General features: G+C 36.6%; 220 protein-coding genes, 2 tRNA genes and 1 other RNA gene (2 of these 223 only partly in view). 94 read left to right on the top strand and 129 right to left on the bottom strand.

The features are described 5' to 3' along the window. Window positions 1–469 carry the 3' end of a TolC family protein gene (locus ODE14_RS04330; protein ID WP_263603103.1) on the top strand. It extends 947 nt beyond the left edge of the window, so 469 of the gene's 1,416 nt are visible here — the last part of the coding sequence; its start codon lies beyond the left edge, outside the window; the stop codon is at window positions 467–469. 73 nt (window positions 470–542) lie between these two features. Here ODE14_RS04330 and ODE14_RS04325 read toward each other — a convergent pair. Continuing rightward, window positions 543–616 (bottom strand) — tRNA-Ala (locus ODE14_RS04325). Between the two features lie 386 nt (window positions 617–1,002). On the opposite strand from ODE14_RS04325, the gene ODE14_RS04320 reads away from it, so the two are divergent. The 15 genes from ODE14_RS04320 to hisIE all read left to right on the top strand — a co-directional run bounded on the left by ODE14_RS04320 (window position 1,003) and on the right by hisIE (window position 14,212). Continuing rightward, window positions 1,003–1,374: a hypothetical protein gene (locus tag ODE14_RS04320; RefSeq protein WP_248393469.1), complete on the top strand. Its 372-nt coding sequence runs from the start codon at window positions 1,003–1,005 to the stop codon at window positions 1,372–1,374. A gap of 146 nt (window positions 1,375–1,520) precedes the next feature. Then, the gene (locus ODE14_RS04315) at window positions 1,521–2,093 is read left to right on the top strand and encodes a C40 family peptidase (RefSeq protein WP_263603102.1); all 573 of its coding nucleotides are present in this window, start codon (window positions 1,521–1,523) and stop codon (window positions 2,091–2,093) included. A gap of 93 nt (window positions 2,094–2,186) precedes the next feature. Then, window positions 2,187–2,999 carry a 2,3,4,5-tetrahydropyridine-2,6-dicarboxylate N-succinyltransferase gene (locus ODE14_RS04310; protein WP_263603101.1) on the top strand — a complete coding sequence of 271 codons (813 nt, stop codon included), beginning with the start codon at window positions 2,187–2,189 and terminating at the stop codon, window positions 2,997–2,999. A 28-nt stretch (window positions 3,000–3,027) separates the two neighbouring features. After that, the gene (locus ODE14_RS04305; protein WP_263603100.1) at window positions 3,028–4,197 is read left to right on the top strand and encodes a glycosyltransferase family 87 protein; all 1,170 of its coding nucleotides are present in this window, start codon (window positions 3,028–3,030) and stop codon (window positions 4,195–4,197) included. Window positions 4,198–4,202: 5 nt separating this feature from the next. Further along, window positions 4,203–5,132, top strand: a complete 930-nt coding sequence (locus ODE14_RS04300; RefSeq protein WP_248393473.1) for a glycosyltransferase family 2 protein — start codon at window positions 4,203–4,205, stop codon at window positions 5,130–5,132. A 1-nt stretch (window position 5,133) separates the two neighbouring features. Then, the gene (locus ODE14_RS04295) at window positions 5,134–5,910 is read left to right on the top strand and encodes a polysaccharide deacetylase family protein (RefSeq protein WP_263603099.1); all 777 of its coding nucleotides are present in this window, start codon (window positions 5,134–5,136) and stop codon (window positions 5,908–5,910) included. Beyond that, a complete protein-coding gene (locus tag ODE14_RS04290) occupies window positions 5,907–7,001 on the top strand; it encodes a glycosyltransferase family 4 protein (RefSeq protein WP_263603098.1) in 1,095 nt (364 codons plus the stop codon). The genes ODE14_RS04295 and ODE14_RS04290 overlap by 4 nt, the downstream gene beginning before the upstream one ends. 248 nt (window positions 7,002–7,249) lie before the next feature. After that, the gene (gene hisG / locus ODE14_RS04285) at window positions 7,250–8,107 is read left to right on the top strand and encodes an ATP phosphoribosyltransferase (protein ID WP_263603097.1); all 858 of its coding nucleotides are present in this window, start codon (window positions 7,250–7,252) and stop codon (window positions 8,105–8,107) included. Between the two features lies 1 nt (window position 8,108). After that, window positions 8,109–9,401, top strand: a complete 1,293-nt coding sequence (gene hisD / locus ODE14_RS04280) for a histidinol dehydrogenase (protein ID WP_263603096.1) — start codon at window positions 8,109–8,111, stop codon at window positions 9,399–9,401. Continuing rightward, window positions 9,388–10,413, top strand: coding sequence for a histidinol-phosphate transaminase (gene hisC / locus ODE14_RS04275; protein ID WP_263603095.1), 1,026 nt, complete (start codon window positions 9,388–9,390; stop codon window positions 10,411–10,413). Before hisD ends, hisC begins: the two co-directional genes overlap by 14 nt. A gap of 70 nt (window positions 10,414–10,483) precedes the next feature. Next, window positions 10,484–11,578: a bifunctional histidinol-phosphatase/imidazoleglycerol-phosphate dehydratase HisB gene (hisB, locus tag ODE14_RS04270; protein ID WP_263603094.1), complete on the top strand. Its 1,095-nt coding sequence runs from the start codon at window positions 10,484–10,486 to the stop codon at window positions 11,576–11,578. Continuing rightward, complete coding sequence (gene hisH, locus ODE14_RS04265) at window positions 11,578–12,156, top strand: imidazole glycerol phosphate synthase subunit HisH (RefSeq protein WP_263603093.1); 579 nt, start codon at window positions 11,578–11,580, stop codon at window positions 12,154–12,156. Before hisB ends, hisH begins: the two co-directional genes overlap by 1 nt. Window position 12,157: 1 nt before the next feature. Then, window positions 12,158–12,880 (top strand): 1-(5-phosphoribosyl)-5-[(5-phosphoribosylamino)methylideneamino]imidazole-4-carboxamide isomerase, encoded by a 723-nt coding sequence (hisA, locus tag ODE14_RS04260; protein ID WP_263603092.1) that lies wholly within the window; start codon window positions 12,158–12,160, stop codon window positions 12,878–12,880. Then, window positions 12,873–13,625 (top strand): imidazole glycerol phosphate synthase subunit HisF, encoded by a 753-nt coding sequence (hisF, locus tag ODE14_RS04255; protein WP_263603091.1) that lies wholly within the window; start codon window positions 12,873–12,875, stop codon window positions 13,623–13,625. Before hisA ends, hisF begins: the two co-directional genes overlap by 8 nt. Then, window positions 13,622–14,212: a bifunctional phosphoribosyl-AMP cyclohydrolase/phosphoribosyl-ATP diphosphatase HisIE gene (gene hisIE / locus ODE14_RS04250; protein WP_263603090.1), complete on the top strand. Its 591-nt coding sequence runs from the start codon at window positions 13,622–13,624 to the stop codon at window positions 14,210–14,212. The genes hisF and hisIE overlap by 4 nt, the downstream gene beginning before the upstream one ends. Window positions 14,213–14,283: 71 nt before the next feature. On the opposite strand, the gene ODE14_RS04245 is transcribed toward hisIE, so the two are convergent. The 8 genes from ODE14_RS04245 to ODE14_RS04210 form a co-directional block, all read right to left on the bottom strand. Further along, window positions 14,284–15,456, bottom strand: coding sequence for a M28 family peptidase (locus ODE14_RS04245; RefSeq protein ID WP_263603089.1), 1,173 nt, complete (start codon window positions 15,454–15,456; stop codon window positions 14,284–14,286). Between the two features lie 103 nt (window positions 15,457–15,559). Further along, the gene (gene rplT, locus ODE14_RS04240; protein ID WP_029293267.1) at window positions 15,560–15,904 is read right to left on the bottom strand and encodes a 50S ribosomal protein L20; all 345 of its coding nucleotides are present in this window, start codon (window positions 15,902–15,904) and stop codon (window positions 15,560–15,562) included. 120 nt (window positions 15,905–16,024) lie between these two features. Next, window positions 16,025–16,222 (bottom strand): 50S ribosomal protein L35, encoded by a 198-nt coding sequence (rpmI, locus tag ODE14_RS04235; RefSeq protein WP_002979658.1) that lies wholly within the window; start codon window positions 16,220–16,222, stop codon window positions 16,025–16,027. A 90-nt stretch (window positions 16,223–16,312) separates the two neighbouring features. Beyond that, window positions 16,313–18,082, bottom strand: a complete 1,770-nt coding sequence (locus tag ODE14_RS04230) for a hypothetical protein (protein ID WP_263603088.1) — start codon at window positions 18,080–18,082, stop codon at window positions 16,313–16,315. A 139-nt stretch (window positions 18,083–18,221) separates the two neighbouring features. Continuing rightward, window positions 18,222–18,785: a hypothetical protein gene (locus tag ODE14_RS04225; protein ID WP_248393486.1), complete on the bottom strand. Its 564-nt coding sequence runs from the start codon at window positions 18,783–18,785 to the stop codon at window positions 18,222–18,224. 232 nt (window positions 18,786–19,017) lie between these two features. Beyond that, window positions 19,018–19,518 carry a translation initiation factor IF-3 gene (gene infC, locus ODE14_RS04220; RefSeq protein WP_177175308.1) on the bottom strand — a complete coding sequence of 167 codons (501 nt, stop codon included), beginning with the start codon at window positions 19,516–19,518 and terminating at the stop codon, window positions 19,018–19,020. A gap of 142 nt (window positions 19,519–19,660) precedes the next feature. Then, entirely contained in the window at window positions 19,661–21,580 is a 1,920-nt protein-coding gene (thrS, locus tag ODE14_RS04215; RefSeq protein WP_263603087.1) for a threonine--tRNA ligase, read from the bottom strand. A 161-nt stretch (window positions 21,581–21,741) separates the two neighbouring features. Continuing rightward, window positions 21,742–23,286, bottom strand: a complete 1,545-nt coding sequence (locus tag ODE14_RS04210; protein WP_263603086.1) for a hypothetical protein — start codon at window positions 23,284–23,286, stop codon at window positions 21,742–21,744. A gap of 148 nt (window positions 23,287–23,434) precedes the next feature. Here ODE14_RS04210 and ODE14_RS04205 point away from each other — a divergent pair, with 148 nt between their 5' ends. The 4 genes from ODE14_RS04205 to leuB all read left to right on the top strand — a co-directional run bounded on the left by ODE14_RS04205 (window position 23,435) and on the right by leuB (window position 28,177). Further along, window positions 23,435–24,598 (top strand): 2-isopropylmalate synthase, encoded by a 1,164-nt coding sequence (locus ODE14_RS04205; protein WP_263603085.1) that lies wholly within the window; start codon window positions 23,435–23,437, stop codon window positions 24,596–24,598. Between the two features lie 27 nt (window positions 24,599–24,625). Next, on the top strand, window positions 24,626–26,005 hold the full coding sequence (leuC, locus tag ODE14_RS04200) for a 3-isopropylmalate dehydratase large subunit (protein ID WP_263603084.1): 1,380 nt from the start codon (window positions 24,626–24,628) through the stop codon (window positions 26,003–26,005). 461 nt (window positions 26,006–26,466) lie between these two features. Beyond that, entirely contained in the window at window positions 26,467–27,072 is a 606-nt protein-coding gene (leuD, locus tag ODE14_RS04195; protein ID WP_263603083.1) for a 3-isopropylmalate dehydratase small subunit, read from the top strand. Next, window positions 27,056–28,177, top strand: coding sequence for a 3-isopropylmalate dehydrogenase (gene leuB / locus ODE14_RS04190; RefSeq protein WP_263603082.1), 1,122 nt, complete (start codon window positions 27,056–27,058; stop codon window positions 28,175–28,177). The genes leuD and leuB overlap by 17 nt, the downstream gene beginning before the upstream one ends. Before the next feature lie 154 nt (window positions 28,178–28,331). On the opposite strand, the gene ODE14_RS04185 is transcribed toward leuB, so the two are convergent. The 7 genes from ODE14_RS04185 to ODE14_RS04155 form a co-directional block, all read right to left on the bottom strand. Beyond that, window positions 28,332–28,517 (bottom strand): hypothetical protein, encoded by a 186-nt coding sequence (locus tag ODE14_RS04185; protein WP_263603081.1) that lies wholly within the window; start codon window positions 28,515–28,517, stop codon window positions 28,332–28,334. Window positions 28,518–28,528: 11 nt separating this feature from the next. Further along, entirely contained in the window at window positions 28,529–29,134 is a 606-nt protein-coding gene (locus tag ODE14_RS04180) for a DUF4230 domain-containing protein (RefSeq protein WP_263603080.1), read from the bottom strand. 3 nt (window positions 29,135–29,137) lie between these two features. Continuing rightward, window positions 29,138–29,704, bottom strand: a complete 567-nt coding sequence (locus tag ODE14_RS04175; protein ID WP_263603079.1) for a TlpA family protein disulfide reductase — start codon at window positions 29,702–29,704, stop codon at window positions 29,138–29,140. A gap of 1 nt (window position 29,705) precedes the next feature. After that, window positions 29,706–30,173 carry a nucleoside triphosphate pyrophosphohydrolase family protein gene (locus ODE14_RS04170; RefSeq protein WP_248393497.1) on the bottom strand — a complete coding sequence of 156 codons (468 nt, stop codon included), beginning with the start codon at window positions 30,171–30,173 and terminating at the stop codon, window positions 29,706–29,708. A gap of 230 nt (window positions 30,174–30,403) precedes the next feature. Continuing rightward, window positions 30,404–33,334 carry a reprolysin-like metallopeptidase gene (locus tag ODE14_RS04165; protein ID WP_263603078.1) on the bottom strand — a complete coding sequence of 977 codons (2,931 nt, stop codon included), beginning with the start codon at window positions 33,332–33,334 and terminating at the stop codon, window positions 30,404–30,406. Between the two features lie 206 nt (window positions 33,335–33,540). After that, complete coding sequence (locus tag ODE14_RS04160) at window positions 33,541–34,041, bottom strand: DinB family protein (protein WP_248393499.1); 501 nt, start codon at window positions 34,039–34,041, stop codon at window positions 33,541–33,543. Window positions 34,042–34,066: 25 nt separating this feature from the next. Further along, on the bottom strand, window positions 34,067–35,206 hold the full coding sequence (locus tag ODE14_RS04155; protein ID WP_263603077.1) for an acyl-CoA dehydrogenase family protein: 1,140 nt from the start codon (window positions 35,204–35,206) through the stop codon (window positions 34,067–34,069). 191 nt (window positions 35,207–35,397) lie between these two features. On the opposite strand from ODE14_RS04155, the gene ODE14_RS04150 reads away from it, so the two are divergent. The 10 genes from ODE14_RS04150 (at window position 35,398) to ODE14_RS04105 (ending at window position 49,884) form a co-directional block, all read left to right on the top strand. After that, entirely contained in the window at window positions 35,398–37,260 is a 1,863-nt protein-coding gene (locus ODE14_RS04150; RefSeq protein WP_263603076.1) for an endonuclease, read from the top strand. Window positions 37,261–37,515: 255 nt separating this feature from the next. Next, window positions 37,516–37,956 carry a GPW/gp25 family protein gene (locus ODE14_RS04145; RefSeq protein ID WP_248393502.1) on the top strand — a complete coding sequence of 147 codons (441 nt, stop codon included), beginning with the start codon at window positions 37,516–37,518 and terminating at the stop codon, window positions 37,954–37,956. Window positions 37,957–37,980: 24 nt separating this feature from the next. Further along, the gene (locus ODE14_RS04140) at window positions 37,981–39,858 is read left to right on the top strand and encodes a type VI secretion system baseplate subunit TssF (RefSeq protein ID WP_263603075.1); all 1,878 of its coding nucleotides are present in this window, start codon (window positions 37,981–37,983) and stop codon (window positions 39,856–39,858) included. A gap of 46 nt (window positions 39,859–39,904) precedes the next feature. Continuing rightward, window positions 39,905–40,822 carry a YiiG family protein gene (locus tag ODE14_RS04135; RefSeq protein WP_263603074.1) on the top strand — a complete coding sequence of 306 codons (918 nt, stop codon included), beginning with the start codon at window positions 39,905–39,907 and terminating at the stop codon, window positions 40,820–40,822. A gap of 184 nt (window positions 40,823–41,006) precedes the next feature. After that, window positions 41,007–43,838, top strand: coding sequence for an excinuclease ABC subunit UvrA (gene uvrA, locus ODE14_RS04130; RefSeq protein ID WP_248393505.1), 2,832 nt, complete (start codon window positions 41,007–41,009; stop codon window positions 43,836–43,838). 826 nt (window positions 43,839–44,664) lie between these two features. Continuing rightward, window positions 44,665–45,069 carry a hypothetical protein gene (locus tag ODE14_RS04125; RefSeq protein WP_263603073.1) on the top strand — a complete coding sequence of 135 codons (405 nt, stop codon included), beginning with the start codon at window positions 44,665–44,667 and terminating at the stop codon, window positions 45,067–45,069. A gap of 126 nt (window positions 45,070–45,195) precedes the next feature. Beyond that, window positions 45,196–46,071 (top strand): GTPase Era, encoded by an 876-nt coding sequence (gene era, locus ODE14_RS04120; protein WP_263603072.1) that lies wholly within the window; start codon window positions 45,196–45,198, stop codon window positions 46,069–46,071. Window positions 46,072–46,138: 67 nt separating this feature from the next. Further along, entirely contained in the window at window positions 46,139–46,570 is a 432-nt protein-coding gene (locus tag ODE14_RS04115; protein WP_263603071.1) for a DoxX family protein, read from the top strand. Window positions 46,571–46,678: 108 nt separating this feature from the next. Continuing rightward, the gene (locus ODE14_RS04110) at window positions 46,679–49,081 is read left to right on the top strand and encodes an alpha/beta hydrolase family protein (RefSeq protein ID WP_263603070.1); all 2,403 of its coding nucleotides are present in this window, start codon (window positions 46,679–46,681) and stop codon (window positions 49,079–49,081) included. Between the two features lie 62 nt (window positions 49,082–49,143). Continuing rightward, entirely contained in the window at window positions 49,144–49,884 is a 741-nt protein-coding gene (locus tag ODE14_RS04105; RefSeq protein WP_263603069.1) for a hypothetical protein, read from the top strand. Here ODE14_RS04105 and ODE14_RS04100 read toward each other — a convergent pair. Further along, the gene (locus tag ODE14_RS04100) at window positions 49,874–50,578 is read right to left on the bottom strand and encodes an HAD family hydrolase (RefSeq protein WP_263603068.1); all 705 of its coding nucleotides are present in this window, start codon (window positions 50,576–50,578) and stop codon (window positions 49,874–49,876) included. The two genes, ODE14_RS04105 and ODE14_RS04100, sit on opposite strands and share 11 nt — an antisense overlap. Before the next feature lie 87 nt (window positions 50,579–50,665). On the opposite strand from ODE14_RS04100, the gene ODE14_RS04095 reads away from it, so the two are divergent. Both ODE14_RS04095 and ODE14_RS04090 read left to right on the top strand, forming a co-directional pair. Then, the gene (locus tag ODE14_RS04095; RefSeq protein ID WP_263603821.1) at window positions 50,666–51,244 is read left to right on the top strand and encodes a Crp/Fnr family transcriptional regulator; all 579 of its coding nucleotides are present in this window, start codon (window positions 50,666–50,668) and stop codon (window positions 51,242–51,244) included. A 53-nt stretch (window positions 51,245–51,297) separates the two neighbouring features. Beyond that, complete coding sequence (locus ODE14_RS04090; protein WP_263603067.1) at window positions 51,298–51,801, top strand: GNAT family N-acetyltransferase; 504 nt, start codon at window positions 51,298–51,300, stop codon at window positions 51,799–51,801. On the opposite strand, the gene ODE14_RS04085 is transcribed toward ODE14_RS04090, so the two are convergent. After that, a complete protein-coding gene (locus ODE14_RS04085; protein WP_263603066.1) occupies window positions 51,802–54,249 on the bottom strand; it encodes a ligase-associated DNA damage response DEXH box helicase in 2,448 nt (815 codons plus the stop codon). It abuts the gene before it with no gap. A 145-nt stretch (window positions 54,250–54,394) separates the two neighbouring features. Between ODE14_RS04085 and ODE14_RS04080 the strand changes: the two genes are divergently transcribed. Next, complete coding sequence (locus ODE14_RS04080; protein WP_263603065.1) at window positions 54,395–54,646, top strand: type II toxin-antitoxin system ParD family antitoxin; 252 nt, start codon at window positions 54,395–54,397, stop codon at window positions 54,644–54,646. After that, the gene (locus ODE14_RS04075; RefSeq protein ID WP_263603064.1) at window positions 54,639–54,938 is read left to right on the top strand and encodes a type II toxin-antitoxin system RelE/ParE family toxin; all 300 of its coding nucleotides are present in this window, start codon (window positions 54,639–54,641) and stop codon (window positions 54,936–54,938) included. The genes ODE14_RS04080 and ODE14_RS04075 overlap by 8 nt, the downstream gene beginning before the upstream one ends. 9 nt (window positions 54,939–54,947) lie before the next feature. Here ODE14_RS04075 and ODE14_RS04070 read toward each other — a convergent pair whose 3' ends face one another. Genes ODE14_RS04070 through ODE14_RS04060 form a run of 3 tightly spaced genes read right to left on the bottom strand, consistent with a single transcriptional unit; the run spans window position 54,948 to window position 59,122 of the window. Beyond that, a complete protein-coding gene (locus ODE14_RS04070) occupies window positions 54,948–56,528 on the bottom strand; it encodes an ATP-dependent DNA ligase (protein WP_263603063.1) in 1,581 nt (526 codons plus the stop codon). A 30-nt stretch (window positions 56,529–56,558) separates the two neighbouring features. Next, complete coding sequence (locus ODE14_RS04065) at window positions 56,559–57,575, bottom strand: ligase-associated DNA damage response exonuclease (protein ID WP_263603062.1); 1,017 nt, start codon at window positions 57,573–57,575, stop codon at window positions 56,559–56,561. A gap of 44 nt (window positions 57,576–57,619) precedes the next feature. Then, a complete protein-coding gene (locus ODE14_RS04060) occupies window positions 57,620–59,122 on the bottom strand; it encodes a PLP-dependent aminotransferase family protein (protein ID WP_263603061.1) in 1,503 nt (500 codons plus the stop codon). 63 nt (window positions 59,123–59,185) lie between these two features. On the opposite strand from ODE14_RS04060, the gene ODE14_RS04055 reads away from it, so the two are divergent. The 6 genes from ODE14_RS04055 to ODE14_RS04030 all read left to right on the top strand — a co-directional run bounded on the left by ODE14_RS04055 (window position 59,186) and on the right by ODE14_RS04030 (window position 64,630). Then, window positions 59,186–59,809 (top strand): hypothetical protein, encoded by a 624-nt coding sequence (locus ODE14_RS04055; protein WP_263603820.1) that lies wholly within the window; start codon window positions 59,186–59,188, stop codon window positions 59,807–59,809. After that, window positions 59,802–60,911, top strand: coding sequence for an aminotransferase class I/II-fold pyridoxal phosphate-dependent enzyme (locus tag ODE14_RS04050; RefSeq protein ID WP_263603060.1), 1,110 nt, complete (start codon window positions 59,802–59,804; stop codon window positions 60,909–60,911). Before ODE14_RS04055 ends, ODE14_RS04050 begins: the two co-directional genes overlap by 8 nt. 7 nt (window positions 60,912–60,918) lie before the next feature. After that, a complete protein-coding gene (gene bioD / locus ODE14_RS04045; protein WP_263603819.1) occupies window positions 60,919–61,572 on the top strand; it encodes a dethiobiotin synthase in 654 nt (217 codons plus the stop codon). After that, the gene (bioB, locus tag ODE14_RS04040) at window positions 61,569–62,552 is read left to right on the top strand and encodes a biotin synthase BioB (RefSeq protein ID WP_263603059.1); all 984 of its coding nucleotides are present in this window, start codon (window positions 61,569–61,571) and stop codon (window positions 62,550–62,552) included. Before bioD ends, bioB begins: the two co-directional genes overlap by 4 nt. Window positions 62,553–62,589: 37 nt before the next feature. Continuing rightward, window positions 62,590–63,855 (top strand): adenosylmethionine--8-amino-7-oxononanoate transaminase, encoded by a 1,266-nt coding sequence (bioA, locus tag ODE14_RS04035; RefSeq protein WP_263603058.1) that lies wholly within the window; start codon window positions 62,590–62,592, stop codon window positions 63,853–63,855. Window positions 63,856–63,922: 67 nt separating this feature from the next. Beyond that, the gene (locus ODE14_RS04030; RefSeq protein WP_263603057.1) at window positions 63,923–64,630 is read left to right on the top strand and encodes a DUF421 domain-containing protein; all 708 of its coding nucleotides are present in this window, start codon (window positions 63,923–63,925) and stop codon (window positions 64,628–64,630) included. Window positions 64,631–64,770: 140 nt separating this feature from the next. Here ODE14_RS04030 and ODE14_RS04025 read toward each other — a convergent pair whose 3' ends face one another. The 4 genes from ODE14_RS04025 to ODE14_RS04010 form a co-directional block, all read right to left on the bottom strand. Continuing rightward, a complete protein-coding gene (locus tag ODE14_RS04025; protein WP_248393519.1) occupies window positions 64,771–64,920 on the bottom strand; it encodes a hypothetical protein in 150 nt (49 codons plus the stop codon). Window positions 64,921–65,191: 271 nt separating this feature from the next. Further along, complete coding sequence (locus ODE14_RS04020; protein ID WP_263603056.1) at window positions 65,192–65,998, bottom strand: ferritin-like domain-containing protein; 807 nt, start codon at window positions 65,996–65,998, stop codon at window positions 65,192–65,194. Between the two features lie 24 nt (window positions 65,999–66,022). Then, window positions 66,023–66,733, bottom strand: a complete 711-nt coding sequence (locus tag ODE14_RS04015; protein ID WP_263603055.1) for a ferritin-like domain-containing protein — start codon at window positions 66,731–66,733, stop codon at window positions 66,023–66,025. An 88-nt stretch (window positions 66,734–66,821) separates the two neighbouring features. Next, window positions 66,822–67,391, bottom strand: coding sequence for a fasciclin domain-containing protein (locus ODE14_RS04010; protein ID WP_248393522.1), 570 nt, complete (start codon window positions 67,389–67,391; stop codon window positions 66,822–66,824). A gap of 277 nt (window positions 67,392–67,668) precedes the next feature. Between ODE14_RS04010 and ODE14_RS04005 the strand changes: the two genes are divergently transcribed. From ODE14_RS04005 to ODE14_RS03995, 3 genes are all read left to right on the top strand, one after another. Then, window positions 67,669–68,238, top strand: coding sequence for an RNA polymerase sigma factor (locus ODE14_RS04005; protein ID WP_263603054.1), 570 nt, complete (start codon window positions 67,669–67,671; stop codon window positions 68,236–68,238). A gap of 1 nt (window position 68,239) precedes the next feature. Further along, the gene (locus ODE14_RS04000) at window positions 68,240–69,049 is read left to right on the top strand and encodes an anti-sigma factor (protein ID WP_263603053.1); all 810 of its coding nucleotides are present in this window, start codon (window positions 68,240–68,242) and stop codon (window positions 69,047–69,049) included. A gap of 131 nt (window positions 69,050–69,180) precedes the next feature. Further along, complete coding sequence (locus ODE14_RS03995; protein WP_263603052.1) at window positions 69,181–70,125, top strand: aldo/keto reductase; 945 nt, start codon at window positions 69,181–69,183, stop codon at window positions 70,123–70,125. Between the two features lie 67 nt (window positions 70,126–70,192). Here ODE14_RS03995 and ODE14_RS03990 read toward each other — a convergent pair whose 3' ends face one another. Continuing rightward, window positions 70,193–72,037 (bottom strand): chloride channel protein, encoded by a 1,845-nt coding sequence (locus ODE14_RS03990; protein WP_263603051.1) that lies wholly within the window; start codon window positions 72,035–72,037, stop codon window positions 70,193–70,195. 72 nt (window positions 72,038–72,109) lie between these two features. Continuing rightward, on the bottom strand, window positions 72,110–73,381 hold the full coding sequence (locus ODE14_RS03985) for an NAD(P)/FAD-dependent oxidoreductase (RefSeq protein WP_248393527.1): 1,272 nt from the start codon (window positions 73,379–73,381) through the stop codon (window positions 72,110–72,112). A 405-nt stretch (window positions 73,382–73,786) separates the two neighbouring features. Here ODE14_RS03985 and ODE14_RS03980 point away from each other — a divergent pair, with 405 nt between their 5' ends. Both ODE14_RS03980 and ODE14_RS03975 read left to right on the top strand, forming a co-directional pair. Beyond that, window positions 73,787–74,776 carry an aldo/keto reductase gene (locus tag ODE14_RS03980; RefSeq protein ID WP_263603050.1) on the top strand — a complete coding sequence of 330 codons (990 nt, stop codon included), beginning with the start codon at window positions 73,787–73,789 and terminating at the stop codon, window positions 74,774–74,776. A gap of 160 nt (window positions 74,777–74,936) precedes the next feature. Further along, window positions 74,937–75,503, top strand: coding sequence for an OmpH family outer membrane protein (locus ODE14_RS03975; protein WP_248393529.1), 567 nt, complete (start codon window positions 74,937–74,939; stop codon window positions 75,501–75,503). A gap of 89 nt (window positions 75,504–75,592) precedes the next feature. Here ODE14_RS03975 and ODE14_RS03970 read toward each other — a convergent pair whose 3' ends face one another. Beyond that, window positions 75,593–75,763 (bottom strand): lmo0937 family membrane protein, encoded by a 171-nt coding sequence (locus tag ODE14_RS03970; RefSeq protein WP_143149831.1) that lies wholly within the window; start codon window positions 75,761–75,763, stop codon window positions 75,593–75,595. 124 nt (window positions 75,764–75,887) lie between these two features. Continuing rightward, complete coding sequence (locus ODE14_RS03965) at window positions 75,888–76,685, bottom strand: Cof-type HAD-IIB family hydrolase (protein WP_263603049.1); 798 nt, start codon at window positions 76,683–76,685, stop codon at window positions 75,888–75,890. 133 nt (window positions 76,686–76,818) lie between these two features. Here ODE14_RS03965 and ODE14_RS03960 point away from each other — a divergent pair, with 133 nt between their 5' ends. Then, window positions 76,819–77,277, top strand: coding sequence for a PA2169 family four-helix-bundle protein (locus tag ODE14_RS03960; RefSeq protein WP_248393532.1), 459 nt, complete (start codon window positions 76,819–76,821; stop codon window positions 77,275–77,277). Between the two features lie 57 nt (window positions 77,278–77,334). Here the strand turns inward: ODE14_RS03960 and map are convergent, their stop codons facing one another. Further along, window positions 77,335–78,099, bottom strand: a complete 765-nt coding sequence (gene map / locus ODE14_RS03955) for a type I methionyl aminopeptidase (RefSeq protein WP_263603048.1) — start codon at window positions 78,097–78,099, stop codon at window positions 77,335–77,337. A 230-nt stretch (window positions 78,100–78,329) separates the two neighbouring features. On the opposite strand from map, the gene ODE14_RS03950 reads away from it, so the two are divergent. The 6 genes from ODE14_RS03950 to ODE14_RS03925 all read left to right on the top strand — a co-directional run bounded on the left by ODE14_RS03950 (window position 78,330) and on the right by ODE14_RS03925 (window position 82,516). Continuing rightward, window positions 78,330–79,652, top strand: a complete 1,323-nt coding sequence (locus tag ODE14_RS03950) for a phosphatidylserine decarboxylase family protein (protein WP_263603047.1) — start codon at window positions 78,330–78,332, stop codon at window positions 79,650–79,652. A 91-nt stretch (window positions 79,653–79,743) separates the two neighbouring features. After that, on the top strand, window positions 79,744–80,073 hold the full coding sequence (locus ODE14_RS03945; protein WP_263603046.1) for a YegP family protein: 330 nt from the start codon (window positions 79,744–79,746) through the stop codon (window positions 80,071–80,073). Between the two features lie 300 nt (window positions 80,074–80,373). Next, the gene (locus tag ODE14_RS03940) at window positions 80,374–80,694 is read left to right on the top strand and encodes an ArsR/SmtB family transcription factor (RefSeq protein WP_248393536.1); all 321 of its coding nucleotides are present in this window, start codon (window positions 80,374–80,376) and stop codon (window positions 80,692–80,694) included. Window positions 80,695–80,697: 3 nt separating this feature from the next. Further along, on the top strand, window positions 80,698–81,201 hold the full coding sequence (locus ODE14_RS03935; RefSeq protein ID WP_263603045.1) for an SRPBCC domain-containing protein: 504 nt from the start codon (window positions 80,698–80,700) through the stop codon (window positions 81,199–81,201). After that, window positions 81,194–81,754, top strand: a complete 561-nt coding sequence (locus ODE14_RS03930) for a DUF4256 domain-containing protein (RefSeq protein ID WP_263603044.1) — start codon at window positions 81,194–81,196, stop codon at window positions 81,752–81,754. Before ODE14_RS03935 ends, ODE14_RS03930 begins: the two co-directional genes overlap by 8 nt. Window positions 81,755–82,012: 258 nt before the next feature. Beyond that, a complete protein-coding gene (locus tag ODE14_RS03925) occupies window positions 82,013–82,516 on the top strand; it encodes a hypothetical protein (protein WP_263603043.1) in 504 nt (167 codons plus the stop codon). A 174-nt stretch (window positions 82,517–82,690) separates the two neighbouring features. Here ODE14_RS03925 and ODE14_RS03920 read toward each other — a convergent pair whose 3' ends face one another. Next, window positions 82,691–83,719 carry a threonine aldolase family protein gene (locus tag ODE14_RS03920; RefSeq protein ID WP_263603042.1) on the bottom strand — a complete coding sequence of 343 codons (1,029 nt, stop codon included), beginning with the start codon at window positions 83,717–83,719 and terminating at the stop codon, window positions 82,691–82,693. Window positions 83,720–83,802: 83 nt separating this feature from the next. Between ODE14_RS03920 and ODE14_RS03915 the strand changes: the two genes are divergently transcribed. Continuing rightward, window positions 83,803–84,456, top strand: coding sequence for a metal-dependent transcriptional regulator (locus ODE14_RS03915; protein ID WP_263603041.1), 654 nt, complete (start codon window positions 83,803–83,805; stop codon window positions 84,454–84,456). A 292-nt stretch (window positions 84,457–84,748) separates the two neighbouring features. After that, window positions 84,749–84,820, top strand: a tRNA-Arg gene (locus tag ODE14_RS03910). 177 nt (window positions 84,821–84,997) lie between these two features. Here the strand turns inward: ODE14_RS03910 and ODE14_RS03905 are convergent. The 3 genes from ODE14_RS03905 to ODE14_RS03895 form a co-directional block, all read right to left on the bottom strand. After that, a complete protein-coding gene (locus tag ODE14_RS03905; RefSeq protein WP_248393542.1) occupies window positions 84,998–85,501 on the bottom strand; it encodes an endonuclease V in 504 nt (167 codons plus the stop codon). 44 nt (window positions 85,502–85,545) lie between these two features. Beyond that, window positions 85,546–85,908, bottom strand: a complete 363-nt coding sequence (locus tag ODE14_RS03900) for a glyoxalase (RefSeq protein ID WP_263603040.1) — start codon at window positions 85,906–85,908, stop codon at window positions 85,546–85,548. A gap of 73 nt (window positions 85,909–85,981) precedes the next feature. Next, entirely contained in the window at window positions 85,982–87,025 is a 1,044-nt protein-coding gene (locus ODE14_RS03895; RefSeq protein WP_263603039.1) for a M28 family metallopeptidase, read from the bottom strand. An 89-nt stretch (window positions 87,026–87,114) separates the two neighbouring features. Between ODE14_RS03895 and ODE14_RS03890 the strand changes: the two genes are divergently transcribed. Then, the gene (locus ODE14_RS03890) at window positions 87,115–88,254 is read left to right on the top strand and encodes an aminotransferase class I/II-fold pyridoxal phosphate-dependent enzyme (protein ID WP_263603038.1); all 1,140 of its coding nucleotides are present in this window, start codon (window positions 87,115–87,117) and stop codon (window positions 88,252–88,254) included. Window positions 88,255–88,349: 95 nt separating this feature from the next. On the opposite strand, the gene ODE14_RS03885 is transcribed toward ODE14_RS03890, so the two are convergent. Then, window positions 88,350–91,076, bottom strand: coding sequence for a sodium-translocating pyrophosphatase (locus ODE14_RS03885; RefSeq protein ID WP_263603037.1), 2,727 nt, complete (start codon window positions 91,074–91,076; stop codon window positions 88,350–88,352). A 130-nt stretch (window positions 91,077–91,206) separates the two neighbouring features. Here ODE14_RS03885 and ODE14_RS03880 point away from each other — a divergent pair, with 130 nt between their 5' ends. Beyond that, window positions 91,207–92,928 (top strand): amidohydrolase, encoded by a 1,722-nt coding sequence (locus ODE14_RS03880; RefSeq protein ID WP_263603036.1) that lies wholly within the window; start codon window positions 91,207–91,209, stop codon window positions 92,926–92,928. 71 nt (window positions 92,929–92,999) lie between these two features. Here ODE14_RS03880 and ODE14_RS03875 read toward each other — a convergent pair whose 3' ends face one another. The 10 genes from ODE14_RS03875 to pdhA form a co-directional block, all read right to left on the bottom strand. Beyond that, entirely contained in the window at window positions 93,000–93,611 is a 612-nt protein-coding gene (locus ODE14_RS03875; protein ID WP_248393547.1) for an inorganic pyrophosphatase, read from the bottom strand. Between the two features lie 23 nt (window positions 93,612–93,634). Then, window positions 93,635–94,147, bottom strand: a complete 513-nt coding sequence (locus tag ODE14_RS03870) for a hypothetical protein (protein WP_263603818.1) — start codon at window positions 94,145–94,147, stop codon at window positions 93,635–93,637. Window positions 94,148–94,340: 193 nt separating this feature from the next. After that, entirely contained in the window at window positions 94,341–95,210 is an 870-nt protein-coding gene (locus ODE14_RS03865) for a hypothetical protein (protein WP_263603035.1), read from the bottom strand. After that, window positions 95,207–95,884 carry a RadC family protein gene (gene radC / locus ODE14_RS03860; protein WP_248393549.1) on the bottom strand — a complete coding sequence of 226 codons (678 nt, stop codon included), beginning with the start codon at window positions 95,882–95,884 and terminating at the stop codon, window positions 95,207–95,209. The genes ODE14_RS03865 and radC overlap by 4 nt, the downstream gene beginning before the upstream one ends. A gap of 9 nt (window positions 95,885–95,893) precedes the next feature. Further along, window positions 95,894–96,658 (bottom strand): DUF6263 family protein, encoded by a 765-nt coding sequence (locus ODE14_RS03855; protein ID WP_263603034.1) that lies wholly within the window; start codon window positions 96,656–96,658, stop codon window positions 95,894–95,896. A 13-nt stretch (window positions 96,659–96,671) separates the two neighbouring features. Further along, window positions 96,672–97,253, bottom strand: coding sequence for a murein L,D-transpeptidase catalytic domain family protein (locus ODE14_RS03850; protein WP_263603033.1), 582 nt, complete (start codon window positions 97,251–97,253; stop codon window positions 96,672–96,674). Window positions 97,254–97,265: 12 nt separating this feature from the next. After that, window positions 97,266–97,934, bottom strand: coding sequence for an ABC transporter ATP-binding protein (locus tag ODE14_RS03845; protein ID WP_263603032.1), 669 nt, complete (start codon window positions 97,932–97,934; stop codon window positions 97,266–97,268). A 61-nt stretch (window positions 97,935–97,995) separates the two neighbouring features. Next, the gene (locus ODE14_RS03840; RefSeq protein ID WP_263603031.1) at window positions 97,996–98,991 is read right to left on the bottom strand and encodes a bile acid:sodium symporter; all 996 of its coding nucleotides are present in this window, start codon (window positions 98,989–98,991) and stop codon (window positions 97,996–97,998) included. A gap of 119 nt (window positions 98,992–99,110) precedes the next feature. After that, window positions 99,111–100,724 (bottom strand): pyruvate dehydrogenase complex dihydrolipoamide acetyltransferase, encoded by a 1,614-nt coding sequence (locus ODE14_RS03835; RefSeq protein WP_263603030.1) that lies wholly within the window; start codon window positions 100,722–100,724, stop codon window positions 99,111–99,113. A gap of 108 nt (window positions 100,725–100,832) precedes the next feature. Continuing rightward, window positions 100,833–101,834, bottom strand: coding sequence for a pyruvate dehydrogenase (acetyl-transferring) E1 component subunit alpha (pdhA, locus tag ODE14_RS03830; protein WP_263603029.1), 1,002 nt, complete (start codon window positions 101,832–101,834; stop codon window positions 100,833–100,835). A gap of 127 nt (window positions 101,835–101,961) precedes the next feature. On the opposite strand from pdhA, the gene ODE14_RS03825 reads away from it, so the two are divergent. Then, window positions 101,962–102,564 (top strand): phosphatase PAP2 family protein, encoded by a 603-nt coding sequence (locus ODE14_RS03825; RefSeq protein WP_248393556.1) that lies wholly within the window; start codon window positions 101,962–101,964, stop codon window positions 102,562–102,564. Window positions 102,565–102,573: 9 nt separating this feature from the next. Beyond that, entirely contained in the window at window positions 102,574–103,041 is a 468-nt protein-coding gene (locus ODE14_RS03820) for a BlaI/MecI/CopY family transcriptional regulator (protein WP_263603028.1), read from the top strand. Between the two features lie 65 nt (window positions 103,042–103,106). Here the strand turns inward: ODE14_RS03820 and ODE14_RS03815 are convergent, their stop codons facing one another. Both ODE14_RS03815 and ODE14_RS03810 read right to left on the bottom strand, forming a co-directional pair. Further along, entirely contained in the window at window positions 103,107–104,660 is a 1,554-nt protein-coding gene (locus ODE14_RS03815) for a T9SS-dependent choice-of-anchor J family protein (RefSeq protein ID WP_263603027.1), read from the bottom strand. 162 nt (window positions 104,661–104,822) lie between these two features. Next, complete coding sequence (locus tag ODE14_RS03810) at window positions 104,823–105,227, bottom strand: RNA recognition motif domain-containing protein (protein ID WP_072882544.1); 405 nt, start codon at window positions 105,225–105,227, stop codon at window positions 104,823–104,825. 387 nt (window positions 105,228–105,614) lie between these two features. Between ODE14_RS03810 and ODE14_RS03805 the strand changes: the two genes are divergently transcribed. The 9 genes from ODE14_RS03805 (at window position 105,615) to pdeM (ending at window position 115,717) form a co-directional block, all read left to right on the top strand. After that, window positions 105,615–106,016 carry an acyl-CoA thioesterase gene (locus ODE14_RS03805; protein ID WP_248393559.1) on the top strand — a complete coding sequence of 134 codons (402 nt, stop codon included), beginning with the start codon at window positions 105,615–105,617 and terminating at the stop codon, window positions 106,014–106,016. After that, complete coding sequence (locus tag ODE14_RS03800; protein ID WP_263603026.1) at window positions 106,013–106,573, top strand: helix-turn-helix domain-containing protein; 561 nt, start codon at window positions 106,013–106,015, stop codon at window positions 106,571–106,573. The genes ODE14_RS03805 and ODE14_RS03800 overlap by 4 nt, the downstream gene beginning before the upstream one ends. Before the next feature lie 219 nt (window positions 106,574–106,792). Further along, window positions 106,793–109,633, top strand: a complete 2,841-nt coding sequence (locus ODE14_RS03795; protein WP_263603025.1) for a heavy metal translocating P-type ATPase — start codon at window positions 106,793–106,795, stop codon at window positions 109,631–109,633. A 65-nt stretch (window positions 109,634–109,698) separates the two neighbouring features. Continuing rightward, a complete protein-coding gene (locus ODE14_RS03790) occupies window positions 109,699–110,436 on the top strand; it encodes a DUF72 domain-containing protein (RefSeq protein WP_263603024.1) in 738 nt (245 codons plus the stop codon). Between the two features lie 129 nt (window positions 110,437–110,565). Continuing rightward, a complete protein-coding gene (locus ODE14_RS03785; protein WP_248393563.1) occupies window positions 110,566–111,429 on the top strand; it encodes a polysaccharide deacetylase family protein in 864 nt (287 codons plus the stop codon). Between the two features lie 245 nt (window positions 111,430–111,674). Further along, complete coding sequence (locus ODE14_RS03780; protein WP_263603023.1) at window positions 111,675–112,334, top strand: YggS family pyridoxal phosphate-dependent enzyme; 660 nt, start codon at window positions 111,675–111,677, stop codon at window positions 112,332–112,334. A 56-nt stretch (window positions 112,335–112,390) separates the two neighbouring features. Then, window positions 112,391–113,575 (top strand): sigma-54-dependent transcriptional regulator, encoded by a 1,185-nt coding sequence (locus ODE14_RS03775; protein ID WP_248393565.1) that lies wholly within the window; start codon window positions 112,391–112,393, stop codon window positions 113,573–113,575. 93 nt (window positions 113,576–113,668) lie between these two features. Then, window positions 113,669–115,051 (top strand): MATE family efflux transporter, encoded by a 1,383-nt coding sequence (locus tag ODE14_RS03770; RefSeq protein ID WP_263603022.1) that lies wholly within the window; start codon window positions 113,669–113,671, stop codon window positions 115,049–115,051. Between the two features lie 21 nt (window positions 115,052–115,072). Continuing rightward, a complete protein-coding gene (gene pdeM / locus ODE14_RS03765; protein ID WP_263603021.1) occupies window positions 115,073–115,717 on the top strand; it encodes a ligase-associated DNA damage response endonuclease PdeM in 645 nt (214 codons plus the stop codon). Between the two features lie 2 nt (window positions 115,718–115,719). On the opposite strand, the gene ODE14_RS03760 is transcribed toward pdeM, so the two are convergent. From ODE14_RS03760 to ODE14_RS03745, 4 genes are read right to left on the bottom strand one after another with little or no spacing between them, the layout of a single operon-like run. After that, the gene (locus ODE14_RS03760; protein ID WP_263603020.1) at window positions 115,720–116,241 is read right to left on the bottom strand and encodes a GNAT family N-acetyltransferase; all 522 of its coding nucleotides are present in this window, start codon (window positions 116,239–116,241) and stop codon (window positions 115,720–115,722) included. A gap of 1 nt (window position 116,242) precedes the next feature. Continuing rightward, on the bottom strand, window positions 116,243–116,827 hold the full coding sequence (locus tag ODE14_RS03755) for a nucleosidase (RefSeq protein WP_248393569.1): 585 nt from the start codon (window positions 116,825–116,827) through the stop codon (window positions 116,243–116,245). Between the two features lie 25 nt (window positions 116,828–116,852). Continuing rightward, window positions 116,853–117,551, bottom strand: a complete 699-nt coding sequence (locus ODE14_RS03750) for a DsbA family oxidoreductase (protein ID WP_263603019.1) — start codon at window positions 117,549–117,551, stop codon at window positions 116,853–116,855. A 22-nt stretch (window positions 117,552–117,573) separates the two neighbouring features. Continuing rightward, window positions 117,574–118,758 carry an MFS transporter gene (locus ODE14_RS03745; RefSeq protein ID WP_248393571.1) on the bottom strand — a complete coding sequence of 395 codons (1,185 nt, stop codon included), beginning with the start codon at window positions 118,756–118,758 and terminating at the stop codon, window positions 117,574–117,576. Window positions 118,759–118,902: 144 nt separating this feature from the next. On the opposite strand from ODE14_RS03745, the gene ODE14_RS03740 reads away from it, so the two are divergent. Beyond that, entirely contained in the window at window positions 118,903–119,634 is a 732-nt protein-coding gene (locus tag ODE14_RS03740) for an MBL fold metallo-hydrolase (RefSeq protein ID WP_263603018.1), read from the top strand. Between the two features lie 14 nt (window positions 119,635–119,648). Here the strand turns inward: ODE14_RS03740 and ODE14_RS03735 are convergent, their stop codons facing one another. The 4 genes from ODE14_RS03735 to ODE14_RS03720 all read right to left on the bottom strand — a co-directional run bounded on the left by ODE14_RS03735 (window position 119,649) and on the right by ODE14_RS03720 (window position 126,379). Beyond that, the gene (locus ODE14_RS03735; protein ID WP_072882520.1) at window positions 119,649–119,990 is read right to left on the bottom strand and encodes a helix-turn-helix transcriptional regulator; all 342 of its coding nucleotides are present in this window, start codon (window positions 119,988–119,990) and stop codon (window positions 119,649–119,651) included. Window positions 119,991–120,745: 755 nt separating this feature from the next. Beyond that, window positions 120,746–121,279: a DUF1697 domain-containing protein gene (locus tag ODE14_RS03730; protein WP_263603017.1), complete on the bottom strand. Its 534-nt coding sequence runs from the start codon at window positions 121,277–121,279 to the stop codon at window positions 120,746–120,748. A 38-nt stretch (window positions 121,280–121,317) separates the two neighbouring features. Next, window positions 121,318–122,805, bottom strand: coding sequence for a hypothetical protein (locus ODE14_RS03725; protein WP_263603016.1), 1,488 nt, complete (start codon window positions 122,803–122,805; stop codon window positions 121,318–121,320). Window positions 122,806–122,893: 88 nt separating this feature from the next. Continuing rightward, the gene (locus ODE14_RS03720; protein WP_263603015.1) at window positions 122,894–126,379 is read right to left on the bottom strand and encodes a DUF2723 domain-containing protein; all 3,486 of its coding nucleotides are present in this window, start codon (window positions 126,377–126,379) and stop codon (window positions 122,894–122,896) included. A 222-nt stretch (window positions 126,380–126,601) separates the two neighbouring features. Here ODE14_RS03720 and ODE14_RS03715 point away from each other — a divergent pair, with 222 nt between their 5' ends. From ODE14_RS03715 to ODE14_RS03705, 3 genes are all read left to right on the top strand, one after another. Then, window positions 126,602–127,639 carry a PLP-dependent cysteine synthase family protein gene (locus ODE14_RS03715; protein WP_263603014.1) on the top strand — a complete coding sequence of 346 codons (1,038 nt, stop codon included), beginning with the start codon at window positions 126,602–126,604 and terminating at the stop codon, window positions 127,637–127,639. A 72-nt stretch (window positions 127,640–127,711) separates the two neighbouring features. Then, window positions 127,712–128,986 (top strand): aminotransferase class I/II-fold pyridoxal phosphate-dependent enzyme, encoded by a 1,275-nt coding sequence (locus ODE14_RS03710; RefSeq protein WP_263603013.1) that lies wholly within the window; start codon window positions 127,712–127,714, stop codon window positions 128,984–128,986. Between the two features lie 88 nt (window positions 128,987–129,074). Further along, window positions 129,075–131,270: a B12-binding domain-containing radical SAM protein gene (locus ODE14_RS03705; protein WP_263603012.1), complete on the top strand. Its 2,196-nt coding sequence runs from the start codon at window positions 129,075–129,077 to the stop codon at window positions 131,268–131,270. 102 nt (window positions 131,271–131,372) lie between these two features. Here the strand turns inward: ODE14_RS03705 and ODE14_RS03700 are convergent, their stop codons facing one another. The 3 genes from ODE14_RS03700 to atpD all read right to left on the bottom strand — a co-directional run bounded on the left by ODE14_RS03700 (window position 131,373) and on the right by atpD (window position 134,120). Beyond that, window positions 131,373–132,194, bottom strand: coding sequence for a hypothetical protein (locus tag ODE14_RS03700; RefSeq protein ID WP_263603011.1), 822 nt, complete (start codon window positions 132,192–132,194; stop codon window positions 131,373–131,375). Window positions 132,195–132,274: 80 nt separating this feature from the next. After that, window positions 132,275–132,556, bottom strand: coding sequence for a FoF1 ATP synthase subunit delta/epsilon (locus ODE14_RS03695; RefSeq protein ID WP_066436270.1), 282 nt, complete (start codon window positions 132,554–132,556; stop codon window positions 132,275–132,277). A 55-nt stretch (window positions 132,557–132,611) separates the two neighbouring features. After that, window positions 132,612–134,120, bottom strand: a complete 1,509-nt coding sequence (atpD, locus tag ODE14_RS03690) for a F0F1 ATP synthase subunit beta (RefSeq protein WP_169230663.1) — start codon at window positions 134,118–134,120, stop codon at window positions 132,612–132,614. A 216-nt stretch (window positions 134,121–134,336) separates the two neighbouring features. On the opposite strand from atpD, the gene ODE14_RS03685 reads away from it, so the two are divergent. Then, window positions 134,337–135,260, top strand: a complete 924-nt coding sequence (locus tag ODE14_RS03685; protein ID WP_263603010.1) for a bifunctional riboflavin kinase/FAD synthetase — start codon at window positions 134,337–134,339, stop codon at window positions 135,258–135,260. 34 nt (window positions 135,261–135,294) lie between these two features. Here the strand turns inward: ODE14_RS03685 and ODE14_RS03680 are convergent, their stop codons facing one another. Then, window positions 135,295–139,047, bottom strand: a complete 3,753-nt coding sequence (locus tag ODE14_RS03680; protein ID WP_263603009.1) for a transglutaminase domain-containing protein — start codon at window positions 139,045–139,047, stop codon at window positions 135,295–135,297. A 17-nt stretch (window positions 139,048–139,064) separates the two neighbouring features. Continuing rightward, window positions 139,065–139,418 (bottom strand): MmcQ/YjbR family DNA-binding protein, encoded by a 354-nt coding sequence (locus tag ODE14_RS03675; protein ID WP_248393583.1) that lies wholly within the window; start codon window positions 139,416–139,418, stop codon window positions 139,065–139,067. Between the two features lie 157 nt (window positions 139,419–139,575). On the opposite strand from ODE14_RS03675, the gene ODE14_RS03670 reads away from it, so the two are divergent. Next, a complete protein-coding gene (locus ODE14_RS03670; protein WP_263603008.1) occupies window positions 139,576–140,223 on the top strand; it encodes an NAD(P)H-binding protein in 648 nt (215 codons plus the stop codon). A 90-nt stretch (window positions 140,224–140,313) separates the two neighbouring features. On the opposite strand, the gene ODE14_RS03665 is transcribed toward ODE14_RS03670, so the two are convergent. The 12 genes from ODE14_RS03665 to ODE14_RS03610 form a co-directional block, all read right to left on the bottom strand. After that, a complete protein-coding gene (locus ODE14_RS03665) occupies window positions 140,314–141,108 on the bottom strand; it encodes a tetratricopeptide repeat protein (RefSeq protein WP_263603007.1) in 795 nt (264 codons plus the stop codon). 56 nt (window positions 141,109–141,164) lie between these two features. Further along, window positions 141,165–141,743, bottom strand: a complete 579-nt coding sequence (locus ODE14_RS03660) for a glutathione peroxidase (RefSeq protein ID WP_263603006.1) — start codon at window positions 141,741–141,743, stop codon at window positions 141,165–141,167. A gap of 20 nt (window positions 141,744–141,763) precedes the next feature. Beyond that, window positions 141,764–142,426: an outer membrane lipoprotein-sorting protein gene (locus ODE14_RS03655; protein ID WP_248393588.1), complete on the bottom strand. Its 663-nt coding sequence runs from the start codon at window positions 142,424–142,426 to the stop codon at window positions 141,764–141,766. Between the two features lie 117 nt (window positions 142,427–142,543). Next, window positions 142,544–143,266 (bottom strand): 3-deoxy-manno-octulosonate cytidylyltransferase, encoded by a 723-nt coding sequence (kdsB, locus tag ODE14_RS03650; protein WP_263603005.1) that lies wholly within the window; start codon window positions 143,264–143,266, stop codon window positions 142,544–142,546. A 22-nt stretch (window positions 143,267–143,288) separates the two neighbouring features. After that, window positions 143,289–143,879: a hypothetical protein gene (locus ODE14_RS03645; RefSeq protein WP_263603004.1), complete on the bottom strand. Its 591-nt coding sequence runs from the start codon at window positions 143,877–143,879 to the stop codon at window positions 143,289–143,291. Window positions 143,880–144,015: 136 nt separating this feature from the next. Then, window positions 144,016–145,269 carry a pyridoxal phosphate-dependent aminotransferase gene (locus ODE14_RS03640; RefSeq protein ID WP_263603003.1) on the bottom strand — a complete coding sequence of 418 codons (1,254 nt, stop codon included), beginning with the start codon at window positions 145,267–145,269 and terminating at the stop codon, window positions 144,016–144,018. Between the two features lie 105 nt (window positions 145,270–145,374). Next, window positions 145,375–147,090, bottom strand: a complete 1,716-nt coding sequence (locus tag ODE14_RS03635; RefSeq protein ID WP_263603002.1) for a phospho-sugar mutase — start codon at window positions 147,088–147,090, stop codon at window positions 145,375–145,377. 82 nt (window positions 147,091–147,172) lie between these two features. Then, on the bottom strand, window positions 147,173–147,529 hold the full coding sequence (locus ODE14_RS03630; protein ID WP_248393593.1) for a four helix bundle protein: 357 nt from the start codon (window positions 147,527–147,529) through the stop codon (window positions 147,173–147,175). Between the two features lie 82 nt (window positions 147,530–147,611). Then, window positions 147,612–148,313: a DUF2807 domain-containing protein gene (locus ODE14_RS03625; protein WP_263603001.1), complete on the bottom strand. Its 702-nt coding sequence runs from the start codon at window positions 148,311–148,313 to the stop codon at window positions 147,612–147,614. Between the two features lie 6 nt (window positions 148,314–148,319). Beyond that, the gene (locus ODE14_RS03620) at window positions 148,320–149,048 is read right to left on the bottom strand and encodes a DUF3667 domain-containing protein (RefSeq protein ID WP_263603000.1); all 729 of its coding nucleotides are present in this window, start codon (window positions 149,046–149,048) and stop codon (window positions 148,320–148,322) included. Between the two features lies 1 nt (window position 149,049). Next, on the bottom strand, window positions 149,050–150,000 hold the full coding sequence (locus ODE14_RS03615) for a glycosyltransferase family 2 protein (protein WP_248393596.1): 951 nt from the start codon (window positions 149,998–150,000) through the stop codon (window positions 149,050–149,052). A 17-nt stretch (window positions 150,001–150,017) separates the two neighbouring features. Further along, the gene (locus tag ODE14_RS03610) at window positions 150,018–150,617 is read right to left on the bottom strand and encodes a DUF4199 domain-containing protein (RefSeq protein ID WP_263602999.1); all 600 of its coding nucleotides are present in this window, start codon (window positions 150,615–150,617) and stop codon (window positions 150,018–150,020) included. A gap of 131 nt (window positions 150,618–150,748) precedes the next feature. Here ODE14_RS03610 and ffs point away from each other — a divergent pair. Next, window positions 150,749–150,846: signal recognition particle sRNA small type (gene ffs, locus ODE14_RS03605), an RNA gene on the top strand. A 92-nt stretch (window positions 150,847–150,938) separates the two neighbouring features. Here ffs and ODE14_RS03600 read toward each other — a convergent pair. From ODE14_RS03600 to ODE14_RS03585, 4 genes are all read right to left on the bottom strand, one after another. Further along, window positions 150,939–151,625: a metal-dependent hydrolase gene (locus tag ODE14_RS03600; protein WP_248393598.1), complete on the bottom strand. Its 687-nt coding sequence runs from the start codon at window positions 151,623–151,625 to the stop codon at window positions 150,939–150,941. Between the two features lie 82 nt (window positions 151,626–151,707). After that, the gene (gene menA, locus ODE14_RS03595; protein ID WP_263602998.1) at window positions 151,708–152,637 is read right to left on the bottom strand and encodes a 1,4-dihydroxy-2-naphthoate octaprenyltransferase; all 930 of its coding nucleotides are present in this window, start codon (window positions 152,635–152,637) and stop codon (window positions 151,708–151,710) included. A gap of 73 nt (window positions 152,638–152,710) precedes the next feature. Continuing rightward, window positions 152,711–153,547 (bottom strand): 1,4-dihydroxy-2-naphthoyl-CoA synthase, encoded by an 837-nt coding sequence (locus ODE14_RS03590; RefSeq protein WP_169230680.1) that lies wholly within the window; start codon window positions 153,545–153,547, stop codon window positions 152,711–152,713. Between the two features lie 167 nt (window positions 153,548–153,714). Continuing rightward, window positions 153,715–154,863 (bottom strand): pseudouridine synthase, encoded by a 1,149-nt coding sequence (locus tag ODE14_RS03585; RefSeq protein WP_248393600.1) that lies wholly within the window; start codon window positions 154,861–154,863, stop codon window positions 153,715–153,717. A gap of 101 nt (window positions 154,864–154,964) precedes the next feature. Between ODE14_RS03585 and aroB the strand changes: the two genes are divergently transcribed. Together aroB and ODE14_RS03575 are read left to right on the top strand one after the other, a co-directional pair. Then, window positions 154,965–156,017 carry a 3-dehydroquinate synthase gene (gene aroB, locus ODE14_RS03580; RefSeq protein WP_263602997.1) on the top strand — a complete coding sequence of 351 codons (1,053 nt, stop codon included), beginning with the start codon at window positions 154,965–154,967 and terminating at the stop codon, window positions 156,015–156,017. Between the two features lie 253 nt (window positions 156,018–156,270). Continuing rightward, complete coding sequence (locus ODE14_RS03575) at window positions 156,271–156,915, top strand: porin family protein (protein WP_248393602.1); 645 nt, start codon at window positions 156,271–156,273, stop codon at window positions 156,913–156,915. Window positions 156,916–156,992: 77 nt separating this feature from the next. On the opposite strand, the gene purF is transcribed toward ODE14_RS03575, so the two are convergent. The 5 genes from purF to ODE14_RS03550 form a co-directional block, all read right to left on the bottom strand. Further along, complete coding sequence (gene purF / locus ODE14_RS03570; protein ID WP_248393603.1) at window positions 156,993–158,492, bottom strand: amidophosphoribosyltransferase; 1,500 nt, start codon at window positions 158,490–158,492, stop codon at window positions 156,993–156,995. A gap of 103 nt (window positions 158,493–158,595) precedes the next feature. Beyond that, on the bottom strand, window positions 158,596–159,315 hold the full coding sequence (purC, locus tag ODE14_RS03565; protein ID WP_248393604.1) for a phosphoribosylaminoimidazolesuccinocarboxamide synthase: 720 nt from the start codon (window positions 159,313–159,315) through the stop codon (window positions 158,596–158,598). A gap of 36 nt (window positions 159,316–159,351) precedes the next feature. Continuing rightward, complete coding sequence (locus ODE14_RS03560; RefSeq protein ID WP_248393605.1) at window positions 159,352–160,047, bottom strand: DUF3307 domain-containing protein; 696 nt, start codon at window positions 160,045–160,047, stop codon at window positions 159,352–159,354. Window positions 160,048–160,049: 2 nt separating this feature from the next. Continuing rightward, window positions 160,050–160,655, bottom strand: coding sequence for a SatD family protein (locus ODE14_RS03555; protein ID WP_248393606.1), 606 nt, complete (start codon window positions 160,653–160,655; stop codon window positions 160,050–160,052). A gap of 484 nt (window positions 160,656–161,139) precedes the next feature. Next, window positions 161,140–162,552, bottom strand: coding sequence for an APC family permease (locus tag ODE14_RS03550; RefSeq protein ID WP_263602996.1), 1,413 nt, complete (start codon window positions 162,550–162,552; stop codon window positions 161,140–161,142). A gap of 656 nt (window positions 162,553–163,208) precedes the next feature. Here ODE14_RS03550 and ODE14_RS03545 point away from each other — a divergent pair. Next, on the top strand, window positions 163,209–163,718 hold the full coding sequence (locus ODE14_RS03545; RefSeq protein WP_248393608.1) for a DUF4920 domain-containing protein: 510 nt from the start codon (window positions 163,209–163,211) through the stop codon (window positions 163,716–163,718). Window positions 163,719–163,797: 79 nt separating this feature from the next. On the opposite strand, the gene ODE14_RS03540 is transcribed toward ODE14_RS03545, so the two are convergent. Next, the gene (locus ODE14_RS03540; RefSeq protein WP_263602995.1) at window positions 163,798–164,907 is read right to left on the bottom strand and encodes a M14 family zinc carboxypeptidase; all 1,110 of its coding nucleotides are present in this window, start codon (window positions 164,905–164,907) and stop codon (window positions 163,798–163,800) included. Window positions 164,908–165,748: 841 nt separating this feature from the next. On the opposite strand from ODE14_RS03540, the gene ODE14_RS03535 reads away from it, so the two are divergent. Further along, the gene (locus tag ODE14_RS03535; protein WP_263602994.1) at window positions 165,749–166,297 is read left to right on the top strand and encodes a helix-turn-helix transcriptional regulator; all 549 of its coding nucleotides are present in this window, start codon (window positions 165,749–165,751) and stop codon (window positions 166,295–166,297) included. Between the two features lie 65 nt (window positions 166,298–166,362). Here ODE14_RS03535 and ODE14_RS03530 read toward each other — a convergent pair whose 3' ends face one another. The 33 genes from ODE14_RS03530 to atpB all read right to left on the bottom strand — a co-directional run bounded on the left by ODE14_RS03530 (window position 166,363) and on the right by atpB (window position 199,710). Then, window positions 166,363–167,535, bottom strand: a complete 1,173-nt coding sequence (locus ODE14_RS03530) for a proline dehydrogenase family protein (RefSeq protein ID WP_263602993.1) — start codon at window positions 167,533–167,535, stop codon at window positions 166,363–166,365. Between the two features lie 64 nt (window positions 167,536–167,599). After that, on the bottom strand, window positions 167,600–168,529 hold the full coding sequence (locus ODE14_RS03525) for a UbiA family prenyltransferase (protein ID WP_248393612.1): 930 nt from the start codon (window positions 168,527–168,529) through the stop codon (window positions 167,600–167,602). Window positions 168,530–168,539: 10 nt separating this feature from the next. Further along, on the bottom strand, window positions 168,540–169,466 hold the full coding sequence (locus ODE14_RS03520; RefSeq protein ID WP_248393613.1) for a mevalonate kinase: 927 nt from the start codon (window positions 169,464–169,466) through the stop codon (window positions 168,540–168,542). Between the two features lie 188 nt (window positions 169,467–169,654). Continuing rightward, window positions 169,655–171,826, bottom strand: a complete 2,172-nt coding sequence (locus ODE14_RS03515) for a T9SS type A sorting domain-containing protein (protein WP_263602992.1) — start codon at window positions 171,824–171,826, stop codon at window positions 169,655–169,657. Between the two features lie 156 nt (window positions 171,827–171,982). Continuing rightward, entirely contained in the window at window positions 171,983–173,518 is a 1,536-nt protein-coding gene (locus tag ODE14_RS03510; RefSeq protein WP_263602991.1) for an MFS transporter, read from the bottom strand. A 474-nt stretch (window positions 173,519–173,992) separates the two neighbouring features. After that, window positions 173,993–175,174 (bottom strand): acetyl-CoA C-acyltransferase, encoded by a 1,182-nt coding sequence (locus ODE14_RS03505; RefSeq protein WP_248393616.1) that lies wholly within the window; start codon window positions 175,172–175,174, stop codon window positions 173,993–173,995. A 101-nt stretch (window positions 175,175–175,275) separates the two neighbouring features. Then, window positions 175,276–175,653: a hypothetical protein gene (locus tag ODE14_RS03500; protein ID WP_263602990.1), complete on the bottom strand. Its 378-nt coding sequence runs from the start codon at window positions 175,651–175,653 to the stop codon at window positions 175,276–175,278. A gap of 148 nt (window positions 175,654–175,801) precedes the next feature. Then, window positions 175,802–176,896 carry a hypothetical protein gene (locus tag ODE14_RS03495; protein WP_263602989.1) on the bottom strand — a complete coding sequence of 365 codons (1,095 nt, stop codon included), beginning with the start codon at window positions 176,894–176,896 and terminating at the stop codon, window positions 175,802–175,804. A 79-nt stretch (window positions 176,897–176,975) separates the two neighbouring features. Next, window positions 176,976–177,671: a hypothetical protein gene (locus tag ODE14_RS03490; protein ID WP_263602988.1), complete on the bottom strand. Its 696-nt coding sequence runs from the start codon at window positions 177,669–177,671 to the stop codon at window positions 176,976–176,978. Then, complete coding sequence (locus ODE14_RS03485) at window positions 177,661–178,206, bottom strand: RNA polymerase sigma factor (RefSeq protein ID WP_263602987.1); 546 nt, start codon at window positions 178,204–178,206, stop codon at window positions 177,661–177,663. The genes ODE14_RS03490 and ODE14_RS03485 overlap by 11 nt, the downstream gene beginning before the upstream one ends. Before the next feature lie 113 nt (window positions 178,207–178,319). Next, window positions 178,320–179,702: a nucleoside permease gene (locus ODE14_RS03480; protein WP_248393621.1), complete on the bottom strand. Its 1,383-nt coding sequence runs from the start codon at window positions 179,700–179,702 to the stop codon at window positions 178,320–178,322. Between the two features lie 18 nt (window positions 179,703–179,720). Further along, entirely contained in the window at window positions 179,721–180,320 is a 600-nt protein-coding gene (locus ODE14_RS03475) for a bifunctional nuclease family protein (RefSeq protein ID WP_072882407.1), read from the bottom strand. Between the two features lie 198 nt (window positions 180,321–180,518). Then, complete coding sequence (locus ODE14_RS03470; RefSeq protein WP_263602986.1) at window positions 180,519–181,466, bottom strand: electron transfer flavoprotein subunit alpha/FixB family protein; 948 nt, start codon at window positions 181,464–181,466, stop codon at window positions 180,519–180,521. 89 nt (window positions 181,467–181,555) lie between these two features. Continuing rightward, window positions 181,556–182,302: an electron transfer flavoprotein subunit beta/FixA family protein gene (locus ODE14_RS03465; protein WP_263602985.1), complete on the bottom strand. Its 747-nt coding sequence runs from the start codon at window positions 182,300–182,302 to the stop codon at window positions 181,556–181,558. 118 nt (window positions 182,303–182,420) lie between these two features. Further along, a complete protein-coding gene (locus tag ODE14_RS03460; protein ID WP_263602984.1) occupies window positions 182,421–183,128 on the bottom strand; it encodes an SDR family oxidoreductase in 708 nt (235 codons plus the stop codon). Window positions 183,129–183,206: 78 nt separating this feature from the next. Continuing rightward, window positions 183,207–184,235, bottom strand: a complete 1,029-nt coding sequence (locus ODE14_RS03455) for a T9SS type A sorting domain-containing protein (protein WP_263602983.1) — start codon at window positions 184,233–184,235, stop codon at window positions 183,207–183,209. 116 nt (window positions 184,236–184,351) lie between these two features. Further along, a complete protein-coding gene (locus ODE14_RS03450) occupies window positions 184,352–185,731 on the bottom strand; it encodes a dipeptidase (RefSeq protein WP_263602982.1) in 1,380 nt (459 codons plus the stop codon). Between the two features lie 274 nt (window positions 185,732–186,005). Then, the gene (locus ODE14_RS03445) at window positions 186,006–186,308 is read right to left on the bottom strand and encodes a hypothetical protein (protein ID WP_248393627.1); all 303 of its coding nucleotides are present in this window, start codon (window positions 186,306–186,308) and stop codon (window positions 186,006–186,008) included. Between the two features lie 135 nt (window positions 186,309–186,443). Beyond that, window positions 186,444–187,589: a THUMP-like domain-containing protein gene (locus ODE14_RS03440; RefSeq protein WP_263602981.1), complete on the bottom strand. Its 1,146-nt coding sequence runs from the start codon at window positions 187,587–187,589 to the stop codon at window positions 186,444–186,446. Window positions 187,590–187,624: 35 nt separating this feature from the next. Next, window positions 187,625–188,011, bottom strand: coding sequence for a GxxExxY protein (locus ODE14_RS03435; RefSeq protein WP_248393629.1), 387 nt, complete (start codon window positions 188,009–188,011; stop codon window positions 187,625–187,627). Between the two features lie 91 nt (window positions 188,012–188,102). Then, window positions 188,103–188,543, bottom strand: coding sequence for a DinB family protein (locus ODE14_RS03430; RefSeq protein ID WP_263602980.1), 441 nt, complete (start codon window positions 188,541–188,543; stop codon window positions 188,103–188,105). Next, a complete protein-coding gene (locus tag ODE14_RS03425) occupies window positions 188,543–189,694 on the bottom strand; it encodes a methylmalonyl-CoA mutase family protein (RefSeq protein ID WP_263602979.1) in 1,152 nt (383 codons plus the stop codon). The genes ODE14_RS03430 and ODE14_RS03425 overlap by 1 nt, the downstream gene beginning before the upstream one ends. A 107-nt stretch (window positions 189,695–189,801) precedes the next feature. Continuing rightward, on the bottom strand, window positions 189,802–190,158 hold the full coding sequence (locus ODE14_RS03420) for an FtsB family cell division protein (protein WP_248393632.1): 357 nt from the start codon (window positions 190,156–190,158) through the stop codon (window positions 189,802–189,804). A gap of 4 nt (window positions 190,159–190,162) precedes the next feature. Next, entirely contained in the window at window positions 190,163–190,777 is a 615-nt protein-coding gene (udk, locus tag ODE14_RS03415; protein ID WP_090000790.1) for a uridine kinase, read from the bottom strand. A gap of 120 nt (window positions 190,778–190,897) precedes the next feature. Further along, the gene (locus tag ODE14_RS03410; RefSeq protein ID WP_263602978.1) at window positions 190,898–192,745 is read right to left on the bottom strand and encodes a T9SS type A sorting domain-containing protein; all 1,848 of its coding nucleotides are present in this window, start codon (window positions 192,743–192,745) and stop codon (window positions 190,898–190,900) included. Window positions 192,746–192,865: 120 nt separating this feature from the next. Next, on the bottom strand, window positions 192,866–193,171 hold the full coding sequence (locus tag ODE14_RS03405) for an ATP-dependent Clp protease adaptor ClpS (protein ID WP_248393634.1): 306 nt from the start codon (window positions 193,169–193,171) through the stop codon (window positions 192,866–192,868). A gap of 22 nt (window positions 193,172–193,193) precedes the next feature. Next, the gene (locus ODE14_RS03400) at window positions 193,194–194,552 is read right to left on the bottom strand and encodes a hemolysin family protein (protein ID WP_248393635.1); all 1,359 of its coding nucleotides are present in this window, start codon (window positions 194,550–194,552) and stop codon (window positions 193,194–193,196) included. A gap of 105 nt (window positions 194,553–194,657) precedes the next feature. Continuing rightward, window positions 194,658–195,521 (bottom strand): ATP synthase F1 subunit gamma, encoded by an 864-nt coding sequence (gene atpG / locus ODE14_RS03395; RefSeq protein WP_248393636.1) that lies wholly within the window; start codon window positions 195,519–195,521, stop codon window positions 194,658–194,660. Between the two features lie 73 nt (window positions 195,522–195,594). Continuing rightward, window positions 195,595–197,172 (bottom strand): F0F1 ATP synthase subunit alpha, encoded by a 1,578-nt coding sequence (atpA, locus tag ODE14_RS03390; protein WP_248393637.1) that lies wholly within the window; start codon window positions 197,170–197,172, stop codon window positions 195,595–195,597. An 18-nt stretch (window positions 197,173–197,190) separates the two neighbouring features. Further along, on the bottom strand, window positions 197,191–197,730 hold the full coding sequence (gene atpH, locus ODE14_RS03385; protein WP_248393638.1) for an ATP synthase F1 subunit delta: 540 nt from the start codon (window positions 197,728–197,730) through the stop codon (window positions 197,191–197,193). Between the two features lie 2 nt (window positions 197,731–197,732). Then, on the bottom strand, window positions 197,733–198,227 hold the full coding sequence (locus tag ODE14_RS03380) for a F0F1 ATP synthase subunit B (RefSeq protein ID WP_263602977.1): 495 nt from the start codon (window positions 198,225–198,227) through the stop codon (window positions 197,733–197,735). Between the two features lie 97 nt (window positions 198,228–198,324). After that, complete coding sequence (locus ODE14_RS03375; RefSeq protein WP_055858794.1) at window positions 198,325–198,543, bottom strand: ATP synthase F0 subunit C; 219 nt, start codon at window positions 198,541–198,543, stop codon at window positions 198,325–198,327. 48 nt (window positions 198,544–198,591) lie between these two features. Further along, window positions 198,592–199,710 carry a F0F1 ATP synthase subunit A gene (gene atpB / locus ODE14_RS03370; RefSeq protein ID WP_263602976.1) on the bottom strand — a complete coding sequence of 373 codons (1,119 nt, stop codon included), beginning with the start codon at window positions 199,708–199,710 and terminating at the stop codon, window positions 198,592–198,594. 460 nt (window positions 199,711–200,170) lie between these two features. Between atpB and ffh the strand changes: the two genes are divergently transcribed. Both ffh and ODE14_RS03360 read left to right on the top strand, forming a co-directional pair. Next, a complete protein-coding gene (gene ffh, locus ODE14_RS03365; RefSeq protein ID WP_029293489.1) occupies window positions 200,171–201,532 on the top strand; it encodes a signal recognition particle protein in 1,362 nt (453 codons plus the stop codon). 38 nt (window positions 201,533–201,570) lie between these two features. Beyond that, complete coding sequence (locus tag ODE14_RS03360; RefSeq protein WP_248393641.1) at window positions 201,571–201,849, top strand: TM2 domain-containing protein; 279 nt, start codon at window positions 201,571–201,573, stop codon at window positions 201,847–201,849. Window positions 201,850–201,936: 87 nt separating this feature from the next. Here the strand turns inward: ODE14_RS03360 and ODE14_RS03355 are convergent, their stop codons facing one another. The 6 genes from ODE14_RS03355 to ODE14_RS03330 all read right to left on the bottom strand — a co-directional run bounded on the left by ODE14_RS03355 (window position 201,937) and on the right by ODE14_RS03330 (window position 206,587). After that, the gene (locus ODE14_RS03355) at window positions 201,937–202,581 is read right to left on the bottom strand and encodes an OmpW family outer membrane protein (RefSeq protein ID WP_248393642.1); all 645 of its coding nucleotides are present in this window, start codon (window positions 202,579–202,581) and stop codon (window positions 201,937–201,939) included. A 40-nt stretch (window positions 202,582–202,621) separates the two neighbouring features. Further along, the gene (locus ODE14_RS03350; protein WP_263602975.1) at window positions 202,622–203,284 is read right to left on the bottom strand and encodes an outer membrane protein; all 663 of its coding nucleotides are present in this window, start codon (window positions 203,282–203,284) and stop codon (window positions 202,622–202,624) included. Between the two features lie 78 nt (window positions 203,285–203,362). Further along, a complete protein-coding gene (locus ODE14_RS03345; RefSeq protein ID WP_248393644.1) occupies window positions 203,363–203,980 on the bottom strand; it encodes an outer membrane beta-barrel protein in 618 nt (205 codons plus the stop codon). 210 nt (window positions 203,981–204,190) lie between these two features. After that, window positions 204,191–204,694: a hypothetical protein gene (locus ODE14_RS03340; RefSeq protein WP_248393645.1), complete on the bottom strand. Its 504-nt coding sequence runs from the start codon at window positions 204,692–204,694 to the stop codon at window positions 204,191–204,193. Window positions 204,695–204,815: 121 nt separating this feature from the next. After that, window positions 204,816–205,478, bottom strand: a complete 663-nt coding sequence (locus ODE14_RS03335; protein WP_263602974.1) for a porin family protein — start codon at window positions 205,476–205,478, stop codon at window positions 204,816–204,818. Window positions 205,479–205,627: 149 nt separating this feature from the next. Beyond that, window positions 205,628–206,587: a PhoH family protein gene (locus ODE14_RS03330; RefSeq protein ID WP_263602973.1), complete on the bottom strand. Its 960-nt coding sequence runs from the start codon at window positions 206,585–206,587 to the stop codon at window positions 205,628–205,630. A gap of 135 nt (window positions 206,588–206,722) precedes the next feature. Here ODE14_RS03330 and ODE14_RS03325 point away from each other — a divergent pair, with 135 nt between their 5' ends. The 7 genes from ODE14_RS03325 to rplI all read left to right on the top strand — a co-directional run bounded on the left by ODE14_RS03325 (window position 206,723) and on the right by rplI (window position 212,820). Beyond that, complete coding sequence (locus ODE14_RS03325) at window positions 206,723–207,550, top strand: S-adenosyl-l-methionine hydroxide adenosyltransferase family protein (protein WP_248393648.1); 828 nt, start codon at window positions 206,723–206,725, stop codon at window positions 207,548–207,550. Window positions 207,551–207,613: 63 nt separating this feature from the next. Beyond that, complete coding sequence (locus ODE14_RS03320) at window positions 207,614–208,927, top strand: dihydrolipoamide acetyltransferase family protein (RefSeq protein ID WP_263602972.1); 1,314 nt, start codon at window positions 207,614–207,616, stop codon at window positions 208,925–208,927. A gap of 186 nt (window positions 208,928–209,113) precedes the next feature. Continuing rightward, window positions 209,114–209,737, top strand: coding sequence for a hypothetical protein (locus ODE14_RS03315; protein WP_263602971.1), 624 nt, complete (start codon window positions 209,114–209,116; stop codon window positions 209,735–209,737). A 37-nt stretch (window positions 209,738–209,774) separates the two neighbouring features. Further along, on the top strand, window positions 209,775–211,130 hold the full coding sequence (locus ODE14_RS03310; RefSeq protein WP_263602970.1) for a chloride channel protein: 1,356 nt from the start codon (window positions 209,775–209,777) through the stop codon (window positions 211,128–211,130). A 357-nt stretch (window positions 211,131–211,487) separates the two neighbouring features. Next, complete coding sequence (rpsF, locus tag ODE14_RS03305) at window positions 211,488–211,829, top strand: 30S ribosomal protein S6 (RefSeq protein ID WP_066434819.1); 342 nt, start codon at window positions 211,488–211,490, stop codon at window positions 211,827–211,829. Window positions 211,830–211,860: 31 nt separating this feature from the next. Then, entirely contained in the window at window positions 211,861–212,163 is a 303-nt protein-coding gene (gene rpsR / locus ODE14_RS03300; RefSeq protein ID WP_002979091.1) for a 30S ribosomal protein S18, read from the top strand. A 156-nt stretch (window positions 212,164–212,319) separates the two neighbouring features. Beyond that, window positions 212,320–212,820 (top strand): 50S ribosomal protein L9, encoded by a 501-nt coding sequence (gene rplI, locus ODE14_RS03295; protein WP_169230733.1) that lies wholly within the window; start codon window positions 212,320–212,322, stop codon window positions 212,818–212,820. A gap of 82 nt (window positions 212,821–212,902) precedes the next feature. On the opposite strand, the gene ODE14_RS03290 is transcribed toward rplI, so the two are convergent. Next, the gene (locus ODE14_RS03290; RefSeq protein ID WP_263602969.1) at window positions 212,903–213,472 is read right to left on the bottom strand and encodes a thioredoxin family protein; all 570 of its coding nucleotides are present in this window, start codon (window positions 213,470–213,472) and stop codon (window positions 212,903–212,905) included. 79 nt (window positions 213,473–213,551) lie between these two features. Here ODE14_RS03290 and ODE14_RS03285 point away from each other — a divergent pair, with 79 nt between their 5' ends. From ODE14_RS03285 to ODE14_RS03270, 4 genes are read left to right on the top strand one after another with little or no spacing between them, the layout of a single operon-like run. Then, a complete protein-coding gene (locus tag ODE14_RS03285) occupies window positions 213,552–214,436 on the top strand; it encodes a lysophospholipid acyltransferase family protein (RefSeq protein WP_263602968.1) in 885 nt (294 codons plus the stop codon). 6 nt (window positions 214,437–214,442) lie between these two features. Then, the gene (locus tag ODE14_RS03280; protein ID WP_263602967.1) at window positions 214,443–215,414 is read left to right on the top strand and encodes a glycosyltransferase family 2 protein; all 972 of its coding nucleotides are present in this window, start codon (window positions 214,443–214,445) and stop codon (window positions 215,412–215,414) included. Further along, on the top strand, window positions 215,411–216,016 hold the full coding sequence (locus ODE14_RS03275) for a hypothetical protein (protein ID WP_263602966.1): 606 nt from the start codon (window positions 215,411–215,413) through the stop codon (window positions 216,014–216,016). Before ODE14_RS03280 ends, ODE14_RS03275 begins: the two co-directional genes overlap by 4 nt. A gap of 5 nt (window positions 216,017–216,021) precedes the next feature. Continuing rightward, complete coding sequence (locus ODE14_RS03270; protein WP_263602965.1) at window positions 216,022–216,576, top strand: 3'-5' exonuclease; 555 nt, start codon at window positions 216,022–216,024, stop codon at window positions 216,574–216,576. 64 nt (window positions 216,577–216,640) lie between these two features. On the opposite strand, the gene apaG is transcribed toward ODE14_RS03270, so the two are convergent. From apaG to glgB, 7 genes are all read right to left on the bottom strand, one after another. After that, the gene (apaG, locus tag ODE14_RS03265; protein WP_248393657.1) at window positions 216,641–217,030 is read right to left on the bottom strand and encodes a Co2+/Mg2+ efflux protein ApaG; all 390 of its coding nucleotides are present in this window, start codon (window positions 217,028–217,030) and stop codon (window positions 216,641–216,643) included. 82 nt (window positions 217,031–217,112) lie between these two features. Further along, window positions 217,113–218,375 carry a 2-oxoglutarate dehydrogenase complex dihydrolipoyllysine-residue succinyltransferase gene (gene odhB / locus ODE14_RS03260; protein WP_263602964.1) on the bottom strand — a complete coding sequence of 421 codons (1,263 nt, stop codon included), beginning with the start codon at window positions 218,373–218,375 and terminating at the stop codon, window positions 217,113–217,115. A 136-nt stretch (window positions 218,376–218,511) separates the two neighbouring features. Next, window positions 218,512–221,328, bottom strand: a complete 2,817-nt coding sequence (locus ODE14_RS03255) for a 2-oxoglutarate dehydrogenase E1 component (RefSeq protein ID WP_248393659.1) — start codon at window positions 221,326–221,328, stop codon at window positions 218,512–218,514. 123 nt (window positions 221,329–221,451) lie between these two features. Beyond that, on the bottom strand, window positions 221,452–222,492 hold the full coding sequence (locus ODE14_RS03250; protein ID WP_248393660.1) for an SRPBCC domain-containing protein: 1,041 nt from the start codon (window positions 222,490–222,492) through the stop codon (window positions 221,452–221,454). Between the two features lie 102 nt (window positions 222,493–222,594). Then, window positions 222,595–223,863 (bottom strand): glucose-1-phosphate adenylyltransferase, encoded by a 1,269-nt coding sequence (locus ODE14_RS03245; protein WP_248393661.1) that lies wholly within the window; start codon window positions 223,861–223,863, stop codon window positions 222,595–222,597. A gap of 94 nt (window positions 223,864–223,957) precedes the next feature. Continuing rightward, window positions 223,958–225,364 carry a glycogen synthase gene (locus tag ODE14_RS03240; protein WP_263602963.1) on the bottom strand — a complete coding sequence of 469 codons (1,407 nt, stop codon included), beginning with the start codon at window positions 225,362–225,364 and terminating at the stop codon, window positions 223,958–223,960. Window positions 225,365–225,372: 8 nt separating this feature from the next. Then, window positions 225,373–227,319, bottom strand: coding sequence for a 1,4-alpha-glucan branching protein GlgB (gene glgB, locus ODE14_RS03235; RefSeq protein WP_263602962.1), 1,947 nt, complete (start codon window positions 227,317–227,319; stop codon window positions 225,373–225,375). A 218-nt stretch (window positions 227,320–227,537) separates the two neighbouring features. On the opposite strand from glgB, the gene ODE14_RS03230 reads away from it, so the two are divergent. The 3 genes from ODE14_RS03230 to ODE14_RS03220 all read left to right on the top strand — a co-directional run. Continuing rightward, on the top strand, window positions 227,538–228,659 hold the full coding sequence (locus tag ODE14_RS03230) for an alpha/beta hydrolase-fold protein (RefSeq protein ID WP_248393664.1): 1,122 nt from the start codon (window positions 227,538–227,540) through the stop codon (window positions 228,657–228,659). Between the two features lie 3 nt (window positions 228,660–228,662). Continuing rightward, window positions 228,663–230,078, top strand: a complete 1,416-nt coding sequence (locus tag ODE14_RS03225; protein ID WP_263602961.1) for a leucyl aminopeptidase family protein — start codon at window positions 228,663–228,665, stop codon at window positions 230,076–230,078. 140 nt (window positions 230,079–230,218) lie between these two features. Further along, window positions 230,219–230,686, top strand: partial view of an ATP-grasp domain-containing protein gene (locus ODE14_RS03220; protein WP_263602960.1) — the start only. Its footprint extends 744 nt past the window's final position; only the first 468 of its 1,212 coding nucleotides appear in the window; the start codon lies at window positions 230,219–230,221; its stop codon lies off the right edge, out of view.

Here is a 230,686-nt window from a genome sequence, read left to right as displayed (position 1 = left end):
TTATCCTACTTTAAGACTAACCGGAAGCGGGGGAGTGCAGTCCGTAGATATTGACCATTTATTCAGTGTAAACTCATTGTTTGCCAATGTTGTTGCCGGTCTGGCACAGCCTATTTTAAACAGAAGAGCTATCAGAACCAATTATGATGTAAGTCTTGCCAACCAGGAAACAGCGTATCTGAATTTCAGAAAAGCGGTTCTTACGGCTGGAAAAGAAGTTTCTGATGCCATAAGAGTATTCTCTGTGCAGGATTCTTTTATTGAATTAAAACAAAAGGAGCTGAATGCTTACAAAAACTCTGTTGAATATTCTCAGGAACTGGTAAACTACGGAATGGCCAATTACCTCGAAGTATTGAATGCCAGCGTAAATTCACTGAATGCAGAACTGAATATTACCAATGCAGAATACAGTAAAATGAGAGCTGCCGTTGAGCTTTATCAGGCTCTTGGCGGAGGATGGAAATAATTTTTTACTGAAAAGTAAAAAACCATATAAAAAGCAAAACGCACATTAAATAATGTGCGTTTTTTAATTGCTGTGGAGAATACGGGGATCGAACCCGTCACCTTTAGACTGCCAGTCTAACGCTCTAGCCAGATGAGCTAATTCCCCATATTGCTGTTTTTAAAGCGGTACAAAAATAACTATTTAAACTATATGTGCAAACATTTTGTTAAATTTTATTTGAGAAGAAAATGACAATTACAGCTAACTGTCAATTTTTCAGGGATTTTAAAATAATCAATGGAAATTAAAATTATTAGAATAATAAAATCCGTCCAACTTTAATAATAATAAGGAAATTACTATTTTTTTCCAGCAACAATAGTTCATTCCAGATATTTTATTATCTTTGGAAATAATTAAAAATAGAAGAAAAACAGGCAAAAACTGACTATTTTTACAAGAAAATCAAAATACAACCAATTATTAATCAGGAGATAAGGAATTTCATTAAAAAACCCGTATTCTCCATATTTGTTTATAAAACAAAGACTATGAAGAAATTATTTTTACTTGTATTCACCGCTTTTTTATTCATCGGCTGCAAAGATGAAGATACCATCTACGACTTCATCGGCACCTGGGCCGGAACCTATTCGGGAACAGAAAAAGGAAGCTGGAACATCGTTGTGGCAAGCGACGGTAAAGTAACCGGAACACTGGATTCTGAACAGACTACGGAAAATTATTACATTTCAGGAACTCTTACCGAATCCGGCGAACTCAATGCTACAATCGGTTCTCCTGCGGACGGAGAATTTAAGGGAACACTTACCAGGGATAAAAAAGGAAACGGAACCTGGGTAAATGCAGTTCCGACGCCTACCAGATCCGGAACATGGAAAGGTGAAAAAACATCAAATTGATACAATCACTCAAAATATAAAAGCTATTCAGACGAATAGCTTTTTTTATTTCTGCCGGGTTTTATCAATTTCATACCACAAAATGAAGATAAGAAAAACATAATTTATTTATATTTGTAATCAGTTTGCCCGTAAAACAAAGAAATATGAAGAAGTGTCTGAATTATAAAATTTTAAATTGTAAAACAATTCATTCGTTGCTCATTGTATCTTTACTTACCGTTTCATGCGGAAGTTCGAAAAAAGTGGCTTCAAATAAAAGCCCCGGAAGCAAAGCTGTCTCAAATACCGAAAGCCTCAGAAACCTGGACTCGAAATTCAACGGCAAAGTTTCAAAATCTATTAACGAAATCCTTAAAGACGCCGAAAAATATCTGGGCGCACCATACAAGTTCGGAGGAAGTACCTCTTCAGGATTTGACTGCTCCGGATTTGCCGTAAAGGTTTTTGAAGAAAACGACTATAAACTTCCCCGCAGATCATCAGACCAGGCCGAAACCGGAAACACGATAGATATCCGAGAAGTAAAGCCCGGAGATCTTTTATTCTTTGCAACAGCCGGCGGGACAAGAGTTTCCCATGTAGGAATCGTTCATGATATCGGAAATGACGGCGAAGTAAAATTTATTCACGCTTCCACAACAAAAGGCGTTATCATTTCATCATTGAAAGAAAAATACTGGAATAAAGCTTATCTGCATGCAAAAAGAATTCTTTAAAGCCATTCTTTAAACAGTATTTCTGCTCATTACGGAAGAAAAATTTTCCTTAACTTTTTGTATCTTTGGCGCAAATAATTTTAAACTAGAAACATGTCGTTACAACAAACAATTGAAAATATCTGGGACAACAGAGAATTATTGCAGAATGAAGACAGCCAGAAGGCTATCAGAGAGGTTATTGCTTTGGTGGACAAGGGAGAGCTTCGTACAGCGGAGCCTACTGAAAACGGATGGCAGGTAAATGAATGGGTAAAAAAAGCAGTGGTAATGTATTTTCCGATCCAGAAAATGGAAACTATTGAGGTAGGTCCGTTTGAATTTCATGATAAAATGCCTTTGAAGAAGAACTATGCTGAAAAAGGGGTAAGAGTTGTACCGCATGCAGTGGCTAGAGAAGGCGCTTACATTGCTCCGGGAGTAATCATGATGCCTTCTTATGTAAACATTGGCGCTTACGTAGATTCGGGAACAATGGTGGATACCTGGGCAACAGTGGGAAGCTGTGCACAGATCGGTAAAAATGTTCACCTTAGTGGCGGTGTTGGAATCGGCGGTGTTCTGGAACCGCTTCAGGCTGCTCCGGTAATCATTGAAGACGACTGCTTTATCGGATCAAGATGTATCGTGGTAGAAGGGGTTCATGTAGAAAAGGAAGCCGTTTTAGGAGCGAATGTCGTTCTTACGGCATCAACGAAAATTATTGACGTTACAGGTCCTGAACCGATTGAAATTAAAGGAAGAGTGCCTGCACGTTCGGTTGTAATTCCGGGAAGTTACACCAAACAGTATCCGGCCGGAGAGTATCAGGTTCCGTGTGCTTTGATCATCGGTCAGAGAAAAGAATCTACAGACAAAAAAACGTCTTTAAATGATGCTTTGAGAGATAATAATGTTGCCGTTTAAGAATATATTCTAAACTAATACCAATATTTTGAAAGAAAAATTTCTTAAAATACTATTAAACCCTAAATATATATTTGGGGTTTATCTTATTATATCGGTGGTTACTGCTATTTCCAAGTATCTGAGAGGAGATTACGCGATTAACAATTACCTGATTTTCAAAAACGTATTTTTTAATACCATTCATCAGAAAAATCTGTTTATCCATTATCCTGATCTTTATTTTGATTTAAACCATTACGGAGTATTTTTCAGTGCACTTATTGCTCCTTTTGCCGTAATGCCGGACTGGCTCGGAATATCGCTCTGGAATGCTGCCAATACGTTTATTCTCATTTACGGCATTCATAAACTGCCTTTTTCCGATTCCAAAAAAGCATTGTTCGGTCTGTTCTGCCTTCAGGAATATATTACGGCAGCTTTAAGTCTGCAATTCAACGTTGCTCTTACCGGACTGTTGCTCTTATCTGCAGTGTACATTTACGAGAAAAAAGAAGTGAAATCAGTAACGGCAATATTGATTGGAGTTTTCGTAAAGATCTACGGAATTGTAGGACTTTCGCAATTTTTCTTCATTAAAAATAAAACAAAATTTATTCTTTCCGGATTAATCATAGCCGTAGTTTTCTTTGCATTACCAATGGTATATTCAAGTCCGAAATTTGTGATCCAGTGTTACACAGACTGGTTTCAGTCTATTGTAGAAAAGAACAATGAAAACCAGGTATTGGGAAATATGCAGGATATTTCATTAATGGGATTTTTCAGAAGGATTCTGGGAGATGCTTCCATTTCGAATCTTGTTTTTCTTGCCTTTGGACTGCCACTTTTCGCCGCACCGTATTTTAGAATCAAACAATACAAACAGTATGCTTTTCAGCTGATGATTTTAGCTTCAACATTGCTGTTTTTAGTATTATTCAGCTCAAGCTCCGAGTCTCCCACCTATATCATTGCAATAGTTGGCGTACTGATCTGGTTTTTCCTTCAGAAAGAAAGAACTCCTCTTGTTATCGGATTATTGGTGTTCGTAATTATATTCACATGTTTTTCAACTTCAGACCTGTTTCCGAAATATGTAAAAGAACATTATATCATTAAATATTCTTTAAAAGCCGTACCTTGCATTGTCGTCTGGCTGAGAGTTACGTATGAACTTCTCACCAAAGATTTTGAGAAAAATTACAGCCTTGAATAATCAGTATGAAGAAAATTTCGATCGTCATTCCTGCGCATAACGAAGAAGGAAACGTAGCTTTGGTACATCAGAAAATAAAAGAAGTTTTTGATGGTTTGGAGCATTACAGATTTGAAATCATATTTGTAAATGACGGCAGCAGGGACAACACCCAGCAAAAACTGGAAGAGCTTTCAGAACAGTTTGAAGAGGTAAAATTTATTGAATTTTCAAGAAACTTCGGACATCAGCCTGCGGTAAAAGCAGGAATGGACAACGCAAGCGGAAATGCCGTCATTTCAATGGACGGCGATCTGCAGCATCCGCCCGAACTTATTCCGGAGATGATCAAAAAATGGGAAGAAGGTTATGATATTGTTTTTACCGTTAGAAAATATCCCAAAGAAATTTCAGTATTCAAAAGAAAAACCTCTGATTTTTTCTATAAAATTCTTTCAGGATTGTCTGATGTTGATTTGACAAAAGGCGGCGGCTCAGATTTCAGGCTAATGGATGCAGGTGCCGTAGAAGTGATGAGAAATCTTAATGAAGATGATCTCTTTCTCAGAGGCCTTACCAGCTGGATGGGTTTCAAACAGACCGGAATCAGTTTTATTGCCAATGAAAGGCTTTCCGGAAAAAGCAGCTACAATCTTAAAAAAATGGTAACTTTTGCCTTTACGGGAATTACGGCATTTAGTGTAAAACCACTTTACATTGCCGCATATCTTGGATTCCTGTTTTCCGGACTTTCGGTGATAGGATACGCAACATATGTTATCCATTCTTTCATTGCCAGAACAGAAATTTCAGGGTGGGCATCACTGATTATGACCATTGTTTTTTTCGGCGGACTGCAGTTAATCATATTGGGAATCATCGGAATGTATTTAGGCAAAATCTTTAAGCAGGTAAAACAACGGCCCAATTATATCATCAAAAACAAAAATTTTTAACATGGTTTTATTAAGTTTTGACATCGAGGAATTTGATATGCCATTGGAATACAAAGGGGAGATTTCTTTTGAGAAACAAATCTCAATTTCTCAGACAGGATTAGAAAAAATCTTAGATATTCTGAAAAAACATCAGGCAAAAGCTACTTTTTTTTCAACCGTTGTTTTTGCGGAAAACAGTAAGAATTTAATAGAAAGATTGCTTAAAGAAGGACACGAACTGGCTTCTCATACCTGGTATCATTCGGATTTTAAAGAAGAACACCTGAAGCATTCTAAAGAAAAATTGGAAGGACTATTCGGTACAAAAGTGACCGGATTGAGAATGCCGAGGATGATGCCGGTAAGTAAAAATGCCGTTGAAAATGCAGGCTATTCTTACAATTCATCGATTAATCCAACCTTTCTTCCGGGAAGATACAATAACCTCAAAGTCTCCAGAACTTATTTTAAAGAAGGAAATGTGACGCAGATTCCCGCTTCGGTTTCTCCCAACTTCAGAATTCCTTTGTTCTGGCTTAGCTTCCATAATTTTCCTCTATCTTTTTATAAAAAACTTTCTTCAGACGTACTGCAGAAAGATCGATATCTGAATATTTATTTTCATCCCTGGGAATTTGCGGAAATTAAGGATGAAGCTTTTAAATTACCTGGCTTTACGGTAAAAAATTCAGGCGAAGATATGGTCAAACGTTTTGATGAATTTGTATCTTGGTTAAAAAGTAAAAATCATACATTCGGTACATTTCAGGAATTTCAAAAACAGATCACCTCATGAAAATAGCTTTTGACGCAAAACGTTTTTTCCATAATACTTCCGGATTAGGAAACTATTCGAGAGATCTTGTGAGAATTCTGGCAACGTATTTCCCCGAAAACGAATACATTTTATTAAACAAAAATAAATCCGAAAGAGCCACTGATCTGCTGAGTTTTCCTAACGTCCATTTCGTTGAAACTACAAAACGAAACTTCTCCCGTCAGCTGAAAATGGGGAAAGACGCACAGCAGCAAAACGCTGATATTTTTCATGGCTTATCAGGTGAGCTGCCTCTGAAATGGGACAAAAAACCTATTAAAAAAATCGTGACTATTCACGATCTTATTTTCGTACGATATCCGCAGTATTATTCTTTTTTTGATCGTAAGATCCATTTCTGGAAATTTAAAAAAGCCACAGATTCTGCCGATAAAATCATCGCCATTTCCGAACAGACAAAACGCGATATCATTCAGTTTCTCAACATTCCGGAATCTAAAATTGAAGTGATTTACCAAGGCTGTCATAAAGCTTTTAAAGAACAGCAGTCGGAAGATTTTATTCAACAGACAAAAGAAAAATTTGATCTCCCTGAGCGTTTTGTATTAAATGTGGGAACCATCGAAGAGCGCAAAAATCTCCTGAATATTGTTAAAGCACTAAAAGATACTGATATTCCGTTGGTGGTAGTTGGCAAAAAAACAAAATATTTCAAAAAAGTAGAACCTTTTGTCCGTGAAAATAAAATGAAGGTTTATTTTCTGGAAGGTGTTTCGATGGACGAATTAGCTGTAATCTACAAACTTGCAGATATCTTCATTTATCCGAGTTTATTTGAAGGGTTCGGAATTCCTGTGATTGAAGCGTTATTTTCCAAAACTGTAGTCATTACCAGCAATACGAGCTGTCTTCCGGAAGCCGGCGGACCGGATTCAGTTTATATAGATCCTAAAAATCCTCTTGATATTCAGGCAAAAATTAAATTTTTATGGCAAAACGAATCGGAAAGGAAACGCCGTGCGGAAAAGGGTTTTGAATTTGTGCAAAAGTTTAATGATCAGTCAATTGCTAAAGAATTAATAAAAATTTATGAAAATATTTTACAATAATATTTGCATTTGTAAAATTTATTGCTTTAAATTTGCACCATACAATTCAAACAAATGAAACCGAATTTTTTAACAGTACATCATTATCATCATCTCTGCTAAGACGGAATTGATTGATATGTGACTATGTTAAAAATCAAAATAATTAAAACCGTCTGAGTAAACAGGCGGTTTTTTTGTTCTAAATTCTTCCCGGGCAATTTATTTCAACTTACCATTTGGTTACTCAGACACAACAAAAAAGTGAAATGAGTACATTAAAAATAGCGATACAAAAAAGCGGAAGGCTTTATGAAGAATCTCTTCAGCTCCTTAAAGACTGCGGCATTTTTGTCAACAACGGAAAAGATCAGCTTAAAGTTTCCGTAGACAATTTTCCGATGGAAATCATGTACCTGCGAAATTCAGATATTCCCCAATATTTGGAAGACGGTGTAGTAGATGTTGCTATCGTAGGTGAAAATCTTTTAGTAGAAAAACAGAAAAAAATTGAGATTGTACAACCTTTGGGATTCTCAAAATGCAGGGTTTCTCTTGCCATTCCAAAGGAAGTGGAAACAAATGATATTGAGTATTTTCAGGGCAAAAAAATTGCAACTTCATACCCAAATACGCTAAAAAAATTCCTGCAGGAAAATAATATTTCTGCCGACATTCACATCATTTCAGGCTCTGTAGAAATCGCCCCGAACATTGGTCTTGCCGACGGAATATGTGATATTGTAAGTTCCGGAAGTACACTCTTTAAAAACGGATTGAGAGAAACCGTAAGCCTTCTTAATTCACAAGCGGTTCTTGCCAAAACCTCAGAACTCAGCACGGAGAAAACCGCTGTTCTCGGAAAATTCGTATTCAGGATTAAAGCCGTTTTAAAAGCGAAAAATTCAAAATATATCCTGATGAATGTTCCGAATGAAAAAATTGACATCATTTCGAAAACGCTTCCGGTTCTTAAAAGCCCCACGGTTATTCCACTGGCAGAAGAAGGCTGGAGCAGCATTCACTCTGTGATTGATGAAAACCGCTTCTGGGAAGTAATTGATGAGCTCAAAGACAAAGGGGCACAGGATATTTTAATAATTCCAATCGATAAAATGGTAATTTAATATGCAAGTAGAAAGATATCCTGAAAAGGAAAAATGGTCTGAATTAACAAAAAGACCTGTTATCAAAAGAGAACAGTTAACAGAAATAGTTGCCGGAATTTTCGATGAAGTTGAAAAAAAAGGCGACAGTGCTTTGGTTGAATTTAACAAAAAATTCGACGGAGCAGAAGTTAAAAATATCAGTGTTTCCCAAGAAGAAATAAAAGATGCAGAAGAACGGATCTGCGAAGAACTAAAGCAGGCCATTCAGGAAGCAAAAGAAAATATTACCAAATTTCATGCTTCACAAATTCCTGAAATTGAAAAGATTGAAACAACAAACGGAGTAATTTGCTGGAGGGAAAACCGGGCGATCGAAAAAGTTGGAATCTATATTCCGGGCGGAACAGCACCTTTATTTTCTACGGTTTTAATGCTTGCCGTTCCGGCTAGATTAGCAGGATGCGAAGAAATTATTCTCTGTACACCGCCCGATAAAATGGGAAATATAAATCCTGCCATTTTATATACAGCTAATCTTTGTGGTATTACACAAATATTTAAGACCGGTGGTGCTCAGGCGATTGCAGCAATGACATTAGGTACAGAAAGTATTCCCAATGTTTATAAAATTTTCGGGCCCGGAAATCAATATGTTGTAGCTGCGAAAGAATTTGCCCAGAACTATAATGTAGCCATCGATATGCCTGCCGGACCGAGTGAAGTTCTTGTGATTGCCGATGAAAATGCAATTCCGGAATTTTGTGCGGCCGATTTACTTTCTCAGGCAGAACACGGAAGTGACAGCCAGGTGATTTTTCTGGCAACAGACGAAAAGGTTTTTAATGAAACTATTCTGGAAACCCGAAAACAGCTTGAAGTACTTCCGAGAAATGAAATGGCAGCTGAATCGTTGAATAACAGTAATTTTATCCTGTTGAGCTCTATTGAGGAAGCTTTAAATTTTAGCAATTTATACGCGCCGGAACACTTGATTTTGGCCTTAAATAATTTTGAAAAGTATATTCCGCAAATCCGGAATGCAGGTTCTGTATTCCTGGGAAATTATTCATGTGAAAGCGCAGGAGATTACGCCAGCGGAACCAATCACACCCTTCCCACCAATGGTTTTGCAAAAAACTACAGCGGCGTTTCTCTCGACAGCTTCGTAAAGAAAATTACCTTTCAGAATTTATCGGAACAGGGATTAAAAAATTTAGGAAAAACCATTGAAGTAATGGCGGAAGCAGAAAGACTTTTTGCTCACAAGAATGCTGTAAGTATCAGATTAAAAAAACAAAATGAAAGAATTTAATATTAAAAAGTTAGTACGGAAAAATATTCTGGAACTGCAGCCTTATATAAGTTTCAGGGATCAGAACGAATTTGAAAATCCGGTTTTCATGGATGCGAATGAAAGCCCTTTTGGAGAATACAGCCGCTATCCTGATTCTACCCAGAAAGAATTAAAAAATAAATTGGCAACATTAAAAGATGTTTCAGCACCAAAAATTGCGGTAGGAAACGGAAGCGATGAGCTTATCGACCTTATCATAAAAATCTTCTGTGAGCCAAAAAAAGATTCGATTATGATGATGAATCCTTCGTTTGCGATGTACAGATTTTATGCTTCCATTAATGAAAACACCGTTGTAACATTAAATTTAGATGAAAATTTCCAGATCAGTAAAGATGCATTTTTAAAAGTATCAGAAGAGAAAAAGCCTAAGATTTTTTTTCTGTGTTCACCCAATAATCCTACCGGAAATTCTATTCAGGATATTGAATTTTATATTAAAAATTTTGATGGAATTGTGGTGGTGGACGAAGCATATATTGAATTTTCAGAACAGACATCTTGCATCGAATTGCTTGGAAAATATCCAAACCTAATCGTTCTTCAGACCTTCTCAAAAGCGTGGGGAATGGCTGGAGCAAGAGTAGGCATCGCTTACTCATCAGACGAAATCATAAGTCTGATTAATACTGTAAAAGCACCGTATAATGTTAACTCACTAAGTTTAAATAAAATTATGCAATTAATTAATTATAAGAATATTATTGAAGAAAATATAAAAAATACTTTAAGTGAAATTTCAAGATTAAAAAATGAATTGCTTACTATAAAGTGTGTTAAAAGAGTATTTCCTACCGATGCGAATTTCTTTTTGATTGAATTTAACAATGCTGAAAAAGTGTATCAGGAATTACTAAAAAATGAAATTCTGACCAGCAAGAGAAGTCCGCAGATTCCGGACTGTATCAGAATTAATGTCGGAAAAAGAGATGAAAACAATAAGCTGATTAACGTCTTAAAAAGTATTTAATTAAATCTGAAATCCCAAAGGTTTTTAAAACCTGTGAGGTTTAGCAAAAGAAATTAAAATAAAATTAGAAATGAAAAAAGTACTCTTTATAGACCGCGACGGAACATTAATCTTAGAACCCCCGATTGATTTTCAGGTTGATTCTTTGGAAAAGCTGGAATTTTATCCCGGAGTTTTTCAGAATCTTTCAAGAATTGCAAAAGAAGTTGATTATGAATTGGTCATGATCACCAATCAGGACGGACTGGGAACGGAAAGTTTCCCTTATGAAGACTTCATCAAACCTCAGGAAAAAATGTTAAAAGCATTTGAAAACGAAGGAATTGTTTTCAGTGATATTCTAATTGATAAAAGCCTTGAAAACGAAAATTTACCCACAAGAAAACCGGGGATCGGAATGCTTGGAAAATACATTTACGGAGATTATGATCTGAAAAATTCCTTTGTCATCGGAGATCGGTTTACGGACATTCAGCTGGCTCAAAATTTAGGTTCAAAATCAATATTAATAAGTAAAGTTCAGAATAAGGAAGCTGATTTAATCACAGTAAGCTGGAGCGAAATTGCACAGTTTCTGACCAGCATTCCGCGAAAAGCAAAGGTTTCAAGAAAAACCAATGAAACAGAAATTGCAGTTGAAGTCAACCTTGATGGAAACGGAACATCCGAAATATCAACAGGATTGCATTTTTTTGATCACATGCTGGAGCAGATTTCAAAGCACGGCAATTTAGACTTAAAAATTGAAGTAAAAGGTGATTTGCTGGTTGATGAACACCACACCATAGAAGATACGGGAATTGTGCTTGGAGAAGCTGTTTTAAAAGCTTTAGGAAAGAAAAAAGGTATTGAACGTTACGGATTTCTCCTTCCAATGGATGATTGTCTGGCACAAGTTGCCATCGACTTTGGAGGAAGACCTTGGATCGTTTGGGAAGCTGAGTTTAAGCGTGAAAAAATTGGAGATGTTCCCACAGAAATGTTTTATCACTTCTTTAAATCATTCACAGATTCTGCAAAATGTAATCTCAATATTAAAGTAGAAGGCGAGAACGAACACCACAAGATCGAATCTGTTTTTAAAGCGTTTGCCAAAGCGGTGAAAATGGCAGTAAAACAGACAGACCGTAATTTTAATCTACCATCAACCAAAGGAAGTTTATAATGATTGCCATCATAAAATACAACGGAGGAAACGTTAATTCCGTACAAAATTCGCTTAACCGACTGAATATAGAATCTGTGGTGACCGATGATTTTGACCTGATAAGAAATGCCGATAAAGTGATCTTTCCGGGAGTGGGAGAAGCATCCTCCACCATGAAATTACTAAAGGAAAAAGGTCTTGATCAGTTAATTCCGACATTGAAACAGCCGGTTTTAGGCATTTGCCTGGGAATGCAGCTGATGTGTAAAAACAACGAAGAAGGAAATACGTCCGGAATGGGAATTTTTGATATCAATGTTAAAAAATTCCCTGCAACAGATATTGTTCCACACATGGGATGGAACACAATTTCAGACTTTAGATCCGATATATTTTCAGGAATTGAAGAGAAGAGCGATGTGTATTTTGTCCACAGTTTTTACTGCGAATTATCTGAAAATACAACGTCTATTTGTAATTACATTCTGCCATTCAGTGCTTCACTGCAAAAGAATAACTTTTATGCCATGCAGTTTCACCCGGAAAAATCGGGAGATGTGGGAAGCCGTTTATTACAAAACTTTTTAAAAATTTAAAATGAAAATTATTCCTGCTATAGACATCATCGACGGAAAATGTGTGAGACTGTCAAAAGGAGATTACGGTACTAAAAAAATATACAATGAAAATCCTCTTGAAGTTGCCAAAGAATTTGAAAATTTTGGAATAAAATACCTGCATCTGGTAGACCTTGATGGTGCAAAATCTAAGCATATTGTCAACCAGAAAGTTCTGGAAGCCATTGCGAAAGAAACTTCCCTGGAAATTGATTTCGGAGGAGGTTTGAAAACTTTGGAAGATATTGAAATTGCTTTCAATTCGGGAGCAAAGCAGATCACCATCGGAAGCATTGCGGTTCAGGATCCTGATTTCTGTTTTGATCTGATTGAAAAATATGGTCCGGAAAAAATCATGCTCGGTGCCGATTGTGACAACAGAAAGATAAAAACTTCAGGCTGGCTGGAAGAAAGTTCCTTTGATATAATCGATTTTATTCTTAAGTATCAGAATAAAGGAATTAAAAATGTGATTTGTACAGATATTTCAAAAGACGGAATGCTTCAGGGCGCTTCAGATGAACTTTATGAAGAAATTTTAGAAAAAACAGACATCGGACTCATTGCAAGCGGCGGAATTTCAGATATGAAAGATCTATTTAAAATGAAAACAATAGGCTGCTCCGGAACCATTATCGGGAAAGCGATCTATGAAGGAAGAATAAACCTGCAGCAACTCCAAAATTTTATAGAAAATGCTTAAAAAAAGGATTATTCCGTGTTTGGATATCAAAGACGGAACAACAGTAAAAGGAATCAATTTTGAAGGATTGCGAAACGCAGGCGATCCTATCGAGCTTGCCAAAAGATATGAGAAAGAAGGAGCTGATGAATTGGTTTTTCTGGATATTACAGCAACCATTGAAGAGCGTAAAACTTTTGTAGAACTTGTACAGAAAATTGCCAGGGAATTAAGTATTCCATTCACAGTGGGCGGCGGAATTTCTACTGTGGAAGACGTAAGAAAACTTCTCAAGGCAGGAGCAGATAAAATCAGCATTAATTCTTCAGCCGTAAAAAATCCACAGCTGATTTCAGAATTAGCCAAAGAATTCGGGAGCCAATGCATCGTGGTCGCCATTGATACGAAACTGGTGAACGGTTCAGACTGGGTTCACATCAAAGGCGGGAGAGAAATAACAGAACTTAAAACCTTCGACTGGGCAAAAAAAACCGAACAGCTCGGAGCCGGAGAAATTCTGCTTACTTCAATGGACGGTGACGGTACCAAAAACGGTTTTGATATCAGAATAACCAGTCTTATTGCGGAGAGCGTAAATATCCCGGTCATTGCTTCAGGTGGTGCAGGAAATATAGAACATTTTGAACATGTTTTTAATCGTACAAAAGCTACAGGAGCTTTGGCGGCAAGTATTTTTCATTTCGGACAAATAAAGATCTATGATCTCAAAAATAATTTAAAATCTAAAAAATTGGCATTACGATGAATATTAATTTCAATAAAAATAAAGACGGAATTGTGCCTGTGGTGATTCAGGACGACAGAACCTTGCAGGTTTTAATGTTAGGTTATATGAACGAAGAGGCATTGAAAAAAACAGAGAAAGAAGGCATTGTTACTTTTTTCAGCCGTTCAAAAGACAGGCTTTGGACAAAAGGAGAAGAGTCTGGTAACTTTTTAACGGTAAAAAATATTTCTGTTGACTGTGATCAGGATGCGATTTTAATCAAAGTAATTCCCACCAACGTGGTTTGCCATACAGGAAGTTTCAGCTGTTTCGGAGAAAAGGATTCTAAAGGGTTTTTGTATGAGTTGGAAGAAAAGATCAGCCAGAGAATTGATGAAAAAACAGAAGATTCTTATACCTATGCGCTATTCCAGAAAGGAATTAATAAAGTGGCTCAGAAAGTGGGAGAGGAAGCGGTGGAAGTGGTCATTGAGGCCAAAGACAGTAATGATGACTTATTTAAAAATGAAGCCGCAGATCTGCTGTACCATTTTTTAATTTTACTGAAAGCAAAAAATTGTACTTTAGAAAACATTGAAGAAATTTTAAACAGACGGAATCGGTAAGTTTTTTGAAAGCAGATGAAAATAAAAAATCCTGAGCAGTAACTCAGGATTTAATTTATATTTTTTGATAATTATTTTCCGATAATTATTTTTCTTACCGCTTTGCTGTCTTTGGTTTTTATGATTGCTAAATAAGCTCCGTTTATTAATCCCGAAACATTAACTTTTGTTTCATTTTCTTTATTTAGAATTACTCTTCCATTCATATCTGTAATTTCAAGATTAAAATTCTTAATATCTTTCGGAAGTTCAATATTCAGGATGTCTTTTGCAGGATTCGGATAAATTTTTACTGTTTCCAGGCTGTTTACATTTTTTTCTTCTGTAGCCAGTAGTGTTGTTGAAGCAGTCGCGAAATGCTGTAATGCTCCCACAGCAGCTTTTCCTACATTGAAAACATAAGTAGGATCTACGTTTATGAATGTATCATTCACCGTATGCTCATTATAGCTCCTTACATTTTCATAAAACCCTGTAATAATATCCCCATTCTGTTCAAATGGAATATAATCCGAAGCGTAGGCATTAGACATTACCGTTTGCAGAGGAGAGTACAGTGTTGTACAGTTTGCCAGCTGCTGGGTAAAAGCAAGAGACTGGGCATTGTTTCCGCTTTGTCCGGACTGGTCGCTTTCACATTTTATGGCATTGTTATTATTGCCGATTTTACCTCCAACCTGATCAATATTAAATACCACTCTTATATTCAGTTGTCTTACGTTATTCTGAAAAACTACATTATCCGCATAATGGGCACTTCCATACAGCCCCTGTTCTTCCCCGGAAAAATGAATAAATTTAATTGAATAATCTGTAGGAATATCCTTCAGAATCCTTGCTGCTTCAAGGATAATGGATGTTCCGCTTCCGTTATCGCTTACGCCGGGCCCGGTGATCGTGTCGTAATGCCCGCAAATAATTACATAAATATTAGGATACAGTGTTCCTGTTTTCGTAATGATTAAATTTTTTGAGCTGGTGCTGCCGAATGTGAAAGGGTCTTCCACGATCTGGCTGGCAGTATATCCATACGATTGGTATTTCGCTTTAAGCCAGTTCAGAGCATTGGTATTGGCTGGAGATCCGGTAGTTTTAATGCCAAGATTTTCAAATTCCTGAAGAATTGTCGTGATATTAGTCTGTGAAACCTGGTCTGCCCTGTTTTTATATGCCTGAATAAGACTTTGGGCCTGAAGGTTATAAAAAGCCAATGAAATAAGCAATAAAGAAGTTAGTTTTTTCACCCTTAAATAAAATTTTACGTATTTAATAATTTAGCAAATGTATATAATAAAAAAATCCCAGGCAAAAAAACCCGGGATTTATATTGATAACAAAAATTTTACATTATTTTACTTGATCTACAACTGCTTTGAAAGCTTCAGGGTGATTCATTGCTAAATCTGCTAAAACTTTTCTGTTAAGCTCAATGTTGTTCTTTTTAAGAGCTCCCATAAACTGAGAGTAAGACATTCCGTGCTCTCTGGTTCCCGCGTTGATACGAGTGATCCAAAGTGCTCTGAAGTTTCTTTTCTTCTCTTTTCTACCACGGTAAGCATATTGCATTGCTTTTTCTACCGCGTTTTTAGCTACAGTCCAAACGTTCTTTCTTCTTCCGAAATAACCTTTAGCGTGCTTAAAAATTTTCTTTCTTCTAGCTCTTGAAGCTACCGAATTTACTGATCTTGGCATAATTAAATTGTTTTTTTGAAATGTGCGGTAATTGTTTCATTACTCTTAGCTGCTCCATTTCAGGGTTAAAATGTTGAATTTGTTTTTAATTCTTATAAACCGGATATAGATTTATAAAAACTACTTAATTGCTAATTGACGTTGTACACTTTTCTCGTCCACTTTAGCTACGTAAGAAGTAGTAGTAAGATTTCTCTTCTGCTTTGTTTCTTTCTTAGTTAAGATGTGGCTTTTGTAAGCGTTTTTTCTTTTGATCTTACCAGATCCGGTAAGAGCAAAACGTTTCTTAGCACCTGATTTCGTTTTTAATTTTGGCATTGTTTTGCTTTTTATTGTTTTGTTATCAATATCTGTTTTTGGTTTCCGGCAATTCCCGGAAATAATAGGGTGCAAAATTACAAAAAATTATTAATATTTCCTGTGCAATTCTATATTTTCTAAAAACATTTCATTATTCGGAATAAGAGTAAGGATCATTTCATTATTCCTGTAACTGATCTTGGATTCAGGAAAAAATAAGTTTGCGGAAGATCTGCTCAGTTCCCATTTTTCCGCTTCACTATTTTTAATGGAAAGAATATATTTTTTTCCTTTTTGTAAATGTTTCAGAAGTCTTTTGTTTTTGAAAACACTTTCATTGTCTTTAACTGAAGTGATCAGATAAGCCGGGATTTTCAATATATTTTTTTCTTTGATGATACCGGCACTTTTACCGTATTTATTGAAGTACAAAATATGTTCATCCTGATTTTGCCTGGCTAGTACTTCCACATAATTATTAATAAAAACCGGATTGTTTTTCATCTGGTCGCCCACATTAAAACGGGGAACAGCGCCCATGTGATAAATGATAATATCGGGATTTCTTCCGAGAACATAGTTCGCATCGCCCAATTCATGAGCCAGCATCCCGGTACCGAAATTTTTCGGCGGATGACGCGGTGTGTAGTAGTCATTTAATCCAAGCATATCTACTGTTGGAAGCTCAGAAGCATAAGGAATACAGCCGGCTGCTGTAACAGCAATTAAAGTTGTTTCCGGAAAAGTATTTTTCAAGCTTTTACCTAAATTCAATCCGCGGAATTCCCATCGTTCTTCAATCGCATAATGATTATCCGGAATCAAAAGCTGTATAAAAGGGTTTATTAACAATAAAACAATAAATCCGACCCTGGTCATTTTTGTTTTAAAGCGAAACTGCATTTCATTTAACCCAAAAATAATAACAAATACAAGTAAAATCAGCACTACATAATAATGACGGAAAGCCGGAAAAATATCGCCGCCTACTGTGACTATATAAGCTGTCCATACCACAATATTCAGCAATAAATAAAAGCCGAAAAGATTTTTCTTTTTGTATACAAGATAAAACAAGCAATACAATCCAAGAGAAGAAAATAATAAAGTCCCGAAGAATGATTTGAAAACATAAAAGCCGCCCCGTACAACATGATGCAGAGTTATTTTTACTTTAACCAAAGCGGTATTCGGAACCAGTTCACCATAAAAATCATACCTGAAAAGGAGTTGTCCCAATAAAAATAGAGCCGGTATCATTCCTGCGAAAACAAAAACTCTGATAAGACCTTTCCTGCTTTTTCTGAAAATAAAAATTAAAAATATTGTTGTTAAAATAGTGAACAGAAAACCATCCGGCCTCGTAATTGCCAAAAGTCCAAGCCATAATGACAGAAAATAGACGTGTCCTTTATTTTTATCGTTAATAATTTTTGAAACTTCAGTCAAAGTGAGTGTAAGGAGAAAAATGTATAAAGGCTGCTCCAGTCCGCCAATGGCCCAAACGGTAAAACACGGAGTCGTTACCAAAAGAAATACCGTGAGAAAAACATATTCTTTTCTGACGTTTATTGTTTTAAAATAAGAACAGATTACGGCAAGTGTACCTACGGAACATGCTATTCCCAATACTCTGGCTGAAATAATGAGATTCATTCCTAATTTTCCTAGAAAAGAAATCATAAGAATCCACAGCAGATTTGAATAGCCTTCTACAGGATGGCCATCGTTCCAGGTAAATCCTTTACCTTCAATGAAACGCTGTACATAGCGAAGGGAGATCAGACTGTCGTCTGAAAGAAAAGGGTAGTGGTAATAACAGCCCAGCGCGAAAATAATCAGGATGAATAAAAAAAAGGAAAAATATCCTGGCTTCATGTATTTAAATTAAAAAATTTTAATAATAATTGCAAAATAACGAAAAATTATAAAAGCAAAGGGCATTAAAATTTAATAATAAAACCGCCTGATAATGGGCGGTTTAAATTTAAATATAGCGTTTTAAGCGGTTGACTTTTTAGTAAAAATCACTAAGATCAACTTCAGCGAAGGTTTTTCTTTCAACGTTATTTCCACCTAATACCAATTTAATTCTTATTCCTGCAGGAATAGAACCACCGCTTCTGGTATATAACTGCATTTTTATATGAGGATTGGATACATTTTCACTTACAGAACTGTTGGTATGCCAAAGTGGATTCCCGTTATTGTAAATTACAAGATTTCCGTCATTTTGCGCAATGAGCCAAGGTGTACCGCTGTCACGATGCGTGTTTGTACTCCAGATAGCACGCGTAAAGCCCGGCCTATCCTGATAAAGCACAAGATTACTGTCTCCCTGCATTTCCAATCTGTAGGTATAGATATTATACGATAAACTGATTGATTGGCCCGGATCCAGCCTTTGTGGATGGTTCGTTGTTTCTTTAACGAAAGTTACTGTTGAGGAAATTCCGCGGGCTGCAATTTCTGAAGTTTTTAATTCTTCGTTTTTAAGGCCTGTGTTTTCAAATGTTTCATCCTGAGCACAAGAAGTTAATAACATTGCTGCTGCAAATCCTGTTAAAAGTTTAATTTTCATATTTTATTTATTTGACGTTGCAAATATATAGATATTTATAATATATCCCATATTAAAGATATAATATATACTGAAAAACCCTTTATTTAAAGTATTGTTAATATTAAATTAAACATTACTATAATCTCTATTTTGTGATTTAAAATATTCTTGAATCAGGTTATTAAATAAAAAAAGCTCCAATAAATTGGAGCTTTGTATTGTAAATTGACGGAGCTACCGCCACATATAATTATTTAGCCGGTTTTTTAGGACTCATCATCATAATCATTCTTTTTCCTTCAAGTTTAGGAAGCTGGTCTACTTTTCCAACGTGCTCCAGTTCCTGGGCAAGCTTTAAAAGAAGAATCTCTCCCTGATCCTTAAAGATAATGGAACGTCCTTTAAAAAATACGTAGGTTTTTAACTTTGAACCTTCTTCAAGGAATTTTTCAGCATGCTTCTTCTTAAATTCGTAATCGTGCTCATCAGTCTGAGGTCCGAAACGAATTTCTTTTACCACTACTTTTACCTGCTTGGCTTTAAGTTCCTTCTGTTTTTTCTTTTGCTCGTATAAGAACTTTTTATAGTCCAAAACTCTAGCAATAAACGGTTCAGCCTTATCAGAAATTACTACAAGATCCAGCTCTTGCTCTTGAGCAATCTGTCTTGCTTTTTCTGTAGGATATACTCCCGGCTCTACGTTATCGCCCACCAAACGAAGCTCTCTCACACGAATTTTATCGTTGATCAAGTGTAAGTCCTCCTGTACAGGACGTCTTTGTGGGCCCCTGTTGTTAAATCTTTGTGCTATTGTATTATAATTTTATTGGTTAACTCTAATTTAATTTGTATTCAAACTCAATAGTTTTAAGTCTGAATTAAAATCCTTGATTCTAGATCGCAGATTCTTTTTTGAAATAAGAAACGAAGTCTTCTAAATTCATTACTCCTAAATCTCCTTCACCCCGTCTACGTACAGAAATTGTGCCATCCTTCTCCTCATTTTCTCCTACAACCAGCATGAATGGAATTTTGTTTAATTCTGCATCGCGAATCTTCTTACCTGTCTTTTCGTTTCTATTATCAATCTGACCGCTAATATCGTGATTTTCTAAAAATTCTGAAACTTTTTTAGCATAATCTGCATATTTTTCACTGATCGGCAGAATAATAAACTGCTCCGGACTCAGCCATAGAGGGAAGTCTCCTGCAGTATTCTCCAGAAGAATAGCGATAAAACGCTCCATAGAACCAAAAGGCGCTCTGTGGATCATCACCGGTCTGTGCTTCTCATTATCATTCCCAATATAGTGAAGATCAAATCTTTCCGGTAAGTTATAGTCAACCTGGATCGTTCCAAGCTGCCATTTTCTGCCTAAAGCATCTTTCACCATGAAATCAAGCTTAGGACCGTAGAATGCGGCTTCACCATATTCAACAACAGTTTTCAAACCTTTATTTTTTGCGGCTGTGATGATAGCATTTTCCGCCTTTTCCCAGTTCTCATCGGAACCGATATATTTTTCTCTGTTTTCAGGATCTCTTAATGAAACCTGAGTAACAAAATCTTCAAAACCTAAAGACCTGAAAACGTATAGTACAAGATCAATAACTTTTTCAAACTCTCCCAACAACTGATCCGGAGTACAGAATAAGTGTGCATCATCCTGAGTAAATCCACGAACTCTTGTCAAGCCGTGAAGTTCTCCTGATTGCTCATATCGGTAAACCGTTCCGAATTCTGCGTATCTTTTCGGTAAGTCTCTGTAGCTCCATTGCGAAGTTTTATAAATTTCACAGTGGTGCGGGCAGTTCATCGGCTTCAGCATGAATTCTTCACCTTCATTTGGGGTTTTAATCGGCTGGAAGCTGTCTGCACCGTATTTATCCCAGTGTCCGGAAGTTACATACAATTCTTTGGCGCCAATATGCGGTGACATTACGAATTCGTATCCTCCTTTTTTCTGAGCCGCAGAAAGGAAATTCTCAAGTTTTCTTCTCAAAGCAGTACCTTTTGGCAGCCAAAGCGGCAAGCCTGCACCAACCTTTTCAGAGAAAGCAAAAATTCCTAATTCTTTACCTAATTTTCTGTGATCTCTTCTTTTAGCTTCTTCAAGCCTTTCAAGATATTCTGTTAATTCTTTCTGTTTAGGGAAAGAAATACCATACACTCTTGTTAATTGAGGATTTTTTTCATTTCCTCTCCAGTATGCTCCTGCTGCATTTAAAATCTTAACAGCTTTTACAATATTCGTATTCGGAATATGTCCTCCACGGCAAAGATCTGTGAAATCATCGTGGGTTACAAAAGTGATTTCTCCGTCATTAAGATTAGAAATCAATTCTACTTTATAAGGATTATCTGCATAGACTTTTAATGCCTCATCTTTAGAAACAGGATATAAAGAGAAAGTTGAGCCTTTTTTAGCATTTTCCAATACTTTCTTCTCAATTTTCTCGAAGTCTTTTTCAGATAAGCTTTCGTCCCCGAAATCTACATCGTAGTAGAATCCACTTTCGATGGCAGGACCGATGGTTAACTTAGCATTGGGATAAAACTCAAGGATCGCCTGCGCCAGAAGGTGGGCAGAAGAATGCCAGAATGCTTTCTTTCCAAGATCATCATTCCAGGTAAGCAGCTGTACCGTAGAATCCGTGGTGATAGGCGTGGTTGTCTCTACTTGTTTGTCATTAACAATTGCGGAAATGGTGTTTCTAGCCAATCCCTCGCTTATAGATTTTGCCACATCTAGCGGAGTAACTCCCGCCTCGAATTCTTTGACACTACTGTCTGGAAGTGTAATTTTTATCATTGTTTACTAAGAAATTTTAAGATGCAAAAATACGGAATTTTTATTTAAAATGCTACAGATGTATCTATTTGACGGAATATTTAATACTAAAAAGCAAATAAAAACGTTTTTAAAGATTGAAATCATATCAACCTTTTAATTATGAATATATTAGAATAGATTTAATTATTTCTTTTATACCTTACTTTCTCTTTAATTATTTCAATAACATCAACATTTCTTACTTTAGATTTTACCCAGCCGTGAATATCTATGTACAATAAAGACCTTCTGTAATATTCATTCTGGGAAAAAAACTCAAGTTTACGGTCGAATTGTTTAAATGATTCAGTCTGCTGATCCGGTGTTTCGTTATTGAGATGTTTAAAAAATCTGATGCTTTCAAAATGGAATTCATCAGGTTTTTTCATTTTTCTGGTAAACTTTAAGGTAGCTTTTATAAAATCATCATAATCTTCATCATTTGCCGATTCATATTTTGCCATTAAAATAAGAATTCTTGTATGAAACAGCAGATCTTCCTGAACATTTCCTTTTGATTCAATTACTTTTAACGCGTACCTTATCGAGTCTTTAAATTTTTTACTTCCGAAAAACATTGCTGCCATTTTAAGATACAGAATCATGAAATGATGCTCATCAATTTTATCGCGCAGCCTTTCCATTTTCAGCTCAATTTCAGGAACTATTTTAGTTCCGGAAAAAAATTCACCTTTCACAAAGTGGATATTCATTAAAGTATTATAATGAGTCAGAAAAACAAGAGATTGCAGATTTTCATTTTGAGAAAAGCTTGAAGAATAAACCACTTCATTGAATTTTCTGAAACGCTGTTCCAAAATATTAATATTTCCATAAAGAAACAGGATTTTAAGGAGATAAGTATTTCCTTTGATATACCATACCGGATGACTCATAATCATCTCCGGATTGTTGTGAAAAAGGTCTACCCAGAGAAAGGCATATTTCAATGTGTATTTATATTCCTGCAGCAGCTGATTTTTCCATACATGAGCCTTAAAATACCATAATTTTTCTGTAAAATTCAGTTTTTCAAAAGTGATTTTTCTAATTTGATCATCAAAGATTTTCATGATTTCATCACGCTCTTCATCAGTTTTCACATACCCGTGCGTCAACATTTCGCTGTACAGTTTCAAAGAAAGATTGGAAAGTTCAGTGGCATAATGATTCTGTTTGCTGATTTCTGTGGATTGTCTGATCAGTTCATCGGCACGGCCTTCAATACTTCTCGTAATAAATTGTGATTCAATTACTTTTTCAAGGTCAATAATTTCGGAAGCAATGGTTTTTTCGTCAAGTTCCAGAGCAGTCTGTTTTGTTTTATCCAAAATTTTCAAAGCCTGCCTGTAAAGGCCTTTCTGGTAAAGAATATTGGCAAAATCAAGCTGTTCGCGCAGCTGAATCCTATAATTCTGATGACTCGGATTCATTCGTAAACTTACCAGAATTTGTTTGTAAAGATGCGCTTTCAGATTGGACAACTGCTGTTTTGTTGAAATTTTCTTTTGAATAATCATGCTTTCATCATATTCTTTCATTTTATCCATTTCAGAAAAAAGAAGCAGGAATTTTGCATCCACATTGATCCCGAGCCGGTTTACATACAGCCTGAATTGTCTTTTTTCCGAAGTCGTAAGAGACTTAATGAGGATGAATAAAAAATCTTTATGCAATTCTGCCATTGTAAATTTTTAAATTTTAAAATACTGATAAACAAAATTTTATATTCAATTTACACTAATTTGAATATTGTAATTTTTATAAAAACCAGAAATGAATAAACGTTTCATCTTTTTAGTTTTGAATCAAAATTAAGTAAAATACTGCATTATGAATTCCGAAAAAGTTGAAATTTTTGATACCACGCTACGGGATGGTGAGCAGGTTCCCGGCTGTAAACTGAATACGGAACAGAAACTGGCTATTGCGGAAAAGCTGGATGAACTTGGAGTTGATATTATTGAAGCTGGATTCCCGATTTCCAGTCCGGGAGATTTTCATTCTGTTTCCGAAATTTCAAAATTGGTGAAAAATGCAAAAGTGTGCGGATTGACAAGGGCAAATCAAAAAGATATTGAGGTTGCAGCGGAAGCACTGAAGTTTGCGAAGAGGCCAAGAATTCATACAGGAATAGGAACTTCAGATTCGCATATTAAATATAAATTCAATTCTAACAGGGAAGATATTATTGAAAGAGCGGTACAGGCCGTAAAATATGCCAAAAGCTTTGTAGAAGACGTAGAATTTTACGCCGAAGATGCCGGAAGAACCGATAATGATTATCTCGCGAGAGTCTGTGAAGAAGCTATTAAAGCAGGAGCTACAGTCCTCAATATTCCGGATACAACAGGATATTGCCTTCCTGAAGAATACGGGGAAAAGATAAAATACCTGAAAGAAAATGTAAAAGGTATTGAAAAAGCGGTGCTGTCATGCCACTGCCACAATGACCTTGGACTAGCGACTGCAAATTCAATTTCGGGTGTGATTAACGGAGCGAGACAGATAGAATGTACCATTAACGGGCTTGGAGAAAGAGCGGGTAATACTGCTTTAGAAGAAGTTGTCATGATTTTGAAACAACATAAAAATTTAAAATTATACACAGAGATTAACTCCAAAATGCTCAATTACATGAGTGTTTTGGTGTCTGATCTGATGGGAATGCCGGTACAGCCCAACAAAGCCATTGTGGGAGCTAATGCATTTGCCCATAGCTCAGGAATTCATCAGGACGGCGTGATCAAAAACAGGGAAACCTACGAAATTATTGATCCTGCAGAAGTAGGGGTCAACGCTTCAACTATTGTACTTACTGCCAGAAGCGGACGCTCTGCGCTGGCATACCGGTTCAAGAACATCGGCTTTGATGTCACTAAAAATGAGCTGGATTTTTTATATCAGGAATTCCTCAAAATGGCTGACCGCAAAAAAGAAATTGATAATAACGATTTAACTGCCATTATTGAAAGGGTAACAAGAAAAATAGGATAAGGAATTGGTTTTCAATTAAACAAAACAATGGACACTAAGAGAACACTTTTTGACAAAGTCTGGGATGCTCATGTGATAGAAACGATTCCCGACGGGCCTCAGATTATATATATCGATAAACATTTGATCCATGAAGTAACAAGCCCGCAGGCTTTTGCAGAACTGGAATCCAGGAACCTTGAAGTTTTCAGGCCGAAACAGATTGTAGCGACTGCAGATCACAATGTTCCGACATGGGATCAGGATAAGCCGATACGCGATGAATCTTCCAGAAACCAGGTTCAGCAATTAACGGAAAACTGCAGAAAAAACCATATTGAATTATACGGTTTGGGGCATCCTTACCAGGGAATTGTCCACATCATTGCTCCTGAGCTGGGGATTACCCAACCGGGAATGAGCATCGTATGTGGCGACAGCCATACTTCTACGCACGGCGCTTTTGGGTCGATCGCTTTTGGAATCGGAACCAGCCAGGTGGCTCAGGTTTTTGCAAGTCAGTGTTTATTACTGAATAAGCCTAAATCAATGAGAATTACCGTAAATGGTAAATTAAATAAAAACGTTCAGCCAAAAGATGTCATTCTTTATATCATTTCAAAAGTAGGGACCGATGGCGGAACGGGATATTTCTGTGAATATGCCGGAAATGTCTTTGAGGAAATGTCGATGGAAGGCCGAATGACGGTTTGCAATATGAGCATCGAAATGGGTGCCCGCGGTGGAATGATTGCTCCGGACGACACCACTTTCAACTATGTAAAAGGGCGAAAATTTGCGCCGGGAGGAGAAGAATGGGAAGAGAAGCTGGAATACTGGAAAACTTTGAAATCCGATGAAGGAGCTGTTTTTGATGCGGAATTTGCCTTTGATGCTTCCGACATTTATCCGATGGTAACGTACGGTACAAATCCCGGAATGGGAATCTCAATCAGTCAGAATATTCCAGATCCGCAAAATGATTCTGAAGAAAAGGCTTTGAAATATATGGGATTAAAAGCAGGACAGGCGCTTTCCGATATTAAAGTTAATTATGTTTTCATCGGAAGCTGCACCAATGCAAGAATCGAAGATTTCCGTTCGGCAGCCAGCTATATTAAAGGAAAAATAAAATCGGAGCATGTTCATGCATTGATTGTTCCCGGATCTCAGCAGGTAGCTAAACAAATATATGAAGAAGGCCTGGACCAAATTTTTGTAGAAGCAGGCTTCCAGATCAGACAGCCGGGATGTTCCGCTTGTCTGGCGATGAATGATGATAAAATTCCGGAAGGTGAATATTGTGTTTCGACTTCCAACAGGAATTTTGAGGGACGACAGGGACAGGGTGCAAGAACAATCCTGGCGAGTCCTCTAACAGCTGCTAAGGTTGCTGTGGAAGGGAAAATTTCGGCTTTTGAAAACTGATGGAGATGAATTTTACTTAAAACTTGTCTAAACTTTTACCACAAAAGATTTAAACACTTTAGTTTTTTTAATTTAATACTTAAGTGGAAAAAAAGAACACGTAAGTTAAAAAATCAAAGATTTTCTCTTTGCAGACTTTGAAATACTTTAAATAAATCCAATAAAGTCTTTTATATCTTTTGCGGTTAAATTTAAAAATTAGTTTAAACAAGCTTTTAGTAGGTGAATTGTCAATAGTGAATTTTAGAAATTGGTTATTGATTCACAAAGTGAAATTAACCGTTCACTTTCCTAGCCCCGATAGAAACGGTTACCCCGGAGCAAGAGCTGGAGAAATGCCGGAATATAAGGATTTAGTATTGGAGAAGGCGGGAAGAATGGGAGCGAGGAGTATGAGTGGATAGCGGGATTAAGCTCCTGAAAATTAATTGAATAAATAACTATAATTGATTTAGCACAAAATGCAAAAATTAGTCATTATACAATCCCGGGCAATTCCGTTGCCGGCAGAAAATATAGATACCGACCAGATTATTCCGGCCCGGTTTTTAAAAAGTATTGATAAAAAAGGGTTCGGTGAAAACCTTTTCCGGGACTGGAGGTACCGTGTTCATACGAATGAAGCAAATCCCGATTTTGTATTAAATAATTCAAAATACTCAGGTGAAATTCTGGTGGCGGGAAATAATTTCGGCTGTGGAAGCAGTCGGGAACATGCAGCGTGGGCGTTGACGGATTATGGTTTTAAAGTTGTTATATCCAGCTTTTTTGCCGATATTTTTAAAGGAAATGCTTTAAATAACGGGTTGCTTCCTGTAAAAGTTTCGGAAAGTTTTTTAAAGGAAATTTTAGATGGCATTACCGAAAATCCTGAAGCAGAAATAAAGGTTGATGTGGAAAGCCAGACCATACAATTTGGAAATCGTTCCGAATATTTTGAAATTGATTCTTATAAAAAAATCTGCCTGATGAACGGGTACGATGATATTGATTTTCTGATCAGCAGGAAAAAAGCCATTCAGGAGTTTGAATTAAAAACGCAGAAAATATATGAAAACAAGTTTTAAAATTGCCGTTCTTCCCGGAGACGGAATAGGACCGGAAGTAGTGAACGAAAGCACTAAAATTCTGAACGCAATTGGCGAAGTTTTTAATTATACCTTCGAATTCACGTACGGATTGATGGGCGCAGAAGCGATTTTTAAGACGGGAAATCCCTTACCGGAAGAGACGCTGCAAATCTGCAAAGAGTCTGATGCAGTACTTTTCGGAGCGATCGGAGATCCGTCTTTTGATCATAATCCTGATGCAAAAGTTCGTCCGGAACAAGGTTTACTTAAACTGCGAAAGGAGCTCGGACTTTTTGCCAACATCCGTCCTTTAAAAACATATTCTTCCCTGATTGACAAAAGCCCTCTGAAAAAAGAAATTATTGAAGGTGCCGATATCCAGATTTTCCGGGAGCTTGTGAGCGGAATTTATTTCGGTGAAAAATTTACCGATGAAGAAGCAGGATACGCTTATGATATTTGTAAATACAATCGTGATGAAATTGCACCGATCGTTCATATGGCTTTTCAGGAAGCGCAAAAACGCAGGAAAAAATTAACCCTGATTGACAAAGCTAACGTTTTAGATACTTCCAGATTATGGAGAAAAGTCTGTAAAGAGATTGCACAGGAATATCCGGATGTGGAACTTGATTTTATGTTCGTGGATAATGCAGCAATGCAGTTGATTTTAAACCCGAAACAGTTTGATGTAATTGTAACGGAAAATATGTTCGGGGATATTATTTCGGATGAAGCGAGCGTGATCGGAGGGTCTATCGGTCTTCTTCCTTCGGCTTCCATCGGAAATGAAAATGCTTTATTTGAACCAATTCATGGGTCTTATCCGCAGGCAAAAGGAAAAGGAATTGCCAATCCTGTGGCGTCTGTTTTAAGTACAGCAATGATGCTGGATTATCTCGGACTGGGACAGGCGGCGGAAAAATTAAGACAGTCTGTAGAATATGCCATTGAAAATAAATATGTAACAATGGATCTGAATGCAGAACAGCATTATTCGACGGGTGAAGTAGGGAGCTTTATTGCCGATTACATTAAATATTCCGAAAAGTCTTATTATAATTTTGAGAATGTAAAAATCGGAAAATCTACGATTGTCTGATTAAAAAAATAATTTCGCTTCGCTGAAAATTAGATAATATAGTTAACAGTCCATAAAATTCAGACGGCGGAGCGAATTTTTATACGGTTTGATTTTTATTTGTATATTTTTTTTCTAAAAAAGGTTCCGCTTTTATAAGCAGAACCTTTTTATGTTATCCTTTGATATTGTCCGTTTTTCCGGATTCGTTGTTTTTTGAAGATTTCTGAACGTCTTCCTTGCCTACATCAGAAGGATTTGTTTTCTTTGATGCTGCAGGGATATTCTGGAAATCCTCATTTTGCTTTTTTGTTTCTGCGGTGTTTGCAGATTCCTTTTTTTTGTTTTCTTCTGAGTTCATTGCTTTAAATTTTACAGTTTTAGAATGCCCAGCTTTCCTGTCTGGTCTTCTATTGTATAATTCAAAGCCTTTGCCAAAACAAAAATCGTATTGAGATTTTCCATGAGCTGCTCTTTGCCTTCACTTTTCAGCCTGTTCTGATCGATAGAATTTATAGCTGTAGTTTTAGCTTTCTGAGTAACATTTTTAATGTCTTTTTCAGAAATTCTGTTAAAGAAAGAATCATCCAGCGACTGGATTTCCACACTTGGCGTAATTCTTATCTCCGGCTCCGGAAGTTCTGTAATAATTAATTTTTTATTAATGGAATCTACTTCCATTTTCATTTTGTTCAGATCATACGAAACCTGCGCATTGGTTTTAGTATAAGTGATAATACTGTTACTGGATACTTCTTTTCCAAAAAATTCGTAGCCCATTTTGGTCTTTTGCATGGAGGAAGTATTCTGTTCCAGAACGACCATTTTATTCATCTTTGAAATCTGATTGGTCAGAATATAATAATCTGACTTTTCAGTTTTCTCAGCAGGATTTAAACAGGATCTGAAGCTGAAAAACAGGATCATCATTAGAATGACACCTGCCAGAAACGGTAATATTACTTTAAAATTTCTCAAGATTTATTTATTAAAAATTTCTTTAATTACGGACTGGTCATCCTTGTTTAATATTTCAGCAAGATCTCTTTCAATATATCCTGTCGTCGGCATTTCTATAATCCTGCCGATTTCTTTACCATATCTTTCTACAATAATTGTAGGTACTTTCTGAACGTTGTACCGTACTTCATCTCCTGTCGGGGATTCCTTTTTACGGTTGACTGCGATAATGGTAAGCTTGCTTTCGGGGAATTTTACTTCCTCAAGAATCTTCATGAGGCGTGGGAAATCCCTGTGGCTGTCTTCACACCATGTTCCCATGAAAACAACCATATTATAAGAATTAATTTTCCCTTTTTTAAGTTCGCTGATGGCTTTTTGGTCCAGTGCATATTCGTCGTGCTCTTTTACATACCAATCCGAATACGGAGCTTCCAGGAATTTTTCTTTCAGCTGATTTCCCAGCAGCATTTTCCCGTCGCTGGTGGTTTCCACTTCGCGGCCCACAACGACTTTTTGTGCAGAGAACTGCTGAAGGGCAAGGAACAATACGGAGACCGTAAGAATACTTTTAATAATTTTTTTCATTCTATTTTTCAATAATTGTCTTCAGATCGGCAGGAGAATAATATTTGTTTTTCAGAACTTTATGATCTGCTTTCCTGTAAACATTATACTTTTCACCTGATTTTTCAAAAAATGATTCTACCTCTTTTTCTTTGTAGAATTCTACAGTTTCCTGTGCCTGCTCTTCATTGTCACAAGCCTTCGACATGTTGGATCGCTGTACTTCGTTGAACAGTTCTACAAATTTACTGCCAAGTCCGAATTCCAGAACCGCACCGCTTAAAACATACTGAAGATCACACAAAGCATCGGCAATTTCTACGATATTATTATCTGCAATGGCCTGTTTCAATTCGTTCAGTTCTTCCTGTAAAAGTTCAACCCTTAGGTTGCATCTTTCCGGCGAAGGAATTTGCGGAGTATCTAAAATAGGGGCTTTAAAAGTTGTGTGGAATTCTGCTACCTGGTTCAGACTGTCAATTTTATCCATGAATATTTTTTATTTAGGCAAATATAAAAATTAGGTTTCAGAAATCAGAATTCAGGACTTAGGTTTTTATAATTAAATGAAAATCATTAGTTCTTAATCTTGAATTTTAAATTCTAAATTTTGAATTGCAAATCAATCATGATTTATTACTTATTACTAATTGCTCATCACCCATAAAAAAAGGCTGCCCGTTTCCGGACAGCCTTTACTCAATATTAATTGATCAGTTATTAGTTTTTAATGAATCTCTTGGAGGTTTCTCCGATCTGAATCATATAAGCTCCTTTAATAAGACTGCTTACATTGACAGAACCTCTTTCGAGTTTTCCAGAGTTGATTAGTTTTCCACCCATATCGAAGATTTTATAATCTTCTGCCGTCGTATTTGATATATATAAAATGTCTTTCACCGGGTTTGGATACAGTTTAATATCTGTTATAAGATCTTTCGTACCGATTTCACCTCTTCCGGAAGATACGATGTTTAATGTATAATCTTCCACCTGTCCGTAGGTATACGTTCCGCATGAAGAGGAAGGAACCGAACTGTACTGCATCATGACCCTCATTCTTGTGCTACCTAAAGTAGCTGTTGAAGGAATTGTGATAGAACCTGTTACGGGACTTGTGGTAGAACCTGTTTTAGACCAGGCCAGTTCTCCGCTGTCTGTAAAGTCTCCGTCTCCGTTGTAGTCGATATATACTGCATACGCTTCACTATAAACCGTAGACGTCCAAACAGGAGTTACCGAAATTGCATAAGCTGTTCCCCTTGTAACATTGGTAGAGATTGATGTGAAGTTTTCATAACCGGCAGTTCCTGTAGAGGTATTATTAATCGTACCGAATTTCACATTACCGATTCTTTCATCTGCTGTATTATTTGCAGATGCCGAACAATAGGAAACAGTACTTCCGGACAATGTGGTTACGCTTACCGAGTTGCTTGAAGATGATACGTTTCCAGCCGCATCTTTTGCTCTTACCGAGAAAGTATATGTTGTAGAAGGGCTAAGACTTGTTACGGTATACGATGTAGAAGCCGTAGAACCGATTAAAGAAGCTCCCTGGTAAACATCATAACCTGTTACCGCAACATTATCCGTTGCTCCGGACCATGATAGATTGGTGCTTGTAGAAGTAGTTCCTGACGCTGCTAATGAAGGTGCTGTCGGAGCCGTAGTATCTACTGTTCCTGATCCTGCATTTACTGTGATGTTGGCATTATTTACATCAAAGAAAATATGATTGGATCCTTTTACCATGATTCTTCCCGTGGTGGTAGATGAATTAGGAATCGTTACTGCCTGAGAACCGTCGTTTGGAGTTCCTGCCAACAGGGTAGTCCATGTATTTCCGCTGTCAGTAGACCAAAGAATATCCACATTTGCTGCATTTACGCCATTTGCCGTTGTTCCCGCAACATTCCAGGTCACCGTTTGAGATGTTCCTCCCGTATATGTTGTTGCTGAATTCTGAGAGCTTACGCTGAATGGTCCTGCAGTTCCGTTTACCGTTATCACAGCATCATCAGAATTGTTTCCTGAACCACCGGCTCTATTGTCGCGAACCGTAAATCTGAAATTATAGCTTCTTGCTACATTAGATAAAGCTTCCACGGTAATTTCCGAACCAGCCGTTGTTGTAGCTCCGGCTAGAACAGAAGACATTCTCGGAAAATATCTTACCGGTGAAGCGGTTGGAGTAAATGATCTGAAAGTAGGCCCTGAAGCTTTTGTTGCACTTGCCGCGGAGCTTGCACCGGTCTGGGAAGAAGAAGCATTATCCATTTGTTCCCAGATATAGGTTAACGAATCTCCATTGGCATCTGTTCCGGTTCCCGTTAACATAAACGGTGTCCCTTTAGGAATAGTGTAATCTAACCCTGCGTTAGCTGTAGGAATTGAATTTCCGGTATTGGTGCTTACAGGACAGGTTTTGGCTTTAATATTATTGGTAATCTGCTGAATGCTGATTGCATGGAAGAACGCATCGGAGTGAGGCTGAATATCCTGGCTGGTAATTCCTGCATATCCCATAATTGTTGATCCTGATCCCGGTTCCATATTGGCGCCAGTGCCTTCATTGCTCATAGAAAAGGTATGGTTTCCGCCAAACTGATGTCCCATTTCATGGGCTACATAATCAATATCAAAATTATCTCCTGAAGGAATTCCGTCTGCCGGAGAAGTATAGCCGCTTCCTTTGGATCCGTTGGTACATATACATCCGATACAGCCTGCATTCCCACCACCTCCGGAAGCTCCGAACAGATGACCGATGTCGTAATTGGCTTCGCCGATAACTGATGTTAAAGTCGACTGTAGCTGGGAGTTCCAGTTATTCATCTGTGCAGCAGCAGAGTAGGGATCCGATGAGGCGCTTGTATAAATCACAGCATCATTATTGGAAATTAAAACCATTCTTGCCGAAAAATCTTTTTCAAAAACGCCGTTGACGCGGGTCATGGTGTTATTCATTGCAGCTAAAGCATTCGCTTTAGTTCCTCCGAAATAAGCCGTATATTCTCCAGTACAAGACAATGCAAGTCTGAATGTTCTTAATTTAGCATCATCCGCATTAGGCCTTGCCTCCATATTGGTAGACACTGAAGCACCTTTCTGGGCAACATCCAGCACGGTACATTCAAATTTATTGAGATCGTCTTTTTTATCAGATTTTTTATAAACAATATAAGTGGAAAGATCTTTGGTGTACGGTTCAATAAAAACCGCAGATTTATCACCATAAATTTCCATGGACGAAAGTCCTAATGGTGAAACACTGAAATAAACAGTTGAAGAAGGATTTTCAAGACCTTCACCCACATATGCTTTTATATCAGGATATTTTGCAGCCAGCTGAGGATCGAAATTGGAATTTTCTCTGACTTTGAAGTTTTCCATTCTTCCTTCAGCATTGGGAAAAGAGATGATAATTTCAGATTTTTCTCCGGCAGCCAACCTTTTTGGAGCTTTAACAAGAGCATTTTTTAACCCATTAATATCAAGGCTGTAAATTTTAGGATTAATAATATTGCTTTTGTTTTCGAAGATGTTGGAAGTTATTTTTCCTGAACCTGAAGACCAGAGACGATCGGTCTGCGCGAAGGAAATGCCAGATAGAAAAAGCATTCCCAACAACGTTAATTGTTTTTTCATATAAATTCTTATTTGATTGTGGAATACCAAATCTAATAAAAATATGATTACGAAAAACAAAATTTTTTAAGAATATTTTAGATATTCCATCTAAATAATTATGCAATACATTAAATATTTCTGTTTTTACATTTTCTCCTAAAAAGAAAATAGCACACGCAAAACACGTGTACTATTCACTTTTTAATGATATAATTCTAATTTTTTTAAAATGAGTTATCATCAGCAGTAGGACCGTACATTCCCGGAACTTTATTTCCCGTGGATCTCAGGTAAACAATTAGTTCTCCTCTGTGATGATATAAATGATTAAACAAAAAAGCTCTTATAACCTGAATCTTCGGCATTGGAGGAAAAGCGACATTTCCATTCATTTCCATTCTCCATTCATTCATCATCGTACTTTCATCCCAATTATTCAGGACGTCGTGAGCTTTGGCTACATTTTCTTCAAACTTTTCCACAATAGTCTGCGTTTTTGAAATGTCGCCCTTATCATAATGATAAGTTCCCATATCAAAGACATCTTTGTTAAATGTTCCGTCATACCAGTTGTAGACTTCTGCAATGTGGGACGCCAACTGTGCCGTTGTCCAGTTTTTTTCAGAAGGTTTCCATTCTAATGCACTGTCCGGAATTGCATTTAAAAGTTTTCTGGTGTTCTCTGCCTCATGCAGGAATTCACCTAAAAGTGCTTGTTTAATCATTTGTATTTATTTTAAAAATGTTTTTTTATTTTGTAATATCTCTTCCGATTACGAGTCTCTGAATTTCAGAAGTTCCTTCACCAATAGTGCAAAGCTTTGAATCTCTGTAGAATTTTTCAGCAGGGAAATCTTTGGTATAACCATATCCTCCGAATATCTGAACGGCATTATTGGCGATTCTTACACAGGCTTCGGAAGCATATAGTTTTGCCATTGCACCTTCTTTGGTCATCTTCTGTTTTGAATTTTTCAAAGTAGCTGCTCTTTGGATCAGCAATTCTGCCGCATCAATTTCCGTAGCCATATCTGCAAGCATAAAGTTAATGGCCTGGAATTCTGAAATCGATTTCCCGAACTGATGTCTTTCTTTAGCATATTTTAAAGCAGCTTTGTAAGCTCCTCTTGCTGTTCCCAAACTTAAAGCAGCAATTGAAATTCTTCCTCCGTCAAGGATTTTCATGGCCTGCTTGAAACCTTCTCCCACTTCTCCCAAACGGTGAGAATCCGGCACACGTACATTATCGAAAATAAGTTCTGCTGTTTCAGATGCTCTCATCCCCAGTTTATTTTCTTTTTTCCCGGAACTGAAACCCGGCATTCCTTTTTCAAGCACAAAAGCAGTGGAATTATTTTTAGCTCCTTTTTCTCCTGTTCTGGTCATCACTACTGCGATATCTCCTGAAATAGCGTGGGTAATGAAATTTTTAGCACCGTTGATAATCCATTCATCACCGTCTTTTACAGCAGTAGTGGACATTCCGCCGGAATCAGAACCTGTATTGTGCTCAGTAAGTCCCCATGCACCGATTACTTTTCCTGATGCAAGCTGCGGAAGCCATTTATTTCTTTGCTCTTCATTCCCGAATTCATAAATATGATTCGTACAAAGGGAATTATGTGCTGCTACGGAGAGACCGATAGAAGGATCAACCTGAGAGATCTCATCCAGAATGGTAACATATTCATGATATCCAAGACCTGAACCACCATACTGCTCAGGAATAACAATTCCCATAAACCCCATTTCTCCTAATTCATGAAATAAATCTTTAGGGAACGTTTGACTTTCATCCCACTCCATAATATTAGGTCTAATATTCTTTTCAGCAAACTCTTTTGCTGTTTCCGCTATCATTTTAATGTTGTCAATAGTCTCTGTATTCATATAGATATATAGTTAATTCCCAAAGATAATTAAATTGACGGAACGCCCAAAAAAATTATTCAAAGCATTCTACTCCTGTTGCAATTTTTTAATTTTCAGGTTTTTATATTTTAAAAGTTAATAATATTTAATAAAAAATCCCGAACTTTAAGGATATTAATTTACTATTTTAGCCACCCAATTTTTACGGCATGAAAAAATTTCTACATCTTATCATTCTTATAGGATCTTATTCTGCAGCGCAGGCTCCGGCGGGATATTATAATGGAACTACGGGTTTATCTGGATATGCTTTGAAGTCCAAGCTCCATGATATTATCTCTGAAAAAAATATCAACTGGCATTATGGCGATCTCACCAATTATTACAACCAGACTGACCTGGATCGGTATTATGATTATGGTTCTTCTAACACAACTATATTACTGGATATTTATTCTGAAATTCCTTCCGGTCCGGATGCTTACGAATATACGACTGCAAATATCATCGGGAGCGCCAGCGCGGAAGGCATGGGCTGGAACAGGGAACACATGATGCCTCAAAGTACTTTTTACAGCAATTATCCTATGTATTCCGATTTATTTTATGTAGTTCCCACCGATGCCAGAATCAATCAGCTGCGGAGCAATTATCCATACGGGATTGCGGGATCTCCGGTTTATTATACATTTACCAATTCGTCGAAAATCGCAAAATCTGCTATTCCGGGAATGGCTTATACTGGTCGGGTTTATGAGCCGATTGATGAATTTAAGGGAGATGTAGCAAGAAGTCTCCTTTACTTCGCCGTACGCTATGAGGGGAAACTGGGAACTTTTAATTTTGACAATAATACCAATCCTGCTTCAGATACCAATCCTCTGGATGGAACCGAAGAAAGAGCTTATGATCCGGCCTATATTGCGATGCTGCTTCAGTGGCATCAGCAGGATCCTGTTTCTCAAAGGGAAATTGACAGAAATAATGCAGTATATGCTATTCAGAAAAACAGAAATCCCTTTATTGATAATCCTTCGTGGGCAAATGCAATATGGAATCAGACGACTGACAATACTGCACCACAAAGCCCTGCAAATTTAACGGTTACACAAAACAGCGCTTACTTTGTTACCCTCAGCTGGACACCAAGTACAAGCACCGATGTAATAGGTTATAAAGTGTATCAGAATGGAAATCTGGTGGCAACAACAAAAGGGTCTACTTTCAGTGCGGATCATTTAACACCCTCCACCACATATACCTTTACAGTAAAAGCATACGACAACGGCTATTTACTTTCTCCAGACAGCAATGCCGTTTCCACGACAACTTTAGCGTCAGATGTCTATACTAAAGATCTTTTTGTTTCGAAATATCTTGAGGGAAGTTCGAATAATAAAGGTCTTGAAATCACCAACAGAACAGGCCACGCCGTCAACCTGAGTGATTACAGATTATCGATTCAATTTCCGAGCGGCTCCAATTATTATTTCCCTGACCCTTATGAACTGGAAGGGATCGTACAGAACAATGAAACATTTGTAGTTTTAAATCCGAATGCTAATTTTTCATGCTATACCATCAACCAGGCAAAATTTGCGACAGCGGCTCCACAAATGACATTTTCCGGCAGCCAGTATTTAGAATTAAGATATAAATCTACTACCGTTGATGCAATTGGTGTTCCTTCCACGAATAATTTTTTGGTATTAGGAAATGTTTCTTTATACAGAAAAGCGGGTATCAACCAGCCCAACACAGTTTTCAATAATAATGAATGGGATTCTTATTCTTCCGATTACTGCCAGAATCTGGGTGTGCTTTCCGTATCAGATCTCATTTCATCAGAAAACGCATTCAGAATTTATCCGAATCCGGCCAAAGATGAAATATTTGTTGAAGGAAAAACAGATCAGGTTAAGTCGGTACAAATCCTTGATTTTTCAGGAAAATTGATATATTCTGAAAACTTACCATTTAAAAATAAAAAGAGCATTTCTATACAGAATCTTGTCTCGGGATCTTATCTCCTTAAGATTGATTATGCGGTTTATCAGTTTATTAAAAAATAATTTTCAAGGTATTAATGAAAGCAGGATTCGGGGCTTCAAACAAAGTTTGAAGCCCCGAATCCTTAAATAAACAGATTACAGCGTGCAATTATCCATTCAAAATAATTTATCTTAATTTCTTTACCCTTTACATCAAAAAGGTTTAAAAACATTCATTAATTTTAGAATTTTACTGTACTATATTTCATGAAAAATCATTAATTTGGTATTCTCTTCTGTCAAACGACAATTATGATGTAATATAGAAGCAGAATTATGGACACACCAAATTACAGAATGCCTTTTGTGCCGTCTACCCTGATGACGGAAGGAGGAAGCATCGACACATGCGATATGGGAGAAAGCATTGCCCATAATATTATGCTTTTGATCACCACCAAAAAAGGCGAAAACAGATATGATGAAAATTACGGAAATGATGTCTGGAACCTTGAATTCGACAATGGCGTTACCAGCGCCGTCTGGGAAACGGTCTTTATTAAAAGTCTCAAAAGGCAGATTCAGGAATATGAACCCCGGATTGTCAATCCGCAGATCGATGCACACATTCAGATTGTGGAGCATACTTACGACACAAAAGAACATACCGAAATCAAAAAGAAAGTAAAAATTGCCATCAATGCAAAAATGGAGGCTACAGGAGAACGTTTCAGCTTTTCTACGGAACTGTTTCTCAGCCCGATGTCAATTGATTAATTTCTAACACCACAATCACAAACTATGAATTTAGATCAGAATATATATTCCAAAGAATCAGTAAAGGCGAGAATGCTTCAGAATGCCACTAAAGTATGGGGACTGAAAAGCCCGCAGTCGCTTGATCCGTTCGTAAAACTGCTGATTGACGCTTTCAGCACGGAAGTTTTTAAAGCCAATAATGAAATACAGACGGTAAACGCCAGAATTCTTGAAAAACTGGCAAAACTGTTAACTCCGTCTATCTATACTCATCCGGTTCCTGCACATGCTATTGCTTTTACACAGCCTTTCGAGTCTTCAGAAATTATGTTGGAACATACTGAATTTTTCTTCAGGAAACATATGACATCCACCATAAAATCGGAATCCGATAAACAAATCAACATTCCTTTTACACCAGTGGGGAATGTAAGGATTAACAACGTTCAAACCGCTATAATGTTTGTCGGGAATACCTGCTACAGCATTGATGAGCGTTTGAATAAAATTCCGATTGCAAGGTTTCAGGGAAAACCTGAAGACTACCGAAAAGTAACCATTGGCATTGATGTCAGTAAATATTCCCAGGAAACTTTTCCGAAATATATAAGCATTTACTGCTCTAATCCGGCATTTGAGCACCTGGATTTCACGTATAAGTTATTGCCTTACATTACGGTTACAAGCAATGGAAATCCGCTTTTTATCAAGGAAGGATTAACGTATTACAAAAATACTCAGGCTGAAGGATATGAGCAGATTTTTTACGAACAGTCTATCCGCAATAAAATCATTGAAGATGTAAAAAGTATTTACCATCATAAATTTATTGAAGTAAGCGGAATTTCAAACTCATTATTTTCCGAACCCGGCCAACTTCCGGAAAATCTGAGTTATGTTGATTATAAAGAAGAAATCACCAAACATATTGAAGGGAAACGCTACCTGTGGCTTACCTTTGAATTTCCACCACAGTTTTCCGCAGAAATCCTTGATAATTTTTCTTTCGTCCTGAATGCCTTTCCAATCTATAACCGCGGCTGGAAAAAAACAGAATACAGCCTCGATATTATGGGAAATAATATTCCGCTGGTCACCGATGAAGGTGAGCATTTCCTGTATGTTGATGAAGTTCAGGATGGCGACGGAAGAAGATACACCGAGATTCCGTTTACCCCGAACGACAATCTGAAAAAAGGGCTATACACCGTAAGAAAAGGCGGAATGGAACGTTTTACCAACAGAAACGCTGTCGACATGATCGCCAATGTTCTTGAACTCACACGCGACGAGATCGCCGCTTTCTCTCTATTAAACAGAGATAATGTAAAAGGTTTGCTGAGCGAAATGTCTGATAAAATGAAGTCCATGGTTCAGAAAGTAAATAACGCTAAAAGAAGCATTAAGCAGGAGCTGAACTATGTAATTATGGAACCGGTTGAGAAAACGGATCATACCTACGCTTCGTTCTGGATCACACATTGCACCCTTGCCAACCACATGCGTCCGGGAACGGAATTGTCCAACCAGTTGAAATCTCAGGTTCTTATATTACTCAGTGAAACCATTGGTGGAGCTGAAGAGCAGAAAGGAACCGATAGTATTCAGGCATATAAATATGCTTTAACCACAAGGGATAAAATTATTTCCCTGGAAGATGTGAAAAACTATTGCCGGATGGTACTGAAGGACGAACTGAAAGAAGTCCGGGTAAAACGTGGGACCATGATCAGCAATAAGCCGAAAGAAGGTTTCATAAGAACCGTAGAAGTTGAAATTGTCCCGAACAATTATTCATTTTACGGAAGACTCTACTGGGAAAATATGGCCAATATCCTCAGGAACCAGATTATTCTTAAAGCCATCGACGGCATAGAATATGTAGTGAAGGTAACCAATGAAGACACCGATTTTTCCTGACCAATAATTATACAATAAATACCATATCAATATTTTTATGAAAAAAATGATGACGATTGCACTTGCCCTGTCGGTGAGTGTAACAGCAGTGAGCTGCAAAAAAGGACTTGATAAAATAGAAAATGCAGTAGAAAAGGCTGGGGAAGACCAGTCACAGGCCATTATTGATTTTAACAACAATTTCCTAGATTCCTACAAAAGCACTTCCAGACATGTAGAGAACATTGTTGAATATGCTGAGGCCGCAGTAAAAAAATCTAAAGAAGAAACCGTCTACAGTATGCCGATGGTCATTAACTCAATGGATTATTCTTTAAGCAAAATTAAGGGTGTTCCTTCCGGTTTTGATAGTGAACAGAAAATTATTGAAACAGAGCTCATTACCTATAAAAGAAAGCGTGAAAGTATTGATAAAAAATATGAAGAGCTAAAATCCTATATCACTTCGGAAGATTATAAGGACGATCAGGGAGCAAAAGCCCTAGCTTTACAAAAAGATATTGATGAAGAAGCAAAAGCATTTTTCCTGGCAGGTGATAATATTGTTACCAAAATAAAACCTGCTACCGAAGCCGCCGAAGAAGTTATCTTAAAAGATCATCCGATGAAAGATTATATTGTGTCATCCAAATCGGTGATGAATGATCTTGATGCTACCATGGATGTGCTTGATAAACAATATACACAAGGTTTCAATGAAGCAGAAGTGCAGAAAAAATATGACGAACTGGAAAAAGCAGTTGATCTAAATGCAAAAAAACAATTCGACGTGAAAGGGCAGCAATATGCTTATAAGAAAACCCTGTTTGAAAACTTCAATAAAAGGGCGACTGAGTTTCTGGATAAATACAGGAAGCTGATCAGGGATTCTAAAGCTGCCAGTAAGATTCCGGACAGCAATATTCAGGAGATCAGTTCTGCTTATGATTCTGTCCTGAGTTCCTACAATTCTTTTGTACAATAAATTCTAGATTAATATAATTTATACCGGTAAATTAATACCGGTATTTTTTTTATAGATTAATCTTTTGAAATTAAAAATCATATGGAAATGAAGGATCAATATTCTAACGTTTTTTAACACAGAAAATTCCATAAAATTCCGTAATTTTGCACATCGTGATTTTCATGTAAAATCACACCAAATTATGAGTAAATCAACAGAATATATAGAAGTTTACGGTGCGCGCGAGCACAACCTGAAAAACATCAATGTCAAAATCCCCCGAAACGAACTTGTTGTGATTACCGGTCTTTCAGGAAGCGGGAAATCATCGCTGGCTTTTGATACGATTTTCGCAGAAGGCCAACGCCGCTATATCGAAACATTTTCGGCCTATGCAAGACAATTTCTTGGAGGGCTCGAACGTCCTGATGTTGACAAAATTGAAGGGCTCTCTCCCGTAATTGCCATCGAACAAAAAACGACGAACAAAAACCCGCGTTCAACTGTAGGAACCGTAACGGAATTGTATGATTTCCTGCGTCTCCTTTTTGCCAGAGTTTCGGATGCCTACTCCCAAACCACCGGAAAAAAACTGGTAAGCTACACCGAAGAGCAGATTCTCGAAACCATCAAAGAAAATTATAAAGGCGAAAAGATCATGCTGATGGCACCTGTCGTAAGAGCCAGAAAAGGCCATTATCACGAGCTTTTTGTACAGATGGCTAAAAAAGGATATGGACAGGCAAGAATTGACGGTGAATTGCAGGACATTGAATATGATTTAAAACTTGACCGTTATAAAACCCACGATATCGATATTGTGATCGACCGCTGGATTATCGGGGAAAGTGCCTCGGAAAACAGAATGGAAAAATCCCTGCGTACGGCAATGGAAATGGGAGAAGGCCTTATCGGAATCCAAAAGCTGGGAAGTACCGATATTGAGTATTTCTCTAAAAATTTAATGGATGCCGAAACCGGTCATTCACTCGCTTTACCGGAACCGAATACCTTTTCGTTCAACTCTCCTAAAGGAAGCTGTCCAACCTGTAAAGGGCTGGGAACCATTAAAAAAATCAACACTGATTATTTTATTGAAAATCCTAAATTATCAATCAACCAGGGAGGTTTACTGCCTTTGGAAGATCTTAAATCCAATAAATGGATTCTTTCCCAGATCAAAAATATTCTTGAAATCTTCGGCTTGGGAATGACCACTCCTATGAAAGACATTCCGGCAGAAGCATTGGATTACATGTATAACGGCTGTCATAAAGAGTTCAACAAAGACCTGAAATACGCCGGAATTACGAAAAAAATTAAAATAAGCTTTGATGGTCTTATTGCCTTTATGGAAGAAATCATCGAAGACAGGGAATCTTACGAAGCGATACTTCTTGAAAGACATTTCACAACAGAAGAAACATGCCCGGAATGTAAAGGAACGCGTCTGCAGCCTTCAAGCCTCAGCTTTAAGATTGACGGAAAAAATATTGCTGAAGTTAATGCCTTAAGCCTTATTGATTTAAAAGAATGGCTGGCCGATGTTAAAGATAAATTTTCCGAAAAAAATGCAATTATTGCCCACGAAATATTAAAAGAGATCGAAACAAGACTCCAGTTTCTGCTGGATGTCGGGTTGGATTATTTAAGCTTGAGCAGAAGTTCCAGAACACTTTCCGGAGGAGAATCCCAGAGGATTCGTCTGGCAACACAGATCGGATCGCAGCTGGTGAATGTTCTTTATATTTTGGATGAACCAAGTATCGGACTCCACCAGAGAGACAACGAACGGTTAATCAATTCCCTGAAAAACCTTCGTGATATCGGAAATTCCGTATTGGTTGTGGAGCATGACAAAGATATGATCCTGGAAGCCGATGAGGTACTGGATATCGGTCCGAGAGCCGGAAAATTCGGTGGCGAAATTCTCTGGCAGGGAAAACCCAAAGATCTGTTGAAAGCAGATACGATCACCGCACAGTACATCAACGGAAAAAGAAAGATTGAAATTCCCGAAGAACGACGTAAAGGGAACGGTAAAAATATTGTGTTGAAGGGTGCAACCGGAAATAACCTTAAAAACGTTACCCTTAATGTTCCTTTAGGAAAGCTGGTGGTGGTTACCGGAATCTCAGGAAGCGGAAAATCATCCCTGATCAACGGAACTTTATATCCGATTCTGAACCGGCATTTTTACAGAGCTGTTCAGGAACCTTTGCCGTACAAAAAAATTGAAGGTCTTGAAAACATCGATAAAATTGTGGATGTAGACCAGACCCCGATCGGAAGAACGCCGCGTTCCAATCCTGCAACCTACACCGGAATGTTTACAGACATCCGAAATCTTTTTGCAGAATTGCCTGAAAGTAAAATCCGTGGGTACAAACCCGGAAGATTCTCTTTCAATGTAAAAGGCGGAAGATGTGAAACCTGTCAGGGAGGCGGATTAAAAGTGATTGAAATGAATTTCCTGCCGGATGTTTATGTTCATTGCGAAACCTGCAACGGAAAGCGATTCAACAGGGAAACTTTAGAGGTTCGTTACAAAGGAAAATCGATTTCCGATGTGCTGGATATGACGATTGATGAGGCGGTGGAATTTTTCCAGCCGATTCCAAAAATTTATTCCAGAGTGAAAACCTTACATGATGTAGGTTTAGGGTATATCACATTGGGACAGCAGTCAACGACGTTAAGTGGAGGAGAGGCACAGCGTATTAAATTAGCTACGGAACTCGCCAAAAGACAAACCGGAAATACGTTATACATTCTGGATGAACCAACCACCGGACTTCATTTTGAAGACGTAAAAATCCTGATGGACGCAATTAATCAGCTGGTGGAATTAGGAAATTCCTTCATCATTATTGAACACAACATGGATGTCATCAAAATGGCAGACCACATCATCGACGTCGGTCCGGAAGGCGGAAAGCACGGCGGACAGATCGTTGCCCAGGGAACACCCGAGGAAATCGTGAAGTCGAAGAAGAGTCTGACAGGGAAGTTTTTGAAGAGGGAGTTAGAATAGGGAAATATTAACTTAATTATAAAGGAATTTGTGAATGCAGATTCCTTTTTTTATTTTTATAACAATCTAATACCATGAAAAAACTAATTATTTCCAACTTTATTTTTCTGATAATGCTCAATACCCTTTTTATTTTAAAAGAGTTTATGATGCCATCTTATTCGGATTCACGATTTGAAGATTTTACATATACAAAAGTTGAAACTGAAGGTACATTTGGTTATGGCTTATTGAGAATCTCAGTTTGGTGGCCCATTTATTTTTTATTGTTATCTTTAATAAGTGCTTATATTTTAAAATGTTTAAAGCTTATATTAAAAAAAGTATGGCTGTTGTTGATTTTGGTATTCTTTCAGATTTTCCTATGCTATTGGATCAATAGATTAATCTTCACAAATATTCTCGGTTTTTTTCAGATTGAAAATATATTACTTTCTGTCTTTTCCATATTTATTTTCTGGTATTTTGTAATAAGGAAAAATCCCAATTAATAATTCAGCTTAACAATCATCTGGAAATTGGTCGTAAAATCGAAGAAAAGCTACAATAAATTTTTACAGAAAACCATAGGTAACACTTTGTTAAAGATTTTAACTTTGACAAACTTTACCCCTAAAACTTAATAGTTTTTAAATTTTTCATCTCGAAATTAACTCCCAATATTAAATTTTAAAAATTTTTAAAATTTTAAAACACTGATAATCATTAAATTAATTTCTAATGTTAACTCAATGTTAACTGTATGTAAAATTAATATGAATTTTTTTATATATCTTTGGTAAAGAGTTAGTAAATAATTTAAAATAACACTTAAAACCAACGAGTTATGAAAAATAAAATTCAGATAGTAATCGCTTCTTTTTTAGTTTGTGGATTGGTAACCTTAATGAATACGGCAAAAGGGCAGGCAACCAATAATAACACCATTCAGGAAGTACAGTTGAATAAAGCCGATGCATTCAGCGAAATAAGAAATCTTCTGATGGATAATTTCGATTTTACCAATTCCGATTACAAGCAGGGAATTGTAAATTCTGAAGTGAAATTTGACATCGCCGAAAACGGAAAGATTGTTAATGTTCACTCCAAAGGCGACTGCAAAAACGTAAGCAGAGAAATCGAGAACGTATTGAGCAAGCTGCAATACAGAATAGACAGCAGAAAATTAAACGAAAATATGATCGCTTCTACCTATGTAATGCCGGTAAGAGTGGATATCAACAACAGATAAAAGTATATATTTAATTGAAAAAGCCCCCGGAATTAAAGTATTTTCGGGGGCTTATCATTTTAAATCCCGAGAATAGGCCGAAAGACCAGATTTGTTTTATTAACTTTGCAGTTCAATATAATTTTTATGCACAAAGCAGGATTTGTAAATATCGTCGGGAAACCGAATGCCGGAAAATCAACCTTACTCAATCAGTTGATGGGCGAGAAGCTGGCCATTGTTACCCAGAAAGCACAGACAACACGCCACAGAATTTTTGGAATTTATAATGAAGAAGATTTGCAGATCGTATTTTCCGATACGCCGGGAGTTCTTGACCCAAAATATGGCTTGCAGGAAAAAATGATGGATTTTGTAAAAGATTCCCTTCAGGATGCAGACGTATTCCTGTTCATCGTTGATGTTACAGACAAAGCCGAGCCTTCAGAATTTTTAATTGATAAACTGAATAAAATCCCCGTACCGGTCCTTCTATTGTTGAATAAAGTGGATCAGACCAACCAGGAGGGACTTGAAAAGCTGGTTGAAATATGGCATGAACGAATTCCTAAAGCCGAGATTCTGCCAATTTCCGCACTGAATGCTTTTAACACCGATATTATTTTACCGAAACTGAAATCATTGCTTCCGGAAAATCCCCCGTATTACGACAAAGATCAATATACCGACAAACCGGAACGGTTTTTCGTGAATGAAGCCATCCGTGAAAAAATCTTACTGAACTACGATAAAGAAATTCCCTACTCGGTAGAAGTGGTAACGGAGCAGTTCAAGGAAAAAGAAGGAATTATTTTCATCGATTCTATTATTTATGTAGAACGGGATACCCAGAAAGGCATTGTGATCGGACATAAAGGCGAGGCTATTAAAAAGGTAGGAACAGAATCAAGGCTGGACCTGGAAAAATTTTTCAATAAAAAAATTCACCTTAACCTTTTTGTAAAGGTGAAAAAAGACTGGAGAAAAAACGACAGAGATCTGAAAAACTTCGGTTACCGATAGACTAAAAACTGCTGAAAAGCCGTTATATAAGAAGATTTTTCGTTATCTTTAATTAAATTTTAACTTAATGAACTATTTGAACACGACAAATTCTAATACAGTTTTTAAAGATATTATTTTATTGGTAGTGAGAGTTTTTATCGGTTTCGCGATGCTGTCTCACGGATTTCCCAAGCTTCAGATGCTTCTGGATGGCGGAAAGATTGAATTCTTCGATTTTCTGGGAATGGGACCAACCGTATCTTTAGTTCTTACTGTTTTCGCAGAATTTGCATGTTCCATACTTCTTATTTTAGGATTGTTTACAAGAGTTGCCTTGGGATTTTTAATATTTACGATGATCATCGCAGCATTTGTGGTTCATGGAGCAGATCCTTTTGAAAAACGGGAAATGAGTCTTATTTATCTTTCAGTATATCTTTTGCTCATTGCTTTCGGACCCGGAAAATTCTCTGTAGATCATATGATCGAAAAAAGAAAAAGAGCCAGTGACTGGTAATCACAATACAGGCAGCAATTTTTTGCTGCTTTTTTTTATTTTGTTTCAATAAACGGAAAGAGACTCAGGTTAACATAAAATTCATTAAATTCGTCAAAAAGAGAATTAATGAAGATAAAGTTAACCATCTGCCTTCTTGCGTTTCTTAATTTCTATCAGGCGCAGGAAAACATCAGTTACCAAAAGCCATCTGCCGAAATTTTAAAGTTGGCAGACTATGAAAGACCCCCGAGTGTCTTAATGAACAGCAAAAAAGACTGGATTGTTTTCAGCTACCGACCGACTTATAAAACCCTTGAAGATCTTAGCCAGCAGGAAATGAAACTTGGCGGACTCAGAATAAATCCGGTGACTAATATTTCAAGCTCAGCTACCTATATTAATAATTTAAAAGTTCGAAAGCTGAATGATAAAACCGAAGTTCAGGTTAAAAACTTACCGCAAAACCCTAAAATTGCGTACACTTCATTTTCCCCGGACGAAAAATCTTTTGCGTTTACCAATACCACTAACAAAGGTGTTGAGCTCTGGATCGTCGATCTTGAAACTGCAACGGCAAGAAAAATTACTTCAGATAACCTGAACGCCAATCTGGGAAGCCCTTATACCTGGAATAAAGATTCAAAAAATTTATTGCTAAAAGTTCTTCCTCAGAACAGACCAGCACTGATTGATTCCAGTAAAGATCTTCCGACAGGACCTATTGTTTCAACTTCTGATGGCAAGGTTTCACAAAACAGAACGTATCAGGATCTGCTTAAAAATCCTCAGGATGAAAAGAATTTTGAAATTCTCACCGCTTCCGAAATCTATAATGCAGATCTTCAGGGAAATCTTAAGAAAATTAAAGATCAGGATATGTACACCGGCCTGAGCTATTCTCCGGACGGAAATTACCTGATGGCCACAACCATTAAAAAACCATTTTCTTATATTGTTCCTTTAAGCCGTTTTCCGATGACAACAACAGTTTACGACACCAACGGAAATGTTGTAAAAGTGGTTAATGAAATTCCTTTGAATGAGATTATGCCGAAAGGCTTTTCATCGGTAAGAATGGGAAAAAGAGATATGGGATGGAGAAGCGATATGCCTGCAACCCTTGTTTATGCTGAAGCGCTGGACGGTGGGGATCAGTCAAAACCGGCAGATTTCAGGGATGAAATTTTTACCTGGGAAGCTCCTTTCAGCAATGCCCCGAAATCATTCTTCAAAACAAAACAAAGATATGAAGGAACCAGCTGGACCAACGATCATTATGCTATTGTTTCAGAAGGCTGGTACGATACTCGAAATACTAAATCTTATCTGATTGACCTGAATAACGGAGAATCTAAAGTAATCGACGACAGAAATTATCAGGATGTTTACAATGATCCGGGAAATTTTAACACCACCAAAAACCAATACGGAAGATATGTGGTTGATATGAAAGGAGGGAAGTCCTACCTTATTGGTGCCGGGTTTACCAAAGACGGACAGCACCCGTTTCTGGATGAGATGGATATGAAGACTTTAAAAAAGAAGAGACTTTACACCTCCAATCTTAAAAATGCAAAAGAAGAAATCATCGATATTTTGAATCCTTCAAAAGGGGAAATTTTGACAACCCAACAGTCGTCAAGCCAATATCCGAACTATTACAAAAAAAATATAAAATCCAATAAAGCAGAACCGGTAACCCAGTTTGCCAATCCGTTTGAAAGCATCAAAGACGTTTATAAGGAAGTTATTACCTACAAAAGAAATGATGGAGTAACATTAACAGGAACCCTTTATCTTCCTGCAGGTTATGACAGAAAGGCAAAGACCGAAAAACTTCCGTTGCTGATCTGGGCTTATCCTACGGAATATAAAGACAAAAATACGGCAGGCCAGAATACCCAAAATCCGAATGATTTCACTTTCCCGTATTACGGATCTTTCGTATACTGGACGACCAAAGGCTACGCTGTTTTGGATGACGCTGCATTCCCGATTATCGGAGAAGGAAAAACAGAACCGAACGACACTTTCATTCCGCAGTTGGTTGCCAATGCTGAAGCAGCCATTAATGCTGTTGATCAGCTCGGATACATCGACCGTAAAAAAGTTGCGGTGGGAGGACATTCTTATGGAGCATTCATGACAGCCAACCTTTTGACACATTCCAATCTTTTTGCCTGTGGAATTGCAAGAAGTGGTGCGTATAATCGTACATTGACACCTTTCGGATTCCAGAGCGAGCAGAGAAATTATTGGGATGTTCCGGAAATTTACAACACCATGTCACCATTTATGAATGCCGACAAAATGAAAACACCATTACTATTGGTTCACGGTGATGCCGATAACAATCCCGGGACATTTACCCTTCAGACGGAACGGTACTTCCAGGCGTTGAAAAATCTTGGCGCACCTGTAAAAATGGTTCTTCTTCCCAAGGAAGCTCACGGATATGTTGCGAAAGAAAACATTCTGCATTTGCTTTGGGAGCAGGATCAGTTTCTGGAGAAATGCTTGAAAAAATAATAATTTTTATAAAAATCCGTTCTGATCAGAACGGATTTTTTAGCTTAATAACCATATAATTCATGAAAACTTTCTTTTGTCTTTTATTCCTGCCAATAATGTTCTTTGGGCAATTATCACCAACAGTTAATAAACTCTATAACCTGCTATCACAAAGTGAAAGATATGAATCTAAAAATATTAGTATTGACGGACATAAAAGTGAAGTTTATAAAATCAATGAAAAGATCAAAAAAATAGCTTCCGATAGTGAAGTTGAATTTATTGCATTCAATGGTACTCCTTCTACAAAGCTTTATGCAATGAGCATCCTTTTTGATAGAAAATCCAAGTCCCTTGAAAAGCTCTTCAGGTATTATATTAAAAGTAAAGACTCTGTTCAAGTAATGATGGGCTGTGTGGTACAAACAAATACCATTGCTCATTTATTATACCAGCGAGTTATTGCAGAAAAACAAATTATCCATGAAGCTGATTGGGAAAGAAAATGGAAAGACAGTATGATTGCCAATCATCAGCAAAATACATCTAAGTACATAAATTTAAAAGATATTATGAACACTACATCAGAATGGAAAACTGATGAAATTGATTCATTAAACTGGCGTTTAGACAAGATAATCCTAAGCAATCCCGAAAGTCCGAAGGTTATGGTGGAAGTACTTGCCGGATATCATTTACTTGAAGGCGTAAAAGTTCCTTACTTTGAAAAGTTAGCTTTTTTCGAAAAAAAATATAAATCGGAATACATTAATAAATACCTTAAATTTTGCAGATACGCCATTAAAGAATCTATTGATTAAATTTATTGTCTAAATAATTAATCATCTCACGAATATTTTTAAACTCCATAAAAAATTCAGATTCCGGTTTTTGTTCGTGGTGTTCGTGGACCCAGGTAAGATGATAAGGAATGTGAGCTGCGTAGCCGCCCATTTTCAATACAGGCAGAATATCCGATTTTATTGAATTTCCTACCATCAGAAAATGTTCGGGCTTACAATCCAGATGCCGGACCAGTTTCTGATAATCGCTCGTTTTTTTATCACTCATAATTTCAATATGATGAAAATAATCCTGCAGTCCAGATTTCTTAAGCTTTCGTTCCTGATCCAGCAGATCACCTTTTGTAGCAACTACCAATTGATACCGCTCTTTTAACTGGTCTAATGTTTCGGCGACACCGTCCAGAAGTTCAACAGGCTTCTGTAAAAGATCGTGTCCTATTTCAATGATTTTCCCAGCTAGTGATCTGTAACTTATTTCATTCGAGAGTTTCCCTGCCGTTTGCATCATACACAGCATAAAACCTTTTACCCCATAACCATACAGATGAAGATTCTTCATTTCAGTAGTAAATAATTCTTCAGAAACCGTCTTATTGGGCAGTTTATCTTTAAAAAGTTCACAAAAGGCCATTTCGGCTTCATGGAAATACGTTTCATTTACCCACAGGGTATCATCGGCATCAAAAGCAATCGTATGGACAGAATTCATAATACGTTAAAATTAGATTTTGTAATTTTCCGCTCCAAAATTCAGAAATAAATATCAACCAAAAAAGGACATTTGTCCCGGATTATCATGCTGAGAACGAATCAACCATTTTTAGATTATCTGGAAACGCTTTATCAGAAGCAGCCGGAAAAGGAAAATATTATTATAAAATCTTACGCCAAAGGAGAAAGATTACTTACGCAGAATGAAACTTCCACAAAAATAATGCTTATCAGAAGCGGCATTACCAAGTGCTATTTTATAGAAGAAAATGACAAAGAGTATATTGTTGAATTTTTGGGTAAAGGAGAAATTATCGGGGAAATTGAAGTTATTAAAAATGTTCCTTGTCTTTGCTCCATTGAAGCGATAACGGAAGTTACCGTGTATGCAATGTCGATCCCGTATTTTAAAGATCTGCTTAAAAATGATTTGGGGCTTAATAACTTTCTACTGGATGTTTTTGCGGAGCGTATCGTTAATACTTCAAGCAGGGCATCGTATCAGCAGCTTCATACGACGGAACATACACTCAATCAGTTTCTGGAATTAAAATCTAAAGAAATGGAAATTTCAAAAGAAGATATGGCTGCTTATCTGGGAATCAGCGTCAGAAGCTTAAACCGAAGCCTTAAAGAACTGAAAGATCCAGACGCCGAAGAATAATCATATAAAAAGAAAAATCTTCATGTATATTTGCAGATAAATGCTGCCGTCCTATGGAAGAATTAACCTTTAGAAATGCTACTCTTGAAGATTTACCGAAAATTGTAGAAATCTACAATTCTACCATTCCTTCCCGAATGGTGACCGCCGATACCGAAAACATTTCTGTGGAAAGCAGAATACAGTGGTTTCACGATCATAATCCTCAAACCCGGCCGCTCTGGATGGTTGAAGATATAGCAAAAAATATTTTAGGTTGGGTAAGTTTTTCTTCATTTTACGGAAGACCGGCTTATAACGGAACGGTGGAGGTCAGCATTTATATGGATGAAAACTGTCGCGGAAAAGGATTCGGTAAAAAAGTTCTGCAATATTGTATTGATAATGCCGGAAAATTCGGGGTAAAAACCTTGCTGGGGTTGATTTTTCTTCATAACGAACCGAGTCTGAAGCTTTTCAGACATTTCGGTTTTGAAGACTGGGGAACATTTCCTAATGTTGCCGTATTGGATAATGTAGAAAGAACATTGGTCATTCTCGGCAAAAGAATAGGATAATTACCTGATTTTTTTTGCCTGATCTACCAACCTTTTGATTCTGGAATCTAAATCTTCACTGGAAAGCGTCTGACGGAGACTGTCTACTTTTATCGGGAAACTCAGCGGGGTAAAAGAATTGGCAAATTTCAGGATAACTTTTGATTTTTCAATTCTTTTAAATGCTTCTACAAGCCTCTGTTCCTGAAGCTGCATGTTGAAGACTTCCGTGTAGGCCTGTCTTACAAGGAAATGGTCAGGATCGTAATCTTCAAGCACTTTAAAAATGAGACCTGCGGAACTTTGTAACGATTTATTCGAACGCTGCTGTCCCGGGAAATTCTGAATCACCATTCCCGAAATTACCGCAATATCCCGAAATTTACGTCTAGCCATTTCTGCAGCATTGATGCTTGAAATAACGTCGGTCATCAAATTATCACGAGTCAGAATTTGTTCTAAATTATCTTCATTCAACGGAATTTGTTTATCACTGAATAATTCAAAACCATAATCATTCATCGCCATGGAAAATGAAATCGGCGCCAGTTTTGAAATACGGTACGCAATGAGTGCAGCCATTACTTCATGAACAAGCCTTCCTTCAAAAGGATACATAAACAAATGATAACCTTCACGGTTTTTAATTAACTCTACCAAAAATTCATTCTCTTCCGGAATGTGAGAACGTTCTTCCTGGTTAGCCAGAAGAGGATGTAGAAACTTTAATTCTTTTTCAGAAGATTTAGGATTAAGAGCTCCTGAAAGCTTTTCTCTTAAAAACTGTCCGAGATTGGAACTTAAAGGCAGCCTTCCGCCCAGATAGCTCGGTGCAAAAGCCTTTCCTTTGGAAGCCCGTACGAAAACCGTCATGTCTTTAATCATAGCAACTTCCAAAACGCGCCCGGCAAGAATGAATTTATCTTCTTTTTTTAATCTTGAGATAAAATATTCTTCCACCATACCGATATAGCCGCCGGAAATAAATTTTACTTTCAGCATAGCATCACTTACAATGACGCCCATATTCATCCGGTGAAGCATGGAAATTCTTCGTGAAGTTACTTTATACAAACCTGTTTCATCAATAACTACTTTATGAAATTCTTCATAGCTTTTCAGTGCCTTTCCGCCGATGGTTAAAAAATCGAGAATATTTTTCCATTCCTCATCCGTCATTTGCTGAAATGCAAAAGTTTCTTTGATCTGCGGATATATATCCTGTGGATAAAATCCGTCACCAATCGCCAGCGTCATCAGGAATTGTACCAATACATCAAAACACAGAACCTGAGGATCACGAGGCTCAATTACGTTATTTTTTACAGCTTCTTTCAATGCCGAAACCTCAATTAGTTCTAAGGAATGGGTCGGAACGCAATAGATTTTGGAAGTTTCGAAAGGGGAGTGGCCACTTCGTCCGGCCCGCTGCAGAAATCTTGCAACTCCTTTTGCAGAACCAATCTGAATAACCGTATCTACCGGTTTAAAATCGATTCCTAAATCTAAAGATGAGGTAGATACCACCGCTTTCAGTTTTCCGTTGCTGAGGTTTTCTTCAATCCAGATTCTGAGATGAGCATCAATCGAACTGTGATGAATGGCAATCTGTCCCGCAAAATCCGGATAAGCATCCAGCAAAAGCTGATACCACATTTCGCTCTGGCTTCTGGTATTGGTAAAAACAATCGTTGAATTGGAATTCAGGATAATCGGAACCACCTTATCTGCAAGTTTATGCCCGAGATGTCCAGCCCACGGAAGAATTTCCACTTCATCCGGAAATACGGAGAGAATATCGATTTTCTTTTTCTCCTTCGCTGTAATTTTTGCTTTTTTGATATTATAAGGAATCAGAACTTCCATGGCTTCATCCAGATTACCGATGGTAGCTGTAATTCCCCAGATTTTAAGTTTCGGAACATATTTTCTCAGCTGTGATATTCCGATCTCAACCATTACGCCGCGCTTGGAACCGAGGAGTTCATGCCATTCATCAATCACGATGGTCTGTAAATCCTGAAAAAACCGCTGATGTTTCTTTTGTCCGAGAAGCAAATGAAGGCTTTCGGGTGTTGCAACCAGAATTTCAGGCATGTTTTTAACCTGCTGCTGACGAATTTTCGGATCTGTATCTCCGTTTCTGACACCCACTGCCCAATCTAATCCGATTTCCTCAATAGCTTCCTGCATCGCTTTAGCAATATCTTTAGAAAGTGAGCGAAGAGGCGTGATCCAGATCATTTTCAGGCCTTTTCCGTATTTTTCGGGCCGATTGAGAAAGTCTGAAATTAATGCTAAAAAGACCGAATAGGTTTTTCCGAAACCTGTTGGCGCGACAACCATTCCGCTGTAACCATTCCCGAATTTTTTCCAGGTTTCAATCTGAAACCTGAAAGGGGAAATGTTTTTATCAGCCATCCATTGCTGAATAACGTTGAAGCCGTTGGTATTTTCGAATGTTGTCAATTAACTGTTATTTATTATGGCAAAAGTTTTAATAGTAATTATAAATATATTCCAATAATTATTCCATCAATTTAATGAAAAATATTTATCTTAAAATTTGTTTAATTACCAAAAATTGGTAACTTTATTCAATTAAAATAAAAAAATGGGAAGAAATACATCAGTCTCTCTAGGAGATTATTTTGAAGATTTTGTTGATTCTAAAGTTTCCGAAGGCAGATTTAAGAATGCCAGTGAAGTAATAAGAGCGGGATTAAGGCTTTTGGAACAGGAGGAAAATAAAATACAGATGCTTAAAAATGCGATTGAAGAAGGTATAAGCAGCGGGATTGCTCATGATTTTAATGCTGAGAAACATTTAGAATTAATGAAATTCAATCTGAAAAAAAATGGGTAACTATTTTCTAACTCATAAAGCTGTAGAAGATATTACAAAAATATATGAATACACGTATGAATTCTGGTCTGAAAAGCAAGCTGATTTATATTATGAAGAATTGATCAACTATTTTCAACTATTATGCGAAAATCCATACATCGGAAAAAATTATACAGAAATCAAATCTGATATTTACGGTTTTACAGCCAATAAGCATATTATTTTTTACAGAATTTTAAATACAGAAACAATTGAGATTGAAAGAATTCTGGGCACCGATATGGACTTAAAAAACAGAATGAAAGAATAAAAAACACAATTACTGTATCAGTTTCTTAATTTCCTCAAGGTCGTCAATTTCATCAACCTTTTTATCTTTACGCCATCTCAGAATCCTTGGAAATCTTAAAGCCACACCACTTTTATGTCGATTGCTGAACCCGATTCCTTCAAAAGCAATTTCAAAAACAAGTTCAGGTTTTACTGTTCTTACCGGTCCGAATTTCTCAATGGCATTTTTATTGACAAACTTGCTGACTTCCATAATTTCCTTATCCGTAAGACCTGAATAGGCTTTTGCAATGGTTACCAGCTTTTCTTCATTTTTTACGGCAAACGTATAATCGGTGTAATACGCGCTTCTTCTTCCGCTTCCTTTCTGGGCATAAATCAAAACTGCATCAATTGTCAGCGGGCTGATTTTCCATTTCCACCAGTCGCCTTTTTTTCTGCCGGAATGATATAGTGAATTTTTCTGTTTCAGCATTAAACCCTCACTGTTGATGTCTCTGGAATTTTCCCGGATATTGTTTAGTTCATCCCAGTTTTCGAATTCTATAACTTCTGAAATTTTAATATGCTCCGGATTTTCATTCAGCAATAATTCTTCCAGCATAGCTCTTCTTGCAGAGATCGGTTTTTCCCGTAAATCATTATTTTCAAGTTCCAGAAGATCGTATGCAAATACCTGAATCGGGACTTCGGAAAGCATTTTTTTAGTTAAAGTTTTTCTATTTAGTCTTTTCTGCAACTCATTAAAATTTAATACTTTATCGTCTTTCACTGCAAGTATTTCTCCATCTATAACAAAATCACCTTTCATGTTCTGAACTACTTCTCTTATTTCAGGAAATTGATCGGTAACCAGTTCTTCACCTCTGGACCAGATAAACACTTCATCATTTCTGCGAATGATCTGTCCGCGGATTCCGTCCCATTTGTATTCAATAAGCCATTCATCAGGTTTTCCCAATTCTTCCAGATCTTTCTCTAACGGATAGGCAAGACAGAAAGGATAAGGCTTGGAATTATCGGGATTGATATTTTCTGCGGAAATCAACTCGCGAAAGGAAACTTCATCAGGCTGCCATTTTCCCATAAGGCTGTGCATTAACGTGCTTGATTCCTGGTGGGAAAATTTCGTTAAAGCATTAATGAGTGTTTTATCGGAAACTCCAATCCGGAAGCTTCCGCCTAATAATTTATTAAAGATCAGACGTTCTGTATAGTCAAGTCCGTTCCATGAGTTGAGAACAAATTGTTTTTTTTCCTGATCGGTTTTATTTTTCAGATTAATAATTTCATTCATCCAATCGGATAACGAGCGGTCTATTTTTTCCTCCGGCGGAGGCAAAATCAATGAAATTGTTTCCCCCAGATCTCCCACAGAAGAGTAACTTTCCTGAAAAAGCCAGAATGGCAGCCTGGTAATTTCCAGTGCCCATTCTTTCATATAATTTGTGTTGACATTCCGCTTTGGTCTTTTACCGGTAAACAGGGCTATAAACCAAACTTTATCTTCATCAGGCGCACGTTCCAGATAATCAATGATGGCATCGATTTTTGCATTGGTTTTATTGGTGCTTTCCAAGGCGTTAATAAGCTCTGCGAAATGTTTCATTTTTTATTTATTGTAACAAACCTTGAAGGTTTAATTTTCTATGACTTCTTTTTCTTTTTCTTCCTCATCATCATCTCCGTATAATGTTTCTACGACATCCGATTTAATTCCGATTTCATTCAGATATTTGGAAAAGACTTCGGTTTGCCCGTGTGTCACGTGTACAAGTTCAGCTTCGGTAGCTTTTATAGCCTGCAAAAGTCCTTTCCAGTCGGCGTGATCACTCATTGCAAAACCTGCATCCGCACTTCGCCATCTTCTGGCTCCGCGCACCTGCATCCATCCTGAACAGATTGCTGTTGCCGCATTCGGAATTTTTTTAATGACATTCGAATCCAATAAAGCAGGCGGTACAATGACAATTTCATCCTGAAGATGCTTTACACTTTCCCTGAAATCCGGAATTTCATAATCAGGAAGATCAATTCCTACGGTTTCAAAAGCTTCATTCAATTTTCCTATGGAATAATGAACGTGTATTTTTCCCAGTCCTTCAACCGCTTTCATAATTCGCTGGGCTTTCCCCAAAGAATAACCGATAAATACGGAGGTTTTCTGATTTTCTTTATTCCTGAGAACCCAGCTTTGAAGTTTTTTATTCAGATCATCTATCTCCAGCCAATTATAAATGGGAAGTCCGAAAGTACTTTCGGTAACAAATTCATTACACCGTACCAATTCAAACGGAGTACTCAATCCGTCATCCTGAACTTTATAATCTCCGGAAACTACACTTACGTATCCTTTATATTCCAGTCTGATCTGTGCGGAACCGATGATATGACCGGCAGGATGAAGAGAAACTTTTACGCCATTGATATTGATCACTTCACCATATTCTACACTCTGGCATTCTATATCTTCACTGATCCTTTTATATAAAATCGGCTTTGTGAAGTGATGACAAAGGTATTTTTTCATTCCCCATCTTGCGTGGTCTGCATGTCCGTGTGTGATTACCGCAAGATCAACAGGTCTCCACGGATCAATATAGAATTTACCCTGCGGACAATAAATCCCTTTGTTTGTAAATGTAATTAATTTCAATGGTGTAAAGATTTAGAAACCTATATTCAAAAATCCAACCAAAATCAGATGTACTTACTTTTATCTTCTATTAACATACTTTTTGTATTCACTGAAAGAATTTCAACCGCTTTTTCCATCTCATTAGTACTGAAATTTCCGAAACCGAGACGCATTGCCGTGAGATTGCGGTTCTGATAAAGCAGGGTTTTAGGAATAAACAGATTATTTTGGGCACATTTTTTTGATAGCAGCATGAGATTTAGCGGGTTTTTCCATTCTGCCCAGAAAGCCAGTCCGCCGGAAGGTATTTTAAAATCAATATATTCATCCAGATGATGTTTAAGCAAAGCAGCAAAATGATCCCTCCGTTCTTTATAGATTTTCAGGGACTTTTTGAGATAACGGTTAATTTCTCCTTCGGCAATCATTTCCCCAAGAACATGTTCCATTAAAATATCGCCCTGCCTATCGATGATACCAAGATATTTTCTCATTTCGGTCATCACATTTTCCGGAGCTACAATAAAACCTGTACGAAATCCCGGAGCCAAAAGCTTCCCGAATGAGCCAATGTAAACAACCATTCCTGCTGTATCTGCGCTTGCCAACGGAAGAATAGGACTTTTATCATAATGAAAATCATAATCATAATCATCTTCCAGGATTATAAAACCGTACTCCTGAGAAAGATTTAAAAGCTCAAGCCTTCGTTTGGCACTCAATGTAACCGTAGTAGGATAATGGTGATGAGGCGTGAGATACAACATCCTGATTTTTTGTTTTTCACAAATCTTCCGGACTTCTTCCACATTGATCCCCTCTTCATCAATAGAAACTGTCCGGATATTAACGCCGGTCCGTTGAAAGATCATATTGACAGAGAAGTAGCTCAATTCCCCCACCAAAACCGTATCTCCCTGAGACAATAGTATCTCGGAAACAATATACATGCTCATTTCGGTGCTTCTTGTAATAAGGAGATTATTTTTTGAGATTGCCAATCCTCTTGATAAATTTAAATATTGCGAAAGATGTTGTTTAAAAAATTCACTTCCATCAGAATTGTATTGTCCGATCTTGTGTGCTTTTCTCTTTAAAATAGAACTGTAAATCCCGGAATACTGATCTACCTGCGTAAGTCGGATATCAGGAATTCCATCATTAAAAATATAGTCGCATTCAGAATGTTCAAAAGGATTATCCAGAATATTAGAAGTTTTAAAAGAGAATCCGGTTTGTTTAGGATAATTTTCAAGTTGATTTTGTCTGACAGGTTGTATTGTCGAACTATTCTGTTCTTTTCCTATCACAAATGTCCCTTTATTGGGGAAGCTTTCTATCCAGCCCTGAGCAAGCAGCTCATCATAAACGGAAATAATTGTATTTCGGTGGACCTCCAGAAGATTACTGAGCGTTCTTGTTCCGGGAAGCTTGGTTCCGTATGGAAGAAATCCCCGCTGAATAGCATTGATCAGCTGATTGGAAATCTGAATATAAACAGAAACATCAGATGATCTGTTTATTGCTATAAAACTTTGATAAGGAATTAAAACCGGACTACTCATTATCTTAAAACTGGTACCATATAACCATCCGGCAATATACTACTTTTGAAGCAAAACCATAAAATGACGCTTTATAATCTTCTTGAAAGAATTGTTAATAATGATGAATACCATGCTAAATGGCTCAACACCTTATCGTATATGGAAAATGCGGGAGCCAGAAAAATTTCTGCCAGCGAACATCCTTCTGAAGTAAATCTTATTCAGCTGAAACATGCCGCAGAAGAACACCGCCATGCGTATTATCTAAAAAAACAGATCCCTAAAATTACTTCATCATTTTGTGAAAATTACAAAAAAGAATATTTACTTGCATCTGCTTCTACCAGACATTATCTTCATCATTTAGATGTTAAAACTTGTAAATATCTGCAACAGCATTTTACTTTAACAAAAGAACATTTAAAATATGCCGCCTATCTTTTTGTAACGTATGCAATTGAAGTTCGTGCTGATGAACTATATCCGGTTTATCAGGAAATCCTTACGAAATACAGCTCAAAGATTATGGTTAAATCTATCATTCTTGAAGAAGAAGGCCATCTGGAAGAAATGATCATTCAGCTGGATCATTTTTGCGAGCAGTGGAAAATTCATGCAGAACATATTTTAACAATAGAAAATGATCTATACCAACAGTGGATCAACAGCATTTCACAGGAAGTTTTGAAAACAGAACATGCTTAATCACTTTTTACCGTTGGAGGAAGCTTTAGAAAAAAGAAAACAAACAGGAATCTTAAGAACATTACGAGCTAGAAATGAGGGTGTGGATTTTTATTCCAATGATTATCTGGGATTTGCAAAAAATAAAAATTTCCGGAATCTACTTTTAAAAACGGTTCAGAAAAACCCTGATTTGCTAAAAGGTAGTACCGGTTCAAGACTGATCAGCGGGAATACTAATGTTGTTACGGAAACGGAAGAATTTATTGCTAAAGAACATCAATATGAGGCTGCGCTTCTGTTTTCTTCGGGATACAATGCCAATCTTGCTTTGTTTGCTTCACTTCCAAACCGTCATGATACTATTATTGTGGATGAAAAAATTCACCGTTCAGTACATGATGGCTGTAAAATGTCAAATGCTAAAAAAATAAAATTCAGGCATAACGACTGCGGACATCTTGAAGATATTCTGAAAAGACAACAGGGTAATATTTATATTGCTGTTGAAAGTTTGTATTCGATGGACGGAGATTTTTGCCCCCTTCAGGAGATTGCAGAACTTGCAAAGAAGTATCAGGCTGGACTTATTGTGGATGAAGCTCATGCTTTCGGAGTTTTTGGATATGGCCTTGTTCACCGTTTAAGTATTCATGAAAAAGTCCTTGCTACCGTAGTGACGTACGGAAAAGCATTGGGAACACACGGAGCCGCAGTATTAACGAACGACATAATAAAATCATACCTCATCAATTTTGCCTCGCCATTTATTTACACGACGGCTGCTCATGATTTTTTATGGATAAGCATTTCTAAAGGATATGAATTTTTAAATGAAAATAAAGCAGCATCCGTTCAGCTGCAAAAAAACATCAGCACTTTCCGGAAATGGAATGTGAAGAGTCCTTCCGATGAAAACAGTCCGATCCAGTCCGTTATAATACCTGATAACAATCAATTAAAACTATTATCACAAACTTTATGCGATAACGGGTTTTTAACCTATCCCATTTTCAGTCCCACTGTAAAAGAAGGTGCTGAAAGACTTAGAATCTGCCTCCATAGCTTTAATACAGAAGAAGAAATCGTAAAGCTTACAGAACTTATTAATGAATTTACCTGAAGAAATTATGGATCATAAAACAGTACTTCCAAAAAACGAAAATTCAGAACAGCAATTATTATTCATCACCGGAATCGGCACGGAAGTAGGAAAGACCGTCTGTTCTGCAATTGTAACAAAATATTTTAATGCAGAATATTGGAAACCCGTACAATCCGGTGATCTTGATTTTTCCGACAGTATAAAAGTAAAAGAGTGGACAGGAAAAAATACCGTTTGCCATCCTGAAAAATATCGCCTCAAACTGGCTTCATCACCTCATCAGTCGGCAAAAGAAGAAGAAATTACCATTGATCTGAACAGTTTTAAGCTTCCTGAAACAAGCAATAATTTAATCGTCGAAGGAGCAGGCGGTCTCATGGTTCCATTAAATGACAAACATTTTATCATTGATCTGATTCAAAAGCTGAATATCCCCACTGTGCTGGTAGTAAAAAATTATCTGGGATGCATTAATCACACTTTATTATCGATCATGGCTTTAGAACAAAGAAAGATTAAGCTAAAATATATTATTCTAAACGGAAATTTTCCCGTGGATACCGAAAGGATTATTCTTAAAAATATTCAGCCGGAAACAACCATCATCAAAATTCCTCATTTAGAAGAAATAACAATTGAAAATATAGAAACTGCTGCAAAACAATTAGAAATATTATGAAAGAACACACAATTTTAAGAAATGACTGGACCAGGGAAGAAATAGAACAAATTTATAATCTCCCGCTTCTCGAGCTTATCTACAAAGCCGCTACTGTACATCGCGAATGGCATAATCCTGAAGAAGTTCAGATGTCTACTTTACTTTCCATAAAAACCGGCGGATGCCCTGAAGACTGTTCTTATTGCGGACAGGCTGCAAGGTATCATACCAATATTAAAATACAGGCCTTATTACCGACAGAAACCGTTATTGAACACGCCAAAAAGGCAAAAGAAGGAGGCTCTTCAAGGTTCTGTATGGCGGCGGCATGGAGAGAAGTACGCAACAATCGTGATTTTGACCGTGTTATTGACATGGTGAAAGGTGTTAATGAACTCGGAATGGAAGTCTGCTGTACTTTGGGAATGCTTACAGAAGAACAGGCGGTCCGCCTCCAGGAAGCAGGCCTGTATGCTTACAATCATAATCTGGACACATCAGAACAATATTATGAAGAAATTATCTCAACCAGAACTTTTGACAACAGAATTAATACAATCAATAATGTGAGAAAGGCTGGTATTACGGTATGTTCAGGTGGAATTATCGGACTGGGAGAAACACATGGCGACAGGATTTCCATGCTTTTAACCTTAGCAACAATGCCAAAGCATCCGGAATCAGTTCCCATCAACGCACTGGCAAGAGTGAAGGGAACTCCTCTTGAAAATAACGAAAAAACCGATACCTGGGAAATGGTAAGGATGATTGCCACAGCAAGAATTATCATGCCTTCTTCTATGGTTCGCCTTAGTGCAGGAAGAATTGAAATGACTGATTTTGAACAGGGTTGGTGCTTTATGGCAGGAGCGAATTCCATTTTTACCGGAGAAAGAGAAACTCTTTTGGTAACCCCGAATCCGGGAGTTTCAGAAGATTTGCAGCTTTTGAAAACATTAGGATTAAAACCCATGGCAAAAGAAAAAACAATGTGTTAGAACGTGAAATATAAATGGTTAATTTTAAATATTATTTATGAATTTATCTGAACGCGATAATGCCGTCAACTGGCATCCTTATACACAGATGAAGACAGCCAATGATATCATTCCGATTGTAAAAGGAGAGGGAATTTATCTTTTTGATGAAAAAGGAAATAAATATATCGATGCGGTTTCTTCGTGGTGGGTTACCCTTCACGGGCATGCACATCCATATATTGCACAAAGAGTTTCGGAACAGCTGAATACTTTGGAACAGGTTATTTTTGCGGGTTTCACCCATGAACCTGCCATACAGCTGTCAGAAAATTTACTGGAACTTCTCCCTGAACACCAAAAGAAAGTTTTTTATTCCGATAACGGTTCTACGGCGGTTGAAGTAGCTTTAAAAATGTGTATTCAATATGCTCATAATCAAAATCATAAAAAAACAAAGATTCTGGCTCTGAATAATGCTTACCATGGAGATACTTTCGGAGCGATGTCAGTCAGCGGAAGAAGTGCCTGGACAAAGCCTTTCGGTGAAATGCTTTTTGAAGTCGTTTTTATAGATGCTCCGACCTCGCAAAACCTCGACAGTTTAAAAGCGTTCATCAAAAATATTTCAGATGAAATTGCCTGTTTCATTTACGAACCACTTGTCCAAGGTGCTGCAGGAATGTTAATGCATAAAGCAGAAGATCTTGCGGAATTAATGAAATTCTGCAGAGAACAGAAAATTCTGATGATTCAGGATGAGGTATTCACCGGTTTCGGAAGAACTGGAAAATTATTTGCTGCAAACCATCTTTCTGAACAGCCCGATATTATGTGCTTTTCCAAAGGTCTGACAGGCGGTACGATGCCAATGGGTATTACCACCTGTTCACAGAAGATTTTTGATGCTTTTTTATCAGAAGATCAATACAAAACATTGTTTCACGGACATTCTTTTACTGCCAATCCGCTAGCCTGTACAGCGGCTATTGCCAGCATGGAACTTCTATTGAAACCAGAAACATTGCAGCGTATTGCTGTTATAACTGAAAAACATTCCGGGTTTGTAAAAACATTGGAACAACATCCAAAGGTTGAGAAAGTACGGCAGACAGGAACAATCCTGGCATGGGAAATCATCAGCAGCCAACAGACTTCCTATTTTAACAATATGGGTAAAATATTGTATAAAGAATTTCTGAAAAGGGGAATTATCCTGCGTCCTTTGGGAAATGTAATGTATCTGGTTCCGCCATATTGTATTACTGCTGAAGAATTGGAGCTTATTTATCATCAAATCACTGAAGTTTTGGATCAATTTTAAAATCAGACAAGAAAATCAGATACAGACTTGGCGCATTATTTGAATTTTCAGAGCAAATCAATTCATTATGCAATCCATATTTCTATTACAATTCGACTGGAAAGAACTATTTCTGGGAACAGAGGAATGGTCTTTTCTGCTTGAAATTGCTCTCAGGACGATCATTATGTTTATAACAATAATTATCGGACTTAGAGTGCTCGGGAAGAGGGGAGTCAAGCAGCTTTCCCTTTTTGAACTGGTAGTGATTATCGGTCTGGGTTCTGCGGCTGGAGATCCTATGTTTTACAGAGAAGTAGGTATTGTGTCTTCAATTCTTGTATTTGTGCTGATTATTTTAATGTACACAATGGTAACTTATCTTATCGGGAAGAGCAAAAAGTTTGAGACTTTACTGGAAGGAAGATCAATATGCCTTATAGAAAATGGTGAATTTTCCATTGATAATTTTAAAAAAGAAAATTTAGGAAGCGACGAGTTTTTTGCAGAACTCAGATTAAAAGGCATTTCACAGCTTGGTCAGATTGATCAGGCTATTGAAGAAGTTTCAGGGGAAATCAGTGTTTTCTATTTTGAAGATGAAAAAGTGAAATATGGACTCTCCATTATGCCGGATTCGCTAAAAGATGCTGTAAAATACATTAAAGAAGAAGGATATTATTCATGTATCTTTTGTGGATATACAGAAGAAAAACCTACAGGAAGCGCCGGAAATTGCCCAAAATGTAAAAAGGACAAATGGGTGCCGGCCAGCAACAGAAAACGTGTTACATAGAAAAAGGCTCCTAACGGAGCCTAAAAAAACACAAATGATGAAAAAAAATTATTTCGATTCACAAATATAGTAAAATTTTACCTAAGTCAAAACTTAATTCAACTTATTTTAAAAAAATTCCGTATCAGAATATTGCTTATTTATCCTGCATTAAGCCTTTGTGAAGTAGTACAAAAACCAAGTGCAAGCAGTGCCAAAACACTCACAGCGAAAATTTTTGCTGCTTTTTTTATTCCCTCTCCGTTATTTATATTGTTATTCGGAATACAAGGATTTGCCAATGTTTTCATAGATTAAAGTTACAAAATAAATCATATCCTATTTACAAAGAATCGGTGATATTAATTCATTTATGATCCCCGTCATAAAATAGCTATTTGTGACTTATTATTTTTGAATCTGAAATATACTTCATATTTCAAGTTTTAAAAGGCAAACAAACTTCTCTCTACAGAGGAGTTTTTTCTTGATTAATTTTATGATATATTCTGTAAAGATTTCACATGAAAATCCCCCTCCCGAAAAGAAAAGGGGACCACACCTAATAGTAAGAAATTTGCTTTAAACAATAAACAAAGATGCAATTGTCTGAGCATCACTTCCGGTTAATATTTCATCGTAAGCCGCAGAACCTGCCGCCGCTCCAAAAGCCGTTGCCGTATTGTATCCGGCCTGGGTTGTATTCTGTTCTCCATCATACACCGGATTTGTTGCTGCAGGCATATTTCCGCCGTCAGCTAATTCTATCCAGCCTTTATTTGCTCTCATTCTTCTTACCTGTGATGCATGTCTTGCTTCCACGGAGTGGATTTGTAAAGCTGCCTGCAAAACCGTTTTGTTACTCATCACATTTCCCGCCTGTCCTTTATAAGCACGTACTCCGGTATCTTCAAAAGCCTGGGCTAATATTAAAAACTGACTGTAATCGGTAAAAGGAGCAAAAGCACCACCTGCCGTAAAATCAAATGTAGGCTTTGCACCCGGCGTAACTCCTAGCGAAGTTAAGGTGTTTTTAAGAAAAGTTACATGCGCAGACTCATGTTTGGAAATTTGCATAAAAACGGGTCTGTCCGCATTGGAAATTAAGCCTGCAGTAGAAAGCCCGATTGCATAATATTCATTTTCAAGATATTCCAGCACCAAAGCCAGCTGCAGTGCATCTGTTAAAGTATTTTTATAAGTGTTTCCTCCTGTAAGGCCAGCCGCTTTTGCAGGGGTAGTCATAAGCGTTCCCAATCCCAGCGGAACAGCAGCAACCGCAGCCTTTTTCCCGAATGCCGAAATGCTTGTAAGAGTTTCTAATCTTGACGCTTCTTTGCTGAAAAATTTATCGTCAGAAAGTTTATCCAGTAATTTAAGAATGTTCATAATGTAATTTTTTGAAGTGAATAATTAACCGATTCCCTGTTCTTTCCATGTGAAAGGCGTTTTTATAAATCCTCCCGCTACCATAACGATATCTTTAGGCTCTTTTGCAAGATCAAGGCCGTTGCTATCGATGATGTCATCACCAGAAAATGCTGCCGTTCCGGGATTGATAAGATTTCTGATCGCTGAAGCATGTCTTGCTTCTACTGATACAATTTTCCCGGCAATCACCAGATAGTCTGCATTTGTGATATATTTTCCGGCACCGTTATAGGCAGCAACACCCGTATCTTCCAATGCTTTTGCAGTAGCCAATACAGAGTTTCTATCATTAAAATTTACATTCGGGTACTGGAATTCCAGGGTGGGTAAAACGTTGGAGGTAGCTCCACTGATTGCCGCTTTAAAAAAATCACGGTGTATCACTTCATGATGATAGAGGTCAGTAAATAATTCTTTCTCTGCATTTGAAATTCCGGAATAAAAGTTATTCACCACTTTAGTATAAAAGTCCGCTTCAAGTTGCTCAAGAGCATACGCATAGTTCAGAACACCCACATCGCCTTTTCCAAGGTCAAAAACATCGGTCTGCATAAAGTCGTAACCCTCGTTGTCTTCACAACCGATCAATGTGAGTCCGGCCATTGCCAGACCTATGCCGCTCAGCTTTAAAAAATTTCTTCTGCCTGTATCAAGGGTCGCTCCCTGATTAGATACATTAATCGTTTTTTTCATAATATTATAGGTTTAAGTGTTATCGGTTTGTTTAAATAAGAGAATAAAAAAACAGCATAACAAATATGCTGTTTGACAACTAACACCACTACGGCATCAAAACCGTATCTATTACGTGAATCACTCCGTTTGACTGATTAACATCAGCTATCGTAACTTTTGCATCGTTTCCTTTAGCATCTCTTACATACAGGTCTTTCCCTTTAACCCAGAAAGTAAGCTCTTCGCCTTCTACTGTTTTCATCATGCTTTTACCGTTTCCTGCTTTTACAGCGGCCCAGATTTCTTTAGCATTGTATTTGCCTGGTAAAACGTGATAGGTAAGAATTTTTGTAAGCATTGCCTTATTTTCCGGCTTTACAAGATTTTCAACTGTTCCTTTCGGTAGTTTTGCGAAAGCTGCATCAGTAGGAGCCAATACAGTGAAAGGACCTTCTCCTTGTAGCGTCTCCACAAGACCTGCTGCTTTTACGGCTGCCACCAATGTCTTATGGTCTTTAGAGTTTACCGCATTCTCAATAATATTTTTAGAAGGGTACATAGCTGCTCCGCCAACCATTACGGTTTTTTCTTTCATACTCTGTGCTGCAACGTTACCACTGAATGCGAATGATAAAACCATCATTCCGAAAACTGCGATTTTTGATTTAGTGTTCATTTTTTTTGATTTTTAAGTTAATATGTATTTGAAAATATCTTTATCTAAAACCATTTACGAGACTGGTTTTAATTTAGATTTAAAAAATGTAAAATAATTTATAAGTTTCTATCAATCAATATATTATTTTTTGAAATTAATCATATACCTTAATATTATTATCAACTTTCAAATAGTATCTTATTATATTTAAACATTATTAAACATATGATTAATTTTATTATACATTTAAAAGATGGTGTGAGTATTGCTTATTATCTGTTTTATTTTATTACATTTGAAAACAAAAATATTCGCTATTAAAACACAGTATTCGGAAGAACAGCTGATCGTGTCGCTAAAAGACAGAAACGAAAATGGTTTTCATTATTTGTATGACCATTATTCCGGCGCACTGTATGGTGTCATTCTCCGAATCGTACAGTCAAAAGACTATACCGAAGAAATCATTCAGGATGTTTTTGTAAAAATCTGGAATTCTATCCATCAGTACGACTCATCAAAAGGAAGATTTTATACCTGGATGATCAATATTGCCAGGAATACTGCTATTGATTATTTAAAATCAAAAAGCTTTCAGAACGAACTCAAAAACCAACCCTTGCCGGATTTCGTATATAATTCTGCGGAACTTTCCACTACAAACAATTCATCGGATTTTATCGGATTTAATAATGTATTGGATAAGTTGGAAACCGACAAGAAGGAACTCATCGATCTGGCATATTATCAGGGATACACCCAGAACGAAATATCCGAAAAACTGAAAATCCCCCTGGGAACAGTAAAAACAAAAATGAGGAACGCCCTGATGAAATTAAAGGATTTGTTAAAAGATTATCAATAAATTGAACACTAAAGAATACATATCATCCGGAATTATAGAATCTTATATTCTAGGTCTTGCTTCTCCTGAGGAAGCAGGTATTTTGGAGTGTGTGATGAAAAATAATGCTGAAGTGAAAGCGGCTTTCGAAGAAGCGCAGAAGACATTGGAAGATCTTGCCACAGCACAGGCTGTAACACCCCCCAATGATCTCCGTACCAAGATCTGGAACAAAATTCAGCAGGAACAGAGTACCGAAGAGCCATTACCTGTAGTCTCTGCAGATATTCCTGCAGCCAAACCTCAGGAAGAAATAAGGATCCAGGGAAATAATAACTGGAAAGTATATGCTGTTGCGGCTTCCGTTTTATTCCTGGTAAGTGTTGCGGGTAATATTTTCTGGATGAACGATCAGGCGGCAACCAGACAGGAAATCGCCAGAATGACCACTGAAAAGAAAAGCCAGCAACTGGCTATGCAGAAAATGAATCAGAAAATGGAAATGATTTCCAATCCTGACATGAAGATGGTCATGCTGAAAGGAGTGGAGAAACATACGGATTCCAAAGCAATGGTTTTCTGGGATACGAAAACAAAAGCTGTTTATCTTAACGCCGACAAACTTCCGAAAGCTCCGGAAGGAATGCAGTATCAGCTCTGGGCGATTGAAGACGGAAAACCGGTAAATGCAGGAATGTACACCGAAGAAAAAGACAGCAAAACTGCACTCGCCAACATCCCGAAAGCACAGGCTTTTGCCATTACGCTCGAGAAACAGGGTGGAAGCGCGGTGCCAACTATGGAAAACATGTATGTAATGGGCGAAATTTAAAAAAATATTTCAACAAAAAAATATAGAAAGATCAGCAATTGGCTGGTCTTTTTTTTGATTTAAACGTGAAATTCAACAGCTTTTTGGTATGAAATTCTCTGTTAAAAGCAGTAAACCAATCATTAACTAATATGGAAAAACGGACAATTAAAAATACAGATTTACAGATCGCTCCCATAAACTTCGGGGGAAATGTTTTTGGATGGACCCTGGATGAAAAACAGTCTTTTGATATTCTGGACAAATTTACAGGTGAAGGTTTTAACTTCATAGACACAGCGGATACTTATTCCTGGTGGGTAAATGGGAAAGGAGGACAATCTGAGGAAATCATCGGAAAGTGGATGAAAAGCCGAGGAAAAAGAAATGATCTGGTGATTGCCACAAAAGTAGGGTCAGAAACAAAAGAACACGGATTTGATATCAGCAAAAAGCATATTTTGAAATCCGTTGATGAATCCTTACAACGATTGCAAACCGATCATATTGATTTATATTATACCCATTTTGATGATAAAATCACGCCCGTAGAAGAAACACTTCAGGCTTATGATGAAATTATAAAAGCTGGAAAAGTACGGTATATCGCTGCTTCCAACATTTCACCTGAGAGGCTAAGAGCCTCCTTTGAAGCTTCGGAGAAGAATAACCTTCCGAAATATGTTGCCCTACAGCCGCATTACAATTTAATGGAAAGAGAAGGTTTTGAAAAAAATTATGCTCCTTTAGCTGAAGAATTCGGATTGAGTGTATTTCCTTACTGGTCGCTGGCTTCAGGATTTTTAACGGGAAAATACCGGAGTGAAGATGATCTGTCTAAAAGCAAGAGAGGAGAAGGAGCCAGAAAATATCTGAATAACAAAGGTATGGAAGTCTTGAAAGCATTGGATGAAATTAGTGCAAAACACAATACAAAACCAGCAACGGTAGCACTATCCTGGCTGCTTGCCCAACCTCTGATTACCGCTCCGATTGTAAGTGCAACCAGCGAATCTCAATTGGAAACATTATTTGCTGCCCCAAAACTTCAACTGGAAAATGATGATCTTGAGCTATTAAATAAAGCAAGTCAGTAGCATTAACTTATAGAAAAGCCGTTCAGAAATAATTTTGTACGGCTTTAATTGTTTAAATTAATTTTATTTATTCCGAATATTCTTTTAACAGCTGTCTGTAGCTCATTAAAATTGTGGATTTTGAAATAAAGCCGATAAACTTATTCTGAGAGTCAACAACCGGCAAATTCCAGACACCGGCATCATCAAAAGTCTGAAGAATCTCCAGTGGCTTATTTTCAGGATGAATGACAGCAGGAGGAGCTTTCATGATCTGACTGAGTGATACTGAAATGCTATCATTCGCAAAAAGATAAGGACGAATATCATCCAGTGTAAGGATTCCGCGAAGTGTCTGATCATCATTGATGACAGCGAAAATATTCTTACTGCTGTTTTTTACCCTTTCAAACAATTCCGTAATCGGTGCATTTTCTTTCACCGTCTCAGAATAGCGGTCAATAAAATCCTCTGTTTTTAATGAAAATAAAATATTTTTATCATGTTTGTTGGTAAAAATTTTCCCCTGATCCGCCAGGGATTTCAGTTCCGGGGAAATTGGTGAAAACCATTTTGCTATCAGATATGAAATGATAGAAGCAATCATCAGCGGGATAAAAAGATCATATCCGAAGCTGGATTCCGCAATCAAAAAAATGGCTGTAAGGGGAGCATACATCACGCCGGCCATTGCTCCGGCCATTCCCACCAAAACCAGATTTGTTACCGGTACGTCCGGAAGCCCGATCTGCTGGCAGATTAATGCAAATAAATAGCCTACGGTACCACCGGCAAAAAGCGATGGAGCAAAATTCCCTCCGTTTCCGCCGCTGAAAATCGTAAATGAAGTTGCAAATGCTTTTAACAATAATACGAGAATTAAAAAGACAATAATGGTAAAATTACCAATATCAAAATATCTGAAAAGGCTGTTTTCTATAATCCTGTGCATATCTCCGTTGGTAAAAGCTTTTACTGTTTCATAACCTTCTCCGAATAAAGGAGGAAAAAGCACACATAACAGTGAAAGAACCGCCCCGCCAAACATCGCCTTACGAAGTCTCGACATGTTTAACTTCTTAATAAAATGCTCGACCTTTTGGGAGATGATCACAAAGTATCTTGCGTATAAACCGGTTATAATTCCTAAAATCAGGTAATAAGGAACATTTTTATAATTAAATGCTTCGCGTGTATAAAACCTGAACAGAACATCTTCCTGCAATAAGATTCTTGATAACAAACTGCCGCAAACCGCAGCTACTACAAGCGGAATGAAGTCCGTAAAAACAACTCCTGTCAGCAGAATCTCAAATGCAAACATAATTCCGGCAATCGGAGCATTAAAAGCAGAAGCAATTCCGGCAGTGGCACCTGCTGCCAGTAGGAGGGTCCGTTCTTTATAACTGAGCCGGTAGGTCTGTGCAAAGTTTGATCCGATCGCTGCACCGGTAACAGCAATAGGGCTCTCCAGTCCGGCAGAACCTCCCAAACCGACTGTAACAGCGCTTTGTACGATCTGCGAATACATTTTCACGGAAGAAACAATACTTGAATTCTGTGCAATTTCATAGAGAATTGCACCAATTCCTTTTCTGTCCTGACCTTTAAAGATTGTCAAAACAATACTTGTCGTTAAAACAATTCCCAGAAAAGGAAATATAATATAAAAAAGAATCTGGTACTCAAAATGAACTTTTGTAGTGATAAAATGGTGGATCGCATGAACCAGCGATTTCAGCAAAACACCGGCAAGACCTGCGGTACAGCCAACCAAAATTCCAGATAGCACCAGAAACTGGTTCCTGCTTAATCTGTTATTGAGCCAATGAAGAATGAGTTCGTAGCTGCGCGCTTTTTCAAGCCCGTATTTTTGAAAGTCTCTTTTGAACTTTAAAAAGCTCAGAAACTTTTTCTTCTGATGAATATTCACTTTTGAGATTTTATACTGTAAAAGAATATTTACAGTTCTGTAAATTTATGAAATATATCATGAATATTAAAATTATGACCTTCCTGTGGTATCTCTTTTCGGCCTTAAAATTAAACGGATTGAAGGATTATTGGTAATGAAAAGCCGCATCCAGTTGAATGCCAGACGTACTTTGCTGCTGAAGCTTACCAATGGAATAATGTGGATAAATAACCACGTAAGCCACGCTATAAAACCTTTAAATGAAAATTTAGGCAAATCAACTACCGCATCAAATTTTGAAATAATAGCCATGCTTCCTTTATCATTATAGGCAAAAGGTATTAAAACTTTTTCATCTTCAATTCTTTTAAAATTCTTTCCTAAATTTTTAGCATGCTGAATAGCGACCTGCGCCAGCTGAGGATGCCCTTTCGGATATTTTTCCTCCGTAAGCTGCAACGCTATGTCGCCTAAAGCAAAAATATTGGCTGTGCCGTTCACTTTATTATAAGCATCTACCAGCAGTCTTCTTCCTTTTCCGATACTTTCTTCAGGAATACCGGGAACCTCTCTTCCAACCACCCCGGAAGTCCAGATCAGTGTTTCGGTCTCAATAACCTGTCCGTCCCCGAGAATTACTTTGCAGTCTTTATAATCTTTAACCGCCGTATTAAGGATAATTTTTACACCCAGCTTTTTAAGTCTTTCATATGCGGCTTCCTGAGCCATTTTACTCATCGGTGAAAGAAGAGTAGGTAAAGCATCAATCAGAAAAATATTGGAAAGTCCCAGCTTTATTTCCGGATATTCTTTTTCTGCAATATATGTTCCCATTTCCGCGATCATTCCGGCAAGCTCTACACCGGTTGGGCCGCCACCTGCAATCACTATGTTCTGAAGTTTCTGTGCCTCCTTTACATTTTTATTTCTTGCGGCTTCTTCGAGAGTAAGGAGCATGTGATTTCTCAGATATAATGCTTCATCAATGGTTTTCATGGGTAAGGCACATCGTTTTACATTTTCCATTCCGAAGAAATTGGATTCTGTTCCCAAAGCCAAAACAAGATAATCATATTTTAAAGTACCGCTGTCGGTTTCAAGAATATTATGTTCAGGATCCACTTTTACAAGACTTCCCATATGGAAATTCACATTTTTATAATTTGAAATTAATTTTCTGAAAGGATAACTTATATTGGAAGCTTCGATGAATGAAGTTGCCACCTGATAGATCAATGGAGGAAAGAAATGATAATTGTTTTTATCAACCAATGTAATTCTGAAACGGCTGTCATTCACCAACGATTTAATAAGGTTGACTCCTGCGAATCCTCCTCCGACGATAACGATATGTTTTTTCATAAATATATATTGAAATGGTGCCTGAAACAATCCAATAATAAAGCCAAAAAATTAGTCTGTGGTATCCATTTACGCAGGATTATTGTATACTATTAATGAATATTTTAACCTTAATTTTAAACAGTCTTCAAAAAATTACATAAATTTCTGATTTTCAAATGCTTAAAAAGGTTTTATTTAAAATATTCTTCTGAAACCTTCAATTTATCCGGATAACTTCTGAAAATTATCTGGATAAATCTTCCAGATCATCTGGATCATTTTTCCGGTTTATGCGAATAAATTTTTAACAGGCTGAAATCTGAGCAAAATGATCATTCAAAAATATCAGAAAAACAATGTTTAAAAAAGCAAGTGCACGATGTTTGTATCTCTTAGTTCACCAATCATTAAATAGTATCATATATGAAATCAGACATTTTAACGGAAAAACACAGGTTAGGATTAGGTGGTGTGGCAATAGGAACTGCCTTTGAACCCCTTACGGACGGGCAGTCTTATGAAGTACTGCAAAAAGCATGGGATCTTGGAATACGCTATTACGATACATCACCCTGGTACGGGCTTACAAAAAGTGAAAGGCGATTCGGGAATTATCTTCACGGTCAGAACAGGGAAGAATTTGTTCTATCTACCAAAGTAGGAAGATTATTCGTAGAAGTTCCTGAAGATGAAGTTCCTCCAACAATGTGGCAGGATCCTTTGAATTATGATTTTGAGCATAATTATACTGCAGATGCCATCAAAAGGTCTATCGAAGAAAGCCTGGAGCGATTGCGACTTGATTATATTGATATTGTCTACGTTCATGACCTTTCCGAAGATCAGGTGGGTGACCGATATCCCTATTTTTTGAAACAGGCAAGGGAAGGAGCGTTTAAAGTATTATCCGAACTGAGGTCCGAGGGTGTTATTAAAGCCTGGGGAATGGGTGTTAACAAAATAGAACCTATTCTGGACTGCCTTGATTCTGCGGATCCGGATATTTGCCTTTCTGCGACACAGTATTCTATCCTTGAACATGAAGATGCGGTAGACCGGCTATTGCCGGCAGTTAAAAAGGCTGGTGTAAGGCTTGTTTCCGGAGCGGGCTACAACTCAGGGTTTATTACCGGAAGACCAAGATATAATTACAAGGATGTTATTCCCAAAGGAATGACCGAAAAACGGGACCGGATTTCAGCAATCGCCAAAAGGTACGATATCGATATTGTAGATGCAGCCCTTCATTTTGTTTTGGCCGCTGACGAATTTGCTTCAATTATTCCCGGAGCAAGCAAACCCGAGCAGGTAGAAGATAATGTGAGTGCACTTCAAAAAAATATCCCATCAGATTTTTGGCAGGAACTGCGGTCGGAGGGATTGATTTATGAAAAAGCACAGGTTCCCGGTTGATAAAAATATAAAGTCTCCTACAAGGAGGCTTTTTTATTGAAAATATCACGAAATAATATTTTAGCCTAATTAAAAATTTAAAACTTTTTTATTATCACTAATCAAATAGTTATATTTAATTATATTTGCTGTTCATTTGAAAATAATTTAAATATATATAATGAAAAAGTTAATAATAGCATTTTCCTTAGCTTCAGGACTTTTCCTGACCTCCAATTTTGTGCAGGCTCAACAGAAAATCGGGCATGTAAATTCCGATGATATCTTTGATAATTTGTCTGAAACAAAAACAGCAGAAGCTTCACTCGATACTTTTACAAAAACAAAGCAAACTGAAATAGAAAAGCTGATCAGTACCTATGAAAGTAAACTCAAAGCAGGCCAGGAAAAAGAAAAAACAATGACAGAAGCGAATAAAGCCGTATTAATTAAAGAACTTTCTGCCACACAAACCGAGCTTGAAGCTTTAGGAAAAAATATAGAAGATGCAAGAGTGAAAGCAGCACAGGATATTTCAAAAAAACAGACTGAACTGTTCACACCTATTCAAAAGAAAGTTGCCACCATGATTGCTACCGTAGCAAAAGAAAAAGGTCTTGCTTATGTATTTGATATTGCAGCTTCACAGGGCAACAGCAATATTGCGTATATGGATGGCGGTGAAGATATCACACCTGTTGTGAAGTCTAAATTAGGTGCAGCCCCTGCAAAGCCTGCGGGCAAATAATATAATCCGATTATCATAATTAAAAAAGCTGGAAATTAAGAAGTTATACCTTCCCATTTCCAGCTTTTTATTTTTCGTTTTTTGTAAATCTAATCGAGGGGTCTTCTGCCTGATATAAGATTGTAAAGAACTACAATAATTGCAATAACGAGCAATATGTGAACTAAATAACCCGTATCCATTCCAGGTACGACACCTAACATTCCTAAAAGCCACACAACTATACAGATAACTGCGACTAACCATAATATACTTCTCATAACTAAATATTTTAAGTGATTCGGTTAACTATATACACATATTGTGCCTTTTTATAAAGAATATGTTAAAAATATATACCACAAAATTAAAAAGTTTTATAAATACTTATAAAATATTTTTAGCTCAGAGGACTCCAAAATGAATCAGGGCAGATTCAATTCCATGATTGTCAACATCTTCAGTTATATAATCTGCTATTTCCTTGACATCATCATTGGCATTTCCCATGGCAACGCCAATTTGCGTGAATTTCAGCATCGCGATATCATTTCCGCCATCCCCAAAAGACATGGTTTCGCTGATAGCGATACCAAAATAATCGCAAAAATGTTTGATTCCGGTACTTTTTGTGGTTCCGCCATGATTTACATCCGCAAACAAAGGACTCCATCTCGATGCTGAAGAATTTGGCATCACCTTTTCCATAAACGTATTTTCATCCTTTTTTTCAAGGAAAATGTTGGCCTGAAGCACATGATCAGTATCAATATTTTCTTTATCATGAACAGGCGGGACGGGAAGATTAACATGGCCATACATTCCTATAACTTCCGGTGTGGCATCATTGATTTCCACTTTATCTTCATACATCAATGAATAACTTAAAGGAAAATCTTCTGCATACTGAACAAGATTCTTTATATCAGAAGAATCTATGAATGTTTTATACATTACTTTTCCTTCCGTAGTGATGCAGTAGCTTCCGTTGAAGGTAATAAATCCATCAAAAGTAATATGCCTGATGTGATCTAATGAGTTAATGGAACGCCCGGTAGCAACAATTACTTTTATTCCTTTTTCGCGAAGGCTTTGTATGGCTTTATGGGTAGATTCCGGGATTGTATTGGTTTTAAAACTGATCAATGTACCGTCAATATCAAGAAATACGGCTTTTATATTTGGTTTTTCTGATGAACTCATATTGAATTTTGTGAGATATTTATACAAAATACGTACAATTCTTTTGGTTTTAGTTTAAAATTAAAATAAGCTTTGTAATTTTTACAGAAGGTATAATTCTTGTACACCTCCTGATACACCAAATTACAGTATTATGAACAATAAAGAAGAAGCATCAGTATTAAATGATCTGTTGCACATTACCAATGACAGAATTGAGGGTTTTGCAAAAGTGGAAGGGAAAGTATGGGAAAATTATCCCGATGTAAAACCGGAATATGCCAAGTTACATTCACTTTCCAAAGTAATGAAAAACGAACTGATTGATCTTATTCATGAAGATGGGGAAGAGGCAGACGATTCATCTTCAGTGGCAGGAGCCCTGCACCGTACGTGGATTGATATTAAAAACTCTTTTACTTTAGGAAATAAAGAAGAATCTACCATTGAAAATGTGATATTCGGGGAAAAAGCAGCGATTGAAGCGTACCAGAATGCCATCGACAGCGGGAAATTGACCCAGAACAGCCTGGATATTGTTTCGGAACATTTAAAACATATCAAAGATTCTTACCACCAGTTCAGCAAAATGAGTGAATATAAAAATAAATAAATACACGATTATTAAACTAAAACAGGACACTTCTTATTGAAATGTCCTGTTTTAATTTTAATTAAAGATTTCATTCATTTCCGTCAGGATGATCGGCTGTCCGTCCGTAATGATAATAGTGTGCTCATGCTGTGCCATGTAACCGCCTTTGTTGCCAACCATTGTCCAGCCGTCTTTGAGTTCAACAGCAATATTCGAAGATGTTGAAATAAATGTTTCAATTGCTACAACAGTATTTTTTCTGAACCTTCTGTTATCAAAACGGTTTCTATAATTCATCAGTTCATCCGGTTCTTCGTGGAGGCTTTTCCCAACACCGTGGCCGCCCAGATTTTTAATTACTTTAAAACCTCGTCTTTTGGCTTCAGTTTCCATCAGCAGCCCGATATCAGAAATTTTAACGCCTCCTTTAATATTGTTTATCGCCTTATGCAGAATTTCTTTAGAAGCATTTACCAGCGTTGCATGCTTATTAAGATCTTTTCCGATAACAAATGAATTTCCGTTGTCTGCCCAAAATCCGTTGAGCTCTGCAGAAACGTCTATATTAATAAGGTCTCCTTCTTTTAACACTCGCTGCTCAGAAGGAATACCGTGACAAAATTCATTGTCGACACTTATACAGGCGCAGCCGGGAAATCCGTAGGTGAGGGCAGGAGCAGATCTGGCTCCAAAACTTTTAAGAACTGCAGCCCCGAAATCATCAACCTCTTTCGTAGTCATACCCGGTTTTGCAAACCCGCACATCTCTTTTAAAGTAAAAGCAACGGCTTCACTTACTTTTTGCATTCCGATTAATTCAGACTCATGGGTTATAGACATCTTAAAAATTTGATACAAAGATAATGACTTATTATTATGTATTGCACCTCAGATAAACGATACACGTTCCGTATTAATACTTAGATTTCATTTTGAGTATAATTACGGTTGATCACATACCTGTTTCCGCTGTAATTTTACCCTAAACTAATACCATGGAGACCAGAAACCATTTAAACGGGGCGCATCCTGAAAAGCCATACGAGTAAGGTTCTAAAAAACACCATATTATGAATCACGTAAAGTACAGGGTGGGGAAATGGCTTCCATCCGACAGGAATTTCCTGAACAAGTGGATTGAAAAGAAAATTGCACAGGTTAATGCATATCCGCTTCCGCTAAATCCCGCTATTGAAGATCTTAGAAATGCCATTTATAATGACGCAGTGCTTTATATGGGCTTTACAAGTATGTATGACCAGATTCCTCAGGGTTATAATGATCAGGTTAAAAACTTTGAAACCATGCTTCAGATCATGAATCAGATTCTTCAGGAAGGGCCTTGCTATAGTAAGATTGAAGACCAAATCGGGTTGGTAGGATTTCCCATCAATGCTATCCTGGATTGGGCAATGGGTACGGAAGGCGGTTATCTCGCATTTACCAATACATTGGTCAATCAAAAACTGCAGGTGATTCTGAATGAATGGAAAAATTTCCTCGAGTCTCCGGAGTCTACCTATGTTCTGGTAGACGGCCCTATATACCAGCCACAGCCGGATTATACTGCTCCTGTAGGATGGTTTTCGCAGGAAGCACTGGAAGCTATCGCCAGCATGGACCCGTTGAGAGGGCAGGGCAATGATCCTTATGATGCGCTTCAAAATTTTATTTACAATTATCAGTGCCAGCCGGATCAGCCACATTTCGGGTATAAAAGCTGGGACGATTTTTTCACAAGAGAATTTAACCCGGGTGTTCGGGAAGTGAGTGAAGAAGATAAAAATTCGGATGTAATTGTAAATGCCTGTGAATCGGCTCCGTATAATTGCGTTACCAATGCTATGATGAAAGATAAATTCTGGATGAAAGGCCAGCCGTATTCGCTTCTGGATATTATGGATAATCATGAACTCGCCCAGGAATTCGGTGACAACAGTACTGTTTACCAGGCGTTTTTATGTGCTAAAACATATCATCGCTGGAACAGCCCGGTTGATGGGACAATTGTAGCTATCCAAAATGTACCGGGAACATATTATTCCGAAGCTCCGGCTGAAGGGTATGATCCTGCAGGACCGAATGATTCTCAGGGATATATTGCTGAACTGGCTGCCCGTGCATTAATTTTCATTAAATCAGATAATGAAAAAATCGGACTTATGTGTTTTGTAGCCATCGGAATGGCGGAAGTTTCCAGCTGTGAAATTACTGTTGCACCCGGAGATTACGTAAAAAAAGGCGATCCACTCGGAACATTTCATTTTGGAGGATCCACACATTGTCTGATTTTCCGTCCGGGAGTTAATATCAATTTCGATTTTCACGGACAGACACCGAGCCTGAATACCTACAATATTCCTGTAAAAGCAAGAATTGGTGTTGTAGAATAACATACAATATTATGTTATAAACCATACTGAATAAACATTTTCTAGTCTAATTTTATTTTGATAATCATAATAATATTATATAAATTATTACATGACAAAGTACATTATCCGCAAATCTTTTGACGGGAAATACCGATGGGTTTTAATAGCGCCGAACGGGGACAATTTATTAACCAGTGAGGCGTACACTTCAAAAGAAGGCTGTTTAAACGGAGTACAGATCAGCAAAGAAAGTCTGAAGGATTCAAATTTTAAAATGTTAATGACAGCAAAAAAATATCAACCGTATTTTACGCAGATTGCTGATAATTATCAAATATTGGCCAGAAGTGAAATATATTCAGCGGCTTATGCCAGAGATGCTGCATCAGACACTGTTAAAAATTATGCAGCAGATGCAGTAATTGAAGATCTTTCTTAATATAAATAAGGCAGCTGTGATAAATAGCTGCCTTATTTAATAAATGCAGTTTCATAAATAAAAATATTTTAAGAAACAATTTATAGCTTTAATGTTTAATTACTGACCAATTTTAAATTAAGAACAAAACTGATATTTAGCGTCAAATTAATGATTTAGAATACATTATAAAAATCTGAAATATATTCTATTTAACATAATATAAATTATAGGACTTTTAAAATTTAAGATAAATACCCTTTTTATTATAATTTGTGTAGTTAAATAACTTCACATATATTTGTAGACAAATAATTACACATGAACCTAAGACGTGATGTTTTTCAGGCCATTGCAGATCCGACACGCCGATCAATCTTAATACTGCTGGCTTCGCAGTCTATGACAGCCGGCGCTATTGCATCTAATTTCAATACCGCAAGACCGACCGTTTCCAAACACCTGCAGATCCTTTCGGAATGCGAACTGCTTAAGCCTGAACAAAACGGCCGGGAAATCATTTATCATCTCAATGCTGAAAAAATGAAAGAAATTGCCGATTTTATCGAACCGTTCCGCAAAATGTGGGATGAACGGTTCAATACGCTTGAAAATATTATGAAAAACTATACAACAAAATAATTTATGGAACTCAAAACAAAAATCACTGCCGAAGACGGCAAACAGGAAATTTTCATTACACGAGAATTTGATATTCCTTTAAATCTTCTTTTTAAAGCATATACAGATGCGGAAATTGTCGGTCAATGGATGGGAACAAATGTGTTATCATTAGAAAACAGAAAACACGGCAGTTACCAGTTTGAAACCAGAAATAATAACGGAGATATCATTTTCAAAGCACATGGAAGCATCCACGATATTATTTGGGACCATTTAATTATCAGAACATTCCAGATGGAAAATACTTCTTTCCCAGCACAGATGGAATTTTTGACATTTGAGAAAATCTCAGAAAATAGAAGTAAAATTACCATTCAGAGTATTTATAAATCGGTGGAAATCAGAGATCAGATGCTAAAATTACCTTTTGCCCAGGGAATCAATATGGCTCACAACAGATTAGAGGAAGTTATCTTATCTCTACTAAACAATAACTTGAATTCTAAAATAAAACATTATGACTAAAAAAAAACTATCAAAAGAACAGAAAGAAGCACTGCTGGAAACCTTACGAACACGATTTTCAAAAAATATGAACCGGCATAAAAACCTGGAATGGAACCAAATAGAAGAAAAACTGCTTGAAAACCCGGACAAACTCTGGTCTTTGAACGAAATGGAAATCACAGAAGGTGAACCTGATGTAGTAACCTTTAATGATGAGACGAACGGTGAAATTTTATTCTTCGACTGTTCCCCCGAAAGTCCGAAACGCAGAAGCCTTTGCTACGACTATCAGGCGTGGAATGCCCGAAAAGCCAACAAACCGGAAGGAAATGCTGTTGACAAAGCCGCTGAAATGGGTATAGAAATTTTAACTGAAGCACAATACCGTAAACTCCAGGAACTTGGTAAATTTGATCTTAAAACTTCAAGCTGGATCCGAACTCCGGAAAAAATCAGACAAATGGGCGGAGCCGTTTTCTGTGACAGAAGATACGATACTGTTTTTCTATATCACAACGGTGCTGAATCTTATTATGCCGCGAGAGGATTCAGAGGTTGCCTTAAAGTTTAGAGTATGATTCTCAAAAGAATAAAATTCAATATTTTTATGGTTAACATTTCCCGCGGATTTACAGGGATTTCTAAAATATACCCAATTTTTTCTTTACATCTGATGTGACTGATGTGTTTAAATTTCTTTTGCCATTTGTGGTTATAAAAATTCTCTTTTCCATATTGGACCATAAATTGATTTGTTTATTCCAATTTAATTTTGAAACAAAATAGTATTGCTATTTTAGCATAAATATTAATTCAAATAAAAAGGGATATGAAAAAAGTAATCTTATTAGGAGCATTCTCAGTTTTCTTGGTAAACTGCAGCAAAAAAGCAGAAGCTCCCGCTGCCGAAACAGCACAGCCTGATACCGCAGCTACTGCAGAAAAAACAATCGATACACTTACGGCAAAATCATTTTGCTACATGGGTGTTACCGGAAAAGACACTGTTTTTGTAAGCATCGATGACAACCTGGGAACAATTACCGGAAAAATGGCTTCTAAAAACAGCGAAAAAGACAGCAATAAAGGTGAATTATCAGGATTTAAATCCGGAGATACACTGAAACTGACATACGAATTTGCTTCAGAAGGCAAATCAGGAAACAAAAATGACATCTATTTTCTCCAGACCAAAGACGGACTGAGCGAAGGAATCGGTAACAGAGATCCGGAAACGGGTACAAAATATGCCAATGAAAACAAAATCAAATACGCCGGCGGAAGAGTCCTAAAAATTGCAGACTGTAATCTTGTAGCAAAAGCTTTACAGTAAAAACTCCAGCAAGGGAGTCCTGAAAGGACGACTTACCCAAGGATAGGATAAAATCCTATCAAACAAAACAACATTAAAAAAAGTCCTGAAAGGACGACTTATCCAAGTATGGGATAAATCCTATCAAAAAATACAACATTCAATAAAAAACAGCCTTCAAACGAGGCTGTTTTTTTATAGTTCATTTTTAATAATTCCAATAAATTCTTCTACAGGTTCATCCGCGGTATTCCAAGAGGTAATGAGGCGGATTGCCGAAAAGTCATCATCAATTTTTTTCCAGACATAAAACTCAAATTTTTCAGACAGCTTTTCAATCAGGCTATTGCTTAAAATAGGAAAAATCTGGTTGGTATAGGTATCGGAAAGAAACCGCACTCCCCTTTCCTTCATCGCATTTTTAATTTTCATCGCCTGCCGGTTTGCGTGTGCCGCAAGTTCAAAATACAGATCATCTTTCATCAATTCCAGAAACTGAATTCCAAGAAGTCTTCCTTTTGCCAGCAAAGCACCTTTTTGTTTGATATTAAATGCAAAATCCTGCTGCAGTTCCTTATTATTGATCACGATGGCCTCTCCTATCAATGCTCCGTTTTTGGTTCCGCCAATATAAAAAGCATCAGTAAATTCTGCCACTTTTTCGAGGGTAAGATCAGTAATTTCAGCAGTAAGCCCGTGTCCCATTCTTGCTCCATCCATAAAAATATAAAGATTATTTTCCTTGCAAAATGATGAAAGCTTTTCAAGTTCAGCCAAGGTGTAAACGGTACCCAATTCTGTAGAATTTGAAAGATAAACCAACTTTGGCATGACCTGATGCGGAATATTTTTGTGACTTTGCAATACAGGGATAATATCTTCCGGTGTCACTTTTCCGTCTTCTTTATCGATACATAAAATTTTGTGACCGGTAGCTTCGATGGCTCCGGTTTCGTTGTTTAAAATGTGCCCTGTTGCTGCTGAAATAACACATTGATAAGGTTTTAAAATGGAAGAAATTACAATAAGGTTGGCCTGCGTTCCGCCCGATACAAAATAAATATCTGAATTCGACTGTATTTTCCGCCGTATAAGATTTTTTGCTTCCAAAGAATATTGGTCCTCTCCGTAGCCTGCCTGCTGATCATCATTATAAGATAATAAAGCTTTTAAGATATTGGGATGACAGCCCTCGGAATAATCGTTTTTAAAAGAAAATTTCATAATGTAAAATTAAAAAACTAAAAAGAAACTCTCGTACATTTTCATAAAATTTTGTTAGATTTGTAATTAAAATCATCTAACATTTGAAAACAACACTCACGGAAGAAAATTATCTGAAAGCTTTATTTCATCTTGTCGACAGTGAAAATAAAGTAACGATTAATGAGCTCAGCAAATTTTTATTCGTAAAAATGCCGAGTGTAAACAATATGATGAAAAAGTTTGCCGAAAAAAACTGGGTCATTTATGAAACTTATAAACCGCTTGTCGTTACTGAAAAAGGATGGCGCGAGGCTGCTTTAGTAGTAAGAAAACACCGGCTTACAGAAATGTTTCTGGTAAAAAAAATGAACTTTGGCTGGGAAAATGTGCATGAAATTGCGGAACAGCTGGAACATGTCCATTCTACCCTTTTCTTTGATAAAATGGATGAAATTCTGGATCATCCGAAATTTGATCCTCATGGAGAACCTATTCCTGATAAAGATGGAAATATTATCGCACAGGATCTTCAGAAATTAAGTTCATGTAACGTGGGAGAAACCGTTGTATTTGCCTCTGTGACGTTGTCTGACGATTCTTTTCTTAACTATCTTACTGAAAGAAATTTACTTTTAAATAAAAAAATAAAGATCTTAAAAATTGAAAGTTTTGATAAATCTTTCACTGTAGAAGTTGACGGAAAACAGGAAGTTTTAAGCAGAAAAGCTACCGATAAAATTTTGGTTAAAATATAAATCAGACTTATCCACATTTTTTTGTGGATAACCTGTGAATTTTAACATTTAATTATTGTTTATAAGAATTTTTATTTCTAAATTTACTATGTAATACAATTGAAGTGGAAACATATTTTGCTTTTTTCAACTCTGAAATCGCAATTAAATTTATAAAAATTTAAGCATAGCATTGTCGGCTATGCTTTTTTATTGTTGTCTAATTAAAAAAATGAGATGTTTTATCTACTGAATCCGTTCCTAAAGAACGGATTCTTTCATTTAATTAAAATATTTTATACATTTGATGAAAGGTCTCATAGTTCAACGGATAGAATAGAAGTTTCCTAAACTTTAGATCCAAGTTCGATTCTTGGTGAGACCACAAATCTATAATAAAATAAACCGACAGTAAAACTGCCGGTTTATAAAACAAAAATTGATATGGATATGATTGATACTATGAGAATTTCATAAATGTCAACCTTACAAATTTATATTTATTTAGAATAATTAAAAATAATAAAGTGATGATATTTGTCAGTTTTACTATATTTATTCACTATTCAGTTCTTGTCAGCTGATCCAGCTTTTTAAGCAAAGTGGGAATTCTGAAATTTCCGTGCATTTCTTCTACTTTACATTTAATTTCATCAACATCCGCTCCTATGGCTGTCAAAAAAAGAGGCGTTTTACTGTCTCCCCTGTACACCGATCTTCTCTGATCATCAGGTGAATTAAATCCGTTTTTCGCAATTCCGATAACCGGAAATTTACCTCTCAGAGTTTGAAAAAGATGACCGCCCAATCCTGTTTTTCCTTCGTTGTCCAGTGTTACATATCCGTCAACTATAATCAGGTCTCCCTCTTTCAGAGTAATTTTTTTCAGAAGACTTAAGACACATGGCAGTTCTCTTTTGTAGAATGCTCCGCTCTCATAATCGGCGGTAACTGCTGTTGTCTCTGTAAAAATCTTATTTTCAATTTCAGAATCCCAACTTTCAAAAGCAATACACACCGTTTTTGCTTTATCACCGAAATAATAGGTGTCAAATGCGTAAATCATTTATAAATTAACCATTATCAGTTTGAACTGACAAATTTTAAGTATTAAAAAAATTCTCCGAAATGCCACAAAATACCAGACGGATCATTTAAAAAGCATTCTTTTCCCCAAGGCATCGTCTTCACCGAAGATAATTTCACTCCCGGATATTTATCCGTAAGGTTGAGGGAGCTAAGGTAATTCCAAAACTCATCCGTATTCTCTACTTCAATAAAGATCATGGTATTATCAATCCAGTCTTTTACATAGGCGTCCTGAAGATAGAATGCGGTCTCGTTCCATCGGAAAAGTGAAAGCTTCGGTTCTAAAATAACTTCTTCGAAACCAATATTTTTATAAAATTTTCTGCTGATCTCAAAATTTTCGGATCCGACAAAAGGCCGTATGGATTTTAGTTTTTGACTCATTATTATAGATAAATTTTAATATTTAAATACAATAAAGGCAAATTATTTAAACAATCTGCCCTTACTTGTTTATTTATTTTTTATCAACGATAATTCGATCAGGTCTGTTGGCAATTTCCCATGCAGTAGCAAAGACAAGCTGTGTTCTTTTTGCAAGCAGATCATAATCAATTTTTTCTACATCATCGGTTGGTTTATGGTAATCTTCATGAATTCCGTCAAAGAAAAAAGCAACCGGGACATTATTTTTGGCAAAATTATAATGATCAGAGCGGTAATATAATCTTTGGGGATCGTTCGGATCATCATATTTATAATTCAGTTCCAAGTTATTCGTTCTTTTATTGGCTTCTTCGTTAATTAGCTTCAGCTGAGAACTCAGCATTTCAGATCCGATCACATACACATACTGTTTTCCTCTGTTTTCAGGATCATCTCGGCCGATCATATCAATATTAAGATCAACCACCGTATTGGCAAGCGGAAATACCGAATTATCAGTATAATATTCAGAACCGAAAAGGCCATGCTCTTCTCCGGTAACATGAAGAAATAATACGGATCTTTTAGGTCCTTTCCCTGATTTTTTTGCAGCCTGGAAAGCTTTTGCAATTTCCATAACGGCTACCGTTCCGCTTCCGTCATCATCTGCACCATTATACACAACGCCATTTTTTGTGCCGACATGATCATAATGCGCGGAAACAACAACTATTTCTTCGGGCTTTTCAGATCCTTCAATAAAAGCAAGAATATTTTCAGAATCCGGAAGATTTGAACCCCCTCTTTTTTTCATAAAATCAGAAGGAACTTTCTGGTAATAAGAACCAAGAGCCTTTGGAAATGAAATTCCCAAGTTTTTATAATAATTCACCATATATTCGCCCGCTCTTTTCTGTCCGGGACTTCCTGTATCACGCCCTTCCATTTCATCGGAAGCAATCACATATAAGTTCTTCTTAAGATCTGCAGCTTTAATTTCCTTATAAGCAGATACAAAAGCTCTATCACCTTTTACAGCTGAATTTTGAGAAGAAGAAACATCGGAAGTGGTTTTGGCAGTTCCACAACTTACCAGTAAAACTGCTGAAAATACAGGAACTAATAGTTTTCTCATTTTTATTATAATTTGCTTAAAAATAACAAAATTAATTTACATTCCTGCGAAAGGGTAATTTTCTTATATTTGATATAAATGCAAAATATATGGAGAAAGTTTACGGATTTACCCATTACTCCTTTTTTTCTGAAATGTCTGAACTGGCTGTGAAAAACAACAGCTTCGATCTTTCTTTGGGCCTGGCCGATTTTGATATTGATCCAAAGCTGAAATCTTTTCTGAAAGAAGCAGCTGACTTCTCCACACATCATTATGAGCCTCTTGCGGGAAATCCTCTGTTGATTGACAGTATTATTCGTTATAACTCCAGAAGAAACAACAGTATTTTTCTGAATCAAAATGAAGTTACCATTACCCCATGCGCAACTTTTACTTTATATACAGCACTGAAATGCATTATCAATCAAGGAGATGAAGTGGTTGTTATACAGCCTTCCTATTACACGTACGGTCCTTCTATTGTTCTGAATCACGGAACGCCTGTTTATTACAACTTAGAGAATGATTTTACTATCAACTGGGAAAAACTTGGTGATTGTATTTCCGAAAAAACCAAAGCAATTATTGTAAATTCTCCGCAAAATCCTACCGGGAAAGTATGGTCTCAAAAAGACTGGAATCAACTATATGAACTCATAAAAAACCAAGAAACTTATCTCATTTCAGAGGAAATCTATGACACTTATTGCTATGATGAAACTTCACACTACAGTGCTTTTCTACATCCCGAGCTTAAGAAAAGATGCTTTTGTATTTTTTCTTTTGGCAAAATGTTTCATTCTACAGGATGGAAAGTAAGTTATCTTTTATCATGCGAAAATCTTACAGCAAAGTTCAGATGTCATCAGCAATATATTTCTTACAGTGCCAATTCGCCCTGCCAGTATGCGATAGCAAAATATCTTGATATTTTTGATCCCTATCACAATCAAAATCTGATGCAGAAGAAACGTGATATTTTTAATGAATTGATTAAAGAAACACCTTTTATTGTTGAACATATAGCTGAAGGCGCTGTTTTTCAGGTGGTTAATTTCAGAAATATTTCCACAACAATGACGGATGTAGAGTTTTCCAAATGGCTTACTGTGGATAAAGGAGTAGCCTGTCTTCCGCTTTCCGCTTTTTATAATTCAAAAAATAATTCGGATTATCTACGTTTCAGCTTTGCTAAAAATGATGAGCTTATCACTAATGCATTGGAGCATCTGAGAAAAACCCTTTAATATTATCAAAGCGGCTTAAGAATTGCGGATTTGTGATTTATTAATAACAAAAAAGCACCGCTTTTGCAGTGCTTAATATTCTTAAATTATACGGTTTAAAGACTTAAAACCCTTACATCTATTCTTCTGTTTTTCGCCATACATTCATCTGTATCATTTGCTGCACAAACAGGATGCTGTGCTCCGTATCCTTCTGCTTCTACCCTGTCGCCGGCAATTCCCAGCTCCAGAAGTTTCAGTTTTGCGGTTTGTGCTCTCAGGTTAGAAAGTTTAAGATTGCTTTCTTCATTTCCTGAATTATCGGTATAACCACCTAATTTTATTCTCATGGTTGGATATGCATCAAGAATTTCCACCAGATTTAAAAGCTGTGCGTCTGAACCAGGTCTTAATTCACTTGCTCCTGTTTCAAAATAAAGATTTTCTATAGTAAACCATTTATTAGGATCCAAAACAGCCTGATCTTTATTATTTACCAACTCATACATTTTGTAAAGTTGACTGCTTTCTCCTATGGATATTTTTTTACCGCCTTTTAACTGTAGCTCTTTTAATGTTCCTGTATCATATACAAAATCACCATTTTCATTAAGATATCCTTTTATTTCTGCAGGAACCACTGCTACAGCTGTATTTCCTGAAACAGCATTAGCAACCGTTGTACCTGTTAAGCTTTCAATTTTTGCCTTTCTGTTGGCATCGATTTTATCTTTGTGAAGAACAGCCAATGTAGGGGCAATAACCAACGAAACAATGGACATCAGTTTAATTAAAATATTCATCGAAGGTCCGGATGTATCTTTAAATGGATCTCCTACCGTATCTCCTGTTACGGAAGCTTTATGAGGGTCTGAACCTTTGTAATACATTTGTCCGTTGATGTTTACTCCTTTTTCGAAGGATTTTTTGGCATTATCCCATGCACCACCGGCATTATTCTGAAACATTCCCATCAAAACACCGCAAACTGTTGCCCCGGCTAAAAATCCGCCCAACACTTCAGGTCCGAAAATAAAGCCTATCAATAAAGGTGAAACGATGGCAATTGCTCCGGGAAGCATCATTTTTTTAATAGATGCATCGGTAGAAATAGCAACGCATTTTTCGTATTCAGGCTGTGCTTTTCCTTCCAGAATTCCCGGAATTTCCCGGAACTGCCTTCTTACTTCTTCCACCATCGCCATAGCTGCCTGTCCTACAGCGGTAATCGCAAGAGAAGAGAAGATAAACGGAATCATCCCTCCGACAAATAACCCGGCAAGAACATCGGCTCTGTAAATATCGATTCCGTCGATTCCTGCAATTCCTACAAATGCTGCAAATAATGCAAGCGCCGTTAAAGCCGCTGAAGCGATGGCAAAACCTTTTCCTGTGGCAGCCGTTGTATTTCCTACGGCATCCAGAATATCTGTTTTTTCACGGACTTCTTTAGGCAGTTCACTCATTTCCGCAATCCCTCCTGCATTATCGGCAATCGGTCCGAAAGCGTCGATGGCAAGCTGCATAGCCGTTGTAGCCATCATTCCTGCTGCTGCAATAGCCACTCCGTACAATCCGGCACAAAGGTAAGAACCGTAAATTCCGCCGGCCAGAACAATAATCGGTAACAGTGTTGATTCCATGCCCACGGAAAGTCCTCCGATAATGTTGGTGGCATGACCGGTAGAAGACTGTCTTACGATACTGGAGACAGGCCTTTTTCCCATTGCCGTATAATATTCTGTAATAATGCTCATTAATGTTCCCACAACCAATCCTACCATGATGGCTCCAAAAACACCCATTTTAGTAAATTCATGTCCCCGTAAAACCATTTCATCAGGCAAAATATAATTCACCAGAAAATAAGAAGATATCGCAGTAATAACAATGCTTCCCCAGTTTCCTAAATTTAAAGCATTCTGAACATTTGATGTGGATGAATCTTCATTATCATTTATTCTTACAAATAAAGTTCCTATGATAGAGAAAATAATTCCCGTTCCGGCAATAAGCATCGGAAGAAGAATCGGCGCAAAACCACCGAAGGAATCCTCCGAAACGGTTTCTCTTCCTAAAACCATTGTTGCCAAAACTGTTGCGACATACGAACCGAAAAGGTCGGCGCCCATTCCTGCAACGTCTCCTACATTATCTCCTACGTTATCGGCAATAGTAGCCGGATTTCTAGGATCATCTTCCGGAATACCAGCTTCCACTTTTCCCACAAGGTCAGCCCCGACATCTGCAGCTTTAGTATAAATTCCTCCACCTACTCTTGCAAATAAAGCAATAGACTCTGCACCCAAAGAAAAACCGGTAAGGATCTCAATGGTTCTTTCCATTTCCTGAGAATCCACATGTGCATTGGGAGCAAAAATCTGCTTGATGATTAAAAATAAAGCACCCAAGCCAAGAACAGCAAGACCTGCGACCCCCATTCCCATAACGGAACCTCCGGTGAAGGAAACTTTTAATGCTTTTGAAAGGGAAGTTTTTGCCGCTTCTGCGGTACGTACATTGGCCTTTGTAGCGATCTTCATTCCTATAAATCCTGCAAGTGCCGAAAATACAGCTCCTACAACGAAAGCAACTCCAATGCTCCAGTGAGAATTGTCATTACTGGAACCCATGACAGCCAGTAGAATACCTACAATGACAACAAAATAAGTCAAAATCTTGTACTCAGCCTTGAGAAAAGCCATTGCACCGTCAGCGATGTGTCCGCTGATTATTTTCATTTTTTCGTTCCCTGCGTTTTGCTTATTTACCCAGTTACTTTGAATAAAAGTATACAGTAAGGCAACGACACCGAAAACAGGAATTAAATAGAACAGATCCATAGTTTATTATTTTAATATTAAAAATTTGTAATTAGCTTTATAAATATAACAAAATTTTCTAATCATCTATGAACTAATCGAAAAGATAATTTCGTAATTTTAAACATCACCAAAAAATGAATTAATGATCATGAAAGACTTATTCTATAAAATCCTTCTCCTGCTATTTTTTTATAACTGCCAGAGCATTCCTCAAAAACAGAAAGCAGACATCCTGTATTATGACGGTACAGTTGTGACGATGGAAAATGATCTTCCGCAGGCGGAAGCAGTAACCGTCAAAAACGGAAAGATTCAATTTGTAGGATCAAATTCTGATGCTAAACGATATACAGACCGAAATACAAAGAAAGTCGATTTACAGGGCAAAACGCTACTGCCGGGCTTTATAGATGCTCATGGTCATCTTACATCCAGAGCAGGAATGATGCAGGCCATTGATCTTTCGCCAACACCTTATGGTACCGTAAATTCTATTAAAGATTTACAAAATGTAATAAAAGCTTTCATCAAAAACTATAAGATATCTGAAGAACAGCCCATTATAGGTAACGGATATGATGACGCTATAATGACCGAACACAGGCATCCTACTAAAGAAGAACTGGATGCGGTAAGTAAGACCAATCCTATTATTGTTATTCATGCTTCGGGGCATGCCAGTGTTGCCAACAGTGCAATGCTTAAATTTTTGGGTATTACAGAAGCTTCACAAGATCCTGAAGGCGGTCATTACGGAAGAGATAAAAATACAGGAAAGCTTAATGGAAAATTAGAAGAAAATGCCAGCTTTGGATCTTTGCTTGCTCTAACTCAAAAAATAGGTAACACAGCTAATGCCAAGACTCTTGCTCTTGATAACCTTATGAAAGCACAGGAAGAATGGCTCAGTTACGGACAAACCACAATTTGTGACGGAAGGACGATGGGAGAAAATGTTAGCCTTCTTGAGGAAGCGGCATCGAAAGGATTGTTTAAAGTAGATGTAGTCTATTTTCCTGACTATGAATATTCTAAATCCAGTTTCAATTCTTTTCAACCGATGTATATGCAGTACAAAAACCGCCTGAAGCTTGGTGGTTTTAAATTTTCGGATGACGGATCTCCGCAGGGAAAAACAGCATGGCTTACCAAACCATATCTTGTACCTCCTGAAGGACAGAATGCCGATTATAAAGGTTTTCCGATATTCTCCGATGACGTACTTTATGCTGATCTTAAACACCTATTTCAGAATAATATTACCGCACAGCTTCATGTAAACGGAGATGCAGCCATTGATCAGGCTTTAAGGATCATTCAAAAATTAAAGGATGAAAAAATATATCATCCTGATTTACGGGTTACCCTGGTTCATGTACAGAACAGCCGCCCTGATCATATCATAAAGATAAAAGATCTTGGTCTGGTTCCTTCTTATTTTTCTACTCATGCCTATTTGTGGGGAGACTGGCATTATTCAAGTGTCTTCGGTCCGGAAAGAGCATCCTTTATAAGCCCGGCCAATTCGGCTTTAAAGGCAGGAATCTTGTTTACCATTCATCACGATGCACCGGTAACACCTCCCGACCTCATTACTGCAGTTTATGCTGCCGTAAACAGAAAAACACGTTCGGGGATGATTCTTGGTCCTGATGAGAGAATTCCACCCATAGAAGCTTTAAAAGCAATAACCATTAATGCGGCTTACCAATTGCATGAGGAAGAAAGAAAAGGTTCAATAAAACCCGGAAAATCAGCAGATCTTGTCATATTAGATCAGAACCCACTGACTGTTGAGCATGACAAAATCCGTGATATTAAAATTTTGGAAACTATTAAAGAAGGGATCACGGTTTATCAGAAAAAGTAATTGCAAACATTTTTTATATCAAAAAAGCAGATTGTCACCAATCTGCTTTTTATATAGTCAATAAGAGTATTTTACCCTCCGTATTTGTTTGCGTAATCTTCCTGAGAAGCTTTGATTACTTTTTTAGCGTGTTCTGCTCCGTACACTTCCTGGATTCTGCATTTTGCAGGTTCGTCCGGTAGATTTTTATACGTTAAAAAATAGTGCATTAATCGTTTCACTTCTGCTTCAGGCAATTCTGAAATATCTCTGAAATGTCCGAAAGCGTGGTCACCGATCATTACAGCAACGATTTTATCATCAGCCTCTCCTCCGTCGATCATTTTAAATCCGCCGATTGGAATAGCTTCCATCAAAAGACCTCCAGCATGAATATTGTGTGAACTTAAAACACAGATATCAAGCGGATCGTGATCTCCCATTGTAACATCATTCGCACCTCTTTCGATGGCTAAATTCATTACTTCAGCATCGCAATACGTTCTCGGAACAAAACCGTACAATGCCGGAATAATGTTGGAAAACTTCTGTGGCCTGTCTACCTTTAAAAATCCTGTTTCTTTATCAACTTCATATTTAATGGTATCAGAAGGAACGATCTCCACGAAAACATTTACGACATTCGGCGCATCTTCTCCTGCAGAAATACCATGCCATGGATGTGCTTTAAAATTTGGAATCATTATTTAATTTAATTTATTTATAATTATGTTATTATTAAAATTTCTCTTCTAAGGTCTTCTATTGTGGCGGAAATATAGTCTTCACCGTTTATAAAATTCATGATAAAAATAGTCTTGAACTCATCGAGTGTTGCATTTCCGCTGATTTCATTATAGGTTTTGTGAAGAAGTTCTATGATGGCATTTTTAGAATCAACAATATTCTTCCAGGAGTTTTTGGTGATATAAAGTTGCTGGGAAGCATTATAGTCAAATTCTTCGTTAATGGCCTTTTCTGTAAGGAAAATAAACTCATGAACGGCAAGACCTTTATCAAAACGCTGAATAAGATGGGAAGGTTTCAGTCTTTCCATGAAGAGTGTCATTCTCTCGTATGACTGTGCTTTGTTGCCGGTATTCGACTTTACGGTAAGGAGTTTGATTTCCTGTTCTTTAAGCCTGATGTAGGTAAATACGAATTGTCTCAGCAAAACCAAAAAAGGTATTGCAATAATTAATGCAAATGCATACGGTAAATATCCTGAAAAACTAGCCATAATTGAGGTAGCAAAATTAATGATATTTTCTGAATTTACCGTGAAAATCATATAAGTATTCCGATTCTTTTCTATCTTAAATTTTTAGAGAACGAATCACTCATATTAATTTTTAAATTCCCCTTAAAAGACTTCAATTTTTATCGGTATAGTTATCATAAATTCTTTGAATAAGAAATAAATATACTGAATATTATGAAGAGAGTTTTTCTAAAATTTTACTTTGCAGGTATGTATATTCTTGGAGTTCTCCGCCAAAGCTCTTAAAAAAAATTTCGATCCCGCGAATGTTGCTTCCCATAAAATTAAATTCTTTCTCATGAATATAATTATTCAGGATTTTATCAATTAAAAAAGAAGGTCCGTTTTCGGTTTTATAGTTTTCGTCATTAATTAAAGCCAGCAAAGAAAGCTGTGTATGTTCATCTACCAAAACGGCAACGTTAATAAGCTTTTCCTCGAGGTAGGCTGCACAAAGCTTCAATGCATTATGATCATGAAGAAAACTCATGTAATCCCTGAATTTTTTAACATCAGTTTGTTTTTTAAGACCTTTAAAATGCTTTTCGATAAATGCAATGTGATTTGTATTGAACTCAATCTCTTTATAAATAAGATGCTGGGCACATTTTGCGGTTGATTTTCGTCCTTTGAAATATTTTTTTCTTCGTAAAAGTACATAATCCGAAACCGGAATCTTATAGTTCTTTTTGGTTTTCAAATTTTCTGAAAATGAATTACAATGATTAAAAGAATATAAAAATACTTTATAATTTTTTTTCAGGAATTGTAAAAACCGGTCGTTTATTTTTACATCATCTTTTTCTGAAAAAATCCCTAATTGCTGACAGAACAGCGGCATAATCACAAAATTGATCCCGAACTTTTTTTTCATTGGTACGGGCAAAACAGCTTTGTAATCATCATATACTAAGATCTCCCAATTTCCTGAGAGTTCATCCAATACTTCCTTTTTTGCATACCAGTTTCGCTGCTCAGAGTTTTCCAAGCACATTGTATATTTCTGAAAATCAATTTCATGATATTTAACTCTTCTAATCATAATAATCCGTCGTCTGAAAAGCTAAAATAAGAATTCTGTGTGATGATAAGATGATCGAGAAGCTGGATATTCATTGTTTCTCCTGCGGTCTTTATCTTCCGGGTGATCTCAATGTCTTCACGGCTTGGCTGCAAACTTCCTGAAGGATGATTGTGCGCAATGATAATTCCCGTAGAAAAATGATCTAATGCTGTTTTAAATAAAACCCTGATGTCTACAATGGATTGATTAATTCCTCCCTGTGTCAATTGGGTAAAATGAATGACCTTATTGCTCCTGTTAAGAAAAATGGCCCAGAATTCTTCTGTTCTCAGATCCGACAAGTGGTTTCTAAAAATTTCGTAGGCGGTTCTGCTGCTTGAGATTACAGGTTTTTCCGGCACTTCCTGTCCGGCCCTTCTTCTCCCGATCTCCAGAGCGGCAGCAATGGAAATAGCTTTTACCTCTCCCACTCCTTTAAATTTCATTAAATCTTTTACAGACAGAAGACTGAGCTGATTCCAGTTGTTATCTACCGAGCCCAGAATCCTTCTTGCCAGTTCTACTGCTGTTTCATCCTTATTTCCGCTTCCCATGATGATCGCGAGCAACTCGGAATCGGAAAGTGAACTTTTACCTTTCAATAAAAATTTTTCCCGGGGCCTGTCATCTTCAGCTAAAAATTTAATAGACATAAAGATAAATTAAAAACCTTCAATTTTTGGAGTAATTGAAAAAGTTGCACTACCGCCACCAATCTGAACCGGCATATTTCTTTCAGCAGAAATCAAAGCTTTTGTCTTACTGTCGAAAACATATTTACCCTTAATATCAGTATCTTTCATCATTCCTTCTACACCCTGCATTTTTGAGTTGATGGCAAATTCAACCTTATGATCTTTGGTGCCTTTATACGTAAAACTACTTGTAACCGGCATAATAGATTTTGTAACCGGATTGGAGGTATCTACCTTCCATGTGAATCCCTCTTCTACTGTTTCTCTTGGAAAAGCAAACGGAATAATATTGTATTGGGTTAAATTGCTTTCATCTGCAGCTTCTCTGGTAAACTTCTGTTTTTCAAGTATATTACCGAATTTATCTATTTTAAATGTAAAAGGATTGTTAATCATCGGCTTAATTTCATCTCCCATTCCATCATCATTGTTAGAAGCCTCTCTTGAATCAAAATGAATTTCTTCCCCAAACATTTGCTGGTTAAAAGTCATTCTAATAATTTCTCCTGTAATATAATAGTTGGAGTTTTTGTCTACAGAATCTACCCGGAATTTTACTTCGGTAGCTTCATTCATTCCCCCGTTATTATTGCCATCCGTAGAAGATGCATAAATTAAGGTCTGCTCAAAACCTTTTGGAAGATTAAGCGACAGATTTTCTTTTTGAAGTTCTTTATTTTGACAAGAGATCACCATTAAAAGTGATGTGGCAAGGATAGAGATGTTTTTCATGAATTATTTAGTTTTAATAAAAAGCGTATAAAATGATCGTTTTTTCCGATTGATTAATAAATTTTGAAGTTTCGTTAAATGCTTTTTTGGAAAGCATGGGACAGCCGAAGCTTAAACATGCAGGCTTGGAAGACTCCCGGTAGGGAATACAATAATAAGAATGAAGCACAATGGCTCTTGATCTTGCATTGCTGTTGGTATCATCAAGACCGTCCAGTCGATACGCTTTTCCGAACTTTCCGGAATAACTTTCCCTGATTTCGTATTTTCCCAAAGACGACTGGTGTGAACCGTCAATATTACTGAATTTCAGGGCAGAGGAATTTTTAACTACAGATCCGTCCCCGTGAGCAACAATGGCTTTTTGTAAAATTTTATTGTTTTTAAGGTCGTAAACAAAATACCGGTATTTTCCGGAATGAATTTTAAAATTAATAAAAATCGCAAGGTCCTGGTTGTAATCTTTTCCCTTTATAAATTTTTTAATCTCCGAAATTCTTGATACAGGCAGAACAGCAGATGAATCTGAATCCTGAAATTCAAATTTTGAGCATGAAATGAGGAATAAGAGGGAGAGAATAAAGTGTTTCATCATTTGCGGAAATTTTTACTCAATAATCATCCCGTCCTTCATAACCAGTTTCCTGTCGGTGATTTCTGCCAGGTTCGGGTTGTGCGTAACAATTACAAAGGTCTGGTTATATTTATCCCTCAGATCAAAAAATAACCGGTGAAGGTCATCCGCATTTTTAGAATCAAGATTTCCTGTAGGTTCATCGGCAAAAATGATTTTCGGAGAATTGATCAAAGCTCTGGCAACAGCCACTCTCTGGGCTTCTCCTCCCGAAAGCTGATTGGGCTTATGATGCAGCCTCTGCTCTATTTTAAGATCTTCAAATAAAGCATACGCCTTCTCCATGGCTTCCTTTTCGTTGGCTCCGGCAATTTTTGTCGGCAAAAGTACATTTTCCAATGCCGTAAATTCGGGAAGCAGCTGATGAAACTGAAATACAAAACCGATATTCTGGTTTCTGAATTTAGAAAGCTGTTTATCGTTCATATTGATAAAAGATTCACCGGCAATGGTAATCTCTGTATCAAACTTCGATGAAGCTGTAGGCTGATCCAGGGTTCCCAAAATCTGTAAAAGGGTAGATTTTCCTGCTCCCGATTCTCCTACAATTGAAACAACCTCACCAATTTTGATATGAATATCAACACCTTTTAATACTTCTAAATTCCCATAAGATTTATGGATATTTCTTGCTTTAATCATAATCCAAAAATAGTGATTTGATTTGAATCCTGAAAAGCAATAAAGAAGGAATTTTATTATGTTATATTTTAGTCATCTGAGATTTTTTCTCAATCTTATTGGCTAGCCAGCTCACATAAAACAGCTGAAAACTGTGATAAATCATCACCGGTAAAAGGAATAATACTTTCTCATCTTCGGCAATTCCGAGAACCATCACAAAAAGACTTCCGTGAACCAATGATTTCTTTGATCCGCAGAATGTTGTCGTTATGATATCTTCTCTTTTAAAATGAAGTTTTTTAGAAATCAGTTTCAGGATTTCATACACTGAAAAAAACAAAGTGATGACGCTTACCGCAATAATGATAAAAATAACCGGCGAAACGGAAGCAAAAACATTTTGGGAAAAAGCTTCTGAAAAACTTTCATAAACAATCAAAAGAATAATCATTTTATCAAATTCTGCAATGATTTTACTGTATCTGGTTACCCAATTTTTCAATAATGGATTTAAAAGCAGACCCAGAATAATTGGTAATAAAACTTTGAGTAATAATTGCTGAACAATCTCAGAATTATCCATATTTTCCTGTCCGGGCTGAATGAAAAAACTCATTAACAAAGGCGTCATTACAATTCCTATAATTCCTGAAATTGATGCATTAAATATAGCCGAAGTAACATTTCCTTTAGCAATGGAAACCATAACAACCGATGATGATACGGTGGACGGAAGACACGCAAGAAAAAATAGGGAAAGCCAGGTAGTATAATAGGCAGTATCTTTTGCAAATCCATAGAACAGAAATACCAGCAAAGGAAAAAGAATAAAAGTCCCGCACTGTACCAAAAGGTGAAGTTTCCAATTGGATATATCTTTTACAATTTCTTTAATATTAAGCTTTAATCCGTATAATAAAAAAATAGCTGCTATTCCCCAGTCAATGAATCCTGATAAATTGAAATACTGATTATAATCATCTCTGAAAGGAAATAGCTTTCCTGCTGCGACCATTATGATCAGTAATAAAAGAAAAATATTTTGTTTGTCTAATGTTATTTTGCCCAACTTCATAAGCCAAATATAGCAATCATCATTCTAAAATTTACGGATAGTCATTAAATTAGCTTAAAAATAAAAAAGCTTACCAAAAATACTGGTAAGCTTTCTATTTATTTAAAATTTTTCCTGAATTACAGTAACAAAGTTAAAGGATTTTCAAGATACGTTTTTAAAGTCTGTAAGAACTGAGCTCCTGTAGCACCGTCCACCACTCTGTGATCACAAGCTAATGAAAGCTTCATGATGTTTCCAACTACGATCTGTCCGTTTTTCACAACCGGTTTTTCAATAATTGCTCCTACTGAAAGGATTGCAGAGTTGGGCTGATTGATGATGCTTGTAAATGTTTCAATACCGAACATTCCAAGGTTTGAAATAGAGAATGTAGAACCTTCCATTTCATTTGCTTTAAGTCCTTTGTTTTTCGCTCTTGCAGCCATATCTTTCACTGCAGCAGAAATCTGGGTATAGTTCATCTGATCTGTATTCTTAAGAACAGGAACAACTAGTCCGTCCGGAATTGCAACCGCTACACCCACATTGATGTTTCCTCTGTGAATGATCTTATCACCTGCCCAGCTTGAATTTACCTGCGGATGTTTTCTTAACGCAACAGCCGTTGCTTTGATGATCATATCATTAAAAGAAATTTTGGTATCCGGTAAAGAGTTGATTTCTTTTCTCGCCTCAATTGCCTTATCCATGTTGATTTCAACCATCAGATAATAGTGAGGAGCGGTGAATTTACTTTCAGAAAGACGTTTTGCGATAACGTTTCTTACCTGTGAATTCGGGGTTTCCGTATCTTCACCCTGAACGAAGCTTAATGCCACCTGTGCGGCAGGACTTGCAGCCGGAGCTGAAGCGGCCGGTTTAGATGCAGAAGGCTGGTAATTTTCAATATCTTTTTTAACGATTCTTCCGTTTTCTCCTGAACCCTGAATGCTATTAATATCAACACCTTTATCCTGAGCCATTTTCTTTGCTAAAGGGGAGATCGCTACTCTGTCTGTAGATGAAGAATCTGCAGCAGGAGCAGCTTTTTCTTCTGATTTAGCTTCCGTTTTCTGTTCAGCAGGCTTTTCTGACGATGAAGAAGCTGCTTTAGGAGCACCAACTCCTGAAACATCCGTTCCTTCTGGTCCGATAATCGCTAAAACTGAATCAACAGGAGCAGCACCACCTTCTTCAACACCTTGCTTTAATAATACTCCGTTGAATTCTGATTCAAAATCCTGAACCGCCTTATCGGTTTCGATTTCAGCAAGGAGATCGCCTTCTTTTACGGTATCGCCAACGTTTTTGTGCCATTTAGCCACTTTTCCTTCCGTCATTGTATCGGAAAGTCTTGGCATTGTAATCACTTCCACACCTGCAGGAACTTCAGCATCAGCCTGTTCTATACTGGTTGCATTATTTTCTGTTTTATGGTCTTCGTCCACTTTTTTCTCTTCAGAATCATTGGATTTAGGAGCTTCACCACCAGTTAATCCTGAAATATCTTCTCCTTCATTACCGATAATTGCCAAAACAGAATCTACAGCAGCAGCGCCTCCTTCTTCTACTCCAACGTATAAAAGGGTTCCTTCTACTTCAGATTCAAAATCCTGAACGGCTTTATCAGTTTCAATTTCTGCTAAAATATCTCCTTCCTTTACTTTATCTCCTACTTTTTTATGCCATTTAGCCACTTTTCCTTCCGTCATTGTATCGGAAAGACGTGGCATTGTAATTACTTCTGCCATAATTTATTTTAATTTGAAAATTTGGTAATTTGTTTATTTGAAAATTAAAAAAGATGTGATAATAAATCATTTTCAAATTTTCAAACTTTCAAATTGACTTATTATCTTTTAGTTTTCTAATTTGTCTAAGAACGGGTAATCTTGTTGAGCGTATACATACTCATAGATTTTTTCTGCATCCGGATATGGTGAGTTTTCCATAAATTCGATACACTCTTCCACGAAATCTCTTGATTTGTTATCCATTGCTTCCAATTCTTCTTCGGTAGCCCAGTTGTTTGCCAGGATTCTTTGTTTGATCAGTTCAATAGGGTCATCATTTTTGTGAATCGCAACTTCTTCTTTAGATCTGTATGGTTCCGCATCAGACATAGAGTGACCTCTGTAACGGTATGTTCTTGCTTCGATAAAAGTAGGGCCATCTCCTCTTCTTGCTCTCTCGATTGCTTCATAAGCAGCTTCAGCCACTTTTTCAGGATCCATTGCATCTACTGCAAGACAAGGCATTTCGTAACCCAACCCTAATTTATAAATATCCTCGTGGTTGGCGGTTCTTTTTACAGAAGTTCCCATTGCATACTGGTTGTTTTCCACAACAAAAACTACCGGAAGTTTCCAGTTCATCGCCATGTTAAACGTTTCATGTAATGAACCCTGTCTTGCCGCTCCGTCTCCAAAGAAGCAGATATTTACCGCTTTTCTGTCAAAATACTGATCTGCAAAAGCGATCCCGGCACCTAAAGGAATCTGCCCACCTACAATACCGTGGCCTCCGTAAAACCTGTGTTCTTTGCTGAAGATGTGCATAGATCCACCCATACCTCCTGACGTACCTGTAGCTTTACCGCAAAGTTCGGCCATAATTCTTTTAGGATCTACCCCCATCGCCATCGGATGGATGTGGCATCTGTAAGCAGTGATCATACTGTCTTTGGTTAAATCCATTGCATGGGTAAATCCTGCGGGAATAGCTTCCTGACCGTTATACAAATGTAAAAAACCTCTGATTTTTTGCTTTAGATAAAGAGAACGGCATTTGTCTTCAAACCTTCTCCACATTGTCATATCTTCATACCACTTCAGGTATACCTCTTTAGAAAATTCTTTCATGTGTTGAGCTCTTGCTTATTTATTATGAAATAGTTGAGCAAAATTATAAAAAAAACTTTGTTTTTATTGTATACCTGCCCATTGTTTTTTTGCTTATAATATTATATTTACATTGTCAAACTTAATTATGGAAGAAAAACAGCCTTCATTTATTCATAAAATCTCAAGAATTATATCAGACTTTTTTAATCCCCTGGTATCATTAATTATTTTTTTTATTTACATGAGCATTAAAAATTATGCTTTAAACGATTCCCTCCTCTATTTTCTTCCGATTGTATTAATGATCATTCTCCCTGTAATTATCTGGCTGGTATGGAATGTGAAAACCGGAAGATATACCAATATGGATGTTTCTAACCGAAATCAGCGCAAAAGTTTATATTTTTTCATTGCTGCCTGTGTAATCTCTTATCTTGCTTTTAATTATTTCAAAAACGGATATATTGATTTTGTCATGCTTTTCATTCTGATTCTGCTTATTGCCATGCAGATCAGTAACTATTATATTAAAAGTTCCATGCACACTGCTTTCAACGTTTTTGTTGCAGCGTTGTTTTTCGCTATTGATACAGGTGCCGGACTGATATGGCTGGGTATAGCAGCGCTGGTAGGTGTTACACGGGTTATTTTGAAAAGGCATACACCTAGGGAAGTATTCATGGGCGCCGGAATTGCCATTGTGGTATCTTTTATTTATCTTTATTGCAACATTCAGTTTCAACATTAAGAATTTCATATGAAAATAAATCATCTTACATCTGCTGAGGAAAACTTAATGAGACTTTTGTGGAAGCTCGGGTCTTTTTATCTGAAAGATATTATGGAACAGCATCCGGAACCGAAACCACATCAGAATACAGTTTCAACTTATCTAAAAATACTGACGGAAAAAGGATATCTTTCAACAGAAAAAGAAGGAAGAATATTCAGGTATCAAACAATTGTACCGGCTGAAGAATACAGAAAATTCTTACTTATCCAGCTTTCCGATAATTTTTTCAGCAGTTCCGGAAAAGAAATAGTAAGCTTTATGATTCAAGAGCAGTTGATTTCAGCAGATGATCTGAAAGATTTTAATATTGATATTGATCCCGTATTGAAAAAAGAACCTGCGTTTGAATATGCCAATGAAATTCTCAATCCTAAAAAAGATAAAAAGAAAAGCAAGGATAAAAAGAAGAAAAAAAAGAAAGAAAAGGAATAAAACTTTCAAAATAAAAAAAGGCTGCCTCAACCCTGAGACAGCCTTATTAATTCAATATATATCTTCTAGTCTTTAACTATTTTGAAAGACTGATCTTTTCCTTCGGATTTCACCCTTAATAGATAAACACCTTTTTTCAGGTCTGAAACATTTACCTGTCTGGCATCTTTGTCAATGGTTCTGATAAGCTGTCCTGTAAGTGAGAATATTTCAATACTGTTAAGCTTTTTATCAGAATTGATGTTCAACACATCTTTTACAGGATTAGGATAGATTTTAACATCCTCCGTATTTCTTGTTACATCATTTACAGCCAGTGAAGATCCATCTACAACAGAAACATTATCTACATCTATACCTCTTGCCCAGTTTGAAGTTCCCTCAAACGCAATAGTATAATTTGCAGACTTATTCGGAAGCGGTATCGTTACATCAAGCCATGCTGCATTTTCCGTTGTATATGAGCTTCCTATCTGTGTCCAGGCATCGGAAGGATTTGCTTTATAGTAAATTCTCAGTTCATCCACATCGCCAAACCAGTTTACATTCGCAAGACTGAATCTTAACTGAGGCGTGGTAAGTGCGGAAATATTTAAAACAGGCATTAATAACTTCGCTTTATTTCCCGCGGTTGTCGTTCTGAATTCTGCCATTCTCGGAGCAGATTTAGGCGTTATTGAACTGTTTCCGTTTGCTGTTACGTAACTCCATGTCGCAGTTCCCCCTCCTGAAACGGCTTCATTCGCCCAACATGAAGGGATCGTTGCTGTATCAAAGTTTTGCGTATAAGGGAATGATGAAACCGGAGTACAGGTTGTTGTAAAAGATTTTACAGCAGTCCACGCACTGAAACCGTTTGCTCCGCAGTTGGATCGTACATAAAACTGATATCCTGTTGAAGGTGTAAGACTAGGAATAGTAGCAGAAGTAGTTGACGAAGTAATGACCGTACCTGTGCCCTGAGTAAATCCTGTAGGACCATATTCAATCTGATACGTGGCACCTGAGGTAGGAGATGCAGCCCAGCTTACATTTGCTGAATTTGATAATACTGAGTTTACCGTAACACCTGAAGGAGAATCACATGCCGGAATAGCTCCCACGGAAATGTCGTCCAGATCAAAAAAGAACATATCGGTTGTAGCAGAGTGAAAACCTATATAAATAGTCTGTCCTACATATGCGGAAAGATTATAGGTATACCTGTAAAAATTAGCCCCGCTTGCAGGTGCTACAGAAGCAGCTAACGTATTTGTAAAAGCGGCCGCTGTAGGCGTTGTGGTTGAAATTCTTACACTGATTGTTTCAGGATACTGAGGATCACGGCTTCTGGCATAAAAAGAAAGGAAGTCACTCACACCGGCAGTTACCGTAATAGCAGGAGTAACCAAATAATCATCATGGGCTGAAGAACCATAACCTATCGAGGCTGTATTTGTACCACTGTAAGCGGTAATATTTCCTCCAGTATAGTCTACAATAGACCATGTATTGGTATCTCCGCCGTTTAGGACTGTCCAACCTGCCGGAATTGTTGTTCCAGCATCAAAATTCTGGGTGAATTGCGCATTGGCAATAAATGGCATTGCGAATAATGCCAAAAGTAATTTTCTTCTCATAATCATTAATTTAATTATGTTAACTTACAAATATTCTGTGAGTTAACCAAATAAAATCATGAAAAAATATGAGAAAGACAATATCCTTACATTTTTGATAATATAATTACAATATCATAACGACATAAAAAAAGCGGCTCTTTTCAGAGCCGCTTATATTTTTTACCAACGTTTTCCACCGCCGTTACCGCCACGGTCTCCACCGCCGTAACCGCCACCGCTTCTGTTGTTACCTCCGTAACCTCCACTTCTGTTACCACCTCCGTAACTTCCGCCGCCTCTGTTACCTCCGCCTGCGTTGTTACTGAAAGTTCTTCTTGGCTTTTCCTCTCTTGGTTTTGCCTCTGAAACATTAAGTGTTTTTCCGTTGAATTCTTTCTGATTAAGAGCCTCAACAGCCTGCTGACCTTCAGCGTCTTCCATTTCGATGAAACCGAAACCTCTTGAACGGCCAGTTTCTTTGTCTGTAATGATTTTTACTGAAGAAACTTCTCCAAATTCTGAGAATAGATCTTGCAACTCGTAGTCTTTCGTTGCGTAGTTGATGTTTGAAACAAAAATGTTCATCTGAGTTAAAAAATTAAAAATGTTAAAAATGATTTGGTTTATAAAAGAAAAACAACATAAAGAATGAACAAATATTGATTCCAGATATAAGACAGGTGCAATATACAACTTATAATTTCATATCAAAAGCTTTTTTTAAAAAAAATTAATAAAATTTTCAATCAAAATATACCTTTGTTAAAAAGTATTAATTCATCATCAAATATTTATGAATATTTATTAAAACATTAATTTTTGATAAACTCTAAGCTAAATTTATAATAAAATTTTTCTTCATAACTGAAGTTCATTGAGAAAATAAATAATTTTCTTTCAGATGTTAAATGTAAATCAGTTGGACTTTGCCTGTTTTAAACACTAAATTTGCACAGGGAAAAATCAACAATTATGAATTATCATACCAGAAAATGGGTAAAACCCGAAGATCTCAATCCTAACCAGTCTTTATTCGGTGGAAGATTATTGCAGTGGATTGATGAAGAAGCAGCATTGTACGCAGTAATTCAGCTTGAAAATAAAAAAGTAGTTACCAAATTTATCTCAGAAATTAATTTTGTAAGTTCTGCCAAACAGGGAGACATTATTGAAATCGGAATTGAAGTTTCTGGATTCGGATCAACTTCTCTTACCCTGAAGTGTGATGTAAGGAATAAAATGACCCATCAGACCATTATTACCGTGGATAAAATTGTTATGGTAAATCTTGATGAAAACGGAAATCCTGCGCCACACGGCAAAACTAAAGTAGAATTTGTAAAAGACAGGCTGAGCAAGCAGATCCCGGAATGAAGATCTATATAAAAAATATGGTGTGTGAAAGATGCATCACTGCGGTTTCGGGTATTTTTAACGAAATAAATATCGACGTTAAAAGTATAAGTCTCGGTGAAGTGGAGACTTCACCTGATGTTCCTGAAGAAAAACTTTTGCAGTTGGAAAAATTACTGGAAAAAACAGGTTTTGAAAGGATTAAAGATTCTTCCCGCCAGATTATTGAAAAAATTAAAAACCTCATCATTATAAAAATCAGCGAACTGGATATTGATGAGGATTTTCTCCTCTCTGATTTTCTGAGCAATACATTTAATAAAGAGTACAGCACACTCTCCAAGACTTTTTCTCAAAACGAAAATATTACCCTGGAGCAGTTTTTTATCCTTCAAAAAATTGAAAAAGTAAAAGAACTCCTTCTTTACAATGAGTTTACCTTAACAGAAATTGCAGGAAAACTTGGCTATAAAAGCGTTCAGCATCTATCGTCTCAGTTCCGGAACAGCACCGGTTTTACACCCACAGAATTTAAAAAACTGAAAGTCCACAACCGGAAACCGCTGGATCAGATTTAAACAAGTTTTAGAGTTTTAGAGTTTTAGTTTTATAGTATTTACTTTTGCTGACAGTGAAATATTTAATCAAAACTTATATAACATTACAATATTACAACTCCTACTCTATAATTCTCCAACCCTACACTCAAAGTCAGACAAAATTCTGTAAACATTATCCTTAAATCTATAACAGCCTTCCGGTACAATTTTGGAAATTTGTATGATAAATAAAGAATCATGCAATATCAATATACAGTTTTAGGAATGACCTGCTCCGGGTGTCAGAAAAAGATTTCTGAAAAACTCAATAGTCTGGAAGATATAAAAGCCGATGTTAATCTTGAAAACAGCACGGTAACCATTATTTCAGATAAGAAAGCAGATCTGAATTTTTTAAATGACGCCCTTAAAGAAGCCGGAAATTACCGTTTGGAAATCCCCTCTAAACAAAATAATGTTTTTGTAAATCCTCAGGATCGTGTTTCCCCTTCATCCGTATATTATTGCCCAATGGAATGTGAAGGCGAAAAAGTGTACTTCCAGCAGGGAAAAAGATGTCCTGTCTGCAATATGTACCTCGTTCCTGTTGAAGATAAATTAGCAAAAGATCCCAATTACAAACCAGCATATTCTTCTTCAAATCTTCCGGAAAATTTCAAAGATCATATTGGTGAATATTATTGTCCCATGTTTTGCGAAGGCGATAAAATTTATCCTGAACAAGGAGACTGCCCTGTCTGCAATATGCATCTGGAAGAAATTACTGAAGGGCTGGTTAAAAATTCAGGAACACAAAATCATCATCATTCACACCAACATGATCATCATCACGAGCCGCCAAAAGTAACCGATGCTATGGCGGGAAAGTATTACTGTCCCATGTTTTGTGAAGGCGATGAAGTCTACGACTCAAATGTTGGCTGCCCTGTCTGCGGAATGGATCTCGTAAAATATCCTGAAAAAAAGATGGCAAAATACACTTGTCCCATGCACCCGGAAATTATCCGTGATGAACCCGGAGACTGCCCGATTTGCGGAATGGACCTGGTGAGGATGCCGGAAAAAGAAGACGATAGTGAAGATGAAACCTACAAAATTTTAAAGAAAAAATTTATTATTTCACTGGTGTTTACACTTCCTGCTTTCATTCTCTCTATGGGAGGAATGTTTATTAACTTTCCGTTTTCTCATGAGGTTCAGGGAATCATTGAATTGATTCTAACGCTTCCCGTGCTCTTTTATTCGGGGTGGTTCTTAATAAAAAGAGGCTGGGTTTCATTTAAAACATGGAACCTAAATATGTTCAGTCTGATCGCTCTTGGTGTTGCGGCAGCTTTTATTTTCAGTATTATAGCATTGCTCTTCCCTGATATTATTCCTCACCAAATCCGCGGAGAGCATCATGAAACGCCTTTATATTTTGAAGCGGTATGTGTAATTTTAACGCTGGTCATTTTAGGTCAGTTAATGGAAGCGGCAGCTCACAGGAAAACAGGAAATGCCATCCGGGAATTAATGAACCTTTCTCCCGACGAAGCCAATGTTATCATCAACGGGGAAGAAAAAAAAATACTGCTTTCACAGGTTAAAATCGGTGACTTTCTCAAAGTGAAACCAGGCGAGAAAATACCTGTTGACGGAAAAATTACGGAAGGAAGTTCCAATGTTGATGAAAGCATGATCACCGGCGAGCCGCTTCCTGTGGAGAAAAAAATTAATGATAAAGTTTCATCAGGAACCATTAACGGAAATCAGGTTTTCATTATGAAAGCTGAAAAAGTAGGCGAAGATACATTGCTGTCACATATCATAAAGATGGTTAACGAAGCCAGCAGAAGCAAAGCTCCTATCCAGAAGCTTACCGATAAGGTTTCAAAAATATTTGTTCCGGCAGTTATTTTGGCAGCTGTTCTCACATTTATCCTTTGGCAGCTTTTCGGCCCTGAAGAAAAGAGAAGTCTTTTTGCGTTTGTGAATGCTGTCGCCGTTTTAATTGTTGCCTGTCCCTGTGCTTTGGGCCTTGCCACACCGATGTCTCTGATGGTAGGAATTGGTAAAGGTGCCAGAAACGGAATTTTAATAAAAAATGCCGAAGCGCTTGAACAAATGAATAAAGTAAATGTTTTAATTACCGACAAAACAGGAACCTTAACCGAAGGAAAGCCTTCTGCAGAACATATCGAGACGATGAACGCCGATAGAAATTTAATCCTGAAATTAGCTTATTCTTTAAATCAAAATTCGGAACATCCTTTGTCCAGTGCCGTTATAAAAAAGGCAAAAGAAGAAAATATCAAAGCAGAAAAGGTTGAAAAATTTGAAAATATCTCCGGTAAAGGAGTGAAAGGAATAATTGACGGAAAAACAGTGTATGTAGGAAATGAGAGTCTTCTTTCGGCTCATCGTATTTCCATTCCTGAAAAGCTGAAACAAAAAGCGGCAGAAGTGCAATCGAAGGCCCATACCGTTTCTTATGTTGCAGAAAACGAAAGCGTATTGGGATTCATAAGTTTTACCGATAAAATAAAGGAAAATGCTAAAAGATCAATCCAGCAACTGGTAAATGAAGGAATTGAAGTGATTATGCTGACCGGAGATAATGAACACACAGCAAAAGCCGTTGCTGATGAACTCGGAATCAAACATTTTAAAGCCAATTGCCATCCTGAAGATAAACTCAATGAAGTAAAAAAACTACAACAGCAGGGAAAAATTGTTGCCATGACCGGCGATGGGATCAACGACTCTCCTGCCCTTGCCCAGGCCAATATCGGGATTGCAATGGGAACAGGAACCGACATTGCCATGGAAAGCGCCGAAATCACTTTATTGAAGGGTGATATCTCGGGAGTGGCAAAATCAAGGATTCTCAGTGAAAAACTTCTGAAAAATATTAAAGAAAATCTGTTTTTTGCCTTTATCTATAATGTCTTGGGAGTTCCGGTTGCGGCAGGATTATTGTATCCGTTTTTCGGAATATTATTGTCACCAATGATCGCAGCGGCAGCTATGAGTGTAAGTTCACTTTCTGTCATTTTAAATTCGTTGCGATTAAATTCGGTCGATCTGAATAAATAATTTAATCTTCCGGAGATTTCACGGATTTGCCAGATACTTGGGAAAATCTTAATTAAAAATCACCTATGGAAAATATGAAAAAAGAAAATCTATACATCGGCTGTTCGGGTTTTTACAATAATGACTGGAAGGGATCGCTGTATCCGGAAGATGCCAGAAGTAAAGACTTTCTTACCTTATATTCTCAGAAATTCAACTGTGTTGAAATCAATTCCACTTTTTACAGAAAGCCGACTGCAAAAACATTGATCAAATGGACGGACGAAACTCCTGATGATTTCAGATTTTTCATTAAAATTCCGAAAACCATTTCTCATGAAAAAAGGATGAAAGAGTGCAAAGAGGAAATCATTGCTTTTTGTGAACATATTGAATCTCATCTGAAAGAAAAATTGTCCGGTTTCCTGTATCAGTTTCCGCCATCTTTCAAAAACACTCCGGAAAATTTAGATACAATTCTTCAAAATGTTGATTTCAATTATTTAAATGTTATTGAATTCCGCCATGATTCATGGTGGAATGAAGAGGTTTTTAACATACTTAAAGAAAATAATATTGTCGTGTCAGGTGTAAGTTTTCCCGGAAATCTGCCGGAAGATGTCATCATTAATCATCCTGCTATTCTTTATTACAGGCTTCATGGTAAACCTGTGCTCTACAAGTCCGGGTACAGTGAAGAATTCCTTGAAGATTTAGCGAAAAAAATTAACACAGCTCAACATCAGACCTTTATATTTTTCAATAATACCTGGGGAACTTCAGCTGTCAAAAACGGACTATATTTAAAAAGTATTCTGGAATAAAAAAACACTTCATAAATAATTTATTAAAATAAAATTAAAAAGCAAAATAAGCCTATAAAAAGGTATAATTTTTGTTAATAATTATTTGGATTTTTAACAAATTTTAACAACTCAATTCCATTTAATTTTATGACAAAAACTTTTGCGGAAAAGTCTCTAAAAAAGACTTTTCTTGGGATGTTTGCATTGATGAGTGCAACTTCAGTTCTGTGTAACAGCTGTAATCAGAAAAAAGACAAGAAAGAATCAGAAAAAATGATTCAGAAAGACCATCCCGTCGCAAAAGCTGTCCCCAAAATTGATGAAATTGTTCCGCCCGACAAAAGAGTAATCTACCTCACATTCGATGACGGGCCCAACCGTGGAACGGAAAACCTTCTTAGAATTCTACACAAAAGAAATGTCTGCGCCACTGCTTTTCTCGTAGGAAAACATGTTTACGGCAGCAAAAAACAAGAGCAGGACCTTCAGCTTCTTAGAAAAGATAAGCTAATAGAACTTGCCAATCACAGTTTTACGCATGCTCATAACAAATACACTGATTTTTATAAAAATCCGGTAGCGGTTGTTCATGATTTTGATACGGCTAAAGACAGCCTGAAACTCTACGATAAAATTGCAAGAACACCCGGAAGAAACATCTGGAGACTGAACAATATTACCGTTACCGACCTGAAAAGCTCCGCAGAAGCCGCAAACAGTCTGAAAAAAGCGGGTTATAAAGTCATCGGATGGGACCTTGAATGGAAACCAACCAATAAAATGGCTTTAAAAGGAAATCATGAAGCCATGATGAAAAAAGTAGACAGTATCTTTTTTAACGATCTTGAAAAAACTTCCAGGCACCTGGTTTTTCTTACCCATGATCAGTATTTAACAGATGCAGATTCTATTAACGAGCTTGATCTTTTTATTGAGAAACTTCAGAAAAGTAACCGTTTTGTTTTCAGAAAAATCTCGGAATATCCGGGAATTAATGAAATACTGAACTGAAATATTTCTTTAAACTTTATTTGATTTTTAATTACCACAAAAGACCCAAAAGATTAAAAATATATTTAAAGTTGTTTATTAGTAAGATATAATAAGATCTCATAAGTTTTTAAAAATCTTTAATTTTTATTTTTGTGATCTTTATTTATCTAAATAATTTCAAACTAATCTTTTGTGTCTTTTGCGGTTAAATTAAAATTGACAATCTGATTACATTTTAATTTAAAATTCAGAAATTTGCAGGTATGAGTATTCAGGAAAATTATAACACTGTAAAAAGCAGGCTTCCTCAGCATGTAGAATTGGTGGCAGTTTCAAAAACCCATCCCGTTTCTGCGATTCAGGAAGTTTATGATCTTGGGCAACGGATTTTCGGGGAAAACAAAGTACAGGAGCTGAGTGAAAAATATCCTCTTCTTCCAAAAGATATCCAATGGCATCTGATAGGACATCTCCAAACCAATAAAGTAAAATTTATTGCTGAATTTATTGATACCATCCAGAGTGTGGACTCGGAAAAACTGATCCGGGAAATCAATAAAGAAGCGGCAAAACATAACCGTACCATCAAAGTTTTACTTCAGGTAAAAATTGCTGAAGAAGAAACTAAGTTCGGCCTCGAAACAGAAGAAGCAAAAATTCTGTACCAGAAATACCTCAGCGGAGAGTTTCCAAATATTCTTATCACCGGTTTAATGGGAATGGCTACTTTTACTGAAGATGAAAACCAGATAAAAAAGGAATTTTTAAACCTTAAAAAGCTTTTTGATGAATTAAATCAACAACAGCCTTTAGAAACATTATCAATGGGAATGAGTGACGACTTCCCGATTGCCATTGAATGCGGAGCCAATTCGGTGCGTGTGGGATCGGCAATTTTCGGCAGAAGAGATTATTCAAATTAGTGTATTAGGTATAGTTTTTGCTAATAATTCAATCAAAAAAATCTAAATTTGCAACTATGCAAAAAATCCTTATTGTAGAAGACGAAAAAGCAATCTCCGGAGTACTCCAAAGTATTCTTTCCGATGAACTTACAGAATATGAATTTGTAATCGCCGAAGACGGCCTTGAAGGTTATAAACAGGTAGAAAAAGAAGATTTCGCACTGGTGATTTCAGATATTAAAATGCCTAAACTTTCCGGAACCGAACTTTTGAAACAGAGTTTAACCCTTAAGCCGGAATCCACTTTCATTATGATTTCAGGACACGCAGACATTGATTCTGCTGTTTCCTGCCTTAAAGACGGCGCATATGATTTCATCTCCAAACCTATTGATATCAACAGACTGATTACCAGTGTAAAAAATGCTTTAGCCAAAGAAAGCCTGAAGAAGGAAAACAAAAACCTTCAGACAGAAAACAAAACGCTTAAAAGAAAGGTAAGCAAAAAATATCAGATGATTGGTGAATCTGCAGGTTTAAAGAAGATTCAGGATATGATCGAGAAGGTAGCCGTATCTGATGCAAGGGTTTTAATTACGGGGCCAAACGGAGCCGGAAAAGAGCTTGTAGCTCACGCTATCCACAACCAGAGCGACAGAGCCAGAGGGCCAATGGTAGAAGTAAACTGTGCCGCGATTCCCTCCGAGTTGATAGAATCTGAGTTGTTCGGGCACGTGAAAGGATCTTTTACGGGAGCAATTAAAGATAAACAGGGAAAATTCGAGCAGGCCAACGGTGGAACTATTTTCCTGGATGAGATCGGTGATATGAGCCTTATTGCCCAGGCAAAAGTTTTAAGAGCATTACAGGAAAGCAAAGTATCTCCTGTAGGAAGTGATAAGGAAATAAAGGTTGATGTAAGAGTTCTTGCCGCTACCAATAAAAACATGCAGAAAGAAATTGAAGCCGGAAGATTCCGTGAGGACCTTTATCACAGACTTTCTGTTATTGAAATCTATGTACCGCCATTGGATGAAAGAAAAGAAGACATCAAATCTCTGGTTGAACATTTCGCCGGAATAATCTCTGATGAGCACGGAACTGCTCCTAAGAAATTTGATGATAAAGCTATCGAAGCTTTAAAAGCACTTTCCTGGACAGGAAATATCAGAGAGCTGAGAAACGTTGTGGAAAGGCTGATCATTTTAGGAGGAAACACTGTTTCTGCCGACGACGTTGCAAGTTTTGTAAGGAAATAATGTAAGTATTACTTCAAATAAATTATGAAAATTGCAGTATCAAATGTTACTGCAATTTTTTTTGATTAAAAACGATATGAACCTTAAACTATTATGAACTTTTTAAATAAAAACTATACAAAAGAATGCCTTACACTGGCCCTTCCGGTAATGCTTACACAGGTTGGACAGGTTTCGGTAAATCTTTTTGACAATATTATTGTGGGAAAACTGCTGGGAGCTGATGCACTTGCCTCTGTTTCATTGGGAAATGCTGTTTTTTTCTCCATGTTTGTGCTTGCTTTGGGATTTTCCTTCGCTATTCCGCCGCTTGTTTCGGAGGCTCATTCGAAGCATGACCATAAAACCATCAACTCGGTTTTCAGTCATGGCTTTATCATCAATATGACAGTCGGAATTATTTTAATGGGAGTTCTGCTTTTAGCAATGCCGTTGCTTTACCATTCGGGGCAGCCGGAAAAAATTATTCCGGATACGGTAGATTTCCTTACCATTATGGCAATCAGTATTGTGCCTTTTATGGCTTTTCAGACTCTTCGGGAAGTTTCGGAAGGGTTATCGTATACGATTGGTGTTACAAAAGCCACAATTATTGCGAATATTATCAATATTGTTTTAAATTATGTTTTCATTAAAGGTTTGTTCGGGCTTCCGCCAATGGGAGTAAAAGGTTCCGCATTAGCCAGTCTTATTGCCAGAATATTTATGGTGGTGTTCCTGTATTTCGTCCTTTTGAATCAGGAAAAAACCAGACGCTATATCAAAGATTTTTCTTTAAAAATTGAAGTGTTTTCTAAAAAAATGTTTGATAAAATGGTGAGATTAGGTTTGCCGACTGCCCTCCAGATGTTTTTTGAGGTAACGGCTTTTGCCGGTGCAGCTTTTATCTGCGGACTGATTTCAGCACATGATATCGCTTCCCACCAGATTGCTTTAAGCATGGCATCATTTACATTTAATTTATGTATCGGGTTCAGTGTTGCTTCTACAGTGATGATCGGCAGAAAACTGGGCGAACAAAACTTTACGGAATTAAGAAAAGTTGGAATTAACAACCTGAAGATCGCTTTTATTTTTATGGCCATCTGCGGAATTGTTTTTATCCTGGGGAGAAATATCCTGCCTACTTTTTTCACCAAAAAAGAAGAAGTTGAAGTAATTGCACTGGCTGCAAAATTAATGATCATTGCCGCTCTATTCCAGCTTTCGGACGGAATTCAGGTTACTGCGTTAGGAACCCTCAGAGGAATGCAGGATGTAAAAGTTCCCTCCATCTATACTTTTATTGCCTACTGGATTATTACGATTCCGCTAGGATATTTTCTTTGCGTAACCTTAAAAATGGGAGCTTTCGGAATGTGGATTGCATTAGGTCTCGGACTTACAATTTCCGCTTTATTTCTGGTAAAAAGGTTTCTTAATCTGTCTGCGAAAAGAATTAAAAGTAATATGAAAAATGAATTGAAAGCACAATAATCAACAAGTATTCTGAAAAGAATGAATGTACAGACAAAAAAAATAAAGATCCGTCAGGAAACATTTACCCTTACCAATCAAAGGGCTTTATTCTGGGAAGAGCAGAAAGCCCTTATCCTTTCAGATCTGCACATCGGAAAAACAGCTCATTTCCGGAAAAACGGAATCGCATTAGCCAACCAGATCATGAAAAATGATCTCGAACGGCTTTCGATCCTTATTGAATATTTTAAGCCAGAAAAATTTATTGTCGTTGGAGACCTTCTGCACGCCGGTGATAATTCTGATGTAGATGAATTCTGCAGCTGGAGAAACCAGTACAACGATCTTGAATTCCATCTTATTGAAGGAAACCACGACAGGATTTCCAAAAAACTGGAATCCAAATTATGCTTAAATTTTAAATCTGAATTAATGGAAATTGAAGATTTTATGCTGATTCATGATTTTGAAAAAAAGCATTCTAAGTTTCAGATTACCGGACACATTCATCCGGGATTTGTAATCAATTCCGTGGTAAAAAAAATAAAGCTTCCCTGTTTTGTTGTGACAGAGAACCAGCTTTTGTTACCTGCATTCAGTGAATTCACCGGGCTTGACACCAAAAATCTCCCTAAAAAAGGAAGATTTTATGTATTTACTGATGCCGAAATTTATGAGATCTAATCTTATTCCAGCACTTTTTTCATCATCAGGTCGGTCTGTTCATCATTTCCTAAGCGGAAGATATGTTTATCAAATTCTGTAAAACCGTTTTTAGTATAAAAGTTTACCGCTTTTTTATTTTCTTCCCAAACACCCAGCCAGATGTACTTTTTATTCTGCTGTCGAGCAATTTCCAGAGCTTTATCAAACAGAAGCTGTCCTACTTTTTTACCTTGATGGGACCTTTTAACATAAATTCTTTCGATCTCAATAGCCGTCCCGTCCTGAAGCTCGGTCTGAGCCTTTCCTGAATTTACTTTCAGATATCCTACCGGACTTTCATCTTCCCACGCGATAAAAAATTGTGATTCCGGGGTATTAAGTTCTTTCAATATTTTTTCTGAAGCGAAACTTTCAGCCAGATATTTCTGCATTTCTGCCTCTGAGTTATGTTTTGAAAACGTTTCATAAAAAGTTTCCTTTCCAATTTGCTGAAGGGTTTGAAGATCTGCTGAAACAGCTTTTTTCAGAACTATTGATGTCATACTATTTTAAAAATAAAATTTTATTAAATGCTTCTGAAGCAAGATGTACCTGCACCGTCCAGTCATCTGCAGCCTCGCTTCCCGCATCATCGGAAATATATTTCAGGCAGAGGAATGGAATGTTTTCTTTCATGGCAATCAATGCTAACGGGTAAGCTTCCATATCAACAACATTATAATCTGCTTCAGAATGATTCATTTCAAAGCTGTCTCCGCTGCCGCAAATTCCTTCAGGAAGGCCATTTCTTTTTAATCCATATTCGAGAACAGGCGGAATGCCGGACAATGGTGTTTCGTACAGGCTAAATCCAAGTCCTCTCACATCCATATCCCGCTGGATAAATTGTGTACAGCAAACGACTTCTCCTTTGTGGAAACTCTTGCTTCCGGCAGAACCGAGGTTTATAATTAACTTTGGCCTTCTCCGGTGAATTTCTTTCGTCAGCTCCATTGCAGCATTTACTTTTCCAATGCCAGTGATGAGTTTATTTTTATCATTAAAGACTTTTCCTGCTTCAGAATCTAAAGCAAATACGAAAAGAGTTTCGTCTAACGGAAAACTGTGATTTTCATTTACTGTAATCATAAAATGATTTTTATTTGAATATTATCTAAATACTGCATCCGTCTGTTCCACAGGAATTATCATCTCCCGAAAGATTTTTCAGCGGAGCTACGGTTTCGTCATAGGTCTGCTGAAGCGCACCGGCGAAAAAATCAACAGGCTGTGCTCCGGAAACGGCATATTTTCCATTCAAAATAAAAAAAGGAACTCCTGAAATTCCGTGATCTTTCGCTTCGGAAAAATCATGTTTTACCTCATTATCAAATTCTTCTGATGTTAAAACCTTTCGGGCTTCATCTGTATTTATTCCCAGAGAGCCGGCAATATCAACAAGTGTATTGATATCTCCCACATTTTTTCCTTCGATGAAATGAGCAATAAAGAGGGCTTCTTCCATCTCATTGGCTTTTTTATACTTCTTTGCTAAATGTAATAATTTGTGTGCAGAAAAGGTATTGGTAATGATCGCTTTGTCAAAATTAAAGCTGATTCCTGCCGTATTTCCCATCTGTGAAACCTGTTCTACCATCTGTTTTGCCTGAACTTCAGGTACTCCTTTTTTCTCTCTGAAATAGTCAAAGGTTGTTTTTATTTCCTGAGGATTCAGTGTTGGATCAAGCTGGAAGCTTTTCCATTCTACTTCTATTTCATCTTTGAAAGGCAGTTTTTCAAGCGCTTTTTCAAAATTATTTTTCCCGATATAGCAAAACGGACACATGACGTCTGACCAGATTTCTACTTTCATCGTATTTATTTAGTTTAATTATTTATATTTTATTTATTTTTCTGCTGAAAAGGAGATGCGCCGTTAAAGCCAGAGCGCCCATTGCTGTTCCTACAAAACAGACACCGCCCCACTGGTAATAATGCCACGCAACGGAAGCAAGCCATGTTCCCAGAGAGCCGCCTATAAAATAAGACACCATATAAACGGTATTGAGCCTGTTTACAGCATTGGATTTTATTAAAAAGAAGTCTGTCTGATTCATAATATGGGCAGATTGAACGCCAAGATCTACCAGAACAACACCCACAATAAGTCCCCAATAGGTTTCCCCGGCGAAATAAGTAAATGCCCAACTGATCAATACTACTGATAAAGCATAAATAATAATTCTGTTCAGATCGAATATTTTTTGCAGCTTTCCAACCCTTGCTGCAGCTAAAGCTCCGGCTGCTCCGGCCAGACCAAAACTCCCCACCACTGATGAACCGGCATTAAACGGTGGTTTTTCCATGTGGAAAACTAAAGTCGTAAACAGCGCGCACATGGAACCGAAAGCCATTGCTCCGCGGAATGAGGCGAGCCGTAAAACAGGCTGTGTTTTAGCCAGGTGAAATACCGATTTCATCAGATCGCCATAGGTTCCCTTAAAATTCGGGGGAAGTTCAGGAAGTAAGGTATATACAGCAATCCAAACAAAGATCATCATTCCTGATGCTATTCCGAACATGGTTCTCCAGCCCCAGATTTCTCCAACAACACCCCCGATGAAACGGGACAAAAGTATTCCCAGCAAGAGTCCGGACATAACCAATCCGATATTTGATGATTTTTGTTTATCCGTTGAAAGTTCCGCTGCGATAGGTATAAACAGCTGAGGAATTACAGAGGTTACTCCTATGAGCAGGCTGGCAATATACAGCATCCACAGTTCCTTTGCAAATGTCATCCAGACCAATGAAAAAAATACTAACAGCAAATCTATAAGAATAAGCTTTTTACGGAATAGTTTGTCTCCTAGCGGAACAATCAGTAAAAGCCCGGCTGCATATCCCAGCTGGGTAAGCACGGAGATTTTTCCTGCTGCAGATTCGGAAACCTGCAGATCTTCCGAAATCAATGAAAGTAAAGGTTGGTTATAATAGATATTTGCTACAACAAGCCCTGAAATGATGGTCATGAGCCATATTACAGTACGTGAGATCCCACCGGTAGAATTCAACTGCATAATATTGTTTAAGGATGTGCGGAATTAACGACACAAAAATACTTATTTTATGATAAACAATACCTGAACTTTTATCGCTTTTAGCGATGATTCTAATTGATGGAAAAGGTTTCCGGAATCAGAATTTATAAAGAAATTTGCACCATGAAGATTATACCGCTGAAAGAAGGAAATTTTTCTACAAATAAAAACAAAAATTTCACCCTCTTAACAGAAGAAAATATCCATACGGCAAAAGGAATTAAAATGTCTGTAACTCCTTATCTCATTACTACAGAAAAAGATGTTATTTTGCTGGATGCAGGAATCGGTTGGAAAAACGAATCAGGAAAGACCGTTATCTCCGAGCTTATGGAAAATGAAAATATTGCACCGGAAAAGGTAACCAAAATATTGCTTTCACATCTGCATAAAGATCATATTGAGACTACTGTTACGCGTACAGGAGAAAATTTTAAAGCAACCTTTCCCAATGCTGAAATATTCATACAAAAACGGGAACTAGAATATGCTATGAACAACAGGGACAGCCACTCTTTTGATTTTGACACTCTGGAAAAACTGATCAGTCTGGACAATATTGTATGGATGGATGAAGACGGCGGATCTATTACGGATGAAATTTATTTTGAGGTTGCCGGCGGCCATACTCCTTTCATGCAGGTTTTCTGGATAAAAGATGGTGAAGAAACCGTTTTTTACGGAGCTGATGACCTTCCGCAAGAGTCCTATCTGAAATATCATCTGGCTTATAAAAGTGATTTTGATGGAAGAAAAGCGATGGAACTAAGATTGAAATGGCAAAAAGAAGCAATTGAAAATCATTGGAAGATTTTGTTGTATCATGATCTGGACAAAGCAATTCTGCAGTTTTAAAAATAAAAAATGGTTTAAAGTTCATTAAACCATTTATAAATATCAATATTAGATGCAATATTCAATTTTTTTCTCAGCCTGTTCTTCCTGTTTTGAATGGCTTTAGGAGTAACAAAAGTATAGGTTGCAATCTCCTTTGTTGTTAAATTGAGCTTTAAATAGATACAAAAAATAAGCTCAGAATTTTTTAAATTGGGCTGAATACCAGACAATTTCTTAAAAAAGTCCGGATCCACTAATCTGAATTTGCTCAACAGACGTGGAGAATTTTCTTTTGCTAATGCCAAAATTTCATCCTGCACAAAAATCTTTTGGTTTAAATCTTCTAAATTGAATTCAGTCTTTTCGTTTTTCATAATGTTTTCTCATCTCTACTAATTCCTGTTGTAAGCTTCAGCATTATTTTTTTTTATAAAAACCTCCTAAGAGTTATTCCCCGTTTTTTAAAGTTTTTATTTTTATGCTTGATATTTTATCATTTTGAAAATTGGCCTGTCTTAGTAGTAATTACGTTTTTCCTGCTTTTTGCATTTAATTTTAAAATATTTTCACAAAAAATGCGATTATATTTTAGGTAAAGACAAAGAAAGAAAAAATGATTAAAATTTTCCTGAATTAAAATACCACATACATACCACGCCAGTTCCTTTAATGCTGCCTTTATCCTTTACATCAGGTCGTTTAAAATATTTCAATAATCTGAGAACAAAACTAAAGTATTCTGAAATTGTTTTTTATGATTGTAATCAATAGAGATAAAAAATGTGAATTATTTTTATTATGAACTACATAAATCATTAATTTATAATAAGAAGCAGATCGTATTCATAGTATTACTGCGTTATAGTAACAATTATATTATTTTGTCACGTTTTCTGGTATGAAACAATTATTTTCCAGAAAAGTGTACATCTTAAAAATAATTTGTACAACTTAAATACTTGTAAGAATTTTAGAATTTATTTTCCGAGAGAGAGAATATGTGAATTTTCAAATCAGTGAATAATCATTTACAAATTTGAATTTTTGATAATAAGCATGTAAAGAATTTCGACAGAATTTCAGTTCTTATTTGGCAGAACCGATTAGAAAAAGCTCAGTATTTTCAAAATCACATTTTGCTGAATGCTTTTAAAATCTTCTCAAAAGTATTGATGTTTCTACTCGTAAATTGATCTTTAAGACTTTTCTTACCTAAAATTTTACCGAATACAGAATCCAGAGTATTTCCTTTCGGTACCTGCCAGTAAAAAATATGATCAATGATTTTAGCTTCTTCCTGCGGAGTTTTCGCTGCAGATTCAAATTCCTTCATCAAAATATTTTCAATTCCCTCATTTCCGATAAAACTGTAGCAATGAAGGTTTTCATTTTTTGCAAAAGGATTTCCGTTCCAGAACTTTTCGGTTTCGGGTTGAGATTTTATAAATAAAAAAGCTTCATATGAAAAATGATCAGACATTGCTTTTTCAAGAATGTTTTTTAATTCTTCCGGTTTTTTTTCCGAGGTGAAAAGAATGTTCCCTGAAGCAAGTACCGAAATTACATTCTCTGCTCCTGCCTTTTTGAATACATCACCTACTTCGGCCATTTTCATATTGGTCCCTTTCACATTCACTCCCCGCAAAAATGCACAGTATTTCATTTTTTAATTTAAATTATGACGTTGAAAATCTTTCGAAATTAATCAATTCTTTCATATAAATTGTAATCTGACCCGGAAGGTTTTAAAATATAGATTTTCTGCAAAATAAAATGATTACTTCTCAAATGATCTTTCACACGGAATTCTTTGATGAGTTTATAATGAAGTTTTATATATTCTGCATTTTCAGATTTAAATAAATCATCATAAGAGAGCAGATATTTGGGCTTTCTGTTCTTTATTGTGTTGATCCAAAAGTTCTTTTTGTCTTTTCTGATTTCATCCTGAACTTTTTTGTCAACCAGCCCTACTTCATCAATTGTTTTCAGTCCTGAAAAATAAGGAACATACCCTGCCGGTTCAAGAAAAATCCATTGATTTTTATCTTTTTCATAAGAATTTAAAAAAAGACCTATTGTACGTCTGTAGTTCCATTCACCATTTCCGGTAGCGATCGCATGAACTGTCTGAAAAGTCAGCATAGGAATGCTGTAGAATATTATTAATAATGTCAGCCAGAGGTTTCTTTTTATTTTCTGCTCGAGAACAAAAAGTAAAACAGGAACAAAAAGTAAAATCTGAGGCACCCAGTAATACCAGTCGAACATACTTTTCTGAGACAGGAAAATCAGCTGTTTTACCCATCCGAAAATGAAAATAATCCATAAGAAAAAGTTTCTCTTTTCTTTTTGCCTGATTAAATAAATAAAACAAAGCCATTCAAAAACAAGCAATACAATAGTGAACGGATTGAAATTTCCCGGAAGCTTGAGCATTCCCCAGAAATTTCCGAAATTCTGTATAAAATGATCCAGGTTTTGATGGAATGTATAATATTTATCATAGGCCAGTTTTTTAGCGACAATCGTATTATTAACAATTTCTCCGAAATACAGCCAGTTAAAGGCCAATAAACCGGCCGCCCCTAAAATTCCGCCAAAAATATAAAGCCAGCGTATTTTTTTATTCCATAAAATATCAATGATAAAGACAACTCCCAGAAAAATTACGGTATCAATTCTGGTGAATATAATTAAGACCGGCAATACGATCTGAGCCCATTTTTTACTTTTACCAAAACCATAATACAAAAGCATCATTTCAAGAAAGAAGAGAATGCCGTATTCCATTCCGAGAATCGAAATTTTTATAGCCGGTGGCAAAATTCCTATTAAAAAAATAAATAGAGCTTTATTCCAGACATTTTTCAGCAACAGATGTGAGAGAAAAAGGCTGCCGATAGTAAAAAGTATCGAATTGAAAATAAGCAGCGGCTCAATAAAATTTTCCTTTCCGAAAATCAGGTTAAAAATATAAGAGACAAAAACATATAAATGCGTTGTGGAAGCTGAAATTTTATCATTCCCGTTGAATCCGATTACTCCGTAATCCAGGAGATTCTGAGCAACCCTCCAGGTAATGAATGCATCTTCCTGAATGTAGCGGGTTAATAAAAATAATAATTTTAAAAGTACTGTAACAAGTACCGCATAAACCGGGATTCTATGATTTTTTATTTCTTTCATTGTGTTTCTTTGTCAGGACAAATATACTCTTTTTAATTATTTGATTCCCAACATAAAAAAAACGGAACCGAAGTTCCGTTTTTATTTATTATTGTGTCGCTTTAATGATTGCGTTGGTAATCTGGCTTTCCTTTTCTTTCGAATAAGTGGAGTCAAAAGGTTCCATAATATCAAATAAATATTGGTAGAATGGTGTGATCTTCTGTACCTGCTCAGATTCATTCATTGCTTTTTCCTTGCCCATTTCTTTAAGATTTTCAACAAAAGTATTGAATTTCTTGTCGATTGGTTCAATGGATTTTACGAGATAATCATATGCTTTTTCTTTCTGTCCAATTCGAGTGTAAGCATCCGTAACCGCAGAAATGACTAATGAATATTCCATCGGCTTTGTTCTGATCTGCCTTCTCAGATAGTTCTGATCCGACTTGCTGAGACTCATATAGTAATCGTATTCTTCAAAAATACCTTTCTTCAGTACTTCTGCCAGCTTTAATCCTTTACTTTCCTGACCTGAAACGATATATCCGTAAACCAATGAACTCAATGAACGAGGATCATTATATTTTTCTGCAGGAATCTCCCTTGATGCCAGATCAAGAAGTTCAATTGCTTTTCCTTTTTGTCCCATTGTAGCCAACGCCGCCGCTGCTCTGCTTGCAGAAGATCTGTAGCTGATGATATTGGAAGTAGCCGTCTCATCGAAATGTGTATTCAGATCTTTAAAATTACCCCATCTGAAGTTTTTAACAACATTATATAAAGAATTCGCATCTACTCTTCCCAATTCACCGTCCGGTGTCTGAGGAGTATGGATAGGAATCAGCCTGTAGCTAAATCCGTCGAATTGAAGATATTCATCCAGATAGAAAACATTCTCACTGTCGTAGATTCCTCCTGAAGAGAAACTGATTGGCCTTTTCCAGTCGAAATTAGCCAAAATATCAAGCATAATCAGATTGTTTTTATACAATGTATTAGCTTTGTACGTAATCATGATCTGATTTACTGTGTTCGGGAGATCAGCTGCATTGATAATCCCTGAATTTACCGCATTGGTTTTATTTACAGGAAGAATGAATTTATTAACCGGTAAAATATTGTATTTTTCATATTTTTCCTCTCCGAAATACATTTTCAGAAGCTCATTTTTCGCAGAAGATGAATGTTTAAGAAAATTCAGAGCTTCTTTCATCGTCATAGAATCCTGAACAAGATATTTTCTGAATTCCGCAAACTCTGTTTCAGGAGCTCCCTGTTCTTTAAGCATTGAGAAAACCCCTTCCCAATCTTGTTTTTTCATCATATAGATCTGGTCGTTGGTACCGTCTCTGTAATCATCATGCGTTAAAACACCCGGAACAGCCGCCGCATTATATGTTCTTCTTTTGATCTGATCAATATTCCATGGAGTGGAAGCAAGGGTAAAGTTAACCACTTTTACGTCGTCTCTGAACTGCTCCGTCTCCTGGATCGCCCAAACCGGATATGTATCATTATCACCATACACGAATAAAATATCATTCTTAGGCAAAGATTTCAATACAGAATATCCATAGTCATATGAGGTATACCGATTGTGCCTGTTATGTACATTATAATTCTGGAAGCCCATCATAAAAGGTACTCCCAAAAGAACCACTCCCGCAACGATATTGGCTGCGTTAGATTTAACTTTAGACTGCAGGAACCAGAGAATGGCCGCCGCACCCAAGCCAATCCAGATGGCAAAAACATAAAACGAACCCACCATTGCATAATCTCTTTCTCTTGGTTCAAATGGTTTTACACCGGTATAGAAAATGATTCCCACACTCATTAATACGAAAATTGAAAGCATGGCATAGAATCTGCCGAAGTCTTTATTCAATTGGAAAAAGAAGCCGATAAGTCCTAAAAGCAGTGGTAAAAAGAAAAATTTCACCGTACTTTCATTTTTAAATTTTGCAGGCATTTTATCCTGATTTCCTACAATGGAATCATCAATAAAAGAAATTCCGGAAATCCAGTTTCCACGAGTGCTTTCCATATTTCCTTCAAGATCATTCTGACGTCCTACAAAATTCCACATCAGGTATCGTACAAAGTAATATCCATTCTGGAAAGTAATAAAATAATCCAAATTCTGTCCTAAAGAAGGTCTCTGAACATTGATAAGATCGTACGGTCTTACTTTTAAATAATCGGAAGCAGTAATCGTTTTATCTTCATATTTTTTTCTGAGTTCATCAAAAATCTGCTTTGCTTCAGGGCTGTCTGAAACATCTTCGTTGCCATAATTAAAGCTAAAGTCTGGCGCGCCGTACATAGAAATGTAGTTGGCCATAACATCTTTATCTTCATTAAACATTCTCGGCATAAAACCGACATGCGCTTTATTGAATACATAGTTGAAGCGGTCTCCGGTCTTTCTGTACGTTCCGGTTTTCTCATCCTTTTCATAGATCTCACCGGTTTTTTGTGTCTTGAAGCTTCCGTCTTCATTTTTTTCAATTCCTTTAGCATCAAGATAAGCGGTATAGTTTTGACCGTAAATCGTTGGCCAGTCACCGTACTGTTCTCTATTGTAATAATCCAGCATCCCGATAGCGTTGTCCGGATCATTAAGGTTCATCGGCGGATTGGCATTTGCCCTGATAGGAATCACCATCCAGCATGAAAAACCAATCATCATAAATACTACAGATAAAGCGATGGTCTGAAATATATTTCTCTTCATCTTTCTGGTGTAGGAAATGAGGAAATAACAGATCGCAATCATAATGATAAACGCAGCAATTGTTCCTGAATGGAAAGGCAAACCTAATCCATTAACAAAGAAAATTTCAAGTTTTCCGAACATGGTCATGATGAACGGGAAAATTCCTTTAAAAACAATCGCCAGAATTAAAAGCGTTATACCGTTGGCCCAGATAAAATTTTTCCAGGTAAAAGTGTATTTTCTGGCATAATAAATAAAACATACAGCAGGAATCGCAAGCATACACATCATGTGTACTCCTACAGAAAGTCCCAGAATAAAGAATATCAGAATAATCCATCGTTCATTGTCCGGAAGCTGGTACTCATTTTCCCATTTGGTAATCAACCAGACTAACAGTGCAATAAACATAGAAGCCATGGAATATACTTCCCCTTCCACCGCGGAAAACCAGAAGGTATCTGAAAAGGTAAAACATAAAGCTCCTACAATTCCCGCAAAAAGAATGGAAATTTCCTGATGTTTGGTAATTTCGTCAAAATCCTTATTTAAAAGTCTTCTCACCAAATGAGTGATAGTCCAGAATAAAAACAGGATCGTAAACGCACTGAACAATGCGGACATCGCATTGATTACGATAGAATAATTTTCGCCATTTCCCAATGCAAACATGGCTGCCACAGCACCCACAATCTGAAATAATGCGGCTCCGGGAGCATGCGTTACTTCAAGTTTTACCGCCGAGGAAATATACTCGCCACAATCCCAAAAACTGAAATTCGGTTCTATGGTGGACAAGTATGTAATAAATGCAATGACGAAAACTACCCATCCTAGAACGGTGTTCCATCGCCTGAAAGTCCAATTTTTCATAGTATTAAATCAATTACGCGAAAATAAGGCTTTTCTATGATTTAAGGCGGTTTTTAACAAAATTTAAAGAATTTGGCTCGTTTTTTGAAAAGTTTATCTGTTGAATAGTAATATAAAATTTTTTTTATCTATTTTAGAGGTTAGAAATCAAAACAAAAGTTTAGAAATAAATTTATTTTTTTGTATTTTTGCCGACAGATTTTTATTGAAAAATAACAAATAATGAGTAATGTTTACGATAATATACTTGGCCTAATAGGAAATACTCCTATGGTGAAGATTAACACTGTGACGAAAGAAATTCCTGCAACTGTTTATGCCAAGTTAGAATCATATAATCCTGGACATTCCACAAAAGATCGAATCGCACTTCATATTATAGAAAACGCTGAGAAAAAAGGTTTATTAAGAGAAGATTCCGTAGTCGTAGAAACTACATCGGGAAATACAGGATTCTCAATCGCTATGGTTTGCATTATTAAAGGATATAAATGTATTCTTGCAGTAAGTGATAAAACTAAGCCTGAGAAAATTGCCTATCTGAAGGCATTGGGAGCTACTGTTTATATTTGTCCTGCCAACGTTCCTGCAGATGATCCGAGATCATATTATGAAGTTGCCAAAAGAATAGCTTCAGAAACACCCAATTCAGTATACATCAATCAATACTTCAACGAACTGAATATTGATGCACATTATCAGACTACCGGCCCTGAAATCTGGGAACAGACGCAAGGTAAAATTACTCACCTTTTTGCGTGCACGGGAACCGGCGGAACACTGTCCGGATCAGCAAAATTTTTAAAAGAGAAAAATCCAAACATCAAAATCATTGGTGTTGATGCAGACGGATCTATTTTAAAAAGCTATCATGAAACAGGAGAAATTCATAAAGAAGACGTGCATCCTTACCAGATTGAAGGAATGGGAAAAAATTTAATTCCTTCTGCCCTTCTTTTCGATAAAGTAGATGAATTTGTAAGGGTAAACGACGAAATGTCTGCTTACAGAACCCGTGAGATCGCCCTGAAAGAAGCTATTATGGGAGGATATACTACAGGAGCGGTTACCCAGGCATTAATACAATATGCCCAGTCTCACGAATTTTCAGAAAATGATATGGTAGTTTTGATTTATCCTGATCACGGTTCCAGATATATTACCAAAGTATACAGTGATAAATGGATGGCAGAGCAGGGTTTTGTAAACAACTGTGTTCACAACTACGATGAAGTTTTTAAAACCGAATTTATTAAATAAGGATAAAAAAGTTATACAAATCAAGCCTTTTTGTAACCACAAAAGGCTTTTTTACTTAAAATATTAATAAAAATGTTGGATATTTTTGACAGAATAAAAGAAAATCCAGGACCTCTTGGACAATTTGCAGATTATGGTGAAGGGTATTTTATTTTCCCGAGATTAGAAGGACCTATCGGCCCGAGAATGAGATTTCAGGGAAGAGAAGTTATTTTCTGGAGTGCGAACGACTATCTTGGAATGTGTAACCACCCGGAAGTGTTGGAAGCTGATGCGAAAGCTGCCGCAGAATTCGGAATGTTTTACCCGATGGGTGCAAGAGCAATGTCCGGAGAAACGGAGCAACACCTGCAATTGGAAAAAGAGCTTGCTGATTTTGTACAAAAAGAATCTGCCTATTTATTAAACTTCGGATACCAGGGAATGGTTTCTACCATTGATGCCTTGGTAGGAAGAAATGACGTTATCGTTTATGATGTTGACTCTCATGCATGTATCGTGGATGGTGTCCGTCTTCACGCAGGAAAAAGATTTACTTACAGACACAATGATATTGCAAGTCTTGAAAAAAACCTTGAAAGGGCAACCAAAGTAGCCGAAGAAACCGGAGGCGGTATTCTTGTAATTACTGAAGGGGTTTTCGGGATGAGAGGACAGCAGGGAAAACTGAAAGAAATCTGTGAATTAAAATCAAAATATCAATTCAGGTTATTGGTTGATGATGCACACGGATTCGGAACACTGGGTGAAACCGGGGCCGGGGCTGGTGAAGAGCAGGGATGCCAGGATCAGATCGATGTATACTTCTCTACTTTTGCAAAATCAATGGCCGGGTTCGGGGCTTTTATCGCAGGTGATAAAGAAATTATCAGATACCTGAAGTTCAATTTAAGATCTCAGATCTTTGCTAAGTCTCTAACAATGCCAATGGTAATAGGAGGTTTGAAAAGACTGGAACTGTTAAGAACAAGACCTGAAATCAAAGCGAAGCTTTGGGAAAATACCCACAAGCTTCAAAACGGTTTAAAAGAAAGAGGTTTCAACATTGGTGATACCAACACATGTGTAACTCCGGTAATGATGCAGGGAACTCCAGTGGAAGCAACCCTTTTAGTGAAAGACTTGAGAGAAAACTATGGAATCTTCACATCTGTAGTAGTTTATCCTGTGATACCTAAAGGAATGATTCTACTAAGATTAATTCCTACAGCATCACATACCGATTCTGAAATTAATGAAACACTAGCCGCTTTTGAGGCTATTCACGATAAACTTGTTGGCGGTCATTATAAAGATCAGGAGCAAAAACTGCTTGCCGAACAAGGTTTAAGTTTTAAAGAAATTTAAAAAGTATACATTAAAACCACTGAATGATCAGTGGTTTTTTTTTGAACTAATATATTCTGAAAACCTTAACTTTGCAAAAATTTTACTGTTGAAAGACCTGCTTCTAATCACTCCGCCTTTTACACAACTTAATACACCCTATCCTGCTACCGCTTATATCAAAGGTTTTTTGAACACTAAAAACATTTCATCTTTCCAGGCAGATTTGGGAATTGAGGTTATTTTGGAGTTATTTTCCAAAAACGGAATCAGCAACATTTTCAACAAAGAAATTGAGATCAGCGATATTTCTGAAAATTCACAGCGTATTTTTTCATTACGGGACGAATATATCAAGACCATCGATCAGGTAATTTCTTTCCTGCAGGGCAAAACACCAACCCTGGCAAGACAGATCTGTTCCATGAATTTTCTTCCGGAAGCTTCACGTTTCAACCAACTGGATGATATGGAATTTGCTTTCGGAAATATGGGGCTTCAGGATAAAGCTAAACATTTGGCAACCTTATACTTAGAAGATATTTCAGATTATATTGTAGAGAATATTGATCCCGATTTCGGTTTTAGCAGATATGCGGAACGTTTGGGAAAAAGTGCCAATTCGTTTGATGAACTTTATGCAAAAATTATTGGGAATGAGACATTTATTGACAAAATCACTTTAAAAGTACTCAATGAAAAATTAGCTTCTGCTCAGCCAAAGCTGGTTTGCTTTTCAGTTCCTTTTCCAGGAAATTTATATTCTGCATTCCGATGTGCAAAATTCATTAAAGAAAATTATCCACACATAAAAACAGCAATGGGTGGTGGTTTTCCAAATACTGAATTGCGCGAAGTTAAAGATCAAAGGGTTTTTGAATTTTTTGATTTCATTACTTTGGATGACGGAGAACTACCAATCGAACTGCTTTATGAAAATATTTGTCATTCTGAACAAAGTGAAGAATCTCAGTTCAAAAGAACTTTTTTAATTGAAAATGAAAAAGTTACCTATAAAAATAATTCTTCCAGGCACGATTATAAACAAGCCGACATCGGAACTCCCGATTATTCAGATTTATTGCTGGACCAATACATTTCGGTGATTGAAATTGCCAATCCGATGCACAGTTTATGGAGCGACGGAAGATGGAACAAACTGACAATGGCTCACGGATGCTATTGGGGGAAATGTACTTTCTGCGATATTTCTTTAGATTATATTAAAATCTATGAGCCTGTTTCTGCAAAAATTCTTGTAGACAGAATGGAAGAACTGATTCGTACAACCGGGGAAACAGGATTTCATTTTGTGGATGAAGCAGCACCTCCGGCTTTGATGAGAGAAGTTGCTTTAGAAATTCTGCGGAGAAATCTTGTAGTAACCTGGTGGACTAATATTCGTTTTGAAAAAAGTTTCACCCAGGATTTATGTTTTCTTCTAAAACTTTCCGGATGCGTTGCTGTTTCGGGAGGACTTGAAGTGGCAAGTGATCGTTTGCTGAAATTGATCGATAAAGGAATTTCAGTTGAACAGGTTGCGAAAGTGACCAGAAATTTTACGGAAGCAGGAATCATGATCCATGCTTATCTCATGTATGGTTATCCTACTCAGACCGTTCAGGAAACAGTGGATTCCCTGGAAATGGTTCGCCAGCTTTTTGAAATGGGAATTTTGCAAAGTGGATTCTGGCACCAGTTTGCAATGACTGCCCACTCACCTGTCGGATTAAATCCTGAAGAATTTGGAGTTACCCCAATAAAACAGGAAATTTATTTTGCAAACAATGATGTGGATTTTACAGATCGCACAGGAATCAATCATGGAAAATTTAGTTTGGGTTTAAAAAAATCACTTTTCAATTATATGCACGGAATTAATTTTGAGCTTCCTCTTCAGGAATGGTTTGATTTTAAAATTCCAAGAACAACCGTTCATCCGGATTATATTCATGATGCCTTGCTTGAAAATGATGATTTTACATTTAAAGGAAATTCGAAAATAATTTTTTTAGCCAAAAACGTAATCGCTGAGAATCGAATAAAAACAAAAAAGAAGTACAATTATGCGTACACGAAAATTACAGTACACTTAAAAACCAATATTGTAACTGCTGACTTTGATGAGCTGCATGCTGCATGGCTGATAAAAATATTCAGTGAATACTCAGTTGAAAATATGAAAAAGCCTACACTTCAGCAACTTAAATCTGATTTTGAAGAAAATTTTGAAAATTTTGAATTATTCTGGTTTTCAAAACCGATGCAGCAATTGAAAGAAAATGGAGTAATTTTGAGTCTGTAAATTTTTAATAATATTCTTAAAATAAAAAAAACTCCAGATTATTTCCGAAGTTTTCTATAATTTTTAAAACTATTCAAGCTATATTAATGCAAATTTCTACCATCATTTCTCAATACCATCTCTTTTAACTTCTCCTACAATTACTTTTTCCTGGATTTTGATAAAATTCGGATCCAGAATTGCCATTCTTTCGGCTATGGCTTTATAGGTTGGAAATTTCAGAAGAGATGCACGTCCTGACATTTCCCTGTATAAGGTAAACGTTTTTCCACCAGCTGTTTTAATTTGTTTTGTAGTGGTAATGTATTTTCCGATGTATTTGCTGTTGGCATCATAAATTTCAATATCTACAAAAGTTTTATCAGTAATCGTATCTTCAGATCCAAAGCTTACAGGCAAATTGGTAAAATAACCTACTGGTTTTCCATTACTTAATATTTCACCGACATTATTGACGGTTATATTTAATTTATCAATTTTGCTTCTGGTGGTATATGCATCTTTCGTTTTGCTATCAAGTTTTCTTTTAGGAGCAGTTTTGAAAAGTTCATCTAAATTTTTGATATTGATTCCTCTTTCGTCAATAATCTTCAGGCTTTTTACACAGGTATAAGCAGCAGATTTTTCTTCCCCCGAAAATGCAGATGGTGAAACATAATCCAGCTCAAGTGTTTTATCCTTATTATAAATTCTGTTTAATTTAATATAACTGTCTCTTACAGAGTCTACTATACTTTTATCTACAAATTCCACAGTGTAGATCGGAGTCTCTTTAAGATCCATAAAAGTATAGACATTAGATTTATTAAAAACTTTGGCAACGTGCACACCTTCAAGCGTTACAATTCCTCTTTTGATTTTTACTGTTTGAGCATGAAGCAAAAAACCCAGAATTGTAAACATGATAATTAAACTCTTCTTCATAAAACCAGATTTTACATAACATAAAAAAAGTGTAACCAAAGTTACACTTTCTTGAAAAATATATTTAGCTTTTCATTTAATTATTCACAAAGGATAATTCCTTTATTATGATTAAATTCTACAACACCGCTTTTGATAGGATAAGAAAAAACAGAATCTTTCTCATTTTCTTTGGTAAAATACTTATTATACGCTTCATCAACAGACTTTGTGTACAATTTCACTTTACCACCGATCAAAGAAGAAACAATTCCTGCGTGGTTTTTCATGATGTGGAATTCACCATTTTTTCCAGGCAATAATACCGAGTCTACTTCTCCTTCAAAAACTACGTATTCTGGTGTTAAAATTTTTATATTCATTTTAATTGCTTTTGGCTTTTGGCTAATAGCTATGGGCTATCAGCAATTAGCATTATTATGCGTTATCAGCTAACATTTTTTGTCCGGCTTCGATTGCTTCTTCGATGGTACCTTTCAGGTTGAAAGCTGCTTCCGGCAAGTGATCCAATTCTCCATCGATGATCATGTTAAATCCTTTGATGGTATCTTTAATATCTACTAAAGATCCAGGAATACCTGTAAACTGTTCTGCTACGTGGAAAGGCTGAGACAAGAATCTCTGAACTTTTCTTGCACGGTAAACCACTGATTTGTCCTCTTCAGAAAGTTCTTCCATACCAAGGATGGCGATGATATCCTGAAGTGCTTTGTATCTCTGAAGAATTTCTTTTACTCTCTGAGCACAGTTATAATGTTCTTCACCGATTACTTCTGGAGCAAGGATTCTTGAAGTAGAAGCCAATGGATCTACCGCTGGATAAATACCTAAAGAAGCAATTTTTCTATCTAGTACCGTTGTTGCATCCAAGTGGGCAAATGTAGTTGCCGGAGCCGGGTCAGTTAAGTCATCCGCAGGTACGTAAACCGCTTGTACTGAAGTAATTGAACCATTTTTAGTTGAAGTAATTCTTTCCTGCATCGCACCCATTTCAGAAGCAAGCGTCGGTTGGTAACCTACCGCAGATGGCATACGACCAAGAAGTGCAGATACCTCAGAACCAGCCTGTGTAAAACGGAAGATGTTGTCTACGAAGAAAAGTACGTCTCTACCTTGTCCGCTTTCACCACCGTCTCTATAATATTCAGCTAATGTAAGACCGGAAAGTGCTACTCTCGCTCTTGCACCAGGTGGCTCATTCATCTGTCCGAAAACGAATGCCGCTTTAGATTCTTTCATAGCTTCCAAATCTACTTTAGAAAGATCCCAACCTCCGTTTTCCATAGAGTGCATGAAATCTTCACCATATTTGATGATTCCTGATTCCAACATCTCTCTCAAAAGGTCATTTCCTTCTCTCGTTCTTTCACCTACTCCGGCGAAAACAGAAAGACCTCCGTGTCCTTTTGCAATATTATTAATCAACTCCTGGATCAATACGGTTTTACCTACACCAGCACCACCGAACAAACCGATTTTCCCCCCTTTTGCATAAGGCTCGATAAGGTCGATTACTTTAATACCTGTAAATAAAACTTCAGCAGAAGTTGAAAGTTGATCAAATTTTGGAGCTTCTCTGTGGATAGGAAGTCCTCCATCCTTAGAAATATTCTGAAGCCCGTCGATAGCATCACCAACAACGTTGAAAAGTCTTCCGTTTACAGCCTCTCCGATTGGCATTGTAATAGGATTTCCGTATCCGATTACATCCTGCCCTCTTTTAAGACCATCAGTAGCATCCATTGCGATACATCTTACCGTATCTTCTCCAATATGCTGTTCTACCTCTAAAACTACTTTTTCACCGTTATCCTTTGTAATTTCTAACGCGTCATAAATGCTTGGAACTGCTTCCACATCAGTAAAGACAACGTCGATTACCGGACCAATAATTTGAGAAATTTTACCTTTAATTTGGTTTGCCATTGCTAAATTTTTTCTTGGTGCAAATATAATGATTCTTGCTTAACCCGCAATTGGTAAAAAACAGATTTTTATCATACTTTTATTCAATGTAGCAATATACAGTTTACCAATTAAATCGCTGGTGATAGAAAGTGCTGGCTTTATATATTGTTAAATTAATACATTGCTATATTGTTACATTAGTTTGCTTATATTTGCAGTCAAAATTTTTTCATTTTGAAAGTTTTCAGGAATTTTAATGATTATACGTCTCAAAAACCTTTAGCATTATCTTTAGGGATGTTCGACGGGGTACATCTCGGGCATAAAAGTATAATCGATGAATTAATAAAAGTAGGTACGGAGAATCACCTTGAAATAGCAATACTTACATTCTGGCCTCATCCAAGATTTGTTTTTAATCCGAATGAAGATTTAAAGCTTCTCAATACGCTGGACGAGAAAAAATTTCTTATGGAAAAATATGGTATTGACACTTTATTTTTAAAAGAATTTGATGAAGAATTCAGAAATCTTACCGGCGAGGAATTTGTAAGAAAAATTTTGGTTGATAAACTTAATATTAAGTATCTTATTATTGGTTATGACCATTCTTTCGGTAAAAATAAAAGCGGAAATTTTGAACTGCTTCAGAAACTTTCCAAAGAACTGGATTTTGAAGTTGAGCAGATGGAAGCCATTAATATTCATGAAAATAACATCAGTTCCACCAAAGTTCGAAATGCTCTTTTATCGGGGAATATTATTGAGGCCAACGAAATGCTCGGCTATTCCTACTCTGTCTCCGGAACAGTTGTTCATGGTAAAAAAATAGGGCGCACCATTGGTTATCCAACTGCCAATATCGAAACAGATCAGGTTAAACTTTTGCCGAAAAAAGGTGCTTATATTGTAGAAGTTTTTCTTAAAAATCAGCAATACAAAGGAATGCTGAGTATCGGGACCAATCCTACTGTGAATGGAGAAAAGCTCACTGTTGAAGTGTATATTCTTGATTTTAACGGAGATATTTATGACGAAAAAATTACCGTTGCCTTCAGGGATTTCCTGCACGATGAAATTAAATTTGAAGGTCTTGAAAAACTGATTGAAAAACTGGATGAAGATAAAAAACGAACTGAAAATTTCATTTTTAAATAAAAAAAGCTTACAATTAATTTGTAAGCTTTTGTTTTTATTTATACCCTAAAATCTGGTTTTCTGCATTCATAGCCTCTTCTACGAATTTTTTAAATTCGGTATACTGCCCGACTTTAATATTATCCCAGGGTGTATCAGCAATCCTGGTAATTTTCAGCTTGTTGTTCTTTACCAGCTCATAGTTGATAGAATATTTAAAATTGTTGTACGCCAATGTTTTATTTTCCGGAATTTCAATAAATTTCATGGTCTCCGGGATATTCAGATAAACTTCTTCAAAATAATTTTTCTCTTTCTCATATCTTGTGTACACAATATCCGTTTTCCGGTTTTCCGTAGCTACAATTTCTTTTGTGAAAGGCTTTGTTACGAAAGGAATTTTCATAATTTTCAGACTGCCTACAGACTGCGGTTTATCATTTACACTAAACTGAACTTCGTATGCCAAAGGTTTTGAAGTAAGATCTTTTCCTTCCAGAAGTTTGACGGTTTTTACACTGATGACTTTATCCAAAACAGACCCAATTTCCTCTTCTACATTTTTCTTGCGGGAATCATCGGTCTGAGATTCCTGAAAGAAATTGTTGTAATAACTTTTAGATTCTCCTGTTACGTATTGTTTTACGGTAAAATTCTGATCATCTCCGTTTACGTTAACTTCACTGGTGGTTTTAAATATTGACTCTGCATTATTGGCAGACGGGATTTCTATAAGACCTGCATTTCCCGATGAATTCTTATCCGTATCGATAACCAAACCTTTTGCTTTGTAGTTGCCTTTTACAAGGGAATTAAAAGGAAGAAATTTGTCCGTCATTTCAAGGAAGGTTTCTTTTCCTTCAAGATTTACTTTTACGATACAGTGATTAAAGCTTAAGTTCGGTAAAAGCAAACGCTGTGCGGAATTATCGTTGGTCTGTACCAGCACGAGATTGGATCTAAGTCCGGCCTGGTTTCCAAGAATTACAAACAATGTCGAAAGATCTTTACAGTCGCCCAGCTTTGTACTGAGTGTTTTAGAAGGCTTCTGAGGAATGTAACCGCTCTGGCGGAAATCTACCGAACTATACGTTATATTTTTTTCAATATAATTATAAATTTTTTCTGCTTTCTCTGCATCGTTCATTCCTGAAATTCCTGATGGAAAAATTTCTTTAAATGCTTTTTCCACCACTTTATCCGAGACAAGACTTTTTCTTGTAAGATCTGAGTACCAGGTCGCAATTTCCTGCCATGTTTTGATGGAATTTGCCGTTACGGAAATGGTTGTATCATAAAAGGTCGGTCCGAAATATTCATCAAAATTCACTTCTTCCAGATTATTAAGTTTCCAGGTCTGGTATAATTTCCCATCTGCTTTCTTCTTCGCAGACACTACTTCTTTATTATTGCATTTAACCTGATAATTTAGATTTTCCGGCGTTATTACGGTGAAGACAGATTCTACAACGGGATATTGCGAATTAAAATAAGAGCTTACATTAAAATCTTTATAAAATCTTCCGCTCTTTCTTTCTAAACTTTCTATCTGGATAAGAATGACATCTCCCACGGCAAGATTGGTAAATACAATCTTTTCCGATGATCTTTCTCCCGGAATAATACTTCCGTCCGGCTTTACGATTTCTGCTTTGATGACATCATCATAATAATCGATTCCGTATTCCTTCAGTTCTTCGATTCCGTTCTCGGAAGTAATTTCATAAGCGTATGTGCTTCTTTTCTTAAAGCCTCCTTCATCATAAACATTTACAATATACTCATCCAAGAGTGTTGTAACGCCTTTTTTTCCTTTAGCTGCGTTCTTTCTTCGGTCGCTTACAAGCTTATAAAGATCTTTGATGCCTACTTTATCAATTTCATCTTCTGTATGGTCAAGATCTCTTAAAAGTTTGTGCATCTGCTCATTGTCCGTATTATGAGAAAGAGAAAGTTTGGCAAATTGTACAGCTTCTGTTTTTTTGTTCAGTTTTGCCAGATATTCTGCTTTAGCAGCCGGCAGCGAGTAAGAATATGGGAAATTGGCCAAAGCATCTTCAAGTCCGGTTCCGTATTCAGGGTTCTGAACATTTTCGTCGAGAAGGTTCAGGTACTGGACTCTGAAAGAATTTACGGAAGGATATAATTCCATATATTTTTTAAGAATTTTTTTCTGATCTTCTACACGATTTGATTTCTGGTACAAGCTGTAAAGCGTGTTCATAATATCAGGACTGCTCTTCTGTGCATATACATCTTCAAATTTTTTGATGGTAGAGCTCTGGTCCTTTTTATCCATATCTTCCAATGTGGTAAAAATACTGAAGAACCTTTCGTTGTTGGCAAAATCTTTTTTAAGATTCGCAATGTGCGACTTGGCTTTTTCCATATCCCTGTTTCGCATTGCGATAACTACATCAAAAAAACCACCTATAGATTTAGCTTTGGTTTTGTTTAAAATATTCCTGTATTTTTCAAGTTCCTGAATAGACATATTCTGGAATTTATTTCCATCCATCATTTTCAGAAGCGGCACGAGAAAATATTCAGAATCGTTAATCTCTATGTTTTTGTATATTTCGTTGACCTTTTCTTTATCCTCAAGGTTGTTGTAATAGGAAGCCAGAAGACTCTGTACTATCGATGATTTGGGATAGCTTTTCATCATCTGGTCAATAATTTCTTTTGCCTGATCGTTCTGGAAATTGTTAAGATAACCTGCGGCCAGTAAATATTTATAGAAAAAACTATCCGGATTCTCAGCGACTTTTCCTTTTAACAGTCTTTCAAACTTCAGGGGAAGTTCTTTTGCCTGTAATTGTGCAGGGGAAGTTTTCTGATATGCTTTATACGTATCAAAATACTTCAGATCAGAGATCTTCTGATAATTGGTATCATACGGCACCACCATAAAGGCAGTTTTAGCATCTTTTACATCAAACTTCAGCAGAAGCCTGTTCATCCCCTTTGGTAATGAAACTTCCACCAGATGTGATCCCAGATTTGTATAGCCATCTGTTGTGCTTGCCAGGATTTCCGTATCATTCAAAAACAACCGGAATTCTGCATTGGTATCTACTTCCAGTAGAATTTTTCTTTCAACCGGATTTTCGATGAAACTTTGGGCATACATGATCCCTCTGCCATATTCCGTTTCATTGATGAAAAATTCAAAACCGTCGTTAGATGGAAATTTTCTGTTATACCAGCCGACATATCCGAAACTGTTGGCATTGAAGAGCTTGTCGCTTTTGGCTATATTTTCAGGTTCATATTCATTGTAAAGTCCGCTTCCGTTAAGGTTTTCAAATACACCTGCATACTGCCATTGATCAATGCGTTTAATTTTAGACAAAAAATCGTCTGCACTTTTGTAGTTATTCCTGATTCTGTCTAGTGTCGCTTTAAATTCAATAACCGATACATTTTCTCCATATAACGGATGCTGTGCCAAGAAATCAACCTTTTTGTATGAGTTATCATCAAATCCCGAGTTTTCATAATCTGCCAAAAGAAATGTTTTTTTTAATATCGGGTACAAATAAGAATCATCCAGCTTAAAATCGGCAAAATTTTTAATGAATGTTTCGTCAAAAATCATCTGTCCCATTTCTTCATCAATCATTGCATCGAGAAAGAGATTTTCAAAGTCTTTTGTTGTATTATTTTTTAAATTTTTATCATAAAAGTTTCGTGCTTCTACTCTTTTATTGTTTAGCAAAAGTTCCCAGGTTTTAGACTGTTCTTTAGATTGTGCAAATGCACCAACGGACAAAAAGTAGACCGCGGAAATTAGTATTTTCCTCATGTTCGGATTAGTTTTATTTAGGAATTAAGTATTGTATTCTGAATTTTTCTGGTTAAAGATTTAAAAACAAGTTCGTAGGAATGATCAATAAGCTGAAGGATAAGCTCTCTCTTCAGTCCGTTGATCTCAACGGAATTCCAGTGGGTTTTGTTCATGTGATAAGCACCGGTAATCTGCGGATATTGCTCGCGAAGTTCTGTACTCCATTCAGGATCCGTTTTTACGGCGATTTGCAATGGCTGTCTTTCTAAAGACATTAAAAGAAACATTTTTCCGCCAACTTTAAGGACAAGTGTTTCGTTATCAAAAGGAAAACTTTCAGTAACACTCTTTTTAGCATTGCAGTACTCTAAAATTTCGTTAGCATCCATGGTTTATGTGTAATAAGTAATTGGTAATGAGTAATTTTTTATTGACGATTAATGATGATTGATTAATGATCTTATCTAAAGTTTATTTTATCTAATTGTTTATTGTTCCAAATTTAGTAAATTTAAGAAGCAAACAACAATTCACAAAAAGATTATTATGAAAGCTTTAATCATTGGTGCTACGGGCGCTACCGGAAAAGACTTGATCAACCAGCTGATTACAGACAAAGATTTTGAGGAAATTACAATTTTCGTGAGAAAACCGGTTGATATTCAAAATGATAAGCTAAAAATACAGGTAGTGAATTTTGATCATCCGGAAGAATGGAAAGATAAAGTAAAAGGTGATGTTGCTTTTTCCTGCCTGGGAACAACCTTAAAAGCAGCCGGAAGCAAAGAAGCACAGAGGAAAGTAGATTTCGAATATCAGTATGAATTTGCCAAAGCTGCCAAAGAAAATAACGTGGAAGATTATATTCTGGTTTCTGCATACGGTGCCAATCCGAAATCCAAAATATTTTATTCCCGAATGAAAGGCGAGCTTGAAGAGGCTGTTAAAAAATTACATTTTGAAAAAATCACCATTTTTAAACCTGGAATGCTGAAACGGAAGGACTCCGACAGAACGGGGGAAGTTCTTGGGAGCAGGATTATCAAGTTTGCGAATAAATTAGGACTTTTAGAAAGCCAGAAACCGCTGCCAACAGATATTTTAGCAAAGGCGATGATTAATTCTTCAAAAATAAAAAGCAACGGCTATTCCAGCATAAAACTGGGAAATATTTTCTGTTTTGCCGAGAAGTGATACTTGATAGATATAAAAAAGACAGTGTAACAACGTCCGGATTTGAATGGGTACATTGCTACACTGTATGTATTGATATATTATAATTTTCTAACTGAACTCGGCAGCCAACTTTTTTTTGATGTCCGGAACACCTTCTTTGTTCTTTATTTTATTATACATCTTATTGGCTTTCTTAATCATCTTTTCGTCATTTCTGCTTTTCCCAATTTTTATTAATGAGAGTGAATACAGCGAAAGATAACCTTCATCATTTTTATAAGTACCATAGGCGTCTTCTAGGTACGGAAGCCCAGCTTCATAATCTTCTTTCATGGCATACAGCATTCCATACATATAGACTACATCATCTTTAATCTTCCCTGATCTTTTATATATTTCCTCTGCCTGCTTAAGATTTTCCAGGCCTTTATCGTAATCTCCTATTACAATGGAGGTATTCCCGATTCCATAATAGCCTTCAGGATTATCCGGAAAATATTTTACCATTTCCTCGTACTTCTCACGCGCTTTATCAACTTTTCCGAATCTCATAAACTGTATGGCAAGATTTTGCTTAAATATCGGAGCTTTATTTTGGGCAAGGCTGTCTGCTACATAATATAAAACCAAAGCTTCCTTGTGCAGATTTTGCAGTCTGGCATAATATCCTGCAAGGAAAAAAACATCACAATATTTAGGATCTTCTTTTGCCGTTTTGAATAAAGCCATGGTTGGTAAGAGATAATTTTTAGGGAAATTTAGAGCAGAAATTGCATCTTCAAATATTTTTTTTGAATCTGCTTTTTCCGGTGTGCAATAATTCGTTTTTCCTAAAAAATAAGAATCCTGGGAGAATCCTTTTATGGAAAAAATCAGGATAAAAATGATCATCAGTTTTTTCATGGTTTAAAATTAAAAAAGTGGATAAAAATCCACTCAATAACGATATTTTTTGTTATTTATTTCAAATACTTGGTAATTGCTTCATCAGTAGGCTTCGTAGTACTTACAAATGAATCAATCAGTTTTCCGTTTTCGTCAATTAAGAATTTTGTAAAATTCCAGAGAATCGTAGTATTTTTTACTCCGTTCAGATCTTTTTCAGTTAAATATTTAAAGATTGGTGCCGTATCATTACCTTTTACGGAAACTTTTGCAGCCATCGGGAAAGTAACCCCGTAATTTTTCTGGCAGAAAGCACCGATTTCCTTATTGGTTCCCGGTTCCTGCCCTCCGAAATTATTGGCCGGAAATCCTACTACCACCAATTTGTCTTTATATTCCTGCGAAACTTTTTCGAGATCAGCATATTGCGGTGTAAATCCGCACTCTGATGCCGTATTCACGATAAGAATTTTCTTTCCTTTGAAATCTGCAAAGTTGATCTGCTTTCCTTCTTCCAGGGCATCCACCTTGAAATCATATATTGATTTTCCCATAAGTTGATTGGTTTTGGCTTTAGATTCTTCACTTTTTTTCTGAGCACAGCTGTTGAAAAATGCAACTACCGAAAGAAACATTAAAAATAACTTTTTCATAACTCCATTTTATTATTTGATTAAAATTTGAATGTATTGTCCGGAAATACTTTATTGATATCAACTCTGTTGATCAACATTACATAGTCACCGTCTTTTTTTGCACTTGATGATTCTATCCTGAAAGGCAACAACAAATTTCCTACCTTTTTATAATCTGAGTACAATAAAGTTTCATCTTTTTTTACTTCTTTTACAAGCATATAGCTTTTCGCATCAAAGTAGTAGACGTTTACATTAACATTTTTCGTTAATTCAACTTTATGACAGTAAATATTTCCAATTTTTTCCTTTCCTAAATATTTAGCGTCAAAACCTTTGCTTTCCCAGTCGATAAAGTCATTGTCAAAACTTTCGGGGCTGTAATCCGGATATTCCTGAACTTTATTGGTTGCATAGTTCATAGCATATCCTTTTTTTCCATCATACCCTTCAATGGCAGTATCTTTCCCTCCGATGGTGATAACCGTTTTCGTAAGATTGGGACGCTGCTGATAGATTTTGATCGGGTATTCATCTCTCACGCCTAAAATCACTTTTCCCTGAAGTAATATGGAATTTAAAAGTTTCCAATTGGTTAATCCTCCGGATAATTCTATATTTTTATCAATAATATCCTTTGCAGTCTGGGCAACAATTGAATGCGAAAATATCAGGACGAATACTAAGAGTAACTTTTTCATTAATTTCATTTTATCACGCCAAATATAAGGCTTTTTTAATTTGAAAATTTGAAATTGCAGCAGTATGAAAATACAAAAACTGACATCATATTTCAAATTATCTATTTAAAAAAATTCTCAAATTAACTTTCTTGCTTTTTCAAGATCTTCAGGTGTATCAATTCCTACTCCTACAAAATTGGTCTCTATCATCTTGATCTTCATGCCATATTCAAGATAACGGATGCATTCTATTTTTTCCGAAATTTCCAGGGGCTTCATTTCCAGTTTTGAAAACTGAATCAAAGCATGCTTTCTGAAAGCGTAAACGCCAATGTGCTTAAAATACTCAACATGATAGGAAGTTTCGCGGTGAAAAGGAATCACAGAGCGGCTGAAATACAGCGCAAAACCGTTGTTATCGGTAATTACTTTTACATTATTCGGATTTTCAATTTCTTCTTTTTCATGAAGCTTTATTTTTAGGGAAGCTAAAGAAATTTCCTGATTTTCGTCGTGATGAAAGACTTCGATGAGCTGTTGTAAAGGTTCAAGTTTTAAAAATGGTTCATCTCCCTGAACATTGATCACGATATCGCAATCAATATTTTGTACCGCTTCCGCAATACGGTCGCTTCCGGTTTCATGCTGCCCGGTCATCACTGCTTTTCCGCCGTTCTTTACAATTTCATCAAAAATAATTTCGGAATCCGTTGCTACAAAAACTTCATCAAATAAACCCGTTTCCACCACATTCTGATACGTTGTTGTGATAACGGTTTTTTCTCCTAACATCTGTATCAGTTTTGCCGGAAAACGGCTTGCTTCGTAACGTGCGGGGATAACTGCAATGATTTTCATTTTTATATTTTTTGATGTAAATTTAATTTAAATAATTAACCAGAAAAATGATTCCGTAAATCCATGATAGATATAAAAAAGAGTAAAATAACCCAAAACCTAAACTTTTCGCTAAATTTCCTCTACAGTATTTTGAGTTTTTAAATACCAATCGTAAAGCACGGAAAAAAATCCAGTACAGCATGGCTGCAAATAATAAAATCATTACCCAAAAGAAAACACCTAAAAAATAAAGCAGGAAAGTAAAAAGAACTGCTATTACGAACCACAAAATAATTGAAAGGATAATACTTCCGATACCATCACCAACAGTGGGCGGATCAAAATTAAAACTATCAAGTAAAGGCATTTTGTCTGCAGCCTTCTTTACTCGTTCGCTGTTTAATATATTTCCAACATTTTCCTTTAATTTAAGCCCATAATATAAACCTAAACTGATGAAAAGGAAAAATGCAACTCCCAAAATTGAAGTTGAAAAAACAAAATTCTGTAATAAAGTCCTTTGATAAGATAATCCCGACAACCAGATACTTAAAACAACTACAACAATAACTGTCAAAGTACATAAACTCAACAGTTTGGTTTCAAGAAAGTTCTTTGAAGGAATTTTCATTTTTTATGCATAGAAATATTACATTTAAAAAACACTTCGACTCCGCTCAGCGTGACATCTCTAAAAAAAAGCTGCCAATACTGCATAATTAGTCTTAGAGTTGTCATGCCGGGCTTATCGAAGCATATATTTTAAACTATTTCAAATCGTTCAAAGCTCTTTCCAGTTTCGGCATCATGACTTCAATTTCGTCGATAGCCAAACCTCCTACAGAAGCTCTGAACCAAGGCTCAGACTTATCTTCTCCGAAAGCAGAGAAAGGAACCAGCGCAACTCCTGCTTCATTAATAAGATAGAAAACAAGATCAGAAGAGTTTTTAATCACTGTTCCGTCCGGTTTTGTTTTTCCGATGTAATCTAATTTAATGGTAAGATAAAGCGCGCCCATCGGCTCGATGCTGTCAACAGTTAATCCTTTACCTTTCAGATCCTGGATTCCTGCATGCAGAACTTTCAGACTAGCTTCTAACTTTCCTTTAAAATCTTCAACAAAAGCATTTACATCATCAGGGTTTTCATAATATTTTGCGGTAGCTTCCTGTTCAGGTTTTGGCGCCCAAGCTCCTACATGTGTAAGAAGCGCTTTCATTTTATCCATGATATGAGCTGGCCCGAATCCCCATCCTACACGAACGCCCGTAGCGGCAAGACATTTTGAAATACCGTCGATGTACACTGTATATTCTTTCATTTCCGGGAAAAGAGAAACCGGATCTACGTGCTCTGCACCGAAAGTAAGGTTAGAGTAGATCTGATCATACATTAAGTATAATGGTTTTTCATCATCCCCTCTTTTTTTGTTTTCCGCTAAAACCAATTCGCAGATTTCTGAAAGCTGATCTTTAGTAAACATCGTTCCCGTAGGATTCAGTGGTGAACAGAGAGCCAGCAGAACGGCACCTTCAAGATGCGGCCTTAAATCGTCTGCCGTAGGAAGAAAATTATTTTCAGGAGTTGTTTTTACTTCTATTGCATCAGCTGAAGTAAGGTATGCATAATGATTATTGTTCCAAGAAGGAATTGGGTAAACTACTTTGTCTCCTTCGTCTACGATAGTTTTGTATACAGCATAGATCAAAGGTCTTGAACCAGCTGTGATCAGAATATCGTTTGGAGAATAATCCAGGTTCCATCTTGTTTTTAAATCTTTTGAAACTTCTTTTCTTAAAGATAAAAGTCCGTTAGCAGGCGGATAATTTGTCAGATTATTCTGATACGCTTTCTGAATTTCCTCCTTTAATTTGGCAGGAATGGGATAAATATTAGAATTAAGGTCACCAATCGTCAGGTTGGCAATCTCCGCTCCTTTTGCCTTTAAATCGTTTACTTCATTACCAATTTTTACAATTTCAGAACCGATCAGGTTCGCCGCTAATTTTGAAACTTTCACTTTATTTAATTTAAATTTATTTAATATAATAATTAAACAATATACTCCTGTAACAGTGTAACCATGTTGTAATTGGTAAACTGCTAGATTGATACATTGCTATATTTAATTGAGTTGTAAATCTCTTTTTACCTCCTGAATTTTAGCTTCCAGAGATTTTAATTTATCCCTGAAATCCGCTTCAGAAGTAATATCATCTTTTACCGATATGTAAAACTTGATCTTAGGCTCCGTTCCGGAAGGTCTTACACAAACTTTAGTCCCGTCCTGAGTGTAATAAATCAATACATTCGACTTTGGAATGTCGTCCATTACCTTTTTCTCATTCTTTGAAACGATGAAATTCGTTTGTTCTTTAAAGTCTTTTACTTCTTCTACCGGCGATCCTGCTAATGATTTTGGCGGGTTTTCACGGAAGTTCTTCATCATATTCTGAATTTCTTCTGCTCCGTCTCTTCCTTTTCTTACGAGATTTACCAAACCTTCATAATACATTCCGGTTTCCTGATAAATTTCAATAAGATATTGATACATTGTTCTTCCGTTCGCTTTACACCATGCTGCGATTTCGCAAGCTAAAACAATACTTCCGCAAGAATCTTTATCACGCACAAAATCTCCTGTCATAAATCCGAAGCTTTCTTCTCCGCCGCAAATGAATTTTTCCTGGCCTTCAAAATCACGGATCATTTTTCCGATCCATTTGAATCCGGTTAAACCAACTTTACAGTCAACCCCGAATTTCTGTGCAATATCAAAGAAAATATCAGAGGTTACGATAGTAGACCCTATGAATTCTTTCCCGGTAATTCTTTCCTGCTTTCTCCATTCATTTAAAATATAATAAGTCAGGATGGTATTCGTTTGATTTCCGTTCAGCAGTTGAATCTCTCCATCCAGGTTTCTTACGGCAATTCCCAATCGGTCTCCATCCGGATCTGTTCCGATTACGATATCAGCATTGGTAATTTTAGCAAGATCCATTGCCATTTCCAGCGCTGCCGGTTCTTCAGGATTGGGAGAATCTACCGTTGGGAAATTTCCGCTTGGGATCATCTGTTCTTTTACCAGGTCAATCTTTTTGAAACCTGCTCTTTCTAAAGCCTTAGGAACAGTGGTATACGTTGTCCCGTGAATGGATGTGAAAACAATATTCAGGTTTTCTTTTCCCACATTCTGATATGTAGAATTTTTGATGCATGCATCAATGTAGACATCATCCTGCTCCTCTCCGATCCATTCTATTAAATCATCATTTCCGTTGAATTTGATTTCTTCAAATTTTACGGAATATACTTCGTTAATAATCGCTTCGTCATGTGGCGGAACAATCTGCGCACCGTCATTCCAATATACTTTGTAACCATTGTATTCCGGCGGATTATGAGATGCCGTTAAAACAATTCCTCCGTGGCATTTCCTGTCTCTTACCGTAAAGGAAAGCTCCGGGGTTGGCCTGTGATTTTTGAATAATAATACTTTGATTCCGTTTGCCGTTAAGACATCAGCTACTAATTTTCCAAATTCCCTGGAGTTATTTCTTACATCATAAGCAATGGCAACTTTAATTTCTTCACCTTGAAACTGCTTTAACATATAATTCGCAAGTCCCTGTGTAGCTTGACCTAAGGTATATTTATTTAAACGATTGGTTCCAACACCCATAACTCCTCTCATTCCACCTGTTCCGAATTCTAACTCTCTGTAAAAAGAATCTTCCAGGTCCGGCGAATTACCCTCAATTAATAATTGGACGGCACTTCTTGTTTCTTCATCAAATGACTCGTGTAACCAAAGTCTTGCTTTTTCTAATGTTGTCATATTTGTATTTCGTGTATTTTTGGGCCGGAAGTTGGAAGATGGAAGCAAGGAAGTCTTCCAGCTTCAAACTTCCAGCTAATTATTATTCTTTTATCCTATTTCTAAATGCTATAATCTGGTTCATTATATTATAGCTTTCATTATATAATTTATTAAAATCATCTTCTGAGATATATTTCCTATTTTTCGCTTTATATAAGCAGGTTACCACTTCAGCTAAAGAGCGGATAGAGTATCCTAAAAACTTTCTAAACTCTAATCTTGACTGTAAAATACTTCCTTCAGAAATATTAAGAGCAATAGAATCAGAAGCCCTTCTAATTTGTGATGTTAAATTAAAGGATTCATCTTTTGGGAAATTTTGAGATAATTTAAAAATATATTCCCCAAAATTCATAGATTTCTGCCAAATAGTTAGTTTCTCAAATTTAAAACTCATCAGCTATTATTTTTTCCATCATATTATTTGTGTGTTTAATCTTCCATCCTCCAGCTTCTCTCTTCCAGCCTTTTCTTATCTATTAATCCAGTTTTTTATTTTCCACTTTTGCGTTTTTATCAATTTTAAATGCACGGATCGGATCGTTATAATATGTAAATTTCGCTGTATTCTGAATCTGACCTTTCAATGAATCTTTCACATTGACTTCAGCATAATTTCCGTTTTTAGATTCGATATTCAGGTTTTCAATTTGCCAGTAAGGAGCAATCAGGCTTGCCGTATCAGAGATTTTTATAACAGCATCTTTGGTCTGCCCCAAAAAGTTTGCTCTGCTTCGGTTCTGCATCCCTACTTCTGCTCTCCTTGTGTTTACCGAACCCATAAATGTAGCGTAATTTTTTAAATTAAGCTTAAAATTATCGGTTTTAATTTCACTTGAAATATTCATTTCTACAGAATCTGAAATAGCAATTTTTTCAAGGTTGTATTTTGAATAGATGGTAATATTATAAAAATCAACTCCTTTTGTCCCCCGTTTTTCTTTAATCGTTAATGTTTTATCATCAACATCCACATCAAGATTATCAGCAACATTAGGATAGGTTTCAATCTCCACAAAGTTTTTAGTTCCTCTTGCGTAGAATACACGAAACTTTCCTTCCAGATCCAGATTTACAAATTCCGGAACTTCCACATCTTTTCTTTCAATATTTCCTTTTGGAGAAACTTTTCCGCAGGAAATTACCGATAATACTAAGAATATATATACAATACCTTTCATATTCATTTAAAATACTTCATATAAGATTAAACCTATAACCGAACTTTCCAGTCCCATTAAAAAATACAATCCCGCTACTCTCCAAGCTAATTCCCATGTTGTAAATGAATTTTTAAATGCATTCCAATACGTAACAGCAGGAAAAAGAACAGCAATACCGAATAAGGCTCTGTCAATACTATTGAAAATCCTTGAAACCGGTTTCCACAGACTAATAAGACTTACAATATCATCCAACAAAAATAAGGTTAAAATTCCTAAAAGACTAACAGTTCCGATGATAAAATGCTCCGCAATATTCAATTTTATTCTTCTGAAAAGAAAATATGCATTGACTGCAAGCATCGGAATAACAATAAATAAAATAGCTTTTGAATATTTTGACAGGAAATCTTTAACCTCGGAATCTTCGGCAAGAACCTCTGCCGGTGCAAATTTTTCATAATAATGCAATCCCAGTACATTAAAGCTGAAAAGAACCAGTAACAACGGGATAAAATTGTTGTATCTGATTCTTTTTCCTGCAATATAATTCATCGCCGTCTTTCCGGGACTGAATATAATATCTCTTAAAGTATTGAAAAACCGGGCTTCAAAATGCCAGATCGATCCTAAAATATCATTTTTAATAATTGAACGGGGAGTTATTCTTGCCGTGTCGGTTTTCTGTCCGCAATGAGGACAAAACTCATCGGAAACTGAATGACCACAGTTTAAACAACTCTTTTGATTCATCTTAAATCACCTCATCAATATTATAATTTTTATGCTCTCTGTTTGTTCTGATGATCATTTCTCCTAAGAATCCCGCGATAAAAAGCAATGTTCCCATCAGCATCATCGTTAAAGCAATAAAAAACCACGGATTATCAGTAATCAGATGGCCATACATCCCTCTTGCTACATCAATCAGTTTGGAAACACCCAGCCAAAGTGCAGAAAGGAAACCTACAATAAACATTAATGTTCCCACTGCCCCAAAAAAATGCATCGGTCTTCCCCCGAAACGACTTACAAACCAAAGGGTTACCAAATCCAGAAAACCTCTGATAAATCTTTCGGTTCCGAATTTTGAAGTTCCGTAAGGTCTTGCCTGGTGTTGCACTTCTTTTTCCGTAATTCTCCTGAAGCCTGCATTGGCAGCCAAAACAGGAATATAGCGGTGCATATCTCCGTATACATCAATGGTTTTTACCACCTGTTTTTTATAAGCTTTCAGTCCACAGTTGAAATCATGAAGATAAACTCCCGAAACTTTTCTTGCTGCAGCATTAAATAATTTCGACGGTACATTTTTCGTCATTACATTATCAAAACGCTTCTTTTTCCAACCTGAAACAATATCGTAATTTTCATTGATCACCATTGAGTATAATTCCGGTATTTCCTCAGGAAAGTCCTGAAGATCGGCATCCATGGTAATAATAACATCTCCGTTTGTTCTTTCAAAAGCTGCATGAAGCGCCTGTGATTTTCCGTAGTTTTTAGAAAATTTAATGGCATGGATCTGCGGATTCTGAACTTTGAGATTTTCAATGATGCTCCATGACAAGTCTGTACTTCCGTCATCTACAAACCAGATCTCGTACGATAAACTGTTGGATCTGCATACTTTATCAATTCTTGAGAAAAGCTCTTCCAGAGAAGCTTCTTCGTTCAATAACGGAATAACTATAGATAAATTCATTTAATTCTGATAAAAAATTATTCTTTAATTTCTGTTTCCTGGTATATCGTTCTTGTTCTGAAAAATGCTCCGAAAAACAACGACAAAACTACATAAAATATAAGTATTGCTGCAAAATATCCTGAAAAATGACTTGCGGTAAGCATATCTTTACCTTTAACTGCCTCCGGCGTAAAACTTTGAAGCCTTTCTATGTATTTCTGATCAAGCTCATCAATATCTTTCTGATGTTTTAAAATCTTTCTTGCAGAAGTATATTCTTTATCCAATTCGGATTTTTGTCTGGTGACATATTGATAATTCAGAAGTTTTTTGGCATCGGTATCTACGAAATTCAGAAAAGCATAGATACTGAAAATCGATAAAATCCCACCAATAAACATAGGGATGAAAGCTCTTTTAAAAGCATCCCTGAAGCTCACTGTTTTGTGACTGCTCCAGTATGTTTTTACAGACCAGAACGCAGTCCCTGCATAAATAATGGGCAAAACGAAAGCATTGGCTTTCAATGAAATATCAAAATATTCAACTCCTGAAAAGAAGTAATACACTACGAAAAAAACAATCATCGTAGCTCCAAATAATAAAATTCCTAAGGTGGAAGGGTTTTTCGTCATATCTAAATTTTTAGAAAATTTCTGAAAAATTATTGCTCTAAATCTCAGCAAATTAGCACTGATAAAGTATTTTTGCAGTTAATTTTCTTTAATAACACTTTTAATTTTATAAAATATTCCTATCTTTGCAACGGCAAGTCCTAAACAACCAGCTCCTGAGAATCCTCCAGGGTGGGAACGCAGCAAAGGTAATTGGTCGTAGCGGTGTGATTTAGGTAGCTTGCCATTTTTTATTGATTTAAGTTGAAGAGAGGTAATCTGAAGATTATCTTTTTTTGTTTCCAAAAGTTTCAGCATTTTCAAATTACCTTTCAACATTATTTAAAATTCAAACTCCTCTCCCAATCTTGGCAAAACAAGTTCGACATTTTTATCCGCAAAATGTTTTAACGCACTTTCATGGTTAATTTCAATGGCAGGGAAAGTATCAAAATGGCATCCGATCACTTTCGGTGTTTTCAACAATTCTGCTGCTGCAAAAGCTGCTTTTCTCGGACACATGGTGTAGTGACTTCCAACCGGAAGAATAGAAAGGTCCAAATGGCCGTATAATCTCGGAAAAAGCTCCATATCCGCCATCACACCGGTATCCCCTGCAAGATATAGGTTTTTGCCTTCAGGTAACCTGAAAATGTACCCTACCGGTACCCCTCCGTAGCTTCCGTCAGGAAACGAACTTGTATGATGGGCCGGAACCATGGAGATTTTAAGATCGTCGATTTTTGCCGATCCTCCTAAGTTCACATCATCCGTATTTTTTGCGCTTTTAAAATATCCGCAGATTTCAGGAACTGCTATAATCGTTGCTTCAGGATGATGCTGCAAAACCTCTTCAACGTCTGCAATATGATCCCCGTGCGCATGAGTCAGTAAAATATAATCGATTTTCTGTGCAGAAATATCAAAACCAGATTCTGCTTTTTTGTAATTGTAAAAAGGATCTGATAAAATTGTTTTGTCTTTGTAGGTGAACAAAAAACAGTTTTGTCCCAGATATTGTATTTTCATTTTAATTTATTTTTGAATTGTTATAACTAGAGATGCTTCAACAAGCTCAGCATGACACCGATAATGCTAAACCGACTTTTATTTAATGAAAGAAATTAAGCCCTAAAGCTGTAAGAACCGCCATCATAAACGTCATAATTCCTACCTGCTTTAAAAACGGATCAAGTTCCCGCGGGTTTTTAACAGCCATAATCTGTCTTCTGATTTTCATTAACGGAAGCATCAGAATCATCACGATAAAAACATAATAATTCTGAGTCTGGAAAAATCCATTCACCGCTAAAAACATTAACATTAAAATTAATGGAAGCTGTAACAGGATCATTTCATAAATCATTGCGTTTTTAAACCCTAACCTTAAAGCCAGACTGTTTTTTCCTGATAGTTTATCGCTTTCGATGTCCCTCATATTATTGAGATTCAGGACTGCCATACTCATCATTCCGATGGCCGTTCCGGGAAGCAGCATATCCCAGCTGAACGATTTTGTAAACAAAAAATAACTTCCGCAAACAGAAACCAGTCCGAAAAAGATAAATACGAAAATATCTCCCAATCCCATGTAACCATAAGGTTTTTTACCAATCGTATATCCAATGGCTGCTAAGATACTTGCAACTCCAAGGCCTATAAAAATGTAAAATTCATTCATATAATCCGGGATGAAAGCTACATAAAGCAATCCAACTGTTGCCACAAAAGACAAAATTGAAAGCAGGATCACTGCATTTTTCATCTGTTTCGCCGTTATTCTTCCTGAGGCTACCGCGCGTGCTTCCGCTTCGGTAACTCTTTTAGCATCGGTACCTTTTACCCCGTCGCCGTAATCATTGGCATAGTTTGATAAAACCTGATACAATAAAGTCACTAAAAGTGCGAGTGCAAAAATTCTCCAGTCCCATATTCCGCCTTCACCGTACAATCTCCATCTGGCAATGAAAGCACCCATAATAATTCCGCTTAAAGAGAGCGGCAATGTTCTAAGCCTTGCGGCTTTTATCCAGTCAGTCATAGTTTATAAGTAATGAGTAATTGGTAATAAGTAATGCCGTTATTGCTCATTACCTATTACCAATTGCCTATGTTTAAGATATCCATTGATCTTCCCCGAAATTAGGTTTTCTTTTTTCAAGGAATGCATTTCTCCCTTCTTTCGCTTCTTCCGTCATGTAGGCAAGACGCGTTGCTTCTCCGGCAAAAACCTGCTGACCAACCATTCCGTCGTCGGTAAGGTTCATGGCGAATTTCAGCATTCTGATGGAAGTCGGGGATTTGGCTAAAATTTCCTGTGCCCATTCGTAAGCCGTGTCTTCCAGCTCTGCATGAGGAACCACTTTGTTTACCATTCCCATTTCTAAAGCTTCCTGCGCAGAATAGTTTCTACCTAAAAAGAAAATCTCACGGGCTTTTTTCTGTCCTACCATTTTTGCCAAGTATGCAGAACCATAACCTCCGTCGAAACTGGTAACATCAGCATCCGTTTGTTTGAAAATAGCGTGTTCTTCACTCGCTAATGTTAAATCACAAACTACGTGAAGAGAATGTCCGCCTCCGACAGCCCATCCCGGAACCACTGCAATAACGACTTTCGGCATAAAACGGATCAGTCGCTGAACCTCCAGAATATTCAATCGATGTCTGCCGTCTTCTCCCACATACCCCTGATGACCTCTTGCTTTTTGATCTCCACCGCTGCAGAAAGCCCAGCCACCGTCTTTAGGACTTGGCCCTTCTCCCGAAAGCAGCACAACTCCTATCGAAGGATCTTCATAAGCATCGTAAAAAGCATCATATAATTCCGATGTCGTTTTGGGTCTGAAAGCATTGCGAACTTCCGGTCTGTTGAAAGCGATTCTTGCGACACCATTACTTTTTTTATAGGTGATATCTTCGTATTCTTTGGCGGTTTTCCACTCAATCATTTTTGTAAAAATTTTTCCCAAAGATACGGAATTGCATAGAATTTTAACATTGATTTTCCATGATAATAATTGAAAAATACGGCTTTTTCCTGAAAGTTTATACTGCTGAATCAAGAGCATAAAAAAAGACGCTGATTGAGCGCCTTATATTATTAAATACTTGTTGATTAAAGCATTTTAAGATTATTCACCTCCAGTTCCGTAAGGATTCTCCAGTGACCTCTTTTGATGTTCTTTTTCGTAAGACCTGCAAACATCACTCTGTCCAGCGCTTCCACTTCATATCCTAATCTCTGGAAAATTCTTCTGATAACACGGTTCCAGCCGATATGAATCTCTATCCCGACTTCGTTTTTAGGTTTTCCTTCAATAAAAGAAATCTGATCAACCACTGCTACTCCCTCATCCAGACGAATTCCTTCAGCAATAAGCTTCATATCTTCATGCGTCAGTTTTTTATCTAACGTAACGTGATAGATCTTTTTTGCATCAAAAGACGGGTGCGTAAGCTTTTTGGTCATATGCCCGTCATTCGTTAAAAGAATAACACCTGTTGTGGAACGATCCAATCTTCCCACAGGAAATAAACGGTACGGCGAAGCATTGGCTACAAGATCCATCACTGTTTTTCTGGCCTTATCATCTTTGGTTGTGGAAATATATCCTTTCGGTTTATTCAGAAGAACATACACCGGTTTTTCAGGAGTAATATTTTGTCCGTCAAAAACAACTTTATCAGTTTTCTGAACCTGATATCCCATTTCATTCACCACTTTTCCATTTACCTCAACAAGTCCTTGTGTAATAAGATCATCCGCTTCTCTTCGGCTGCATATTCCGGAATTGGCAATGTATTTATTCAGACGAATGGTATCTTTGTGAATATCCTTATCAATTTTCGTTAACCGTCTTTTTTGTACAAAAGATTTATTTTTATCCTCCCGGTTTTCTGTTCCCGGTCTTTTTCCGTATTTCAGGCTGCCTCTTTCGTATTTATCTCTGGTATCAAAATTATTGGGTCTGCTTCCTCCTCTTTTCGGGGCAGATTTACCGAAAGTTTTTTTCCCTTCTCCTGCACTGGTAATAAAGGGTTCCTGTTCAGTTTTTCCGTATTTTTTATCCATTCGAGCCTGGTAACTGGTGTCACCGCTTCTCCTGGAATCTGAATTTCTCTCTCCTGCCTTAGGAAAAGACTTTTTAAAAGGTTTTGATTCTGAAGAATTTCCAGATCTGGAAGCACGAGAATTATCAGAATTTTTCTTGGTTGAAATTCTTGGTCTCTTTGGTCGTTCTGAATTATTATTATCTCTGCTCATTCTAAAAATTTCTGCAAAGATAGTATATTTAATAACGAGTTAAAAATTAAGAATCATAACTTTGCATATCGTGATACGATAACATAAAAGAAAATCTGAAAATGATAACAATATTAAATGATAATTTTTCACAGCTCAACGATTTTTTAAGCACGAGATCATTCAGTAAAATTTTCATCCTGGTTGATGAGAATACGCATGAATATTGCCTTCCTGCCCTTTTAGGGAACCTGGAAACCGACCTGGCATTTGAAATTCTTGAGATAGAGCCGGGCGAAGAAATGAAAAATATTCAGACTGCCAATCAGCTTTGGGAAATTCTTACGGAAATGCAGGCAGACCGCAAGGCGCTTGTCATCAATCTTGGAGGTGGTGTAATTACGGATATGGGCGGCTTTGTTGCATCTACCTATAAAAGAGGAGTTCCGTTTATCAATATTCCCACTACTCTTTTATCGATGTGTGATGCTTCCATCGGTGGAAAAACAGGAATTGACCTGATGCATTATAAAAATATGGTGGGAACCTTTACTTTCCCGGAGCAAATTTTCGTTTATCCCAAATTTTTAGAAACACTCCCTTATAAAGAACTCCGAAGCGGTTTCGCGGAAATGCTGAAACACGGATTAATTGCTGATAAAAAGCACTGGGAAAATCTTATCAACATTTCTAAACTTGATGCTGATGCTGTTGTTCCTCACATTGAAACATCAATGGAAATTAAGCAGGACGTTGTTCAGCAGGATTTTCAGGAGAAAAATATCCGTAAGACACTGAATTTCGGGCATACGATAGGACACGCTATAGAAAGTCTTTGCCTCAGCCAGGGAAATCCTGTTCTCCACGGGGAAGCTGTTGCCATGGGAATGATTACCGAAACCCATCTGTCCTTTGCGGAAGGGCTGATCTCCGAAGAAGACTGTACCATTATTATTGAAAATATTCAGAAATATTATCCTTATCTGGATATCAGTGATTTTAAGGATGAAGATATCTTTGAGCTGCTGATCAATGACAAAAAGAATACAGATAATAAAATCAATTTTTCATTAATTTCGGGAATCGGTTCATGCACTTTTGATTATCAGTGCAGCAAAAAAGGGATAGCTTCTTCAATTGAATTTTATAGAAAATTGAATGATGCATCAATGTAATTTATTTAAAAAAATGCTGTTTTTGACAAAATTGTCAATTTAGATTATTTCTAAACATTTAGTGAAAATATTTTATAACTACTTAATTAACAATAAAATATATAATTACACATTTTCATAAAAATGCCTTTTAATACTGACTTTTATCATGCTTTTATTTTTTGGCAAGCAATTTGAAAGATACTCCCCGTCAAATTAGTTTGACAGTAGTAAAATTTAAAATTAAAAAGTAAATTATCAAAAAATTAAAGTTATGAAAAAGTTAATTTTAGGAATAGCACTTACAGCTGGTTCATTGGCATTTGCCCAGACTACGACTACCACTTCTACTTCATCTGCTTCTCCTGTAGCATTTGGTGTTAAAGCAGGAATGAACGTTTCTTCTTTGACAAATGAATCTGGATTAGATGATCAAGGTTCTAAAATCGGTTTTAACGCTGGTGTTTTTGCTAACATTCCTGTAGCTACATCATTCAGCATCCAGCCGGAGGTTTTATACTCTCAATATGGCGATAAGTATGATCAGACTATTGCAGGAACACGTTATTCAAGTGCAAGACATTTAGACTATATTACTGTTCCGGTAATGTTCCAGTATAATATTATTCCAAATCTTTATTTAGAAGCAGGTCCTGAATTCGGTTTTTTGGTAAATGCTAAGAATAAATTAAAGAATGAAACGGATAACAATACAATTAATGAATCCGGAGACTACAAAGACAGCTTAAATAAATTCAACTTCGGTATCGGTCTTGGTGCAGGATACTATTTCACAGATAATATCGGTATTACAGCGAGATACGTTGCAGGTCTTACTGATATTGCGAAAGACAGACCAAGTAACTCTGATGCAATCAGAAACAATGTATTCCAGGTTGGTTTAGCTTTTAAATTCTAAAACAATTTTGATTTCAATACTAAAAAGGTCAGGTTTCGAAAAACCTGACCTTTTGTTTTTTATTATTTATTAAGAATTTAATTAAATAATTCCACTTCTTCTCCTTTACCTACAGGATATTGTTCTGTAAAACATCCGAAACAGTGATTGGCAGAACCAAGAATTTCTTTCAGGTTTTCAACACTTAAAAATTCAAGTGAATCTACACCCAGATAATCTCTCAGTTCAGCAGTTGTCATATTTGCTGAAATCAGATCATCTTTTGAAGGGGTATCAATTCCTAAATAACAAGGAGCAATAATTGGCGGAGAAACACTTCTGAAGTGTATTTCCTTCACCCCGGCATCTTTTAAGATCTTAACCAGTCTCTTGGAAGTAGTACCACGAACGATAGAGTCATCAATGATCACTACTCTTTTGTCTTTAATCTCTGAAATAATAGGATTGAGTTTAAGGTTTACCACTCTTTCTCTCATTTCCTGAGTAGGAACGATAAAACTTCTTCCGATATACCTGTTCTTAATTAAAACAGGACGGAAAGGAATCCCTGAAGCTTTAGCAAAACCAATAGCAGCCGGAACTCCGGAATCCGGAACTCCAATAACAACATCTGCTTCTACCGGAGCCTGATGCCAGATCTTCTCTCCTGATTTTTCCCTGATTTCATAGACGTTTATATTTTCTAATGAAGAATCCGGTCTTGCAAAGTAAATATATTCAAATGAACAGATTCTCTGTTTTCCTTTTTCTTCATCAGCCATATAAGAATGAAGTTTTCCGGGCTCGTTTTCATTGGTGTAAACGATTTCTCCCGGTAAAATATCACGAACATACTGAGCGCCTACTGCATCCAATGCCACAGATTCTGATGCAACAACATAGGATTTTTCATCTATTGCTCCCAACACAAGAGGTCTGATCCCGTTGAAATCTCTGAAAGCAAAGAATTTGTTTCTTGTCATCCCGACAACAGAATATGCACCTTCGATTTTTTCCATGGTCACTTTAATAGCTCCACGAAGTCCGAGATCAAGGTTTTTCTGAATAAGCCTAAGGATTACCTCAGAATCTGAAGTTGCCCTGAAAACGACACCTTCTGCCTCCAGCTCCGCCTTCAGTTCCTTTGCATTGGTAAGGTTACCATTATGCGCAATGGAAAGAATAATCTGATCATATTCATTCTTTGCAAAAAAAGGCTGGAAATTATATTTTTTCTTATCTCCTGCAGTCGTGTAGCGGGTATGCCCGATTGCAGAATTTCCCATAAAAGTTTCCGGATCCGGGATTTCTTTATAAACGTCCAAAACCAGTCCCTCATCTTTCATGTTGGTGATTCTCCCGTTCTTCAAAACAGAAATACCACAAGCTTCCTGGCCTCTGTGCTGCAATGCAAAAAGACCGAACTGCGAAAGCGAAAACGTATCGAGGTCATTATCAGAATACATCCCGAAGATCCCGCACTCCTCATTAGGAGCATCCAGTCTTTCTTCTTCCTGCGTCCTGAAAAGATTTCTTCCGTAGGTCTGGGTTTCAAACTGCTTTAAATATTCACTTTTATGAATGTCTAAACTTTTCATTTCTATTTTTTCTAATCTAGATTGTATTAGGTAGATCTTTTAATTAGATGAAAAATTAAATATTATGTTAAATAAAAAACTTACATCTCATTAGTTCCTGGAATTATTTACCCAGAGCTTCTTTCAGCCTGTTGTAGATCTCAACGTATGCTTCGGTAACTTCTCCAAGATCTCTTCTGAATCTGTCTTTATCCAGTTTCTTCATGGTATCTTTGTCCCAAAGTCTGCAAGTATCCGGGGAAATTTCATCTGCTAAAATGATTTCACCATCTGAAGTTTTTCCTAATTCGATTTTAAAATCAACCAGGATTATATTCATTTTGTCGAAAAGATCGATCAGGATATCGTTAATATCTGAAGTGAGCTCATACATTTCGTCAAGTTCTTCATACGTTGCAGCTCCTAAGAAAACTGCGTGGTGATCATTGATAAGCGGATCTCCCAACTCGTCTTTTTTGTAACAGATATCGAAAATAGTAACCGGAGACTTGATTCCTTCTTCTACTCCCAGTCTTTGAGCCATACTTCCTGCAGAATAGTTTCTTACCACCATTTCGAGAGGAATAATAGATACTTTTCTTACGAGCTGCTCTCTTTCGTTCAGTTGTTTTATAAAATGAGTTTTGATTCCTTTTTCATTCAGGTATTCAAAGATAAGCGTAGTGATTGCGTTGTTCATTTCTCCTTTCAGGTCTACAGAACCTCTTTTCTGAGCGTTGAATGCAGTAGCATCGTCTTTGAAACGCACAATTACCTGGTCAGGATTATCGGTAGCAAATACCTGTTTTGCTTTACCTTCGTACAACATTTCTAACTTTTCCATTTTCTAAAATTACTTTTTATTAGATTTATATTATATTTATTTAATTAAAATTCCTGTTAAAACTGCCAGTCCAAAACTTAAAAGCGTTCCGATCAGTACATACTCGGTTAACTTTCTCTGTTTTGCCTGGGCAAGGTCGCTAAATCTGAAAACAGACTTTGCAGCCACCATAAAACCTACCCCTTCCCAATGATTCACTACAATAAAAGTGAAAACTAATAAACGTTCCAAAATCCCAATATATTTCCCTGCACTCGATAAAGATTCGGTTTGTATATTGTTGGTTGTCTCCGGAACTGGCGTCCATGAAGACAATAATATTTTAATAAAAATCGAAGCGGGCGCTGTTAAAAACAAGGCTGCCATTACAATTTTTAACAATTCCTGATTTTGAAGAAATTCAAAATTAAATTCATTAAAGTAAAAAGAAACTCCTGCGATCACCAAAACATGGAAAGCCTGATCGATGAAAAACCAGTTCTTCTTATTTTTATAAGTTTGAAAACTGAGTTTACATGCATCAATAATAAAATGCGAAACACCTATCAAAATAGCGACCCACCAAAGCTGTAAATCCCAAAGGAAAATAAAGCTTAAAACCGTGTGAATCAAAACGTGAATATACAGATATACGCTTTTCAGTTTTTTGCTCTCTTTGTCTGCAACCCATGAATCCGGCTGAAGAATAAAATCTCCGAGTAAATGCGCCAATATGAGTTTAATAAAAATCATGTTTAGAGTTCCGAAATTTTCTTTCTGAAATATTGATTGGTTTCTACAATTAATTCGTAATTGGCACGCTTCAGTCTCTGGCTTACCGAGGACTGTGAGATGGCAAATTTCTTGGCAAGATCTTCCTGTGTGATTTCTTTATTCATAATCATTTCATGAATAATTTCAGCAGTGGCCATCGTCCAGTTGTCGAAATCTTTTGAAGACCATTTGAGCAGAATATTAAGATCTCTGTCTACAGAGTCGTTGGAAGTTTTAACGGAAACAGTATGTCCGTCGTTTTTAAGATCATTGAGTAATCTCCCTGAATGAACGTAAGCGGTTCCGTTAGATTCCGTGATTTTATCTGAAGAGAAATTTTCTTCGCCAATACCTATGGCAATTCGTACGTCTAAATTTTCCTGACTTTTAATGAGTGATTTTATCGCTAAAAAACGCCAGAATACATCGTCGATATTACATTTGAACTGAAATTCGTCGCCTCTGTAAATTTCCCATGTCTGGGGAGCGCTTCCCCAATTTTCGAGAAGATTTTTAAGTCTGGTAATCCAAACTTCCGTATCCGCCTGTTGTGAATTAATAATATCTCCGGTAATGACCGCTATCATTCTGCAAATATAAGCATAATTACTTATAAATAAAAAATATAAGCCGATTGACTTATAGATATTGCATATTGCTCCATCTGCTTATATCGATTTTATATGGTTGTCTGCTACTTTTATGTCGACTGGTAATGGTACAGACGAATACCCTAGCCTTGATTGCAGCGGCATCCTTTTGGGGTGCGGCCGGAGCCAAGCGGAGGCCGTAACCCAAAAGATACAGCGGAAAGCAAGATTTAGCTCCTGAAAAAATAAATACACCCACGGCAGAAATTCCAGGTTGTGCCATTCATTTTTAATGCGTGCTTATGATCCGTCAAACTCCTGCGCAGGAGTTTAGGTTTTTGTCAACTCCTGCGCATGAGTTGAAAGGCTTGCAAGTAAAATGTTGTTTTTGGATGTTAACTTTACCTATTTATCTCTGAAAACAAGGTTAAAATAACACTTAGTAAAGGATGATTTACTCCATGTCTGGAATCGTGACGGATTACGGCCGCGGATTTTTCCTATTGATAAAATAGTACACCGGAAGTCCAAGCAACACCAAAACGAAGCCAGGCCAGGTGTACTGCTGCTTGTAGATCAGCAGTAAAATGCAGAAGACAGTACCTATTAACAAATAGATAACAGGCGTAACAGGATACAGCCATGTTTTGTAAGGCCTTTCCAGCTCAGGTTTTTTAAATCTCAGATAAATGACCCCGAAAACGGTAATCATGTAGAATAATACAATAACAAAAGAAATCATATCCAGAAGATTTCCGTATTGACCGCTAAGACATAATATCGAAGCCCAGATTCCCTGCATCCATAATGCATTTTCAGGAACTGCATTTTTGTTATTTTTTTCTGCCTGCCTGAAGAACATTCCATCTTTGGCCATGGTCTGAAAAACCCTTGCTCCGGCAAGAATCAACCCGTTGTTGCATCCGAAAGTGGAAACCATAACAAGAACTGCAATAATAACAGTTCCCGCACTTCCGAAAATAAAATGGGAGGCTGCCACCGCTACCCTGTCGTTTTCTGCAAATGCGATGGAATCTCTGTCGAGAGCATTAAGATAAACATAGTTCACGGCAATGTATAATATCATAACCGCTGTTGTTCCGTAGATCATTGATTTAACAACATTTTTCTTAGGATTTTCAATTTCACCCGATACAAACGTTACACTTTCCCAGGCTACGGAACTGAATACAGAACCTACCATCGCTGCTGCAATTCCTCCAAGGAGGGTCATTCCGCCAATGGGTTCCCAACCTTCTTTTAAGAAATTTCCGAACCGGTCTTTGGTAAGATTGTTAAAAGCATCATATCCGAAGCTGAAATTTTCGGCAAGATGGGATACGTCAACCAGAATAAATCCTGCCGCAATTAATCCCAACAAGGCAATGATTTTTGATCCTGTAAAAATATTCTGCAATAGCTTTCCACTTTCCATGCCTCTTGTATTGATGTAAGTAAGCAAAAGGATAATGGCGATGGCAAGCATCTGAATCCACGTAATTTTAAATTCCCCACTCTGGAAAATAGGTGCTGCATCATTAAGAGAAGGAATCAGGTAAGCCGTAAATTTTCCGAATGCCATCGCTACAGCAGCAATCGTTCCTGTTTGGATCACCGTAAAAAGGCCCCATCCGTAAAGGAAACCCATTCTTTTACCGAAGATTTCTTTCAGGTAAGTGTATTGTCCGCCTGCTTTTGGAAATAAAGCTGAAAGTTCGCCGTAGCTTATCGCTGCAGCTACTGTCATGATTCCTGTGATGATCCAAACGATAATCAGCCAGAAGCCTGAACCAAGATTACGCATCATATCTGCGGTTACAATGAAAATTCCGCTTCCGATCATCGACCCCATTACCAACATGATGGCGTCCCAAAGTTTTAGTTTTTTCTGCATAGTGAAGTATAGGCTCCAAATATAAATAAATATAGGATTGGTTTGTTTTAAATTATAACTGAAGTGTCTTATTCGTTTTTAACGCAACAGTCGCAAGGATTTTATTGAATAACGGGGAGTATATTTCCGGTCGCTAAGGCGTTTTACTCAGCTAATGAAAGAACAGTTTATTGAATGATCAAGAGGCATTTATTGTTTTAACACGAAGGGAGCACTAAGGTTCATTGAATAACAGGGAGCATATTTTTCGGTGCGAAGGCGTTCCATTCAGCAAAGGCTTTATGTATAATAGTCTGCTATCATTTTGCTGAGTGAAACGCCCTTGCGAACGGATTATGCAGGAGGATTGATTAATTTTCTTTGTGGACGTTGCGCTAAAAATTGGTACTCGTCGGTTTTTAACCCAAGAGACGCGAGGGTTGCTGAGTAACTAGGTGGTTATTTTTTAAGCACAAACACATTTCATTCAGCAAATAATAGCAAAGTTCCTTTACTGAGTGAAACGCTTTTGTGAACGGACCATAATTGATTAATAGCGTTGCGTTAAAAAGAATTAAACATAGCGCATTAATTACCGAAAAGCAAACCTGCTTTTTATCAAGTTTACCGTCGTTTTGTCATTCAGATTTTATTACTATTTTTGAAAAAAAATCAATATGAAATTCAAATCATTATTATTTGCAGCAGCAGTAAGTGTTTCAACTTTAGCATTTGCACAGGAATCAAAAAAATCCGGTCCGCCGGCTGGAAACGCTGTTGTAGGTGATGTCTACGGAGGAGGTGTCGCTTCTAATGCAGAGTCTAAAGCAATTTCCGTAGATAAACTTAGCAAAAAGCTGAAAAAGGATAATAAAAAAGTGGAAAATGTTGCTGTAAAAGGTAAAGTAACAGATGTTTGCGATAAAAAAGGATGCTGGCTGACGATTCAGACGGAAGACAACTCCCAGTTTTTTGTAAAAATGAAGGATTACGGATTCTTTGTACCTACTGCATTAAAAGGGAAAAATGTAGTGCTTGAAGGTTCTGCCGAAAGAAAAGTAACTTCTGTAGACGAGCAAAAACATTATGCAGAAGATGCTAAAAAACCACAAGCTGAAATAGACGCCATCAAAACACCGAAGGAAGAAATCAGATTTGTAGCGAACGGAATTAAGGTGGTTAATTAATCACGATATCTATCAATTAGTTTATTCTCCAATAACAACATAAAATAATCAGCGGAACCTTTGGTTCCGCTGATTATTTTTAATCTTCAATGAAAAAATTTACTTCCGCATCAAGTTTGGGATATTTGGTCGGACAAATAAACTTTTTGTTTGTACAGTCTATTTCTTTCCATCCTTTCCGTTTTTTAACATCACCTACTTCCATAACAAATGGTATGAAAGAAATTTCATCCCTGCCTTCTTCTTTCAGTTCCCTATACTGAACAGCAATATCCAAAACACATTCATGATCCGTGTTCAGCTTTACATTACGGTAAATAATATCATAATGCGTTTCTTTATTTTCAGGAATTTCCAGATAAGCTTCCCATCCTTCCGTCCCGGAATTCAGTTCGGTCATTGCACTTAATGCATAATAAAGTGCAATGGTATAATATTTCCGGGTTTCTGCTCTTGTATAATCGTCTATAAAATGTCCGCCTTCAAAAAGAATGGTTGGCATTCCGGCTTTGATGAAATTATCTCCGGTAGATGCAGGATAAAACTCATCAGAATATCTGCCGATCTGGTTTGGGATCAGTTCTTTCAGCTTTCCATAAACCGATGCTATAACAGCCATACATTTTTTTCTGTTTTCCGTTATAGTCCGTTCAACATTTTCCGACGGGGCCAGAAATGAAAGAGTAGCAGGATGAATTCCGTCTGTAGTAAAAATCGTTCTCTGCTCATGAAGGTTTAGTGCATAATCATATTTCTTCTTTGCAACAGCTTCTTTCAGTAATTTGATTTCCTTGCTGGCTTCATTATGAAAATCCCTGTTCAGGTCAATATCGGAAGCATTAAGCCTGGTCCATCTTTCGGATCCGTCAGGATTAAGCATAAATATAAAATCCAGTTTTATTTTGCTGAACAACTCGGCTTTCAAATCGGGAGCTTTATCTAAAGTTGTAAACAGATCAAGCATAGCATGAGTAGCATTCGATTCATTTCCGTGCATCTGGGACCATGCAATAATATTGATATCACCGTTTCCGATTGTCAGCTGATAAACCGGTTTACCCAGATAAGACTTTCCTATCTCATTAATATAATCGCCAAGATTGGTCTGTAGGAAAAAAAATAATTTTTCAGGGAAAATATAGCGATTTGGGAAATTGGGATTTTGCTGATACAGCTTTTCAAAATTCATTGTGTAATAATTTACAAGAGTCAAAATTAACAAAATTTCGTTGATAAATAAAATTAACATTTGTAATATCATCAAACAGTAAAAATTGCCATTTTGTCTGTGGATAAAATTGTGGATTAACAATAATTCAATTATAAATATTTAAAATTTTAATATTCAGTATTTTATGAATTTTAATTAAATTTAAAATTGAATATTACTTGAAGTGGAAAATGGTATCCTTATCTACATTTGCTTGTAATTCCCTTAAACAAGTTTTGATGTGGAAAAAGATTAAATTAACTTGGTATACAAATGTAAATTGTTGATAATTTAGATCTTTAATTTGTTTGAAAAGCAAGATTTATGGTTGAATTTAATAATGTAACATAATAAACCAAATATTAAAATCCTATTAAATATGCTATTTCAGATACAGCTGATGATTTCCCTGATAATAGTATGTAATAGAAATATGGTTACTGAAATTTGAGCTATAATAAACCTTTTTGCCATTTAATCAGATACATGTAAAGCCCTACTCTATTTTCAGGTATTTTAATCCGCGAAAAGCTTCCTACAACGCATGAATACTAAGATAATTAGTCATATCTAATATAAAAATTAACATTATTGCATTTACTTCATGTATTACTTTAAGTAAAAAAATTTATTTGATCACTTGTGGAAAATATGTTAAATAAAAATGCTTGCATTTAATAAATATAAATATAAGATTCTATTAATCAGTATATTAATTATTTACATCTGTATATTAAAAATCTCGTTACTAATTTACTTTTGTATTTGTCAATTGTAAATTTTATTTTTACATTTGTAAAAAGATTGATAAACCAATTTTATGAGCTTAAATGAAAGAATTTCTAAGGTTATTGAATATTCCGGGTTAACTCCCTCTGAGTTCGCAGATGAAATCGATGTACAACGTTCTTCTATTTCGCATGTTACTTCAGGCCGGAATAAACCTTCTTTAGAATTTATCATCAAAATAAAATCCCGCTTTCCTGAAATCCTCTGGGACTGGCTCGTAACGGGTGAAGGGCAAATGCTGAAATCTGAATTACCGGAAATTACCAAAACTGAAGTTGAAAGTTCAGATAATAGTGAAGAAGAAAAATCTAAGCCGACTTCTCTCCCGGATCTTTTTACGATGATGAATGACGATGAAGATTTTGGTGCTGAAGAAAATGAAATGGAGGCTCCGAAACAAACGCCTGCAGAATCCTTTATACCGAGCCAAAGTCAAGGAAGAGAAAAAATAACCAATTCTCAGCGATTAGAAAATTACATTCCAATAAATACCATTCAATCAGCTGATAATAAAAATGTTGCAATAAAGCGTATTGTTATCTTTTATGAAAATGGAAAATTTGAAAGTTTTGAGCCTTAAAATGAAAATACTGATCATAAAAAAGCCTTACAAAATTGTAAGGCTTCTGTATTTTATCTGAATAATTATCTGCTGTTCTTTCTTCTTTCCAGTTCTTTTTTGATAAGACCGAGTTCCCTTCCGGTTTGTCCGGCAACAGAAGTATTCTCCTGTGCTCTTCTCGTAAGATATGGTACAACATCTTTCACCGGTCCGTATGGAAGATATTTCGCAACATTATAGCCTTTATCTGAAAGATAGAAAGTAATATTATCACTCATTCCGTAAAGCTGTCCGAAATGGACATGGTTATTCCCGTTTTCAAGATTTTTTGCTTTCATTTTATCCATTACCAGCTCTGAAGAAATTTCATTATGGGTTCCAAAGAAAGCTGAAACTTTATCAAGGTGATTCATTACAAAATCAATTCCGGCATTATAATTTTTATCTGATGCCTCTTTTGTTGGCTGGATCGGATCCGGATATCCTCTTTCTGCAGCTCTTGCCCTTTCCTTTTCCATATAGGCACCACGAACAATCTTATAACCGATAAAATAGCCTTTCTCCCTTGCTCTCTCAACATGCTCTTCCATATATTCAAGCCTTCCGGTACGGTACATCTGAATGGTATTCCATACAATAGGTTTTTCCTGGTTATATTTTTCCATCATGTCTTCACAAAGCTTGTCGGCAGCATCCTGCATCCATGTTTCTTCTGCATCTACCATTACTTTCTTATCATTTTCGTGACACAGGTTACACACTTCATCAAATCTTTTCACCACTCTTTCCCATTCTTCTTTTTGGCTTGAAGTAAGTTCATTATTTTTTCCAACCGATTCATATAAATCAATTCTTCCAAAAGCGGTAGGCTTAAAGACAATAAAAGGAATTGCCGGGTTTCCCACAGAAAATCTTACGATGTCTTTAATCTCTTTGCAAACGGCATCAAAAGTTTCTTCATCTTCTTTACCCTCAATAGAATAATCGAAAATACTGCCTACTCCTCTTTTGAAAAGCTGTTTTACCACTTTCATACTCTCTTCACGGGTTTCACCACCGCAAAACTGTTCAAATAAAGTATTTTTGACAATTCTGGTAACGAAAGGGAAATTATTATGTACGGTAAAATTAAGCAAAGAAGTTCCTACTTTTGTGAGTGAAGGCTGCTCAATCATCTTGAACATCCAATACGCTTTTCTTAACTGTGCATCAGATTTATCCGCAAATGCGATTTTAGTATCGTTGAAAATGGGCATTACTTATATAGATTTATAGTTCCACAAAGGTAAGGATAAGGAAAGGTTTTTTAAAGAAATTTTTCTACAATTTACCTTCCAGTCCGCTAAGCAGCATTGCTATAATTCCGGCAAAAACCCAGAATCTTAAAATATTAATGGTGAAAAATTTATTCTGTCTTGAACTATTGATAATAAGATAAATACATAGAATAAAAACAAATAATCCCACTGCGAAATAATAAGCCATAAATCCGGCAATTCCCGTTTTCAGAATCAGCTTCATAGAAACTGCTATTGTTACGATAAGCAAAGAGACGATAATTCCATTTACAGTTTTAATATCAAAATAAGTAGGGATCGTGGTGTACCCGAATGTTTCATCTACTCTTTTTGTCAATGTATCTTTCACAATGTCAATACATAATAAAATCAGGAAAAGAAACACAGCCATTAAAAGAACTTTCTTTGAAAAAGTCTGATAATAAACCATCATGCCGAAAAAAGGATACAGCGTAAGACTTACAAAAGTAAGGTTATTGAGAATTAAAATCCGGCTCAGTTTATGGCTGTAAAACCACATAAAAAACTGATAAACAATAAAAAAAATAAATACATTGTGGGAGATCATCCATGCAACCCCAAGAGAAATCAAACTTAAAATAAGATATGCATACAAAAAATATTTCTGCTTGATAAAACTCTGAATTCTTGTTCTGAAAGGCTTTACAAGATGATCCTTTTCAAAATCATAAAACTGGTTGATAATGCCTCCTGCCAGAATTGTAAGTACGGTACAGAAAATAATACCGTGAACTTTAAAATCAAAGACGAATTTTCTGAAACTTTCATCCTGGTTAAAGAGAAAAAAAGTAGAAACATAAAGGGCTAAAGTAAGGAGTGCCGCAACAAAAAAGCGAGCTCCCAAAAGAAAGCCCACAAATTGTGAAAATCTGTAAATAATAGATTTTTTGACGTATTTTTTTTCCTGGAAATTTTCTTTTTCAGAATTCATTTCCAACTATTTAGAATCTATAAATCACTTCTTTATTAAAACCGTCAAGCATTTTTTCCGCTTTTTCGTAATCTTTGGTAAAACCTAAAATATAACCACCACCACCGCTTCCGCAGAGCTTTAAATAATAGGCATTAGAATCAAGGCCTTTTTTCCAAACATTAAATAAACTTTCAGGAATCATGGGTCTGAAATGTTCATATGCCCAATGAGAAAGTTTTTTCAGATTTCTGAAAAAAGGATTCATGTCTTTTTTCAGAAAAGCATCAATACAGGCGTTGTTATAACGTATAAATTCTTCTTTAAGTGTTTTTCTGAAACCTTCTGTTTTCATTTTTTCAAAGAAAATCTGAACCATTGGTCCTGTCTCGCCGGTCATACCGGAGTCGATCAGAAAAATAGCGCCTTTTCCGGCTTCACTTGCAGGAATTGCCACTTTGTCAACACTTTCTTTGCTTTCGATCAGGATCGGAAGGTTCATATAACAAATCAAAGGATCAATTCCGGAACTTTTGCCGTGAAAATAGCTTTCCATTAATCCAAAAACATGGCGAAGACTTTTCAATTCATCTTTGGAAATATTTTCAGGTTCATGCTTTGATATTGAATAGCGCTCAAAAATAGCGGCTACCAATGCGCCGGAACTTCCTACACCATATCCCTGAGGAATATTGCTGTCAAAAAATAATCCTGAAGAAATTTCTTCTTTAAATCTTAAAACATTAAGCTCAAAAGTTTCGGGAAGGTTCAGATCTTCAAGATATTCGGCATATTTTTTTAAATGTTCATTAGACTTTTTTTCGAATTCGGAATCTAATGATGAGAACTTGAGGGTACCTTTATAGAAGCTATAAGGTAATGTCAAACCTTGGGAATCTTCTATGATTCCATATTCTCCGAACAAAAGAATTTTTGCGTAAAATAATGGGTTTGTCATTTAATTTAATAAATTTTTTGCAAATGTAAAATTATTCTCCTGAATATAAGCAAAACTTAAGCCGAATATTGATAGTTTTTAACATTCATGATTACAATTAATTTTAAAATATCAAAAATCATCTTAGTTTTTTATTAAAGTTAATAAAAAAGCCTGAATAATCAGGCTTATATTGTAAAATATTTAAATTATTGTTTTATTAATTTTTTAGTGACTTTTTGTTTTTCCGTTTCAACGGTTACCACATAATTTCCGGTCTGCATTGAGGAAATATTGACATCCAGCCTGCTTCCTTTTAATGAAGATTCTGATTTTACCAGTCGTCCGGCTTCGTCGAAAATTTTAAATGATTTTAAAGCTTCTTTAGAAGAAATGGTTATGATATTTCTTGCAGGATTAGGGTAAATACTTACGCTGTTGTCTTTGGTATTGACATCTTCAACAGCCAGCACGGAACATGAGAAATTTGCTTTCCAGCCGATATCATTCACTTCAACATCAGAAACAAATCTTACCGTAATAGCTCCGGAAGGATGTGTAGAAGTAAATGTTCCCGGTAAAGTTGTTCCCGTTAAGGCATTTCCATTGGCAAACAATGGTGAACTTGTAGAAGGTCCGTTGTAAATATACATAAAATCATAATCCTGTTCCAGTGCGAATTCTGTAAAAGTCATAGAAAGTGCTCCGGAAGACGGATAAAATGTTTTTACAACAGTTTGGTTGTCACCATAATTTGCAGTCGTTCCGCCCGTATCTGTGAAAATCGCTCCATTACACCAGCTGCCATCGGTCATAAATAATTGAGTTCTCTGGTATGCAGCAGAACAGTCTGTTCCTACAGATAACAAATAATAGGTTGCAGGCTGAAGATTTGAAAAACTTAAGGACTGGGTTGTACTATTTCCGCTGGCAACAGCAGTTCCGTCAAATTTTGTAAGTCTGTATTTCCATGAAGCTGATGTAGCATCATTAAAAGTTGCACTTGCTGAAGTCTGGGTAATATTTGAAACGGACAATCCTGAGATTGTAGTGCTGCAGGCCGTTGTACAATCCATTCCCAAACATGATTTCGAGTCTACGGTACTCCTGATCAGTGCACCAGGCTGAGGACCGAATCCGTTGGCAAAATTAATTCCCACTCCCGAAACCAAATGACAGTAACTCATAATGGTACCCTTAACACTTGGCGCAGGAATCGGGCCTGTAGGGCATGTTCCTTCAGGATATCCGGCTACTGTTCCGCATCCGTCAATTGCCGTGGAATTTCCGTTCCATGCACAGGCATGGGTATGAGGAGAACCTAAACTATGCCCCATTTCATGAGTCATTGCTTCGATTGTCCATGAATAAACAGGAACGTTGCTATACGTTTGAGCGGCTCCTGAATATGCGTGTCTGCTTGTTGTACAAAGTGAATTTACATATGCTACACTTGTTGTAGAAGGCTGATTTACCAAATGCGCAAGATCACCGTTGAAAGATTGTCTGTTTGCCCTGAAATTTGCGAGATTAGCGTTCGGATTACCTGTATAAGGATCTGCTGTAGTCCAGACAAAAACTTCATTCAGTGCAATTTTTATATCGTCGTTGTTGTAAAGTGTGGCAATATTGTTATGAATGGCAGTAAGCCAGTTTGTTGTAGTGGTAACATTAGAACCATTGTTTACATAAGGGGTATAACATATCTCATAATATATCCTTACGCAGTTTTGCGTCATAACCTTCCCTGCATTTTTTTGTGCATTCGGATCAAAGGATATTTTCTGATTTTGATTTTCCGCCAATTCATCCACGCCGCATACGAACGGATTGATTCCTGTAAGCTTTGAATCTGAATAACTTACAAAGTCTGAAGAATTTTTTGCTTTTCCCACAACAATATTTCCCAATTCAGGAGTAGATGCAACCCCCACAATATCGGCATCAAAAAAGCTGAATGCAACCACAGACTGGTTATCTCCCTTTACAATTCCCTGATAATAAACTCCGGGAGTATAATCTACTATTTCCCCTTTGCTGGTAGTAACCTTGAAGTCTTTAGTGAAAATTTCATTTTTGTAAAGTTCCATGGTGATTTGTTTTCCATCGAAGGGAAAAGATACTTCAAGGAATTCCGGTTTGTCGTGAACAAGCTTTTTAAGTTGTCTGCTATCTACATTCAGAACAGAAATATCTGTAGCTGCCCTTTTATATTCAGTAAGTTTTTCCGAACTGTTATTTAAGGTAAAAAGATCATATTTTTCAAAAGTTTTCTTTTGAAACCGGTATTCTGAAATTTTCGCTGCAACAGGGCGAAGACTCTGAGAAAAACCCAATACCGCACATTGTAAAATGCAGATCGTGAGTAGCTTTTTTATCATTATTTTTAATAGATTTAACAATTTGCAAATAAACGAAAAAAAACATAAAATTAATGTTAATATGATATGTATTATATAATAATCCCTTAATTAACACAAATTTCCATGCATAAAAAAAAGACGCTTACAACAGCGTCTTTTTTATTTTATTTGTTTTTAATCGTTTTTAGGAGTAGTGAGTTTCAAAAACCTTATAAGAATTAATCCTACAAAAAAGAAGATTGCCATTGAAAATGCTGCAAACCTCATCCCGGAGGCAGATGGAAGCATAACATCAATTTTAGCAAAAATAGACCGTAGAGCATCGTACTTATCAATAAATAATGCAAAAACAAAAGTTCCTACAATAATGGCAATTTTTTCCAGTACATCATAAAAGCTGAAAAATGTAGTGTTTTCCATTGAATTTTCCGGCAAAAGCTTGGAATAAGTGGATCTTGACATAGCCTGAAGACCTCCCATTACAAGCCCGACAACCGCTGCAACACCATAGAACTGGTATTCAACCGTAGGATTTTCCTTATTAAGGAAGTATGCCCAGATACAGGCCACAATCCACAATACTACGGCGATGGATATTACATTTTTATTTCCGATTTTTCTTGATAATCTTGAGAATATAACTGCACCTATGATGGCTTCAATCTGGATAATGAGAAGGGTTCCTATAAGCTTATCCTGAGGAAGATTTATTTCACTTTTCCCGAACAGGGTCGCCATCAGGAAAATAGTCTGCATCCCTACACTATAGAAAAAGAAACTGGAGAGGAAAAATTTAAGATTTCTGTGTTTAAACAGCTCCTTTCCTACTTTAAATAATTCATTGAAACTTTCTCTGGCAATATCTTTATAGAAGCACAGGTTATCTTTCAATACTTCAAAAAAACCGCCCTGTTCTTCGTGTTTTTTAAAGATGTTTTTATAATTTAATAATACAAGATCTTTCGGAAGCTTTTCTTTAACATCACCGAACTGAGGAAGATGCTTAAAGGTATATTGTGAAAAACCAAACCACCAGGCGCCTGTCAGCAGGAAGCTTACCCTTGTGAACAAAAGTTGTTTTGCCGGGTCTCCCTTGGCCACAACCTGTATTAATAGTAGACAAATAATTACCAAGACAACCGAACCGATATAGCCGTAAACATACCCTTTTGCGGAAAGTGCATCCTGTTTGTCCCTTGTAGCGATATCCGGAAGGAACGAATTATAAAATACAAGACTGCCCCAAAATCCGACACTTGCCGTAATACTGAACAGAAGCCCAAGGAAGACATTGTGCATACCGGTAAACATGGCCAATCCCATACAAGAAGTTGCCCCCAGATAACAGAAAAACTGCAGAAAGGATTTTTTATTCCCGATAGTATCTGCTAATGATGAGAGAAACGGAGACAACAATACCACGATAAAGAAAGAAATCGTTAACGAATATCCGTACACGGCATCCGGCTGGTATTCTTTTCCAAAAATGGTAATCATGTGTCTTACCGGAACATCAATCCAGGACTTTGTTTCTTCCACATATTCTTTCTTTTCGTACGCTGTAGTAAGAATGGAATAATAAATGGGGAAAATGGTAGAAGTAATAACGAGAGAGTATACTGAATTGGCCCAGTCATAGACTGCCCAGGCTTTCATAATCTTCGGGTTATTCTTTATGTTTTGAGTTTCGTGGTTCTCAATTTCAGACATTTCAAATAATATTAGTAGCACAAAAATAGGAAAAGGATCGAATATTCGTAAGTTTTTATTTTGTTTGGGAGAAATTTTATTATTGGCTTAAAATTAAATTGTTTTCATACTTGTTTATTATCACTGTGAAAAGTATTTTATCGCAAGAATAAATAAAGAAGATCTTAATTATTTTGAATGTTTTAAAGATAACAATGACACTTCGTTTAGTGAAGTAATACCAAATCTGTATTTTTGAATATGGTCAAAGATTGAATAACTGTCAAAACCTAGCCCTGATCGAACGGCATGTCTGAGCTCTTTTCCGGTTTTAGTTTTTGCGGCGGCTCCGCCTGCAAAAACTAAAACCGGAAAAAGCGAGTAGTGAGAGCAGGAAAAAGCTCCTAAAAAGATAATTCAACAAACTTAAAAACTCCTCATAAAAAAAATCCGAAAGCAAACACTTCCGGATTCTGATTTTTATCTAACAACTATTTATTGTAAATTTTCGATAACGATGGCAGAAGCACCGCCTCCACCATTACAGATGGCAGCTGCACCATATTTGCCGTTATTTTGTTTCAAAACATTGATCAGGGTAACAATAATTCTTGAACCTGAACTTCCAAGCGGGTGACCAATAGCTACTGCTCCACCATTTACATTCACTTTAGAGGCATCTAATCCCAGAATTTTATTGTTGGCAAGGCCCACCACAGAGAAAGCTTCGTTGAACTCGAAGAAATCGATATCTGTAAGTTCCAATCCTGCTTTTTTAAGCGCAATCGGTAATGCTTTTGAAGGTGCAGTAGTGAAATCTTCCGGAGCCTGAGCCGCATCTGCATAAGAAATGATTTTTGCCAATGGCTTAAGTCCCAATTCTTCCATTTTCTCTTTAGAAACGAGGATCAAAGCAGAAGCCCCGTCATTTAAAGTAGAAGCATTTGCTGCTGTTACCGTTCCCTCTTCTTTTTTGAACACGGTGGGAAGCGTTGGAATCCTGTCGAAGCTTACAGATTTGTATTCTTCATCTTCAGCAAATATTACGGGTTCTCCTTTTCTCTGCGGAATTTCTACCGGTACTACCTCATCGGCAAATTTTCCTTCGCTCCATGCTTTTGCAGCTCTTTTATAAGATTCGATGGCAAAATTATCCTGTTCTTCTCTGGAAATGCTGTAGTCTGTTGCGCACTTTTCTGCACAAACACCCATGTGAACTTTATTGTACACATCTGTAAGCCCGTCCAGAACCATTCCGTCCTGCATTTTTACGTCACCTAATTTAGTGGCATTTCTTGCGTTGTAATAGTGTGGAACCGAAGACATATTTTCCATACCTCCAGCAACGATCACATCAGCATCACCCGCTTTTATCGCCTGTGCAGCCATCGTTACAGCCTTCATCCCTGAAGCACAAACTTTATTTACCGTAGTGGAAGGCGTTTCGTTTGAAAGACCAGCTCCCAAAGCAACCTGACGCGCAGGTGCCTGACCTTCTCCAGCCTGTAAAACATTCCCCATATAGATTTCCTGAACCTGTTTCGGATCAAGATTAATTTTGTCTAATGCTCCTTTTACGGCAACAGCTCCAAGCTTTGTAGCAGGAACAGCTGATAAACTTCCCAGAAAGCTCCCCATTGGAGTTCTTACTGCGGAAACAATGAATACTTCTTTCATTTTTATAATTCTATTTTTATTCTAAATATACTTCAGGAATTCGTTATTTTAAGATTTATATCTGTGTTTATATAGATTGATATTATTTTAAAAATCAATCATTATTTTCTGCCGGCCACAATAATTATAATGGCTCCCAGAAATTCAACAATCCATCCCCATCTGAGTTTTACAATACCTGCGAGCTTATCCTGCCAAGATTTAAAAGGCATAAAGCTGAAATACTGTAAAGCCTGAAACTTCACGGCAAAAAGGGTAAATATGAATAACAAAATCAGAAGAACAGCAAAAATTCTCGAGATTTTAATACTGTTATTAACAATACCGAACAAGGTTCCTGCAGCAAGAACCCAGCATGCAATAGCAAGAAAATGATCGAGCTCCCAGTAGTTCCAGTTTCCGATCACGGGAACGTGAACAAGCGGCAGAAAACTTCCCGCTACCACCAATATTAACCCTAATAACTGAATATTTTTCATAAATCTTAAAGTGCCAAAATACAAAAAAAAACACACTTACAATAAGTGTGTTTTAAAAGTAAATTTTACCTAACTATCATTCATGAATGATAATACAATTAATAAAAATTTAACTATTATGTAATATAAAATTAGAATCATTATATAATCAGAAATTCACATTCATTATTTCCAGACCAATTTGAAGTCCATATTTGTGACTGAGGGTTGTATTATTATTAAATGCAGGCGTAAAATCTTTCTGAACATAAATATTGAATCCGGCATATCCTATTCCCAATTTCGCTCCGAAAATCAGATCGTTAACTCCGTGATTAATGCTTTCCCTTTCTACAATTCTTCTGCTGTAATCATTGGAATAACGATTGTAAATATTGCTGGAAACTCTTACTCCACCATACACTCCGGCAACTACAGTAAACTGACTGGCTTTATTATCAAGATATTTTGTTCCGTTATAATCCACGTATTTAGGATTAAGCACAAATCTCAAATCAACAGGAATAAAAAGATAATGGTTGTTGATATGCGTATCTTTCAGATTTCCTTTAGTAAAATCTTTGATATCTAAGATTTTATTTTCCTGAGTAAAAGTTTTTCCATATTTAGCCTTTGACTGATCCCAGCGGTATCCCAGTCCGATACGATAAAAAATGGGACTTCTGTAACCTCCGAGCTGATTTTCATAGCGGGCTACATACACAGCAGAATTGAAAATCGTATTCTTAAATTCCGAACTGCTGTTTAAAAAAGCAAAAGGCTTGTCTTTGGTGGTATAGCTTGTTCCAACAATTGAAACAGCGTATTCCCAGGTACGGAGGTAGTCCGCAGGATTCTTTTTATCCTCATCCATGCGTATTTTCAAACCTCCAAGTCCTACAACAATTTGATTTTTATCTTTTGCCAGAGAATCAATGGGTTTTAATACGGCATCCTTCACCATTTCGCGGGTTGCCTCTTCAAATTCTATTTTTCGGGCGTCTATTTTTTCATTAATGGATTGTTCATATTTTGAAGCTATATCCGCTTTAAGCCTCTGTTTTTCATCAGCTCCGATTTTATTTTTCTTAAAGTCCTTATCAATATCGTCAAGCTCCTTATTCATTTTTATTTTCTCAGAAATGACAATGCTGTCTATTTTTCTGGAATAATCTGTCATGGAATTATTAACGGGCGGATTTTCCTGCGAAAACGCGTATGAAAATGACATAAGAGCCGTCATTAAGGCAATTTTTGTTTTCATATAAATAATTATTATTTAAAACACTATTTTAGTGCTGGTCATTTTCTGGCCAGTATGTATTTATAAAAAGATTTTTATTTTATTTGGGATCTACGTAAACAGTCACTCCGAGAACGGTTACATTTTCCACTTTAGGTTTGGGCTTTTCAAAATTAAAAATCCCAAGTTTGATATCATTTTTCTGGGAAGTTTCCCTGGCTTTATCAAATTCTCTTCCTAATAACAGCTCGTTTGAATTGATATATGTTGGTTTGGCCAATTTATTCTGTGCAATTACCGGTGTGTGGTTTTCTATTTTGGCAGGTGCAATATCTATTTTTACGTTTTCAGCGGCTAAATGTTGTAGTTCGACTTCAGGAATTACGGTTTTAAACTTTTTCTCTGTTGTATTTTTTTCTAAAGATAAGTCCGCTTTCTTTTTCTGATACCGGGCGATTTTAACATCAGTTGTTTTGTCTTTAATAGGTGCTTCCGATTTATCAGAATTTCCCTGGTTTTGTAATTCGGGATTGATAGGATTTACCGTTTTTTCCAAACCTTTTTTTACAATGTAATCTATTTCATTATTATCAAAAGTACTTTTCTCAGTATTAAAATAAAAAACAACACCAATGGAAACGAAAAGTAACAATACCGCTGCATATTTCCACCATTGAAAAGATTCTTTTAAAACTCTTTCCGGCTTACTCTCTAGCTTATCGTCCAATCTGCTCCAAAGATCGGGTGAAGGCTTTATTTCAAGCTCTTCGTAGCGGGATTTTAATTTATTTAGCATATTGTTTTTCATCCTTTTTCTGTTTTAAAAAATCTGTGATCCATTTTTTGGATTTACTGAGCTGACTTTTGCTAGTCCCTTCAGAAATATTAAGAATTTCTGCTATTTCATGATGTTTTCTTTCTTCAAAGACATAGAGGTTAAAAATAATCCTGTAGCCATCCGGCATTTTAGAGAAAATTTCATCAACATTAATATCCTGCACTTCTTCGTTCCATTCATCATCGCGATACTCAATTTCACTAATCTCCACATCTGAGTATAATATATTTTTCCTTTTCCTGATAAAATTGATGGAATTATTTACCACTATTTTTCTCAGCCAGAATGGAAAACTTTTCCATTCCTTACATTCTTCAATCTTTGAAAAGCAGACAAAAAAAGAATTCATCACAATGTCTTCCGCATCATGGATATTGTTGACATATGAATTTGCAATGGCGAGCATTTTTGCCGAAAACATTTCGTAGAGGGCCTTTTGGCCTTTCCGGTCATGTTTTTTTGCCTGTTGAAAATTCTTTTCTAAATGCTTCATGTATCTGTTTCTATCTATAAGACGGAAGATATCCGGAATAGTTGCCTGAAAAATAAAAAAAATTGCACTTTATAAGAAAAGTGCAATCTAATATATTCGTTATCAATATATAATTAATGTTTAACCTGGGAAATTTCTTCCGGATTGTGTTTATGCTTAAATAATACCGCGAATAAAACCGCAAGAATTAATGCATAGGCAGCAAATGAAAGCCAGATGTTATGCCAGTCTTTTACCATTACCACTGATGAAAGTGTGCCGTCCGGATTCACCATAGCATTAAAACTTTTCTTTAAAATTTCTAAAAATGTAGGATTATCCGGAGAAGTTTCCAGGTAAGCGGATAAAGAAGACGCTGTGGTAAATTTGTGAGTGAAAAATTTGTCGATTGCCCATCCAGCAGCATAACTTCCGAACACCGCCCCAAAACCATTGGTCATCATCATAAACAGTCCCTGTGCTGAAGAACGGATTTTTTTATCTGTGGTCGTTTCCACGAAAAGTGATCCTGAAATATTGAAGAAATCGAATGCCATTCCGTAAACAATGCAGGAAAGGACAATGAGGCTTAAGCCAAACCCTTCAGGAACGCCATATGCAAAGAATGCAAATCTTAACACCCAAGCGATCATTGACATAAGCATTACCTTTTTAATTCCGAATTTTTTCAAGAAAAATGGAATTGCTAAAATAAACAATGTTTCAGACACCTGAGATATCGACATAATAATGGTTGAACGTTTTACAACGAAAGAATCTGCATATTTTGGAAAATGTTCAAACTCACTTAAGAAAACATCACCATAAGCATTGGTAAGCTGTAATGCCGCTCCCAATAACATGGAGAATAAGAAGAACAGGGCCGTTTTATAATCTTTGAATAATTTAAAAGCATTCAGTCCCAGCTGTTCCGCTAGCGGTGCGTTTTTATCAATTAATTTCTGAGGTGGGCATTTAGGAAGTGTTAATGCATAAATTCCAAGAAATACCGCAACTCCCCCTGCAATATAAAATTGTCCTTCCGTAGCTTTATTTCCTGTAAGATTGGTTATCCACATGGCCACGATAAAACCTATTGTTCCCCAAACACGGATTGGCGGAAAATCTTTCACCACATCCAGATCACTGTTTTTAAGAACCGTATATGAAATAGAATTAGCTAATGCAATCGTAGGCATGTAAAAACACATGGCTAAAAGCATGACATAGAAAAACGAATCGGGGTCTGCCGAATGCGGTAAAAAGAAAAGAACAATTCCGTAAAGAATATGCAAAGCTGCAAATATGCGTTCTGCATTTACCCACCGGTCGGCAATAATACCGGTTATGGTAGGCATAAATATGGAAGCAATCCCCATAGTTCCGAAAACGGCTCCAAACTGTGCCCCATCCCAGTGTTTTGTCCCAAACCAGAAATTGGCCATTGTAATCAGCCAGGCTCCCCAAACGAAGAACTGAAGAAAACTGAGGATGGTAAGTCGTAATTTTAAATTCATCTTTTATATAAATATCTTTTAATCGATTTTCTTTTTCCTCCTTTTAATTTCTTCCTGGATTTCCAGAGCAGTGTCATAATCTTCTTCCTTCACCGCTTCATCCAGCAATTTCTGTAGCTCCTCCATAGAAACTGATCTCAGGCTATCTTCCGTATTCACCGTTTCCGAGAAGGTCTCCTCTTCTTTGGAAACATCTTCCAGTTCCAGAAGTATTCCTGCTTCATTGAGAACCTGCTGTGTGGTAAAAATAGGAGCATCAAATCTTACGGCCATCGCCACGGCATCAGAAGTTCTTGCATCAAGAATAAGTTCTTCTTCCGTTGTTTTATTTTTAAAATTAATATTAGAGAAGAAAACGCCGTCCACAATCTGATAAATGATAACGGAAACGAGTTCATAATTGGCAGAAACTATAAATTTTGTGAATAAATCGTGTGTAAGAGGGCGAGGCGGATGTATATCTTTCTCTAACCCCAGAGAAATGGATTGTGCCTCGAAATTTCCTATAACAACAGGTAATTTTATATGTGTTTCTTCATGTTCCAATAATAATGCGTACGCCCCTGATTGGGTCTGGCTGTACGATATTCCGCGAATAATTAGCTGTTTATAATCCATAAGTACAAATATAGATTAATTTTTGAAAGTTTTTTTTACTTTTTAGACAAAAATAAAAGCCCGAAAGGGGCTTTTACAGGTGATTATAATGATTGGTGAATTGTGAATTTTATTTTCATAACTCAATTTCGTTTTGCCGGTAAATTTTTAATTTAAATTAACAAGCCTAACGAATTGACTCTCCACAATTGACTTCTCTTATCCTTTTATTGCTTTGATTTTCTCTGTTAATGCAGGGATAATCTGGAAAGCATCTCCCACAACACCGTAATCAGCTGACTTGAAGAACGGTGCTTCTGCATCGCTGTTGATTACTACGATTGTTTTTGAAGAGTTTACTCCTGCCAGGTGCTGAATTGCTCCCGAGATACCTACCGCAATGTATAAATTCGGGGAAATCGCTTTACCGGTCTGTCCAACGTGTTCTGTGTGAGGTCTCCATCCGATATCAGAAACCGGCTTAGAACATGCTGTAGCAGCTCCTAAAACGTTTGCCAGATCTTCGATCATTCCCCAATTTTCCGGGCCTTTCATCCCTCTTCCTGCAGAAACTACCACTTCAGCTTCTTTAAGATCCAGTTTTCCTGAGCTCTGCTCGTGAGAGATTACTTTCGTGTCTTCATTAACAACAGAAAGGTTTTTTACCTCTTCTGTTCCTGAAACCGGGTTTTCTTTAACCCCGAAAGCATTTTGTGAAACGGTGATGATAACACCCGCCGATTCAGCTTTTGCATGCATAAAGCCTTTTCCTGAGAAAGCTCTTCTTTTTACCTGAAGCGGTGAAAGACTTTCCGGAGCCGCCAATACGTTGGTAATTAAAGAATGACCGTTCATTACAGCCAGCATTGGAGCGATAGATGATGCATCAGTAGTATGAGGGAAAACGATGATATTGCCGCCTGCCACTTCACTTACTGCCTGAGCATAAGCTTTTGCCGAGAAATTTTTAAGACCTTCGTCTTTGATGTTGATTACATTGGATGCTCCATATTTATATAACAAATCTGAAGAATCTGTTGGATTTACAGAGATCGCCGTTACGGTATCTCCAGCCTGGTCTGCAACAGCTTTGGCATAAGAAACTGCTTCAAAGGCTGCTTTTTTGTAAACTCCGTTTATATTTTCTGCGTATACGAATACTGCCATTTTAAATTTGTTTAAGGATTAATGTTCAAGATTCAAGGTTACCAAATTATCAATTGTCTTGAAATCTTTTTACTTTTACTTGATTCTTATTAAATTACTTTCGCTTCTTCGTGAAGTAATCTTACCAGCTCGTCAAGATTGTCCGGAGACACCATTTTTACGGCAGCTCTTGGCGGAACGCTGTCAAAAGAAACACCCTGAACTTTCACTTCTGATGAAGAAGATTCTACTACCTGTAAAGGTTTTGTTCTTGCAGACATAATTCCTCTCATATTCGGGATAATCAGATCTTTTTCATCTACCAATCCTTTCTGACCTGCGATTACTGCCGGCAGCTTTACAGAAATAGTTTCTTTACCTCCTTCAATTTCTCTTACTGCAGTTGCTTCACTTCCATTCACATCGAGTCCTACGGAAGCATTTACAAAAGGCTGATTTAATAATTGAGCAACCATTCCCGGAACAGATCCACCGTTATAGTCGATAGATTCTTTACCGCAAAGGATCAGGTTATAACCGCCATTCTGAGCTACAGCAGCGATTTCTTTAGCGGTTGAAAAACTATCTTTAGGATCAAGATTTACCCTTACCGCATCATTTGCACCGATAGCCAGTGCCTTTCTTATAACAGGCTCCGTAGTGGCATCACCTACGTTGATTACGGTTACTGTTGCACCCTGAGATTCCTGTAATTTAATTGCTTTTGTTAATGCAAATTCATCAAGCGGATTGATCACCCACTGAATTCCGTTTTTGTCGAATGCGGACTTATCCGCCGTAAAGTTAATTTTAGAAGTAGTATCAGGAACACTACTTATGCAAACTAATATTTTCATATGTTGTTTTAATTTTTTATTGCCCTGAAGCCTTAAAGTTTCAATCGCTAATATAATTAAAAAATATATTATGCATGCATAATACTTATTAATTTATTATTCAGCGCATTAGATGTATTTAATTTGCTGGTTTTGTTGCCCTAAATTCGATCTTACTTGGTAAAACCCTTGAATTCATATTTAAAATATCAAGAACAAGGCTGCCCATATCTTCCGGCTGAATCTTCCATGCATCTTTTTCAGAAGGAATATTACCGTTGAAATGGGTTGCCACAGAACCCGGCATGATGACGGTAGATTTGATATTGTATTTTCTGAGGTCGATCATTGCGGCCTGTGTAAATCCTACTACTCCAAACTTTGAAGCATTGTAACCTGCTCCGTTTTCGAAAAAGTTAGCTCCTGCCAGACTTGAAATGGTGATATAATAGCCTTCTGTTTTTTTAAGCTCTTCTACAGAAGCTTTTAAAGTATAAAAAACTCCTGTTAAATTCGTTTCAATCATATCATTCCATTCTTCTGCTGACAACTGATCTACAGGCTTGAAAACACCAAGTCCTGCATTGGCAATAACAAAATCCAGCTTCCCGAACTTTTCGACCGCATATTTCACGGCCTCCTCTTCGCTTTCAAGGCTTCTTACATCAGAAACGATTCCCAGAACATTTTCAGAATACTTTTTTAATTCCTGTTCGGCTTTTTCAACATCATCTCTTTTTCTCCCTGAAAATGCGACAGAGACCCCATTGTCAAGTAAAACTTTTGCAATTCCGAATCCTATTCCTTTGGTTCCGCCTGTAATATAGGCTACTTTATCTTTTATCATATTTTTTGATTTAGTTCTTAAAAATAAGAAAAACGCCCCGTTTGGAGCGTTTTATAAATACTAATATTTGTCAGTATTTTATTTTTTAATGAATTTTTCCGTAACGAGACCATTAATAGTTTCTACAGAAATAAAATATGTTCCCACAGAAAGATGTCTCACATCCACAATATTGCCATTTAATTTTACATCAATATTTTTACCTGATAAATCTGTAACATGTACTTTTTTGATTTTATCTTCAGATTTGATATTAATCACATCCGTTGTAGGATTGGGGTAAATTGCTAAAAGCACTTGTGCATTCTTTGGCTTTCCAATGTCATCAACACCCAACAATGCCTGGTTTGTAAATTGAACGTTAACATTGTCAACTCCAGCGGTATTTGCAACAGTATTTGTAGCAAGTGTAGTATTTACTGCATCAAATTCACTAGCTACATCTCCTGTGAAAATTGAGTATGTAGTATTTCCTGTGAAAGAATATGATGCGCTTGTCGTTCCGTTCGTATATATGAAAGAATGTGCCCCAGTAGTTTTATTGTAAATATATCTTACTGTTACCCATGTATTTGCCGGAAAAACCTCTGCACCCAGACCTAAATTTAATATCCCTGTCTGTGTAGGAGTTGCTACGACCGTAACTCTTGCCTGACCGTATATTTTTTTTGTTTCATAATCGTAAACAATTCCTCCAATCTGTGCAGCACTTGAATATAGCTGTAGTCCAACTCTACCTTTTCCTGTAGCTGAACCTGTATAAATCTCCATTTGTGCCATTACTAAATTATTAGCTGCTGTTGCCGTGGTGGTTATACCTTTATAAGCATATCTATTATTCGTGTTTGCTCCTGTTGAAGGCGGTGCACCAGCTCCTGTTGTCAAATTAATACTTTTTCCGTGAGAAGCGTCAATTGTTGTAACCTGATAATCTGAAGCAGCTCCTTGATAGATATACCAACCGCTTTGTCCTGCTGTAGCTCCCGTAGGATCTGTAGCTAAATTACCATTAGTCAGTGTATTGTAATTTTCATTAATAAGTGTTTGAGCCTGCCCGAAACCTATTAAATAAGAAGATAAAAATAGAACCGATAAAACTTTTTTCATAATGATATTATATTAAATTATACTCGTTAAATATATATTTATTACAAATATAAACAAAACATTATTTAAAAAAATTAAAAAATCCCCAAGAACAGCGTCAAGGGGATTAATATTTATTATTTGGAATAATTCTCAAAAAAAAGCGGTATACTCTCGATTCCCTTATAGAAATTGAATAATCCGTAATGTTCATTTGGTGAGTGAATTGCATCAGAATCCAATCCGAATCCCATTAATACCGACTTCGCTCCCAGCACCTGCTCAAACATGGCGGTAATAGGAATACTCCCACCGCCTCTGTAAGGAAGAACTTCTTTTCCGAAAGCAGTTTCCATAGCGTGTTTTGCAGCCATAAATTCTTTTGTATCGGTTGGTAAGACATACGGCATTCCTCCGTGATGCGGCGTAACTTTTACCTTTACATTTTCCGGAGCTATTTTTTTAAAATAATTTGTAAATTTTTCGGTAATTTCTTCGGGAGTCTGATAAGGGACAAGACGCATCGAAATTTTAGCAAAAGCTTTTGATGGAATTACCGTTTTGGCACCTTCGCCTGTATAGCCGCCCCAGATTCCGTTGCAGTCTAATGTTGGACGAATAGATGTCCGTTCCAGTGTAGTATACCCTTTTTCACCTTCTACGCCGTTCAGTCCGATTGATTTTTTAAACTCTTCAGGATTGTCTTTCAATTTGTTCATATCATTTCTGTCGGCATCTGAAACTGTTTCTACGTTGTCATAAAAACCGTCAATAGTGATATGCCCGTCTTCATCAATAAGTCTGGCAATCATTCTTGAGAGCACATGGATAGGATTTGGAACTGCGCCGCCGTATAATCCCGAATGCAGATCTCTATTAGGCCCCTCCACTTCTACTTCCACATAGCTTAAACCCCGTAAACCTGTTGTAACTGTTGGCTGTTCATTGCTGTAAATATGGGTATCGGAAATTAAAATACAATCACAGGAAAGTTTTTCTTTGTTTTCGTTTACAAAATCTCCGAGACTTACCGAACCTACTTCTTCTTCCCCTTCCAGAATAAATTTAACATTACAGGGAAGTGTATTGGTTTTCATCATGGCTTCAAATGCCTTGAGGTGCATGAAGAACTGTCCTTTATCATCCGCAGAACCTCTTGCAAATATTGCTCCCTCAGGGTGAAGTTCCGTTTTTTCAATATAAGGCTCAAAAGGAGGTTTTTTCCAAAGTTCCAAAGGATCAGCGGGCTGTACATCGTAATGTCCATATACTAAAACGGTCGGCAGATTTTTATCTAACATTTTTTCCCCGAAAACAATAGGATATCCTTTGGTCTGACAAACTTCCACATCATCAGCACCAGCATTTTTAAGATGTTCTGCCACGACATCTGCACATTTCAAAACGTCATCTTTATACGCAGGATCTGCAGAAATAGAAGGAATTCTCAGTAATTCAAACAATTCATCTACGAAACGCTGCTTGTTTTCGTTGATGTAATTTAATGTCTCTTGCATTGTAAATTATTATTTTGTTAAAAGTAAAAAATTTGCCCCGCCGGAACAAACAAAAACACATAATTTTCCTCAGGTATACCGCTGGTTTATACAGAGCAGTACCCTTAAATCTTATATAAAAATTATTAATTCACTAAATAATTGCTTTCAAAACCTAAGAAATTTTAGGAATGTTTTTACTTTGCGGCGGCTTCGCCGCCGCAAAGTAAAAACAACAATGCAAAAAAAATGTCCCGCGCATATGCGCGGGACATTTTTTATTTTTACTAATAAATTAGTGTTCAGCTTTTGGCGTCTGAGAACCTTCCGGTATCGGAGTAGCGTCAGAATGCTTATTATCTTCTTCTTTATGCTTCGGAGCACCTGCAGTATCTGTTTTTGCAGGAGCTTCATGTCCGTCGTGTGCATCTCCTCTGTATTCAGAAAGATTATCCTGCTCGCCACTTGTCTGTTCGTCATCAGAGTATCTTTCCACGCCTTCCTCAAGTTTGATAACTTTTTTGTTACCTCCTGCCTGGATCTTTTTACAGCTTACCGCAACAGTAGCAAGGGCTAAACATATAACTAATTTTTTCATATGGAAAATTTATTTTTTAAAGATATATGAAATCGCATTATTACAGCCATGTACCTTATTTCAGCCGTCAGCGATTGCATGCTTATTTTTTTAATTGCCCAAAATTAAGAAATCTTGTATTTTACAGCAACATTTTTAGACTGATTTTAAAATTATTTTGCCTTTTTTGGATTGCGTAAAAATAAGATACTTTTCACCTCCATCTTTTAGGCTGTATTTTTTTTTAATCTCTTCCGGTTTTAGAGGATAATTTTTTGAAATAGTATTATACTGGCTTTTCTTTTGGATCTTTTTGGCATCAACAATTTCCATTTCAAATACTCTTCCGGGAAAATCATTTATCTGCGAATCAGAAGTATAAATATGAGTATTTGGATGAAGCTTTTTCAGGCCGTTTTTATAAGAAATAAGGTTAAAAATACCTGCTTTTAAAATGGCATTATTAGGGATATAGATATATTTTTCGGGCTCCCCATACTCTGCATGAGCATTTTCTTCATCTCCAACTGTAAATTCAAAAACAGGATCATCACTTTCGAGATTTACACAATGGCAGGAAATTGTATCATTTTTTTGACCGGATAAGAAAACGACAACTTCTTTCACATCATTTTTAACCGCAATAATGTCGATTCTGAAAATATTTGGTAAAACAGATACCAGGTATTTCAAATCTATTAACGGAGAAAGTTTAATGACAACCTTTTGAGCAGAAGACAATAGTCTTTGCTGAATAGCCAGAATATCGGGCGAAAGATCTTCCAGCAGGAAAACTTTATTTTTATTGCTGTCTCTGCGCGCCGGATCAAGATAAATCACATCAAATACCTCTTTATTTTCCTCGAGAAAATCTTCAAGTTTCTGATTGACAAAAGTTGCTTTTTTTCCTAAAATATTCCAGTTATTGCATACAATTTCAAGAAGATCCGGGTTTTGCTCTATTAATGTGATTTCCTTAAAATTTTCAGATAAATAATAAGCATCAATCCCAAATCCTGTAGTCAGATCAATAAATTTTTCACCCTCCAAAAGTCTGGATTTATATTGAGCTGTCTTTTCCGACGAAGATTGTTCTACATTAAGCTGTGGCGGGAAAATAATACCTTGTTTTAACAAAAAAGGAAACTTTTTCTGTGCTACCTGTTTTCCTTTGATCTGCTGTACAATCTCATGCATAGAAACTCCCGGAAATGGTGATTTTTTCAATAACAAAGTGTGTAAATCTGTATTGAGATTTGCGTTGATATAGTCCTGTATGTTCTGATCTAATATTTTAACCACAGATTTCTCAGATTTGCACAGATTTGTAATATATTTTAGTAATCTAAATTTCCGTTTATTTTCCTGAATATGCTTTTTGCTATATAATCTGTATAAAAATTCACTAAAATACCTAATTTAAGATCAGTGAGCTTTAGATAAGTCAATAACTGCTGATGATGAATATTTTTAATTTCTGTTATGGCTTTTACTTCAATTATTACTTTATTTTCAACAATAATATCAGCAATAAAACCCGAATCTAAAAATGTATTCTTATATTTTATTTTCATGGGGACCTGTGATTTTACGGTTAAACCGTTGTTTTGAAGTTCCTGAACTAAAACATTCTCATAAACTTTTTCCAGCAAACCCGGCCCCAATTCATTATACACAGAAAAAATACATTTTCTGATATAAAAACTAATTTCGTTTTCTTTCATTATCAAATGTGTTTTATACTATAATCTGTGCGAATCTGAGAAATTTGTGGTCGTCAAAAAAACTAAGATTTAACAGTTAAGCTGCACTAATTCATCTTTTATAAAAAATATAATCCGTTAAGATTGGATCTATTCCGTTTTGTTTGAGTAAGGAATTGATTTGTCCACGGTGATAAGTAGAATGATTAATGGCCTGAAAAAGCATTTCAAAAACGGTATTTTCAAAATTTGCACCTCTGGAATTCTGGTAATTAATTTTTTGATCCGGATCAAAATTATTGATAATTTCAATACTTTTCTCAAAATTGTATTGATTTATTTCTTCCAGCATTTCAAAAGGATTAATCTGCCATACTTCAAATGTCTTTTCTCCTAAAATTCTTGAATTCCAGATTTGCTGAGCATTTAAAATATGATTAATGAGACTTATTGTCTTTTCATCAACTTTCTCAATATTTTCACCAATAACTCTGATCGTTTCACTATTAAAGTGAAAAGTGTACTCAAATAAATCAATAAGTTTTTCTTTCATTATTCAAACATTTGAGCCCATCTTACAGGTTTGATTTCGCGCTCATGATAAAGGTCTTCGGCAGATTTTTTAACATCCAATTTTGGGTATAAATTAACGCCGATCAGCCTTATTTTTCCATTTTCCACCCATTTCTGTTCTTCCAGAGCATGATCATAAATCTGTTTCTGGATAATTCCTTGTTTCATAAGTTCAAGGTAACCGCCGGCTTCCTCGATTTCAACAAAATAATTCCAGGACTTTTCTGCGATCTGACGTGTAATATCTTCTATAAAATAACTTCCGTTAGAGGCATCTTCGAAAACGTTAATGATACTTTCATAAGCAAGAACAATTTGTTGTTTAAAAGAAATTTCTTCTGAGTTTTCTGTTGATCTGTCCACCAAATAATTGTTGCTGAAAACAGCATCTGCTCCACCGATCATTGCCGAAGCAAGCTCCAGGGTAGAACGGATCAGATTATTCTCATTATCCGCAACCGCTTTATTTCTCAAGGATGTTTCTGCGAAAATGTACGGAATTTCATCAACATTATATTCTTTAGAAAGTTGATTAAAAGCAAGCTTGAAAGCTCTTAATTTAGCCATTTCAAAGAAATAGTTTGCTCCTATTGCAATTCTGAAAATCAGTTTATGTAAAATTTCCTGACCATAAATTTCTATCAGTTCCTTGGTTTTTGCCAACGCAATTCCCAGTTGCTGATAAATTGACGCTCCTGCATTCTGATGAAGAGATATATCAATGCATATATTTCTTTTAAATTGTTTTGCCAGTAATTCTTTAACCAACTGATCATTGATCAATGTTTCTTTTTCATCAAAAACATCAATTAAAGAAAAGTATTGATCATCTTCTTTAGGACTGATGTGTCCTGCAAGATCAATATTATCAATAAAAATAGTCTTCTGTACAAGATTTTCTATATTATGATCCAAAAGAAATGCATACACATCTTCTTCAAGGCTTTCATGATACCTGGCCACAAGATGGGTATTTTCTTCAACTTTCGGAAGATTGATCAATGGCTGCGGAATTTCATCATAGAAAGGTTTTACAGTAATTCCTTCTAAATTCTCTTTAGTAAGAACAGAATAGATGTCTTCGGTCTTAAGTTGTTTCTTAACTAAGTTTTCCCAAGCTGTGTTTGACATGGATAATGAATTGGATTATTGTGAATGATCAACAGTGAATTTGCTTTACAAGCGAACTTTTAACCTGACAGCAAAGCAAATTGACAATTCACTTATTGACTTTAAAATTATTTTTTCGCTATGTTGGTACTGTCTACCACGAGAATAAAAATTTCCTCATTCGGTTTTTTCATGAAATAATTTTCTCTGGCGTACTTTTCTTTTTCAGACTTATTATTCATCAGCTTTTTATAAAATGCATCATTTTTTTCGTACTCGGTTTTATAATATTGAAGCTGTTCTTCGTATTTACTGATCTCGCCATTCAGCTCATTGATTACCAGAAATGAGGTTTTATCGAAAAAAATCATCCAGACCAAAAACAGGCAGATCGTAATGGTATATTTATTCAGCAGATATTTCTGAATGAATTTAAATGTTTCCGATTTCGGCTGAATGTCTTTGATAAGTTTGCTTCCTTTCATTGTCTTAATGTTTTCTCAGAGAATTTTTGATCACAGTCGTTAAAAAATCAATGGCTACGGAATTTTGCCTCATATTAGGGATAATAAGATCCGCTTCATTTTTAGAAGGCTCAATGAATTCCTGATGCATCGGTTTCAGAGTTGTCTGATAACGGTGAAGCACTTCATTCAGGTCTCTTCCCCTTTCCTGGGTGTCCCTTCGTATTCTCCTGATCAATCTTTCATCGGAATCGGCATGTACAAATACTTTAAGATCAAATTCCTTTAAAAGTTCTTTATTTGTGAGAACAAGAATCCCTTCCACTACCAATACGTTTTTAGGCTCTACAGTAACATGGTCTCCGGTCCTTGAATGGGTTACAAAGCTGTAAATCGGCTGCTCAATAGGCTCGTTGTTCTTTAAAGCTTTTACATGTTTTATCAATAAATCAAAGTCAATAGACTTAGGATGATCATAATTTAAAGCTTCTCTTTCTACTAAAGTAAGATTATGATTATCATGATAATAATTATCCTGGGAAAGGATGTTCATTCCTTCAATATCAAGCTGCTGTATTATTTTGTCAACAACCGTAGTTTTGCCGGATCCGGTGCCTCCTGCAATTCCTATTACAAGCATTCTGTTTGTTTCTTTATAGTTTTTACAAATATACTATTTTAGTTGAATGCAAATAAAATAATGCCGACTGAATTATTCAAAACAAAAAATCCGATGTATGATAACACCGGATTTAAATTTTTATTTTTTGATGAATTTTGTTGACAATTCCAAACCTTTTATCCTCAGAATATAGTCTCCGACTGCCAAATGAGAGACGTTGACCGTATTTCTTCCGTTGGCTATGGTTGTTTCTAATACCTTTCTTCCTTCCATATTGAAGATTTCAACTTTTTCTTCCTTGCTGATCTTCATGGAAATATTCAAAACCTCTGAAACCGGGTTCGGATAAATGGCAATGATTTCTTTTTTAGAAAGATCATCTACGCTTAGCTGACATGAATAAGCCGGCAGTGTATATCCTGCAGCTGTAAATTCTGTGGTGATCTGGTTAATATCATTACAATTAAATCCAAATGTTCCCAGCATATCAATTGCAGCCTGCCTTACGGCAATTGCAGCATTCTGCTGATTGGTATTGGAAGTGGTAAGGCTTAATCCTTCAAGAAATGCGCGATCTGTTTTTTGTTTTCCGATAGCATCATAAATTCTCATGAGTGCAGAGGCCCAAATTTGCCCATCCGTATGGATAGAACCGGTTAACCCGCCCGGATAAATTGCGGCATAATCTGTAACCCTTCCGTCCCAGAAAGGATTGTGCCCATCCCAGCTGAACATCCATTGATAAGCTGCATCAGTGGGCTGCCACTGGTTAAGGCTTCTGCTGTATGATTGCGCCCAATAGTCTCCACAACCTTCACTCAAACCGTTAACCTGTGAAAGATTTCCGTTGGTAAGCCAGTCGTGAATTCCGTGACCAAGCTCATGCAGAATAACATCTGCATCTTCAGCATCGTCTACGCCTCCTTCCCCGAATACCAGAATCTGGCTATTGGGATCATAATGTGAATTGTCGGCACCACCTTCTCCATGCGGGTCAAATGCAAGAACACCATTGTTCATAACCGGAATACATGGGATTCCCAATGTTACATTAATATAACGAAGATTGTTGTCAAGATGCCAGTAGGCGTTGGCTGCTTCAAATCCATCCTGATTTCTGTTAAATAAAAATTGGTTGCTCGTTTGGGTAAAAAGCCCTTTGTTAGGTGATTCCAGTTCTTTGATCTCCGCATAAGTACCTTTCAGCTTGTATACACCTGCTGTCAGCTCCAATTCAGGAATTGTAACTAAAGTTCTAGCCGCGTCCAGACTCGCATTTGTAGCATCATTTCCGTCTACATATTGTCCGCCGTAGGCAACATGCATTTTAGATAAAGGATCCGGGTTAAAGATGTACGCAGAACCTGTTACCAGAACGTTTTTTTTAACTTCCTTCTGTTTTTTATTTTTTTCAGGCTTTTCTTGTTTTTCCTTGTGTCGAAAAGCAATGTCTTTCACACTGATTACTTCACCTGTTTTTGCATCAATTATCGTTTCCCAGCTTCCCGGATTTTCATATGAACTTGTAAGAACACGATACACCAGCTTTGTTTCCCCCTGCTCTGTAAGATATACAAAAAGCTTAAAGTCTTCATAAGTGATATCTCCTTTTGAATGAGAAGCAATATGCGCTTTTTTCAACGCATCCACCGATGAAACAGAAGGGTTAATATCTATCTGCTGAACATTTTTTTTGAAACTTTCAGTAGCCGTATAGCTGATCTGGCCATTTTTATTGAAATGCATCACAATTTCTGACTGAAAGACAGGAACATTTCCTATCATCTGCTGAAAACGGAGCGTTTCTCCAGAATTTCCTTTTCTCACATAGTTTAATTTCAATGTGCTGAAATCCTGAAGCCCTATACTTCTTGAATTTTGAGTAATCCAGTTTCTTGCAGGATTTTCCAATGATGACTGCTGACCGTATAAAGCCGTACATGACAATAGGCAGCCAACAAGCAAAGAGTTAATTTGTAATTTCATCTAAATTTTTATAATTAGCGGCGACAAGTTACAAATTTTTGATAAATTTTTATGGATCTGGCAAAAAATCTATAGATTTTTTATAAAAGAAGAGCTTCGGCATTTGCGGAAGCTCTTCTTTTATAAAATTTCACTGGTTAATTCTCTTGAAAGTAACTTTTCGTGCATTGGTTTCAGCAGATCCAGAGAACCCGTTTTTACGGTACATTTGCCTTTAAAATGGACAAGAATTGTACATTGTTCTGCTTGTTCCAGAGTGTGTTTGCAAATCTCAATCAGGCAATCAATTACATAATCAAATGTATGAACATCATCGTTATGTAAAACCAGTTTATACACTTCATCCGTATCGTCCAGTACAAGCACCTCCTCTTCATACTGCCGTTTCGGATCTTCGTAATCTCTGATGCTGTTAAAAAAAAACATTACAATTTTATTTAAGGTTAAATCAGACCTCGCCTATTTTTTCAGCCAGATCATTTATAGTATTTGGTTCTTCGTACACCAGCTCTACCAACTCTACACTTTTATTATTCATTTTTAATATTTTAAAATGATAATTTTCGAGATCGAATTCCTGGTTTTCTTCCGGGATATCTTCCAAAGCATGAAGAATAAATCCTGCAAGGGTATTGTATTCGCTTTCTTCCGAAAGAGGAAGTTTTTTAGGTATGAATTCGTTGATTTCGTCAAGTGGCTGTGTAGCCTGTACCCAGTAGGTATTCTCTCCTATTTTATCAACAATTTTTTCTTCATCATCTTCTTCATCCTGAATTTCACCTACCAGTTCTTCCAGAATATCTTCAAGGGTGATAATTCCTTCCGTACCTCCGAATTCATCTATCACAATGGCAAGATGCTGTTTTTTCTGTTGGAAAATTTTAAGAAGGTCTGAAATCTTTTTACTTCCTACCACAAAAAATGCATCACGCATCAGATCTTTAAGATCATCATGGCTAAGTTCACCTTTTCTTTTAACAAATTCCCTTATAATTTCTTTGGTATAAAGAATACCAATCACATTGTCGATAGAATCAACATACACAGGAATTCTGGAATATCCACTCTCCATGATTTTGTTGATGATTTCATTCACATCCTCTTCAAAATCGATAGAAGTAATATTTTGCCGTGGCACCATGATCTGCTTGGCAGAATGATCTGTAAAATCGAATGCATTCTTGATGATTTCATAATTCTCCTCTTCAATTTCTCCGCTGTCCGCACTCTGCTTTACCAAAAGCTGAAGTTCTTCGGTAGAGTGTATTTCGTGTTCGGAAGCAGGGTGAATTTTTACCAATCTTAAAAAAGTATTGGACATTAAGTTCATCAACCAGATAAATGGCTTGAAAACAGTGTAAAATACTCTTAACGGAATAGCCGTTGCCATTGTGGTAGATTCTGATTTCCGGATGGCAATAGATTTAGGAATAAGTTCTCCGAAAACAATATGCATAATTGTGATAAGAACGAAACTTGTGATTACGGAAATTGAGGTAATCGTTGTTTCGGTGAGATCAATATTAAGGGAGCTGAAAATATTTTCAACAATATGATGTAATGCACTTTCTCCTACCCAACCCAGGGCAAGGGAGGCCAAAGTAATACCAAGCTGTGTTGCGGAGAGATATTCATCAAGATGTTTGATGATATGCTCTGCCTGCTTTGCCATAGAGTTTCCTTCTGCGGCTTTTAACTGGATTTGTGAGTAACGTACTTTAACAATTGAAAATTCTGCGGCTACGAAGAAGCCATTTAGTAAAACAAGTAATAAGGCCAGCAAAAGCCTGACTATGTCCGAATCCATTTAGAAATTGTATATAATTTATTGTACAAATATATACAAAATAAAAATAACAAAAAAAGCATCGTGGTATACGATGCTTTAATAAATATTTGTATGAAATATCTTTTAAGAGTTTTTCAAAGCTTCTGCTCCGGAAACGATCTCCAGGATTTCGTTTGTAATTGCAGCCTGTCTTGCTTTGTTATAGAAAATTACAAGATCATTTTTCAGAGCTTGTGCATTATCTGTTGCTTTGTGCATGGCCGTCATTCTCGCACCGTGTTCAGAAGCTACTGAATCAAGAATTGCTTTGAAAACCTGAGTCTTGATCGATTTAGGAATCAGGTTATCCAGAATCTCAGTTCTGTTAGGTTCAAAAATATAATCTGTTTCTACCTGAGGTTCTGTATTTTCCGGCATAGAAATCGGAAGAAGCTGTTCTGTTGTTACTTCCTGGGTAGCAGCGTTGACGAATTTATTATAAATTAAATATACTTCATCAAATTTACCTTCTTTGAAACTAGTCATTACTGCTTCCGTAACGTGAGATACTGTATCGAAATTAAGGTTATCGTATACAGAACTTGCGTTGGAATATACCGTACGACTTCTTCTTACAGCATCAAAAGCTTTTTTACCTACAGGAAGAACTTCAATTTCATATTGAGAATTATTCTTAAACTGTGCATTAAGCTCTTTAACAATAGATGAGTTAAAAGCGCCGGCAAGACCTCTGTTTGAAGTAACAGCGATGAAAAGTATTTTTTTCACCTCTCTTTTCTGAGCATACACAGAAATCTGATCAGGATCTGAACTTGAATTTACATTCTGGATAAGCTCCTGCAGTTTTTCAGAATATGGTCTCAGCATTACGATAGCGTCCTGTGCCTTTTTCAGTTTCGCTGCGGAAACCATTTTCATAGCACGGGTAATCTGCATCGTAGATGAAATTGACGTAATTCTGCCTCGTATTTCTTTTAAGTTTGCCATTATTTTGGTTCAAGGTTTAAGGTCTAAAGTTTAAGGTTTAAACATAATAATTTAAACCTTAAACATTGAATTTTTAGTTATATTTAGAAGCTAAATCGTTAGCTGCCTGCTTAAGAACGCTCGTGATTGAGTCATCGATTTTTCCAGCTTTGATAGCAGCCATCGTTTCAGGGTGCTTAGATCTCAGGAATGCGATATACTCGATCTGGAATTCTTTTACTTTTCTGATAGGAACGTTTCTTAATAAATTCTCCGTTCCTGCGTAGATCATCGCTACCTGGCTGTCTACAGGAAGTGGAGAGTTTACCGGTTGTTTAAGAATTTCTACGTTTCTTTCTCCTTTAGAGATTACTGCTAAAGTAGCAGCATCAAGATCAGAACCGAATTTAGCGAATGCTTCCAATTCTTTATATTGTGCCTGGTCAAGTTTCAATGTACCAGATACTTTTTTCATTGATTTGATCTGAGCGTTACCTCCTACTCTGGATACAGAGATACCCACGTTAATTGCAGGACGCACCCCTGAGTTGAATAGATCAGATTCAAGGAAGATTTGTCCGTCTGTAATAGAGATTACGTTGGTTGGGATATACGCAGAAACGTCACCAGCCTGAGTTTCGATAATCGGAAGCGCTGTTAATGAACCTCCCCCTTTTACGATTGGTCTTAAAGACTCAGGTAAATCATTCATCTGGCTTGCGATATTGTCATCAGCGATTACTTTCGCAGCTCTTTCCAATAATCTTGAGTGAAGATAGAAAACGTCTCCAGGATAAGCTTCACGGCCCGGTGGTCTTCTCAATAGTAGAGAAAGCTCACGGTACGCAACCGCCTGTTTAGATAAATCATCGTAAACGATCAATGCCGGTCTACCCGTATCTCTGAAGAACTCCCCGATCGCAGCACCTGCCATTGCAGAATATACCTGCATTGGAACCGGATCTGATGCGTTAGCCGCAACGATTACCGTATATGCTAAAGCTCCTTTATCAGAAAGTGTTTTTACGATTTGTGCTACAGTAGACGCTTTTTGTCCGATAGCAACATATATACAATATACAGGCTTCCCTGCATCATAGAATTCTTTTTGGTTGATGATCGTATCGATCGCAACAGTGGTTTTACCCGTCTGTCTGTCACCGATGATAAGCTCTCTTTGCCCTCTCCCTACAGGAATCATAGAGTCAATGGCAACGATACCTGACTGTAAAGGTTCAGTTACCGGCTGTCTATAAATAACTCCGGGAGCTTTTCTTTCCAATGGCATTTCGTATAAATCCCCAGTAATAGGACCTTTACCATCGATAGGGTTACCAAGAGTATCCACTACTCTTCCTAACATTCCTTCTCCTACTTTGATAGAAGAGATTCTGTTTGTTCTTTTTACTGTATCTCCTTCTTTTACCAATTTACTTTCACCAAGTAGCGCAACACCTACGTTGTCTTCTTCAAGGTTCAGTACAATACCTTCTACATCACTAGAAAATTTCACCAACTCTCCGTATTGTACGTTTTCTAACCCGTATACACGAGCAATTCCATCACCGATGGTTAAAACTGTACCTACTTCCTCAACGTTTGATTGAGTATCGAAGTTGGCCAATTGCTGTTTTAAGATCGCAGATACTTCTGCCGGATTTATTTCTGCCATTGTATGGTTGTTTTTTCTTTAATTTAATTGAAAATCTTTTTTAACTTTATTAAGCTTAGATCTTACTGAAGCATCTACCTGCTGATCTCCCACTCTTAAAATGTATCCTCCTAAAATTTCAGGTTTTACATTTACAATAAGGTCGAATTTTGAATTGGCGTTCACTAAATTGGTAGAACCCAAAATCTGATCAATATTCTCTTTGGAAAGTGGAGTTGCTGTTGTAAGTACGACTCTCTGTACTCCGTTGATATCTTCAACTTTGTTGATGAATTCCTGAGCGATATTTTTCAGCTGGTTTTCTCTTCCGTGTCTGATTACCAAAGTAATGATATTTCTGGAAGATGCCGATAAACCTTTAAAAATTTCGTTTGCTACTTCTACTTTCTTTTTAGAATCGATGTAAGGGGTAAGGAAGAACTTTCTTAAATCCTCAGATTCAGTCATGATCTTTACTACATCTTTCATTTCAGAAAATACAGTAGCCGTTTGCCCTGATTCGTTGGTGAAATCAAGTAAACCTTGTGCGTATCTTTTAGCTACTTTAGATGTAAGCATTCTTAGTTAAGGTTTGATTTGTTTAAATAATTCTGAACTAATTCGTTTTGAGCTTCGCTGTTGTCAAGCTTTTGCTTAAGGATAGATTCTGCGATATTTACGGATAATGTACCGATCTGAGTTTTGATATCTGCCATAGCAGCATTTTTCTCAGCATTGATGGTTTGTTTAGCCGCTTCGATCATTTTATCTCCTTCAGCTTTAGCAACATCTTTAGCCTCACCTACGATTCTATCTTTAATTTCTCTTGCTTCTTTAAGGATAGCATCTCTTTCGATTTTCGCCTCACGAATGATTCTTTCGTTATCCTCTTTTAAAGTTTCCATTTCTTTTCTTGCCAATGTAGCTTGATTAAGAGCATCAACAATAGAAGTTTCTCTGTCGTTGATTGCATTAACAATCGGTTTCCAAGCGAATTTTGCAAGAAGAAACAATAGGATAACAAAAGTAAGGGTCATCCAAAACAAAAGTCCAATTCCAGGTTCTATAATTCCCATATCTGTAAATTCTTTTTTTTAATCGTTATTATGGATTTTTTAAAATTCCTAGCAGCCAGCCAACCGCTCGGCTGCTAAGAAATGTTTTTGAGGATAATTACTTGATGAAAGCACCAAAGATAATCGCGATAAGACCAGCACCCTCGATAAGACCAGCAGCAATAAGCATTGCTCCTTGAATCTTTCCAGCTTGCTCAGGTTGTCTTGCGATAGCATCCATAGCGTGACCACCGATTTTACCGATACCCATACCTACTCCAAGTACAGCTAAACCGATACCTACGTAAATTAATCCTGCTCCAGTTGTGATGTCCATAATAAATAAATTATATTAGTTAAAAATTATTTTAATATTTTCTTTTAATTAGTGAGCGTGCTCTTCGTGACCGTGCTCATGTTCGTGCTCTGCTACTGCGATACCGATAAATAGAGCGGACAATACCGTGAAGATATATGCTTGCAGTGCCGCTACCAATAATTCCAATACAGAAACAAATAATGCTAATGGTACAGATGCAAATCCTAAGAACGGAGATCTGAAAATGAAGATTAGTGAAATAATCGCCAGGATCATAATGTGCCCCGCTGTAACGTTAGCGAAAAGTCGCATCATCAAGGCGAAAGGTTTTGTAAAGATCCCGATAATCTCAATTGGAACCATAATTGGGTACAATAAGATTGGAACCGGCGGCATGAAGATATGCTTCCAATAATCTTTATTAGCACTGAATAAAGTAATCAATAAAGTAATGATTGCTAAAACTGCAGTAATTGCGATGTTCCCTGTAAGGTTGGCCCCGAAAGGAAAGAAAGGAATCAATCCGAATAAGTTATTAAACCAGATAAAGAAAAATGCGGTTAATAAATAAGGCATATATCTTTTGTATTTAACAGATCCTATATTTGGTATTGCTACCTCGTCTCTTATGAATACAATTACAGGCTCTAATAATTTCCCTGCACCTTTTGGCAACTGAGATTTTTTATAGTTTCTTGCCATCCCCATGAAGATCACCGCCATGAAAATTACCGAAAGAAACATTGACGCTGCATTCTTTGTAATTGAAAGATCAAAGAACACTTCATTTGCTTTTTGCTTTCCGCTGATTATTGAAAACAGAGTAGCTTTCTGAATTCCTTTAGTTGAAACAACCTGTCCTTCCTCTAAAGTATACCCGTCATGCTCATGACCGTGAGCAATACTCTTTGAAAGAAAAGTGTGCCATCCTTCATTATCTTTAATAATCACAGGAAGCGGAACAGACACATGATGCTCTTCACCGTTATCATCTTTTGTAGTCCATAAATGCCATTCATTTGAATCACCGATGTGTTCCATGATCATTTTAGTAGCATTAAAACCTTCTTTCTGCTCTATTTTTTCCGCCGGCTCTTCGCCTTCAGAAGTATGTTGAGCAATCGCTAAACCGCTCACAAACACAAATAAAAATGCGAAAAACAATGAAGAAATCTTTCTATTCATATCTCTTTTTTAATCGTGTGCAAATATATCGATTTTATTAAACTTTACCAATATTAAAAATTGATTTTTATCATCAAAAAAACTAAGATTTATTAATGAGTTTTATTATCGGTATATATATAAGGAGTGATGCTATTATAAAACATATCACTATAAATAGAAAATTTTCTTTTGTTTTCTCTATAATAATTAATGAAACAATGAGCCAGATAATATCTTTTGATATATTGATGGCTAAAAATTTCATTCCCGCGTCTGATTTTCTATACATATATTTTTTAAAAATTATAAAAACGCTAATGTTTAAGATTGAAATCAGCAGGATAATGATTAAACTATCGATAAAATTCATTCCACAAAAATAGAATTATAATTTTGATACATTACAAATCTCTTTATCTATATATTAATATATACTAAAAATTTGCTTATTTTTGCAAACCTATAATTTACAATACATATGTTTAATAGTTTACAGGATAAATTAGACAAAGCGCTACATAATATTTCAGGACGTGGAAAAATCACGGAAATCAACGTTGCGGAAACCGTAAAAGAAATTCGTAGAGCATTGGTGGATGCCGATGTTAATTATAAAGTTGCAAAAGATCTTACGAAAAGAGTTCAGGATAAAGCACTGGGACAGGATGTTCTTACATCGCTTACTCCGGGACAGCTGATGACGAAAATCGTTCATGATGAACTTGTAGATCTTATGGGGGGCTCCCAGGAAGGAATCAACCTTTCCGGAAAACCATCTGTGATTCTTATTGCAGGGCTTCAGGGTTCTGGTAAGACAACATTCTCCGGAAAATTGGCCAATTATTTAAAAACAAAAAGAAATAAGAAACCTCTTTTGGTAGCATGTGACGTGTACCGTCCGGCTGCGATCGACCAGCTGAAAGTATTAGGCGGACAGATTGGCGTTCCTGTCTTCACGGAAGAAGGTTCTATGGATCCTTCAAGCATTTCTCAAAACGCCATTAATTTTGCTAAATCAAACGGTCACGATGTGGTGATTGTAGATACTGCTGGTCGTTTGGCCATTGACGAGCAGATGATGAAGGAAATTAAAACTGTTCACTCTGTTATTGCACCAAACGAAACACTATTCGTTGTAGATTCCATGACGGGTCAGGATGCGGTGAATACGGCAAAAGCATTCAATGATACTCTAAATTTTGACGGAGTTGTTTTAACAAAATTGGACGGTGATACCCGTGGTGGAGCAGCTTTAACAATCCGTTCCGTAGTTGAAAAACCTATTAAATTCATCTCTACCGGTGAGAAAATGGAAGCACTGGATCTTTTCTATCCGGAAAGGATGGCAGACAGAATCCTGGGAATGGGAGACGTTGTTTCCCTGGTAGAAAGAGCACAGGAACAGTTTGATGAAGAAGAAGCCAAAAAGCTTCATAAAAAAATCGCCAAAAACGAGTTTGGTTTTGATGATTTCCTGAAACAGATCAATCAGATCAAAAAAATGGGGAACATGAAGGATTTGATGGGAATGATTCCGGGTGTAGGAAAAGCGATCAAAGATGTGGAGATCAGCGATGACGCATTCAAACATATTGAGGCAATCATCTACTCCATGACTCCAGAAGAAAGAAGAAAACCTTCTATCATCAATACACAGAGAAAAAACAGGATTGCCAAAGGTGCCGGAAGAAAAATTGAAGATGTAAACCAACTGATGAAGCAGTTTGACCAGATGGGTAAAATGATGAAGATGATGCAGGGACCTCAGGGAAAACAGATGATGCAGATGATGAGCAAAATGCCGAATATGCCTGGAATGGGCGGAATGTTCGGTAAATAAGCACACCAAATTAAATCAAATCAATTAAAAATATTTTTATGGAAGTATACGGAAACAATCAAGGTAATTATAATCAGCCTTACCGGTCTGAAAAAAAAGTAGCCGCCGGTATTCTTGCTATCCTTTTGGGTGGACTGGCTATTCATAAATTTTACCTGGGATATACAAAAACGGGAATCATTCAGCTGATTTTAAGTCTTGTAACCTGCGGTACTGTTGGCGGACTTATCGGTTTAATAGAAGGGATCATTTATCTTACGAAATCTGATGAGGAGTTTGACAGAACCTACGTTCAGAACCAGAAAGAATGGTTTTAATTTTAAATAAAAATATAAAATGCGGCTCAATAAATTTGAGCCGCATTTTTTTTACTCTGTCAAAGTTTCGATCTTTGACAACGTTTTTTATTTATCAGATTTCTGAGCTTTAGCTTTAATGAAGTAAGAGAAGCCTGCATTCACTCCGAAAGTGTTTCTTGTTGTTTTATAATCAATTCCGGAATAAGTTTCTTTATTATAGAACTGATCAAAGCCAAGACCTAAATTAATCCCCAAAGATTGGGTAGCCATATAGGTAACTCCTGCTTTCGCTTTCCATGCAAGACCATCCGTTGTTGTATCACCTGACCAAAGCAAAGGATCTGCAATAGAATTGGAAATATTGAATTTTGTTTTAGTAGATGCATATCCGATTCCCGCTCCTACAAAAGGGAAAAATTTGCTGTCTGTATTAAAATAGTAAGTAGCAGTCGGCATAACGGAAAATGTAGATAAAGTCACTTTACTCCCATCATTTTTAGTAGTATTCGAATCAAAACCTAAATCAATTCCTACTGCCAATCCGTCGATAACAAAATATCCAACAGAAGGTGTAATTGAAAAAGAGCTGACTTTAGTTTCATCATATTTTGTTCCGTTTACCTTAGTATTGGTGTTAATACTGTTGAAACCCATTCCTGTGTTTCCGCTGATTACCCAATCTCCTTTTGTCATTTGAGCGTTGGAAAGTCCAAAAAGTGCAACTGCACCTGCAAGTAATAGTTTTTTCATGATTTTTTAATTTAAAAAGTTTATGTTTAGTTTTGTTTTATTATTTAGCAAAAAAATATTTTACCCCGAAAGTAACCGAAGATAAATTTAAACCGAAATTGAATGTATCAGTTCCATTTTCCTGATCTTTAATCTTCATGTTTTTATACCCAAACTCTCCGATGGTAGCTTCAATCGTCCAGTTTTTATTGATGAAATAATCCAGTCCGGGTTTCACATTTACACCGAATGAAGTATATTTTTGTTCGATATTTATACTTTGAAAATAGGTATATCCATTCATATCAAAATAATTTAATTGTAGATCTGCCGTACGTTTTCCAATTTCTACAGGAATTTCAAGCTGTCCGAAAATATATAAATTATCCGAAAGTGTCCAGTATTTTCTGATGAATGGTCTCGCTGTAAAAGCATTCGCCTTAATGGTCGACTGCAGGGTTTCAACACCAAACCCGAGATTATTGACATCCGTATTTTCTGCTTTGCTGCCAGTATAGCCTATTCCCGTACCTATTGCCAAATTAGGGGCAATGAAAACACCTACTGTAGGAATGACACTGAAATTCTGACTTTTATTTTCTGTATTATTGTCTTTATTCTGAGAAAAACCTGCCTGACCGGACAGATAAAGCGTCCCCGTTTTGATCTGGGCATTAGAAAGACCGAAAAGCATAACAGTTCCGGCTAAGAGTAATTTTTTCATGGTAATTTAGTAATGAATTATATGTAGAAAAAGCCCTAAGCAAAAACTTAGGACTTTAGATTATATATGTTTTGTTTATTATTTAGCAAAAACATATTTAACACCGAAAGTAACTGAAGATAAGTTTAATCCGAAGTTAAAGTTATCAGTGCTTTTGTCAAGATCTTTGTACTTGAAGTTGTTGTATCCGAATTCTCCGATAGTAGCTTCGATAGACCAGTTTTTGTTTAAGAAATAATCTAAACCTGGTTTTACGTTTACTCCTATGGAAGTGAATTTAGATTCAGTATTGAACTGAGATGCTGTACCACTGTATTCAGCTTTATCTTTACCAAACGCCATTGGAACTTCCAATTGACCGAAGATGTATAATTTCTCACCTACAGTCCAGTATTTTCTTACGAATGGAGCTACTACAAATGCATCAGTGGAAAGTTTAGTTTCAACATTAGTCAACGCACTTGTTGTAGTGTTAGAAGTGTTTGCATACCCTACACCTAAACCAACAGCTACATTATTTCCAACGAAATATCCAACAGTAGGTACAATAGTGAAATCTTCTACTTTAGAATCTGTATTGTTATCCTGAGTTGAAGAATAACCTACCTGTCCTGATAAGTATGTAGTTCCTTTAGCGATCTGAGCATTAGATAAACCGAAAAGTGCAATAGCACCTGCTAATAATACTTTTTTCATTTTTTAAAAATTTAATACTTTCTGACGGCAAATTTACAGTGGTACACGCTAATATTAAAATTTGTTAATGTGATTAATATCATTGCTTGTTTTTGGCTTTTTACAGCTATAAATCGTATTAAAAGAATGGAGTTGAAGTTTTCACAATTATATGAATAAAAAAACTCCAATTTTTCAATTGGAGTTAAATATGATTGATTTAAAAAAAATTTATCTCAGGAAAAAATTCGCTCCGAAGTTAATAGCTCCGAAGTTGAATCTGTCATTCCCTCTCCAGTAAGGATCTTTATATTTGCTACCGATATTCTGGAATCCAAGATACAATTCTGTATTTTTCATTTGATATCCTACTCTCGGTGCTACGTACAATCCACTATTGATATAATTCTTTGTAGAGATCGCTGCTCCCAGATCCAATCCTACAAAAAGAGGAATTTTATTAAAGGTATATTTTCCGGAAGCTGCAATCGGGATAAAACCGAAATCATCAACATTGTCTTTCCCGAAAAAATGAGAATATCCTGTAGTAGCACCAATATCCAGACCTTTCGTAATATTCCACATGTATGCTGCGTCTATACCGATTGTTACACTTGCCGCATCTGCAGCGTCACCAAGCGGAGCACCAATATGCCCCCCAAGTCTGAAACCTTCCTGCGCCTGCGCAACACCACCTAAAAGTGCAAAAGCACCCAGTAATAATAGTTTTTTCATTTTAATAAGTTTAAATATTTAATATTTGAATGATTATTCACTGAAAAATGTGGTATGTTAAAACCATAAAAAAGCGGAACAAATTTTGTACCGCTTTATATTTTTAAGTAAATAATTTTTCTTAGTTACCTCCGAATTTGAAACCTACACCTATTTGTGCAAAGCTATTGGTAACTTTACCTCCACTTCCGTCATTAGATAAATTTGAAACACCAAGGCTGTATCTTGCATCAAAGAATAATCCGTTTTCCAACATGTATTCTACACCTACGAACGGAGCAATATTTAATTTTTTGATATCGTCTTTAATGTCTACTTCACCGCTATCTCCTTCCACTTCTACATTCATGAAGTCAGACCCGATTACTGTTTTCTGTTTAGCGCTAAGAATAACTCCGAAGTTTGCACCAGCTGCAACTGAAAATCCTTCTGTTATGAAATATTTTGCTGAAACAGGTACCAAAAGAGTTCCCAGATTAACCTCTGTTTTTTCTCCAACATACATAATACCAACATTTACACCGTCAATCTTTTCCTTACCTCCTAGTGGTGAGTATAAAACTTCCGCCTGAAAACCGAAGTTATCATTGATCTTATATTCTGCCATACCACCAATGTAAAAAGTGTATTTAGGATCCATGTTTCTTTTTCCTAAATCATCCTGATTCTGATCAATTTTAAGTGTAGACATTGCAAAACCGGCTTTAGGACCAAACCTGAATTCCTGAGCTTTTGCGCTCATCCCGATAACAGCAACTGCTGTAAGAAGTAAAAATTTCTTCATTTCGTTAATAGTTTTTAAAGTAATTCGGGGCAAAAATACTCTTTTTTTTTAAAATTCCAACATTTGTGAATTTTATTTTAAATCAAAAAAAATACAGGAAATATAACTTCCTGTATTATAATATTTTGATTAAATAATTTTCCAGTTACTTAGTCGTTTCTCTGTCTTTTTTCTTCATCATTGTAGGCTAAAATAATCTTTTTAACCACCGGATGCCTTACCACATCTTCTTCCGTAAGATGCACAAATCCTATTTCTTTTACTCCTTTCAGAATACGCATTGCTTCTTTTAGGCCAGACTGTTGTTTTGGCGGAAGGTCAACCTGGCTTGGATCTCCCGTAATGATGAATTTTGCATTCATTCCCATTCTGGTTAAAAACATTTTCATCTGAGAATGCGTGGTATTCTGAGCTTCATCCAGAATCACAAACGCATCGTCAAGCGTTCTCCCTCTCATAAATGCTAAAGGAGCAACCTCAATTACTTTTTTCTCAATAAATCCTTCCAGTTTTTCGTGAGGAATCATATCCCGGAGTGCATCATATAAAGGCTGTAAATACGGATCCAGCTTTTCCTTAAGATCTCCCGGCAGGAAACCAAGGCTCTCCCCCGCTTCCACTGCAGGCCTTGTAAGAACAATTCTTTTAACGGTCTTATCTCTCAACGCTTTTGCAGCCAATGCAACACTGGTATACGTTTTACCCGTTCCCGCAGGTCCGATTGCAAAAACCATATCTTTTTTTTCGGTTTCTTTCACCAGTTTTTTAAGATTGGTGGTTTTGGCCTTAATGATTTTTCCGTTTACCCCTTTTACGATGATATCCTGATCGAAAACAAGCTGTTTTTCGTTTTCATCTTTTATATTGAGAATATTTTCAACATCTTTCAGGGTTATAGAATTATTTTTTGAAATATAATTTACTATGTCATCCAGTTTCTGCTTAAAAATATCAAGCGCTTCCTGATTTCCCATGGCGAAGATAAAGTGATCTCTCCCGGTGATTTTAAGGGTCGGAAATGTTGATTTTATTAAATTGAAATATTGGTTATTAACTCCATAGAAGATTTTCGCATCGATATCCTCCAAATCATATGTTAATTCAAACATGCAGTATCTTTATTAATTTTAGATTTTAAATGTAAAGCTTTTTTCGGAAATTTATATCAAATTCTTTTCCACAATCATTCGGGCATTCTTTTTATTTTAAATAAATTTGCATTTCTACTATTCTATAAACAATCAATGTCAATTATTACACTTACTTCAGATTTCGGAAATTTGGATTACAGAGTTGCCGCTGTAAAAGGCAGTATACTTTCTCTGAATCAGAAAGTTAATATTATTGATATTACCCATGATATCCAGGCTTTCAACCTTGTACAGACATCGTACATCGTGAGAAATGCATACAAACACTTTCCGAAAAACACGGTCCACATCATTTCTGTAGACAGTTTTCACAACAAATCGAGAAAAAATATACTTTATAAATCAGACGGACATTATTTTATTGCTGCTGACAACGGGCTTTTAAGTCTTGTTTTTTTTGATATCAAACCTGAAGCAATTTATGAAATCACTTTAAATAACAGATTTGATGATATTGTTAACTTTACATCAACCGATGTTTTTGTTCCTGCAGCAGTACATCTTGCCAATGGCGGACTGCCGGAAGTCATCGGTAGAAAGATTGATTCTGCCAAACAGCTTCTTTTTCCGAAACCTGTTTTCAATGAATCTGAAAAAATGATTATCGGGGAAGTTACTTATATTGATAATTTCGGAAATATAATATCAAATATTAGCAAAGATTTTTTTGAAAGTTCAGGAAAAGGATATGAAAATTTCACGATAAAATTCAGAAATTTAAGTCTTTCACGTATATTTTTAAGTCATACGGAGGTGGTTTCGGATTGGGAAAGAGAGACAGAATTTCACGGGCAATCTGCAGCAATTTTCAATGACAGCCAGCTTTTGGAGTTAACCATCTACAAAGGAAGCAAGAAAAACGGCGCCAAGTCTTTGTTCGGACTAAATGTAGGAGAGAATATTTACATTGAATTTTTCTAAAATTTAATATTTCATAAAAAAATCGATTTTTTTTATATATTTGTCAAAATCTAAAAATTAAAAATGGCAGAGTACAAATTATTGCTTCCTTCCATGGGAGAAGGTGTGATGGAAGCCACCATTATCACCTGGTTATTCAACGAAGGAGATCATGTGAAAGAAGATGATTCCATAGTGGAGATTGCAACTGACAAAGTAGATTCAGACGTTCCGACACCAGTTTCGGGGAAAATCGTTAAGATTTTAAAACAGAAAGACGAGGTTGCAAAAGTAGGCGAAGCTATTGCTATTTTAGAAATTGAAGGAGAAGGAAGTGCTCCTGCTTCTGAAGAAACAACTGCAGAAACTCAGGCTTCTGCTCCGGATGCCGAAACTTTAAAAACGATAGAAGAACCTTTAAAAGTATCTGCTTCCACAGAATTTTCGGGAGATCTTTATCTTTCCCCACTTGTAAAATCAATTGCACAACAGGAAAATATTTCTGAAGCCGAACTGAAATCCATCAATGGAAGTGGTCTGGAAGGAAGAATTACCAAAGAAGATATTTTAGCATACGTTAAAAACAGAGGCAATCAGTCTGTTCCACAAGCTGCACCGGCACAACAGACCGCTCCGGCTGCAAAACCTGTGGCGACATCTGCTCCTGCTTCCACAATCACGGCTGCTGCCGGTGATGAAATCATTCCGATGGACAGAATGAGAAAGATCATTGCCGAAAACATGGTGAAAGCCAAACAAATTGCTCCACACGTAACTTCTTTCATCGAAACAGATGTAACCAACGTTGTAAAATGGAGAAATAAAAATAAATCCCTCTTTGAAAAACGTGAAGGTGAAAAGCTTACTTTCATGCCGATTTTCGTAAGAGCGGTGGTAAAAGCCATTCAGGATTTCCCGATGATCAACGTTTCTATTAATGGTGAAAACATCATTAAAAAGAAAAATATCAATATTGGTATGGCAACCGCTTTACCGGACGGGAACCTTATTGTTCCGGTAATTAAAAATGCAGACCAGTTATCTCTTTCAGGACTGGCAAAAGCAATTAATGATCTGGCGTACAGAGCAAGAAATAAAAAATTAAGACCTGAAGATACTCAGGGCGCAACATATACTATCTCCAACGTAGGAAGTTTCGGAAACCTTATGGGAACTCCAATTATCCCTCAGCCGCAGGTAGCTATTTTAGCAATCGGGGCAATCGTTAAAAAACCGGCTGTTCTTGAAACGCCTGACGGAGACGTGATTGCAATCAGAAACTTAATGTTCATGTCTCACTCTTACGATCACAGAGTGGTAGACGGTTCTCTTGGAGGAATGATGCTGAAGCATGTTCATGACTACCTTGAAAACTGGGATCTGAACACAGAAATATAAGTAATGAGTATTGGTAATTAGTAATTAAACTTAATATTCATTAAATTAATTAAGATGATAAATTCTAAATGATGTAATTGTCTTGTTGAGCTTATCGAAACATCTTTACCATACAAACCTTCGGACTTTTCCGAAGGTTTTTTTACTATCTCGAATAAATTATATCTTTAAAAGAAATTCATTGCAATGGAAATTGATTTTAGAAAACTTGATGTCAAAAAACTTTTTGATTTTTCAAAAGAAGAAGAAAACTTGATTTTTCAAGTATATGATCAACTATTCGAGATCTATGATATAGCTGTTATTGATATCAAAGACTCACCATTTCATGAATTTGATTCCGGTAAGGAAATACCGATTTTCATACCCAGAATATGCTACTTTATTACGGATAAAAATAAAGAGCATTCTTTTTATCTTTTAATTGTTAACAAAATCGAAAACTCAGTACAAGGCCGTCGTTTACCTGCTCAGACAGAAACTTTACAAATTTGGGGAATGAAATCACTGGAAGGTAATTTTGGCTATATTTCAATCAATAAAAAGAAGTGGGCAGACAGAATCGCGGGAATATTCAGCAGCTTTAATATCAACTTTAAAGATAATTCATTCAGTAACTTTTATGTTTTAGGAAGTGATAAATATAAAGCCATGGCTTTTTTGGACGCAAAAAGAAAGGAAATAATAAAATCTTTTCCTGATGAAGATTTTAAGCTGGAAATTAAAAACAATATTTTATGTTTCGGACTTCCTAAAAATCTTTCTATTGAAAAAAGTATAATTATTGCAGAATTTTTAAACCAAATATAATTTCTGTACTTTTATACTGATCATCCAAATATAGAGAATGCTGAAAATTTTATCCCTAATCCGAAGATCATTAAAAAAGTCCTTCGACAATATCCACAACGAACAGCTGAAGCATAATCTTTTGCAGGCCATACCATTTTGGATAGGTTCCGTGATCACAGGCTTTGTAGCTGTTATGTATGCTAAAATCTTTGCATGGGGAGAACATCTTCTGAATTATATCCTGAACTGGCATTTGTGGATGATTTTCATTATTGCTCCCATCGGTTTTGTATTGTCGTGGTGGCTGGTGAAAGAATTCGCTCCGTATGCAAAAGGCAGCGGAATCCCTCAGGTAATGGCCGCGGTAGAACTTGCCAATCCGAAAGAACACAAAAAAATAAGAAGTTTATTAAGCTTAAAAATCATTGTCTTTAAAATACTTTCATCCGTCGTTCTGGTGATCGGGGGCGGTGCAGTTGGCCGGGAAGGCCCCACCATTCAGGTTGCAGGTTCTGTTTTCAGAAAAGTGAACGAATATCTTCCGGATTGGTGGCCTAAGATTTCCAAGAAAAATATGATCATGACAGGTGCTGCCGCAGGACTTGCCGCAGCTTTCAACACCCCTCTCGGCGGAATTGTTTTTGCGGTGGAAGAACTTTCGAAAACCCACATCAATTACTTTAAAACTGCTTTATTTACAGCGGTGATCATTGCAGGTCTTACAGCACAGACACTGGCCGGATCTTATTTATATTTAGGCTATCCGAAGACTAATGATGTTTCATTAATGGTCATGTTCCCGATTATGCTTGTTGCGGGAATTGCCGGAATTCTCGCAAGTCAGCTTTCGGTAATTATGCTTAAAATCACGGACTGGAAAAAGAGAAAACTGAAAACCGACAGAGCAAATGTTGTCTTTCTTGTGATATCGGCATTGCTTATAGCATCTGTCGCCTACTTTATCAACCGCGAAATTCTGGGTTCCGGAAAAGAAATCATGGAACGTATTCTATATACCGATGAAAAACACGAAGACTGGTATGTTCCTGTTTTACGGATGTTCGGTCCGGCACTATCTTTTACTTCCGGCGGTGCGGGAGGAATTTTTGCGCCTGCCTTAACGGCCGGAGCTACGGTTGGCTCCGTAATTTCAGGATTTATTGATCTGAGCCCGAATGAAACTAATGTCGTGGTTCTCGGAGGGATGGTCGCCTTTTTAACAGGGATTACAAGAGCTCCGTTTACATCAGCCATTATTGTCCTGGAAATGACCGACAGACATTCGTTAATATTTCATCTGATGCTTGCCGGAATGATTTCTTCCATTGCCTCAATTCTTGTCAGCAGGCATTCTCTGTATGATCTTATTAAAGTTGGTTTTTTGGAAGAAATACGGAAAGAGAAAAATTAATTGTTTATTTTAATCTAAATTAATAGTGCTAAAATTTCCGGAATGAAATCTGCCAGATGGTCTTGAAAATTTGAAAAATGTTGTCGCAAATATTTCAACGCTGTCATTTCCTAGCCCCGATCGAACGGCATGTCTGAGCTCTTTCCAATGGTTTCGGCGGCGGCTTCGCCGCCGAAACCATTGGAAAAGCGAGTAGAGAGAGCGGGAAAAAGCTCCTTTTACAAAGAAATATATTTTTGCCAGGTAAACCTTATGGTTTGCCTTACCAATTTTAACAAAATTCCTCGGCTTTATTGTTTATTACAAATATATTCCCTACTTTTGCACCTCGAAATAATTAACAAATTTTTTAACATTATGAACAATTACGAAACTGTTTTCATTTTAACTCCCGTTCTATCTGAAGCTCAGGTGGAGGAAGCAGTGAACAAGTATGTAGATCTTATCAAAGAAAAGAACTGCGAAATCGTTGCTAAAGAAAACTGGGGATTAAAAAAATTAGCTTACCCGATCCAATTGAAAAAGAACGGATTTTACACTTTAATTGAATTTAAAGGTGAAGGTTCTGTAGTAGCTGATCTAGAATTAGCATTCAAGCGTGACGAGAGAGTAATCCGTTACCTTACTACAAAACTAGACAAACATGCTGTTGACTACGCTGTAACTAGAAGAGCAAAAGTAAAAGCAGCTAAAGCTTAATTATTAACCCTATTTTTTAAAAAGACAAGACATGGCAATAGACGAAATGGCTAAACAAGCCTCAGCTGGAGGAGAATCTGAAGTAAAATTCCTTACTCCGCTTGATATCAATACAAAATCTGAAAAGAAATATTGTAGATTCAAAAAATACGGAATTAAGCACGTTGATTACAAAGATGCTGATTTCTTATTACAGTTCGTAAACGAACAAGGTAAAATCTTACCAAGAAGATACACTGGAACTTCTTTAAAATACCAAAGAAAAGTTTCTGCTGCAATCAAAAGAGCAAGACACCTTGCGTTACTACCATACGTAGCTGACTTATTGAAATAAAAAAAATTGCAATTAGCCATTAGCATTAGCTTTTGGCTTTTTGTTGCTGAATAAATAATTAATTCTAACTTGATTTTAGATAATAGATTTAAGGTTTGAGACAAAATGTCTAACATCTGATTTCTAAATTCTAACATCTAAAAAAGGACAACAACAATGGACATTATCCTAAAAAAAGACGTAGAAAATTTAGGTCTTGAATTCGACACCGTAAGCGTAAAGCCAGGTTATGCTAGAAACTTCTTAATTCCTCAGGGATACGCACTTTTAGCAACTCCTAAAAATAAAGCAGCTCTTGAAGCTACTTTGGAAGCTAGAAAAGAAGAAGAAGCTAAGTTAATCGCTGCTGCAAACGCTGTAGTTGAACAATTGAAAAAAACTTCTATTACTATTCCTGCAAAAGTAGGTTCTGGTGATAAATTATTCGGATCTATCAACAATGCAGATCTTTCTGCAGCTCTTGGAAAAGCAGGAGTTTCTGTAGAGAAGAAATACATCAAAATCCCAGGAAATACAATAAAGAGAACTGGTAAAGTAACGGCTAACATCAGACTACACAGAAATGTAGAATACAATTTCGAATTCGATATCGTATCTGATGCTCCGGTAGAAGCTGCTCCTGCTAAAAAAGAAGAAGCAAAATCTGAAGAAGCTTAATCTACAAGACTTGTATAATACAAAACCACTTCAATTTGAAGTGGTTTTTTGTTTTGCTTAATAAAAAAATCGCGAGTTTAGTTTATGACTTTGGAGCCCATTGCTTAAAAAACTCTTTTACTTTTTCAAGGCTGTACCCTTTTCCTTCTTCCAATACATCACTCTGCTGAACATGGATCATTTTGCCGTTTTTATCCAGGATAATGAACACAGGATAACCGAATTTTTCGCCGGGATTTCCATAGGCTTCAAAAACTTTTTCATTTTTGTTGTCAGGGGAATAATTGAGGTGATAATATTCGTAGTTTTTATCAACAATTGATTTCAGCTCCTGTGTTGTTTGTACAAACTGGTTGAATCTGAGGCACCAGATACACCAATTTCCGCCAGCTTGGATCATTATATTCTTTTTCTCTTTTTTTGCTTTAGCAATAAGGTTCTGAATATCTTTTTCAGCATCAGCTTTCGGATCATATGGCTTTGGTAATTTAGCCTTTTCTTCCGCAGCTTTCTTTTTAGCATCCAGTTCAGAATGATCTGGCTTTACCAACAATGACTTTTCATCATTTTTTCTTTCGTCTGTCGGCTTAATATTTTGAGAAAAGGCAAAAAAACTTAATCCCAAAAAACCTATTAGTGATAATTTTTTCATATTGTAAAATTAAAAAAATATGAGTATTTGCATGCAAAAATACAACCATATTTTTATTATCCGTAAATTTGCCTGTTTTATGAATTTTCTGATAAAAATATTAAACTTGATTTCCAAGCTTCCTCTGAAAATATTATATGTTTTTTCAGATATTATGTTCTTTCTGAATTATTATTTGGTGGGCTATCGGAAAAATGTAATTACTAAAAATCTTAAAAACTCCTTCCCCGAAAAATCTGAACAGGAAATAAAAGAAATAAGAAAAAAATTCTACCGTAATTTTTCAGATTATCTGGTAGAAACTATTAAATCTTTTGGTATTACAGAAACGGAATCAAGAGTAAGGATGCAGCATATTAACCAGGAAGTTTTTCATGAAGCAGAACAAGAAGGGAAAAACATTATCTTATTGGCAGGGCATGTATTCAATTGGGAATGGATTAATGCTTTGGCGAAAATAATTCCGCAGGATCACTGCCATCCCGTGTATAGAAAAGTAAACAGTGATTTCTGGGAAAATCAGATGAAAAATGTCCGAAATAAATTCGGCAATGAGGCGCTTGAAGCAAAAGAAGTAATCCTTAATATTGTACGGTCCAGGAACGACGGAAGCTCGGCCTACATGTTTGTGGCGGACCAGACTCCGCATTTTGCCCATATCACCTATGGCTTGGAATTTCTTAATCAGAGAACTCCTGTTTTTACAGGCTATGACAGACTGGCAACGAAAATGGATCTTGCGTTCATTTATTGCGAGATGAAGAAGGTGAAACGCGGGTTCTATCAGGTCAATTACCACAGAATCTATCCGGATGGAGAAAAATTTGTTGAACATGAAGTAGTAAAAAAATTCCATAAATTACTGGAAAATACAATTAATAAACGCCCCGACAATTATCTCTGGTCTCATAGAAAGTGGAAATATCAGGATTCTATCAAAAATTTTGATTCTGAAAAAATTTAGTAACGAATGTCAAAAAAATTAGCGGTTGTCATATTAAACTGGAACGGAAAATCATGGCTGGAAAAATTTCTTCCGGACGTAGTTCGTTTCTCTCCTCAATCTGATATTTATGTGATCGACAATCTTTCAACAGATAATTCTATTGCTTTTTTACTGAACCATTTTCCAGAAGTAAAAGTTATTAAAAACGATAAAAATTACGGTTTCGCAGGCGGATATAATGAAGGTTTGAAGCATATCAAGAACGAAATATACTGCCTTCTGAATTCTGATGTTGAAGTGACTGAAAACTGGACAGGTCCTGCGATTGAATTGTTGGAAAAAAATCCCGATATAGCAGCGGTACAGCCGAAAATCTTGTCATACGACAGAAAAAATTATTTTGAATTTGCAGGTGCCGCAGGTGGACTGATTGACAATTTGGGATATCCATATTGCAGAGGAAGAGTTTTTGCTGACATTGAAGAAGATCACGGACAATATAATGATGAAGCTGAAATTTTCTGGGCTTCGGGATGCTGCTTATTTATCCGCTCAAAAGATTTTTGGGAACAAAACGGTTTTGATGAACGCTTTTTTGCCCATCAGGAAGAAATTGATCTCTGCTGGAGATTAATTAATTCAGGAAAGAAGATTTTTTATACCGGAAAATCTGAAGTTTTTCACGTTGGTGGCGGAACATTGAATAAGCAAAGTGCAAAAAAAACGTTCCTTAATATGAGGAATAACCTTTTAATGCTTTTGAAAAATTTGCCGTTTCCACAGTTAATTGTCGTAATATTTTCAAGGCTTTGTCTTGACGGATTCGCTGCTTTATATTTTGGTTACAAATACGGAATCTCTCATTTTTGGGCAGTAGGAAGAGCGCATTTTGCTTTTTATACTTATATTCCCGGAACATGGAAAAGGCGGCAGAAGAATCAGAAACATCAATTTTATCAATCTAAATGGTTGATTTTTAAACATTTTTTGAAATGAAAACAACTCCACTAGTCTTATTATTTTTACTTTTCTTTCAGCAGTCATTTTCGCAGAAAAATGCATGGTCTGCTATTGATAAAAGTTACAGCATTAAAACAATATCAGAAAAAAGTACGGAAATTTTAAAAGATACAGATCCTGTAAATGTTAAGATTTTTTCATTTCGTGATATTGTTGATAATCTCGATCCTGAAAAAGAAAAACCGGCATCCGAGAAGAATTTGTCTTTTAAAGATATCCGTGATAAAGTTGATAAAAAAGGTAAAGTTAATTTCAAAAGAAACTCTGTTTATCTAGTAAGGCTTAAAGAAGGCCTTAATGGCGGAAGGTTCCGGATTACCATCAATAAAAATGCTGACAAAAAAGCGGTAGAAAATTTAAATCAATACCTCAGCGAAAAAATTACGCACGGAAGCATTTTAAAAGAGACCATTGATACACCGGAAAGTAAAAATATGACTACGGGATTTATTATTACGGTAAGTGATAAGGATGGCGTTGATATTAATAGTTTAAAACAAAAATACAGCAATATTATTAGTGATATCACCAAGGTTGCCACGAACAAAAGTACACTCTTTTTTAAAATAACAACTTAGAAATTATGGATTTTTGTGCAATAGATTTTGAGACCGCTACGCACGAGAGAAATTCTGCATGTGAACTGGGAGTTTGTATCGTACAGGATTCAAAAATTATCGAAACCAGGACATGGCTCATTAAACCGCCGAGTTTCCCTTATTTTAATCCTTTTAATGTCGACGTACATGGAATTGTAGCAGACGACGTAAAAGACGCTCCTACTTTCGATGAAATCTGGTATGAAGTGGAAGAAATGATGTACGGAATTTTAATGATTGCACACAACGCAGGTTTTGACGCCGGTGTATTACGCGGTTGCCTGAATCATTACGGAATATTTACTCCAAAGCTGAATTATTTATGCAGCATTCAGCTAGCCAAAAAATCATGGAATTATTTACCAAGGTACGGACTGAAACATTTGGCAGAATATCATCAGTTAAGCTTTAATCATCATAGAGCGGGCGATGATGCAGAGGTGTGTGCAAAAATATCTTTACTGGCTTTTGAAAAGCTGTTTTTAAGCAGTAATGAGGAAATAAGTGATGTTATGAAATTAAAAATAAAAAAACTTTAATTTTTTAATTTCTATAGGCAACATGCAAATTCCAGAATAAAGAATAATTCCGTATTTGAGAATTTTAATTGCTTAAAACTTCTGATAACAAATTAAATTTCGGAATATCAATTTCAAAATTTTCCTGGGTTTCCATATTTCTCACGAGGTATTTTCCACTCATATTTCCGACTCCGGAACGAAGCATTACATTGGAAAAATAGGCAAAATTTTCACTGACAGCAATTTCGGGTGTTAAGCCTATAACACCGTCTCCGATGATTTCCGTATAGCCGAATCCCACATCGAAAATCAGCCATTTTCGCTTTAAAATCTTTATCGGAAAGCTTCCGTCATTTTCGATCGTTATGTTATACTTGAAAACATATCTGTTTTCAGATGGATAACTGTTTTTGCTATCATATTCAGGTATTACTGAAACTTTGATATTGGAGGTCATTTTGGAGAACATCATCTTGGTATTTTCTTAAAATATACAAAAATCTCGCCCTTTTTGGGCGAGATTGAAATTTATATCTTATAATTTGTTTTTATACTTATAAGCCCAGGCCTTTTCTTTCGTCCCCGTTCATTAAAATTCCTACCGGATTGTCAATGGCTTCTTTTACCGCAACCAGGAATCCAACAGACTCTTTTCCGTCGATAATTCTGTGGTCGTAAGACATTGCTACATACATCATTGGGCGGATAACCACCTGCCCGTCAACAGCTACCGGTCTTTGAATGATATTATGCATTCCAAGAATTGCAGATTGCGGAGGATTAATAATCGGTGTTGACATCATAGAACCGAATGTACCACCATTGGTAATGGTAAAAGTACCCCCTGTCATTTCGTCAACTGTAATCTTCCCGTCTCTTACTTTTGTAGCAAGATCTTTGATATTCGCCTCAACACTGGCAAAAGACATGTTTTCCGCATTTCTCAATACAGGAACCATTAATCCTTTAGGACCTGAAACGGCAATTGAAATATCGCAGAAATCATAATTTACTTTGAAATCTCCGTCGATGGATGCATTAACGTCCGGGTACATTTGCAATGCTCTTGTAACCGCTTTTGTGAAGAAAGACATGAAACCAAGTCCAACGCCGTGTCTCTGAGCAAATTCTTCTTTATATAATTTTCTTAATCTAAAGATTTCGGACATGTCAACTTCATTAAATGTTGTTAGCATCGCCGTCTCGTTCTTCACAGAAACTAATCTCTGTGCTATTTTTCTTCTAAGAACTGAAAGTTTTGTAGTAGTGGTAGATCTTGAACCTGTAGCGGTAACCGGATTTCCTCCCAATGCAGGAACAGCAGCAAGTTCAGCATCTGATTTTGTAATTCTTCCATCTCTTCCGCTTCCTGAAACCTGTGCAGCGTCCATTCCTTTTTCATCAAGGATTTTTTTAGCTGCAGGAGACGGAGCGCCCGTTGCATAGGTTTGTGTTGCAGCAGGTTGAGCAACAGGTTGTTGAACCGGTACTTCCTGTTTAGCAGGCTCAGCAGCTTTTGGAGCTTCTTCCTGTTTTGGAGCTTCAGCAGCAGGAGCAGCACTTCCTGAAGGTTTTGCAGCATCCATATCGATTAAGCAAACCACTTGTCCTACCTGTACCACATCCCCTTCTTCAGCTTTTAAAGTAATTACACCGCTTTCTTCAGCAGGCAATTCCAGCGTTGCTTTGTCTGAATCTACCTCCGCGATGGGTTGATCTTTCTCTACATAATCACCATCTTTTACAAGCCAGGTTGCAATTTCAACTTCTGTAATTGATTCGCCCGGTGAAGGAACTTTCATTTCTAAAACTGACATATCGTATTTTTTATTTTTTTATTTATTATTTTTTCTGACTTTATGGGAGATCGATGAATAGATGGATAGATTTTAGAATCTTAGCTTTATTCTTGTACATCTTACTTATAACATCTCACCTCTCACTTTATTAAAATTAAGCTGTTACAGGTCTTTTTACCGGAGCATCATTTCTGTCGAATACTCTGTTGATCACTGCATTCTGGTTTTTCTCAAACATTTTGTGACTTCCGGGAGCCGGAGCACCGCTTGGAACCGGAGCGATTACCTGGATTCCTGTATCTCTGAAGTTTCTCAGGATATAAGACCATGCTCCCATATTTTCAGGTTCTTCCTGAGCCCAAACAATTTCTTTTCTGTTTGAATATTTTTCGAAGATGGCTTCAATAGCGTTATTCTGTAAAGGATATAACTGCTCGAACCTTACCAATGCAATATTTTCAGCATTCAGCTCTTCTTTTTTAGCTAGTAATTCAAAGTATAATTTTCCTGAACAAAGCACTAATTTTTCAACTTTTTTAGGATCTGCAGAAGGATCATCAAGAATTGGCTGGAAACCTCCGTTTGCAAAATCTTCAAGTGGAGAAACTACTTTCGGATGTCTTAGCAATGATTTAGGACTCATTACGATTAACGGCTTTCTGAATGACCATTTCAGCTGTCTTCTTAATAAATGGAAATAGTTTGCAGGAGAAGTGATATTGGCAACCACCATATTTTCATTGGCACATAAGGTAAGGAATCTTTCCAGTCTTGCTGAAGAGTGTTCCGCTCCCTGACCTTCCGAACCGTGTGGCAATAGCATTACCAAACCATCCTGAATTTTCCACTTTTCTTCTGCAGCAGCCAGATACTGATCAACAATAATCTGGGCACCGTTTACGAAATCTCCGAACTGAGCTTCCCAAATGGTTAAAGTATTAGGTGAAGCCATTGCATAACCGTAATCGAAACCTAAAACCCCATATTCTGAAAGATGAGAGTTATACACATCAAATCTGCTTTCTGAAACGTGTCTTAGCGGGATATATTCTTCTTCCGTATCTTCAGTCTTTACCACAGCATGTCTGTGTGAGAAGGTTCCTCTTTCTACATCTTCCCCGGAAATTCTTATGTTATGGCCTTCCACTAAAAGGGTTGCATAAGCCAGCCATTCTCCTAAAGCCCAGTCTAAAGAATCGGCTTCGATTGCTTTAATCCTGTTTTCAAAAAGTCTTGTAATTTTGTTTAGGAACTTTTTATCAGCAGGAAGCGTAGACATTTTAACGGCCAGTTCTTTCAGCTTTTCAAGGTCATATTTTGTATCAACAGAATCCTGAACTGCGCCTCTTTTGGCGATTGGATAATTGGTCCAGTCATCTGCCATGAATACATCCATCACGTTTTTTTCTATTTCTTTGGATGCATCGAAATTTTCATCTAAAAGCGCTTTGAATTCCGTTTCCATTTTAGCAATAACATCATTTGAGGTTACGCTGTCTTTCAACAATTTATCTTTATAGATTTCTCTTGGATTCGGATGTTTTGAAATGATTTTATAAAGATTCGGCTGCGTAAATCTTGGCTCATCCCCTTCATTGTGTCCGTATTTTCTGTATCCTAACAAATCAATGTACACATCTTTACCGAATTTTGCTCTGAAATCAGCAGCAAAGTGGATGGCATGAACAACAGCTTCTGCATCATCAGCATTTACGTGCATTACAGGAGATTCCGTAACTTTTGCAATATCTGTACAATACGTTGAAGATCTTGCATCCATGTAATTCGTTGTGAAGGAAACCTGATTATTAACTACGATATGAACCGTACCACCTGTTCTGTAACCTTCCAGTGTCATCATCTGGGCAACTTCGTAAGCAATACCCTGTCCGGCAATAGCGCCGTCACCATGGATTACGATCGGTAAAATTTTAGAATAATCACCTTTGTACTTATCATCTACTTTTGCACGGCAGATTCCTTCTACAAGAGCAGCAACCGTTTCAAGGTGAGACGGATTCGGGGTAAGATTGATGGAAACTTCCTCTCCTGAGGCTGTTTTAATTTTTTTAGATGAACCTAAATGGTATTTTACATCTCCCGAGAATACGTCTTCTTCAAATTCTTTTCCTTCAAACTCCGAGAAGATTTGCTTGTAAGACTTTCCGAAAATATTGGTAAGAACATTCAGTCTCCCTCTGTGCGCCATTCCTAAAACAACCTCATCAACGCCCAACTGTGAAGATCTTGAAATTAACTGATCCAATGCAGGAATCAATGTTTCACCACCTTCAAGAGAAAATCTTTTTTGTCCGACAAATTTTGTATGAAGATAATTTTCAAATGCAACAGCCTGATTTAATTTTAATAAAATCTCAGTTTTTTCATTTGCTGAAAGACCCGGATGGTTTTCGTTAACCTGGATCCATTTTTTAATAAAATCTTTTTCTTCAACGTTGTTGATGTGCATATACTCTACCCCGATAGAATCACAATAGATATTCTCAAGGTGTGTGATAAGCTCTTGTAACGTTGCAGGACCCTTCATCCCTGTTTCAACCGCACAATTGAATTTTGTATTTAAATCCGACTTATCAAGGCCGAAGTTTTCGATGTCTAAAGTCGGAGTATAATGTCTTCTTTCTCTAACAGGGTTTGTTTTCGTAAACAGATGTCCTCTCGTTCTGTACGCTTCGATAAGGTTTACCACCTTAAATTCTTTTTTGATATGCTCAGGAACTTCACCGTTTGATGCAGCCTGTGCTGCCTGCTGTACTACCGGAGCAGAAGCAGCCGGAGCCTGTGTGTACTGACTATAATCGTCTTCCCCGTAATTCTCCAAAGCAAAATCGAAACCTTGAAAAAAGGCCTTCCATGATGGTTCTAAAGAATCGGGAAATTTTAAATACTGTTGGTATAAATCCTCAATTAACTGAGAATGAGCTGCGTTTAGGAATGAAAATCTGTCCATTATTACAGTTTATCTGTTATTAAAATTTGTTTGTAGAATTAAACGTCAAATTTAATAAAAAAAACCGACTTGGAACAGCCTGTAACTATTAAAAAAACTATAAAAGAAATAAATTTAATGAATTTACTTAAATACTGATAATGAGAGTTTCATATTCACATCTCCATCCTCTACCGGGCGTTCCAAAAACGTCTGCCGGATATCACCAAAACGCATCTCATCTTTTTTGGCTTTCTGAATAAGCTGCTGAATTGCTTTTATTCTCCCGTCATAAGTCCCTTTATAATACATGATATAGTTTTGGGTAGGAGATTGAGTCCTGAAACTGAAATTGTTATCCGTAAGCCCGAATTTTTTAGACAAAGGAATTCCAAGAAAATAAGAAACTTCCTTATCTTTATAATTGTCGGCATCCGTGATCATTACCGGAAAACCAAATTCATCCTCTTTTTTGCCCAGATCCATCGTGGTGTAATTATAAATTTTGTTATAATTCATCACAATATTTCTGTAGAGCGCATCTTTTTTGTTGGAAGTGCTTACGTTAATTCCCAGGAGAAGCTTTTCTTCCTCATTTTCAACCATAAGGCTATCGTATTTTATAGCTGCCATCTGATTGTCTTTTTCAACTTTATTACCTAAAACATTGTTGAGATTAATCATGCTCTTATTAATATTTTCAGCAAAACGGTCTTCTGTCCAGAAGTTTTCAACGCGTCTTAAAACAGACAGTTTAGGAGTATGTACAATCCAGGTGATTTTTGTTTTTTCTGCAGCTACGGCCTTAAATTTCACATCAACCACAGTAGGACTTTCATTGTTGTCTTCAAAGAGCTGATAGCGTAAGGTTCTGTTTGGATTTTCGTAGCGGAGGAACATTTCCCCATTTGTATCATTTTTCGGGTCTGTGTAGCTTATGGAACTTCCCTGCCCTTCATAGGGTGTATAATAATCAATATCAACGGAACTTGAACTGGTGAAGAAATTATTCCACCGTGTAAAATTCTGAAGATTATTAAACTGGTTAAAAACTTTTTCTACCGGATAATTGATTTCTTTTTCGATTGTAAAATCTTTGCTTTCATCCACAAAATAATACATGGAAGCCGCATAAGCCCCGATCAGTAATAAAATAATAGCTGCTATGATTTTAAAGAAACGCATCGTACAAATGTATTGAAAATAACAAAAGTGACCAATATGATGATCACTCTGTTTTAATTTATTTTTGATAAAGTTAAACTAAGTTTAACTTTTTTAATCTTCTTATCCGATATGAGTTCCCGGTGTAAGTACCGCACCCTTTTTCACTACAATAATACCGTCCTGAACGGAGTATGTACCGTAGTCGCCGTCACTGATATGTTTTCCTCCAATGATGCGTACATTGTCGCCAATGTGGCAGTTTTTATCTAAAATTGCTTTTTCAATATAACAGTATTTTCCAATTCCCATATTAGGCTGTCCATTTCTGTCATTGTTGATAATTTCTGCAGGATCCTGATAAAAGTCAGCGCCCATAACGTAAGAATTTACGATGGTACTTCCCTTATCGATTCTTGTTCTGTTTCCGATTACGGAATTTTCGATTTTATCTGCCATGATAATACATCCGTCACCGAAAACCGCCTTACTTACGTAAGAACCGTTAATTTTGGATGGCGGAAGCATTCTAGCTCTCGTGTAGATTGGTGATGAAGAGAAAAGATTAAACTGAGGAAAGTCCTGGCAAAGATCCAGGTTTGCTTCGTAGAAAGATTCAATGGTTCCGATGTCTGTCCAGTAGCCTTCATACTGATAGCTTAACGTAGTATATTTCCCGATGGAATTAGGGATAATGTCTTTTCCGAAATCGTCTCCGGCTCCTTCATCAAACATTTTTTTCAAAATGCTTTTGGTGAAGATATAAATCCCCATTGAAGCCAGATATTCTTTTCCCGCATGTTTGTTTTCTTCCGAAACTTCAGATTTTAAACCATCTAAGATATCATATCCCGGTTTTTCAACAAAAGAGGTTATGTTGCCTTCGTCATCAGAACTCAAAATTCCAAAACCTGTAGCATCTTTGGCGTTTACCGGAATGGTTGCAATAGTAACGTCGCCACCTTTTTCGATATGGAAATCCAACATTTCTTTGAAATCCATCTGGTAAAGCTGGTCTCCCGAAAGAATCAAGATATAATCATAATCATATTTTTCTAAATGTTTCATCGACTGGCGTACTGCGTCAGCCGTTCCCTGATACCAATTTTCGTTTTCAACATTCTGTTCTGCGGCAAGAATATCTACAAAACCTTTGCTGAAAATATCGAAATGGTAAGAGTTTTTAATGTGTGAATTTAAAGAGGCAGAATTAAATTGCGTTAAAACCAGAATTTTGTTCATTCCTGAATTTAAACAGTTTGAAATAGGAATATCTACCAACCTGTATTTTCCAGCGATGGGAACTGCCGGTTTAGATCTTGTGAACGTTAATGGGAACAACCTTGTTCCTCTACCTCCTCCTAAAACAATGGAAATGACATTGCGATTCATAAATTATTTTGCGTTTTATTTTATTAAGTTTACTGTTCTGTTTTTGGTGTCTATATATTTACTTCAGAAATTTAATTTCAGACAATTCTCAAAATTAATTTTTATATAAAGCTATATATTTTTCCGCTGACTTTTCCCATGAAAAATCAAAATTCATATTAGCATGAATCAGATTTTCCATTACACTCTTTTGATTGTAAAGCATTAATGCCCTGTTCATCGCGTGAATTACATCATCTACTCCGGGATAGCTAAAATTAATCCCTGCTCCACCCGTGGAAATATCAGCTACTGTATCTCTCAGACCTCCGGTGTAGCGTACAATCGGTACCGTTCCGTATCTCATGGAGTACATCTGATTGAGACCACAAGGCTCTACCCTTGAAGGCATCAGCAAAAAATCCGCCGAAGCGTATATTTTATGGGAAAGATGTTCTTTATATCCCAAATCCAAAGCAAAATTGGTATACGTATAATCGTATTCTTTAAGCTTATTTTCAATATAACTGTTACCGGATCCTAAAACCATGATATTGAGTGCTCCGTAGCTTTGTTTAATGCTTTTCCAGACAATATCAGGAAGAAGATCGGCGCCTTTTTCTGTAGCAAATCTTCCGATAAAGGCAAACAAAGGAAGTTCAGGCTTCAATCCATATTCTTTACAAAGTTTTTCTTTGCCTTTCCTTTTCTGCTCAACAGCATTTTTACTGTTAAAATTAAAATCCAGCATCGGGTCGGTTTCCGGGTTCCAAACTTCGGTATCAATTCCGTTGATAATTCCGTATGCCTTACCAAATTCGTCCCTTACAAGACTCTCAAGACCGCGGAAGCTTACATAAAGCTCTTCAAGATAACCCTGAGAAACGGTTGTAAAAGCATGGGCACATTTGATCATGCTTGCGAGAGGATTGATTAGTCCGTTCCAATCCATTAATCCCCATTTATACTGATCGAAGGATGGAAGAAACCGGGCCATTTCCCAGCTCATCATTCCCTGATATTCACCGTTGTGGATTGTTGCTATAGTTTTCACTCCTTTAAGGGAAGAAAATTCAGGACAATATTCAATCATAAAAGGAACCAATCCTGTATGATAATCATGGCAGTGTAAAACATCCGGACGGATATTCATCGCACTTAACCAGTGAAGAACGCCATGCTGAAAACCTAAAAACTGAAAATTTTCGTCCTGGTAGCCGTAAGGATTGTCTCTGTCTAAAAGTCCCGGGATTTTTACCATGTACAGTTCGAAGCCCAAAACATTTGATTTCTCCTTTAAAACCTGCACCTGAAGCATATTTCCTCCCTGGTGAATAAAGCCATCAAAAACTATGTCAAACTCATGATCGTAGACAAAAGATTTGTTGTACCAGGGCATAACAACCTTCGCTTCAATATCTTTAATTTTATTCTGATATTTCGGCAAAGCGCCCACTACATCGGCCAAGCCTCCTACTTTTGCCACCGGATAACATTCCGTGCTTAGATGATAAATTACCATTTTCTATCTTATCTTTTGTGGTGTTTAATTCTATTTTGCTTGTATTGCTTGTCTTTTCTTTTTAAAATAATCCCTGCCATCGGAGGAAGATTAAGGCTTATAGATTTCTGATGTCCCATATACTCCTCATACTGTTCATTAAAAATATCGGCCTTCACGCCGCTTCCTGCATACTGCTCATCATCAGAATTTAGAATTACTTCCCAATGGGTTCCTGCAGCTACACCAATTTTGTAATCAATAACTCTTGGAGTCAGGTTAAGAATTACCATGTATGAATCATCTTTTCGCTTACCCTTTCTCAAGTAGATGTAGACAGAGTTATCCACATCATCTGCCTGTATCCATTCAAAGCCTTCCGGCGAAAACTGATTTTCGTAAAAAGCAGTTTCATTCCTGTAGATATGATTAAGATCTTTTACCAGTTTCTGTAATCCTTTATGAACGGGATATACAAGCAAATGCCAGTCCAGACTTTTTTTGAAATTCCATTCATTGGTCTGCCCGAACTCATCGCCCATGAATAAAAGTTTGGCTCCAGGATGCGTAAACATATACACATACAGTGCCCGGAGATTGGCAAATTTCTGCCATTCGTCACCAAACATCTTGTAAATTAGGCTCGATTTACCATGTACGACCTCATCATGAGATAAAGGCATCATATAATTTTCATTATACATGTACATGGAAGCAAAAGTCAATTTATGATGATAAAATTTTCTGTCAATAGGATCTTTTTTAAAATAATCCAGTGTATCGTGCATCCAGCCCATCATCCATTTCATACCAAAACCTACACCCCCATTGTGAACAGGTTTGGTAAGCATTGGAAAATCCGAACTCTCTTCAGCAATGGTAATAATGGAATCACCAAACTCTTTATACACTGCCGTATTAAATTCCTGTAAGAACGTTTTTGCTTCCAGATTTACATTTCCCCCATAGATATTGGGTTCCCATTCGCCCTCATTTCTGGAATAGTCGAGATGGAGCATGGAAGTAACCGCATCCACACGCAGTCCGTCTGCATGATAACGTTCCAGCCAAAACATAGCATTTGAAATTAAAAAAGATTTTACTTCATTTCTTCCGTAATTGAAAATATAGGATTTCCAGTCGGGATGAAAACCTTTTCTCGGATCTTCATGTTCATACAGGTAAGAACCGTCGAATCTGTGTAATCCGTTGGCATCACCAGGAAAATGGGACGGAACCCAGTCCAGAATCACTCCGATATTGTTGCGGTGAAGCTCATCAATTAAAAACATCAGATCCTGAGGCGATCCGAAACGTGAAGTAGCTGCAAAAAAACCTGTAATCTGGTATCCCCAGCTCGGATCATACGGATACTCCATAACAGGCATAAATTCAACGTGCGTGAATTCCATTTCTTTGATATAAGGTACGAGCCTTTCCGCTATATCGCGATAATTTAAAAATTTTTCAGGATCTTCCTCATTTCTCATCCAGGAAGCAATATGAAGCTCATATACGGAAAGCGGAGCTGTAAGGCTGTTTTTTTTCCAGCGGCGGTCCATCCATTCTTTGTCATTCCATTCATACCATGTTGTTGAAAACAAAGATGCTGCCTGAATATTCTGTTCCCAGCTTAATGCATAAGGATCACTTTTTTCAAGAATTTCTCCTCCGGCAGTTTCTATGGCATATTTATACAAGGTTCCCCAAGTAAGACCGGCAATGAAACCCTCCCAGATTCCTGAGCCGTCCCATCTGGGAAAAAGAATATGATCTTTGGAATTCCAGTTGTTGAAATTTCCGATTACTGAAACTTTTTTGGCATTAGGAGCCCAGACCGAAAAGTAAACACCCGGTATTCCGTCTTTTTCAGCAGAATGTGCTCCGAATTTATCATACAGCTTATAATGTTTACCTTCTCTGAAAAGATAAATATCTTGATCCGTAAAAAGTGTATATGTTTTAACCGAATTCATCACGGTTTTAGTTTAAATTTTATTATTTTCCTGAAAGTACTAAAAAAATCAGAAAGAAAGGTTAATTATTATTGAAGAAATTATTATGTTTAATTACCCGTTATCACTAGTTTCTATCAAATATAGAGCTTTTTGAGGAGTATAAGATCATTTTAAAAATAATTTGCCATAAAAAGATTTTATTATAAATTTATCTTTGAATTGTTAAACACACCTGGATGAGATTTAAACTCCGTACCGAAGAACATGATGAAAGAAATATCTACCTTACCGGAAATTTCAACAGCTGGAATCCGAAAGAAGAACAATATAGACTTGATCAGCTGGATCCCGAAAACTATTCCATCGAAATTAAAGATGAGTTTCTGCCTGAATTAATTGAATATAAATTCACCAAAGGCGGCTGGGAAAATGTGGAGCTCGACCAATACGGAAATATTACACCCAACAGAAAGATCAATAAATCCGAAGCTGAAACTTCGGATGTGGTAAAAAAGTGGAGACTCAATTGGGGACCTTTTAAAAAAGAGTTTTTTCCTATTGCAGAAGTTATTTCCGAAGCATTTTATATTCCCCAGCTCGAGCGTCACCGTAAAATCTGGGCCCTTCTCCCCTATGATTATTATGTATCAGGCAAGAGCTATCCGGTTCTTTATCTTCAGGATGCCCAGAATCTTTTTAATGAAGGAAGTGACTATGGAAACTGGGAGATCGACAAAAAGTTATCTCTGCTGACGGAATACGGACGTGGTGATATTATCATCATCGCTATTGAACACGGAAGCGAAGACCGGATAAAAGAATACATTTTTGATAATGATCATATAGCAAACGGCTCTGAAGGTAAGAAATACATCCGTTTCATCACCGATACGCTTAAACCTTTTGTTGACGAAAACTACCGTACCAAAAAAGACCGGGACAATACCGGAATCGGCGGAAGCTCTCTGGGAGCACTGATTAGTATTTACAGCGGTTTTCTATATCCTGAAGTATACTCCAAACTGCTTATTTTTTCACCTTCGTTGTGGGTTGAGCCTAACAATAATTTCCCAATGATGAATTTCAGGGTTCCTTTTGACATGAAAATTTATTTATATGGCGGAGGTAAAGAAGGCTCTAAAATGGTAAAAAGAATTCATATTTTCGAAGAATACCTGAAACAATGGGAAAAGAAAAACCTTTTCGATTTCGAATTCAGGACAAGTATAAATCCGGAAGGCACACACAGTGAATTTTACTGGTCTCAGGAGTTTCCAAGAGCTATCGAATGGCTCTATTATAATAGTAAAGAAAATCCTGTAGAAGTAAAATCCCGGCAAAAAATCAATAAAAATTAAATTATGAAACTAATCAATAAAAAAATAAAAAATTATACGCAGATATTCCACCTTTTTACAGAAGAAGAATGGAACAGAGCTTCTAAAAATTTCAATAAAAATATTACTGCTTTTTTCACGGGTAAAAAACACGAAGTGTTTATTAATGTGCAGGATGAAGGAGTTGCCTACTTCATTGGCTTAGGGAAAGAAGATTCACCGGTTTTTGAAATTCAGCAGATTGCTGTTAAATTCTCTCAGACGCAAAAAGAAAAGCTGATGGCAGTCCCAACATTGGTTGTTGGAGATTTTATGACGGAAAAGCAGTTTGAGGAATTCACAAAAGGTCTTCTCCTGGGAACATATCGTTATCCTTTTGAGAAAACCCACGCCTTCTGGAATCCAAAATTCGAACTTCATTTTGAAAATTTAAGCCAAAAAAAACTGGATATGATCAGTCGAAAGTCTGAAGCGCTGAGCAACGGACAGACTGCGTGTCAGGAATGGCTCAATAAACCTGCAAATCTTAAAAGGCCTGAAACTTTCAGCCTTTATCTAAAAACAATAGCTAAAAAATATAATTTTAAATATACTTCATTCAACAGGAAAAAATGTGAAGAACTGGGCTTGGGAGCTTATCTTTCGGTAAACCAGGGAAGTGCTTATGATGCTGCTTTTACAATTATTGAATATAAAACTGAGGTTAAAAATGCCAAAACATTCGGGCTTGTAGGAAAATGTGTTCTTTTCGACACGGGCGGAATTTCCCTGAAAAATCCGGACAATATGCATTATATGAAGTCGGATATGGGTGGCGCGACAGCCGTTTTAGGAGCCTTGATATATGCAGCAGAAATGCAGCTTCCTGTAAATATCATTGCTATTCTTCCAGTTACAGACAACGCGATTTCTCAGAATGCTTTCCTGCCAAGCGACGTCATTACAGCCTACAACGGGAAGACCATCGAAGTCCTGAATACAGACGCAGAAGGGAGAATGATTCTTGCAGACGGACTTTCTTACTTATCAAGAAACTACAAAACAGATATTCTTATTGATCTGGCCACCTTAACAGGCAGTTCGGTAAGAATGTTCGGTGATACCTGCGGAGCGATGTTTTCCAATAATGAAGAGCTGAAAAACCTTCTTATAAAAACCGGTGATAAAACCAACCAGCGCCTTTGGAATCTGCCACTTTGGGATATCTGGAAAGATGATATCCGTTCTGATGTTGCTGATCTTAAAAACATATCCATGAAACCTATTGGAGACTGTATTGTTGCCGCCAAATTTTTGGAGCAATTCATTGAAAACCATCCAAGATGGGCACATCTTGATATTGCCGGAGTGGCTTTCGGAAATGTAGGATATGCCAAAGAAAAAGCAGCTACTGGCTTTGGAGTGCAGTTACTGGCAGATTTAATTGAAAATTATCACTAAAAATTAGTTTATTACAAAAATTCTCTGTATAATTGAAACAGTATTTTCAAAATTGTATTTTATTTTAAATTTTAACATTAAATAAACAAATAAAAACAACTTTTATTTTTGAAAATTCATCAAAAACTAAAAAACATTATATGGAGAAGAAAACAATAGTATGTATTTCGTGCTATTATAAGGGGTATGACTTCATGGATGAAATGAAAAACCTCGACAACAAGGTAATTTTGGTGACTTCCGAAAACCTGAAGGAAAAAAACTGGCCATGGCATGCTATCGATGAGGTTTTCTATATGCCCGAGCTAAAACCTTCCGTTTGGAATCTTGATCATCTTATCCAGGGCTTTTCCCACCTCATGCAGACGAGAAAAGTGGATGCTGTGGTTGCCCTTGATGATTATGATGTAGAAAAAGCAGCCCTGATCCGTGAAACATTCCGTATTCCCGGGATGGGCCAGACCACGCACCGATATTTCAGAGATAAATTGGCGATGAGGCAGAAAGCAAAGGATTCTGGAATCAATGTTCCCGAATTTACAGCTGTTTTCAATAATGATGAAGTAAACCTTTTTGTTGATAAAGTATCTCCTCCATGGGTACTGAAA

Source organism: Chryseobacterium sp. PET-29 (assembly GCF_025736815.1).
Taxonomy (GTDB): Bacteria; Bacteroidota; Bacteroidia; order Flavobacteriales; family Weeksellaceae; genus Chryseobacterium; species Chryseobacterium nepalense.
The sequence above is the reverse complement of the archived record's forward strand: the minus strand, read 5'-3'. Positions and strand labels throughout refer to the sequence as shown.

Coding starts and splice junctions, on each gene's coding strand:
- ODE14_RS04320 (WP_248393469.1), top strand. CDS start 1,003: ATGAAGAAATTATTTTTACTTGTATTCACCGCTTTTTTATTCATCGGC.
- ODE14_RS04315 (WP_263603102.1), top strand. CDS start 1,521: ATGAAGAAGTGTCTGAATTATAAAATTTTAAATTGTAAAACAATTCAT.
- ODE14_RS04310 (WP_263603101.1), top strand. CDS start 2,187: ATGTCGTTACAACAAACAATTGAAAATATCTGGGACAACAGAGAATTA.
- ODE14_RS04300 (WP_248393473.1), top strand. CDS start 4,203: ATGAAGAAAATTTCGATCGTCATTCCTGCGCATAACGAAGAAGGAAAC.
- ODE14_RS04295 (WP_263603099.1), top strand. CDS start 5,134: ATGGTTTTATTAAGTTTTGACATCGAGGAATTTGATATGCCATTGGAA.
- ODE14_RS04290 (WP_263603098.1), top strand. CDS start 5,907: ATGAAAATAGCTTTTGACGCAAAACGTTTTTTCCATAATACTTCCGGA.
- hisG (WP_263603097.1), top strand. CDS start 7,250: ATGAGTACATTAAAAATAGCGATACAAAAAAGCGGAAGGCTTTATGAA.
- hisD (WP_263603096.1), top strand. CDS start 8,109: ATGCAAGTAGAAAGATATCCTGAAAAGGAAAAATGGTCTGAATTAACA.
- hisC (WP_263603095.1), top strand. CDS start 9,388: ATGAAAGAATTTAATATTAAAAAGTTAGTACGGAAAAATATTCTGGAA.
- hisB (WP_263603094.1), top strand. CDS start 10,484: ATGAAAAAAGTACTCTTTATAGACCGCGACGGAACATTAATCTTAGAA.
- hisH (WP_263603093.1), top strand. CDS start 11,578: ATGATTGCCATCATAAAATACAACGGAGGAAACGTTAATTCCGTACAA.
- hisA (WP_263603092.1), top strand. CDS start 12,158: ATGAAAATTATTCCTGCTATAGACATCATCGACGGAAAATGTGTGAGA.
- hisF (WP_263603091.1), top strand. CDS start 12,873: ATGCTTAAAAAAAGGATTATTCCGTGTTTGGATATCAAAGACGGAACA.
- hisIE (WP_263603090.1), top strand. CDS start 13,622: ATGAATATTAATTTCAATAAAAATAAAGACGGAATTGTGCCTGTGGTG.
- rplT (WP_029293267.1), bottom strand. CDS start 15,904: ATGCCAAGATCAGTAAATTCGGTAGCTTCAAGAGCTAGAAGAAAGAAA.
- rpmI (WP_002979658.1), bottom strand. CDS start 16,222: ATGCCAAAATTAAAAACGAAATCAGGTGCTAAGAAACGTTTTGCTCTT.
- ODE14_RS04230 (WP_263603088.1), bottom strand. CDS start 18,082: ATGAAGCCAGGATATTTTTCCTTTTTTTTATTCATCCTGATTATTTTC.
- ODE14_RS04225 (WP_248393486.1), bottom strand. CDS start 18,785: ATGAAAATTAAACTTTTAACAGGATTTGCAGCAGCAATGTTATTAACT.
- thrS (WP_263603087.1), bottom strand. CDS start 21,580: ATGATAAAAATTACACTTCCAGACAGTAGTGTCAAAGAATTCGAGGCG.
- ODE14_RS04210 (WP_263603086.1), bottom strand. CDS start 23,286: ATGGCAGAATTGCATAAAGATTTTTTATTCATCCTCATTAAGTCTCTT.
- ODE14_RS04205 (WP_263603085.1), top strand. CDS start 23,435: ATGAATTCCGAAAAAGTTGAAATTTTTGATACCACGCTACGGGATGGT.
- leuC (WP_263603084.1), top strand. CDS start 24,626: ATGGACACTAAGAGAACACTTTTTGACAAAGTCTGGGATGCTCATGTG.
- leuD (WP_263603083.1), top strand. CDS start 26,467: ATGCAAAAATTAGTCATTATACAATCCCGGGCAATTCCGTTGCCGGCA.
- leuB (WP_263603082.1), top strand. CDS start 27,056: ATGAAAACAAGTTTTAAAATTGCCGTTCTTCCCGGAGACGGAATAGGA.
- ODE14_RS04185 (WP_263603081.1), bottom strand. CDS start 28,517: ATGAACTCAGAAGAAAACAAAAAAAAGGAATCTGCAAACACCGCAGAA.
- ODE14_RS04175 (WP_263603079.1), bottom strand. CDS start 29,704: ATGAAAAAAATTATTAAAAGTATTCTTACGGTCTCCGTATTGTTCCTT.
- ODE14_RS04170 (WP_248393497.1), bottom strand. CDS start 30,173: ATGGATAAAATTGACAGTCTGAACCAGGTAGCAGAATTCCACACAACT.
- ODE14_RS04165 (WP_263603078.1), bottom strand. CDS start 33,334: ATGAAAAAACAATTAACGTTGTTGGGAATGCTTTTTCTATCTGGCATT.
- ODE14_RS04160 (WP_248393499.1), bottom strand. CDS start 34,041: ATGATTAAACAAGCACTTTTAGGTGAATTCCTGCATGAGGCAGAGAAC.
- ODE14_RS04155 (WP_263603077.1), bottom strand. CDS start 35,206: ATGAATACAGAGACTATTGACAACATTAAAATGATAGCGGAAACAGCA.
- ODE14_RS04150 (WP_263603076.1), top strand. CDS start 35,398: ATGAAAAAATTTCTACATCTTATCATTCTTATAGGATCTTATTCTGCA.
- ODE14_RS04145 (WP_248393502.1), top strand. CDS start 37,516: ATGGACACACCAAATTACAGAATGCCTTTTGTGCCGTCTACCCTGATG.
- ODE14_RS04140 (WP_263603075.1), top strand. CDS start 37,981: ATGAATTTAGATCAGAATATATATTCCAAAGAATCAGTAAAGGCGAGA.
- ODE14_RS04135 (WP_263603074.1), top strand. CDS start 39,905: ATGATGACGATTGCACTTGCCCTGTCGGTGAGTGTAACAGCAGTGAGC.
- uvrA (WP_248393505.1), top strand. CDS start 41,007: ATGAGTAAATCAACAGAATATATAGAAGTTTACGGTGCGCGCGAGCAC.
- ODE14_RS04125 (WP_263603073.1), top strand. CDS start 44,665: ATGAAAAATAAAATTCAGATAGTAATCGCTTCTTTTTTAGTTTGTGGA.
- era (WP_263603072.1), top strand. CDS start 45,196: ATGCACAAAGCAGGATTTGTAAATATCGTCGGGAAACCGAATGCCGGA.
- ODE14_RS04115 (WP_263603071.1), top strand. CDS start 46,139: ATGAACTATTTGAACACGACAAATTCTAATACAGTTTTTAAAGATATT.
- ODE14_RS04110 (WP_263603070.1), top strand. CDS start 46,679: ATGAAGATAAAGTTAACCATCTGCCTTCTTGCGTTTCTTAATTTCTAT.
- ODE14_RS04105 (WP_263603069.1), top strand. CDS start 49,144: ATGAAAACTTTCTTTTGTCTTTTATTCCTGCCAATAATGTTCTTTGGG.
- ODE14_RS04100 (WP_263603068.1), bottom strand. CDS start 50,578: ATGAATTCTGTCCATACGATTGCTTTTGATGCCGATGATACCCTGTGG.
- ODE14_RS04095 (WP_263603821.1), top strand. CDS start 50,666: ATGCTGAGAACGAATCAACCATTTTTAGATTATCTGGAAACGCTTTAT.
- ODE14_RS04090 (WP_263603067.1), top strand. CDS start 51,298: ATGGAAGAATTAACCTTTAGAAATGCTACTCTTGAAGATTTACCGAAA.
- ODE14_RS04080 (WP_263603065.1), top strand. CDS start 54,395: ATGGGAAGAAATACATCAGTCTCTCTAGGAGATTATTTTGAAGATTTT.
- ODE14_RS04075 (WP_263603064.1), top strand. CDS start 54,639: ATGGGTAACTATTTTCTAACTCATAAAGCTGTAGAAGATATTACAAAA.
- ODE14_RS04070 (WP_263603063.1), bottom strand. CDS start 56,528: ATGAAACATTTCGCAGAGCTTATTAACGCCTTGGAAAGCACCAATAAA.
- ODE14_RS04060 (WP_263603061.1), bottom strand. CDS start 59,122: ATGAGTAGTCCGGTTTTAATTCCTTATCAAAGTTTTATAGCAATAAAC.
- ODE14_RS04055 (WP_263603820.1), top strand. CDS start 59,186: ATGACGCTTTATAATCTTCTTGAAAGAATTGTTAATAATGATGAATAC.
- ODE14_RS04050 (WP_263603060.1), top strand. CDS start 59,802: ATGCTTAATCACTTTTTACCGTTGGAGGAAGCTTTAGAAAAAAGAAAA.
- bioD (WP_263603819.1), top strand. CDS start 60,919: ATGGATCATAAAACAGTACTTCCAAAAAACGAAAATTCAGAACAGCAA.
- bioB (WP_263603059.1), top strand. CDS start 61,569: ATGAAAGAACACACAATTTTAAGAAATGACTGGACCAGGGAAGAAATA.
- bioA (WP_263603058.1), top strand. CDS start 62,590: ATGAATTTATCTGAACGCGATAATGCCGTCAACTGGCATCCTTATACA.
- ODE14_RS04030 (WP_263603057.1), top strand. CDS start 63,923: ATGCAATCCATATTTCTATTACAATTCGACTGGAAAGAACTATTTCTG.
- ODE14_RS04025 (WP_248393519.1), bottom strand. CDS start 64,920: ATGAAAACATTGGCAAATCCTTGTATTCCGAATAACAATATAAATAAC.
- ODE14_RS04020 (WP_263603056.1), bottom strand. CDS start 65,998: ATGAACATTCTTAAATTACTGGATAAACTTTCTGACGATAAATTTTTC.
- ODE14_RS04015 (WP_263603055.1), bottom strand. CDS start 66,733: ATGAAAAAAACGATTAATGTATCTAATCAGGGAGCGACCCTTGATACA.
- ODE14_RS04010 (WP_248393522.1), bottom strand. CDS start 67,391: ATGAACACTAAATCAAAAATCGCAGTTTTCGGAATGATGGTTTTATCA.
- ODE14_RS03995 (WP_263603052.1), top strand. CDS start 69,181: ATGGAAAAACGGACAATTAAAAATACAGATTTACAGATCGCTCCCATA.
- ODE14_RS03985 (WP_248393527.1), bottom strand. CDS start 73,381: ATGAAAAAACATATCGTTATCGTCGGAGGAGGATTCGCAGGAGTCAAC.
- ODE14_RS03980 (WP_263603050.1), top strand. CDS start 73,787: ATGAAATCAGACATTTTAACGGAAAAACACAGGTTAGGATTAGGTGGT.
- ODE14_RS03975 (WP_248393529.1), top strand. CDS start 74,937: ATGAAAAAGTTAATAATAGCATTTTCCTTAGCTTCAGGACTTTTCCTG.
- ODE14_RS03970 (WP_143149831.1), bottom strand. CDS start 75,763: ATGAGAAGTATATTATGGTTAGTCGCAGTTATCTGTATAGTTGTGTGG.
- ODE14_RS03965 (WP_263603049.1), bottom strand. CDS start 76,685: ATGAGTTCATCAGAAAAACCAAATATAAAAGCCGTATTTCTTGATATT.
- ODE14_RS03960 (WP_248393532.1), top strand. CDS start 76,819: ATGAACAATAAAGAAGAAGCATCAGTATTAAATGATCTGTTGCACATT.
- map (WP_263603048.1), bottom strand. CDS start 78,099: ATGTCTATAACCCATGAGTCTGAATTAATCGGAATGCAAAAAGTAAGT.
- ODE14_RS03950 (WP_263603047.1), top strand. CDS start 78,330: ATGAATCACGTAAAGTACAGGGTGGGGAAATGGCTTCCATCCGACAGG.
- ODE14_RS03945 (WP_263603046.1), top strand. CDS start 79,744: ATGACAAAGTACATTATCCGCAAATCTTTTGACGGGAAATACCGATGG.
- ODE14_RS03940 (WP_248393536.1), top strand. CDS start 80,374: ATGAACCTAAGACGTGATGTTTTTCAGGCCATTGCAGATCCGACACGC.
- ODE14_RS03935 (WP_263603045.1), top strand. CDS start 80,698: ATGGAACTCAAAACAAAAATCACTGCCGAAGACGGCAAACAGGAAATT.
- ODE14_RS03930 (WP_263603044.1), top strand. CDS start 81,194: ATGACTAAAAAAAAACTATCAAAAGAACAGAAAGAAGCACTGCTGGAA.
- ODE14_RS03925 (WP_263603043.1), top strand. CDS start 82,013: ATGAAAAAAGTAATCTTATTAGGAGCATTCTCAGTTTTCTTGGTAAAC.
- ODE14_RS03920 (WP_263603042.1), bottom strand. CDS start 83,719: ATGAAATTTTCTTTTAAAAACGATTATTCCGAGGGCTGTCATCCCAAT.
- ODE14_RS03905 (WP_248393542.1), bottom strand. CDS start 85,501: ATGATTTACGCATTTGACACCTATTATTTCGGTGATAAAGCAAAAACG.
- ODE14_RS03900 (WP_263603040.1), bottom strand. CDS start 85,908: ATGAGTCAAAAACTAAAATCCATACGGCCTTTTGTCGGATCCGAAAAT.
- ODE14_RS03895 (WP_263603039.1), bottom strand. CDS start 87,025: ATGAGAAAACTATTAGTTCCTGTATTTTCAGCAGTTTTACTGGTAAGT.
- ODE14_RS03890 (WP_263603038.1), top strand. CDS start 87,115: ATGGAGAAAGTTTACGGATTTACCCATTACTCCTTTTTTTCTGAAATG.
- ODE14_RS03885 (WP_263603037.1), bottom strand. CDS start 91,076: ATGGATCTGTTCTATTTAATTCCTGTTTTCGGTGTCGTTGCCTTACTG.
- ODE14_RS03880 (WP_263603036.1), top strand. CDS start 91,207: ATGAAAGACTTATTCTATAAAATCCTTCTCCTGCTATTTTTTTATAAC.
- ODE14_RS03875 (WP_248393547.1), bottom strand. CDS start 93,611: ATGATTCCAAATTTTAAAGCACATCCATGGCATGGTATTTCTGCAGGA.
- ODE14_RS03870 (WP_263603818.1), bottom strand. CDS start 94,147: ATGGCTAGTTTTTCAGGATATTTACCGTATGCATTTGCATTAATTATT.
- ODE14_RS03865 (WP_263603035.1), bottom strand. CDS start 95,210: ATGATTAGAAGAGTTAAATATCATGAAATTGATTTTCAGAAATATACA.
- radC (WP_248393549.1), bottom strand. CDS start 95,884: ATGTCTATTAAATTTTTAGCTGAAGATGACAGGCCCCGGGAAAAATTT.
- ODE14_RS03855 (WP_263603034.1), bottom strand. CDS start 96,658: ATGAAAAACATCTCTATCCTTGCCACATCACTTTTAATGGTGATCTCT.
- ODE14_RS03850 (WP_263603033.1), bottom strand. CDS start 97,253: ATGATGAAACACTTTATTCTCTCCCTCTTATTCCTCATTTCATGCTCA.
- ODE14_RS03845 (WP_263603032.1), bottom strand. CDS start 97,934: ATGATTAAAGCAAGAAATATCCATAAATCTTATGGGAATTTAGAAGTA.
- ODE14_RS03840 (WP_263603031.1), bottom strand. CDS start 98,991: ATGAAGTTGGGCAAAATAACATTAGACAAACAAAATATTTTTCTTTTA.
- ODE14_RS03835 (WP_263603030.1), bottom strand. CDS start 100,724: ATGGCAGAAGTAATTACAATGCCACGTCTTTCCGATACAATGACGGAA.
- pdhA (WP_263603029.1), bottom strand. CDS start 101,834: ATGAAAGAATTTTCTAAAGAGGTATACCTGAAGTGGTATGAAGATATG.
- ODE14_RS03825 (WP_248393556.1), top strand. CDS start 101,962: ATGGAAGAAAAACAGCCTTCATTTATTCATAAAATCTCAAGAATTATA.
- ODE14_RS03820 (WP_263603028.1), top strand. CDS start 102,574: ATGAAAATAAATCATCTTACATCTGCTGAGGAAAACTTAATGAGACTT.
- ODE14_RS03815 (WP_263603027.1), bottom strand. CDS start 104,660: ATGAGAAGAAAATTACTTTTGGCATTATTCGCAATGCCATTTATTGCC.
- ODE14_RS03810 (WP_072882544.1), bottom strand. CDS start 105,227: ATGAACATTTTTGTTTCAAACATCAACTACGCAACGAAAGACTACGAG.
- ODE14_RS03805 (WP_248393559.1), top strand. CDS start 105,615: ATGAATTATCATACCAGAAAATGGGTAAAACCCGAAGATCTCAATCCT.
- ODE14_RS03800 (WP_263603026.1), top strand. CDS start 106,013: ATGAAGATCTATATAAAAAATATGGTGTGTGAAAGATGCATCACTGCG.
- ODE14_RS03795 (WP_263603025.1), top strand. CDS start 106,793: ATGCAATATCAATATACAGTTTTAGGAATGACCTGCTCCGGGTGTCAG.
- ODE14_RS03790 (WP_263603024.1), top strand. CDS start 109,699: ATGGAAAATATGAAAAAAGAAAATCTATACATCGGCTGTTCGGGTTTT.
- ODE14_RS03785 (WP_248393563.1), top strand. CDS start 110,566: ATGACAAAAACTTTTGCGGAAAAGTCTCTAAAAAAGACTTTTCTTGGG.
- ODE14_RS03780 (WP_263603023.1), top strand. CDS start 111,675: ATGAGTATTCAGGAAAATTATAACACTGTAAAAAGCAGGCTTCCTCAG.
- ODE14_RS03775 (WP_248393565.1), top strand. CDS start 112,391: ATGCAAAAAATCCTTATTGTAGAAGACGAAAAAGCAATCTCCGGAGTA.
- ODE14_RS03770 (WP_263603022.1), top strand. CDS start 113,669: ATGAACTTTTTAAATAAAAACTATACAAAAGAATGCCTTACACTGGCC.
- pdeM (WP_263603021.1), top strand. CDS start 115,073: ATGAATGTACAGACAAAAAAAATAAAGATCCGTCAGGAAACATTTACC.
- ODE14_RS03760 (WP_263603020.1), bottom strand. CDS start 116,241: ATGACATCAATAGTTCTGAAAAAAGCTGTTTCAGCAGATCTTCAAACC.
- ODE14_RS03755 (WP_248393569.1), bottom strand. CDS start 116,827: ATGATTACAGTAAATGAAAATCACAGTTTTCCGTTAGACGAAACTCTT.
- ODE14_RS03750 (WP_263603019.1), bottom strand. CDS start 117,551: ATGAAAGTAGAAATCTGGTCAGACGTCATGTGTCCGTTTTGCTATATC.
- ODE14_RS03745 (WP_248393571.1), bottom strand. CDS start 118,758: ATGCAGTTGAATTCTACCGGTGGGATCTCACGTACTGTAATATGGCTC.
- ODE14_RS03740 (WP_263603018.1), top strand. CDS start 118,903: ATGAAGATTATACCGCTGAAAGAAGGAAATTTTTCTACAAATAAAAAC.
- ODE14_RS03735 (WP_072882520.1), bottom strand. CDS start 119,990: ATGAAAAACGAAAAGACTGAATTCAATTTAGAAGATTTAAACCAAAAG.
- ODE14_RS03730 (WP_263603017.1), bottom strand. CDS start 121,279: ATGAAATACTGTGCATTTTTGCGGGGAGTGAATGTGAAAGGGACCAAT.
- ODE14_RS03725 (WP_263603016.1), bottom strand. CDS start 122,805: ATGAAAGAAATAAAAAATCATAGAATCCCGGTTTATGCGGTACTTGTT.
- ODE14_RS03720 (WP_263603015.1), bottom strand. CDS start 126,379: ATGAAAAATTGGACTTTCAGGCGATGGAACACCGTTCTAGGATGGGTA.
- ODE14_RS03715 (WP_263603014.1), top strand. CDS start 126,602: ATGAGTAATGTTTACGATAATATACTTGGCCTAATAGGAAATACTCCT.
- ODE14_RS03710 (WP_263603013.1), top strand. CDS start 127,712: ATGTTGGATATTTTTGACAGAATAAAAGAAAATCCAGGACCTCTTGGA.
- ODE14_RS03700 (WP_263603011.1), bottom strand. CDS start 132,194: ATGAAGAAGAGTTTAATTATCATGTTTACAATTCTGGGTTTTTTGCTT.
- ODE14_RS03695 (WP_066436270.1), bottom strand. CDS start 132,556: ATGAATATAAAAATTTTAACACCAGAATACGTAGTTTTTGAAGGAGAA.
- atpD (WP_169230663.1), bottom strand. CDS start 134,120: ATGGCAAACCAAATTAAAGGTAAAATTTCTCAAATTATTGGTCCGGTA.
- ODE14_RS03680 (WP_263603009.1), bottom strand. CDS start 139,047: ATGAGGAAAATACTAATTTCCGCGGTCTACTTTTTGTCCGTTGGTGCA.
- ODE14_RS03675 (WP_248393583.1), bottom strand. CDS start 139,418: ATGGATGCTAACGAAATTTTAGAGTACTGCAATGCTAAAAAGAGTGTT.
- ODE14_RS03670 (WP_263603008.1), top strand. CDS start 139,576: ATGAAAGCTTTAATCATTGGTGCTACGGGCGCTACCGGAAAAGACTTG.
- ODE14_RS03665 (WP_263603007.1), bottom strand. CDS start 141,108: ATGAAAAAACTGATGATCATTTTTATCCTGATTTTTTCCATAAAAGGA.
- ODE14_RS03660 (WP_263603006.1), bottom strand. CDS start 141,743: ATGAAAAAGTTATTTTTAATGTTTCTTTCGGTAGTTGCATTTTTCAAC.
- ODE14_RS03655 (WP_248393588.1), bottom strand. CDS start 142,426: ATGAAAAAGTTACTCTTAGTATTCGTCCTGATATTTTCGCATTCAATT.
- kdsB (WP_263603005.1), bottom strand. CDS start 143,266: ATGAAAATCATTGCAGTTATCCCCGCACGTTACGAAGCAAGCCGTTTT.
- ODE14_RS03645 (WP_263603004.1), bottom strand. CDS start 143,879: ATGAAAATTCCTTCAAAGAACTTTCTTGAAACCAAACTGTTGAGTTTA.
- ODE14_RS03635 (WP_263603002.1), bottom strand. CDS start 147,090: ATGACAACATTAGAAAAAGCAAGACTTTGGTTACACGAGTCATTTGAT.
- ODE14_RS03630 (WP_248393593.1), bottom strand. CDS start 147,529: ATGAGTTTTAAATTTGAGAAACTAACTATTTGGCAGAAATCTATGAAT.
- ODE14_RS03625 (WP_263603001.1), bottom strand. CDS start 148,313: ATGAAAGGTATTGTATATATATTCTTAGTATTATCGGTAATTTCCTGC.
- ODE14_RS03620 (WP_263603000.1), bottom strand. CDS start 149,048: ATGAATCAAAAGAGTTGTTTAAACTGTGGTCATTCAGTTTCCGATGAG.
- ODE14_RS03615 (WP_248393596.1), bottom strand. CDS start 150,000: ATGAATTTATCTATAGTTATTCCGTTATTGAACGAAGAAGCTTCTCTG.
- ODE14_RS03610 (WP_263602999.1), bottom strand. CDS start 150,617: ATGACGAAAAACCCTTCCACCTTAGGAATTTTATTATTTGGAGCTACG.
- ODE14_RS03600 (WP_248393598.1), bottom strand. CDS start 151,625: ATGAAAATACAATATCTGGGACAAAACTGTTTTTTGTTCACCTACAAA.
- menA (WP_263602998.1), bottom strand. CDS start 152,637: ATGACTGACTGGATAAAAGCCGCAAGGCTTAGAACATTGCCGCTCTCT.
- ODE14_RS03590 (WP_169230680.1), bottom strand. CDS start 153,547: ATGATTGAGTGGAAAACCGCCAAAGAATACGAAGATATCACCTATAAA.
- ODE14_RS03585 (WP_248393600.1), bottom strand. CDS start 154,863: ATGAGCAGAGATAATAATAATTCAGAACGACCAAAGAGACCAAGAATT.
- aroB (WP_263602997.1), top strand. CDS start 154,965: ATGATAACAATATTAAATGATAATTTTTCACAGCTCAACGATTTTTTA.
- ODE14_RS03575 (WP_248393602.1), top strand. CDS start 156,271: ATGAAAAAGTTAATTTTAGGAATAGCACTTACAGCTGGTTCATTGGCA.
- purF (WP_248393603.1), bottom strand. CDS start 158,492: ATGAAAAGTTTAGACATTCATAAAAGTGAATATTTAAAGCAGTTTGAA.
- purC (WP_248393604.1), bottom strand. CDS start 159,315: ATGGAAAAGTTAGAAATGTTGTACGAAGGTAAAGCAAAACAGGTATTT.
- ODE14_RS03560 (WP_248393605.1), bottom strand. CDS start 160,047: ATGATTTTTATTAAACTCATATTGGCGCATTTACTCGGAGATTTTATT.
- ODE14_RS03555 (WP_248393606.1), bottom strand. CDS start 160,655: ATGATAGCGGTCATTACCGGAGATATTATTAATTCACAACAGGCGGAT.
- ODE14_RS03550 (WP_263602996.1), bottom strand. CDS start 162,552: ATGCAGAAAAAACTAAAACTTTGGGACGCCATCATGTTGGTAATGGGG.
- ODE14_RS03545 (WP_248393608.1), top strand. CDS start 163,209: ATGAAATTCAAATCATTATTATTTGCAGCAGCAGTAAGTGTTTCAACT.
- ODE14_RS03540 (WP_263602995.1), bottom strand. CDS start 164,907: ATGAATTTTGAAAAGCTGTATCAGCAAAATCCCAATTTCCCAAATCGC.
- ODE14_RS03535 (WP_263602994.1), top strand. CDS start 165,749: ATGAGCTTAAATGAAAGAATTTCTAAGGTTATTGAATATTCCGGGTTA.
- ODE14_RS03530 (WP_263602993.1), bottom strand. CDS start 167,535: ATGCCCATTTTCAACGATACTAAAATCGCATTTGCGGATAAATCTGAT.
- ODE14_RS03525 (WP_248393612.1), bottom strand. CDS start 168,529: ATGAATTCTGAAAAAGAAAATTTCCAGGAAAAAAAATACGTCAAAAAA.
- ODE14_RS03520 (WP_248393613.1), bottom strand. CDS start 169,466: ATGACAAACCCATTATTTTACGCAAAAATTCTTTTGTTCGGAGAATAT.
- ODE14_RS03515 (WP_263602992.1), bottom strand. CDS start 171,826: ATGATAAAAAAGCTACTCACGATCTGCATTTTACAATGTGCGGTATTG.
- ODE14_RS03510 (WP_263602991.1), bottom strand. CDS start 173,518: ATGTCTGAAATTGAGAACCACGAAACTCAAAACATAAAGAATAACCCG.
- ODE14_RS03505 (WP_248393616.1), bottom strand. CDS start 175,174: ATGAAAGAAGTATTCATTGTTTCCGCAGTAAGAACTCCAATGGGGAGC.
- ODE14_RS03500 (WP_263602990.1), bottom strand. CDS start 175,653: ATGAAAAATATTCAGTTATTAGGGTTAATATTGGTGGTAGCGGGAAGT.
- ODE14_RS03495 (WP_263602989.1), bottom strand. CDS start 176,896: ATGAAAACAAAAATTGCCTTAATGACGGCTCTTATGTCATTTTCATAC.
- ODE14_RS03490 (WP_263602988.1), bottom strand. CDS start 177,671: ATGCTAAATAAATTAAAATCCCGCTACGAAGAGCTTGAAATAAAGCCT.
- ODE14_RS03485 (WP_263602987.1), bottom strand. CDS start 178,206: ATGAAGCATTTAGAAAAGAATTTTCAACAGGCAAAAAAACATGACCGG.
- ODE14_RS03480 (WP_248393621.1), bottom strand. CDS start 179,702: ATGAATTTAAAATTACGACTTACCATCCTCAGTTTTCTTCAGTTCTTC.
- ODE14_RS03475 (WP_072882407.1), bottom strand. CDS start 180,320: ATGGATTATAAACAGCTAATTATTCGCGGAATATCGTACAGCCAGACC.
- ODE14_RS03470 (WP_263602986.1), bottom strand. CDS start 181,466: ATGGCAGTATTCGTATACGCAGAAAATATAAACGGAGTTTACAAAAAA.
- ODE14_RS03465 (WP_263602985.1), bottom strand. CDS start 182,302: ATGAAAATATTAGTTTGCATAAGTAGTGTTCCTGATACTACTTCTAAA.
- ODE14_RS03460 (WP_263602984.1), bottom strand. CDS start 183,128: ATGATAAAAGATAAAGTAGCCTATATTACAGGCGGAACCAAAGGAATA.
- ODE14_RS03455 (WP_263602983.1), bottom strand. CDS start 184,235: ATGAAAAAAGTTTTATCGGTTCTATTTTTATCTTCTTATTTAATAGGT.
- ODE14_RS03450 (WP_263602982.1), bottom strand. CDS start 185,731: ATGCAAGAGACATTAAATTACATCAACGAAAACAAGCAGCGTTTCGTA.
- ODE14_RS03445 (WP_248393627.1), bottom strand. CDS start 186,308: ATGAAAAAATTAGTTATATGTTTAGCCCTTGCTACTGTTGCGGTAAGC.
- ODE14_RS03435 (WP_248393629.1), bottom strand. CDS start 188,011: ATGAAAGAAAACGAAATTAGTTTTTATATCAGAAAATGTATTTTTTCT.
- ODE14_RS03430 (WP_263602980.1), bottom strand. CDS start 188,543: ATGAAAGAAAAACTTATTGATTTATTTGAGTACACTTTTCACTTTAAT.
- ODE14_RS03425 (WP_263602979.1), bottom strand. CDS start 189,694: ATGTCAAACACAGCTTGGGAAAACTTAGTTAAGAAACAACTTAAGACC.
- ODE14_RS03420 (WP_248393632.1), bottom strand. CDS start 190,158: ATGAAAGGAAGCAAACTTATCAAAGACATTCAGCCGAAATCGGAAACA.
- udk (WP_090000790.1), bottom strand. CDS start 190,777: ATGCTTGTAATAGGAATTGCAGGAGGCACCGGATCCGGCAAAACTACG.
- ODE14_RS03410 (WP_263602978.1), bottom strand. CDS start 192,745: ATGAAATTACAAATTAACTCTTTGCTTGTTGGCTGCCTATTGTCATGT.
- ODE14_RS03405 (WP_248393634.1), bottom strand. CDS start 193,171: ATGTTTTTTTTTAACAGCATCAGAGATTACGAAGATCCGAAACGGCAG.
- ODE14_RS03400 (WP_248393635.1), bottom strand. CDS start 194,552: ATGGATTCGGACATAGTCAGGCTTTTGCTGGCCTTATTACTTGTTTTA.
- atpG (WP_248393636.1), bottom strand. CDS start 195,521: ATGGCAAACTTAAAAGAAATACGAGGCAGAATTACGTCAATTTCATCT.
- atpA (WP_248393637.1), bottom strand. CDS start 197,172: ATGGCAGAAATAAATCCGGCAGAAGTATCTGCGATCTTAAAACAGCAA.
- atpH (WP_248393638.1), bottom strand. CDS start 197,730: ATGCTTACATCTAAAGTAGCTAAAAGATACGCACAAGGTTTACTTGAT.
- ODE14_RS03380 (WP_263602977.1), bottom strand. CDS start 198,227: ATGGGAATTATAGAACCTGGAATTGGACTTTTGTTTTGGATGACCCTT.
- ODE14_RS03375 (WP_055858794.1), bottom strand. CDS start 198,543: ATGGACATCACAACTGGAGCAGGATTAATTTACGTAGGTATCGGTTTA.
- atpB (WP_263602976.1), bottom strand. CDS start 199,710: ATGAATAGAAAGATTTCTTCATTGTTTTTCGCATTTTTATTTGTGTTT.
- ffh (WP_029293489.1), top strand. CDS start 200,171: ATGTTTAATAGTTTACAGGATAAATTAGACAAAGCGCTACATAATATT.
- ODE14_RS03360 (WP_248393641.1), top strand. CDS start 201,571: ATGGAAGTATACGGAAACAATCAAGGTAATTATAATCAGCCTTACCGG.
- ODE14_RS03355 (WP_248393642.1), bottom strand. CDS start 202,581: ATGAAAAAACTATTACTTGCAGGTGCAGTTGCACTTTTTGGACTTTCC.
- ODE14_RS03350 (WP_263602975.1), bottom strand. CDS start 203,284: ATGAAAAAATTACTCTTAGCCGGAACTGTTATGCTTTTCGGTCTTTCT.
- ODE14_RS03345 (WP_248393644.1), bottom strand. CDS start 203,980: ATGAAAAAAGTATTATTAGCAGGTGCTATTGCACTTTTCGGTTTATCT.
- ODE14_RS03340 (WP_248393645.1), bottom strand. CDS start 204,694: ATGAAAAAACTATTATTACTGGGTGCTTTTGCACTTTTAGGTGGTGTT.
- ODE14_RS03335 (WP_263602974.1), bottom strand. CDS start 205,478: ATGAAGAAATTTTTACTTCTTACAGCAGTTGCTGTTATCGGGATGAGC.
- ODE14_RS03330 (WP_263602973.1), bottom strand. CDS start 206,587: ATGTTTGAATTAACATATGATTTGGAGGATATCGATGCGAAAATCTTC.
- ODE14_RS03325 (WP_248393648.1), top strand. CDS start 206,723: ATGTCAATTATTACACTTACTTCAGATTTCGGAAATTTGGATTACAGA.
- ODE14_RS03320 (WP_263602972.1), top strand. CDS start 207,614: ATGGCAGAGTACAAATTATTGCTTCCTTCCATGGGAGAAGGTGTGATG.
- ODE14_RS03315 (WP_263602971.1), top strand. CDS start 209,114: ATGGAAATTGATTTTAGAAAACTTGATGTCAAAAAACTTTTTGATTTT.
- ODE14_RS03310 (WP_263602970.1), top strand. CDS start 209,775: ATGCTGAAAATTTTATCCCTAATCCGAAGATCATTAAAAAAGTCCTTC.
- rpsF (WP_066434819.1), top strand. CDS start 211,488: ATGAACAATTACGAAACTGTTTTCATTTTAACTCCCGTTCTATCTGAA.
- rpsR (WP_002979091.1), top strand. CDS start 211,861: ATGGCAATAGACGAAATGGCTAAACAAGCCTCAGCTGGAGGAGAATCT.
- rplI (WP_169230733.1), top strand. CDS start 212,320: ATGGACATTATCCTAAAAAAAGACGTAGAAAATTTAGGTCTTGAATTC.
- ODE14_RS03290 (WP_263602969.1), bottom strand. CDS start 213,472: ATGAAAAAATTATCACTAATAGGTTTTTTGGGATTAAGTTTTTTTGCC.
- ODE14_RS03285 (WP_263602968.1), top strand. CDS start 213,552: ATGAATTTTCTGATAAAAATATTAAACTTGATTTCCAAGCTTCCTCTG.
- ODE14_RS03280 (WP_263602967.1), top strand. CDS start 214,443: ATGTCAAAAAAATTAGCGGTTGTCATATTAAACTGGAACGGAAAATCA.
- ODE14_RS03275 (WP_263602966.1), top strand. CDS start 215,411: ATGAAAACAACTCCACTAGTCTTATTATTTTTACTTTTCTTTCAGCAG.
- ODE14_RS03270 (WP_263602965.1), top strand. CDS start 216,022: ATGGATTTTTGTGCAATAGATTTTGAGACCGCTACGCACGAGAGAAAT.
- apaG (WP_248393657.1), bottom strand. CDS start 217,030: ATGATGTTCTCCAAAATGACCTCCAATATCAAAGTTTCAGTAATACCT.
- odhB (WP_263602964.1), bottom strand. CDS start 218,375: ATGTCAGTTTTAGAAATGAAAGTTCCTTCACCGGGCGAATCAATTACA.
- ODE14_RS03255 (WP_248393659.1), bottom strand. CDS start 221,328: ATGGACAGATTTTCATTCCTAAACGCAGCTCATTCTCAGTTAATTGAG.
- ODE14_RS03250 (WP_248393660.1), bottom strand. CDS start 222,492: ATGCGTTTCTTTAAAATCATAGCAGCTATTATTTTATTACTGATCGGG.
- ODE14_RS03245 (WP_248393661.1), bottom strand. CDS start 223,863: ATGAATCGCAATGTCATTTCCATTGTTTTAGGAGGAGGTAGAGGAACA.
- ODE14_RS03240 (WP_263602963.1), bottom strand. CDS start 225,364: ATGGTAATTTATCATCTAAGCACGGAATGTTATCCGGTGGCAAAAGTA.
- glgB (WP_263602962.1), bottom strand. CDS start 227,319: ATGAATTCGGTTAAAACATATACACTTTTTACGGATCAAGATATTTAT.
- ODE14_RS03230 (WP_248393664.1), top strand. CDS start 227,538: ATGAGATTTAAACTCCGTACCGAAGAACATGATGAAAGAAATATCTAC.
- ODE14_RS03225 (WP_263602961.1), top strand. CDS start 228,663: ATGAAACTAATCAATAAAAAAATAAAAAATTATACGCAGATATTCCAC.